At 69.9% G+C, this 226,954-nt stretch carries 208 protein-coding genes, 16 pseudogenes and 1 riboswitch (2 of these 225 cut by a window edge); of the genes and pseudogenes, 109 read left to right on the top strand and 115 right to left on the bottom strand.

The genetic code is table 11. The features are described from left to right. On the top strand, positions 1 to 830 hold the 3' portion of the coding sequence (gene pcaDC, locus OG485_RS35910) for a bifunctional 3-oxoadipate enol-lactonase/4-carboxymuconolactone decarboxylase PcaDC (protein WP_328672707.1). It extends 328 nt beyond the left edge of the window; only the last 830 of its 1,158 coding nucleotides appear in the window; its start codon lies beyond the left edge, outside the window; the stop codon is at positions 828 to 830. Positions 831 to 1,231: 401 nt separating this feature from the next. Here the strand turns inward: pcaDC and OG485_RS35905 are convergent, their stop codons facing one another. After that, a complete protein-coding gene (locus OG485_RS35905) occupies positions 1,232 to 3,898 on the bottom strand; it encodes an ATP-binding protein (RefSeq protein ID WP_328672706.1) in 2,667 nt (888 codons plus the stop codon). A 577-nt stretch (positions 3,899 to 4,475) separates the two neighbouring features. Between OG485_RS35905 and OG485_RS35900 the strand changes: the two genes are divergently transcribed. Then, positions 4,476 to 5,483 (top strand): DUF2510 domain-containing protein, encoded by a 1,008-nt coding sequence (locus OG485_RS35900; protein WP_328672705.1) that lies wholly within the window; start codon positions 4,476 to 4,478, stop codon positions 5,481 to 5,483. Between the two features lie 183 nt (positions 5,484 to 5,666). Here OG485_RS35900 and OG485_RS35895 read toward each other — a convergent pair whose 3' ends face one another. Next, positions 5,667 to 6,284 carry a TetR/AcrR family transcriptional regulator gene (locus tag OG485_RS35895; protein WP_328672704.1) on the bottom strand — a complete coding sequence of 206 codons (618 nt, stop codon included), beginning with the start codon at positions 6,282 to 6,284 and terminating at the stop codon, positions 5,667 to 5,669. Positions 6,285 to 6,549: 265 nt separating this feature from the next. Here OG485_RS35895 and OG485_RS35890 point away from each other — a divergent pair, with 265 nt between their 5' ends. Together OG485_RS35890 and OG485_RS35885 are read left to right on the top strand one after the other, a co-directional pair. Beyond that, entirely contained in the window at positions 6,550 to 7,482 is a 933-nt protein-coding gene (locus OG485_RS35890; RefSeq protein WP_328672703.1) for a phosphatase PAP2 family protein, read from the top strand. Next, positions 7,479 to 8,444 carry a hypothetical protein gene (locus OG485_RS35885; protein WP_328672702.1) on the top strand — a complete coding sequence of 322 codons (966 nt, stop codon included), beginning with the start codon at positions 7,479 to 7,481 and terminating at the stop codon, positions 8,442 to 8,444. The genes OG485_RS35890 and OG485_RS35885 overlap by 4 nt, the downstream gene beginning before the upstream one ends. A gap of 122 nt (positions 8,445 to 8,566) precedes the next feature. Here OG485_RS35885 and OG485_RS35880 read toward each other — a convergent pair whose 3' ends face one another. From OG485_RS35880 to OG485_RS35870, 3 genes are all read right to left on the bottom strand, one after another. Continuing rightward, positions 8,567 to 9,406 carry a phospholipid scramblase-related protein gene (locus OG485_RS35880; RefSeq protein ID WP_328672701.1) on the bottom strand — a complete coding sequence of 280 codons (840 nt, stop codon included), beginning with the start codon at positions 9,404 to 9,406 and terminating at the stop codon, positions 8,567 to 8,569. Positions 9,407 to 9,458: 52 nt separating this feature from the next. Next, positions 9,459 to 11,510, bottom strand: coding sequence for a phosphocholine-specific phospholipase C (locus OG485_RS35875; protein ID WP_328672700.1), 2,052 nt, complete (start codon positions 11,508 to 11,510; stop codon positions 9,459 to 9,461). Positions 11,511 to 11,665: 155 nt separating this feature from the next. After that, the gene (locus OG485_RS35870; RefSeq protein ID WP_328672699.1) at positions 11,666 to 12,130 is read right to left on the bottom strand and encodes a DUF3592 domain-containing protein; all 465 of its coding nucleotides are present in this window, start codon (positions 12,128 to 12,130) and stop codon (positions 11,666 to 11,668) included. Between the two features lie 493 nt (positions 12,131 to 12,623). On the opposite strand from OG485_RS35870, the gene OG485_RS35865 reads away from it, so the two are divergent. Continuing rightward, on the top strand, positions 12,624 to 15,440 hold the full coding sequence (locus OG485_RS35865) for an ABC transporter substrate-binding protein (protein WP_328672698.1): 2,817 nt from the start codon (positions 12,624 to 12,626) through the stop codon (positions 15,438 to 15,440). 118 nt (positions 15,441 to 15,558) lie between these two features. After that, positions 15,559 to 15,781: riboswitch (cobalamin riboswitch) on the top strand. A gap of 165 nt (positions 15,782 to 15,946) precedes the next feature. Next, positions 15,947 to 18,265, top strand: coding sequence for a 5-methyltetrahydropteroyltriglutamate--homocysteine S-methyltransferase (metE, locus tag OG485_RS35860; RefSeq protein ID WP_328672697.1), 2,319 nt, complete (start codon positions 15,947 to 15,949; stop codon positions 18,263 to 18,265). Between the two features lie 166 nt (positions 18,266 to 18,431). On the opposite strand, the gene OG485_RS35855 is transcribed toward metE, so the two are convergent. After that, positions 18,432 to 19,190: a CbtA family protein gene (locus OG485_RS35855; RefSeq protein ID WP_328672696.1), complete on the bottom strand. Its 759-nt coding sequence runs from the start codon at positions 19,188 to 19,190 to the stop codon at positions 18,432 to 18,434. A 21-nt stretch (positions 19,191 to 19,211) separates the two neighbouring features. Then, positions 19,212 to 19,433, bottom strand: a complete 222-nt coding sequence (locus OG485_RS35850) for a CbtB domain-containing protein (protein WP_328672695.1) — start codon at positions 19,431 to 19,433, stop codon at positions 19,212 to 19,214. A gap of 719 nt (positions 19,434 to 20,152) precedes the next feature. On the opposite strand from OG485_RS35850, the gene OG485_RS35845 reads away from it, so the two are divergent. Continuing rightward, the gene (locus OG485_RS35845; RefSeq protein ID WP_328672694.1) at positions 20,153 to 20,605 is read left to right on the top strand and encodes an STAS domain-containing protein; all 453 of its coding nucleotides are present in this window, start codon (positions 20,153 to 20,155) and stop codon (positions 20,603 to 20,605) included. A gap of 502 nt (positions 20,606 to 21,107) precedes the next feature. Here OG485_RS35845 and OG485_RS35840 read toward each other — a convergent pair. Continuing rightward, the gene (locus tag OG485_RS35840) at positions 21,108 to 21,386 is read right to left on the bottom strand and encodes a hypothetical protein (RefSeq protein ID WP_328672693.1); all 279 of its coding nucleotides are present in this window, start codon (positions 21,384 to 21,386) and stop codon (positions 21,108 to 21,110) included. A 390-nt stretch (positions 21,387 to 21,776) separates the two neighbouring features. Here OG485_RS35840 and OG485_RS35835 point away from each other — a divergent pair, with 390 nt between their 5' ends. The 5 genes from OG485_RS35835 to OG485_RS35815 all read left to right on the top strand — a co-directional run bounded on the left by OG485_RS35835 (position 21,777) and on the right by OG485_RS35815 (position 27,451). Beyond that, positions 21,777 to 22,007, top strand: coding sequence for a hypothetical protein (locus OG485_RS35835; RefSeq protein ID WP_328672692.1), 231 nt, complete (start codon positions 21,777 to 21,779; stop codon positions 22,005 to 22,007). A 1,062-nt stretch (positions 22,008 to 23,069) separates the two neighbouring features. Then, a complete protein-coding gene (locus OG485_RS35830; protein WP_328672691.1) occupies positions 23,070 to 23,426 on the top strand; it encodes a hypothetical protein in 357 nt (118 codons plus the stop codon). A 2-nt stretch (positions 23,427 to 23,428) separates the two neighbouring features. Continuing rightward, entirely contained in the window at positions 23,429 to 24,247 is an 819-nt protein-coding gene (locus tag OG485_RS35825) for a GAF and ANTAR domain-containing protein (protein WP_328674779.1), read from the top strand. A 31-nt stretch (positions 24,248 to 24,278) separates the two neighbouring features. After that, complete coding sequence (locus tag OG485_RS35820) at positions 24,279 to 25,004, top strand: GAF and ANTAR domain-containing protein (protein WP_328672690.1); 726 nt, start codon at positions 24,279 to 24,281, stop codon at positions 25,002 to 25,004. Between the two features lie 26 nt (positions 25,005 to 25,030). Then, the gene (locus OG485_RS35815) at positions 25,031 to 27,451 is read left to right on the top strand and encodes a phosphoketolase family protein (RefSeq protein ID WP_328672689.1); all 2,421 of its coding nucleotides are present in this window, start codon (positions 25,031 to 25,033) and stop codon (positions 27,449 to 27,451) included. Between the two features lie 186 nt (positions 27,452 to 27,637). Here OG485_RS35815 and OG485_RS35810 read toward each other — a convergent pair whose 3' ends face one another. Further along, complete coding sequence (locus OG485_RS35810) at positions 27,638 to 28,042, bottom strand: DUF5994 family protein (RefSeq protein WP_328672688.1); 405 nt, start codon at positions 28,040 to 28,042, stop codon at positions 27,638 to 27,640. 33 nt (positions 28,043 to 28,075) lie between these two features. Then, positions 28,076 to 29,086, bottom strand: coding sequence for an acyl-CoA desaturase (locus OG485_RS35805; protein ID WP_443048832.1), 1,011 nt, complete (start codon positions 29,084 to 29,086; stop codon positions 28,076 to 28,078). 593 nt (positions 29,087 to 29,679) lie between these two features. Between OG485_RS35805 and OG485_RS35800 the strand changes: the two genes are divergently transcribed. After that, positions 29,680 to 30,261 carry a DUF5994 family protein gene (locus tag OG485_RS35800; protein ID WP_328672686.1) on the top strand — a complete coding sequence of 194 codons (582 nt, stop codon included), beginning with the start codon at positions 29,680 to 29,682 and terminating at the stop codon, positions 30,259 to 30,261. A gap of 817 nt (positions 30,262 to 31,078) precedes the next feature. Here OG485_RS35800 and OG485_RS35795 read toward each other — a convergent pair. Next, complete coding sequence (locus tag OG485_RS35795) at positions 31,079 to 31,546, bottom strand: hypothetical protein (protein WP_328672685.1); 468 nt, start codon at positions 31,544 to 31,546, stop codon at positions 31,079 to 31,081. A 451-nt stretch (positions 31,547 to 31,997) separates the two neighbouring features. Here OG485_RS35795 and OG485_RS35790 point away from each other — a divergent pair, with 451 nt between their 5' ends. Beyond that, positions 31,998 to 32,648: a hypothetical protein gene (locus OG485_RS35790; RefSeq protein WP_328672684.1), complete on the top strand. Its 651-nt coding sequence runs from the start codon at positions 31,998 to 32,000 to the stop codon at positions 32,646 to 32,648. A gap of 140 nt (positions 32,649 to 32,788) precedes the next feature. Beyond that, positions 32,789 to 33,478, top strand: a complete 690-nt coding sequence (locus OG485_RS35785) for a TetR/AcrR family transcriptional regulator (RefSeq protein WP_328672683.1) — start codon at positions 32,789 to 32,791, stop codon at positions 33,476 to 33,478. A 165-nt stretch (positions 33,479 to 33,643) separates the two neighbouring features. On the opposite strand, the gene OG485_RS35780 is transcribed toward OG485_RS35785, so the two are convergent. From OG485_RS35780 to OG485_RS35770, 3 genes are all read right to left on the bottom strand, one after another. Further along, a complete protein-coding gene (locus OG485_RS35780) occupies positions 33,644 to 34,486 on the bottom strand; it encodes an alpha/beta hydrolase (RefSeq protein ID WP_328672682.1) in 843 nt (280 codons plus the stop codon). A 41-nt stretch (positions 34,487 to 34,527) separates the two neighbouring features. Beyond that, positions 34,528 to 35,385, bottom strand: coding sequence for an alpha/beta hydrolase (locus OG485_RS35775; RefSeq protein WP_328672681.1), 858 nt, complete (start codon positions 35,383 to 35,385; stop codon positions 34,528 to 34,530). Between the two features lie 111 nt (positions 35,386 to 35,496). Beyond that, positions 35,497 to 36,318: an alpha/beta fold hydrolase gene (locus OG485_RS35770; RefSeq protein ID WP_328672680.1), complete on the bottom strand. Its 822-nt coding sequence runs from the start codon at positions 36,316 to 36,318 to the stop codon at positions 35,497 to 35,499. A 303-nt stretch (positions 36,319 to 36,621) separates the two neighbouring features. On the opposite strand from OG485_RS35770, the gene OG485_RS35765 reads away from it, so the two are divergent. After that, on the top strand, positions 36,622 to 37,587 hold the full coding sequence (locus OG485_RS35765) for a helix-turn-helix domain-containing protein (RefSeq protein WP_328672679.1): 966 nt from the start codon (positions 36,622 to 36,624) through the stop codon (positions 37,585 to 37,587). Positions 37,588 to 37,795: 208 nt separating this feature from the next. Beyond that, entirely contained in the window at positions 37,796 to 40,570 is a 2,775-nt protein-coding gene (locus tag OG485_RS35760) for an ATP-binding protein (RefSeq protein ID WP_328672678.1), read from the top strand. Between the two features lie 167 nt (positions 40,571 to 40,737). On the opposite strand, the gene OG485_RS35755 is transcribed toward OG485_RS35760, so the two are convergent. After that, positions 40,738 to 41,013: an alpha/beta fold hydrolase gene (locus OG485_RS35755; protein ID WP_328672677.1), complete on the bottom strand. Its 276-nt coding sequence runs from the start codon at positions 41,011 to 41,013 to the stop codon at positions 40,738 to 40,740. A gap of 1,038 nt (positions 41,014 to 42,051) precedes the next feature. Here OG485_RS35755 and OG485_RS35750 point away from each other — a divergent pair. From OG485_RS35750 to OG485_RS35740, 3 genes are read left to right on the top strand one after another with little or no spacing between them, the layout of a single operon-like run. Further along, positions 42,052 to 42,345 (top strand): hypothetical protein, encoded by a 294-nt coding sequence (locus OG485_RS35750; protein ID WP_328672676.1) that lies wholly within the window; start codon positions 42,052 to 42,054, stop codon positions 42,343 to 42,345. Next, positions 42,342 to 42,581 (top strand): hypothetical protein, encoded by a 240-nt coding sequence (locus tag OG485_RS35745; protein WP_328672675.1) that lies wholly within the window; start codon positions 42,342 to 42,344, stop codon positions 42,579 to 42,581. Before OG485_RS35750 ends, OG485_RS35745 begins: the two co-directional genes overlap by 4 nt. Then, complete coding sequence (locus OG485_RS35740) at positions 42,578 to 43,150, top strand: helix-turn-helix domain-containing protein (protein WP_328672674.1); 573 nt, start codon at positions 42,578 to 42,580, stop codon at positions 43,148 to 43,150. Before OG485_RS35745 ends, OG485_RS35740 begins: the two co-directional genes overlap by 4 nt. Before the next feature lie 328 nt (positions 43,151 to 43,478). On the opposite strand, the gene OG485_RS35735 is transcribed toward OG485_RS35740, so the two are convergent. From OG485_RS35735 to OG485_RS35715, 5 genes are all read right to left on the bottom strand, one after another. Next, a complete protein-coding gene (locus OG485_RS35735; protein ID WP_328557988.1) occupies positions 43,479 to 44,039 on the bottom strand; it encodes a Dps family protein in 561 nt (186 codons plus the stop codon). Between the two features lie 132 nt (positions 44,040 to 44,171). Next, complete coding sequence (locus tag OG485_RS35730; RefSeq protein WP_328672673.1) at positions 44,172 to 44,942, bottom strand: glycosyltransferase; 771 nt, start codon at positions 44,940 to 44,942, stop codon at positions 44,172 to 44,174. Then, the gene (locus tag OG485_RS35725; protein ID WP_328672672.1) at positions 44,939 to 45,553 is read right to left on the bottom strand and encodes an SAM-dependent methyltransferase; all 615 of its coding nucleotides are present in this window, start codon (positions 45,551 to 45,553) and stop codon (positions 44,939 to 44,941) included. The genes OG485_RS35730 and OG485_RS35725 overlap by 4 nt, the downstream gene beginning before the upstream one ends. Beyond that, positions 45,550 to 46,314, bottom strand: a complete 765-nt coding sequence (locus OG485_RS35720; protein ID WP_328672671.1) for a PIG-L deacetylase family protein — start codon at positions 46,312 to 46,314, stop codon at positions 45,550 to 45,552. Before OG485_RS35720 ends, OG485_RS35725 begins: the two co-directional genes overlap by 4 nt. Positions 46,315 to 46,319: 5 nt before the next feature. After that, positions 46,320 to 47,324: an acyl-CoA dehydrogenase gene (locus OG485_RS35715; RefSeq protein ID WP_443048831.1), complete on the bottom strand. Its 1,005-nt coding sequence runs from the start codon at positions 47,322 to 47,324 to the stop codon at positions 46,320 to 46,322. 1,081 nt (positions 47,325 to 48,405) lie between these two features. On the opposite strand from OG485_RS35715, the gene OG485_RS35710 reads away from it, so the two are divergent. Next, positions 48,406 to 48,744 (top strand): MerR family transcriptional regulator, encoded by a 339-nt coding sequence (locus OG485_RS35710; protein ID WP_328672670.1) that lies wholly within the window; start codon positions 48,406 to 48,408, stop codon positions 48,742 to 48,744. A 130-nt stretch (positions 48,745 to 48,874) separates the two neighbouring features. Here OG485_RS35710 and OG485_RS35705 read toward each other — a convergent pair whose 3' ends face one another. The 3 genes from OG485_RS35705 to OG485_RS35695 form a co-directional block, all read right to left on the bottom strand. Continuing rightward, positions 48,875 to 49,087, bottom strand: coding sequence for a transposase (locus OG485_RS35705; protein WP_328672669.1), 213 nt, complete (start codon positions 49,085 to 49,087; stop codon positions 48,875 to 48,877). A gap of 121 nt (positions 49,088 to 49,208) precedes the next feature. Beyond that, positions 49,209 to 49,601, bottom strand: coding sequence for an ANTAR domain-containing protein (locus OG485_RS35700; protein WP_328672668.1), 393 nt, complete (start codon positions 49,599 to 49,601; stop codon positions 49,209 to 49,211). Between the two features lie 346 nt (positions 49,602 to 49,947). Then, positions 49,948 to 51,147 (bottom strand): hypothetical protein, encoded by a 1,200-nt coding sequence (locus tag OG485_RS35695; RefSeq protein WP_328672667.1) that lies wholly within the window; start codon positions 51,145 to 51,147, stop codon positions 49,948 to 49,950. A gap of 1,180 nt (positions 51,148 to 52,327) precedes the next feature. On the opposite strand from OG485_RS35695, the pseudogene OG485_RS35690 reads away from it, so the two are divergent. Further along, positions 52,328 to 52,450, top strand: a pseudogene (locus OG485_RS35690) (helix-turn-helix domain-containing protein); the annotation flags it as partial. A gap of 359 nt (positions 52,451 to 52,809) precedes the next feature. Further along, the gene (locus tag OG485_RS35685) at positions 52,810 to 53,307 is read left to right on the top strand and encodes a DUF6479 family protein (RefSeq protein ID WP_328672666.1); all 498 of its coding nucleotides are present in this window, start codon (positions 52,810 to 52,812) and stop codon (positions 53,305 to 53,307) included. Positions 53,308 to 53,604: 297 nt separating this feature from the next. On the opposite strand, the gene OG485_RS35680 is transcribed toward OG485_RS35685, so the two are convergent. Further along, positions 53,605 to 53,823, bottom strand: a complete 219-nt coding sequence (locus OG485_RS35680; protein ID WP_328672665.1) for a hypothetical protein — start codon at positions 53,821 to 53,823, stop codon at positions 53,605 to 53,607. Between the two features lie 36 nt (positions 53,824 to 53,859). Here OG485_RS35680 and OG485_RS35675 point away from each other — a divergent pair. Beyond that, positions 53,860 to 54,020: pseudogene (locus OG485_RS35675) on the top strand (ZIP family zinc transporter); the annotation flags it as partial. Here the strand turns inward: OG485_RS35675 and OG485_RS35670 are convergent. The 3 genes from OG485_RS35670 to OG485_RS35660 form a co-directional block, all read right to left on the bottom strand. Next, the gene (locus tag OG485_RS35670) at positions 54,017 to 54,202 is read right to left on the bottom strand and encodes a VOC family protein (RefSeq protein WP_328672664.1); all 186 of its coding nucleotides are present in this window, start codon (positions 54,200 to 54,202) and stop codon (positions 54,017 to 54,019) included. The pseudogene OG485_RS35675 and the gene OG485_RS35670 sit on opposite strands and share 4 nt — an antisense overlap. Positions 54,203 to 54,647: 445 nt before the next feature. Beyond that, positions 54,648 to 54,866 carry a hypothetical protein gene (locus OG485_RS35665; protein WP_328672663.1) on the bottom strand — a complete coding sequence of 73 codons (219 nt, stop codon included), beginning with the start codon at positions 54,864 to 54,866 and terminating at the stop codon, positions 54,648 to 54,650. A gap of 457 nt (positions 54,867 to 55,323) precedes the next feature. Continuing rightward, positions 55,324 to 55,521 carry a hypothetical protein gene (locus OG485_RS35660; protein WP_328672662.1) on the bottom strand — a complete coding sequence of 66 codons (198 nt, stop codon included), beginning with the start codon at positions 55,519 to 55,521 and terminating at the stop codon, positions 55,324 to 55,326. A gap of 1,067 nt (positions 55,522 to 56,588) precedes the next feature. Here OG485_RS35660 and OG485_RS35655 point away from each other — a divergent pair. Genes OG485_RS35655 through OG485_RS35645 form a run of 3 tightly spaced genes read left to right on the top strand, consistent with a single transcriptional unit; the run spans position 56,589 to position 58,055 of the window. Continuing rightward, a complete protein-coding gene (locus OG485_RS35655) occupies positions 56,589 to 57,278 on the top strand; it encodes a phosphatase PAP2 family protein (RefSeq protein ID WP_328672661.1) in 690 nt (229 codons plus the stop codon). Beyond that, positions 57,184 to 57,609: a phage holin family protein gene (locus OG485_RS35650; protein WP_443048830.1), complete on the top strand. Its 426-nt coding sequence runs from the start codon at positions 57,184 to 57,186 to the stop codon at positions 57,607 to 57,609. Before OG485_RS35655 ends, OG485_RS35650 begins: the two co-directional genes overlap by 95 nt. Further along, a complete protein-coding gene (locus OG485_RS35645; RefSeq protein WP_328672659.1) occupies positions 57,606 to 58,055 on the top strand; it encodes a DUF3618 domain-containing protein in 450 nt (149 codons plus the stop codon). Before OG485_RS35650 ends, OG485_RS35645 begins: the two co-directional genes overlap by 4 nt. An 80-nt stretch (positions 58,056 to 58,135) precedes the next feature. Here OG485_RS35645 and OG485_RS35640 read toward each other — a convergent pair whose 3' ends face one another. Then, positions 58,136 to 58,282 (bottom strand): hypothetical protein, encoded by a 147-nt coding sequence (locus OG485_RS35640; RefSeq protein WP_328672658.1) that lies wholly within the window; start codon positions 58,280 to 58,282, stop codon positions 58,136 to 58,138. A gap of 592 nt (positions 58,283 to 58,874) precedes the next feature. Further along, positions 58,875 to 59,129, bottom strand: a complete 255-nt coding sequence (locus OG485_RS35635; protein ID WP_328672657.1) for a DUF6479 family protein — start codon at positions 59,127 to 59,129, stop codon at positions 58,875 to 58,877. A gap of 766 nt (positions 59,130 to 59,895) precedes the next feature. On the opposite strand from OG485_RS35635, the pseudogene OG485_RS35630 reads away from it, so the two are divergent. Together OG485_RS35630 and OG485_RS35625 are read left to right on the top strand one after the other, a co-directional pair. Further along, positions 59,896 to 60,311: pseudogene (locus OG485_RS35630) on the top strand (CBS domain-containing protein). Between the two features lie 1,341 nt (positions 60,312 to 61,652). After that, positions 61,653 to 63,191: a CYTH and CHAD domain-containing protein gene (locus OG485_RS35625; RefSeq protein WP_328672656.1), complete on the top strand. Its 1,539-nt coding sequence runs from the start codon at positions 61,653 to 61,655 to the stop codon at positions 63,189 to 63,191. Between the two features lie 159 nt (positions 63,192 to 63,350). Here OG485_RS35625 and OG485_RS35620 read toward each other — a convergent pair whose 3' ends face one another. The 4 genes from OG485_RS35620 to OG485_RS35605 form a co-directional block, all read right to left on the bottom strand. After that, on the bottom strand, positions 63,351 to 63,785 hold the full coding sequence (locus OG485_RS35620; protein WP_443048829.1) for a hypothetical protein: 435 nt from the start codon (positions 63,783 to 63,785) through the stop codon (positions 63,351 to 63,353). Between the two features lie 109 nt (positions 63,786 to 63,894). Further along, positions 63,895 to 65,070, bottom strand: a complete 1,176-nt coding sequence (locus OG485_RS35615) for a glutathione-independent formaldehyde dehydrogenase (RefSeq protein WP_328672655.1) — start codon at positions 65,068 to 65,070, stop codon at positions 63,895 to 63,897. 469 nt (positions 65,071 to 65,539) lie between these two features. After that, the gene (locus tag OG485_RS35610; RefSeq protein WP_328672654.1) at positions 65,540 to 66,412 is read right to left on the bottom strand and encodes an SDR family oxidoreductase; all 873 of its coding nucleotides are present in this window, start codon (positions 66,410 to 66,412) and stop codon (positions 65,540 to 65,542) included. A 325-nt stretch (positions 66,413 to 66,737) separates the two neighbouring features. Then, positions 66,738 to 67,925: an AI-2E family transporter gene (locus OG485_RS35605; RefSeq protein ID WP_328672653.1), complete on the bottom strand. Its 1,188-nt coding sequence runs from the start codon at positions 67,923 to 67,925 to the stop codon at positions 66,738 to 66,740. 249 nt (positions 67,926 to 68,174) lie between these two features. Between OG485_RS35605 and OG485_RS35600 the strand changes: the two genes are divergently transcribed. After that, positions 68,175 to 68,663: a flavin reductase family protein gene (locus OG485_RS35600; RefSeq protein ID WP_328672652.1), complete on the top strand. Its 489-nt coding sequence runs from the start codon at positions 68,175 to 68,177 to the stop codon at positions 68,661 to 68,663. 379 nt (positions 68,664 to 69,042) lie between these two features. Here OG485_RS35600 and OG485_RS35595 read toward each other — a convergent pair. From OG485_RS35595 to OG485_RS35550, 9 genes and pseudogenes are all read right to left on the bottom strand, one after another. After that, positions 69,043 to 69,685, bottom strand: a pseudogene (locus OG485_RS35595) (enolase C-terminal domain-like protein); the annotation flags it as partial. An 86-nt stretch (positions 69,686 to 69,771) separates the two neighbouring features. Then, positions 69,772 to 71,598 (bottom strand): thiamine pyrophosphate-requiring protein, encoded by a 1,827-nt coding sequence (locus OG485_RS35590; protein WP_328672651.1) that lies wholly within the window; start codon positions 71,596 to 71,598, stop codon positions 69,772 to 69,774. Positions 71,599 to 71,722: 124 nt separating this feature from the next. Further along, positions 71,723 to 71,932 (bottom strand): annotated as a pseudogene (locus OG485_RS35585) (hypothetical protein); the annotation flags it as partial. Positions 71,933 to 72,305: 373 nt separating this feature from the next. Then, positions 72,306 to 72,929 carry a PRC-barrel domain-containing protein gene (locus OG485_RS35580; protein WP_328672650.1) on the bottom strand — a complete coding sequence of 208 codons (624 nt, stop codon included), beginning with the start codon at positions 72,927 to 72,929 and terminating at the stop codon, positions 72,306 to 72,308. Positions 72,930 to 73,297: 368 nt separating this feature from the next. Further along, positions 73,298 to 74,374 carry an SRPBCC family protein gene (locus OG485_RS35570; RefSeq protein WP_328672649.1) on the bottom strand — a complete coding sequence of 359 codons (1,077 nt, stop codon included), beginning with the start codon at positions 74,372 to 74,374 and terminating at the stop codon, positions 73,298 to 73,300. A 6-nt stretch (positions 74,375 to 74,380) separates the two neighbouring features. Beyond that, on the bottom strand, positions 74,381 to 75,172 hold the full coding sequence (locus OG485_RS35565; RefSeq protein WP_328672648.1) for a histone protein: 792 nt from the start codon (positions 75,170 to 75,172) through the stop codon (positions 74,381 to 74,383). Positions 75,173 to 75,527: 355 nt separating this feature from the next. Then, positions 75,528 to 75,794, bottom strand: a complete 267-nt coding sequence (locus OG485_RS35560; protein ID WP_328672647.1) for a hypothetical protein — start codon at positions 75,792 to 75,794, stop codon at positions 75,528 to 75,530. A 313-nt stretch (positions 75,795 to 76,107) separates the two neighbouring features. Then, on the bottom strand, positions 76,108 to 76,293 hold the full coding sequence (locus tag OG485_RS35555) for a CsbD family protein (RefSeq protein WP_328672646.1): 186 nt from the start codon (positions 76,291 to 76,293) through the stop codon (positions 76,108 to 76,110). Between the two features lie 204 nt (positions 76,294 to 76,497). After that, positions 76,498 to 77,169 (bottom strand): annotated as a pseudogene (locus OG485_RS35550) (type III effector protein). Positions 77,170 to 77,274: 105 nt separating this feature from the next. On the opposite strand from OG485_RS35550, the gene OG485_RS35545 reads away from it, so the two are divergent. Then, on the top strand, positions 77,275 to 77,706 hold the full coding sequence (locus tag OG485_RS35545) for an Hsp20/alpha crystallin family protein (protein WP_328672645.1): 432 nt from the start codon (positions 77,275 to 77,277) through the stop codon (positions 77,704 to 77,706). Between the two features lie 181 nt (positions 77,707 to 77,887). Beyond that, entirely contained in the window at positions 77,888 to 78,328 is a 441-nt protein-coding gene (locus tag OG485_RS35540; RefSeq protein WP_328672644.1) for a DUF2267 domain-containing protein, read from the top strand. A gap of 242 nt (positions 78,329 to 78,570) precedes the next feature. Here the strand turns inward: OG485_RS35540 and OG485_RS35535 are convergent, their stop codons facing one another. Next, positions 78,571 to 78,747 carry a CsbD family protein gene (locus OG485_RS35535; protein WP_328672643.1) on the bottom strand — a complete coding sequence of 59 codons (177 nt, stop codon included), beginning with the start codon at positions 78,745 to 78,747 and terminating at the stop codon, positions 78,571 to 78,573. Positions 78,748 to 78,930: 183 nt separating this feature from the next. Here OG485_RS35535 and OG485_RS35530 point away from each other — a divergent pair, with 183 nt between their 5' ends. Together OG485_RS35530 and OG485_RS35525 are read left to right on the top strand one after the other, a co-directional pair. Further along, entirely contained in the window at positions 78,931 to 79,101 is a 171-nt protein-coding gene (locus OG485_RS35530; protein WP_261710066.1) for a hydrophobic protein, read from the top strand. Positions 79,102 to 79,435: 334 nt separating this feature from the next. Further along, positions 79,436 to 79,789: a PRC-barrel domain-containing protein gene (locus OG485_RS35525; protein WP_328672642.1), complete on the top strand. Its 354-nt coding sequence runs from the start codon at positions 79,436 to 79,438 to the stop codon at positions 79,787 to 79,789. A 102-nt stretch (positions 79,790 to 79,891) separates the two neighbouring features. Here the strand turns inward: OG485_RS35525 and OG485_RS35520 are convergent, their stop codons facing one another. The 4 genes from OG485_RS35520 to OG485_RS35505 form a co-directional block, all read right to left on the bottom strand. Continuing rightward, positions 79,892 to 80,173: a helix-turn-helix domain-containing protein gene (locus OG485_RS35520; RefSeq protein ID WP_328672641.1), complete on the bottom strand. Its 282-nt coding sequence runs from the start codon at positions 80,171 to 80,173 to the stop codon at positions 79,892 to 79,894. Between the two features lie 210 nt (positions 80,174 to 80,383). Beyond that, positions 80,384 to 80,788 carry a hypothetical protein gene (locus tag OG485_RS44105; protein ID WP_443048826.1) on the bottom strand — a complete coding sequence of 135 codons (405 nt, stop codon included), beginning with the start codon at positions 80,786 to 80,788 and terminating at the stop codon, positions 80,384 to 80,386. Between the two features lie 50 nt (positions 80,789 to 80,838). Beyond that, positions 80,839 to 81,264, bottom strand: a complete 426-nt coding sequence (locus OG485_RS35510) for a DUF5133 domain-containing protein (protein WP_328672640.1) — start codon at positions 81,262 to 81,264, stop codon at positions 80,839 to 80,841. 107 nt (positions 81,265 to 81,371) lie between these two features. Next, positions 81,372 to 82,232: a SigB/SigF/SigG family RNA polymerase sigma factor gene (locus OG485_RS35505; RefSeq protein ID WP_261709642.1), complete on the bottom strand. Its 861-nt coding sequence runs from the start codon at positions 82,230 to 82,232 to the stop codon at positions 81,372 to 81,374. A gap of 1,201 nt (positions 82,233 to 83,433) precedes the next feature. Here OG485_RS35505 and OG485_RS35500 point away from each other — a divergent pair. From OG485_RS35500 to OG485_RS35475, 6 genes are all read left to right on the top strand, one after another. Further along, entirely contained in the window at positions 83,434 to 84,150 is a 717-nt protein-coding gene (locus tag OG485_RS35500; protein WP_328672639.1) for a hypothetical protein, read from the top strand. Between the two features lie 308 nt (positions 84,151 to 84,458). Beyond that, the gene (locus OG485_RS35495) at positions 84,459 to 85,016 is read left to right on the top strand and encodes a hypothetical protein (RefSeq protein ID WP_328672638.1); all 558 of its coding nucleotides are present in this window, start codon (positions 84,459 to 84,461) and stop codon (positions 85,014 to 85,016) included. Positions 85,017 to 85,065: 49 nt separating this feature from the next. Then, positions 85,066 to 85,572 (top strand): hypothetical protein, encoded by a 507-nt coding sequence (locus OG485_RS35490; RefSeq protein WP_328672637.1) that lies wholly within the window; start codon positions 85,066 to 85,068, stop codon positions 85,570 to 85,572. A 391-nt stretch (positions 85,573 to 85,963) separates the two neighbouring features. Beyond that, positions 85,964 to 86,443, top strand: a complete 480-nt coding sequence (locus OG485_RS35485; RefSeq protein WP_328672636.1) for an SRPBCC family protein — start codon at positions 85,964 to 85,966, stop codon at positions 86,441 to 86,443. Positions 86,444 to 86,509: 66 nt separating this feature from the next. Then, the gene (locus OG485_RS35480; protein WP_328672635.1) at positions 86,510 to 88,126 is read left to right on the top strand and encodes a phytoene desaturase family protein; all 1,617 of its coding nucleotides are present in this window, start codon (positions 86,510 to 86,512) and stop codon (positions 88,124 to 88,126) included. Positions 88,127 to 88,277: 151 nt separating this feature from the next. Then, a complete protein-coding gene (locus OG485_RS35475; protein WP_328672634.1) occupies positions 88,278 to 89,333 on the top strand; it encodes a YihY/virulence factor BrkB family protein in 1,056 nt (351 codons plus the stop codon). A gap of 269 nt (positions 89,334 to 89,602) precedes the next feature. Here OG485_RS35475 and OG485_RS35470 read toward each other — a convergent pair whose 3' ends face one another. Beyond that, positions 89,603 to 90,388 (bottom strand): ANTAR domain-containing protein, encoded by a 786-nt coding sequence (locus tag OG485_RS35470; protein ID WP_328672633.1) that lies wholly within the window; start codon positions 90,386 to 90,388, stop codon positions 89,603 to 89,605. Between the two features lie 99 nt (positions 90,389 to 90,487). Here OG485_RS35470 and OG485_RS35465 point away from each other — a divergent pair, with 99 nt between their 5' ends. The 3 genes from OG485_RS35465 to OG485_RS35455 all read left to right on the top strand — a co-directional run bounded on the left by OG485_RS35465 (position 90,488) and on the right by OG485_RS35455 (position 92,376). Beyond that, positions 90,488 to 90,883, top strand: a complete 396-nt coding sequence (locus tag OG485_RS35465; protein ID WP_328672632.1) for a helix-turn-helix transcriptional regulator — start codon at positions 90,488 to 90,490, stop codon at positions 90,881 to 90,883. 297 nt (positions 90,884 to 91,180) lie between these two features. Further along, positions 91,181 to 91,654 carry a hemerythrin domain-containing protein gene (locus tag OG485_RS35460; RefSeq protein WP_328672631.1) on the top strand — a complete coding sequence of 158 codons (474 nt, stop codon included), beginning with the start codon at positions 91,181 to 91,183 and terminating at the stop codon, positions 91,652 to 91,654. A 179-nt stretch (positions 91,655 to 91,833) separates the two neighbouring features. Then, positions 91,834 to 92,376 carry a type 1 glutamine amidotransferase domain-containing protein gene (locus OG485_RS35455; protein ID WP_328672630.1) on the top strand — a complete coding sequence of 181 codons (543 nt, stop codon included), beginning with the start codon at positions 91,834 to 91,836 and terminating at the stop codon, positions 92,374 to 92,376. Positions 92,377 to 92,509: 133 nt separating this feature from the next. On the opposite strand, the gene OG485_RS35450 is transcribed toward OG485_RS35455, so the two are convergent. Both OG485_RS35450 and OG485_RS35445 read right to left on the bottom strand, forming a co-directional pair. Continuing rightward, on the bottom strand, positions 92,510 to 93,181 hold the full coding sequence (locus OG485_RS35450) for an HAD family hydrolase (protein WP_328672629.1): 672 nt from the start codon (positions 93,179 to 93,181) through the stop codon (positions 92,510 to 92,512). Positions 93,182 to 93,200: 19 nt separating this feature from the next. After that, positions 93,201 to 93,617: pseudogene (locus tag OG485_RS35445) on the bottom strand (LLM class F420-dependent oxidoreductase); the annotation flags it as partial. 53 nt (positions 93,618 to 93,670) lie between these two features. On the opposite strand from OG485_RS35445, the pseudogene OG485_RS35440 reads away from it, so the two are divergent. Further along, positions 93,671 to 94,540 (top strand): annotated as a pseudogene (locus OG485_RS35440) (IS5 family transposase). Positions 94,541 to 94,951: 411 nt separating this feature from the next. Here the strand turns inward: OG485_RS35440 and OG485_RS35430 are convergent. Both OG485_RS35430 and OG485_RS35425 read right to left on the bottom strand, forming a co-directional pair. Then, positions 94,952 to 95,506, bottom strand: a pseudogene (locus OG485_RS35430) (TIGR03557 family F420-dependent LLM class oxidoreductase); the annotation flags it as partial. A gap of 58 nt (positions 95,507 to 95,564) precedes the next feature. Then, a complete protein-coding gene (locus OG485_RS35425; protein WP_328672627.1) occupies positions 95,565 to 95,978 on the bottom strand; it encodes a hypothetical protein in 414 nt (137 codons plus the stop codon). 52 nt (positions 95,979 to 96,030) lie between these two features. On the opposite strand from OG485_RS35425, the pseudogene OG485_RS35420 reads away from it, so the two are divergent. Together OG485_RS35420 and OG485_RS35415 are read left to right on the top strand one after the other, a co-directional pair. Further along, positions 96,031 to 97,253: pseudogene (locus tag OG485_RS35420) on the top strand (complex I subunit 5 family protein); the annotation flags it as partial. A gap of 118 nt (positions 97,254 to 97,371) precedes the next feature. Further along, complete coding sequence (locus OG485_RS35415) at positions 97,372 to 98,388, top strand: SDR family NAD(P)-dependent oxidoreductase (protein ID WP_328672626.1); 1,017 nt, start codon at positions 97,372 to 97,374, stop codon at positions 98,386 to 98,388. 104 nt (positions 98,389 to 98,492) lie between these two features. On the opposite strand, the gene ligD is transcribed toward OG485_RS35415, so the two are convergent. Together ligD and OG485_RS35405 are read right to left on the bottom strand one after the other, a co-directional pair. Then, positions 98,493 to 99,410, bottom strand: coding sequence for a non-homologous end-joining DNA ligase (gene ligD, locus OG485_RS35410; protein ID WP_328672625.1), 918 nt, complete (start codon positions 99,408 to 99,410; stop codon positions 98,493 to 98,495). Next, positions 99,407 to 99,775: a DUF6479 family protein gene (locus OG485_RS35405; RefSeq protein ID WP_328672624.1), complete on the bottom strand. Its 369-nt coding sequence runs from the start codon at positions 99,773 to 99,775 to the stop codon at positions 99,407 to 99,409. Before OG485_RS35405 ends, ligD begins: the two co-directional genes overlap by 4 nt. 464 nt (positions 99,776 to 100,239) lie before the next feature. Between OG485_RS35405 and OG485_RS35400 the strand changes: the two genes are divergently transcribed. Then, positions 100,240 to 100,470, top strand: a complete 231-nt coding sequence (locus OG485_RS35400) for a hypothetical protein (protein WP_328672623.1) — start codon at positions 100,240 to 100,242, stop codon at positions 100,468 to 100,470. Here OG485_RS35400 and OG485_RS35395 read toward each other — a convergent pair. Both OG485_RS35395 and OG485_RS35390 read right to left on the bottom strand, forming a co-directional pair. Continuing rightward, entirely contained in the window at positions 100,467 to 100,970 is a 504-nt protein-coding gene (locus tag OG485_RS35395; protein ID WP_328672622.1) for an STAS domain-containing protein, read from the bottom strand. The two genes, OG485_RS35400 and OG485_RS35395, sit on opposite strands and share 4 nt — an antisense overlap. 492 nt (positions 100,971 to 101,462) lie before the next feature. Next, a complete protein-coding gene (locus OG485_RS35390) occupies positions 101,463 to 102,110 on the bottom strand; it encodes a type III effector protein (RefSeq protein WP_328672621.1) in 648 nt (215 codons plus the stop codon). A 151-nt stretch (positions 102,111 to 102,261) separates the two neighbouring features. Here OG485_RS35390 and OG485_RS35385 point away from each other — a divergent pair, with 151 nt between their 5' ends. After that, complete coding sequence (locus tag OG485_RS35385; RefSeq protein ID WP_328672620.1) at positions 102,262 to 102,690, top strand: Hsp20/alpha crystallin family protein; 429 nt, start codon at positions 102,262 to 102,264, stop codon at positions 102,688 to 102,690. Between the two features lie 142 nt (positions 102,691 to 102,832). Further along, positions 102,833 to 103,279: a DUF2267 domain-containing protein gene (locus tag OG485_RS35380; protein WP_328672619.1), complete on the top strand. Its 447-nt coding sequence runs from the start codon at positions 102,833 to 102,835 to the stop codon at positions 103,277 to 103,279. Positions 103,280 to 103,513: 234 nt separating this feature from the next. Here OG485_RS35380 and OG485_RS35375 read toward each other — a convergent pair whose 3' ends face one another. Further along, positions 103,514 to 104,020 carry a TspO/MBR family protein gene (locus OG485_RS35375; RefSeq protein WP_328672618.1) on the bottom strand — a complete coding sequence of 169 codons (507 nt, stop codon included), beginning with the start codon at positions 104,018 to 104,020 and terminating at the stop codon, positions 103,514 to 103,516. Between the two features lie 326 nt (positions 104,021 to 104,346). Continuing rightward, positions 104,347 to 104,523 carry a CsbD family protein gene (locus OG485_RS35370; RefSeq protein WP_328672617.1) on the bottom strand — a complete coding sequence of 59 codons (177 nt, stop codon included), beginning with the start codon at positions 104,521 to 104,523 and terminating at the stop codon, positions 104,347 to 104,349. A 317-nt stretch (positions 104,524 to 104,840) separates the two neighbouring features. Here OG485_RS35370 and OG485_RS44100 point away from each other — a divergent pair. From OG485_RS44100 to OG485_RS35355, 4 genes and pseudogenes are all read left to right on the top strand, one after another. Continuing rightward, positions 104,841 to 105,084, top strand: a pseudogene (locus OG485_RS44100) (helix-turn-helix domain-containing protein); the annotation flags it as partial. Positions 105,085 to 105,474: 390 nt separating this feature from the next. Next, positions 105,475 to 105,855 (top strand): hypothetical protein, encoded by a 381-nt coding sequence (locus OG485_RS35365; protein ID WP_328672616.1) that lies wholly within the window; start codon positions 105,475 to 105,477, stop codon positions 105,853 to 105,855. 377 nt (positions 105,856 to 106,232) lie between these two features. Next, entirely contained in the window at positions 106,233 to 106,808 is a 576-nt protein-coding gene (locus OG485_RS35360) for a TIGR03557 family F420-dependent LLM class oxidoreductase (protein ID WP_328672615.1), read from the top strand. A gap of 41 nt (positions 106,809 to 106,849) precedes the next feature. Continuing rightward, positions 106,850 to 107,479 (top strand): cysteine hydrolase family protein, encoded by a 630-nt coding sequence (locus tag OG485_RS35355; RefSeq protein ID WP_328672614.1) that lies wholly within the window; start codon positions 106,850 to 106,852, stop codon positions 107,477 to 107,479. Positions 107,480 to 108,742: 1,263 nt separating this feature from the next. Here OG485_RS35355 and OG485_RS35350 read toward each other — a convergent pair. Next, positions 108,743 to 109,078 carry a helix-turn-helix domain-containing protein gene (locus OG485_RS35350; RefSeq protein WP_326784461.1) on the bottom strand — a complete coding sequence of 112 codons (336 nt, stop codon included), beginning with the start codon at positions 109,076 to 109,078 and terminating at the stop codon, positions 108,743 to 108,745. Between the two features lie 1,208 nt (positions 109,079 to 110,286). Between OG485_RS35350 and OG485_RS35345 the strand changes: the two genes are divergently transcribed. After that, positions 110,287 to 111,525: a PP2C family protein-serine/threonine phosphatase gene (locus OG485_RS35345; protein ID WP_328672613.1), complete on the top strand. Its 1,239-nt coding sequence runs from the start codon at positions 110,287 to 110,289 to the stop codon at positions 111,523 to 111,525. Between the two features lie 166 nt (positions 111,526 to 111,691). Here OG485_RS35345 and trhA read toward each other — a convergent pair whose 3' ends face one another. Continuing rightward, the gene (gene trhA / locus OG485_RS35340) at positions 111,692 to 112,513 is read right to left on the bottom strand and encodes a PAQR family membrane homeostasis protein TrhA (RefSeq protein WP_328672612.1); all 822 of its coding nucleotides are present in this window, start codon (positions 112,511 to 112,513) and stop codon (positions 111,692 to 111,694) included. A 226-nt stretch (positions 112,514 to 112,739) separates the two neighbouring features. Here trhA and OG485_RS35335 point away from each other — a divergent pair, with 226 nt between their 5' ends. Together OG485_RS35335 and OG485_RS35325 are read left to right on the top strand one after the other, a co-directional pair. Then, positions 112,740 to 113,300 carry a hypothetical protein gene (locus OG485_RS35335; protein ID WP_326784463.1) on the top strand — a complete coding sequence of 187 codons (561 nt, stop codon included), beginning with the start codon at positions 112,740 to 112,742 and terminating at the stop codon, positions 113,298 to 113,300. 620 nt (positions 113,301 to 113,920) lie between these two features. Continuing rightward, entirely contained in the window at positions 113,921 to 114,277 is a 357-nt protein-coding gene (locus OG485_RS35325; protein WP_328446067.1) for a hypothetical protein, read from the top strand. Between the two features lie 108 nt (positions 114,278 to 114,385). Here the strand turns inward: OG485_RS35325 and OG485_RS35320 are convergent, their stop codons facing one another. The 4 genes from OG485_RS35320 to OG485_RS35305 all read right to left on the bottom strand — a co-directional run bounded on the left by OG485_RS35320 (position 114,386) and on the right by OG485_RS35305 (position 117,230). Then, positions 114,386 to 114,694 carry an SCO5918 family protein gene (locus tag OG485_RS35320; protein ID WP_326784465.1) on the bottom strand — a complete coding sequence of 103 codons (309 nt, stop codon included), beginning with the start codon at positions 114,692 to 114,694 and terminating at the stop codon, positions 114,386 to 114,388. Positions 114,695 to 114,744: 50 nt separating this feature from the next. After that, complete coding sequence (locus tag OG485_RS35315) at positions 114,745 to 115,149, bottom strand: CBS domain-containing protein (RefSeq protein ID WP_328672611.1); 405 nt, start codon at positions 115,147 to 115,149, stop codon at positions 114,745 to 114,747. Positions 115,150 to 115,195: 46 nt separating this feature from the next. Next, the gene (locus tag OG485_RS35310; RefSeq protein ID WP_328672610.1) at positions 115,196 to 116,686 is read right to left on the bottom strand and encodes a DEAD/DEAH box helicase; all 1,491 of its coding nucleotides are present in this window, start codon (positions 116,684 to 116,686) and stop codon (positions 115,196 to 115,198) included. A gap of 340 nt (positions 116,687 to 117,026) precedes the next feature. After that, positions 117,027 to 117,230, bottom strand: a complete 204-nt coding sequence (locus OG485_RS35305) for a cold-shock protein (RefSeq protein ID WP_151471173.1) — start codon at positions 117,228 to 117,230, stop codon at positions 117,027 to 117,029. Positions 117,231 to 117,677: 447 nt separating this feature from the next. On the opposite strand from OG485_RS35305, the pseudogene OG485_RS35300 reads away from it, so the two are divergent. Continuing rightward, positions 117,678 to 118,972, top strand: a pseudogene (locus tag OG485_RS35300) (IS701 family transposase). A 24-nt stretch (positions 118,973 to 118,996) separates the two neighbouring features. On the opposite strand, the gene OG485_RS35295 reads toward OG485_RS35300, so the two are convergent. The 3 genes from OG485_RS35295 to OG485_RS35285 form a co-directional block, all read right to left on the bottom strand. Next, positions 118,997 to 119,440: a VOC family protein gene (locus OG485_RS35295; protein WP_328674777.1), complete on the bottom strand. Its 444-nt coding sequence runs from the start codon at positions 119,438 to 119,440 to the stop codon at positions 118,997 to 118,999. Between the two features lie 69 nt (positions 119,441 to 119,509). Beyond that, complete coding sequence (locus OG485_RS35290) at positions 119,510 to 119,905, bottom strand: helix-turn-helix transcriptional regulator (protein WP_326790715.1); 396 nt, start codon at positions 119,903 to 119,905, stop codon at positions 119,510 to 119,512. 1,145 nt (positions 119,906 to 121,050) lie between these two features. Then, positions 121,051 to 121,698, bottom strand: a complete 648-nt coding sequence (locus OG485_RS35285; protein ID WP_326784469.1) for a type III effector protein — start codon at positions 121,696 to 121,698, stop codon at positions 121,051 to 121,053. A gap of 144 nt (positions 121,699 to 121,842) precedes the next feature. On the opposite strand from OG485_RS35285, the gene OG485_RS35280 reads away from it, so the two are divergent. Both OG485_RS35280 and OG485_RS35275 read left to right on the top strand, forming a co-directional pair. Continuing rightward, positions 121,843 to 122,274, top strand: a complete 432-nt coding sequence (locus OG485_RS35280; RefSeq protein ID WP_328672609.1) for an Hsp20/alpha crystallin family protein — start codon at positions 121,843 to 121,845, stop codon at positions 122,272 to 122,274. Between the two features lie 179 nt (positions 122,275 to 122,453). Further along, positions 122,454 to 122,894 (top strand): DUF2267 domain-containing protein, encoded by a 441-nt coding sequence (locus tag OG485_RS35275; protein ID WP_328672608.1) that lies wholly within the window; start codon positions 122,454 to 122,456, stop codon positions 122,892 to 122,894. Between the two features lie 71 nt (positions 122,895 to 122,965). On the opposite strand, the gene OG485_RS35270 is transcribed toward OG485_RS35275, so the two are convergent. Beyond that, positions 122,966 to 123,142, bottom strand: a complete 177-nt coding sequence (locus tag OG485_RS35270) for a CsbD family protein (RefSeq protein ID WP_328672607.1) — start codon at positions 123,140 to 123,142, stop codon at positions 122,966 to 122,968. Between the two features lie 182 nt (positions 123,143 to 123,324). Between OG485_RS35270 and OG485_RS35265 the strand changes: the two genes are divergently transcribed. Both OG485_RS35265 and OG485_RS35260 read left to right on the top strand, forming a co-directional pair. After that, entirely contained in the window at positions 123,325 to 123,495 is a 171-nt protein-coding gene (locus tag OG485_RS35265; RefSeq protein ID WP_067385923.1) for a hydrophobic protein, read from the top strand. A gap of 389 nt (positions 123,496 to 123,884) precedes the next feature. Next, positions 123,885 to 124,151: pseudogene (locus tag OG485_RS35260) on the top strand (PRC-barrel domain containing protein). 63 nt (positions 124,152 to 124,214) lie between these two features. Here the strand turns inward: OG485_RS35260 and OG485_RS35255 are convergent. Continuing rightward, complete coding sequence (locus OG485_RS35255) at positions 124,215 to 124,553, bottom strand: helix-turn-helix domain-containing protein (RefSeq protein WP_328672606.1); 339 nt, start codon at positions 124,551 to 124,553, stop codon at positions 124,215 to 124,217. Between the two features lie 892 nt (positions 124,554 to 125,445). On the opposite strand from OG485_RS35255, the gene OG485_RS35250 reads away from it, so the two are divergent. The 3 genes from OG485_RS35250 (at position 125,446) to OG485_RS35245 (ending at position 126,984) form a co-directional block, all read left to right on the top strand. Continuing rightward, complete coding sequence (locus OG485_RS35250; protein WP_443048825.1) at positions 125,446 to 125,709, top strand: ATP-binding protein; 264 nt, start codon at positions 125,446 to 125,448, stop codon at positions 125,707 to 125,709. Then, positions 125,691 to 125,819 carry a hypothetical protein gene (locus OG485_RS44095; protein ID WP_443048824.1) on the top strand — a complete coding sequence of 43 codons (129 nt, stop codon included), beginning with the start codon at positions 125,691 to 125,693 and terminating at the stop codon, positions 125,817 to 125,819. The genes OG485_RS35250 and OG485_RS44095 overlap by 19 nt, the downstream gene beginning before the upstream one ends. A 325-nt stretch (positions 125,820 to 126,144) precedes the next feature. After that, positions 126,145 to 126,984: an RNA polymerase sigma factor SigF gene (locus tag OG485_RS35245; protein WP_328672605.1), complete on the top strand. Its 840-nt coding sequence runs from the start codon at positions 126,145 to 126,147 to the stop codon at positions 126,982 to 126,984. A 72-nt stretch (positions 126,985 to 127,056) separates the two neighbouring features. On the opposite strand, the gene OG485_RS35240 is transcribed toward OG485_RS35245, so the two are convergent. The 5 genes from OG485_RS35240 to OG485_RS35220 form a co-directional block, all read right to left on the bottom strand. Next, complete coding sequence (locus OG485_RS35240) at positions 127,057 to 127,287, bottom strand: LacI family DNA-binding transcriptional regulator (RefSeq protein WP_328672604.1); 231 nt, start codon at positions 127,285 to 127,287, stop codon at positions 127,057 to 127,059. 101 nt (positions 127,288 to 127,388) lie between these two features. Continuing rightward, positions 127,389 to 127,691 carry a putative quinol monooxygenase gene (locus OG485_RS35235; protein ID WP_326784476.1) on the bottom strand — a complete coding sequence of 101 codons (303 nt, stop codon included), beginning with the start codon at positions 127,689 to 127,691 and terminating at the stop codon, positions 127,389 to 127,391. Positions 127,692 to 127,787: 96 nt separating this feature from the next. Further along, complete coding sequence (locus OG485_RS35230) at positions 127,788 to 128,051, bottom strand: GH32 C-terminal domain-containing protein (protein WP_328672603.1); 264 nt, start codon at positions 128,049 to 128,051, stop codon at positions 127,788 to 127,790. Between the two features lie 6 nt (positions 128,052 to 128,057). Further along, positions 128,058 to 128,351, bottom strand: coding sequence for a hypothetical protein (locus tag OG485_RS35225; protein ID WP_328672602.1), 294 nt, complete (start codon positions 128,349 to 128,351; stop codon positions 128,058 to 128,060). A 235-nt stretch (positions 128,352 to 128,586) separates the two neighbouring features. Further along, positions 128,587 to 129,549, bottom strand: a complete 963-nt coding sequence (locus tag OG485_RS35220; RefSeq protein ID WP_328672601.1) for a carbohydrate kinase family protein — start codon at positions 129,547 to 129,549, stop codon at positions 128,587 to 128,589. A 259-nt stretch (positions 129,550 to 129,808) separates the two neighbouring features. On the opposite strand from OG485_RS35220, the gene OG485_RS35215 reads away from it, so the two are divergent. From OG485_RS35215 to OG485_RS35200, 4 genes are all read left to right on the top strand, one after another. Next, positions 129,809 to 130,819 carry a sugar ABC transporter substrate-binding protein gene (locus OG485_RS35215; RefSeq protein ID WP_328672600.1) on the top strand — a complete coding sequence of 337 codons (1,011 nt, stop codon included), beginning with the start codon at positions 129,809 to 129,811 and terminating at the stop codon, positions 130,817 to 130,819. Between the two features lie 211 nt (positions 130,820 to 131,030). Next, a complete protein-coding gene (locus tag OG485_RS35210; RefSeq protein WP_328672599.1) occupies positions 131,031 to 132,026 on the top strand; it encodes an ABC transporter permease in 996 nt (331 codons plus the stop codon). Continuing rightward, entirely contained in the window at positions 132,023 to 132,859 is an 837-nt protein-coding gene (locus OG485_RS35205; protein WP_328446096.1) for an ATP-binding cassette domain-containing protein, read from the top strand. Before OG485_RS35210 ends, OG485_RS35205 begins: the two co-directional genes overlap by 4 nt. A gap of 76 nt (positions 132,860 to 132,935) precedes the next feature. Continuing rightward, positions 132,936 to 133,967: a LacI family DNA-binding transcriptional regulator gene (locus OG485_RS35200; RefSeq protein WP_326784480.1), complete on the top strand. Its 1,032-nt coding sequence runs from the start codon at positions 132,936 to 132,938 to the stop codon at positions 133,965 to 133,967. Positions 133,968 to 135,155: 1,188 nt separating this feature from the next. Here the strand turns inward: OG485_RS35200 and OG485_RS35195 are convergent. The 3 genes and pseudogenes from OG485_RS35195 to OG485_RS35190 form a co-directional block, all read right to left on the bottom strand. Then, positions 135,156 to 135,626 (bottom strand): transposase, encoded by a 471-nt coding sequence (locus OG485_RS35195; RefSeq protein ID WP_443048966.1) that lies wholly within the window; start codon positions 135,624 to 135,626, stop codon positions 135,156 to 135,158. A gap of 16 nt (positions 135,627 to 135,642) precedes the next feature. Beyond that, positions 135,643 to 135,996: pseudogene (locus tag OG485_RS44090) on the bottom strand (AMP-binding protein); the annotation flags it as partial. Between the two features lie 76 nt (positions 135,997 to 136,072). Then, positions 136,073 to 136,858 (bottom strand): AraC family transcriptional regulator, encoded by a 786-nt coding sequence (locus tag OG485_RS35190; protein ID WP_328672597.1) that lies wholly within the window; start codon positions 136,856 to 136,858, stop codon positions 136,073 to 136,075. Positions 136,859 to 137,065: 207 nt separating this feature from the next. Between OG485_RS35190 and OG485_RS35185 the strand changes: the two genes are divergently transcribed. Next, positions 137,066 to 137,944, top strand: a complete 879-nt coding sequence (locus OG485_RS35185; protein ID WP_328672596.1) for an NmrA/HSCARG family protein — start codon at positions 137,066 to 137,068, stop codon at positions 137,942 to 137,944. 96 nt (positions 137,945 to 138,040) lie between these two features. Next, complete coding sequence (locus OG485_RS35180) at positions 138,041 to 138,940, top strand: NADP-dependent oxidoreductase (protein WP_328672595.1); 900 nt, start codon at positions 138,041 to 138,043, stop codon at positions 138,938 to 138,940. Between the two features lie 100 nt (positions 138,941 to 139,040). On the opposite strand, the gene OG485_RS35175 is transcribed toward OG485_RS35180, so the two are convergent. Then, positions 139,041 to 139,295: a hypothetical protein gene (locus tag OG485_RS35175; RefSeq protein ID WP_328552418.1), complete on the bottom strand. Its 255-nt coding sequence runs from the start codon at positions 139,293 to 139,295 to the stop codon at positions 139,041 to 139,043. A 1,536-nt stretch (positions 139,296 to 140,831) separates the two neighbouring features. Between OG485_RS35175 and OG485_RS35170 the strand changes: the two genes are divergently transcribed. Then, positions 140,832 to 141,896: an aromatic ring-hydroxylating dioxygenase subunit alpha gene (locus OG485_RS35170; RefSeq protein ID WP_328672594.1), complete on the top strand. Its 1,065-nt coding sequence runs from the start codon at positions 140,832 to 140,834 to the stop codon at positions 141,894 to 141,896. After that, a complete protein-coding gene (locus OG485_RS35165; protein ID WP_328672593.1) occupies positions 141,893 to 142,858 on the top strand; it encodes a PDR/VanB family oxidoreductase in 966 nt (321 codons plus the stop codon). The genes OG485_RS35170 and OG485_RS35165 overlap by 4 nt, the downstream gene beginning before the upstream one ends. On the opposite strand, the gene OG485_RS35160 is transcribed toward OG485_RS35165, so the two are convergent. Continuing rightward, entirely contained in the window at positions 142,809 to 143,624 is an 816-nt protein-coding gene (locus tag OG485_RS35160; RefSeq protein WP_328672592.1) for an IclR family transcriptional regulator domain-containing protein, read from the bottom strand. The two genes, OG485_RS35165 and OG485_RS35160, sit on opposite strands and share 50 nt — an antisense overlap. A gap of 200 nt (positions 143,625 to 143,824) precedes the next feature. On the opposite strand from OG485_RS35160, the gene OG485_RS35155 reads away from it, so the two are divergent. The 4 genes from OG485_RS35155 to OG485_RS35140 are packed head-to-tail and all read left to right on the top strand — an operon-like array spanning position 143,825 to position 147,262. Next, a complete protein-coding gene (locus tag OG485_RS35155; RefSeq protein ID WP_328672591.1) occupies positions 143,825 to 144,796 on the top strand; it encodes an ABC transporter substrate-binding protein in 972 nt (323 codons plus the stop codon). Next, entirely contained in the window at positions 144,793 to 145,602 is an 810-nt protein-coding gene (locus OG485_RS35150) for an ABC transporter permease (RefSeq protein ID WP_328672590.1), read from the top strand. Before OG485_RS35155 ends, OG485_RS35150 begins: the two co-directional genes overlap by 4 nt. A 5-nt stretch (positions 145,603 to 145,607) precedes the next feature. Next, positions 145,608 to 146,417, top strand: a complete 810-nt coding sequence (locus tag OG485_RS35145; protein WP_443048965.1) for an ABC transporter permease — start codon at positions 145,608 to 145,610, stop codon at positions 146,415 to 146,417. A 20-nt stretch (positions 146,418 to 146,437) separates the two neighbouring features. Further along, positions 146,438 to 147,262, top strand: a complete 825-nt coding sequence (locus OG485_RS35140; RefSeq protein WP_328672588.1) for an ABC transporter ATP-binding protein — start codon at positions 146,438 to 146,440, stop codon at positions 147,260 to 147,262. A 38-nt stretch (positions 147,263 to 147,300) separates the two neighbouring features. Here the strand turns inward: OG485_RS35140 and OG485_RS35135 are convergent, their stop codons facing one another. From OG485_RS35135 to OG485_RS35085, 11 genes are all read right to left on the bottom strand, one after another. Continuing rightward, positions 147,301 to 148,902, bottom strand: a complete 1,602-nt coding sequence (locus tag OG485_RS35135) for a glycoside hydrolase family 13 protein (protein ID WP_328672587.1) — start codon at positions 148,900 to 148,902, stop codon at positions 147,301 to 147,303. Positions 148,903 to 148,941: 39 nt separating this feature from the next. Continuing rightward, positions 148,942 to 149,817, bottom strand: coding sequence for a carbohydrate ABC transporter permease (locus OG485_RS35130; protein ID WP_328672586.1), 876 nt, complete (start codon positions 149,815 to 149,817; stop codon positions 148,942 to 148,944). After that, positions 149,814 to 150,785, bottom strand: coding sequence for a carbohydrate ABC transporter permease (locus OG485_RS35125; protein WP_328672585.1), 972 nt, complete (start codon positions 150,783 to 150,785; stop codon positions 149,814 to 149,816). The genes OG485_RS35130 and OG485_RS35125 overlap by 4 nt, the downstream gene beginning before the upstream one ends. 8 nt (positions 150,786 to 150,793) lie before the next feature. After that, entirely contained in the window at positions 150,794 to 152,146 is a 1,353-nt protein-coding gene (locus OG485_RS35120) for an ABC transporter substrate-binding protein (protein WP_328672584.1), read from the bottom strand. 204 nt (positions 152,147 to 152,350) lie between these two features. Beyond that, the gene (locus tag OG485_RS35115; RefSeq protein WP_326784491.1) at positions 152,351 to 153,349 is read right to left on the bottom strand and encodes a LacI family DNA-binding transcriptional regulator; all 999 of its coding nucleotides are present in this window, start codon (positions 153,347 to 153,349) and stop codon (positions 152,351 to 152,353) included. Positions 153,350 to 153,471: 122 nt separating this feature from the next. After that, positions 153,472 to 154,161 (bottom strand): GntR family transcriptional regulator, encoded by a 690-nt coding sequence (locus OG485_RS35110; protein WP_328672583.1) that lies wholly within the window; start codon positions 154,159 to 154,161, stop codon positions 153,472 to 153,474. 105 nt (positions 154,162 to 154,266) lie between these two features. Further along, positions 154,267 to 155,268 (bottom strand): proline racemase family protein, encoded by a 1,002-nt coding sequence (locus OG485_RS35105; RefSeq protein ID WP_328672582.1) that lies wholly within the window; start codon positions 155,266 to 155,268, stop codon positions 154,267 to 154,269. 59 nt (positions 155,269 to 155,327) lie between these two features. Then, positions 155,328 to 156,230 carry a dihydrodipicolinate synthase family protein gene (locus OG485_RS35100; RefSeq protein ID WP_328672581.1) on the bottom strand — a complete coding sequence of 301 codons (903 nt, stop codon included), beginning with the start codon at positions 156,228 to 156,230 and terminating at the stop codon, positions 155,328 to 155,330. Between the two features lie 34 nt (positions 156,231 to 156,264). Next, a complete protein-coding gene (locus OG485_RS35095) occupies positions 156,265 to 157,746 on the bottom strand; it encodes an NAD(P)/FAD-dependent oxidoreductase (protein ID WP_328672580.1) in 1,482 nt (493 codons plus the stop codon). Then, positions 157,739 to 158,038 carry a (2Fe-2S)-binding protein gene (locus OG485_RS35090; RefSeq protein ID WP_328672579.1) on the bottom strand — a complete coding sequence of 100 codons (300 nt, stop codon included), beginning with the start codon at positions 158,036 to 158,038 and terminating at the stop codon, positions 157,739 to 157,741. The genes OG485_RS35095 and OG485_RS35090 overlap by 8 nt, the downstream gene beginning before the upstream one ends. Continuing rightward, entirely contained in the window at positions 158,035 to 159,186 is a 1,152-nt protein-coding gene (locus tag OG485_RS35085; protein WP_328672578.1) for an NAD(P)/FAD-dependent oxidoreductase, read from the bottom strand. Before OG485_RS35085 ends, OG485_RS35090 begins: the two co-directional genes overlap by 4 nt. A gap of 359 nt (positions 159,187 to 159,545) precedes the next feature. Between OG485_RS35085 and OG485_RS35080 the strand changes: the two genes are divergently transcribed. The 4 genes from OG485_RS35080 (at position 159,546) to OG485_RS35065 (ending at position 162,875) form a co-directional block, all read left to right on the top strand. Further along, positions 159,546 to 160,064, top strand: a complete 519-nt coding sequence (locus tag OG485_RS35080) for a toxin-antitoxin system HicB family antitoxin (protein WP_328672577.1) — start codon at positions 159,546 to 159,548, stop codon at positions 160,062 to 160,064. An 84-nt stretch (positions 160,065 to 160,148) separates the two neighbouring features. After that, a complete protein-coding gene (locus OG485_RS35075) occupies positions 160,149 to 160,991 on the top strand; it encodes a DUF4097 family beta strand repeat-containing protein (RefSeq protein ID WP_328672576.1) in 843 nt (280 codons plus the stop codon). A gap of 73 nt (positions 160,992 to 161,064) precedes the next feature. Continuing rightward, positions 161,065 to 162,096, top strand: a complete 1,032-nt coding sequence (locus OG485_RS35070; protein WP_443048821.1) for an ATP-binding cassette domain-containing protein — start codon at positions 161,065 to 161,067, stop codon at positions 162,094 to 162,096. After that, entirely contained in the window at positions 162,093 to 162,875 is a 783-nt protein-coding gene (locus tag OG485_RS35065; RefSeq protein ID WP_328672574.1) for an ABC transporter permease, read from the top strand. The genes OG485_RS35070 and OG485_RS35065 overlap by 4 nt, the downstream gene beginning before the upstream one ends. 115 nt (positions 162,876 to 162,990) lie before the next feature. Here OG485_RS35065 and OG485_RS35060 read toward each other — a convergent pair whose 3' ends face one another. From OG485_RS35060 to OG485_RS35045, 4 genes are read right to left on the bottom strand one after another with little or no spacing between them, the layout of a single operon-like run. Further along, positions 162,991 to 163,806: an ABC transporter permease gene (locus tag OG485_RS35060; RefSeq protein ID WP_326784499.1), complete on the bottom strand. Its 816-nt coding sequence runs from the start codon at positions 163,804 to 163,806 to the stop codon at positions 162,991 to 162,993. 10 nt (positions 163,807 to 163,816) lie between these two features. Then, positions 163,817 to 164,707 carry an ABC transporter permease gene (locus OG485_RS35055; protein WP_328672573.1) on the bottom strand — a complete coding sequence of 297 codons (891 nt, stop codon included), beginning with the start codon at positions 164,705 to 164,707 and terminating at the stop codon, positions 163,817 to 163,819. Positions 164,708 to 164,714: 7 nt separating this feature from the next. Continuing rightward, positions 164,715 to 165,923 (bottom strand): ABC transporter substrate-binding protein, encoded by a 1,209-nt coding sequence (locus OG485_RS35050; RefSeq protein WP_443048820.1) that lies wholly within the window; start codon positions 165,921 to 165,923, stop codon positions 164,715 to 164,717. Positions 165,924 to 165,949: 26 nt separating this feature from the next. Further along, positions 165,950 to 166,996, bottom strand: coding sequence for an ABC transporter ATP-binding protein (locus OG485_RS35045; RefSeq protein WP_328672571.1), 1,047 nt, complete (start codon positions 166,994 to 166,996; stop codon positions 165,950 to 165,952). 122 nt (positions 166,997 to 167,118) lie between these two features. Here OG485_RS35045 and OG485_RS35040 point away from each other — a divergent pair, with 122 nt between their 5' ends. Together OG485_RS35040 and OG485_RS35035 are read left to right on the top strand one after the other, a co-directional pair. After that, positions 167,119 to 167,937, top strand: a complete 819-nt coding sequence (locus OG485_RS35040) for a FadR/GntR family transcriptional regulator (protein WP_328672570.1) — start codon at positions 167,119 to 167,121, stop codon at positions 167,935 to 167,937. After that, on the top strand, positions 167,894 to 168,670 hold the full coding sequence (locus tag OG485_RS35035; protein ID WP_328672569.1) for a cache domain-containing protein: 777 nt from the start codon (positions 167,894 to 167,896) through the stop codon (positions 168,668 to 168,670). Before OG485_RS35040 ends, OG485_RS35035 begins: the two co-directional genes overlap by 44 nt. Before the next feature lie 88 nt (positions 168,671 to 168,758). On the opposite strand, the gene OG485_RS35030 is transcribed toward OG485_RS35035, so the two are convergent. Next, a complete protein-coding gene (locus tag OG485_RS35030) occupies positions 168,759 to 169,418 on the bottom strand; it encodes an MmyB family transcriptional regulator (protein ID WP_328672568.1) in 660 nt (219 codons plus the stop codon). Between the two features lie 270 nt (positions 169,419 to 169,688). On the opposite strand from OG485_RS35030, the gene OG485_RS35025 reads away from it, so the two are divergent. Genes OG485_RS35025 through OG485_RS35015 form a run of 3 tightly spaced genes read left to right on the top strand, consistent with a single transcriptional unit; the run spans position 169,689 to position 172,148 of the window. Continuing rightward, positions 169,689 to 170,345 (top strand): helix-turn-helix domain-containing protein, encoded by a 657-nt coding sequence (locus OG485_RS35025; RefSeq protein WP_328672567.1) that lies wholly within the window; start codon positions 169,689 to 169,691, stop codon positions 170,343 to 170,345. Positions 170,346 to 170,377: 32 nt separating this feature from the next. Then, positions 170,378 to 170,908, top strand: coding sequence for a toxin-antitoxin system, toxin component (locus tag OG485_RS35020; RefSeq protein ID WP_326790721.1), 531 nt, complete (start codon positions 170,378 to 170,380; stop codon positions 170,906 to 170,908). A gap of 13 nt (positions 170,909 to 170,921) precedes the next feature. Continuing rightward, positions 170,922 to 172,148 (top strand): MAB_1171c family putative transporter, encoded by a 1,227-nt coding sequence (locus OG485_RS35015; RefSeq protein WP_328672566.1) that lies wholly within the window; start codon positions 170,922 to 170,924, stop codon positions 172,146 to 172,148. A gap of 27 nt (positions 172,149 to 172,175) precedes the next feature. On the opposite strand, the gene OG485_RS35010 is transcribed toward OG485_RS35015, so the two are convergent. After that, complete coding sequence (locus OG485_RS35010) at positions 172,176 to 173,219, bottom strand: alpha/beta fold hydrolase (protein ID WP_326784508.1); 1,044 nt, start codon at positions 173,217 to 173,219, stop codon at positions 172,176 to 172,178. A 253-nt stretch (positions 173,220 to 173,472) separates the two neighbouring features. Between OG485_RS35010 and OG485_RS35005 the strand changes: the two genes are divergently transcribed. Next, entirely contained in the window at positions 173,473 to 173,703 is a 231-nt protein-coding gene (locus OG485_RS35005; protein WP_328672565.1) for a hypothetical protein, read from the top strand. A 46-nt stretch (positions 173,704 to 173,749) separates the two neighbouring features. Here the strand turns inward: OG485_RS35005 and OG485_RS35000 are convergent, their stop codons facing one another. Beyond that, the gene (locus tag OG485_RS35000; RefSeq protein ID WP_328672564.1) at positions 173,750 to 174,469 is read right to left on the bottom strand and encodes a 4'-phosphopantetheinyl transferase family protein; all 720 of its coding nucleotides are present in this window, start codon (positions 174,467 to 174,469) and stop codon (positions 173,750 to 173,752) included. After that, positions 174,417 to 175,325: a metallophosphoesterase family protein gene (locus tag OG485_RS34995; RefSeq protein ID WP_328672563.1), complete on the bottom strand. Its 909-nt coding sequence runs from the start codon at positions 175,323 to 175,325 to the stop codon at positions 174,417 to 174,419. Before OG485_RS34995 ends, OG485_RS35000 begins: the two co-directional genes overlap by 53 nt. Positions 175,326 to 175,576: 251 nt before the next feature. On the opposite strand from OG485_RS34995, the gene OG485_RS34990 reads away from it, so the two are divergent. Beyond that, positions 175,577 to 176,764, top strand: coding sequence for an ATP-grasp domain-containing protein (locus tag OG485_RS34990; RefSeq protein ID WP_328672562.1), 1,188 nt, complete (start codon positions 175,577 to 175,579; stop codon positions 176,762 to 176,764). Between the two features lie 156 nt (positions 176,765 to 176,920). Further along, entirely contained in the window at positions 176,921 to 178,606 is a 1,686-nt protein-coding gene (locus OG485_RS34985; RefSeq protein WP_328672561.1) for a carbohydrate binding domain-containing protein, read from the top strand. Between the two features lie 106 nt (positions 178,607 to 178,712). Here the strand turns inward: OG485_RS34985 and OG485_RS34980 are convergent, their stop codons facing one another. From OG485_RS34980 to OG485_RS34965, 4 genes and pseudogenes are all read right to left on the bottom strand, one after another. After that, complete coding sequence (locus tag OG485_RS34980; RefSeq protein ID WP_328672560.1) at positions 178,713 to 181,469, bottom strand: bifunctional YncE family protein/alkaline phosphatase family protein; 2,757 nt, start codon at positions 181,467 to 181,469, stop codon at positions 178,713 to 178,715. A gap of 4 nt (positions 181,470 to 181,473) precedes the next feature. Next, positions 181,474 to 182,769 carry an ABC transporter permease gene (locus OG485_RS34975; protein WP_328672559.1) on the bottom strand — a complete coding sequence of 432 codons (1,296 nt, stop codon included), beginning with the start codon at positions 182,767 to 182,769 and terminating at the stop codon, positions 181,474 to 181,476. Between the two features lie 85 nt (positions 182,770 to 182,854). Beyond that, positions 182,855 to 183,796, bottom strand: a complete 942-nt coding sequence (locus OG485_RS34970; RefSeq protein WP_328672558.1) for an ABC transporter ATP-binding protein — start codon at positions 183,794 to 183,796, stop codon at positions 182,855 to 182,857. Positions 183,797 to 184,040: 244 nt separating this feature from the next. After that, positions 184,041 to 185,316 (bottom strand): annotated as a pseudogene (locus tag OG485_RS34965) (RNA-guided endonuclease InsQ/TnpB family protein). A gap of 22 nt (positions 185,317 to 185,338) precedes the next feature. On the opposite strand from OG485_RS34965, the gene tnpA reads away from it, so the two are divergent. Then, positions 185,339 to 185,767 carry an IS200/IS605 family transposase gene (gene tnpA / locus OG485_RS34960; protein ID WP_328674776.1) on the top strand — a complete coding sequence of 143 codons (429 nt, stop codon included), beginning with the start codon at positions 185,339 to 185,341 and terminating at the stop codon, positions 185,765 to 185,767. 56 nt (positions 185,768 to 185,823) lie between these two features. Here tnpA and OG485_RS34955 read toward each other — a convergent pair whose 3' ends face one another. Then, positions 185,824 to 187,161: a 6-phospho-beta-glucosidase gene (locus tag OG485_RS34955; protein ID WP_328672557.1), complete on the bottom strand. Its 1,338-nt coding sequence runs from the start codon at positions 187,159 to 187,161 to the stop codon at positions 185,824 to 185,826. A gap of 196 nt (positions 187,162 to 187,357) precedes the next feature. Between OG485_RS34955 and OG485_RS34950 the strand changes: the two genes are divergently transcribed. Then, the gene (locus OG485_RS34950; protein ID WP_328672556.1) at positions 187,358 to 188,125 is read left to right on the top strand and encodes an IclR family transcriptional regulator; all 768 of its coding nucleotides are present in this window, start codon (positions 187,358 to 187,360) and stop codon (positions 188,123 to 188,125) included. A 184-nt stretch (positions 188,126 to 188,309) separates the two neighbouring features. Here OG485_RS34950 and OG485_RS34945 read toward each other — a convergent pair whose 3' ends face one another. Continuing rightward, positions 188,310 to 191,018 (bottom strand): FAD/NAD(P)-binding protein, encoded by a 2,709-nt coding sequence (locus tag OG485_RS34945; RefSeq protein WP_328672555.1) that lies wholly within the window; start codon positions 191,016 to 191,018, stop codon positions 188,310 to 188,312. 340 nt (positions 191,019 to 191,358) lie between these two features. Here OG485_RS34945 and OG485_RS34940 point away from each other — a divergent pair, with 340 nt between their 5' ends. Continuing rightward, complete coding sequence (locus tag OG485_RS34940) at positions 191,359 to 192,654, top strand: L,D-transpeptidase (RefSeq protein WP_443048819.1); 1,296 nt, start codon at positions 191,359 to 191,361, stop codon at positions 192,652 to 192,654. A 238-nt stretch (positions 192,655 to 192,892) separates the two neighbouring features. Continuing rightward, positions 192,893 to 194,293 carry a glycoside hydrolase family 16 protein gene (locus OG485_RS34935; protein ID WP_328672554.1) on the top strand — a complete coding sequence of 467 codons (1,401 nt, stop codon included), beginning with the start codon at positions 192,893 to 192,895 and terminating at the stop codon, positions 194,291 to 194,293. A 94-nt stretch (positions 194,294 to 194,387) separates the two neighbouring features. Here OG485_RS34935 and OG485_RS34930 read toward each other — a convergent pair whose 3' ends face one another. Continuing rightward, positions 194,388 to 195,296, bottom strand: coding sequence for a helix-turn-helix transcriptional regulator (locus OG485_RS34930; protein WP_328672553.1), 909 nt, complete (start codon positions 195,294 to 195,296; stop codon positions 194,388 to 194,390). A gap of 146 nt (positions 195,297 to 195,442) precedes the next feature. On the opposite strand from OG485_RS34930, the gene tkt reads away from it, so the two are divergent. From tkt to OG485_RS34890, 8 genes are all read left to right on the top strand, one after another. Continuing rightward, positions 195,443 to 197,518 carry a transketolase gene (gene tkt, locus OG485_RS34925; protein ID WP_328672552.1) on the top strand — a complete coding sequence of 692 codons (2,076 nt, stop codon included), beginning with the start codon at positions 195,443 to 195,445 and terminating at the stop codon, positions 197,516 to 197,518. A 19-nt stretch (positions 197,519 to 197,537) separates the two neighbouring features. Beyond that, positions 197,538 to 198,707, top strand: a complete 1,170-nt coding sequence (gene tal / locus OG485_RS34920; protein ID WP_328672551.1) for a transaldolase — start codon at positions 197,538 to 197,540, stop codon at positions 198,705 to 198,707. Next, positions 198,704 to 200,398 (top strand): glucose-6-phosphate dehydrogenase, encoded by a 1,695-nt coding sequence (gene zwf / locus OG485_RS34915; protein ID WP_328672550.1) that lies wholly within the window; start codon positions 198,704 to 198,706, stop codon positions 200,396 to 200,398. The genes tal and zwf overlap by 4 nt, the downstream gene beginning before the upstream one ends. Beyond that, positions 200,395 to 201,327, top strand: a complete 933-nt coding sequence (opcA, locus tag OG485_RS34910; protein WP_328672549.1) for a glucose-6-phosphate dehydrogenase assembly protein OpcA — start codon at positions 200,395 to 200,397, stop codon at positions 201,325 to 201,327. The genes zwf and opcA overlap by 4 nt, the downstream gene beginning before the upstream one ends. Beyond that, complete coding sequence (gene pgi / locus OG485_RS34905; RefSeq protein ID WP_443048817.1) at positions 201,320 to 202,966, top strand: glucose-6-phosphate isomerase; 1,647 nt, start codon at positions 201,320 to 201,322, stop codon at positions 202,964 to 202,966. The genes opcA and pgi overlap by 8 nt, the downstream gene beginning before the upstream one ends. Before the next feature lie 10 nt (positions 202,967 to 202,976). Further along, positions 202,977 to 203,855, top strand: coding sequence for a phosphogluconate dehydrogenase (NAD(+)-dependent, decarboxylating) (gnd, locus tag OG485_RS34900; protein WP_328672548.1), 879 nt, complete (start codon positions 202,977 to 202,979; stop codon positions 203,853 to 203,855). Between the two features lie 8 nt (positions 203,856 to 203,863). After that, on the top strand, positions 203,864 to 204,475 hold the full coding sequence (locus OG485_RS34895) for a histidine phosphatase family protein (protein WP_328672547.1): 612 nt from the start codon (positions 203,864 to 203,866) through the stop codon (positions 204,473 to 204,475). 86 nt (positions 204,476 to 204,561) lie between these two features. Further along, on the top strand, positions 204,562 to 205,017 hold the full coding sequence (locus OG485_RS34890; RefSeq protein WP_326784529.1) for a tellurite resistance TerB family protein: 456 nt from the start codon (positions 204,562 to 204,564) through the stop codon (positions 205,015 to 205,017). A 30-nt stretch (positions 205,018 to 205,047) separates the two neighbouring features. On the opposite strand, the gene OG485_RS34885 is transcribed toward OG485_RS34890, so the two are convergent. Together OG485_RS34885 and OG485_RS34880 are read right to left on the bottom strand one after the other, a co-directional pair. Then, positions 205,048 to 206,931 (bottom strand): bifunctional sugar phosphate isomerase/epimerase/4-hydroxyphenylpyruvate dioxygenase family protein, encoded by a 1,884-nt coding sequence (locus OG485_RS34885; RefSeq protein ID WP_328672546.1) that lies wholly within the window; start codon positions 206,929 to 206,931, stop codon positions 205,048 to 205,050. Between the two features lie 77 nt (positions 206,932 to 207,008). Then, entirely contained in the window at positions 207,009 to 207,884 is an 876-nt protein-coding gene (locus OG485_RS34880) for a shikimate dehydrogenase (RefSeq protein ID WP_328672545.1), read from the bottom strand. A gap of 209 nt (positions 207,885 to 208,093) precedes the next feature. Here OG485_RS34880 and OG485_RS34875 point away from each other — a divergent pair, with 209 nt between their 5' ends. Beyond that, a complete protein-coding gene (locus tag OG485_RS34875; protein WP_328672544.1) occupies positions 208,094 to 208,759 on the top strand; it encodes a TetR family transcriptional regulator in 666 nt (221 codons plus the stop codon). 245 nt (positions 208,760 to 209,004) lie between these two features. Continuing rightward, on the top strand, positions 209,005 to 210,357 hold the full coding sequence (locus OG485_RS34870) for an MFS transporter (RefSeq protein ID WP_443048816.1): 1,353 nt from the start codon (positions 209,005 to 209,007) through the stop codon (positions 210,355 to 210,357). Between the two features lie 136 nt (positions 210,358 to 210,493). Here the strand turns inward: OG485_RS34870 and OG485_RS34865 are convergent, their stop codons facing one another. After that, positions 210,494 to 212,395: a galactose oxidase early set domain-containing protein gene (locus tag OG485_RS34865; RefSeq protein WP_328672543.1), complete on the bottom strand. Its 1,902-nt coding sequence runs from the start codon at positions 212,393 to 212,395 to the stop codon at positions 210,494 to 210,496. Positions 212,396 to 212,725: 330 nt separating this feature from the next. Between OG485_RS34865 and OG485_RS34860 the strand changes: the two genes are divergently transcribed. After that, on the top strand, positions 212,726 to 214,996 hold the full coding sequence (locus OG485_RS34860; RefSeq protein WP_328672542.1) for a Dyp-type peroxidase: 2,271 nt from the start codon (positions 212,726 to 212,728) through the stop codon (positions 214,994 to 214,996). Positions 214,997 to 215,209: 213 nt separating this feature from the next. Here OG485_RS34860 and OG485_RS34855 read toward each other — a convergent pair whose 3' ends face one another. Then, on the bottom strand, positions 215,210 to 215,659 hold the full coding sequence (locus OG485_RS34855) for a PPOX class F420-dependent oxidoreductase (protein WP_328672541.1): 450 nt from the start codon (positions 215,657 to 215,659) through the stop codon (positions 215,210 to 215,212). 115 nt (positions 215,660 to 215,774) lie between these two features. Between OG485_RS34855 and OG485_RS34850 the strand changes: the two genes are divergently transcribed. From OG485_RS34850 to OG485_RS34840, 3 genes are read left to right on the top strand one after another with little or no spacing between them, the layout of a single operon-like run. Next, positions 215,775 to 216,359: a TetR/AcrR family transcriptional regulator gene (locus tag OG485_RS34850; protein WP_328672540.1), complete on the top strand. Its 585-nt coding sequence runs from the start codon at positions 215,775 to 215,777 to the stop codon at positions 216,357 to 216,359. Then, entirely contained in the window at positions 216,356 to 217,828 is a 1,473-nt protein-coding gene (locus OG485_RS34845) for an MFS transporter (RefSeq protein ID WP_328672539.1), read from the top strand. Before OG485_RS34850 ends, OG485_RS34845 begins: the two co-directional genes overlap by 4 nt. Positions 217,829 to 217,858: 30 nt before the next feature. Continuing rightward, positions 217,859 to 219,088, top strand: coding sequence for a serine hydrolase domain-containing protein (locus tag OG485_RS34840; protein WP_328672538.1), 1,230 nt, complete (start codon positions 217,859 to 217,861; stop codon positions 219,086 to 219,088). 87 nt (positions 219,089 to 219,175) lie between these two features. Here OG485_RS34840 and ribA read toward each other — a convergent pair whose 3' ends face one another. Continuing rightward, positions 219,176 to 219,883, bottom strand: coding sequence for a GTP cyclohydrolase II (ribA, locus tag OG485_RS34835; protein WP_328672537.1), 708 nt, complete (start codon positions 219,881 to 219,883; stop codon positions 219,176 to 219,178). A 38-nt stretch (positions 219,884 to 219,921) separates the two neighbouring features. Here ribA and OG485_RS34830 point away from each other — a divergent pair, with 38 nt between their 5' ends. Next, on the top strand, positions 219,922 to 220,683 hold the full coding sequence (locus OG485_RS34830; RefSeq protein WP_326784541.1) for a creatininase family protein: 762 nt from the start codon (positions 219,922 to 219,924) through the stop codon (positions 220,681 to 220,683). 137 nt (positions 220,684 to 220,820) lie between these two features. Here OG485_RS34830 and OG485_RS34825 read toward each other — a convergent pair. The 5 genes and pseudogenes from OG485_RS34825 to OG485_RS34805 form a co-directional block, all read right to left on the bottom strand. Beyond that, a pseudogene (locus tag OG485_RS34825) lies at positions 220,821 to 221,546 on the bottom strand (lysylphosphatidylglycerol synthase domain-containing protein); the annotation flags it as partial. 284 nt (positions 221,547 to 221,830) lie between these two features. Next, positions 221,831 to 222,763 carry a class I SAM-dependent methyltransferase gene (locus OG485_RS34820; protein ID WP_443048815.1) on the bottom strand — a complete coding sequence of 311 codons (933 nt, stop codon included), beginning with the start codon at positions 222,761 to 222,763 and terminating at the stop codon, positions 221,831 to 221,833. After that, positions 222,760 to 223,983, bottom strand: a complete 1,224-nt coding sequence (locus tag OG485_RS34815; protein ID WP_443048814.1) for a glycosyltransferase family 4 protein — start codon at positions 223,981 to 223,983, stop codon at positions 222,760 to 222,762. The genes OG485_RS34820 and OG485_RS34815 overlap by 4 nt, the downstream gene beginning before the upstream one ends. Next, on the bottom strand, positions 223,980 to 224,378 hold the full coding sequence (locus tag OG485_RS34810) for a 6-pyruvoyl trahydropterin synthase family protein (protein ID WP_328672536.1): 399 nt from the start codon (positions 224,376 to 224,378) through the stop codon (positions 223,980 to 223,982). Before OG485_RS34810 ends, OG485_RS34815 begins: the two co-directional genes overlap by 4 nt. Before the next feature lie 137 nt (positions 224,379 to 224,515). Further along, positions 224,516 to 225,496, bottom strand: a complete 981-nt coding sequence (locus OG485_RS34805) for a zinc-dependent alcohol dehydrogenase (RefSeq protein WP_328672535.1) — start codon at positions 225,494 to 225,496, stop codon at positions 224,516 to 224,518. A 108-nt stretch (positions 225,497 to 225,604) separates the two neighbouring features. On the opposite strand from OG485_RS34805, the gene OG485_RS34800 reads away from it, so the two are divergent. Together OG485_RS34800 and OG485_RS34795 are read left to right on the top strand one after the other, a co-directional pair. Then, positions 225,605 to 226,411 carry a CDP-alcohol phosphatidyltransferase family protein gene (locus tag OG485_RS34800; protein ID WP_328672534.1) on the top strand — a complete coding sequence of 269 codons (807 nt, stop codon included), beginning with the start codon at positions 225,605 to 225,607 and terminating at the stop codon, positions 226,409 to 226,411. Positions 226,412 to 226,614: 203 nt separating this feature from the next. Then, positions 226,615 to 226,954, top strand: the 5' portion of a protein-coding gene (locus tag OG485_RS34795) for an ABC transporter ATP-binding protein (protein WP_328672533.1). The gene runs 812 nt beyond the window's last position; only the first 340 of its 1,152 coding nucleotides appear in the window; the start codon lies at positions 226,615 to 226,617; its stop codon lies beyond the right edge, outside the window.

Here is a 226,954-nt window from a genome sequence, read left to right as displayed (position 1 = left end):
CGTCCCTCGCGGTCATCTGCTCCTCGGCCCACTTCAACGGGTCCAAGCCGTGGGAGGAACGGGCCGAACTGGTGCGCCGCAAGGGCCTCGGACCCGTCGCGGCGACCGCCGACGCCCGATGGTTCACCGCCGGTTTCACGGTGCCGGAGCTGGTCCAGGACCTCCGCGACGCCGACCCGGAGGCGTACGCCGCCTGTTGTGACGCCCTGGCCGCGTTCGACATCCGCGACCGGCTGGCGTCGGTCACCGTACCGACGCTGCTGATCGCAGGGCGCGAGGACCCCGCGACGCCGCCCGCGCATCTGCGGGAGATCGCGGACGCGGTGCCGGGTGCGGCGCTCGTGGAGATCCCGGGTGCCTCGCACCTGGCGCCCGCACAGTGCCCGGAGGCCGTGCTGACGGCTCTGCGGGCGCACTTCTCCGGCGGGGGCGCGCGGCGCGGCATGGAGGTACGCCGTCAGGTCCTCGGTGACGAGCACGTGGACCGCGCGCAGGCGCGCCAGAGCCCGTTCACGGCCCGGTTCCAGGACTTCATCGCGCGCTACGCCTGGGGCGAGATCTGGACCGACACGACGCTGACGCGCCGCGAGCGCAGCATGATCACGCTGACCGCGCTGGTGGCGCACGGCCACTACGACGAGCTGGCGATGCATGTCCGCGCGGCACGGCGCAACGGGCTCTCCCCCGAGGAGATCGGCGCGGTGCTGCTGCAGACGGCGGTCTACTGCGGTGTCCCGGCCGCCAACTCGGCGTTCGCGGTGGCCCAGCGGGTACTCGCGGAGGAGGCCGCGAAGGAGGACGACGCCTCCCCGTCGGACCCGTCGGACTGACACCGGTCAGAGGCACAGGGCCGACTGCACCCAGCTGGGGTCACCCGCGGACCGACCGCGGCCAGCGACACCTACGCGCCGACCCCGGCCACGGACACCCGCGAGCTACCCCGGCCACGGGCACCCGGGGGCCGCCCCCAGCCAGGGGCACAGGGCCGACTGCACCCAGCTAGGGTCACCCGCGGACCGACCCGCGCCAGAGGCGCCCTCAGACCGCCCCCGCCAGGGCCCCACAGATCGGCCCCGGCCCGGGGACACCCGCGGACTGAACCCGGCCAAGGACACCTGTGGGCTGTCGCCTGACCGTGTGTCACAGGTGGCGACCGCCGACCGCACCCCGGCTCAGCGGCGGGCCGCCGACCGCACGTCGCCGCGGGCGGCTGACGGCGGCCGGCCGTTCGTCACAGGCCCGTCAGCGCCGCCTGCGCCTTCGCCGCCAGGCCGTCCGCTCCGCAGGTGCGCGCCAGGGTCAGGCCCTTGTTCAGTTCCATCACCGAGCGGGACGCGATGCCGTACTCGATGCGGGCCGCCGCGTGTTCGTACTGGCAGGGAGAGGCTTCCAGGTAGGTGACCGCCTGGGCTGCCAGCCGGACCGCGCGCTGACCGGTTTCGAGGGCGGCGGCGCACCGCAGTGCTTCGCCGATCGCCGTGTCGGTGCCGAACCGTTCGGCCTGGCGTCGGGCGTCAGCGGCCAGGGCGGCGGCGCGTGACGGGTCCTCGTTGGCGAGTGCCTTCGCGAGGTCGACGGCCCAGGGTGCGAGCACCGTGTTGTGGTGGCCGCGGGCGGCGGCGGCCTTCTCCGCCGCCTCCAGTTCGTTGATGCCCTCCTTGGTGCGGCCGACGGCGAGCAGCAGCCGGCCGCGCACCGATCGGGTGTCGGGAAGGACGATCGTGGAGGGGTACGGGGGCGCGAAGCCGTAGCGCTCGGCGATCTCCGCCGCCTGCTGGACGTGCCCGCGCGCCAGCAGGGTGTCGATGAGCCCGCAGGTCGCCGACCAGTACAGGGGCAGTCCGCGTCCGACCCGCTCCGCGAGGCGCAGCGATTCGCGCTGGTAGTGCTCCGCGTCGGCGAGGCGCCCCCGCCTGCGGTGGGCGAGGCCGAGGTAGGCGTTGGCCAGGGAGAGGTGGCCGCCGCTCCAGCCCGCCTTCACATAGGCGTGCAGGGCCTCGCTGAACAGGCTCTCGGCGCGGTCCAGCCGGTCCGTGTAGGCGTACGCGCTGCCCAGCATCAGCAGGAGTTCGACGCCCCACTCGGTGTCGGTCCAGGCGAGTCCCGGTGCGAGGCGGCCGTTGACGAGGGCCCGGTCGCAGAGTTCCACGACCTCCTCGGCGTTCTCGCCGCGGGTCATCGCGTCGAAGCCGCGCAGTATGAGCAGGGCGCGCTCGGAGTTGTCGCGCCCCGTGCAGGTCGTGACGAGTTCGGCGAGGCCGCTGGAGTGTCCGGCGCGCTCCTCGCCCGCGTGGATGCCCTCCCACATGTAGTGCACGGCCTGGAGCCGCATCCGGGCAGGCCCCGGTTCCAGCCGCGCGACCTCGGCGTCGACCGTGCGGACGGCCTCGTCCAACTGGTTGTTGTGGAGGAGTGCCTGGGAGAGCCGGAAAACGGCGTCGACGCGTGCCGTGTCCTCGAGTCCGGGCCGTTCGAGCGCGGCCCGGAGATGGCCGATGGTCGTGGACGGCGCGGTCAGGAGCGTGGCGCAGCCCAGTTCGTAGAGCACCCGTGCGTGGACCTCGGGCAGCGGTGGTTCCTTGAGCGCCCGCTCCAGGCAGCGCCGGGCCGCGTCCGGGGCGCCGACGGCGAGGTGCTCGCGGGCGGCCTCGCGCATCTGCTCGACGAGTTCGGGATCGTCGTCCGGATGCACTTCGAGGAGGTGGCGGGAGGCCGCCGCCGCACCGCGTCCGGACTCGGTGACCGCCCAGGCCGCCTGACCGTGCATCGCCGTGCGCAGGGCGTCCGGGATCGAGCGGTACACCGCTGTCGCGATCAGCGGGTGCACGAACTCCAGCTCGCCGTCCGGCAGTTGGCCGCCCGCGGATCCGGCCGTGGTCAGGATGCGGGCGGCGCCCAGCAGTTCGGCGCAGCGGGAGGCCTCCTCGTCCGGCATTCCGGCGAGTTGGGCGGCGAGGTCGAGGGAGATCCCGGTGCCGAGAATGGCGGCCGCCCAGGCGAACCGGGTGGCGTCGATGCCGAGTCCTTCGAGGCGGGCGACGAGTCCGCGGCCGCGAGCCGAGCGGTTCAGGTCGCGCAGTTCGGCGGCCGAGCCCTCGACCGGCTCCAGTTCGCTGTCCTGGACCTTGGCGAGCAGTTCGACGGTCTCGTACGGGTTGCCGCCGGTGACCGCCCACACCTCGCGGCAGAAGGGCGCGTCGGCGTGTTCGCCGAGGGTGGCGCGGGTGAGGCCCTCGGTGGCGGCCGGGGTCAGCGCTGTCAGGGTGGAGACCGGACGGCCCGCGGCGGCCACCGCGTCGAGCAGCCGGGCGCTCTCGCCGCTGACCCCGCCGGGCCTGCGGGCCACCACGACGAGGACGGACAGGTCGTCCAGCCGCTCGGCGAACGCGGCGAGCCAGCGTAGGGTCTCCTGGTCGGCCCAGTGCGCGTCGTCGATGAGCAGCACGAGCGGCCAGTCCCGCTTCGCGAGGCGTCGTACCGCGGCGACCAGACCGTCGCAGACGCCCTGCGGGTCGGGCTGCCGGTCACCGGGTTCGGCTACGCCGAGGGCGGGTCCCGCGATGTCGTACCAGTCCCCCAAATACTCGCGCGCCTCCTCCGGGAGCAGCGAGACGAGGGCCGGCTGGAGCAACTGCCGTACGACATTGAAGGGGACGGACGTGACGGTCTCGCCGCCGCGCGCCGACCACACGGCACAGCCCTTGCTCTCCGCGATCCTGCGTACCTCGGCCAGGAGTGCGGTCTTGCCGAGACCCGCCTCTCCGCTGAGCACCAGCAGGGTGCCCGAGGTCGAGGAATCCGCACGCAGTGCGGTGATCGCCTCCTCGAGAGTGGCGACCTCCTCTTCGCGCTCCCACAGGGAAGCCGAGGCGACCGCTCCGGGTCGTCCCTCCGTCATCCCGCTACCTCCCCAGGTCACCCAAACGACGTAACTGCTAACGAGCCTAGCCTCCTGGAAGCCACGGCGGAGGCGGGACCCGGCACCAGTCGCCGGGAGAGGCGACGGTGATCCCACGTAGGCGACGCCGCCGAACACCGAGTGGTTCCGAAGGGAAGTGACGGACAGTCAACCGCTGGAAAAATGAAGGTAATTTTCCTCCTTCGTTCGCGGCGCCGGGCCGTGCTCGGCGGACCCCCGAGCTCCCCGGGAAGAACCGGCACGAGCGCCCCCGCGCGCGACTGTGACCTGCACGCCCTCCGCTCCCGCGCTCCCGCGGAGGCGTGCGCGGGAGCGGAGGGGACGTCGCGCCGGGCCCTCCGAGTCCGGCCGGCGCCCCTCACCCCCGGTCCTCGCCCCCATACCCCGGGAGGCGACGGACGGCCCGGGCGGCACGTGAGGCGCACACGCCCTTGGCACTGGCGTTCTTCATCCGTCCGGTGGGCCGCCCTCCCGTCGACATGACCGCGTCAGCTCCCCAGCGGGCTTCGGGGAACCCTCTCATCCGCCTTTCACCCTGTGCTCATACGGTGGACCCATGACGCAGGCGACTCCCCCCGGCTGGTATCCCGACCCCGGGCAGACAAATGACGCTCCCGCCACCGAACGCTGGTGGGACGGTAGGACATGGACGGACCAGGTCCGCCCGGTCGGCTCGGCGGCCGCATGGGGTCCCCCGGCATACCCGGCGGGGGCCGGACCCTATCCGGCGTACGCCCCGAGCGGCCCGCGGCGCGGGCTGCGCACGGGCATAGCGGTCGCGGCGGCGGTCGCCGTCCTCGCCGGTATCGGCGGCGGCGTGTACGCGCTGACCAGCGATGACGGAGGCGGCGGCAGCGCGGCGTCCCGCGGCCCCGCCGGGTCGGACGGCCAGGGCGGACCGCAGGGACCGGGCGGCGGCCAGGAAGGCGGCCCGAACGGAGCGCCCGGCGGCCCGGGCGGCTCCGGCGGCTCCGGCGGCTCCGGCGGGCAGACTCCGGCGCCCGGTGAGTCGGGGCAGCCGGGGACCGACCCCGGGTACGCCACGGACGTCTACAACGGCATCAGCATCCCGGTGCCGGACGGCTGGGCCGGACAGAGCGGCGCGGGCACCGCCGCGGTGTCCACCAAGGACACGTACAAATGCCCCGGCGACACCTCGCAGAACTGTCAGCGCGGCGGCGCCTACTCGGCCCCGGCGAAGGCGCAGAAGCTGAAGTCCACGACGGCGGAGGCCGCGGCCAAGGAGGACATCTCCAAGAACGCCACCGAGTCGTACGGCAAGGGTTACGGCTCGATCACCTCTCACACCCAGCTCGCCTCGAAGGCCGTCACGGTGGCCGGCGAGAAGGGCTATCTGGTGCGCTGGAAGGTCGTGACGAGCAAGGGCGACGACGGATACGTCGAATCGCTCGTGTTCCCGTCCCCCGCCGACCCCGCCTCCCTGGTCGTCGTCCGCTTCGGCGTCGACATCAGCGCCAAGGCCCCCCAGCAGGCGATCATCGACACCATCACCAAGGGCATCAAGGTGGCGGCCGGAACCGGCGGAAACGGCCAGAACGTCTGAAACCGCCAAAACCGGGTACGCCCGTCCCGGCACCGGGACACCGCGGACATGGATCGGCCGGGTGGAGCGCCCCTCCGCTCAAGGGGAACCCCACCCGGCCGGGGGGTGCGCGCCGCCCCCGTCCCCACGGTGCGGCGCGATACAGGCCGACGTCCGGTCATCCCACGGACAGCGGCCTGAGATTCAGGTGAGACCCAGCGTCGGCAGCACGACGGCCTCCACGAACCGTGTGAGATACGCCGCGTCCGCGTACTGGCCGTCCAGAAGGGGCCGCACCCTCAGGACGCCGAGCATCTGGGCCGGGATGAACTCCAGCGCCGGGTGACCGGCGTCGACCTCGCCGCGCTCGACGCCGCGGCTGATCATCTGCCGCAGCTCGGCGACCTCGGGCTCGACGAGCGCGTCGCGCAGCGCCTGCTGGAGCTCCTTGTCCTGCATCACGGCATTGCCGAGGCCCTGCAACAGCTGCGTATTGTCCCGGGCCGACCAATCACCCGCGGCCCCGGCCGCAGCGCGGAGGTCGCCGGCGAGCGATCCGGTGTCGATCCCCGTGAACCGGGGACAACGGTTGTTGCGCAGCGCGGCGGCCACGAACTGGGGCTTGGACTTCCACTGCCGGTAGAGGGTCGACTTGCTGCACCGGGTGCTGGCGGCGACTCCCTCCATCGTGAGCGCCTCGTACCCGCATTCCCTGATCTGTTCGAGCACGGCGTCGTAGAACTCCCGCTCACGCTCGGGCGTGATTTTGGAGCGGCGCGAGGCGGCGACCGTCTCCGGTCCGTCCGCGGCCTGCGACGTCATGAGGCTTCTCCTCGCTCGATCCGGGCGATGCCGGTGCGGTCTTGCGCTCAGTGTAATCGATACGCGAGGGTACCGGTACGCATCCGTATCGGTACACCTGCGTATCGGTACATGCTCGTATCGGTACACTGCCGTATCGGTACACTGCCGTATCGATGAGCCTCGGACAGGACCCACTCCTCCCGCACAGGGAAGGCCGAGTGGATCCTGTCCTGGGCTCACCGCGCACTTCACGACATCGAGCAGTCAGCAAGGGGGCCGGGGGATGGATTCCCGAACCGAGCCTGTGGATTCCGCGTCCGGGTCCACGTCAGAACCGGAGCCGCCCGACGCGGCGACACCATCGGCCGCGTCACACGACGCGGCCGCCCGAACGGGCCCTCGCCCTCACGCGCAGGCCCGTCCGGACACACGCCCCGACGACACCGCCGCACGCCCGCCGCTTCTGCGGGAGCTGCTGCTCGTCGTCGGGCTCTTCGTCGTCTACAAGGCCGGCCGTCTGCTGGCCACCGGCCGCACCGACGAGGCCTTCGCCGACGCGCACGGCGTCTGGGGCTGGGAGCGGTCCCTGCGTCTGCCGGACGAGGGCTCCGTACAGACCGCGCTGCTGCACAGCGACACCCTCGTGCACCTCGCGAACACCTACTACGCGACCGTCCACTTCCCGGCCACCGCCGCCTTCCTGGTCTGGCTGTATCTGCGGCGCCCCGCGCACTACGTGTGGGCCCGCCGGATCCTCGCCCTGGTCACCACGGCCGCCCTGGCCGGGCACCTCGCCTTCCCGCTCGCGCCGCCGCGGCTGCTCGCCGAGACGGGCCTCGTCGACACCGGCCAGGTGTACGGGCCCACCGTGTACGGCGCGCACCCGGCGGCCGACGCCCTGGCGAACCAGTTCGCGGCGATGCCGTCGCTGCACTTCGGCTGGGCGCTGATGGTCGCGATCGGCCTGATCACCGCGACCCGGTCGCGGCTGCGCGCGCTGTGGCTGCTGCATCCCCTGCTCACCCTGCTGGTGATCGTCGGCACCGCGAACCACTACTGGCTCGACGCGATCGCGGCGACCGCGCTGCTCTGCGTCGCCCTCGCCGTGGTCCACCCGCCGCACCGGACGGCGACGGCCCCGGGACGGCACCCCGGCCACCAGCCCGCCGCGATCCCCGTACGTGATCTGCCCGAACTCGTGGGAGCGGGGCGATGAACCCGACGCTCGTCGCCGTCGCCCTGTCCCTGGTCTCCGCCGTCGCCTACGCCGCCGCCGCCGTCGCGCAGGAGCGGCTCGCCGCCCGGTCGGTCGGCTCGGGCACGCTGCGCCTGCTGACCGAGGGCGCCTGGTGGTGGTCGGTCACGCTGAACGCCTCGGCCGCGCTGCTGCACGTGGCGGCCCTCAAGTACGGAACCCTCACCCTGGTCCAGCCGCTCGGGGCGCTCACCCTCGTGGCCGCCGTGCCGCTGGGCGCGCGGGTCGCCGGACGGCGCGTCAGCGCGGTCGAGTGGCGCGGCACGGCGCTCACCCTGACCGGCCTCGCCGCGCTGCTCGTCACGGCGTCCGGGGCCGCGCCGGACGAGGTGCTGAGCCTGCCGCAGGCGCTCGCCGTCGCGGGAACGACCGCCGCGGTCATCGGCGCGCTGGGGCGTGGTGCACGGCCGGGGCTGCGGCACGCGACGGCCGCCGGGTTCGCCTCGGGCGTGGCCTCCGCCCTCACCCAGACCGTGACGGTCGCCGCGACGGACCGTTCGGACTCGCCGCTCAGCGCGCAGGTGGTCGTGGTGGCACTGCTCGTGGCGGCCTTCGCGGCCGGCGGGCTGCTGCTGTCGCAGACCGCCTATCAGGGCGGGCTCGGCGCCCCGCTGGCCGTCGTGACGCTCGCCAACCCGCTGGCCGCGGCGGCGATCGGGCTGTCCCTGCTCGGTGAGCGTCTCCAGGGCGGCGCGGCGGGCCTGCTGCTCGCGCTCGCGGGGGCGTCGGTCGCCGCGTGGGGCGTGGTGACGCTCTCGCGTTCGGCGCCCGAGCCCGCCGCGACGACGGACGCCCGCCTGGACGGCCCGGCGGACGACGACCACCCGGTCGCCGCGGTGCTGGCGCTGGGGCCGAACGGCGCGGCGTACGAACCCTCGTTGGTGCCCCGGCAGACCGACTCGGGCCATCTGACGTCCCTTTAGCGGGGCGTCGCCGCAGGAGACCGCGGTCGGTGCGACGGGCGGGACGGGCGGGACGGGCGGGACATGCCGGAAGGGCGGCCGCGGAGAGATCCGCGGCCGCCCTTCCGTTGCACCGTGACCTGTCAGCCCAGTCCGCGGGAGTCCTGCTTGAGCGCCGTGTCGACGGTCAGCGCCGTCGCGACGACGAGGCTCAGCAGCGGCTCGGGGAGCTGGAAGTGGATCTGCAGGACGTAGTTGTCCGCGGTCGTGAACATCGTCTTGGCGAGGCCTTCCCAGGTCTTCGTGATCCGGGCCACCTCTTTCTCCGACTCGTCGACGATCGCGAAGTTCCAGGCACGCCAGTTCTCCGCCTTGATCGCGCCGACCTGCCGGCCGTCCACGTTGATCGCGAAGTTGATCTTGCCGATCATGTTCTTCTGGACGATCTCACCGACGGTGGAACCGTCCGGACGCGTCACGATCACGCGGGACTTGAATATCTTCGCCGGCCGGGTCAGCAGCAGCTGCGGCTGACCGTGGGCGTCGCGGATCTCCATCCGGTGGGTGAGGAACTGGTCGAGGCTGGAGACGAGCCGCAGGATCTTCCGCAGCACGCCCTGACCGACCTCGGTGACCGAGCCGACCGGGTTGCCCTGCTGGTCCATGACCTTGTACTCGTTGGTCAGCTCGATCAGCTTGGCCTTCTGGTTCACCACCAGGACCGGCTCGGTGAACAGCGTGCCGCCGCCGACACCGCTCGGGGCCACCCCGGCCTGCTGCTGCACCTGGCGCTGGACGCGCGGGTCGGGGGCGGTGGCCTGCTGAGGGAAGGGCTGCTGGGGCGGGGTGCCCTGGTGCGGCACCTGCTGCCCGGCCGGGGCCTCCTGGTCGGTCCACTGCGAGCCGTCCCAGTAACGCTGCGTCTGGGACTTCCCGTTCGGGTCCGGGTACCAACCTGCAGGAGTGTTCGATTGCGTGGTCACCGGGGCACCCTACCGTGGCCTGGCCGGAAAACAACGGTCAGTTGTGGACCCATCAGACGGTGATGAGGGCGGGGTCGCTCACACCGGGCCGGCCATTCTCGACATGTCCGGCGAATCGCCGCAAGAAGCCCGCCTGGCCGTCGGCGACGACGCTCAGGTCGTACCAGGACTCGCTCGCCCGCAGGTCCACCGTGTGCTTCACGGTCGCGCCCGCCCGGACCCGGAAGACCTGGGACGGTCCGCCGTAGCCGTTCGTGAGCCTGAGCGTCGCCGTGGACGCGCCCTTGTTCACGAAGGTGAGCTCGACGTCGCAGCCGGCGTGGCGGGCCGTTACCTCCGGTCCCGCCGTCCCGTTGGCGCCCTTGAAGGTGCGCAGGAAGCCGTTCGGACCGTGCACCACGAGGTCGTACGAGCCGCCGGAATAGGCCGAGTTCCAGGTGTCCGAGATGGTCTTGCCCGCTGCCGTGGTGTACGTCCAGGGGCCGTCGGCGCGGTTGCCGGAGGTGACGAGGAAGGCCGCGCCCGCCTTGGGCCCGGAGCCGAAGGTCAGCGTGAACCTACCGGCCGCGGTGTCCGCCGAACCGTCCACGAGAGGGACGTACTTGAGCGGGCGGGTCGGGCGCGAGCCGCGCTCCTGCCGGGGCAGGGCGGGGTTCGCGGGAGGGGTCGGCACGTAGTCCGGGTGGCGGGCGCCGTCCGGCGGCCGGTAGCCGTCGGTGCGGGGCAGCGTGACCGGCCCGGCGTCCTTCCGCGCGAAGTCGAAGGCGGCCGTGAGGTCGCCGCAGACAGCGCGTCGCCAGGGCGAGATGTTGGGCTCGCGCACCCCGAACCGGGCCTCCATGAACCGGATGATCGAGGTGTGGTCGAGGGTTTCGGAGCAGACGTAACCGCCCTTGCTCCAGGGCGAGACGACGAGCATCGGCACCCGCTGCCCCAGTCCGTAGGGTCCGGCCGCGTGGCTCGCGTCGCCCGCGTACAGGTCCGGGCCGACGTCGACCGTGGACTTGCCCTGCGCCGCGGACTGCGGCGGGAAGGGCGGCACCAGGTGGTCGAAGAAGCCGTCGTTCTCGTCGTACGTGACGAACAGGGCCGTCCTGCTCCACACCTCGGGGTCGGAGGTGAGCGCGTCCAGCACCTGGGAGATGTACCAGGCGCCGTAGTTGGCGGGCCAGTTGGGATGCTCGGTGAACGCCTCGGGAGCGGCGATCCAGGAGATCTGCGGCAGCTTGCCGCCCTGCACGTCGGCCCTGAGCCCGTCGAAGAACCCCTCGCCCTTGCGGGCGTCGGTGCCGGTGCGGGCCTTGTCGTACAGCGGGTCGCCCGGCTGGGCGTTGCGGTACTGGTCGAAGTACAGCAGTGAGTTGTCGCCGTAGTTGCCCCGGTAGGCGTCGGGGATCCAGCCCCAGGAGCCGTTCGCGTCCAGCCCGTCGCCGATGTCCTGGTACACCTTCCAGGAGATCCCGGCCGCTTCCAGCCGCTCCGGGTACGTGGTCCAGCGGTACCCCGCCTCGTCGTTGCCGAGGACCGGGCCGCCGCCCTTGCCGTCGTTGCCCGTGTAACCGGTCCACATGTAGTAGCGGTTGGGGTCCGTCGAGCCGATGAACGAGCAGTGGTACGCGTCGCAGACGGTGAACGAGTCGGCCAGCGCGTAGTGGAACGGGATGTCCTCACGCGTCAGATACGCCATCGTCGTGGCCGACTTGGCGGGCACCCACTTGTCGTACCTGCCCTTGTTGAACGCGGCGTGCCCGTCGCTCCAGCCGTGCGGGAGGTCCTTGATGAACGCGAGACCGAGGTCGTCCAGCTCCGGGCGGAAGGGGAGCACGTCCTTGGTGCCGTCCGACTGGTACCAGACCGGCTTGGTGCCGGCCGGGCTCGCCGGACGCGGGTCGCCGAAGCCGCGGACGCCTCTCATCGAGCCGAAGTAGTGGTCGAACGAGCGGTTCTCCTGCATCAGGACGACGATGTGCTCGACATCCTCGATCGTGCCCGAGCGTCGGTGCGCCGGCACGGCGGCCGCGCGCTGGACGCTGCCGGAGAGCGCGGTGAACGCCGCTGTACCACCGGCGAGCTGGAAGAATCGGCGCCGATTCACTTGAGGCATGAGTGGGTGACCTCTTGTCCTGACGGGCCCATGGGCCGGAGGTTGACGGAAGGTGCGCGAAGGAAGCTTTCCAAGCGCACCGAACGTCGGGAAAGGGCGCCCTGTCCCTCGCGTGAAGGTCGGCGGTACGCGAGACGAACGGTTCCGGACCGGGCCTAAGCTCCGGCGGCGAACAGGGAGAACACGCCGATCCCGACACCGGCGATGACCAGCGCAATGATCAGCGCGAAGCCGAGGAACGCCAGAAGGCAGCCGAGTTCCCGCTGCGCCGTCCGGTCGCCGGGCAGGGCGACCGTGGCCCCTTCCGGGTCCTCCGGCAGATACGAGACGGTGAACAGGTCGCCCGGCATGGTGGTGTTCGGAGCGGTGTCCTCGAACCGGACCTGCCGGCCGTCGTGGGTGACGTACTCGAAGAGGTAGTAGCGCCGCATCGAGGTGCCGTACCCCCCGCCCGAGCGCCGCACGGTTTCGATCCTTATGCATCTGCCCTCGGTGCGCAGCCCGCGCTGTTGCGCCCGCGTCCGCCGACGGACCTTCCTGACCGCTATCACGCCTCCGGCGACCGGGGCGATCACGATGACGGACACGAGCGCGACAAAGACAAGGAGGGCGAAGATCATTCCAAGTTTCCTTTCCAGCATGGGGTACTGACGGCACGTCGGAGAACGTGCGTCCAAGGGAAGCCGGGCGCTCCACCGGAACGCCGCACCGGACAGGGCGGGTTCACCCGGCCGGCAACGACGCGCCCGGGGCTCGGCCGGCCCGGAGACCACCACCCGCCTCTGCCGTGAGAGCGGGTCACATGGGTCCCCTGCACGTCAGGACGGACGCCGGGCCACTCGCGTTCCATCGGAACCGCCGCAGAGTCGACGGATGTCCCGCGCCCGAGGCGGGGCTTGACGAGAGCAGGCATCAAGGAGCGGGTGCATCCGTGGCGGCGCCGCCGGTGCCACGGGCCAGGGCGAGGGGCGGCCTGCGGGATGGTCGCAATGCGAGTGCACTGCGCACGCGGTACTTCATTAGCGGTCAACTAGCGGCAAATCCGCTGTACCGCACATTCCGTCCATAGACTCACGCAACACCCCCTCGAAATATGCCATTTGGAGGTTTCACTTGCCACGTCCACCCCTCGGCGACGAGCGACACCGGACCGTGTCCGCCGACCTCCACCGGATCGTCCGGGTGCTCGACCCGTACCTCATCGACCGCCGGGCCGGCTCGTCGCGTCGGCATCGGTCCCGCGAGCACGGGCTCCCGGCCCTGCTGCTGGCCCGGGTGGCGGTCGGTGGCGCGGTCACGGACACCGCGGAGCCGGATCCGGGGCTCACCCCACTTGTGCTGGACTACATGGAGCGCCTCAAGTCCTCCGGCGACGGGGCCCACCAGGACGGTACCCACTTCGCCCCGTACGCGGTCGTCGGCGACGTAGGGCCCGACCAGCCCCGCGTGCGGGAGGACGGGCCGCACCTGCTCCTGCTGGAGGACGTGGCGGAGCAGCTGAGGGAGTCCATGCCGGAGGGTGCCGGGGCGCTGCGGCTGCCCGAGTTCGACACCTGTCTCTCGGTCCTGCGCGCCACCGTCCAGGAAGTCGACGCGGCGGGCCAGCGGCGCGCCCTGCGCAAGCTGCTGTGCGACGCGTACGCCACGAGGTTTCACGAGGCGTTCCCCGTCGCGCAGCTCGGCGAGGCCATGGACGGATGGTGGGGCGCTCCGTTTCGCCTGCTGAGCGTCGTGGCCGGCTGGCTGTGGCGCCGGTGGTACGGCATGCGCGTCGACAGGCGCCACCCGTGGGTGAGCCGCTTGCTGGACGTGCCCGGCCGCAGCTTCCTCAAAGCGGCGGTGCACCTGCGGGTGACGCACCGTCTCGCCCTGGCTCACGAGGCGGCGCAGCCCGCGCAGGCGGTGGAGTCGCGCGAGGAGGAGCTGGTCCGCGAGATCCTGCTCACCGCGTTGATCCGCGACCTGGCGAAGGCGGCCCGGCCCCGTGCGTGGAGTCGCCTCCGCCCCCGGCGCGCATGGCCCTTCGTGGTGCTCCTGCCAGCCGTGGGCGGCGCGGGATCCGCCTGCCGCGAGTTCCTGGACACATACGCCGCGGTCGCCCACGACATCGAGAGCAGTCCGCTGCTGGTGCTGGGCGCGGCCACGGACGAGCTCCCCCCGTACGCCGCGAGTCCGCCCCTTCGGGCGCTGCCCGCGCAGCGAGGTGCCGTCGGCACACGCCCGACAGGTCACGGGGTGACCGCGCAGTTCTCGGCCGCGGTCGCCGGCCACGCCACCGGCACGGTGCGGGTGCTGGCGCTGCCGCGTACCCCGGACGACGGCGCCCCGGCGGCGGAGGTGCCCCTGCCCGCCACGGTGGACTTCCGTTCTCCCCTTGTCCGCGACTGGTGGCGTCCGGTGGCCGCCGCGACCGCCGCGGTGATGCTGGGCGCGGGCGGCCTCGTCCTGTCCCGGGAACTGGTGGAACTCCTCCCCGACGGAAGTCTCGCGGCCTCCTGCCGGCACGTGGGTACCGGAGAGGTCGTCGGCCTGACCGACGGCAACGACGGCTGCGACCTGGCCCACGGCGAGTACGCCGAGGACTTGAGAAAGCTGGAGAAGATCCTCGGCCACCAGAACGCGAAGGTGGACACGGACCGGCCCTACCGCACGGTCGTCTTCTTCGCGCCGCTGAGCGTCGGCTCGACGTCCAAGCGCACCGCGCCCATCGGCTTCCAGACACTGCGCGGCGCGCTGCTCGCCCAGGAGAACGTCAACAGCCGCCGCCTCAAGGCTCAGGTGCCCGTACGCCTGCTCGTCGCCAACGCCGGCGAGTCCTTCCACTACGGCTCGCGCGGCGGCCTGAACCAGAGCAACAAAAGCACTGTGGACGTCGCGAAGATGATCGTCGACCGGGCGGGCCGGGACCACATCGCGGCCGTCATGGGTCTCCACCAGAGCCGTCCGGAGTCCCAGCAGGCCGCGATCGAACTGGGAGCCCAGGGCATCACCGTCCTCGGGACCGGCGTCTCGGGCCAGCGCATGGTCGACGGCGACTCGCCCGTGTCGTACTTCCAGCTCTCACCGCCCGACGCACGCATCGCCGAGGTCATGGCGTCCTTCGCCCGTCACTCGCCTCAGCTGCGCGCTCTGACGGACCCCGCTCCCAGCGACTCCGGTCCGGCCGCCGTCGTGGTCTACGACCCCAAGGACGAGTACTTCAGCGCCGACCTCGCCCACCGGTTCGACACCGCCTACCGCTCGACCGGGCCGGTGCACTTCGTGAAGTACGGCGAGATGGAGAACGGCCGCACCACACGGGCCATCGCCGACACCGTCTGCACACTCGTCCACAGCACAGGCGGCTTCGTCCTGTACGCGGGCCGCTCCAGCGTCATGGAGGACCTCTTCGAGCACATGCAGACCGACCAGGCCTGCCGCGCCCGCGTCGCCCCGGTACCGGTGCTGGCGGAGAGCCCGGCGCCGGACGTGATCCTGCATCCGGACCTGATGCGCAAGGAGTACGGCGCGCTGAAGCTCTTCTACAACCAGTTCAGTCTCCCGCTGCCCGACGGGCCCTTCGGTGAGAGGTTCGGCCGGACCTTCCACCTGTCCGCCGAGAACGACGCCGCGCTCGGATACGACGCCGTCGAAATCCTCACCGAGGCCATGAACGCCATCGTCTCGACGGACCCGGGCTTCTCACCCAGGGCGCTCGTCACCCATCTGCAGGATCCCGGCATCCACAACTACGTGGGGGAATCCGGGGTCATCACCCTGGACAGCGATCACCACTACCCACCGAACAAGGAGATCCACATCCGTGAGATCACCCCCGCCGGAGACAAGCTCACGGACCTGACCTGCGGGGTGCTCTCCCAAGGAGCGAGGAACGCCACGCACTGGGGCCCCGATGACCGTTTCGACTGCCCGGTGGACAGCGTGTCCTGACGCTTCATCAGGCAGCGGCACGAAGCGAAGTGTCCCGCCCTGTGGCGTTCGGGCCTCCGGTCTCGCGGCTCAGCGTCCGGATCACGGATGTGCCGCCCCCTTCGGCACGTCACCCCGTAGGGTGGCTGGTGCAGCTGGTTCGCCCCGTCCGCCAGGCGGGATGCGTCGCAAGAGGGAACCCGGTGGGAATCCGGGACTGCCCCGCAGCGGTGAGCGGGAACGACCGCCGTCATACGCACTGGACCCGACGAACAGGGTCTGGGAAGCGACGGCCAGTAGGTGTCCTCCGCCAGGAAGACGTGCCCGCAAGTCCGAAGACCTGCCCGCTGCCCGCGCACGAACCACTCGTGCGCGGACATCCCGGTGACCTCGTGGGCGGGTCGGCGTACATATCGGCGGATGACCGCGCTGTTCCGAGCCGTGTCGCTTCCGTCCGGTTCGTCGCCCCTTCGCACTCGCGTCCCGTTGCCGGGATCTCAGGGATTCATCTCGCGAAGGAGATCTCCGTGACCACCAAGCCCGCAGCCGCGGCAGCACGGGCCACCGTGTACGGCTACCCGCGCCAGGGTCCCAACCGGAAACTGAAGAAGGCGATCGAGGGCTACTGGAAGGGCCGCGTCACCGCCGACGCCCTCCGCGCCACCGCCGCCGAACTGCGTCGCACGAACTGGCGCGAGCTGGCCGACGCCGGCATCGACGAGGTGCCGACCGGCGACTTCTCGTACTACGACCACGTCCTCGACACCACCGTCATGGTCGGCGCGATCCCCGCCCGCCACCGCGCCACGGTCGACTCGGACGCCCTGGACGGCTATTTCGCCATGGCGCGCGGCACCCAGGACGTGGCGCCGCTCGAGATGACGAAGTGGTTCGACACCAACTACCACTACCTGGTGCCCGAACTGGGCCCGGACACCGTCTTCGCGGCCGACTCCACCAAGCAGGTCACCGAGCTGAAGGAGGCACTCGCCCTCGGGCCGAGCGCCCGCCCGGTTCTGGTCGGCCCGGTCACCTACCTCCTCCTGTCCAAGCCCGCCCCGGGCGTGCCGGCGGACTTCGACCCGCTCACCCTCCTCGACCGGCTGCTGCCGGTGTACGCCGAGGTCCTCGCCGACCTGCGCGCGGCGGGCGCGGAGTGGGTCCAGCTGGACGAGCCCGCCCTCGTCCAGGACCGGACCCCGGCCGAGCTGGACGCCGCGGCGCGCACCTACCGCGGGCTCGGCGCGCTCACCGACCGGCCGAAGCTCCTGATCGCCTCGTACTTCGACCGGCTCGGCGACGCCCTGCCGGTACTGGCCAAGGCTCCGGTCGAAGGTCTCGCCCTGGACTTCACCGAAGCCGCCGCCGCCAACCTCGACGGCCTCGCCGCTGTCGGCGGCCTGCCCGGCAAACGCCTGGTCGCCGGTGTGGTCAACGGCCGCAACATCTGGGTGAACGACCTGGCCACGTCGCTGTCCACCCTCGGCACCCTGCTCGGCCTGGCCGACCGGGTCGACGTGTCGGCCTCCAGCTCCCTGCTCCACGTCCCGGTCGACGCGGCCCTGGAGCGGGACATCGAACCGCAGATCCTGCGCTGGCTCGCCTTCGCCCGCCAGAAGACGGCGGAGATCGTCACCCTCGCCAAGGGCCTCACCCAGGGCACCGGAACGATCGCGGGCGAACTCGCCTCCAACCGTGCCGATCTGGCCTCCCGCGCGAACTCGCCGATCACGCACGACCCCGCGGTACGGGCTCGCGCCGCCGCCGTCACGGACGCCGACGCCCGCCGGTCCCAGCCCTACGGCGAGCGCGCCACGGCCCAGCGGGCCCACCTCGGTCTCCCGCTGCTGCCGACCACCACCATCGGCTCCTTCCCGCAGACCACCGAACTGCGCACCGCCCGCGCCGACCTGCGCACCGGCCGCATCGACACGGCCGGTTACGAGGAGCGCATCAAGGCCGAGATCCAGGAGGTCATCTCCTTCCAGGAGAAGACCGGTCTCGACGTCCTCGTGCACGGCGAGGCCGAACGCAACGACATGGTGCAGTACTTCGCCGAGCAGCTCACCGGGTACCTGGCCACGCGGCACGGCTGGGTGCAGTCCTACGGCACCCGCTACGTCCGCCCGCCGATCCTGGCCGGCGACATCACGCGGCCCGAACCGATGACGGTGCGCTGGACGACGTACGCCCAGGCCCTGACCGATCGGCCGGTCAAGGGCATGCTCACCGGGCCGGTCACCATGCTCGCCTGGTCCTTCGTCCGCGACGACCAGCCCCTCGGCGACACCGCCCGCCAGGTCGCCCTCGCCCTGCGCGACGAGGTCAACGACCTGGAGGCGGCGGGCAGTTCGGTGATCCAGGTCGACGAGCCGGCCCTGCGCGAGACTCTTCCCCTGCGCACCGCCGACCGGCCGGCCTACCTGGCGTGGGCCACCGAGGCGTTCCGGCTCAGCACCAGCGGGGTGCGCCCGGACACACAGATCCACACGCACATGTGCTACGCCGAGTTCGGGGACATCGTCCAGGCCATCGACGACCTGGACGCCGACGTCATCAGCCTGGAGGCCGCCCGCTCCCACATGCAGGTGGCCCGCGAACTCGCCGCGCACGGCTACCCGCGCGAGGCGGGACCCGGCGTGTACGACATCCACTCCCCGCGCGTCCCCACCGCGCAGGAGGCCGCCGAACTGCTGCGGGCCGGACTGAAGGCGATCCCCGCCGAACGGCTGTGGGTGAACCCCGACTGCGGCCTGAAGACCCGCGGCTGGCCCGAGACCCGAGCCTCCCTGGAGAACCTGGTCGCCGCCGCCCACGCGGTACGCGGCGAACTGCCCGCCTCCTGAGCCGTACCTTCGAGCGGCCGGGGCGCCACGCCCGCCCCGGCCCCCGGCCGGCGGCTGAACCACGGAGCGGTCCCGGTCGAATCGTCCATGGGCCTCTGCGGGCGAAAGGGCTCCCGCAAGTCACGTCCTTGCGGGAGCCGAAGGGCCCTCTTGTGTTCCGAAGGGTTCAGTTCGCGGCCGGAACCGCTCGCCCGGAGGCGACCGCCGCGGGCTTCGGGTTGAGCAGACGCTCGGCCAACTCGCCGAAGACGAGGCCGAATCCGCCCCACAGGACGGTCTGGATGGCCAGCGCGGAGAGCCTGAACCGCCACAGCAGGGTGGCCGGGAATTCCCCCGGCACCTCGTTGATCACGGGCAGGAACTCGTAGGCCAGACCGATCACCACAGCGAAGGCTGCCACCGCGACCAGGGTGGCGTACCACGTGCCCAGGCTGGGTGCGAGGCGCTTGCCGAGGATGGTGGCGCCGACCGCCAGGAGCACGCTGAGAACCATCATCAGGAAGTACAGGGTGGTCCGCTTGCCGATGGTGTCGGGGGCGCCGACCGACGGCGGGTTGGCCGGGTACTTCAGGAACGGCACGACGTACACGGTGAGCAGCGCGGTCCCGGACAGCAGAAGCGCGGTCGCGCGGGCGCTGAAGCGGCCCACGCGGCCGAGCGCGAAGCAGTAGGCGAGGGCGGCGATTCCGCCGAAGGCGACGCCGTAGATCAGGACGCCGGTGGCGAGACCGGCGGTGGACTGGAGGCTGCGGGAGACGAGTTCGACCTCGTGCCCGTGCTCGTGGGCGTGCGCCTCCTCGAAGCCGATCGCGCTGTCGACGGCCGGTTCACCGAGCAAGTAGGCGACGACCAGGGCGAGTACACCGGCCGCGAGGCCGGCGAGCATGCCTCGCACGAGCAGGTTTCTTACCGTTGCGGAGTTCATGAGCGTGTGTCGTCTCTCGCGTCAGTGGCAGGGGAAACCGAGCAGGTGGCGGGCGTCGTGCACCCACTCGTGGACGTTCTCGCCGGAGACGACGGAGGTGGCGCCCTGTTCGGCGCCGACGAAGTACAGCAGGACCAGCATCAGGATGCCGAAGAAGGCCGCCCAGGGAGCTATCGCGGTCAGCGGCAGCTTGGCGGGGATGACGGGGGTGGTGGCTGTCGGCGGAGCGACGGTCTGCGCCATGGCAGGACCTCCTCGGGAGTTCGCGTCCCATCTCGGTGGTGCACAGGATGACGCCTACGGGTCTGACTCACGGGCGCCCAGCATGGCTGGAGCGTCTCGTTCACAGTGGCGCGACCGTGCCGGATTTCCACCGGCTTCCGTCTTGACGTCATCAATCTCGGACCCGACCGTACCGCGTGGCGCGTACCTGGCCAAGACCGCACCACCTGGCGTGATCTACCCCTCACACCAGGCGGCCGGTCCATTGGGGGCCGTGCGTCAGAGGTGGCGGAGGGGTCTGCCGTTCCAGCGGGGTCGCGCTCCGAGTACGTGTCTCGCTCAACCCTCCGAACTGGCGCTCCACATCGGCCTTTCCGTGAGACGGAGGCGGTATCGCGCCCCCGCGCGGCATCATGTCCAGGCGTCGCCCGGGTACGCGGAACGGACGGCTGCCGACCGTCCACCGGACCGGGTCGAGGACTATGCTGCCGTACGGGCGTCCCAGACCCTGGCGGCTTGTCGTTGCTCGACACAGATGGCTGCAGGGAGCGGATTCTTCGTCCGTGACCCGGCGCATCCCTGGAGGGAACTGGGCGGGTCCGGTGTGCTGTCGCACGGGCCGTCAGACCGGCCGCTGCTCCGCCTCCGCCGAACGCACGCCCTGCCGGCAGCGCGCCATGGGGCCAAGATCCCCGGCGTCGCCGCGTCCGCTGCCGGATGGTCTACCGAACCGAGGCGTCATGCCCCGACCGCAGCTCACCGTCTGCCGCCATGACCGGGGGAAGCAGGTACTGATCACCCTGGCCGGTGAGATCGACCTGGAATCGGCCCCGTTGGTACGCACGGCACTGGCGCGATGTCTGAGCGACGGCATCCGCACCATCGACATCGACCTCACTCCCGTTACCTTCTGCGACTGCACCGGCCTCAACGTCTTCCTCCACGCCGCGCAGCAGACCACCGAGGCCGGCGGGACCCTGCGACTGCACCACCCGCCACCGGCACTGGAGCTGATCCTCGACATCACCGGCTCCGGGTTCCTGCTCCTCGACGTTCCGCTCGGGCGTCTGTCACCTCCGCTCGGGGACGTCCCGGCCCCGACCGCCCAGACCCCGCGGCGCGGGGCGGGGGCAGCCATGAAAGCCCGTGGCAGTGAATCGTCCACCGTGGAAGCGGCCGGTCACGTCGGGTGAACCGCGGGCCGGCACCGGGCGAGGGCGCGGAGCCGCCGCTCAGCAGCTCGTCCGATCCCGCCGATCAGTAGGCCGCAGGTTCGAATCCTGCAGAGTGCGCAGCAGGCCAGTGGGCCAAAGGAGAGCACGGTTGATGCGACGCCCAGGAAAAGTACGAGCCGCGCCACCCGCAGTAACATGGAGGGTGGGTTGGCTCACTCTCACGTGCAGCCGCCCGGAAGGGCGACTCCGGCGTGTTTGCGCCGGAGTCGTTGCGAGAGCCGAACTGGCGGTCCCGGCCAGGCCGCGGCCTTCTACTGCGCGGCTCGCGACGACGGGCGTCCCGCCCAAGAGGGACAGCGCATGATCCGGGCAGCCGGGATCCGCGAGTGGCGCACCCCTGACACCCCGGTGTGCCTCGAACCGACGGGGTTTCCATGCCGGGCGGGCCAAGGCGGTCTCCGCGAGCCCGGTGTGGCCGAAAGCCACCCGGAAACCTCGTGATGCCAGGCCGGTCCACCGGTCACCCGCGGCGTTCGTGGTCCCGGCGGTCCTCACGCCTCCAGCGCGCCCGGTTCTGTCGGCTGTAGCGGCGGTCCCAGCGGTCCTGCCGGTCCCGGCGCTCCTCGTAGTCCCGGTAGCCCTTGCGATCGGAACCGTCGCCACGGATCCAGCCTCCCCCGCGATCGCGGCCGTAGCGGGTGGCACCGAAGAGCAGCACGGCCGCGGCCACCCACCAGAGGGGATTGAGAAAGCCCAGGCCGAACAGGACGACGATCGGCACGAGAAGCAGAACAAACACGGCGGGCCTCCCCGGAGCGGAACAAACCATCACTGCCGGGGGCCAGGGCCTGTTCACACAGCGTAGCCCTTCCAAGAGGTTACGGATAGCGCACCGTGTCCGCGGCGTCCGACGGAAGCGGTCGCAAGCGGATGGCCACTTGACGTCTGTCCGGGGAGTACGGCGAGGGCTAACGTGCGTGGTACGGCCCGAGCCCCCGGCAGCGTCGATCACCTCTCGCGCTCCCTCGGGGGCGCACCTCACGCATCAGCGCCGGACTCCGTCCCGTCACCAACGGGCTGCTCCCGCACCCGTCGTCGCCACCGGGCCCTGACGCAGCTTCGATGCGCCCCAGGCGGGCACCCTCGTGCCGTCCGCCGCGTCGCACGCATACCACCGCAGGCGGTACACATGTACGCGCTGATCGTTCCGGCTTCGACCCCCTTCGTCCTGCTCGCTGCCGTGATGGGCCTGTCCTGGTGGGAGGACCGCATCCTGCCGACGCCATCGGCCGAGCCGGTGAACGCTCCCGCCGAGGCTCCGTTCGCCCCAGCGGCCCCTGCCCAGCTCGCAGAACTCCCGCTAGTCGAGACTGCGTTGACCAGGGAGGTGGCCGGGCGTCGAACCGACGGCCCGGCGTAGGCCATGCCGCTCCGGATCATCCGGACGGCACATCCGCCTTCCGATTCGCCCGGACCCCGCGGAAGTCAGTAATGTCCCCGCGATCAGGAGGACCGGCATCGATCCTGTGACCACTTACCGCCGGGCAGGACCCGGTCACCGACGCAGACCGACGAACCACGGCTCACGTTCCGGCAGTACCGGGAGATCCCTCCCGCGAGCGCGGGGCAGGTGAGGCTTCTTCGGCGGAGCGGACGGTACGACGGACGGACGGCCCGGCTGACGGTGTCTCACCCGCGTTCAACGCCCCGGCACGGCATGGAAGCCGCCCGATCACCGCCGGGTACATCGAGGTGCCCCTCTCCGGACCAACCAGGAGACCGGCCTCGGGACTATGCTGCGTACGGACGTCCCAGACCCCGGCGGGCCACCACTGCTCGGCCCACATGCCTGCGGAGAGCGGATCACCCGTCCTCCCGCCGCACGCATCCCCGAGGTGACCGGCCGGGTCCTACGCTCCGGAACAGCGGCTGCTGGATCGGTCCTTCACCTGTCTGCACGACCGTACGACCGTACCGCGTACCCGGTGCGGTCTCGTGAACCGAGGCACCCTGTCCATGGGTATCCCACCGATCCTGAACGTCTGCCGGCACGGCACGGACAACCGGGCGCCGCTCACCCTGACCGGCGAGAACGACCTGCAACCGGTGCCCTTGGTACCGGCCCGGACTCCCTCGTCCTCGCCCTTCCCCATGCCTTCGCCGGGAGCCGACCGTCCTCGCGGCCCTCTCCGGTGCACCGGGCCACGCACCGGCTCGCCCCGGCGCCGGCTGCTCTCCCGGACGGTGTGCTGCGACGGCCCTGGCCGGGTCGATCCGATCGCGGGGGCGCGCAGACCACCAGCCGTTCAGCACGCGCACGACGCCCCTGGGTCAGGGGTCGGTTCAAGGGGTCGGTTCAAGGGGTCGGTTCAAGGGGTCGGTTCAACCGCAGGCAGGTCATGGAACCGCGGGAGGATCTGGCGGACCCGTACCCGGAGTCCTGCACCGTGTCGCGCACGGCACCTGGAGACCGGGGTCCGCGATGCTGACCGCTGAGGCATCGAACCTGGTGGGATACGCGTCCGGATTCCCCGTACGCGGTGACGACTCCGGTGGGCCGGGATTCGGCCGAGCACTCCCGATCGTGGTCGGCCGGCTCACCAGTGCCGGCCGGGCCTTGACCTTAGCCGTCGCCGTCGCCGTCGCCTTCGCCTTCGCCTTCGCCGGAATCCTGGTTCGTCCGCAGGCGCGGGGCCGGGACGAGGCCCGCCGACCGCAGGAACGAGACGGCCGCGGGGCGGCCGACGGCGCCGTGCTCCTGACGCCGGTTCTCCCCTTGGGGGTGCGAACGGCGTTGAGGCTGGAGGGACTTGATCACCGCTCCTGGACCCGGTGGTGACCATGATCCCCGGCAGCCGGCCGGCGCGGATCCAGGCTCTCGTGGCCGAGCAGGCGGCCCTGCGCGGCGCCCGGGTCGGCGTCCTCGACGTGTGCACGGCGGCAGTGGCGGCACTGCCGGTCGGCGGGGCCGGGATGTCCGCGATGTCCCGCGACCGGGCGAGTCATCCGCTGTGCAGCACCGACTCCGTCAGTCAGCATCTGGAAGAACTCCAGCTCACCCTGGGCGAGGGGCCGTGTGTGGACGCCTACGTCCTCGGCTCGACGGTCCTCTGCCCCGACCTGTTGGCCGGTGAACTCCAGCGACATTGGACGGTGTTCGCCGACGCGGCCCTGGAAGCCGGTGCCAGAGCGGTCTTCGCCTTCCCCCTGCGGATCGGGGCCGTCAGCCCCGGCGTACTCGACCTGTACTCCAGCAGCTCGGTCGAGCTGGACGCGGAGGAGGTGGCCGATGCGATGGCCTTCGCCGACGCTGCCACGCTGATTCTGCTCGGTGCCCGGATCAGTGAGACGGGTGTCCCGTTCGACACCCACGCGCCCGACGCCGACGCGGCCGGCACCGACCGGGCGGACGCCGCACCCTTCGACGACCTGGGCGGATACCGCGCCGAGATCGACCAGGCCACCGGCATCCTCATGGTCCAGCTCGACGTCGGCTTCGAGGAGGCCTTCATCCGGCTGCGCGCCCACGCGTACGCCCGAGGGACACGGCTCTCGGTGGTCGCCGCCGACGTGGTCGCCCACCGGCTCCGCCTCCCCCCGGACACGGCTCCGTCCGACATCCAACCGCCGGATGCGCGACCACCCGACGAGGAGTCCTGATGCTCACGCCCCATACACAGAGGTGTGCACGATGAAGGAACAGCTGATGGCCCGGACGTTCGTCGAGCTCGCCGACAGTCTCGTCGCCGACTTCGACCTCATGGATTTCCTGCGTCTGCTCACCGACCGCTGCGTCGACCTGCTCGACGCGAGCGCGGCGGGCGTCCTGCTCGCCGACCGTGACGGCGTACTGCGCGTCATGGCCGCCTCCGACGAACGGGTGCGCCTCCTGGAACTCTTCCAGCTCCAGAACCACGAAGGCCCCTGCCTGGACTGCTTCCACACCGGAGTCGCGGTCTCCGTCCACGACCTGCGCAACGAGGCCGCCCGCTGGCCCCTGTTCGCAGCCCAGGCTCAGCGCAGCGGTTTCAACGCCGTCCAGGCGCTGCCCATGCGCCTGCGCGACGAGGTCGTGGGCGCCCTCAACCTCTTCCACGCCGCCCCGGCGCCCATCAACCCCGCCGCCGCCCCCTTCGCCCAGGCCCTCGCCGACGTCGCCACCATCAGCCTGCTGCAACAACGCACCACCGAGCGCAACACGCTCCTCAACGAGCAGTTGCAGTCAGCCCTCAGCAGCCGCGTCCTGATCGAACAGGCCAAGGGAAAGCTCGCCGAACGCCGCCACACGGACATGGAACAGGCCTTCACCACCCTGAGGGCCTACGCCCGCTCCCACAACCGCCGCCTCTCGGACGTCGCCCGCGCCTTCATCGACGAAACCGAATTCCTCCCCGGCCTCAGTTCCCGAAGTTCCTGAGCAGCCCTCTTCAAGAAGGGTTCGTCATGCCGCTCGATCCCCCTCGCGAGACCTCGCTCGACACCCCTGTACGCATCGGCAACATCGACGAGGAGGAACTGAACGCGCTGGACGCCCACTGGCGGGCGGCGAACTATCTGGCCGTCGGGCAGATCTACCTCATGTCCAACCCCATGCTGACCGAGCCCCTGGCACCCGAGCACGTCAAGCCGCGACTGCTGGGGCACTGGGGTACCTCACCTGGACTGAATCTGGTCCACACGCACCTCAACAGGGTCGTGAAAGACAGGGACTTGGACGCGATCTGTGTCTGGGGGCCAGGTCACGGCGGGCCCGCCGTGGTGGCGAACTCCTGGCTGGAGGGCAGCTACACCGAGACGTACCCGGACATCACGCGGGATACCGCCGGCATGGCCCGCCTCTTCCGGCAGTTCTCCTTCCCGGGCGGCGTCCCGAGCCATGTCGCGCCCGAGACGCCCGGATCGATCCACGAAGGCGGCGAGCTGGGCTACTCCCTCTCGCACGCCTACGGGGCCGCGTTCGACAACCCAGGGCTACTCGTGGCCTGCGTGATCGGCGACGGTGAGGCCGAGACGGGCCCGCTGGCCGCCTCCTGGCACTCCGGCAAGTTCCTCGACCCGGTACACGACGGTGCCGTCCTGCCGATCCTGCACCTCAACGGCTACAAGATCGCCAACCCGACGGTCCTGGCGCGGATACCGGAGCCCGAACTCGACTCCCTGCTCAGGGGATACGGCCACGAGCCCCTCCATGTCACCGGGGACGACCCTCATGCCGTCCACCGGGCGATGGCCCGCGCCATGGACGAGGCCCTGGACCGCATCGCCGCCCTCCAGCACGCCGCCCGCACCGAGGGCACCGACTCCGCCGTCACCGAACGCCCACGGTGGCCGGTGATCGTGCTGCGCACTCCCAAGGGCTGGACCGGACCGGCCGAGGTCGACGGCCTCCCGGTCGAGGGCACCTGGCGAGCCCACCAGGTCCCCCTGTCTGCCGTACGCGAAAACCCGGACCATCTGCGGCAGTTGGAGCAATGGCTGCGCTCCTACCGGCCGGAGGAACTCTTCGACGAGCACGGACGCCCCCGGGACCAGGTCCTGGCCTGCGTCCCCGACGGCGCGCACCGTCTGGGCGCCAACCCGCACACCAACGGCGGCCTGCTGCTGCACGACCTGCCCCTCCCGCCCCTGGAACGGTTCGCCGTCCCGGTCGACAAGCCCGGCGCGACGGCGCATGAGCCGACCCGTGTCCTCGGCGACCTGCTGGCGCGGGTGATGGCCGACACGGGCGAGCGGCGGGACTTCCGGCTGGTCGGCCCGGACGAGACGGCCTCCAACCGTCTCCAGGCCGTCTACGAGGCGAGCGGCAAGGCGTGGGAGGCCCAGGTACTGCCGACGGACGAGCACCTGGAACGCGGTGGCCGGGTGATGGAGATCCTGTCCGAACACACCTGCCAGGGCTGGCTGGAGGGCTATCTCCTCACGGGACGGCATGGTCTGTTCTCCTGCTACGAGGCCTTCGTCCACATCGTCGACTCCATGGCGAACCAGCACATCAAGTGGCTGCGTGTCGCCCGCCGGCTCCCCTGGCGCCGCCCGATCGCCTCCCTCAACTACCTGCTCACGTCCCACGTGTGGCGTCAGGACAACAACGGCTTCTCCCACCAGGACCCCGGTTTCGTCGACCACGTACTCAACAAGTCCCCGGAGGTCGTGCGGGTCTACTACCCCCCGGACACCAACACCCTTCTGTCCGTGGCGGATCACGTGCTGCGCAGCCGCGACTACGTCAATGTCGTCGTCGCGGGCAAGCAGCCCTGCTTCGACTGGCTCGACCTCGACGCCGCCCGCGCGCACTGCGCCCGCGGCGCCGGGATCTGGTCCTGGGCCGGCACCGAGCCCGAGCGCGGCGGGCCGGACGTGGTGCTCGCCTGCGCGGGCGACGTGCCCACCCTCGAAGTGCTGGCCGCCGCCTCGCTGCTCCGTCTCCATCTGCCCGAACTCGCGGTACGGGTGGTCAATGTCGTCGACATCGCCCGGCTGCTGCCCGCGGAGGAGCACCCGCACGGCATGTCCGAGAGCGAGTACGACGCGCTGTTCACCCCCGACAAACCGGTCGTCTTCGCGTACCACGGCTATCCGTGGCTGATCCACCGGCTCGCCTACCGGCGCGCCAACCACCCGCACCTGCACGTCCGCGGCTACAAGGAGGAGGGGACCACCACGACCCCGTTCGACATGGTCGTACGCAACGACCTCGACCGGTACCGGCTGGTCATGGACGTCATCGACCGGGTGCCCGGTCTCGCGGTCCGTGCGGCGGAGCTGCGGCAGCGGATGGTCGACGTCCGCTACCGCCATCACGACTGGATCCGCGCCCATGGGGCGGACCTGCCCGAGGTCGCCGATTGGACCTGGAGTCAGTGACCACCCGGGTGGCGGAGATGCGGGGTGGGGGGACGCCTCCGCCGAGGACGCGAAGGCCGTGCTGGCCGCGCTCGCGAGCGGCCCCGGCGGCCTGTCGGGAGCCCACGGCATCCCTGGGTGCCGCGGGCCACAACTGATCCGACAGGCACCGTCAACGGACAGCGGTGCCCCACCCCACGCTGTCCTTCACGGCGTGTCCATGCTGTCCATGAGCTCCCCGGCCTCCGCCTCCGTGGCCGCGGGCGGTACGACCAGCAGGTCCCACCGGCCGCGGCCGGGCGCCAGCAGGCAGACGATGGACGGGGCGTGCCGGCTGGTCGTCCGACGCAGGCGTACCACCTGGTCGGCGACGAACAGCCGGCCCGGGAACGAGGCCCATACGGCCTCGTCCGCAAGGACACTGCTGACGTGCCCCCAGGCGGCCGGCAGCCCGCCCAGCAGCTGGGGCAGTTCGGACGTCAGATCGGTCGAGCGGGGCCACCAGGCACCGTCGATGTGCCGGGGCATGTGGCCCTGTGCCGGTCGGGCCGACAGACGCAGGCGGACGGCGGACGACGGGAGCGGGGGCCGGGGCGGGGGAACGAGTGTCATGGGAACTCCTGAAGGAGACACGGTCGATCGGGTTCACACGCGGCGGGCGGCGATACGGTCCGGGGTGGGCCAGCGCACGTCCCTGACCCAGCCGAGGCGTTCGAAGAGGCGGATGACGGCGGCGGAGGGGTCGAGCTGGCCACGGTCGACGCCGTGCCGGGCGCTGGTGGGGTCGGCGTGGTGGAGGTTGTGCCAACTCTCGCCGAAAGAGAGCAGGGCCAGAGGCCACAAGTTGGTGGCGCGGTCGTGGCGACGGGTGCGAAACGGACGCTCGCCGATCACATGGCAGAGGGAGTTCACGCTCCAGGTGACGTGGTGGAGCAGGGCGATGCGGACAAGTCCCGCCCACAGCAGGGCGGTCAGAGCGGACGCCCAGGTGCCGCCGATCAGTCGGCCCGCGGCCAAGGGGAGGACGAGGGTGAGCACGCACAGGGCCGGGAAAGCCCTGGACACGGCCCGGATGTCGCGGTCGGCGACGAGGTCGGGAGCGTAACGCGCAGCGGACGTGGGGTCGTTGCGGAAAAGCCAGCCGACGTGGGCGTCCACCAGGCCCCGTAACTGGCCGCGCACAGAAGTGCCGTAGCGGTACGGAGAGTGCGGATCGCCCGGCCGGTCGGTGAAGGCGTGGTGGCGGCGGTGGATGGCGACCCAGCCGATCACGTCACCCTGGAAGCTCATCGACCCGGCGGTCGCGAGCGCGATGCGCAGTGGCCGTACGGCCCGGTAGCCGCCATGGGTCAGGCCCCGGTGGAAGCCGACGGTGACGCCGAGGCCCGTGACCGTGTAGAGCACCGCGGCGAGCAGGACATCGACAGGATGGATCAGGCGCCCCCACAGCAACCAGCCGGCCAGGCCGAGTGCCAGGAACGGCAGGAAGACGATCAACGCCGTGATCGTCAGAGAGAGGCGTTCGTTGCCGGTGCGCTCGCACGTCGTTCCGCCGCGCGGGAAAGGCGCCCTCCCGTCGTACTCCAGGAGCGGCGGGACGATTTCCGGCTGAGTCACGGACGCGGGACGGAGAGACCGGAGAAACGGGAAAGACATGGGCGGTCCTTGACCTCGGTGACGACAGTGCGGCCGGGGTCTTGGGCTGCGCCTATTCGACGGCGGGTGGATGGGTGCGATCGGCGGGCGGTCCGCTGAAGTCGGGGCAGGAGCGGAGTGGACCCGCGACGTGCGGGGCGTCCGCTGTGAGGTGCGGTCGCGTCTTCCTTTCCCGGGGGCCCACGACCCTGCTCGTCCCTGGCGAAAGGCGGCCGGCGCGCGTCCGCGACGCGCCGAACCGCGTCACAGCCCGCGGCGACCATACGGACTTCCACCCGGTCCTGCTCGTGCGTGACCTCGGAACGGGGTGGGCAGTGCGCGGCTTCGGATGTCACGGGGCGGAACCTGCCCGGACCTGGGCGGCCCGCATCTCTGGTGCGACGAGGACGAGGCCTGTGCGATCACCGGCGTACGAGGTGCCCCCGACGTCGTCAGCCTACTCCTGGCGGTACGACGGCCACGGCAGGAGGAGGAAGGAGTACGGTGAAGACACCGAGGGCATTTCGCACACCGGCTCCCACGCCGGGTCGTTCCCGGCGAAAGGCGAAACCCGGGCCGCAACTTCAGGGGCGACCCGGAGACGGGTCCTCATCATGACCGCGACCTTCGAAGCAACCCTGCCGCGGCTCGCACCCGTCGCAGCGCCTCCCGCCCGTCTCGTACTGAAGGCCAACGCCCGGTCCCGCGGGCTCCTGGACGGCGCCTGGTGGCCGCGCTCCCGCGACCTGCTGCGCGAACTGCCCGCACTGACCGATGCGTTGGACCCCCTGTGGGGCCGCATCACCCATGTCGCCGTCAACCCCGAGCACTGGCCGGTCATCCCGCACAAGGTGCCCGTCAGCGGCCATGTCGTGAAGGCCGGCTGGTTCGATCCGGAGATCGACCCGCACAAGCTTCTTCTCTTGTCCTACGGCACCGGCCGCTGGGACCTGCTGGTGATCCCGCCCGAGACCGACCCGGAAGCAGCTGCACGTCTCATGACGGCGGCATCCGAACACGACGGCCCGCCACTGACAGCGAGCGGGCTCATCACCGCCGACCGGGCCCTGCACGACGTTTCCCCCCTCCCCGACCAGGTGCGGGATGCGGAGAGGACATGGGAGTCCGAGGGCGGCGCCTCGCAGGTCACCGCGGCTGTCCCGAGGCAGGCCAGCCGACTGATCATCGGTATGTGAGGTGCACGTCGGCCGAAGAGCCGCCTCCAGCCCCTGCTCCGGGCCACTGCCGTCACCGACCGCTGGGGCACCACGCACTGCGGCCACCCGCCAGTCCCCCCCCCCAGCCCCTTCCGTGAGGCGGAAGAGGTATTGCGGCACCGTGACGCCCTTCCGGACGATGTCGTCCTGCCGCACGTGGAGGCCCTTGGCCGCCATCTGCCCACCATGGACCGCGCTTCCGCCGAGTGCCTGAGGCACACCGTCGGCCGGGTTGCAGACGGCCTGAGCCACAACGGGCAGGGCCGTGCCGCCGTTCTGCTCCGATCGTCCTTCGAGGGCCTGGGCGCAGGATGAGCCTGCATGCCACGGACCGGAGGCGGGCGCGCCAGGCTCGGCGGCAAAGACATCCCTATAGGCGATGAGGCGCCCCCGGGTTCTTGTAGGTCCAGGTCCAGTCCGGTCCGGGTAACCGCAGATTGCGGTCGCGGCTGACGAGACCGTGGCCCACGTGGTGGATCACGACCGGGCCGCCACCATCCCTGATCCCACGTCCTCCAACCGTTTCCGCGGATCGGAGGACGGTGCGTCTGGATAGGCGCGACCCCCATCGATGGCGAAGCCGAGCCGGGCGAGGGCGCCGGCGGCCGGCTGGGCACACTCGCCGGCGAAATTGAGGGGTCCGAGCGGTTCGGGCTCCGGGCCGTTGGATTCCTCGCCGTCGGCATCACCGACCGCCTCGTACACAGAGACGCGACGGACTATCGCGGTGCGCACTCCGCCCCCAACTCCACGGTTCCGAGCCAAGTTTGAATCTCGATCAGCAAATGCGGGCCGATTACGCGCCGCGCTTCCGCAGCAGCGCCTTGATCTGTTTCAGCTCTTCCATCACCCGGTCGACGGCCGCGTCGACAACAAGCACGGGGTCATTCGCGGACCAGAAGCGCACCGTTTCCTGGAGTTCGCGGCGCCAGAAGGCCTCGTCGTCCTCGACCTCGAACTGGAGGTGCCGGGCCAGTTCAGCGAACCCCGGTCCGGCAGTGCCGGTTTCCTGGCTCACGACGAGCGCCGAGAGCATGGGGCGGCCGTGCTCGACCTCGTACATGCTGACGTGGCCGAGAGCGGGGAACATCGTCCGGAAGGGAGGCCGAGACATGCCCGGGTTCCGTCCTTCGGGATCGATGGCCTTCCCGAGTCCCTTGTACGTGATGCATGCCGAGCCAGCCAGGTCGGCCGGATCGCCCTTCTTCGCGAGCGACAGAAGGCAGCGGTGGATATCGCGTTCCACCGGGGTGAGCGTGACCATGTGAACTCCGCGTAGGGAGGCGGCCCGTGGGCCGGATGTCCGTGGACTCAGCGCTCGTAAGCGCAGGGCGACTGTAGCGCGTGGCACACCTAGGGACAACGGGCTCGCGGCCAGGCCCGTGCCTCAAGTCCGGCCGCCCGTACCGCAGATCTCACGCATCGCCCCGCTGACGTGGCATTGCATCGGACATCTTCCGTGAGACGGAAGTCGTAACAGACAGCACTCATCACGCCCTCTCTCAACTAACGTCCGCCGAATTCCGCGGCATTGTCGGCCACGCCCAACTGCCGTCGGCCGCGACCGATCTCTTCTGTTCGGAGACCTCACCGGCCGCTACGCCACCGGCAGTTACAGCCGGCTCGGCTCCGACAGCCGGAGCCTGGTCCTGCGCCCGGACCGGCAGGGCGCGGCCGAGCACGGACACCGGATCACCGCGGCCATCGCCTGTCACGTGGCCCGCGCCGACGGCACCATCGACCAGCTGAACCAACTGCTGCTTCACCCCGCGCACGAGGGCGGACGTCACGCCCGCAGCATCGCGCTGCGCTCCGGGCAGTCGCGTGCCCTGGGCTACATCCGCCGGGTGTGGGCCAACGCTTCGGAAGCGGTCAGCACCAACAGGGCGCTGGGCTCCCGCCACGAGGCGTACGAGGCGCTTGCCCCGTTGCGGGACCGCATCGAGACCACGCCCTGGCGCGGGGAACGCGGACGAACCGCGCTGCGGGTGCTGCGGGCGCACCTGAACGTCGCCGAGATCGCGGGCGGACCCCTGCACCACGCCAGCGAGCGGCAGACGGCCGAAGAAGCCGGCATCTCCCGCACGACACTGCGCGCCGTCTACGAGACGGTCCTCAAGCCGTGTGGCTGGCTGCGGCGTCTGCGGGTGGGCCATGACCGGGAGGGCTCAACCTGGTACTTGGGCAACGGCAGCATCCCCGGTCACGGTGACCCGGCTCTGCTGTCTCGTTTGTGGACCACCCAGGGACAGGATGCCGAGTTCCACGGCGGACTCCTCGCGGTGTTCCGGGGCCTGGGCGAGCGCACCGCCCACGTCCTTCTTTCGGTGGGTCAGTTGCTGATGGCGGGCATCGCGCGCCGGTAGCGGGTGTCGGTGAGCTGGGAGACGAGGAAGGCGGCGATGTCCGCGCGGGTCATCGCGGAGCCGACCTGGTCGTGGCCGAGGAACCCGGAGCGGCTGCGGCCGGTGGCGGGCTTGTCGGTCGGGTTGGTGATCGTGGGGTCATGACACCGCCTGCCGTCCCCGCAGAAACCTCAGGCCGACAGCCCGAACCGGGACTGCGCGCCGACGCCGAACGCAACCGCGAGCGCATCCTGGCAGCCGCCCGCCGTCTCTACGCCGCCGAGGGACTCGGTGTGTCCATGGCCGCCGTCGCCCGCGAGGCCGATGTCGGCAAAGCCACGCTCTCCCGCCGCTTCGCCACCCGCGAAGACCTCATCACCGCGGTCTTCGCCGACCGGATGGACGCCTACGCCGTCACCGAAGCCCTCGCCGACCCCGACCCCTGGCACGGCTTCACCCGCTACATCGAAGCCATCTGCGCCATGCAGGCCGCCGACCGCGGCTTCGCCGACGTCCTGACCATGACCTTCCCCGCAGCCAAGGCGCTCGAAGAGCGCCGCGCCGCCTCTTACCACGGCGTCGTCGAACTCATCACCCGTGCCCAGGCCGCCCGGCACCTGCGCGAGGACTTCACCCACCAGGACATCGTCATCCTGCTCATGGCCAACGCCGGCGTCATCGCCGCCACCGGCGACGCGGCCCCCGACAGCTGGCGCCGTCTGGTCGGCCACCTGCTCCGCGCCTTCGCCACCCCCGGTACCGATGTCCCGCCCTTGTCTCCAGCCCCCGCATCAACTGCCCTGTACCGCGCGATGATCCGCCTCGGCCGCCCCGGAGTCGGCACCTCCTGAATCACGCGGCACCGGCCCCGGTGCCGGTCACGCCGCCTGGGGCGAGGCGTCCTGGCCGGGGTCGGGCTTGGTGAAGCAGCACTCCCTGTTCCGCGCTGTAGGCAGTGCGGTGCCCGGCACGGGCTGTCAGGCCTGGACCGGGCACCGCAGTTTTCGGATGCCGGGTCAGCCGGTGGCAGCGTCGAGGATGAGGTCGGTGACGGCGTGGGGGTGGCTGACCATGGCGGCGTGGGAGCTGTTGATCTCGATGGTGTGGGCGTTGGCGCGGGCTGCCATGGCGCGCTCGGCTGCCGGGGGGATGGTGTGGTCGTCGCGGGCGATCAGGTACCAGGACGGGATGGTCTTCCAGCCGGGTGTGCCTGCGGGCTGGGAGAGGGTGGTGAAGGCGGCGGGGCGCTGTGCGGCGGCCATCTGCGCTGCCTTGTCGGCCGGTAGGTCCTGGGCGAAGAGCTGCCGGAAGTAGGCGGTGTCGATGTAGGCGTCGGCGTCGCCGGTGGCGGCACCGGGGAAGGGGCGCGCGGTGATGTGCTGCAGCAGTTTGGTGGTTCCGCCGCCGAGGGTGGTGGCCTGGGCGACGGTTTCGCCCTGGTCCGGGGCGTAGGCGGCGATGTAGACCAAGGCTTTGACCGCTGGGTCGCCGGTGGCGGCGCCGGTGATGACGGCGCCGCCGTACGAGTGGCCGACGAGGATGACGGGGCCCGGGATGGTGGCGAGGAACGACTTGAGGTACTCGGTGTCGCCGGACAGGGAGCGCAGCGGGTTGGCCGGGGCGTAGACGGTGTAGCCGCGCTTTCGCAGGGCGTGGATGACGGCGTTCCAGCCGGAGGCGTCGGCGAACGCGCCGTGTTCCAGCACGATGGTGGGCTTGGGTCTGGCCGTTTCGGTGTGGTCGGCGTTCGAGGCTGCGGCGGGGGTGAGGGTCAGACCGACGGCGAGCAGCGTGGTCAGTGCGGCGACGGGGCCGGCCTTACGCGGGACGCGTCGGATGGTGGGGAACAGGTGCGCCATCGGGTTCTCCAGCTGAGGCGGGGTGTCGGGGCGGGTTGGGGCTACTTGGTGAATCGCTGTACGAAGGTGAGAACGGTCTCGGCGACGTCGCGCCAGCCGCGGTCGATGGTCAGCGAGTGCCCGCGGTCCGGGATTTCGGTGAACTCGGTGAGGCCGGGGTTGTGGAGCTGGCGCTTGTAGGCGGCCGCGGAGATGGCGTGCGGGACGGTGTGGTCCCTCTCGCCGGAGACGACCAACAAGGGGCCGCGGTCGGGGTTGTGGACGTCGACCTTGGCTTCGGTCCAGGGGTTGAAGTTCGCGGTGGCAGCCTGGAAGAGCGGTGCGCCGGGCGCCGGGACCGCGTAGGCGTCGTGAAGCTGTCGGGCCTCGTCCTCGCTGACGGCGTTGGCGAAGGCGTAGCGGAACTGCTCGAAGGTGAGGGGCACGGCACGGTGCCGGTTGGCGGGGTTGCCGAGAACGGGCAGGGAGGAGCGCAGGGCGGAGACGGGCAGCGGCAGGACACCGCGGAAGGGCGCCGCGTCGATGGCGACGGTGGCGGCTGCCAGCCCGCGGCCGGCGACGATCTGGGCGAGGAGACCACCGAAGGAGTGGCCGATGACGGCGGGCTTGCGGTCGAGGAGTCCGATGACGGCGCTGTAGTGGTCGGCGACCTGGCCGACCGACTTGTTGGCGAAGACCTCCGGGTGAGCGGCGGCCTCCTCGACCGTGTCCGGGTCGTCGGGCCAGCCCGGCGAGAGCGGGGCGTATCCGGCGGCCTCGAACAGCGCCGCCCAGCGGTCCCAGCTGTTGGGCAGGAGCCACAGGCCGTGGATGAAGACGACGGGTGTGCGGCCCGAGGCGTTGGCCTCGGCAACGCGCTCCAGGATGGCGGCGGGGATCCGGGCGGGGTGATCGGACATGCGGGGCTCCTCGAAGCAGGTGTTGAGCGGAAGACCGGGGCACCGGTGTGCGGTGCGACGGAACGCGCGGGCCGTGCGGTGCCCCGGGTACGGTCGGGCGGGTGAGGTGGTTCAGCTCGTGATGAAGGCGAGCAGGTCGGCGTTGAACGCCTTCTCGAAGTCGCCGACCAGGCCGTGCGGGGCGCCCGCGTAGACCTTGAGCTGTGCGTCCTTGACGAAGTTGACGGTCTGCAGGGCGGCGGCCTGGATGGGGACGATCTGGTCGTCGTCGCTGTGTGCGACCAGGACGGGGATGTCGATGCTCTTGAGGTCCTCGGTGAAGTCGGTCTCCGAGAACGCCTTGATGCAGTCGAGGGCGCCCTTGATGCCGACTTGCATGCTCATCAGCCAGAACGCGTCGCGCAGGCCTTGGGAGACGTTCGCGCCGTCACGGTTGGCGCCGTAGAACGGGGAACTGAGGTCCTGGTAGAACTGCGAGCGGTCGGCGGCGACGCCGGCCCGGATCGCGTCGAAGTTCTCGATGGGGGTGCCTTCGGGGTTCGCGGCGGTCTTGAGCATCAGCGGTGGGACGGCACCGAGCAGGACGGCCTTGGACACCCGCGAGGTGCCATGGCGGCCGAGGTAGTGGGCGACCTCGCCACCGCCGGTGGAGTGACCGACCAGGACGGCATCGGTCAGTCCGAGCTGCTCGATCAGCTCAGCCAGGTCGTCGGCGTACTGATCCATGTGGTTGCCGTCCCAGGTCTGGGAGGAGCGGCCGTGTCCACGCCGGTCGTGGGCGATGGCCCTGAAGCCGTGCGAGGCGACCAGGTTGGCCTGGTTGTCCCAGGCGTCGGCGTTCAGCGGCCAGCCGTGGCTGAAGACGACCGGGCGCCCGCTGCCCCAGTCCTTGAAGAAGATCTCGGCGCCGTCGCGGGTGGTGATGGTGGGCATGCTGGTCCTCCGTGAGCGAACAGGTGTCGGTGGGGTGGGGCTGGCACGGTGGTCGGCCGGCGCTGTCACACCGGGTGGTCCGTCGTGCTTGGTGCCCTCAATCTCCCGTGCCGGGCCCAGCGCAGGATTGAGTCATCCGACTGTGTCTGCTGCTTGAGTCGTCGTCCCGGCCAGTTCTGAGCCTTGAGTCGTACGGGAGCGGTACGACTGCCGGAGGGCTTGGAGGCAACGTCCCATCGTGGCTGGTCATTACGATGGGATCAGGGAGGGGCAGCCGCTGCGAGCGGCTGGGGGAGGAACGACATGGTTCTGGTTCTCGACACCGCGGACATACCGGAGCGCGATCGGGCCGAGGCCGTCCGCGCCGCGATGCTGACCGCCACCCCGGCCTGCAGACTCCAGCATCAGGACTCCGGCAGCAGTCCTCGCGCCCGGATCGACCTGTGGCACTTCGGGGATGCCTTCCTGTGGCGGCACGACGGTACGGGCATGCGGATGACCCGCACCCCCACGCACATCCGTCGGGACGCACCCGAGACCGTCGCACTGGCTCTTCAGGAGTACGGCCGGGCCCGCCGCACCCAGGCCGAGCACACACTCGACCTCGGCCGCGGCGACCTTCTGCTTTCTGATCTCACCGCCCCCTACGACTACGTCTGGTCCGGTCTCGGCTGCGCCAGTGCTCTGTCCGTCCCCTACGACCGGCTCGGGCTGCCGGTCGGCCTGGTGCGCCGCGCCGCCCCCAGACTGCACGCCAGCGCACTGTTCCCGCTGGTCCGCCAACACCTGGCCACGCTCACGAGGCAGGCCGACGCTGTCAGTCGTGACGGCCAGGCGCCGGCCGTCGGTGAGGCGAGCATCGCCCTGGTCCGCGCCCTGCTGGCGTCCACCGACAGCGAGCACAGGGACGCGGCCGCAGCCCTGGATGACACGTTGCCCGCCCGGATCAATGCCTACATCGAAGCTCATCTGCGTGACCCGGAGCTACGGCCCGCGGTGATCGCCGCCGCGCACAACATTTCGCTGCGTCAGCTCTACCGGCTGATCCAGCCACCAGACACGACTCTTGAACAGTGGATCGTCACCAGACGCCTGGCCGGCGCCCGGACCGATCTTGCCCGCTCGCAGGAGCGGCGTTCGATCACGGATGTCGCCCGCTCCTGGGGCTTTCGCGATCCCTCTCACTTCACGCGGCGATTCCGGGCGGCCTACGGCCTCACCCCACGCGAATGGCGCCGGCTCACCACCGAGGAACGCAAAGCCTCCTAGCCGGCCCGACTCGCCTCCCCGGCCGCGGACGGCTCTGGTCCGACCGTGCCTGCTTCTCTGGCGACCAGCCTCACCGCGACGGCCATCGCGGCAAATCCGGCACTCGGTGCCGGAGCCGTCCGCCCCGTCATACGTTCTCCCTGCCGATGCCGCTTGATGCGCTCGGCGACCGTCGTACACCACGTCTCACACCCCGGCGGAGCAGCCCGTGAACGGCATCCTGTCCCAGTTCGTGCCGCTCGACGGCAGCGAGAGCGGCCTCGTGGGAAGACAGAGTGAGAGGGCACTGCTGGAGCAGTTGCTCGATCAGGCGGCAAACGGGCAGGGAAACGCGCTGGTCCTCAGCGGTGGGGCCGGTATCGGGAAGTCCGCCCTGCTTGCCTGGGCCTGCGCCGACGCCACCCGCCGGAACATGACCGTGCTCACCGCCCTGGGCGTCGAACCCGAGAGCCGGATGCCCTTCGCGGGACTTCACCAGCTCCTGCTCCCGCTCCGACGGCACGCGCACCGGCTGGAGCCGGGCCAGCGCCGGGCCCTGCGCACCGCCTTCGACGCGCAGGGTACTGTCCCCGACCTGTTCAGCGTCGCACTGGCCACCCTGGAGCTCCTGACGGAGTGCGCCGCCCTTACCCCCGTGGTGGCGGTCGCCGACGACACCCAATGGATCGACCGGCCGAGCGCCGACGTGCTGGCCTTCGTGGCCCGCAGGGTGACCACCGACCCCGTCCTCATCCTCACCGCCTCACGCACCGGCCACCCGGACCCCCTCAGAGGCGGCGGCCTGCGCGAAATGTCCCTGCGTCCACTGGAATCCACCGTCGCGCAAGCACTCCTCGCGGCAGGCGCCCCACAACTGACCGACGCCCAGCGCTCCCTGATCCTGAGCCAGGCGGCCGGCAACCCGCTGGCCCTGGTCGAACTCCCCAAATCCCTGATCCGACCCAACCCGGCAGCCGGGCGACCCCGCGACCTTCTCCCCCTCAACGAGCGACTCGAGCGGGCCTTCGGAATCCGCTACACCGACCTGCCCGCGGACAGCAGGACGCTCCTCCTCGCAGCATCCGCCGACACCAGCTGCGACCTGCCCCAACTGCTGCGCGCCGCGGCGATCGCCGGCGGCACACCCGTCGGTACCGCGGCGCTCCAGCCCGCCGTCGACAAGTCCCTCATCGGTCCGGACACCCTGCGCGTCCAGTTCCGCCACCCGCTGATCCGATCCGCGGTCTACACCCGGGCCACGGTCGCTGAACGACTGGCGATCCACGCGGCGCTGGCCGTCGTCCTTGAGACCGACCCGGACCGGCAGGTCTGGCACCGGGCGGCAGCCACGCTGGGAACCGACGAAGACGTCGTCTCCGACCTGGAGGCATTCGCCGCAAGAGCCCGGCCACGCGGCGCCGTCACCATCGCCGTCACCGCCCTCGAACGCGGATCCGACCTGACCGCCGCTCCTGGGCGACGCACCTCGCTCCTGCTGCGGGCCGCGGAGCTCGCCGGCGAACTCGGAGAACGTACAGCCGCTGCCGAACTCGTCCAACGTTCCGACCCGTCGCTGATGGGCCCGGAGGACCGCGGCCGCCTGGCTGTCGTCCAAGAGACCGTCGACCCGGGCGAGATGCTCGACGAAGCCCGTATCCGCACTCTCCTGGAAGCCGCCGGCGCCGCCCGGGCCAGTGGCCACCCCGACCTGGCCGCCGACCTGCTGTGGCGGGCCGCCTCACGGTGCTGGTGGGGCAACCTGTCCCCTGATCTGCGCGCGGCCGTCGCGCAAGAGGTCGACCACCTTGGCCTGCCCCCTGACGCCCCCCGCACCCTGGCAGTCATGGCCTACGCCCTTCCGCGGACGCACGGAAACGCGGTACTCAGCCGCATGTCCACCCTGACTCCCGACCGGTCCGATCCCGACGTCATGCGCTTCCTCGGCGGCGCCTCCCTCATCCTCGGAGACTTCCATACGGCCTCGTCCTACATGAGCGTTGCCGCCGACACCTGCCGCTCCCAGGGTCGTCTCGCCCTCCTGGCGCGCACGCTCGGCGCGGGAAGCTGGGGCAGGATCTGGACCGGCGAGTGGGACCGTGCCGGCTCTGAGAGCGAAGAAGCCGCAGCGCTCGCGAAAGAGACAGGCGAGACCTTCTGGGCCACCTCCGCCACCACCAACCTTGCGATGCTCGCGGCCCTGCGCGGCGAGCACGACATCGCCCTGGCTCTCGCGCAGAACGCACAGGACAGCCTCAACATCACGGGTGTGCGCTTCCTCCTCAACAGCATCCAGCAAGTCCGCGCCGTCACGGCGATCGGCACCGGCCGCTACGAGGAGGCATTCGACATCCTGCGACGCCTCTTCGACCCCGCCGAAGCCACCTTTCACGAAATGCGCTGGTGGGTCGCCCCCGACCTCGCCGATGCAGCCGCCCACACAGGACGACAGGAAGAAGCCCGCACCATCCTGGCCGGCCTCGAGCACCTCGCCGACCAGCTCTCCTCACCCATGATCCAGATGTGCCTGCACTACACCCGGGCCGTCCTCGCCGACGACGACAACGCTGAACTCCCCCTCAAGCAGGCCCTGGCAATCGATCCGAGCCGATGGCCGCCCTACCGCGCACGCCTCCTTCTCGCCCACAGCCGCTGGCTTCGCAGACAGCGCCGTACCGTCGAATCCAGAGCACCTCTGCGCGAAGCAAGAGACATTTTCGACACCCTCGGCGCACCACACTGGAGCGACCACACTCGTCAGCTACTGCGCTCCGCAGGCGAAAGCAGCACCCCACGATCGCCATCTGCCCGTGACCGCCTCAGCCCGCAAGAACTCCAGATCGCCACACTCGCTGCCACCGGCTTGACCAACCGCCAGATCAGCCAGCGCCTCTACCTCTCCCACCGCACCATCGGCTCCCACCTCTACCGGATCTTCCCCAAACTCGGCATCACCACCCGAACACAACTCGCCGACGCGCTCAGCTCCTTGGAGCCCACGGTCTGACAGGTCCCGTCGCACCGCCAAGGCCGGTGCCCATCTGCTACTACCGACTTGACCATTACGCGGTGGTACCCCCGGGGACGGCGCATCGGCCGTCACTAACGTCCGGATCCTGCTTGCCGAGCACGCACCCGTGCGAGCGTTCCCCACGTCAATACCGGTGACCGTGCTCATGGTTGGCGGGCAGGACGGAAGTTCTCCTGCAGGAACGCCGAAACCGCCTCGGTGAACGCCTCGGGCGCTGTGTGGTGGATCAGGTGTCCGACCGGGATGGTGACCACTCGACCGCCGGGGATGCGGCGGGCCAGCTCGGCGACGCCGTCCTGGGGAACATGACTGTGCGGGCCTCCCGCGAGCACGAGGGTCCTGGCGGTGATCCGGCCGAGTCGCTCCAGCCACCTGGAGGGAGGGCACTCACACATCAGCCCGCTGACGTGGCATTTCATAGGACGTCTTCCGTGAGACGGAAGCCGTATTGCGGCCCGGTGATGTCTGCCCGAACGATGCCATCACCATCAGAGCCGGCCCCCATGCCTCACATGACCGCCTTCGCCAGGAACCAGTGGTACAGCTAGCACACCTTTCTGACCTGCGCTTGTGTGGGGCCGAACCGGCTGTGACCTGCTAGGACGGGTTACAGAGGCGAGCGGAGGCAGTCAGAGGAAATCGCTCTGATTCGACCCCGGTTCGACCCGGGTAGCTCGGAGGCAGTCAGAGGCAACAACCTCTGTGACTGACCTTTGAGAGACCCGAGTTGACCGGCGTTGATCACGAGTGCACAGCTCTGACGGTGCTCTGTTTCGACCTCGGTCGAGCTGCGATGAGGACGCCTGCCTCCCTCTCGGGGCCAGGCATGCGGGGCCTTCAGGATGGCCGTCCTGAAGACCTCGCCGGCACCGATGGAGGTCGGTTCGGACACCACCCGTGGTTTTAGCGGGCCTGGGTGGCGTCCACGTCTTTGCGAGACGACCCCACTGTGTCAGACAGCACCCACCAGCCACTCCCCCAACAGCAGCTCACCCACCTCCGCGGTCCCCGAGGGCTCTCCCACTTGTCGTCGGCTGCCGCCGATCTGATTCTGCTGGGAGACCTCACCGGCGCGGCAGACCGCCGAAGAAGCGGGCATCTCCCGCACGACGCTGCGGGTCGTCTACGAGAGCGTCCTCAAGCCCCAGGGCTGGCTGCGGCGCCTGCGAGTCGGCCACGGACGCGAAGGCTCGACCTGGTACATCGGCCACGGCAGCGCCCCCGGCCACGGTGCCCCTGCTGTGCTGTCTCGTTTGTGGACCACTCAGTACCCCCCGACCCGGCACTTGAGGAGTGGCCCACCCCTGAGACGGCCACAACGGCCGACATCGACTCCACCGTCCTCGGCCGACTGATGGGCCACGACGCCTTCGCCCACCACGGCCTCGGCAGCGCCGCCCTCATGCTCATCAGCGCCCTGCACCAGCGCCCCCACCAGACCATCGGCGAGCTCATCGGTGTCCCGCGCAACCGCCTACCGGACCCTGCGACGCCTCGCCGACCACAGCCTCGTCCAGCGCACCGGAGAGACCTGGGCCCTCGCACCGCGTGCACTGGAAGGCCTCGGTAACAGCCTCCCGGCCCCGGCCACCGAACTCGGCGCCGTGCCGGCGCAGAGCTGGGACACGGTGGCCGAGCGACACGGCACCACGGGCCTCGCCGCCCGGCGCAAGGCCCTGCACGCGCCCAACGCACCGCGTACCGGGAGACGTTGGATCGGCTTGCGGAGCACCGCAGCAAGGCCGTGGTGATCGTCCGCGACGGCCGAGAGGTCCTGGTCCCCGCACCAGGCCCCGCCGAGATCCCTCCGACGTGGCACGCCCCGGATGGGCGCGTCCTCGACCCGGTCACGGGTCGTCCGGCCGCCGACTGGCGGGTTGCCACCGACGGCCGCCTGATCCTCATCACCCCATTCGAGCAGCGAAGTTACGACGAGCTGGCCGCCGCCCGTGCCGAAGCCCTCAGCGAATGGGAGGCCGTCGCATGAAACCCCGTCCCCCGGTCACCTCCGACGTGAGCAAGGCGGTGACACCCGAAACCCTGCGCGAGCAGTACGTGGCCGGTGCCACGGTCGACGAACTGGTCACCGCCAGCGGCCTGTCCTACGGCACGGTCCTCAACCGGCTGCACGACGCCGGAACCGTGATGCGCACCTCCTGGCAAACCCGCCGGCTGCGCCAGGACCCACAAGCGCGCCAGCGTCTCGCCGTCCGGCTTCGCACCCTGTACGAGGAACACGGCGCGACCCTCACCGAACTCGCTTCAGCTGCAGGAGAGACGAGGCTCGTTGCCCGACGCCTGCTCGTCGAGGCCGGCGGCACCGTGCGCACGACGCAGCAGACGCTGCGGATGCGCGCCGCAGCGCGGGCCGCCGAGCGGCAGAAGCTCGTGCTGTCCCTGCGGGCCCGGTACGAGGCCGGCGCCACGGTCCCGGACCTCGCCGAGGACTGCAACTACTCCATCGCCACCGTCTACCGGCTCCTGCACCAAGCCGGCACCCGAATGCGGCCCCAGCACCGCCACGGACCGGCCCACGACCCGAGCAAGCGCCCATGAGCACCACCGGCCGCCGCTGCGACGCCGACACCGACATCCCTCACGGTGACATCGTCGCTCTCGCCCTTGATGCCTGGCTCCGCGCCAAGGGCTACCCACCGGACCTCACACGACCGGGGGCCCAAGTCCTTTAAACCAGCCGTCTCACAGCGGAAGACCGGCCTTGACCCAAGGCCGGGACCGCTCTGACCCCCAGGTGCCCCTGGACGTCACCGACGCGCAGTCCGTCTCGTCCTGGGTCCACGAAGCCGTGGACGCCGCGATTGCGCGCCGGATCCCGCTCGTGTGATCCGGGTGCCGTCCGTTCACGCCGCCTCTGCTGTCGATGTCACTGGTTCATGGCCTGTTGGGCGGCTTCCGTCTCGGTGGTGGCGTCGGCTGTGGTGAGCGTGCCGCCTGCGGTCTCCAGATGTGCCCGGACGAACCACTGGAACTGCTCCAGGTCGCGCAGTTGCTCGATCAGCAGGTCCTCGGTGGCCGGGTCGATCTCCCCCACTGTCTTGACCGCGGCGCGCAGGTCCTCGATCAGTCCGGTGTACACGAGGTCGAGCGCGCCGAGGTGGGCGATGGCGTCGGCGCGGCCGACGCTGTAGTCCTTCCAGGTTCGCTCTTCGACCAGCACGCCCGGGGTGCCGTGGGCAATGCCTCCCAGGGCGGCGAGGCGCTCGGCGACGTCGTCTGCCATGGCGCGAACGCGGTCGACCTGCGGGTCGAGCATCTCGTGCACGGCGATGAAGTGCGGGCCCACCACGTTCCAGTGGACGTGCTTGAGGGTGAGGTGGAGATCGTTGAGGGTATGCAGGCGCTGCTGGAGCACCTCGATGAGCGAGCCGGCGTCCTGCACGGTGAGGCCCGGGACGGTGTAGCGGGGGGTGACCTCGGAAGGCATGGCCATGTCTCCTGTTCTCGTGCGGTTTGCCCCCTCCCGGTACCCGTGATCCAAGGACACAACCACCGCGGCCTCCGCCGGACCGGACAGCCCTCCCGCCTCGGCGGACTGCGCGTCTTTGGGTACCTGGTGTCAGACCGGCTTCACCGGGCCCAGTGGTTCAGGGTTGTGGTGACGAACGGAATCGGGGCTACGCGGTGCGGGATGCAGGGAGGCGAGGAGATCCGCCAGGCCGCCGGGAGCCCGTCCGCGCAGGCGGGCCGCAGTGTGCACGGCATGCCGGTCGGTACGGGCGATCCGGTAGCCGGCCGCGACCAGCCGGGCCGCGAGGTCGCGGTCTTCGCCGGTAGGCAGGGGTGCGAAGCCGCCCACCCGCAGGTAGGCGGCGGCGGACACGCCCAGGTTGGCTCCGTGGACGTGCGGGTGCTCCCATATCTGCTCCGTCTCCTTGAGCGGACGGGTGTGGAAGTAGTCGGCGTCGTGACGGGCCACATGAAAGGCACCGGCCGTGATGGGGGCGAGGCGGATGGTGCCCAGAACCGCGTCGTAGCCCCGCCGCGCCCAGGCGACCTGGTGGGTGAGCCACGTGGCGGGCACGGTGGTGTCGGCGTCCGTCATGGCCAGCCATACCTCCGGGCCGGCATCTGCCAGCAGCTTCAGGGCGTGGTCGATGCCGACCGCCCGTGCGGCTCCGACATTGCGGCTCGGGGTATTGACGACGTGGGCTCCGGCGCGGGCGGCCACAGTCGCTGTTGCGTCCGTGCAGGCATCCGCCGCCACCACGACCACGACGGGCATCGCCGCCACGTGCTCTACGGCCGCGTGCACGCTGCGCATACAGGCATGAATGCGGTGTTCCTCGTTGTGCGCCGGGATGACGACAGCGAGGGCTGGGGGTGTCACGCCAGACCTTCCGCGCCGGCCGGGGAGAGCGCCGGGCCCGGACCTGGCCGGTGTTCGTGGACGGTGAGGGTGAAGTCCGGATCGTCGTAGCGGGCGAGGCGGCTCAGGCCTGTCAGGGTGTCCAGGCGGTCGGCGATGTCGCGGCCTGTGCAGGTGTGCTCGGCCACCGGGTGGTTCCAGTGCACCGTGACCAGGTGACCGCCTTCCCCCAGGCTCTCCGCACTTCGCTCGAGCAGCCGTGTACGGGCGCCGGGATCGAAGTAGTAGAGGAGTTCCGACAGCACGATCAGATCGAAGGAATCCTGGGGCCACTGCTCTGGCACGGTCATCCGTTTCACGGTGACGTGGTCCAAGGCGGAGGTGCGTCGAGTCGCGGCTTCGACGGCCGCGGCGACGCGGTCGGTGGAGAGCAGCTGATCGCATCGGGTGGCCAGGAGTTCGCTCAGTACGCCCACCGAGCAGCCCGGTTCGAAGGCCCGCAGGTAGCGGGGGCGGGGCAGGGCCGCCACGGTGAGGTTGTACTTGCGGCGGTCGTACCACCGTTCCCCGAGATGCCAGGGGTCGGCGGCGCGGGCGTACTGGTCGTCGAAGTAGCGGGCGGGGGTGTTCAACGCAGCACCGTCTCGAAGGTGCGGGTGTGGTGGGCGATCTCCTGCGCCGGCAATACCGGCCCGACGCCGCAGCCGCGGGGCTCCAGTTGGCTGGTGAACCGTGACAGCGCTGCCTTCTTACGGTCGGCCGCCGTTTGGACCAGAGGAAGAACACGGGCCCGGTCCCACGGCACACGGGGGTCGCAGGGACGAGCCCAGTGCCACATCCACACGGGGTAGAACCACACCGGCGTGGAGCGGTCATGGCCGGCACGTTCGGCGGCTCGGCCGGCGGCCTCGTGGTCACTGTGCAGGTCGCCCACCCACGGCGCCACACACACCGTAGCCCCGACGGCGTCCAGCATCTCGCCGATCACGGCTTGTGCCTGGGTCTCGTGCTCGTCGAGGCCCGTGTCGGGCAGAGCGGCATGCACCGGGGCGGGCAGGTCTCCGAGTTCGCCCAGCGCTGCGGCCAGTTCGCCACGGCGACGGGCGGCCAACTGTTTCCGGGCCGATTGCGACGCAGGGCCGTGGGATGCCTCCCCGTCGCTCAGGCACACCGTGTGGACTGCCACAGCGGCGTCGAGAAGGGTGGCCATGGCACCGCCGAATCCCAGAACCTCGTCGTCCGGGTGAGCCGCCACGACGACAACGGGGCCTGTCGGAAGCACCAGGTGGGGCAGATGGTCCGGCAGTCGCGCCGCCTGCCACTCCGCCTCGTCGGTGCCCGGCGAGTCGATCGCCGCGGCGGCGGCCAGTCTCGCGGCGTCAGCGGTCTCCAACGAGCTCACCGTGTCGCCTCCGCCGGGTCTGCCGTCACCAGGCGGCCGAGTTCGGCCAGGTCCGCCTCCGCGTGGTGCTGTCGCAGGTAGACCGTCAGGTCCGCCACCGCGCGAGCGTGCCGTTCGTCGTGGCACAAAGGCCCGGCACCCGTGGCACGCCCCACGTGGTCCAGTACCTCGGTGCACACCTTTTCGGCGAGGGCCCGCACGCGCAGACTGCGCACCCGCGCTTCGCCGCGTGCGTCGAGAGGATCGGCGTCGATGTCCTCACCCGCTTGCCGCAGCATCGCGCCGGCCGTGTGCAGCAGCGCATCCACCGCTCCGAGGTGGGCGGCCGCGTGCGCGTTCAACCGTCCAACCGCGCCTCGCTCGTACAACGGCGCGGCGACGGCGTGGGCACCGCCCAGCCAGCAGGCCGCCACACCGATTCCCCCGTACTGGAAACCGGGCCGCTCCAGATAGCCCTCCACCCCGCCGACGGCCTTCGCGGGTACCTCCGTGAAGGACATCTCCAGGCTGTCGCTCCCGGCCATACCGATCGCCGGCCACGTCCCTTCCACGGGCTGCGCGCCCGGGTGGTCCAGCGCGACGGCGAACAGTCGGTAGCCGTCCTCGGCGTCCGCGCTCACCAGAGCGTGGGTGCAGGCGTGGGCACCGGAGCAGTAGGGCTTCACGCCGCTGAGCGTCCACCCCCGATCGGTGCGTGCCGCGTGCGTGCCGGGACCCGGTGGGCGCGCCGCCCACACTCCCCACCGCTCCCCTTGGGCGGGCAGGCGGTGGTGGTCCAGTTCGTGCAGGATCGCCGCAGCGTCCAGGTGCCCCTCGGCGAGCCGTGCAAGCGACAGGTCCCGCCGCCCCAGGGCCATGAGGACGGCGAATCGGCGGGCCGTCGAGCGGCCTGGCAGCGGCACGCTCGGGGACTCGTGCTCGACGAAGTCGGCGAACAGATCCGCCGTGCGCAGTTGCGGGGTACGGAGGTGATCAGGCGACTCGGGGGGCGTGACAATCACGCGGACCTCCTGCATACATCGTCGAAGAGCGTCAGCAGGCGTCTGGGTATCCGTAAGTTTCTGCTCAAAACACGCAACACAGCCGGTCCAGGAGCTGACGGCATACGGTTCGGCCTGGCTGCGCAGGTCTTGCCCCGGCAAGTAGCCCCCACGTCCCTTGGGCTGCGGAGGTGTCGTTCAGGGCACCGGGAAAGCCGGCTGAGGGGGCCTGGCAGGCGCGCTCCTCCAGCCCAGCATCCGACAGCACGCGGGCCGCCGCCACTTCCGGGGGCACGCCCATGAGCGCCGTTGGCACCGATGCGCAGGGACGCCCGGAGCGCGGCGCACCGTTGCCACTCGAAGCGGATTACCTCACTACAGGACTCACCGAAATCTATGTTGGTCGGAGTAGACATTGAGAGATCGCCTGGATATGGTTTCTTTCGTAGCCAGGAAGACCGCAGGGCCGGGCAGAGATGAACTGCCTGGCAGCAGGACGTAGTTGCAGTGCGCATCGCGGTGCGGTGGTGGAGTTGCGAAGCCAGGGTTGTTGCAGGACGGCGACGGGACTGACGACCGGACCGGGCGGCCCGCAGTGATCAGGGGCCGCCGTGAGCAGGACCGCAGTGGCAGTACCCGCAGTGAGAGTCAGTAGTTCCCCGGTAAATGGCGTCGGCTGCGGGCGCGCGTGCCGGGAAGTTCGGCAGTGGGGTTCCAAGCCAGAGCAGATGCACGACGGGCGACGGGGCTGGCTGCCGAAGCGTGGCGCTCCCCCAGGCCACCAGCAGTACGCATCACCCGCAGTACAGAGCAGTGCGCAGTCCCCATGAGTAAGTGTTGATCAGAGGAAAGAACGGAGGAATCTCGCGCCATCAGGATCGCCCGGGCGGAATGGCTGAGCCCGGGTACCGCAGGACATCGATAGTGAGGTGGTCTCCGGTCAAGCAACCGCGATCCCCGCGCACCCGACAGCATCACGGTCGGATCCGCGGAAACAGAAGGCCGGCCAAGTTCTAGGGCCGGCAGATGGTGTGCAGTTCCTTCGGGGCCCTGGTGCCGGTACGGCACCAGGGCCCCTCGACGCGTTCCAAGAAGAGGTGCAATGACAGCAGACGACTCGTTCGGCCGACTCGACGATGACGACTACCCCGCCTACACGATGGGCCGGGCCGCCGAGATGCTCAACACCACGCAGGGCTTCCTCCGCGCCCTCGGCGACGCCCGCCTGATCACCCCGCTGCGCTCCGCGGGCGGACACCGCCGCTACTCCCGCTACCAGCTGCGCATCGCCGCCCGCGCCCGGGAACTCGTCGACAACGGCACCCCGATCGAAGCCGCCTGCCGCATCGTCGTCCTTGAAGACCAACTCGAAGAAGCCCAGCGCATCAACGCCGGACACCGCCGCGCCGCCGAAGCAACGAAGCCGACAGAGCGCCCGTGAGGGCGCCGGGAGCCGCCGGCAAGAAGCCGCATCGGAATTCCTCCGTGGATACCCCGGCCTTCAGGGCGGGGAGGAAACGGACTCCTGCGGAGCAGGGCAGTGGGCTGGGATTCGCCGTCAGGGCCAGCATTCAAGCACCGCTTCCATCGCCCGATACGCAGCTACTCTCGATGCCGGCCCGCATCGCGTAGTTCGCCTGCCAGGGACTGGTCTGCTGCGCGGCCCGGACGGCGGCCTGCCGTTCGTAGAGTTGCTGCGGCAGGAAGGCCGGTGTCCGCCGGTCGCTGCGGGTGCAACTGGACTTGACCGGGCACTGGCCGCAGTCCTCCTTTTCGTTCTTCAACCGTCTGCTGGTCCTCCGACACAGCGCCGTACCGCAACTGGGTTCCTGCTTCACCGCGCTGCGTGGGCACAGGTTCGGGCAGCGGTCGGTCGGCGCACCTTCGTCCGGTGCTCCAGGGTGCTCAGTCGGTCGCTCGACCGGCCGGCTGGGCAGTGCGGCGCTGGGCACGGATCGCTTCCTCGAGGGCGATGCGGATACCAAGGTTGAGTTCGCCGCAGGAGACCCAGACGGTGAGGAGTCCGGCGATGCGGAGCAGCGTGACGCCGGTGCGCTGGGAGACTTCCGTCAGCACGGTCCGCGCCTGGTCGGCGGGCAGGCGTCCGAGTGCCATCACAATGCCCACTGCCTGCTCTCTCACCGTGTTCGCGCCGGGGTTTCGCGGCGTGCCCGGTCGCTCTGGCAGCACCCCCGCCTCATGTGCGGTGGCCGCGGTGCGCGGGATGGTCGTGGTGGTCGACTGCTCGGAGTCCGGGTCACCCTTTCGGTCGTGGCCGGAGGCAAACAGCTCCCGCATCCGACTCGCCTCCTCGTTGATCTGGGCCGATAGCCGGGCTCCTGCCGTACGCGGAGCGGATCGCCCGAGCACGGCAAGAACGGGCTGCCAGGGTTCGCCGTGTGGGGATCTGCATGGCCAGAGGAAATCGCAGCAGGCGGGGTGATCCCCTGCTCGGCGTGCGCCTCCGGTCCGAAGCACTGATTCGCGTATGCCCCGCCGTCACGTCAGCAAACATCGCCCACCAAAGGGCTCACGGCGTCTCTGGGCTCCCCTGGCGGGCTCGGGATCCAAGGCCAAGCTCGTTCAACACGCTGAACTGACAGAGAAGTTGCTCGTGCTTCGTCAGGGGCGGCAATCGGCCGGTTCAGGGCCCTGCGACTCTCAGTGGCAAGCCAGGGCCGCCCTCACCGGATAAGCGTTGATCCGCAGCGTCAGCAGCGGCCAGGACCTCCAGGGTCGCCAGGACGACCACTACGACCAGGAGCACAAGGACCACGGAGGCGGGCGTGGGGTAGCGCCACAGGACGAGGGCCAGGGCACCGGCCGCGATGACGACGCCCGTGGTCAGGGGCCTGTGCATGCGCAGCCACTGTCCGACGGCGCCTGGCTTCAGTCCCGTTTGGGCGAGGGCGTGTCCGGCAGTCCGGGTGCTTCGGGCGGCTGCTGTGCGCACGGCGGCGGCACCACGGCCGTGTCCGTACAGATACCCGGCGATCACGGCGAGCAGTGCGGTGAGGAGCACGGTGAGAATGGTTTGCCGGAGGAACCTCACCAGGGTGTCGTAGAGGGCTGCTGCTGCGTCCTGCGACTGGGCTGCCGGAGGCACCGCGTCCAGACAGATCTGGCGGATCACGGCGAGCGCGATGAGCAGCACGCACATCATGGCGCCGATACCGATGCCCGTGGCCATCAGCGCAATCCGGTGTGAGGGTGCCGCCCAGATGCCCAGTCCGGCGAGCACAACCACCGCCCAGGGCAACCACGGGGCGACGGCGCTGAGCCAGCGGGCAGCATCACGGGCCTCACTCAGATGGTCGTTGTGCACCAGCACGATCGACTTGTCAGCCCCGGGAATGTCTTCCGCCCCGACAAGGGTCACGCCGATCACCTGCTTCTGAAGTTCCTCGATGACAGCGCCGACGTTCAGCGTGATGGTGTCGCCCTTGACCTCGAGCGCTCCGCCTGCCTCCCCGGTGAGAACGTTCGTCGCGAGGGTGTGCGCGCCGCGGTGGATGCTGTCCCACGCCTTGGCAAAAGCATCGCTCGTCACCACTCTGGCGACCGTGTAGCGCACGCCGGCCCTCAGCCCGCCCTTGAGCTCTTCATCCAACGACCTGGCCGCGTCGACCAGGAAACGGGGTGCGTCCTGGTCGGCCAGAGTGTCGGCGAGCGTTTCGGTGATCTTGCGAGCATCAATCTTGTGGACCAGACCATCAGTGGCGCGCTCGATGATCAGGTCCTGGACAGCGGGGTCTCTGGCGAGGGGTGAGACGGTCTGCTCATACCGATCTATGTCGGTGACCTCGGAATTTGCCCAGGTGGCGACGACGCTGATGGGCGCCATCAGAACAGCCAGGAGGAGGAGCAGGGACGCTCCGCAAAGGCGCAGGCGACGGCTTCGCATCCCGAGAGGTCGCGGCGGCCGCTCGTCCTCCGCTCGTTCGACATGGCCCGAAGAGCGGTGCAGCCTGTGCCTGCCATGCTCTGACGGGCCGGAGGCGGCAGACGAGTCCACGGCGAACTCCCTCCGCGCGCAGTCCTCGGCGCACTACGGCGGTATGCGCCCTGAGGGGCGGATACCGCAGGACCGGCCAGTCTCTGTACCTCCATATTCGTTCATCGACGACAAGCACGCAGCCTGCCCAGGAGCTCCCCGTGCTTGCGCCCCCTGGTCATGGCCTGGCTGCCGAACGCCGCCCATCTGCTTCCCGAAGATCGGGGCGGGCGCGGTCTAGGGCCGGCCCCCGCGATCACCTGCCGATGATCCCGTCACCTGCCGCAGCGTCTGCTGCCGACAGGCAGGAACGGTCACAACCGTTCACGCTCCGCTCCCTCAGATCACCCGTCCCAGGAGGGACAGAACGCCCAGGGCAGACGTCGGTCGCAAGGTCACAGGAACATCCGGAGATGGCCGTCTGTCGTCGCGGATCTCCCAGCGGACTCGCAGGCGCCGGAACCAGCGCAGGCGGGCGAAGGCGCGCTCCACGACCCAGCGTTCCACACGGCACGGAGCGACAAAGGCGCTACAGGAGGTCTACGACGCCGAGGACCGCGCCCAGGCCAAGAAGGCGATCGAGGCCTTCGCCCGCATCTACGGGACGCGGTGGCAGACCTCGCGAAGATCATCGAAGACCGAGACGAGGCCGGCGTTCTACGCCTTCCCTGGCGCGGTACAGCTCGTCGCCGTGGGGATCGGAGCGCTCAGTTTCCAGTCCTCGCCGCCCCACACCAGCGTCCGGCGCCCGCCCTTCGAGCCGGGGGAACCGGGGAGGACAGCGACGGCCGGACACGGCCCGGAGGAACCGGCTTGGCCGCCCTCGGCTGAAAAGCCCAGACCGGGGAACTCGGTCTGGGCGGCACCAATGGGCGCCGCTTCCCCGAGGGAAAGAGAAACCCGTGTACATAGGCCTGGGTACCGTCGTTCTCATCATCGTCATCATCGCTGTCGTCATGCTGCTGCGCCGCCGCTGACCCACGCTCGGCACCTGTACGCGATCTCGAACGACATCCGCCGGACCTCTGCCATGCTGGTGGAGTTGAGCGTGGTCGCGGGGGTCGCGGTCACTCAAGTCGCTGCCTGGTATGCGGTGTCGAGGCATTCGGTGCACTCCTGGGTGCGCAAGTACGAGCAGTCGGGTCTTGCGGGGGCTGGGGGCGTCGTCGGCGTCGGTTTCGGTTGCGCAACCACCCTCCTGCTCGAAGACCGGCTCGCCGAGTACATCAAGACCGCATGGCAGCAAGAGCGGTCCGCGCGGTGCACCCCTCTGCCGACAGCCTGACAGGACCAGGAAACCTCAGCGGCGGTCGACACTCTGCGCGCCTGGGCACGGGTCCCACTACGGCCGACTCCGCCGTGGTAGCGCCGGTGGTGGCCGTCACCCACGTCCACGATGCGTGCGGCTGCGGCATCCGTCGACGGCAGGGCAGGGGTGCGCATAGAGCGGTTGACAACCTCAGCGAGGGCACTCGCTCACCCCCACGAGGTTGTCAGAACGCCGAGAACACCGTGAGCGCTCCCCTACGAAGCTCCAGCGAGGGCACTGGCCGGCAGAAAATCCTCGGCATCTATCTCAATGATCATCTGGCGGGTGCGACGGTCGGTGCCGGGCTGGTGCACCGCATGGTCCAGGAGCACGGCGATTCGCCCTACGGCCAGGAACTGCGGGCCCTGGAGACGGACATCTCGCAGGACCGGCGAGCCCTGGTGCGGCTGATGACAGACCTGCATTTTTCCCGCGAGACGCTACAAGGTCTGGGGTACACGGCCACCATGATCGCCTCTCAAGTCCTCGCGGCCGACGGCTCGTCGTCGCTCTTCCTGATCGTCGCCGGTGTCGTGGTGGCTGCCCTTCTGATCCGCGCGTTCTGGTACGGCAGCCGACGCGCAGCACACCGAAAGAATCCCGGCGCCAGGCCGGCAGCGCCAAATCCACAGACGGCACCCCGGCAGGATTCCTGGCAGACACCTGACGACGACACCGACGGGCACCAATCCCGGCATTGACCCGACCTCCACCGTCGTGCCCGGTACTCAGTCACCACGGCCCTGCGCTGATTGCGGCCGTTGATTCCACCGCGTGACAGCGCCTGTACAGGTCCTGGCCGAAACTGTAATCACGTCCGCCGAGCAAACCCGGTGACCAGCGCTTTCCACAGACTCAAACCCTTGATGCCGAGCGCCGTTCCGTACCGCCGGCCCACGTTCCAGCGTACGAGCACGCGGCGTTCAGCGACGAGCACACCCTGCACCGCAGGTGCCGCCGTCACCTGCGACGGTACCCACGCAACAGCCTGACGCCACTTACGACGGATCGGGACCCCACCGGTCCGGCCCGACCCCGTGCCAGTCGATGATCGAAGACTCGATCACCTCGGCCGGCTCCATCTCCAGCCCCACCCGACGCAGAAACTCCACCAGGTCCCGCACCGAGTACGCCAGCCCGAGGATCTCCCCATCCACCCGGACCCGCCGGCCCCCGGTCGGGGACGGCGGAGAGACGACCACACGAAACCCAGGCATGAGCTCATGATCAGCCAACCTCCCGGCCGCCGCATCTCACCCGCCGTGATCGCCGCGGTGACCGCGTCGGCGGCCGGGGCGATCCTCCCTTGATCGCCGACACGATGGTCCCCGAAGCGTTTGACGACGCCCACCCGGCCATCGGGCTGATCACGGTCAGCGGCTTCCTCGCCTCCTTCGCCCTCTTCCACGCCTAACCCCTGGGTGGGGCGGTCTCCAGCTGGAAGCTGAGGCCGGGGCGTTCCTGATGTGGGGCCTTCAAGCGGACCCATTCCGGCTTGCGCTCGACTTCCTGCCAGCCGAGCAAGGCCCGGTAGAAGTCGGCCGGCGCGGGAGGATCGGGAGTACCGAGAACGAAGGCGCCGAGGGTGGTCGTCATGCCTGCAGTCTTGCCCCTGACACTCGCCTCACGCATCTGTGTGCCCCGCCCTCCCGTGATCGGCAGGACGCCGTACAGTCGTCCTTCGTCGGCCACTGGGCACCGTACAAAGGTCCCCGCATGATCTGGAGCACGGTGGGCCGGCAACGTCCGCGGCCACGCTCCGGGCATCACGTCACCGAACAGGCGCCCGAAGCATTGGCCTTTGCGTTGCTCACTCCCTCGGTCGGGCCCCAGCCGGGCGTCGCCGAGGACCGCGTGCTGGTGGCAGTGCGTCTGGCCGACGGTTGGACGGCCGATGCGAGGCAGCGTCCCCGGCGCGGGCCCTCTCCAGGCGCAGCCGCTCATGCAGCGCGCTGCCGTCACACGTGGCCGACCCTGCCGCCGACAAAATCCTGGCCCTGGCGCATCCGCACGGACCCTCGGCCCTCCTGCAACTGAGCAATCAGCCGCGCGTAGACCACGCTTCAGGGCCGCCGCCATGCCACTCGATTGCCGGCAAGTCGAGCATGTCGACCTCATCCAGGCCCTCCCAGCCGGCCCGCTGCAGCACCTCAGTGAGATCCCGCAGACCGCACGCCTGGCCTACCCGCACGCCGTCCACCTCCACCTTCCGCCCCTCGTGCTTCACAGGCGGGTACACGATCACGGAACGCTCTTTCATACACAGAGCCTGACCTGCCGCCGTACGCCACGCACCGCGAGCATCAGCCCTGGAACGCGCACGCCGACGCAAGCTGGCGTGTCCGTCAACGACGAAGATCGTTACAAGAGACATCGCGCGCAGGCATTCCGGCTTCACCCTCGGATGCGCGTGATCACAGGGCCCGACCCGCGCCCTGTCTCGGGCCCTCGGCTGTAGTCCGGCTCCGTACCATCTGCGGGGCCGGGCTACTTGCTTCGCGTGGCTGCTGACGGGTCCGTGAGCGGCAGCGCCATCGCTATCGACGCGGGATACCTGGCGTCGCTTCTCGCTGCCGCCCGGTCCGAGATCCGCCGGCCTTTCCCGTCGCGGCCGCCGTCCTGCGGAGCGTCCCACAGCTGCACAGAGAGCCGGTCGCAGGGTCGGGTACTGCTGACTGAGGTCGGCGCGGCATGTCGGCATGTACACCCGCGCATGGTCAGGGTGTGAGGGCCTGGGCGAGGGTGGGATGGCAGGCGATGATCGTGTCGAGGCCTACGATCTCCAGGACGCGCTGGACCGGCTCGGTCAAGACGGCCAGGCGGATCCACCCGTCGGCCGTGACGGCGTCGCGGCGGGCGGCGGCCAGGGCGACCGATCCCAAGCGCATCGGCCAGCACGGCCTGGAGATCGTCACCGCCCTCACCAGTCCCTCACCGCAGAAGTGTCACTGCACGGCAAACGCCTCACCGCCGCCGTCGGCCTCGCCCGCGCAGCGGGTCCCGGCTAGACGAACCGGGCGCAGTCCGCGGCACACACCCCGCCGGGCGGGAGTTCTCCGATATCCACGACGAGCTCGACCGCCAGATCGAGAAGTACAGCCGACCCCGGCACCGCGCCCGCGCACTCGGCGCCGCAACAGTGGGTGCCCGCCGGATGGTTGTGCCGTGGCGGCACCCGCGGTGGTGATGGCTGTATCGGTACGAGCGTGGACCACCAGAGGCGCACCAGAAGCGGCGGCCTGCGCCTGCAGGACTCGGCGGGCGGAGGCAGACGGCGTGGCCACCGACACCAGGACCTCCGCAGGACGGCACATGCGGTGCGCATCAACGACCGCATGCGACACACCTGCACTCGCCCCCGCGCCGAGAACGATCACCACCTGGCGCCGAAGCATGGACGTGGACCAAGTCGCCGATCAGCGCCGCCAGAGTGCCTTCCGTTCCTGGAGCAGCGTCCACCCTCAGGGCCAGCACATCGTGCTCCAACGAGTGCGACAGCATGAGGCTTCCAGTCCCCTCCGGCCGCCACGGATCGTCCATCTGTACGAATACCCGGCGCAGGATGCGCACGGCTCTGTTCCCTGCCCCGACCCGCCCCCTGCGCTGTCCGCTCCCTGCGCTGTCCGCTCCCTGAAGAAAGGGCGGCTCCCCCAGCACACGTGGCCGAACCGGGGGAACCTACAGCCGGCCAGTCCCTTAAAGGCGAAGGCCACCTGACCGGCCTGCGCCCTGAGTGCCCGATCTTCACCAGCGAAAACAGCAGGGCCTGAAAAATCCTGGCCTACCAGCGATATGCAACCGGGTGTGCACCCGACGCCCGGGGATACCTGCCGCTCATGAACTGACGGCGGATGTCCGCAAAGCAGAGCGGCGGCTGACACAGCGGGCGGCCGGCCGTATCCCGCCCGGCATCGGCCGGCTGCTGTCCGCGGTGGAGGAGACAGCGGAGAGCAGCAGGACGTGGTGCGGTGCAGCCGCCGTCATGGCGGCGTTCGGTGGGCGGCGCGGGCGCAGATCAGCCGTGCTGGGGCTTGCGGCGTTCGGTGGGCGGCGCGGGCGCAGATCAGCCGTGCTGGGGCTTGCGGCGCTCGCTGTCGCGCAGTTGGTCTCCAACGGGGTGGGTAAGCAGCTGGTCGACCGGCCCCGCCCGCCCGGGCAGTGGATCAATCACAACGAGGTTGAGGGCCGGCCTGACTCCTCCCCTTTCCCTTCGGACCACACCGCGGCCGCGGTCGCCTTCGTCGCCGCCGTCGCTCCCGTCCGGCCGCCGGCCGCTGCCGCCTGCGCGGTGCCGGCCGCTCTGCTGGCCGTCGAGCGCGCAGTCGGGAGCCCACTACCCCACCGATGTCCTCGTCGGTGCCTTGATCGGGCTGGGTGCCTGGCTTACCCGGCATGTCCCGCATCTGCTGGGGCGCTTGCTGTAGTGGCCACACAACGTCCCGCGGCGCATCCGCTGCTCACCAGTGTTTCCCTCCTGAACTGCCCGGTTCGGGGTACTCGGCTTCTCGCCGAAGGCCGGGCCGGCCGCCATGGCGCGGCCCGAAGGGCAGGAACGACAAAGAGCAGGAGGGAATCGCGTGTCGAGTACACAACCGCAGGGCCCGCTTGCGCACGACGTCGGGCACGAGCCGGTGGGCGAGCTGGTCCAGCAGGCCTCTCAGCAGCTGACTGAGTTGGTCCGCGGCGAGATGAAGCTGGCGCAGGCCGAGATGAAGGAGAAGGGCAAGCGCTACGGCAAGAGCGGCGGCCTGTTCGGCGGGGCTTCGCTGGCCGGTTTCCTGATGCTTCAAGCGCTGGTGGCGAGCGTGATCGCGGCCGTGGCCTTGCTGCTGCCGGTGTGGGCGGCTGCCCTCATCGTCACCGCCGTCCTCGGCGCGATCGCCGCGGTCCTGGCTCTCAGAGGCAAGAAGCAGGTTGGCAAGGCATCCCCGCCGACACCCCAGAGCACGATCGAAAACGTCAAGGCCGATGTGGCTGAGATCAAGAGGAGCGCACACCGATGACCCACACACCCCCCGACCAGCACAGCACCCCTACTCCCGCCGAGCTCCGCGAGCAGATCGAGCACACCCGCCGCGAACTCGGAGAGACGGTCCAGGCCCTCGCGGACAAGACCGACGTCAAGGCCCGCGCCCAGCAAAAGGCCGGCCGGCTGAAGGAGCAGGCAGCCGTCACGGCCGGTGAGCTGAAGGCGCAGGCGGTGAAGGCCAGCTCCCAGGTCCAGGACAAGCTCCCCGGCCCGGTCAAGGAGAAGGCCGCCCAGGCCGCCGGACAAGCCCGCGCCGCGACAGCCCAGGTGGGACGGATGTGGGAAGAGAAGGCGCCCGAGCCTCTGCGACAGCAGGTGGCACGATCCGTGCAGCTGACGCGGGAGCACCGCGCCGTGCTGCTGCTCGCCGCGGCGGGCGTCACCGTCCTGTGGCTGGCCGGCCGCCGCAGGAAGGGCTGAACGAGAGCTGCTGTACGCGGCCCGGGCCCGAATCCTCAGGGGATCGAGCCCGGGCCCTCGGCCGCTTCGGGTCCGGTCGCTCAGGTCAGCCGGTCCTCGTCGCTGTTGTCGTAGTCGTAGTCGGCTTCGATACGTTCCCTGCGCAACCGTGCCGGGGAGGGCTTCTTCTGCGACAAAGCGCACGCCGAAAAGCGAAAGATCGCCGACCAGGTGATCGAGGAACTCACCACGCACACCTTCATCGAAGAGAAGATCTTCTGTCCGGCCTCCCGGGAAGCGGCCCCCGACACCAAGGACCTCGTACTCGAAAGCGTCGACGAGCACTACATCGTGCTGTGGATGCTCTCCGAACCCAAGGGCCCTCGACCCCGCCGACGAGCGGTTCGACGCCAAGATGACCATCCTCATCGAAAACGTCGTCACCACGTCGAGGAAGAAGAGAAGGAATGGTTCCCCGAGGTACGCAAGGCCATGGGCCCCGACCACATCGGCCGGCACAGTCCGGAGGTTCGTCGCTCTCGCTCAGCATGCCGGCACCTCGGCAGCGTCGGACTGCCCGAACTTCTCTCGCCTCAGGCGGGCGCCGCTACGGCCTCCACCGACGGCCTCTACCGACGAACTCTCAGAAGACGACTCTGCTACCGCACTTACGTTCGCACCCATATCGCAGCCCTACTGGAGGACGGCCGCTGTGATGGCGGGTGCGGGTGCTCCCGTCAGGATTGGCCGTACGGAGATCTGCCGGGCCAGTCCGGCGCGCATCACGGAGGCGGGGCGGGGACAGGACTACTGGGGTGTGGGGCACGGCGTGAATTGCCGTCAGCGGTGGGGATGCCCCTGCTCCGGGTCGTCGTCGGGAGTGCTCCAGCCGTCGCCGCGGTGTGCGGGGTCCGCCAGGTCACGACGCGCTTGTGCGGCCTGGGAGGGATTGATTGAACGGCGCCGGGCAGAACGCCGGGTACCGATGAAAAACGCGACGACCAGGATGACGACGACAGCGATGCCCGCCGCCATCAGCCACAACGCGCCGGTGTAGGAAGCGGCAGCCAGCACGGTCTCCTTTTCGGTGTCCATGGACACCGGGTACCCCCTCGAGGCGAAAATCCCCGCCGTCCTCACGCCAGGAGGCGGTTGTTTCTACGAGACCGGACCTTTTACGGCACGGCAGAGCCGTCCCCCCTGAGGGACATCAGGCAGCGCAGCGGCATCTGCTCGGACTGCTCGCGGACGCGCACGGCGGCCCCCGGGGAGGCAGAGCGCAGATCGCGCCGGTGGCCTGCCGCAGGACCGTCCGGCCCGTGGTCTCGAAAGCGCCGGGCGAACCGGCGTAGAGGTCGAGGGCGCCGACCGTCTCGGTCCGGTCGGCGATCGGCAGGGACAGCGAGGAGCGGATCCGAGGGCGGCCGCGAAGGGTTGGGGGTCACCCCGGCATGTCGGCGACGACGATCTCTTTGCCACGGTCAAAGGACGGTGATCCCGCTCGCGCATGACCCCGGTCCCCTCCGTCTGCGACAGATCCAGCGCCGCGTCGGCGAGGACCTGGAGGAAGCCTTCCAGGGACTCGGTGGCCCGTAGCCATTCCATGATGGGGACGGATCCGTACGCGTTTCCGGCACGTTCGGCGTTCTCGTGATTCACCGGGCTCACCTCGCCGGGCCATGAGGCCTGTAGACGGCATCATGTGGATCCAGTACGGCCAACGCGGGCTTCCGTGAGTACCGCGCGCCCCTCGGCGGAAGGAGAACAGGGCTCGTTACACCCTTGGGAATCTGGAAACCCGGGCGCCTGCCAGACAAACTGCCGCCTCGACGCGGTTGCGGCCCAAGGAAGGAGCTCGGACATGACCACGGCCCGAGACATCATGACGACCGGCACCGAATGCATCCGCGCGGAGGAGACCGTCTGGACGCGGCGAGGAAGCTGAAGGACTTGGGCGTCGGAGCCCTCCCGATCTGCGGCGCCGACAACAAGCTCAAGGGCATGCTCACCGACCGCGACATCGTGGTGAAGGTCCTCGGGGCCGGCAAGGACCCGGCCACCTGCAGCGCCGGCGAACTCGCCCAGGGCGGGGCCGTCACCATCGGCGCCGACGACGCCACCGACGAGATCATCCGCACCATGACCAGCCACAAGGTCCGCCGTCTGCCCGTCATCGACGGCCACGACCTCGTCGGCATGGTCGCTCTCGCGGACGCCGCCCGCGCCCTCCCGGATCCCAAGACCGGCGACCTCCTCGAAGCACTCTCCACCGACTGACCCGCACACGAGCACTGCCTGGGGTCCTGCCGAACGCCCACAGCCGACGGTTGTTCGGGCAAGCCGTCGGCTGACGCGGGGCTGGCCACGTGGTGTCCTTCGGGCTGGTGACGGTGACCGCGTCGGCCGTCGGCCGGTCACGGCTGCCGGGCAGCCAGGGCCCGCAGGTAGTCACCGCGGCGTACTTCGCTTTCTCTGCGTAGAGCAGCGCCACCAACGCCACGGACCGGATCACCCAACTGGGACAGATCGTGCTGTTGGTCCTCGTCGGCTGCGACATCGGGACCGCCGTCAACATCACCATTGCGCCGCCGCTTCGCTACCACAGCGCGGCCTACATCGTCAGCGCCCTCCACGACCTGGCGTCTCACATGCATCCCGTCCTTCGTCAGGTAACGCTCGACGCCGAGAGCACGACGCGCCGGTACGAGCGCGCCGTCCGTACCGGCGGTCTCAGGCCCGGACCGATCTCGACACGACCAAGGAGAGCGCTCACTACGGCGGCGTACTCGTCGTCGAGGCCACCCGCCTGGTGGATGAGGTCCAGTACACCGGCGACACCCTTCAGAGTCGGGTCAGGGCATAGAAGCGCCCAACTGGCCTCGCCACGACGAGTCAACCCGTCGGGTGAACCTGCGCCTCACGTGGGGGAGGCGCAGGCGTTGCGATTGCGGAACCGGGTACTCAGCGGATCTCACGCTCCTGTCATCGCGACGGGACGTCGTTCCTCTGTCTTCCCTCAGTGATCGGAAACTCCCGTGAGTGCCAAGAAGAAGAACCCCGTGGCAGCAGCAGTCGACAAGGTCGCCGAGAAGGTCCAGGAGGTCGCTCACCCCGTCGGTCTGACCCGCCTTGCCGCGGCTCCTGCCTGGCCAGGCCCGGGCAGGAGCCGATCTCGGCCCACCTGCGCAAACAGGGTCCAGCCGCACGTGCAGAACCTGAGGCCGTCTGAGTGCCGACCGGGAAACGGCGCCGCGCGATGTCGGGTGCGTGTTGTGCATGAACACACCTGCTCGTCCTCCCGCCTCCAGCACGACTCGTTGCCGACCTCACCGCCTGTGACCCCCTGGGCGGCGATGTGCGCAGCCCTGGCGTCGCAGACGCGCAGCGAGTTCGAGGACTCGGGGAAGAAGCGGTGCGGTCAGGCCATCAACGAGGAGGACCTGGGTGTTGTTCTCCGTCCAGCGCCCTGGGTGGTTATGCGCCTGGACCACAGCGCCGTCACCTGGCTGCTGGAACGCCACGGGTCTCAGTCCGCCTCCGATCCGCCACGCGTGCAAAGTGAACCTGGAAGTGGCGTACGTCGAGTTTGAGACCAGGGAATGTGTCAACGCGATCTGTATGGTCCATTCGACACGAGAGACAGAACGTAAATACGCGGCGCCGCCGGGGAACGACATCTCATGGCTGCCCGAGCTGACGGAAGTGGACCGGGTCGCCTCGCTCGCAGAACATGCGACGCAGGAGCTGGATGCCGTCTACTACGACACCGAGGACCTGCGACTGGCACACACCACTGCGTCCCTGCGGCGCCGGAGGGGCGGCACCGACGCCGGCTGGCACCTGAAGCTACCCCTGGAGGGAGACACCCGGGAGGAGATCCGGCTCCCGCTGTCGTCAGAAGAGGTCCCGGAGGACCTGCGGGCCCTGACTCTCTCGCGCACCCGCGGCGCAGAGCTGCGGCCGGTCGTGCGGATCCGCTCCACCCGGTCCCTGCACCGACTTCTCGACGCCGGGGGTGACGCCCTGGCCGAGCTGAGTACGGATGCGGTGCGCGCCGACTCGCTGCTGGACGACGACGCGCACGCGAAGTGGACGGAGGTGGAGGTCGAACTCGTCGACGACGGTGATCCTGCGCTCCTGGACGCCATCGAAAAGGTGCTCCGGAAGAACGGTGTCGACCGCGCGCAGGGCCCCTCGAAAGTCGTCCGTGCCCTGTCCGAGACGACGTCCCTCCTCGAAGGCACGGCTGATGCGCGCGCCGGGGTCGTCCCGGGATCGGCCGGCGATCACGTGGTCGCGTACGTTCGCCGGTTGGTGGACGCCCTCACGGACCTCGACCCCGCTGTGCGTCGCGACCTGCCCGACGCCGTGCACCGGATGCGCACCACGGCCCGCCGTCTGCGCAGTTGCCTGCGCTCCTACCGATCCGTCCTCGACCGTGAGGTCACCGACCCCGTCCGGCGGGATCTGAGGTGGCTCGGTGCCGAGCTCGGTGTGGAGCGCGACCATGAGGTGCTCCGGGAGCGGCTGGCCTCCGGCGTGCGGGAACTTCCCGGCGAACTGGTCCTGGGCCCGGTTGGTGCACGGCTGCAGGCCTGGGACGCGGCACGGCAGGCCGAGGGCCGTCGACGCACCCTGGACGCGCTCGCCACGCCCCGCTACCTGAACCTGCTTGAGCAGTTGAACCGGTTGGCCGAGGCGCCGCCGCTGCGCGCGAAGGCGGCTGGAAAACCGGAGAAGGTCCTGGTCAAGGCGCTTGGGAAGGAGTACGGGCGACTTGGTCAGCGAATGGACCGTGCGCTCGACACGCCGTCCGGACCGGAACGTGACGCCCTGATCCACCACGCCCGCAAGGCCGCCAAGAGGCTTCGCTATGCCGCGGAGGCGGCCCGCCCGGCGCTGGGCAAGCCTGTTCGCCGCCTCGGCAAGCGCGTCAAGGCCGTACAGCAGGTGAGCGGCGCCCAGCACGACAGTGTCGTGGCCCGTGACACCTTGCGCGGTCTTGCGATCGCCGCACACGCGGCGGGGGAATCCGGCTTCACCTGGGGCCTGCTGCACGGGCAGGAGAGAACCGCGGCGGGGGTCCGGGAACGGCAGCTCCCCGAGGCGTGGACTCGTGCCCGCGCGGCAGCCCGGCGCAAGGGTCTCCGCCTCTGATCGCGCATGTGACCGTCTGTGCGCTCGTTCGGTACGGGGGCGGTGCAATTCTTCGGATCGCTCGTCCCTGATCGAGCAGGCAACAGTCACCTTGAACACGCAACAGTCACCGTCGCTTTTGTACTCACCGATGCGCAGCGCGAGCCGGCCACCCCGCCGTCATGCCCGGTCCGCGGCGGCGAGCACCGCGTCGGCCATGGGTTTGTCGAGGGCCGCGTGCACCAGGCCGTCCGCCAGCAAAGGCACCTCGCGACGGGTGACGAGGCCGGCCAGCTTCCCCGGCGAGGCGGGGAGTCCGAGCCGTCGGGCGCCGTCCAGGGCCTTGCGATCCACGTACGGATGGAACTCCGGCCAGATGGCCTGTACGCCGCGGAGGAAGATGTCGGTCCCCGTCGGACCGATGCCCGGAAAGCGCTGCAGCGCTTTTGCGGGGTCGGATTCCTCGCGCAGCCGCCGCAGATCACCGTCGTACCGGTCGAGCAGCAGTTCCGCTCCCTCACCGAGCATGGCGGAGGAGCGCTCGTCATAGCGCCGGTATCCGCCTTTGCCGAGCACGTCGACACGTTCCTGCCAGGTCGCCCGATCCGGGCTCACGGTCGAGGAAACAAGGCTCGCGGCTGGAACCCCCGCTCGCGCTGCGCACGACGTCGGCCGGCGCTGGGCTGGCCTCCCCAGGAGGGGCGGGACGGCGGCCCCGGGTCGCCTACCGCTTGTGGCCGTTCCCGTGTCCGTTCGGGTGCAGGACCACCTTGATCCAGCCCTCGTCACGGGCGTCGAAGTGCTCGTAGGCGGCGGGGGCCTCGTCCAGACTGAGTTCGTGGGAGACCACGAAGCTCGGCGTTGCCTTCCCACCGGCGATCAGATCCCGCAGCGCCCGGTTGTACCTCTTCACGGGCGCCTGCCCGGTGCCCATGTGCTGGCCCTTGAACCACATCATGCCGAAGTCGATCGGGACCTTGCCCCGCGCCTCCAGCTCCCCCTGGGCCTCCGCGCCGCCGGGGTCCTGGGGCAGGAACACGCCCACCACGCCGATGTGGCCCGTGAACCTGACCGCGTCGATCAGTGCGTTGAGCGTGAGGCTGGCGTCCTCATGTCCCTCGGGGTCGTGTGCCTGGTAGCCGACGCACTCACAGCCGTTGTCGGCGCCCAGACCGAGGGTGGCTTCCTTGACGACCTCCGCCGGATTCCGCTCGGCGGTGTTGATCGGGACGGCCCCGATCTCCTCGGCCTTGCGCAGCCGGTCGGGCTGGTGGTCGGCCACCCACACGCGGCCGGCGCCCTTGAGGAGGGCGGAGTAGGCCGCCATCAGCCCGACGGGGCCGGCCCCGAGGACGATCGTCTGGTCGCCCGGTTTGACGTGGGCCATCTCGGTGGCGTGATAGCCGGTGGGGAAGATGTCGGCGAGCATCACGTAGTCGGTCTGCCGGCCGGCGGCGTCCTCGCCCAGACGCAGCGCGTTGAAGTCGCCGTAGGGCACGCGCAGCAGTTCCGCCTGGCCGCCCTGGTAGGGGCCCATTTCGGCGAATCCGTAGGCGGCTCCGGCGAGGGCCGGTTCCGGCTGCATGGTCAGGCAGTAGCTGGTCAGGCCCTGCTCGCACTGCTTGCAGAAGCCGCAGGCGATGTTGAAGGGCAGGACCACGTACTCGCCGACCTGGACCTTGCGGACGGCCGGGCCGACCTCCACGACCTGGCCCATGTTCTCGTGTCCCAGGGTGCGGCCGGCCTCGAACGAGGTGCGGCCCTCGTACATGTGCAGGTCCGAACCGCAGATGTTGGTAGTGGTGATCTTGACGACGATGTCGCAAGGATGCTCGATCTTCGCGTCCGGTACGTCCTTCACCGTGACCGTTCGCGGACCTTCGTATACCGCTGCTTTCATGATCGCTTCCTTCGGTGCCGCGGCATGACCGCAGCACGGCGGTGATGGAGAGGATGCGAAGCCCGACGCCCGTGAGTTGATACGACGGGGCCCGTGGCTCCGGTCTCTGAAAGCCGTTCACCGGCTCGGTAACGGCCGGGCTGCCGCCGGGCTGCAAGCAGAGCTTCGGTGCTCCGGCGGCGTACCGTCCGAGTCCCCGCCTGCCCCCACGCAAAACAGCGGCGCACCGACGGATCAGCGGAATCGTCGGACTTGCCGATCACCCGCCGTCGTCGTGGCCGGGCCGGTGATCGGCAAGTCCGCACCGCCCGGTTCTGTGGATCGCCCCGGTACCGCTCCTGGCCTGCGAGCGGCCGTGACTCGTCACCACGACAGCCTTTACGCATCGTCGGCGGGTGCCGGTGGGCGAGGCCGGGCCGCCGGGAGTCGGGTGGGACGGTGAGGCTGAGCCGGTGTATCCCTTGGCCGCTCAGGGCAGCGGTGTTCCACCTGTGGCGTTGACGATTTCCGCGGTGATGTAGCTGGCGTGCGGAGAGGCGAGGAAGACGTAGGCGGGGGCCATCTCGGCGGGCTGGGCGGGCCGGCCGATGGGGGCCTGTTTGCCGAATTCGGCGGTGTCCGGCAGGGTCGCGGGGATCAGCGGGGTCCACACCGGCCCGGGCGCTACGGCGTTGACGCGGATGCCGTCACGGGCGACCATCTGCGCCAGCCCTTGCGTGAAGGTGACGATCGCGCCCTTCGTCGTGGCGTAGTCCAGCAGATGCGGGCTCGGCTTGTAGGCCTGCACGGATGTGGTGTTGATGATCGAGCCGCCTGCGGGTATGTGCGGGAGGGCCGCCTTGCAGAGCCAGAACATGCCGTAGAGGTTCGTGCGCACGACGCGGTCGAACTGTTCGGTGGAGATCGCTTCGATGCCGTCCGGCTGGGACATCTGGTACGCGGCATTGTTGACGAGGACGTCGATCCGCCCGAACTCCTCGACCGCTCGTTCCACGAGTTGGCGGCACTGGTCCTCCTCGCGGATGTCGCATTCGACAGCGACTGCTTTGCGCCCTGCCTGTTCGACCAGACCGGCGGTCTCGGCGGCGTCTTCCGTCTCTTGGGGAAGGTGGGTGAACAGGACGTCCGCTCCCTCGCGGGCGTAGGCGAGCGCCACCGCCCGTCCGATGCCGGAGTCGCCTCCCGTCAGCAGTGCCTTGCGGTCTTTCAGCAGGCCGGAGCCCTCGTAGGAGTCCTCGCCGTGATCGGGCGGGGGATCCATGGGGCCCGTCCATCCAGGATGCTCCTGATCCTGTTGCGGGAAGTCGGGGCGGGGGTGCTTGTCGACCGGGTTGTCAGGCATGAGGACGTCTCCTGAACGGGTGTGTGGTCAGCCGAGACGGCAGATATCGAGGGCGCCACGGGCATCGCTCGCTCCTGGCTGTGACCGGCACTGCGGCGATCTTGGATTCGAGCTTCGGTCGAGTACCCCTGTGCACCCGCCGCATGCGCATCACGGCTCCCCGGCCTGCTGGGCTGCCGGGCACCTCGGCGGCCGGACAGACCTGTTGTTCGCCCTGCTGGCACGCCGTACGGGATCCCGGCAGCCGGTCGGGGCGCCCCTCCCCCGGAGCCGACGGGTGCCCCGGAAGGCGACGAAGACGCTGCCGCGCCGGGCCGACGCGCCTTCACTTGCGCTCCTCCTTCCTGGGAAACACGTACTCGTCCAGGACCAGACCGACGGCGACAGCCGCGGGGATGGCGACGAGGGCGCCGATGATGCCGAGGAGCGCCCCGCCGACCAGCACCGCGAGGACGGTGACCAGTGGATGGACGTCGACCGCGAACTTCATGGCCCTCGGCACGATGAGGTAGTCCTCGGCGATCCTGAAGACGACGTAGAAGGCCGCGGTCGCGATCGCGATGGGCAGGGACACGGACAGCGCGACGAGGCTGACGGCGATACCGGCGAGAGTGGAGCCGACGATCGGGATCAGGTCCATCAGGGCGGTGAAGATGCCCAGGGCGGCGGCGTAGGGGACGCCGGTGGCCGCGCACCAGGCGAAGGTCGCCACGCCGGCGATCCCGGAGGTGACGAGGTTGCCGAGCATGAACTTCCCTATCCTGTTCATGATCTCTTCGGCCATGCCCTCGACGCGTTCGCGCCGGCCGACGGCCACAAAGCGGTAGCAGAACTGTTTGATGGCCGGCAGGGCCGCCATGCAGTAGAGGGTCACCGTGATCACGATCGCCGTGGACGTGAGGGTGCTCAGGACCATCTGGCCCGCGCCCAGGACACCCCCGGCCAGGCCGGTCGCTCCGCCTCCCGAGCCGATCTGCTGCTTCGCCCTTTCGACCAGGTGGTAGCGGTCCTCCAGACGGCCGATCGCCGACTGGTGGTCGTGGACCTGCTGCAACCAGCCGGGCACCGCGTCGACCACTGCGGATATCTCCTTGGTCACCGGCGGAATGACCAGGGCCAGGAACCCGCCGAGTACCACGATGAACCCCGTCAGCACGATCGCGACGGCCCAGCCGCGCCGCAGGCCGCGGCGTGTGAACCCCGCGACGAGCGGTTCCAGACTGATGGCGATGAACACGGCCAGCAGCAGCAAGGTGAGCATCGAGCTGACTCGCAGTACGGTCTGGACAGCGAGCCACGCCAGACTCGCCCCCAGGCCCAGACCGAACCCGACCGTCACCCACGACCGTCCGCGCCCGTCGCGTGGATGTCGACGCGGCGGCTCCGGAGGCGCCTTCCCCCACGTCTCGACGACGTCCGCCGGGCCGGAGCCGAAGCCGTGTACGCCCGTCCCTTCCACCGCACGGTGCTCCTGCCGAACGGACTCGGGCTCGGGCCCGGACTGCGCAGACATCGCGACGCCTCTCCTCGACTGCCTCGACGGGCGTGGCGCGTGCCGGTCTGGACACGACTGAACGCCTTTCGCCCTGTGCCGTCGCCCACGAGCGGTTCGTCCCAGACGAGTTGCGGCACGGATCCGGGTACCCACGGACTCCGCTCGTACCGCGTCCGAGCCCCGCTCAGCGCGTCGTGAGCCAACCAGGACACGCGCGTGGTGAACGCTTGGCCGACATCCGATCTCTTGAAGCGGGAGCCGTACACCGTGACCGATCTCGATCCCTTCACCGGCCTGCTCGACTACCCCATGTACGTCGTGACCGCGGAGGCCGACGGGGAGAGAGCCGGCTGCCTGGTCGGATTCGCCTCGCAGTGCTCGATCCAGCCCGCCCGGTTCATGGTCTGGCTGTCCAGAGCGAACCGGACGTACCGGGTGGCCAAGCACGCCGAACGGCTCGCGGTCCATCTGCTCCGCCGCGACCAGCACCGGCTGGCACTGCTCTTCGGCGGCGAGACCGGCGACCGTACGGACAAGTTCACCGACGTCCCCTGGCACCCGGGACCAGGCGGATCACCGATCCTCGACGAGGCCCCCGCCTGGTTCGTCGGCCGCGTGGAGAGCCGGATCGACGGCGGCGACCACGTCGGTTTCCTGCTCGCTCCGGAGGCGGCACAAGATCTCGCGGGCGGCCACGCCACTCTGCTGACGCTGGACGACACCCATGACATCACCCCGGGGCACCCGGCGAACTGAGAGGCGCCTCTTCCCGGGCCACCGCAGTCGCCTGCGCCGCATCACCGCTCCCAGACCCACCACCACCGCTCCCGTCGCGGCGGCCGACACAAGCCCGCGGTGTCGCGCGAGTGCCGCCTGGGCCGAGCGGGGGTGGGACGTCTCGTCGAAGGAGCCGTGTGCTCCGTAGTCGTGTTCCGGGGCTTCGTCCGCGGGGTGCCAGAGGTTGGTCGAGCGAGTCCCGGGTTCGCTGCCGTCTGTCTGTTGCGACGCGTAGCCGGTGCGCGCGAGGTAGCGGTCCAGCAGGGCGGGGGCCAGTTTGTTCGCGAGGATCGTCGCGGCGGTGGACGCGCCTACGTAGTACTGCTTGCGGCGCGGATGGTCCGCTGCGTTGACGACGGCCCTGGCGGCTGGCGTCGGCCTGGAGGTAGCCCACGGCTCCGGCGCCGAGCATGTGCCCGAAGTAGGCGAGGGTGTAGCCGTATTCGCCCGCGGTCACCTCGGGTGCGACGGCTGCCCGGACCTGCGCCAGCCCGGCCAGGTCGTCGGAGGAGACGGGTTCCTCGAACCATGCCACGCCGTGCTCGTCGAGGTGGCGGGCCACGCGGATCGCCTGCTTCTGGCCGTACGCGCCATTGGCGTCGACGTAGAGCTCCACCGCGTCGCCGATGCTGCGCGACCCGCTCGCGGTCCCGCTGCTCGGCCCGCCCCCAGGACTCCCCGATCTTGATCTTCACCCGCGGGATTCCCTGTTCTTCGACCCAGCCGCGCAGTTGACGACCCAGCTCGTGCTGGTCGTACGTCGTGAAGCCGCCGCTGCCGTACACCGGCACGTGGGTGCGGCTCCCGCCGAGCAGCCGTACCAGAGGCAGGTCGAGGAGGCGGGCCTTGAGATCCCACAGGGCGTAGGTGTATCCGAGTCCTGTGGCGCCGCCGCCGCTGACCTGGAGCACGATCATCATGGTCGAGTCCCAGGCCAGCGTGCCGTCGCCCTCCGGGGTGTCGGTGGGGACGGTGTAGACGGCGGTCTCGGCCCGGTCCACGAACGGTTCGCCGTCGACGGCGGTGTGCAGCAACTCACCGTCCCCAGCGGCGCCCAAGAGGTGGTCGGCGGCGATGCGCGGGGTCATCACTCCTCCGGCTTGTCCTGGCGGTGCTTGCCGCCGGGGAGCATTTCCTGCACCTTCGCCTTCAGCCCCTGCCGGATCATGCCGGTCCGGTCGCTGTCGCCCTTGATGACGGCGGAGGCCGCGGCCTCGATCTGGTCGAGGTCGGCGTGCGGCGGGATCGGCGGTACGGCGGGGTCGGTGCGGAAGTCGATGACGAACGGCCGGTCGGCGCCGAGCGCCCGCCGCCAGGCGTCCTCCACGTCTCCCGGCTTCTCCACCCGTAGCCCGCCGAGGCCGATCGAGCGGGCGAAGTCGGCGTACGGAACGTCCGGGAGCGCCTGTGAGGGCAGGAACTGCGGGGCGCCGGACATGGCGCGCATCTCCCAGGTGACCTGGTTGAGATCCTGGTTGTTGAGGACGGCGATGATCAGCCGCGGGTCCTCCCACTCGGGCCAGTACTTGGCGGCGGTGATGAGTTCGGCCATGCCGTTCATCTGCATGGCTCCGTCGCCCACGATCGCCAGCGCCGGACGCTCGGGATGGGCGAACTTCGCGCCGATGACGTACGGAACCCCCGGCCCCATGGTCGCGAGGGTGCCGGACAGGGAACCACGCATGGCGCCGCGCATCCGCAGGTGCCGTGCGTACCAGTTGGCGGCGGAGCCGGAGTCGGCGGCCAGGATCACGTCGTCCGGCAGGAGTGCGTCGAGCGCGTGCACCACGTACTCGGGGTTGATGGGGTCCGCGTCCACGGCCGCGCGCCGCTCCATGACCTCCCACCAGCGGGCCGTGTCCTTCTCGATCTTCTTGCGCCACTTGCCGTGCTGCTTCCGCTTCAGCTGCGGCAGGAGGGCCTTGAGCGTCTGCTTCGCGTCACCGACGAGGTTGACCTCGAAGGGGTAGCGCAGCCCGATCATGAACGGGTCGATGTCGATCTGCACGGCACGGGCCTGGCCGAACCCGGGCAGGAACTGCGTGTACGGGAAGCTGGAGCCGACGACGAGCAGGGTGTCGCAGTCCTGCATCAACTCGTAGGAAGGGCGCGTGCCGAGCAGCCCGATCGATCCGGTCACATACGGCAGATCGTCCGGCAGCGCGTCCTTGCCGAGCAGCGCCTTGGCCACCCCGGCGCCGAGCACGTCGGCGATCTCCTCCACCTCGGCCCTGGCACCGCGCGCACCCTGCCCGATCAGGATCGCGACCTTCTCGCCGGCGTCCAGGACCTCGACGGCGCGGGCGAGGTCCGCCGCGGCCGGGACCGGCGCGGAGTGCGTCAGGCCGAGGCTGGACGGCACCATCTTGAAGGCGTGGGTCGGCTCCGAGTAGGTCAGCTCCTGTACGTCGGCGGGGATGATGACCGCCGTCACGGTGCGCTTGGCGTACGCGGTGCGCATGGCCCGGTCGATGACGTTGGGCAGTTGCTCGGGGACGGTCACCATCTCGCAGTATTCGGAAGCGACGTCCTTGTAGAGGCTCAGCAGGTCGACCTCCTGCTGGTAACTTCCGCCCATGGCACTGCGGTTGGTCTGTCCGACGATGGCGACGACCGGAACGTGGTCGAGCTTCGCGTCGTAGAGACCGTTGAGGAGATGGATCGCCCCGGGGCCCGAAGTCGCCGCGCAGACGCCGACCTTGCCGGAGAACTTGGCGTAGCCGACGGCCTCGAACGCGGACATCTCCTCGTGCCGCGACTGGACGAACTTCGGCTTGTTGTCGGATCGGCCCCAAGCCGCGAGGAGGCCGTTGATTCCGTCGCCTGCGTAGGCGAAGACGTGGTCGACGTCCCAATCGCGGAGCCGCCGGAGAACGTAGTCGGACACCTTGATGGACACAGGATTTCCTCTCATCGCGCTGATGGCCGGCTGCGGAACCAGCAGGTCGCGGCCACTGCCGCTCCAAGGGCGCAGGCTGCGGCGCCCGCGGCCGGCAGACGGCCGTCACGGGCAGAGCCCTCGGGCCGGTCCGCGATTCGGCGCACACCGCGACCGCGTCAGCACCGGCGTCGATCGTGCGCGGGACCACGACCCCGATCGGGACCTGCCGGTAGTTCGAGCCATCCGTCGCGTAGGCCCCCCGGCTGCCCGCGTCGAACCGCACCTCGCCGTCCACCCGCTCGCGGAGCACCTTCTCCAGGGCACGTGTGTCCAGCACCGTCTCCGATCCACGTGCCTCGGTCACCATCGGCTCCCCTCTACGAGCGCCCGGACGCGGAGGGCCACTCGGATGCGGTAGACGGGTTCCCGGCGAACGGGGCGGCTAACGTCCGACCGGAATAGACCGGTGCCGATGCTCGGTCACCTGAAGTCCTTGCGGACCTTGGCGAACTCGGTGCGGGAGGCTTCGCGTAACCCTTCGGTCGTCCGGCTTGCGGCTGGTGACCCAGGTGTTCGATGTCCTACGACGCTGTTCCCGCGGCCGTGTTCACCAACCCGCAGCTTGCACAGGCAGGACGAAGGAACCGAGCCGGAAGCGTGCCCCTGTGTCGCCCGTACGTGGGGGGGCGATCCCCGCCGGGACCGCGTCGGCGGACTGGCCGTCCGGAGGATGCGATTCCCTATCGCCGCTCTTGGGGAGCCACGTACAGACGCAGCCGTGCCTGCCCTGCCGCGGGGCTGTCCATGCCGGCGCGCCGCCCCTCCTGGGAGCGCGTCATCGAGCCCGTACCGTCTTCGGAACCATCGGAGCGGACAGACTCGGTGTCGGGAGTCTCTGTGCCGTCGCGGGTGATCCCCGAAGCGGTGGTGTTGCCGTAGGGCAGTGAGGCGCTTTCGGTGGCATCAGGGCCGCCCCGTGAGTCGGTGCGGGCCCGTCCTCCCTGGTCAGGCTGGTTGACGACCTGCTGCCAACCTCCGTCTTCGTCCCACGCGATGCCGTAGTGCTCGTAGAGACGGTGTTCCTCGTCCACCGTGAGGAAGCCCCCGGCGTCGACGTCGACATGGGGGGCGTCTTTGACGGTGGCCTTGGCGTAGGAGACCTCCAGGTGGTCATCCACCATGGTGGCCTCGCGAGTGGGGACGAAGGACTCGCTGGTGCCGAAGAGCCCGGTCTTGATACTGACCCACTCGGGTTCGCCGGTCGCATCGTCAAGGAAGACATGCCTGGTGTCGCCGATCTTGTTTCCGTCGACGTCGTACACCGGATGGTCCAGCACGGCGGCAATCTGCCCTTGAGTGATCATCCTGGCCTCCTGCCTCCCTCGGGCCATCTGCCGCGTAACCCTCAGAACGACATGGAAACTTATCAATACGAACAATTGCTCTCATCATGCATTTTTGCACCGCCGAGATCATCCGCACCATGACCAGCCACAAGGCGTGCCGCCCGCCTGTCATCGACGGACACGACCTCGTGAGCACGGTCTCCCTCGCGGACGCAGCCCGCTCCCTCCTGGCCAGGGCCGGGCACGAGCGATGGAAGGACCGAAGGAGCAAAACAGTGGGTCTTGGGCAAAGGATCGAACATGGATGCGCGGCGCGTCGTATGAACCAGGCTCTGCATCCTGGCTACGTCCTGCGGAGCTGATGCCCGCCCGGCCGGAAGTCGACGTCAGTCACGGCGTCGTCTCTGTTCCCTCCTCTTCCCGGGAGCCTCCTCCTCGTCGTTCGCCCCCTCCTCGTCCTCGTTCGCGTTCGCCCCTTCCTCATCCTCCGCCCCCTCCTCGTCCTCGTCCTCGTCCTCGTCCTCGTATGCGTCCTCCGCCGCTTCTTCGCCCTCGTCCTCGTCCTCGTACGCCGAGTCGGCGCCTTCCTCCGTATCGCCTTCACCCTCGGGCTCTTCACCCTCGGAATCCTCCTGCTGAGCCTCTTCCTCTTCCACGGCGTCATCGTGAGACACGACGACTTCTCCGTCACGGATTTCGCCCCGCCAGCCTTCGGGTTCCTCGTTGGTGAGGGTCACGTATCGCTGGAAGTTCTTGAAGTCCAGCCGCAAGCGGCGCCCTTGCACCCGCCAGAGGTTGCCCGTCTTCTCGAACAACCCCGACGGGTAGTACTCCACCACCAGCACGATCCGGGTCAGGGTGGGCGCCAACTCGTGGAAGCTGACCGCGCCCCGGGTGCTCCCCTTGGCTCCTTCGGAGGTCCACACGATGCGGTCGTCAGGAATCTGTTCCTGGACGGTCGCCTTGAAGCTGCGCGACGAAGGGCCGACTTTCACCTTCCAGTCGCTCCCGCCCTCATCGTCCTTGGAGACGTCGCGAACGCCCTTGGCGAAGCTGCTGAATTTGTCGTACTGCGTCCAGTAGTCATAGGTGTCCCGGAGCGGCACTCCGACATCGAGAACCTCGATGATGTTCATGACCTTGCCGCCGCTGGCCTTCCGCTTCCCTTTGCCGCCCCCGAAAGCGCTCTTGGCCTTCTCCACGACGTTGTCCTTGACACCCTTGGCCTTCTCCGACACGAAGGCCTTCAGCGGTGAGTCGCCCTGGAGCATGCGGGACCCGATGGCGGGGAGCGAGCCACTCTCGGCCGAATCGCTGAGCTGCCCGGCGACGTCCGTCAGTTTGTCGCCGGCTTTCTCCGCAAGGTTCTCCACCTGCGCGGACACGAACTTGGACAGCTCTCCGCGAAGGCGGTCCACGCCCGACGTCTCCTCCGCCGGTTCGTCCTTTTCCGTCTTGGTCATCGCCGCCTACCTCCCACGACCGGCGCGCTTGGATGCTGCTCGCTTGGAAGACGACGTCTTCTTCGCGGCGGTCTTCTTGGCCGGAGCAGTCTTCTTCGCGGCGGTCTTCTTACCGGGCGCCGTCTTCCTCGCCGGTGCAGTCTTCTTGGCCGCCCGAGGCTTCTCCCTGCCGGCGGGAGCAGCCTTCTCGCGTGCCGCCGGCGTCCCGCGGGACCGATCCGATCGCGAACCGCGAGGCCTCCGCGGCTTCGCTTCTGGCTCGTCTTCCGGTTCCTCTTCTGGGGATTCGCCTTCCGGCTCTTCCTCTTCCTCTTCCTCTCCCTCTTCCTCGGGCTGATCCTCGGCCTGGTCTTCCTCGTACTCGGCCTCCGGCTCTTCTTCCTCAGGCTCTTCTTCCTCCGGCTCTTCTTCCTCTTCCTCGTACTCCGCGTCCACGCCCTCGTCCTCCGGCGCGCGCTCCTCCTCGCCCTCCTCCTGATCCGCCTTCTCCAGGAGTCGGGACGTGCGGTCGCTGAGGGTGTCGGCCAGCACGCTCATGCCCCGGTTGGCGGCGGCGCTCATGGCCTTGCGGCCCGCCTCCAGCACTTCCCCGCGCAACTGCTCCTGCAACTCGGCGACCTGCGGAACCTCCCCCAACCTGCGCATTCCCTCGGCGGCGAGCTGGCGAGGTTCGAGACCGAATCGCCGGCCAGCCAGATAGGTCGCAATGGACAGGGCCATCCGGCCCTTCTTGGTGCGGCCCAGCACGTAGCCACCCACTACCGCAGCCGCGAGAACCGCCTTTTCCTTGTCATCCATGACTGTGTCACCTTCGATCACTCGGGGCGCGAAACAGGCCCGTGCGACATACAGCCGATCGAGCAGCCGCTCCCCTCTCGTTCGAACTCCTCCAGGCCGATCTCTCCGTCTTTCAAGTCCCGGGTTCAGCAGAGTCAGATGGGCCTACAGCACTCCCGGGTCGTGCAGCCGCGTCCGTTCGTTGCCGCGTCCGCTCGTTCGGGACATATCGCCGCACTGGGCAGTGACCGTTTCGAGACGGACTCGACCCCGATCAGCACAAAGAGATCCGCTCGCAGGCAATACGCATGCCGCACCCCTGCGTGGATGTTCGACGGAACGCCGTTTGCCCCGGGCGCAGTTGGACCCCCGCCAGTCAGCCGACGCTCTGATGCGCCGACAACTCGCCGGCGATGGCGTCCTCTTGCTGCTCGTACTGGGAGAGTGCCAGGCCAAGACCGAAGAAGGTGGGGGCCCATTCGCCGATGTAGATTCCCCAGCGGTCGGCCCGGGCGATGTCGATGCCGGGCTCTATCTTCAAGGAGCCCGCCCAGGCGACGACGGTGAGGCCTATGGATGCCATGGCGGCCAGGTACGCATGTTCGCTGCGGATACCCATGTCATGCATCTTCTTGATGATCACGATGCGCTCCGTTCACTAGTCCTTTGACGGACTACCCGGACCACCTAGCCCTATTCACACCATTAGCAACAAATGTCCACTTGCGCCTAGTTCGCGGGCCGGCACACTGCGAGCTCGTCGCGACGCTCTCAGAACTCGATGACCGGCAGTTCGACCCACCTCGTCCAAGCACACCTGGTGCACCCATGATCAGCGAGCGGTGGGGACTCCGCAGGCCGACAGTGTCAGCACGCAGCGCCCGGATGCCGGATCGGCTCCGCTGAAGGGCCCGCCCTCCGAGAGGGCGGGCCCTTCAGCGGAGCCGATCCGTGCTTCAGCGCTTGCCGTGCTTGCCGTGCTTGCCGCGCATGGAGTCCTTGGCGTCGTCCAGGGCTTCCTTCACCTCGCCCTCCGCCTGGTCCATCTTCCCCTCGGCTTTCATCCGGTCGTTGCCGGTGGCCTTACCGACCGTTTCCTTCATCTTGCCCTTGGCCTTGTCCATGCCGCCCTTGCCAGCCATGTCCTGCTCCTTGCATAGGAAAATCAGTGACAGTGACAAACTAGAACGGAAATATGCATATCGCTCGGCAGACGTTGCACTCACAGCCGACTGCGTGGATCCGCCCCCGCCCCCTTATGGCGGAGGGTCCGGGACCAGCTTGTGTCTGCCGACCGCGGCGCCGGGTCCACCGCTGCGAGACGTCCAGAGGGCCGCCCGACGCGGTCACGACTCGAGGGATGAACGTTGTCGCTGTTCGTTCTCGCGTCTTTCGCGGGTGTGGCGGCTGATGTGGATGACGCGGTCGGCCTGGGCCGGGTGATCCGCGCACAGGTGTGGGCCTGCATCGGAGAGGGGGCCAAGAAGTTGGGCCGGGTCGCTGTCACCGAGGGCGGCATGGAGAGCGGTGATGGCGCTCGTCGCGGTGTCGGGGGAGATCCGTCAGGGCGGTGACGGTCCCGGCGAGCCGGCGGAGTGCGGCGGCGTGGTCGTGGGCCCAGGCAGCTACGGAGCGGTCTGCCGCGCGCCGACCGCGAGTGGCCTGCACCCGCTGTTCCTTGATGGCGCCCGCCTCACCGGACGCACGCGCAGGTAGGGGCGTTCGGCGGCCTGGCGCCTGGAGACACCGAGCGGGTGGGCCAGATCGGCCCAGCTCGCGCCCGCCTGCCGCGCCGCTTCGATCAGTCCCGGCTCCCAGCCTGCCAGTTGTTCACGAACCTGCCGCGGGAGGAGCAGCGCCACGAGGGCACCTTGGGGATCGTCGGATGGGGCGGTCCTTGCGGACTGTGCGGCCTGTAGGGCCTGTGCGAGGGCCTCGAGCGCCGTGACCGTCGCCGCGAACGCGACCGACGCCGGAAGTTTGCCGCTCACTCTCCCCATCCTCTTCAACATCGTCATCTCCTGGATGACGTTTCACTTGTCGTCGTTCAGATGACATGTTACAACGGTGTCAGGTGAAGCGCATTGGCAGCGACTGCCTGAACTCATCTGGAGGTGTATCCCGTGTTGATGCGCACTGACCCGTTCCGGGAACTCGACCGGCTGGCCCAGCATCTGATGGGTCCGGGAACGTGGTCCCGCCCGTCCACGATGCCGATGGACGCCTACCGGGACGGCGACCAGTACGTCATCGCCTTCGACCTGCCGGGCATCGACCCCGACGCCCTCGACATCGACGTCGAGCGGAACATGCTCACCGTGAAGGCGGAGCGCCGCCCGCTGCCGCGCTCGGAGAGCGCCCAGACGGAACTGGCCGAGCGGCCTCTTGGTGCCTTCTCCCGCCAGCTCGTCCTGGCCGACACCCTCGACACCGAGCGCATCTCCGCGGATTACGAGGCCGGCGTCCTGACCCTCCGCATCCCGATCGCGGAGCGGGCCAAGCCCCGCAAGATCAGCGTGCGCGGCACCGGCGAACGCAAGGTACTCGACAGCTGATCCGCCGGTCACACGTCCGCCGGCCGGGCCCAGGACGGTTCGCCCGCAATCCCGCCTGGGCCCCGGCGGCACCGGCCCCCTCACTCCACGCCGGACAACCGACCTCCGCGAAGGACACGGTTCGCACGGAACAGCCGCTCTCCCGCAGGAAGACGGTCACGCAAGGAAAGCCGAAGCCCTCATGACTCTTCTCTCTCCCCCCGCGCCCCCTCCCTCAACGGCAACCGCCGCCTTTGACCAGCTGCTGGAAAAGGTGCGCTACGACGGCGCGTACCCCACCCGCCGCCACGCAGAAGGCGTCGTACGCCGAGTACTCGAAGCCCTCGGCCGCCAGTTGACAGGCATCGAGCGGATGGAACTCGCCGCTCGCCTCCCTCAGGAAGCAGCCTGCCACTTCTCCTCGCAGCCCCCTACGAGCAGCCCGCTGACCGGCTGGGGCTTCGTGAAGGACCTCGCTGAGAGAACCGGAGGCACCCCGGCGACGACCCGTTGGGACACCGGATCGGTCCTCGGCGCCGTGGGTCGCATCGCCGGTGACGACCTGACCGCCCGGATCATCGGACAGCTCCCCGACGGCTACGCCCTGCTGTTCGGACGGGCCCAGCTCATCCGGGCCGCCTGACCGTCCGGTGCCGGCACCCAGAACGCAGCGCACATGTCCGCGGTCGCTGCGTCGTGACCGCAGTTGCCACCGTTCGGCCGCAGCGGGAGCACGTCGAACCCATGACACGCGCCTTCTTGGCCGCAGTGCCGTCGCGGGCTGATGACGTAGCCCCTCTGTTCATCCGTCGTGAAAGCGGAGCCGGCACCGGCAGCGCAAATCCCGGCAGCCGACGGGCTGCCGGGATCAGAAGTGCTCAGCGCCTACTTGGGCCGGATGGCGTCCTTGGCCTTCTCCTTGGCCGCGCGCAGGTCGCCCTTGGACTCCTCGGCGCGTCCCTCGGTCTTCAGGGACTCGTTGCCCGCCGCACCGCCGACGACCTTCTTGATCTTGCCTTCGGCCTGCTCGCCCTTGGCCTGAGCCTTCTCGTCCGCAGCCACAACCACTCACCCCTGCCTCATTCGGAACTCAATTACGCCCTCCGTGTCACCCCGGATCTGCATCCTCAAACCAACCCGAGGACTGCCCCGCATTCGCAGCCGTGGACCGTCTAAGTAATACATAAAATCCGCAGGAATGGAGATCGATCCGCAGGGCACACGACGGTCCGGAGGTTGATAACTATGGTTCCCGTTCTTCTTGTTCTTCTGCTCGCCCTGATCCTCTTCGGTGCCGGTTTCGCACTGAAGGCACTGTGGTGGATCGCCGTGATCGTGCTGATCGTGTGGGTCCTCGGCTTCGTGATCCGTCCGACAGCAAGCGGCGGCCGGCGTGGCCGCTGGTACCGCTGGTAGACGGCCTGAACAGCACATCGTCATGGGGTGGGGCCCGACGCTACGGCGTCGGGCCCCACCCCATGTCCCGTCCCAGCGATTGCAGGATGAAAGTGGCGAATCTTCCGGTTCGAGGTAGCTGGAAGCCATGGCCGGAGGCTGGTGTGACGCCAGGAACCATGACCCTCCAGCACGACGTCTTCGGCTGTTCACTCTTTCCGCAGCGCGTATGTATAGGCGCAAGAAGCCTGGGAACCCGAACTCCCGGAAGCGTCAGCAACGATGACGCTCGGTCTCAACGAGTCCGCAGTTCGACTGTGGGCGGCATTCGATTGATTCCTTGAGGAGGGATTTTATGCGTGACAACATCTGGGGCTACCAGCCGACCACCGGCTACACCGCGGGCACCGACCTGACCGGCTACAAGGTCGAGGCGACCGACGGCAGTATCGGGAAGGTCGACAAGCACTCGGACGACGTCGGCTCCTCCTACCTCGTCGTCGACACCGGCGTGTGGATCTTCGGCAAGCACGTTCTCCTCCCGGCCGGCACCGTGCAGTCGGTCGACCAGGCCGAGCGGAAGATCTACGTCGCGCTCACCAAGGACCAGATCAAGGACTCTCCCGAGTTCGACAAGGACAAGCACACCGGTGACGCCGGCTATCACGAGCAGGTCGGTAGCTACTACCAGAACCGGCGCAGCATCTGACATCAGCGCCCTGGCGCAAGCCAGGGGGCCGGCCGGGAGTGTCTTCGGCCGGCCCCCTTTCGCGTACGCGCGGGTGCGAGGAAGTCCAAGGCGCCAGTCCGCTCAGGCCGGGGCCGCTGGATCCGCCGACTGGGAAGCGCGGCGGTGTTCGTCGTTGATGCGCTGGGCTTCTTCGAGTTGGTCTTCGAGGATGACGATGCGGCAGGCGGCTTCGATCGGCATGCCCTGGTCGACGAGTTCCCGGGCGCGGGCCGCGATGCGCAGCTGGTAGCGGGAGTAGCGGCGGTGGCCGCCCGCGGAGCGGAGCGGGGTGATCAGGCGGGCTTCGCCGATCGCGCGGAGGAAGCCCTGGGTGGTGCCGAGGAGTTCGGCGGCCCGGCCCATCGTGTAAGCGGGATAGTCGTCATCGTCCTGAGGAAGCGTCGCTCTTCGGCAGCCAGCCCCGTCGCCCGTCCTGCGACAACTGCTCCGGCTGAGAACCCCACTGCCGAACGTCCCGGTGCGCGCGCCCGCAGCCGACACCTTCACCGAAGTACCACGCACTGACTTCACTGCCGAGTACCGCGAACTGCACCAACGGGTAATGCACTTGCCTCAACTGCGGTCCCGCTCGCGGCGGCCCCTGATCACTGCGGGCCACCCGGTCCGGTCGTCAGCCCCGTCGCCGTCCTGCACGAGCCCTGGCTTCGCGACTCCACCACCGCACCGTCCTGCACTGCCACTACCTGCACCACTGCCCGACAGTTCGTGTCTGCCGGGCCCTGCTGACACGGCTCTCACCCGCACGCGTCCCAGAGCCGAGTCAACCCTCTTTCGGTCCGAGCGGCGGTGCATCACCCAGTCGGCGACGGTCGGGACGAACCACAGCGGCAGGACGCCGTAGAGCAGGAACCTGCGGTTGGCGTTCTCCACGTCGTCCGCCCCGGGCGGAATGCGAAGCGTGGGCCCGGAGCGCCAGCGCTGCCAGCGGGTGAGCGTCGAACGGCGACCCATACGCATGACTTCCTTTCCTCAACGACAGGGCGGCCTCTCGGCCCGGATAGTGGGTCTCAGGCCTCACCCTCCGTTGCCTTTCCTGCGCCCGCGGCCTGGGGTGCCGTGGGCCGGTGCCTGGGGCGCAGGATGCCGTCGCGGCGACCGGCAGACGGTTCGCCGGCGTCGCACTGGAAACTGGCCGTACTGGCCGTTCCGATGGCTGCGGGCTTGGGAAGTGCAGAAGCCGGTCGGCGTTCGGCTCGGAGTCTCGTGGCGGCCGGGGAGTTTGTGACGGGTGTGGCGGCCGCCTTGGCCAGGTAGGAGCGGGCGGTGTCGAGGGCGTCTGTGACTTCGCGGGTTCCGGTGGACACGCACGGGGTGTAGGCGAGGTCCCGCCGGCGCTGGCTGGGGGGCGTCGCGCCGTCGGGCGATTCCTCGGCGAGGAGCGACTCGTATTCCGCGACCAGCCGGTACAGAGTGACGGGGAGGGGCATCAACATCGGTGCGACTCCTTGGGGCTGAGGCCTTCTGGTGTTGTGGGAACCGTCATGACAGCGTGCATGGGGCTTGAGGAAGCGGCCACCCGGCCCTGGGAGTGGAGCAGTCCTCACGCCGCGGAGGCGCTGCCGGAGCGGCTGCGGCACTCGCACTCTCCCAGCACCTCACTGCGTACATGGGCGCAGCTGCGGGTGATGAGCCGCGAGATGTGCATCTGGGAGTACCCCAGCTGATCGGCTATGCGGCTTTGTGTCATGTCCTGGAAGAAGCGCATGTAGAGGACGGTCCGCTCACGTTCGGGGAGCCTGCACAACGCCTTCCTGGCCGCCTCGCGGTCGACGATGACGTCGTAGGAGGGGTCGGTGACGCCCAGGATGTCGGCGAGGCTGTACGCGTCGTCGTCGGTGGCCAGTGCGGCGTCCAGTGAGAGGGTGCTGTAGCTCTCCAGCGCTTCCAGGCCCGTGGCGACCTCGTCCTCGGTGAGGCCGGTGCGGGCGGCGATGTCGGCGGGGGTGGGCTGGGGGCTGCCGGGGCGTTGGGTGAGCTCGCGGCGTGCCAGACGGACCTGGTTGCGCAGCTCCTGCACCCGGCGGGGCACCCGCAGGGCCCACGTGCGGTCCCGGAAGTGCCGTTTCACCTCGCCGGTGATGGTCGGCACGGCGTAACTCTCGAAGGCCCCCCGGCCGGGCTCGAAGCGGTCGACGGCCTTGACCAGCCCGAGTGCTGCCACCTGGCGCAGGTCTTCCATGGCTTCACCGCGATCACGGAACCGGCCGGCGATACGGTGCGCCATGGGCAGCCAGGCCCTCACGAGCTCATCGCGCACGGCATCCCGTTCCGGCCCCTCGCCCAGTTCCGCCAGCCGCTCGAAGAGCGCGGCAGTCTGGGGGGAGTCGTCGCGGGTTCGGCGCGCGCTCCCGGTGAGAAGGGAGACAGAGGTGCTGTCGACCTGCGAACAGTCTGGGTTCATATCAGTGAGCACAAGGATCGCTCCTGAACGCGGGGTTCAGGACGGGCCCCGGAGCCAGATACCGAGCGCGGCCTGAACCGTGTCTGTCAGAGGTTCGCCGCGCGGGAGGTCTGCCCTGCCCGCCGAAGGAAACCGCAGCAGGCAGGGAGAACGGAATCCCCGCGGGGCGTGCGCCTTCGGTCCGAAGCACGAATTCTCGTGTGCCCCCCAGCCATGACCGTAAACACCGCCTTCCCGACTGCGCGCTACATCCTCCACCCCACCCCGTCCGGCCCGGAAAGCCCGTTCCCATGCCTCCCTGGAGCGGGCCAGAGGCCGGCCCACCACCGAGGAACACCGGGCGGGGCGGGATCATCCGGAGCGGACGCATGCGGCCGGGTCGGGGCGGTCTTCTTGACCCGACGGACCTGGTCGCCCACGGCCGGATACGGATAGGCCTCCTCGGCCCTGTCCTCCCCCGGTTCGGCCTCCGATGCTCCCCACACATATCCCGCTCGGGTCACAACAAACCGGGCACCTGGCCCCCACAGCCAGTCCAGCTGGTGCGCACCGACACCCGGCCGCTCAGAGCGGTCTCCGGCCACGGAACGGACCCGCAGGCCGCTGCACAAGCGGAATGGTCGCCCCCGCGGATCTCACCGAGCATGCCGGTGACGGCTCAGGGCAGGCACCGAGCGCAGCGGTTGGACGGTTTCCCCGGCACAAGTGGCCGAACCAGGGAAACCTGAGCCGAGCCAGTCCCCAACAGGGAAGGCCACCTGGTCGACCTGGGCCCCTGAGTACCCCTCTTGCACTCCGATTAACAGCAGTCCCGTTAGGAACGGCGGGTACGCCAGCAGTCAGTCGAGTCTCGTTGCGTTGCAGGAAATCCGGGGATCCGGGCACCGTCCTCGCACGGCCGGCGCAGAATTGCACTAGAGGTGCGGTCCGCCGAGCAGCCACCGGTGTCAATCCCCTCGAACCGTGGAGACCTCATCACGTCAGGCCTGTGGCACTCTCCCCTCTCCTCCGCCCTCTGGACCATGGAAGGCGAGTACCACGGGCTTTCGGGAGTCAACCGGTCGGCGATTGAGGGAAGTTGCTGCCACAGGGGTGCACAGCTGCAGGCAGATTCCCCGGCCAGAGCCGCGGAAAATCACCACCATCCAGCCTCCGGCTAGACTCCTCCGAGATCGTCAAGAGATGACGGGGAGAGCGGATCATGGCGCAGAGCCGCGCTGACGCTCGGACACGGCACCCTCGTCATGAACGACGAGGTGAGGCGAGACTTCCCGGAGTACTGGCCACCCTCGCCGCCATCACCCTCTACCTCGCATTGCCGCAGCAGCTGCTCATCGCACCCCGATACGTGCTGCCCACTCTTGAGGTCCTGCTCCTCATTCCGCTCATCGCGATCAACCCCAGGCGGCTGACCCGTCAGACCAGAATGTTCCGCATCCTGTCGCTGACCCTCGTCGCCGTCATCGCTGCGAGCAACCTCGTCGCGCTCGCCATCCTGATCGACGAATTGGTGCACGCAGGAGTGAAGGACGGACGCGAGCTCCTGGTGGCCGCCCTACAGGTCTGGCTCACCAACATCATCGTCTTCGGTCTCGCGTTCTGGGAACTGGACCGAGGCGGCCCCGTCAGCCGCACCCAGGCACCGCGCGCCGAGCTCCCGCTGGCGGATTTCCGCTTCTCCCAGGACGAGAACGACGACGCTGTCGAGGAAGTCGCCGACGGCGCCAGCGGCTCCTCCGACTGGGTCCCCACCCTGGTCGACTACCTCTACGTGTCCGTCACGAACTCAACGGCCTTCAGCCCGACGGACACCATGCCGCTCACCACCCGCGCCAAACTCATGATGAGCATCGAAAGCATCTCCGCCCTCCTTACCTCGCTCCTCGTCATCGCCCGCGCCGTGAGCATCCTGCACTGACATCCGGACAGCCCCTCACTCGCCGGTGCCTGTGCCCCTCGTCCTGCGCGCCCGAAGGCCTGCAGGAATCACGAGCTGCCGCCCGGACGAGCGATCACGACTTCGCCGGAAGACATCGCGCCGTCTGCGCCCGACGGTCGGTCCCGGCCTGCAGGCGCTGAGCGTTGCGTCGGTTCACTGCCGTGCTCGCGTCGGCCGCCACCCGCCGCTGCCGTCCGTGCCAACCACACGGCCTCGTTTCAGTGACAAAAGCCAGGGAACCCGCCCAAATGAGAACATACGGCGCACCCGTGAGGGGGTTCGACCCCATGTCAACAGGGACACTTCTGGCAATCGTCATTCCCGTCGTGGTGGTGATCGCCTTGGCGGCCGTCGCGGTTTCGCTCCTCATGCGCCGCCGGAAACTGCGCGAGCGCTTCGGCCCGGAGTACGCGCGCACGATGGAGGACGCCGACAGCCGCACGGCCGGAGAGCGCGAACTCAGAGCCCGCGAGAAGCGGCACGACGCGCTGGACATCAAGCCGCTGGACAGCGGTGTCAGGGAGCGGTACACGCGGGACTGGACCAGCGTGCAGGACGAGTTCGTGGACCGCCCGGAGGACGCCGTGCACGACGCGGACCAACTGGTGACCTCCCTGATGCACGAACGCGGCTACCCCACCCAGGACTTCGAGCAACAGCTCAAGGACCTCTCGGTCGAGCACGGCCGCACGCTCGAGCACTATCGGTCCGCCCACGACGTCGACGTCCTCAGCACCCGCCACGAGGCGACCACAGAACAGCTGCGGGGGGCGATGGTGCACTACCGCTCCCTGTTCGACGAACTGCTCGCCGACGGCGGGCAATCCCGCCATGCACCGGCCTGAACAGCTCAACGAACGGGCCGCCACCCCGGCGTCCGGGACCGGAGGAGACATGCAACGCGAAGACACACCTGGCACCGCCACCGCGAGCGGCCTGTCCACCGACGACCTCGCCCAGCCCCGCGACCGGTCCACACAAGAGGCCCCAGCCGGCACGCAGGAGCAGACCGATGTTCCCACTTTCCCCGGCGAGAGCACGGACACGCCGGGCCGACCCGTTGAAGACAGGACCGCGGAGGCCGACGTCAGCACCCAGAGCTCGGGCCAGGGCGCCCAAGCCGAGGAGGACGTCCCCCAGCTACTCAGCGCTGAGGACGAAGAAGGGTTCCGCACCCGCTGGCAGGAAGTACAGAACAGATTCGTCGACGACCCGCGCGACGCCGTGCACACCGCCGACGCCCTCGTCGCCGACGTGATGCAAAGGCTGGCCGCCACATTCGCCGACCACAAACAGGAACTGGAAGGACAGTGGAACCGAGGCGAACAGGCGAACACCGAAGACCTGCGCCTGGCACTGCGACACTACCGTTCGTTCTTCAACCGCCTGCTGGTCACCTGACACAACGCCGCACCGCAGCGGCTGACCTGGGCTGCGCCCCTCTGATCGCGGAACCCACCTGTCTTCGGGGGATCGGGCGGGCGTGGGTCGGCTCGGCTGCGGACATCGGCAGCACCACCGGGCACCGCACCGGCGCCTGGGCCATCTCGGCCCCGAGACCCAGGCGGCTCGGGGCACGACCGCCGTACGGCCGGCCAGGGGACTCCCAACGGACATGGCTCCTCCGCATAGAACAGCCTGGCGCCCTGGCCAGGATGCCCCTGGTCACGGCGGGCTGCACTCCGATAGCTGACCGACGGCACCGGAATTCGTCCCCGAGCGGGAGTGTCTGCCCGGGCCTAGCGTGGAAACGCGCAGCAAGGGACCTGACACTCCAACGGCGGAGGAACGCATGGCCGTACGGCACCGGCTGATCAGAAAGTCTCCTCAGGACGTCTGGGAGGTGCTGTCCGACGTCGAACGGTACGGGGACTGGGTCGTGGGCCCTTCACGAGCCGAGCTGGACGAGGGACGGTGGCCCGACCTGGGGGCGGCCCTCCGCTACGAGATCAAGATCGGGCCGCTCACCCTGCACAACCGGACCGTCGTGCGCCGCAGTGAGCCGACCTCCGTCCTCGAGCTGGAGGCGGACAGCGGACCGCTGGGGACCGCGAGGATCGCGATGGAACTGCGGCCCTGGGGCGAGCACACACTGATCATCCTCGATGAACACCCCCTGCGCGGCGCCGGAGGCGCCTTGCACAACGGCCTCCTGGAGGTGGCACAGCAAATAAGGAACCGCGCCATGTTGGGCCGCCTCGCCCGGCTGTGCGAGGGGGACGAGGACCCGGCCCGCACCACTTCCGTGCGACGACGACCGATCAAGGCCTGAAACGGCACCGAGACCTGGGACAGCCGCTCGACCGGGCGCGGCCACCCGCCGAGCCGGGAGCGAGTCATGCCGGACGCTGTAGTGATCGGGGCGGGCCCCAATGGGCTGGTCGCGGCAAACCTCCTGGCCGACGCGGGCTGGAGCGTGGAAGTCCTGGAGGCCCAGGACGAGCCCGGAGGAGCGGTCCGGCACGACCGGGGGGTCGACCCCGACTTCGCCAGCGACCTCTTCAGCGCCTTCTACCCCCTCGCCGCCGCCTCCCCGGTCCTGGCCGGTCTGCATCTGGAGCGGGAGGGGCTGAGCTGGAGCCACGCCCCGAAGGTGCTCGCCCACCCTTTGCGGGACGGGCGCTGTGCCGTCCTCAGCCGTGATCTGGAGGAGACGGCCGCGAGCCTGGAGGCGTTCGCCCCCGGCGACGGGGCCGCGTGGAAGGAGCTGCGGGAGGTCTGGGAGACGTTGCGGGCCGGCATCCTCGACGCCCTCTTCACGCCGTTCCCCCCAGTCCGCGCGGGAGCCCGGCTGGCCCTGCGGCTGCGCGCGGCGGGCGGGCTGCGCATGGCCAGGACGATGGCGCTGCCGGTCCGGCGTCTGGGAGAGGAGGAGTTCCGCGGCGAGGGCGGCAGGCTTCTCCTCGCGGGCAATGCCCTGCACGCGGACCTCGCACCGGAGGCGGCCGGCAGCGGCGGCTTCGGCTGGCTCATGTCCATGCTCGGCCAGACCTACGGTTTCCCGGTTCCCACCGGCGGCTCCGGGGCGCTCACGGCTGCTCTCGTCCGTCGGCTGACGCGGCGCGGCGGGACCGTCCGCTGCGGGGAACAGGTCACCGAGGTCGTCGTCCGCGGCGGCCGCGCCGTCGGCGTCCGTACTGCGGGCGGCGAGGGGGTTCCGGCCCGCAAGGCGATCCTGGCCGATGTGTCCGCGCCCGCGCTCTACGGCTCTCTGGTCGCCGAACGGCACCTGCCCGGGCAACTGCTCACCGACCTGAAGCGCTTCCAGTGGGACTTCGCCACGTTCAAGGTCGACTGGGCGCTGAACAGCCCGGCGCCCTGGGCCTGCCCGGAGGCCGCGCAGGCGGGAACCGTGCACCTCGCAAACGGCGTGGACGGCCTCACCCGCTTCGCCGCGCAGATCGCCATGGGCCGCGTCCCCGACGAACCCTTCGCCCTCTTCGGCCAGATGACCACCACCGACCCCAGCCGTTCGCCACAGGGCACCGAGTCCGCCTGGGCCTACACGCACGTACCCCACCGCGTTCGGGGCGACGCGGGAAACGACGGGCTGACCGGCTCGTGGGATGCCCGGGAGCAGGAGACGATGGCAGATCGTGTCGAGGCGCAGGTCGAGCGCTATGCCCCCGGTTTCCGCGGCCTCATCAGGGGCCGGCGCGTCCTCGCCCCGCCCACACTGCAGAGCATGGACGCCAACCTCCACGGCGGCGCCATCAACGGCGGCACCACGGCCCTGCACCAGCAGTTCGTCCTCCGCCCCACACCCGGCGCCGGCCGCCCCGAGACACCCGTCGCCGGCCTCTACCTCGCCTCCGCCTCCGCGCACCCGGGCGGAGGAGTTCATGGCGCCCCCGGAGCCAACGCCGCCCGGGCCGCCCTGCGCCGGCACCGCGCCGGTGCCCTGGCCGGCCTGCAGAGCCGGCTGCACCGTCGCGACCGCAAGGGTCAGCGCTGACAAGCCGCCCCGTGCCCACCGCGGCGTCGACGGCGGGCCGGCGCCGGTAGCCGGTCCAGCATCGCTGGTCACCCGTTCTCCGGGCGCTTTGCCTGTTGCAGCCCACCTCGGCTGAGTACTTCAGGTGCGTCGGCCTGGGTACTCGGTGCGCATGGCGAAAATGCACCTTCCAGGACAAAACAATCACGACAGTGACAACAAGCCGCCACCGCCGGACGAGGCCGGACCCGCCCCTGAAGTAGAGCGACAGGCCCCGAACACGCCGACAGAGCTGCCCCGCAGAGCTTGGGGCAAGGTGTTCAGCGGGAGCCTGCGGGAGTTCAAGAAGGACGAGCTGACCGACCGGGCAGCCGCGCTCACCTACTACGGGGTGCTCGCCCTGTTCCCAGCCTTGCTGGTCCTGGTCTCCCTGCTGGGCATCACCGGCAGGTCGACCGCTGACAGGGTGCTCGACAATCTCAAACAGCTCACCCCCGGCTCGGCCCGCGACATCCTCACCGGCGCGGTGGAACAGTTGCAGGGCAACGCCGGCCTCGGCTCACTCGTGGCCGTCATCGGCATCGTGGTGGCGGTGTGGTCCGCCTCGGGCTACGTCGCAGCCTTCATGCGCGCCGCCAACGCCATCTACGACATGCCCGAGGGCCGCCCCGTCTGGAAGATCCTGCCGGTGCGCGTCGGTGTGACTGTCGTCCTCATGGTGCTGGCGGTCGTCAGCGCGCTGATCGTGGTCTTCACCGGCGGCATCGCCCGCCAGGTGGGCACGGCGCTGGGGGTCGGGGACACGGCGCTGACGGTGTGGTCGATCGCCAAGTGGCCCGTGCTGGTCGTGCTGGTCACCGTGATGATCGCGATCCTGTACTGGGCGAGCCCGAACGCGAAGGTGAAGGGCTTCAAGTGGATCACTCCGGGCAGTTTCCTGGCCCTGGTGATCTGGATGATCGCCTCCGCCGGATTCGCGTTCTACGTGGCCAACTTCGCCTCGTACAACAAGACCTACGGCACGATGGCCGGCGTCGTCGTCTTCCTGGTGTGGCTGTGGATCAGCAACCTGGCCATCCTCCTCGGTCTGGAGTTCGATGCGGAGGCAGTACGCCAGCGGGCCATCGCCGGCGGGCTCCCGCCCGATGCCGAGCCCTACACCCAGCCCCGCGACACCCGCACATGGGACGAGGAAGACCTGCGCCGCCTCGACGAAGGCGAAGAATGACCGTTGGCTACTGGGTGGTTATGCACCGGATCGTCCGGACAGGCGGCAGCCCACACCGCTCGCACGGCGGCCCGGATGCCCGTTCGGGCCCTGGGGCAGGTGACAAACAAGGCGTCGACGTCCGCAAGGGGTGGATCTCGTGGCCTTCTCCGCCCTACGGGCCGTCACCGTCGCCGTGGCCGTCGTATGGGTCTGCGCGTGGGCGCGGGCCGGCGCATACGGAACCCTCATCGCCGACGCGGTCGCCAGACGCGGTAGCCGGGAAGCGGTCATGCCGACCGCCTGCGGCTTTCCAGGGACGCGGCTCTGGCGGCGGGCGGAACCCAGTCGCGGCGCCGGTGGTGACCACGTGACTGCGCTTCGTCGGAGACCTTGGCGACCGCCGCGGAAATCTGCTGCTTCAGATGGCCGGGCAGCGGATCGCCGGTGATTGCCGCGACCAACTCCTCGGCGATGAGGCGAAGTTTGGTGTTGCCGCGCTGGGACACCTCGACGAGAACGCCCCAGGCGTCTTCCTCGTTCAGCCTGAACGTGGCCATCAGGACTCCGCGGGCGAGGTCGATGACCGGCCGACTCCGCATCGCCCGTCTCAGGTCGATGACCTCGGCGAGCAGGTCCTTCTCGTACTTCCCGTCCAGGTGAGGACCGGCACCATTCGAGGGCGCGAACAGAGGTGCCGTGCCCGTGAGCATGAGCAGCCGCTCGACAGCGCGTCCAGCAGCGCGGATGTGGACCGTCTTGCCCTGGGCGAGAGCAAGACTCCGGAGGCGCAACAGGACCCGCAGGCCGGAACAGTCGCAGAAATCGACCCGCGCGAGGTCCAGGTCCAGTCCCTGGCACGCCTGCGCCAGGGCGGCACACAGGTTGTGTTGGAGTGGCTGCGCGGTATCGATGTCGATCTCACCGGCGACGACGACCAGCGTCCGTGAGCCGGCGGGATACACGGCGGTCTCGAGGAAGGGCGACGCGCCTCCCACCCTGGCGCCACAGGCCAGTACACCGTGGGCGGCTCCGTCCCCGCTTCCCTCAGGGGGAGAGAGCGGATGTTCTCGCATGGCATACAGGTTCACCCCCGACCCGGTTACACGTCAAGAGATACATGAACTCTCTTTCACCCTTTTGAATGCGTGAATGAAGAGGCCTACTCTGGGGGGATGACTGAGGTACCCGAGGGACACAGCGGCTGGACCTTTCTGACCAACCACGCACGAGTCCTCGCCGCGATCGCCTCCGGGGCGCAAGGCACGCGGATCCGCGACATCGCCGCGCGGTGCCGGCTCACCGAGCGGGCAGTCCAGAAGATCATTGCCGATCTGGAGCAGGACGGCTATCTGGACCACACCCGGCGAGGACGCACGAACCTGTACCACATCCAGCCCGGGACCAGCCTTCGACACCCGGCCGACTCCGGCCTGACGGTGGCCGACCTCCTGGCGGCTCTCGACCAGCACGAGAGCCCCGCTGAAGCCCCGCCCGGGCAGCGGACCGCGCCATCAGCGCCCGATCGCTCCGACGCGTTCGCTCGCGACGACAGCACAGCGGCCTCGTAGGGTTCCCTGCCGCCCTGATCGGCACTTCCCGCGCCAGCGCGGGGCGAGCGGGCCGGAGCAGCGCGCCATCGCCGCTTGGACCGAGTGCTGCCCGGCGAGGCCGTCGAAGATGCCGTGGGCCGCCCCGTAGCCGTGCCTTCGGCAACCAGGCGCGAACCAGCAGCCCTTCCACAGGCGTACACCGCGGCCCGGGCCGACTTTCCGGGCAACCTCATGCCTCCTGTGACGATCCACGGCCGCTGGGGTACTCGGTCCCGGACGGCAACGAGCCGTCCGAATACGATCGGAGGAGAAGCCGTGGACGGGATCGTGCTGCTCAAGGAAGACCACAAGAGGGTGGAAAAGCTCTTCAAGCGGTTCGAGAAGGCGGGGGCCAACGCCCACGCGGAAAAGCGGAAGATCGCCGATCAGGTGATCGAGGAGCTCACCACCCACACCTGGATCGAAGAGGAGATCTTCTACCCTGCCGCCCGGGAGGCCGCCCCCGACACCAAGGACCACGTTCTGGAGAGCGTCGAGGAACATCACGTCGTGCTGTGGATGCTCTCCGAGCTGAAGGGTCTCGATGCGGCGGACGAACGATTCGACGCCAAGATGACCGTCCTCATGGAGAACGTCCGCCACCACGTCGAGGAAGAGGAGCAGGAATGGTTCCCCGACGTACGCAAGACCATGGGCCGCAACCGGCTCACCGAACTGGGCGAACAGATGGAATCGGCCAAGAAGGAGGCTCCGAGCGAGCCCCTCGCCGTTCCCAGCGCCGAACGGTAGATCGTACCGGCACCCCAAGGAGCCTGTGGATCGATACGGGCCTCGGCGACGGGGCCGCAGCCGCTTCGTCGATCGAGTGCCGCCGAGCCGGCGGCACATCAACCGCGGCCATCCCCCAGGGCACCCAGCACAGACGCGACTGTTCCTCAGGGCATCCAGCACGGAGAGGATCCACGCACATGCGCATCGCATTCCTCGTGGCGCCGGAAGGCGTCGAGCAGATCGAACTGACCGAGCCGTGGGCCGCCGTGGCGGGCAGCGGAGGTACCCCCGTACTCGTGTCCACAGAGTCGGGAGAGGTGCAGGCCTTCCGGCATCTCGACAAGGCAGACACCTTCCCCGTCGACCAGGTGGTGCGGGACACGTCCGTGGACGAGTTCGACGGTCTGGTGCTGCCCGGTGGAGTCGCCAACCCCGACCGACTGCGCCTGGACGAGCGGGCCGTGGCCTTCGTGAAGGCGTTCTTCGACGCGGGCAAGCCGGTGGCGGCCATTTGTCACGCCCCGTGGATTCTCGTCGAGGCCGATGTGCTGCACGGGCGCAGCCTCACCTCGTGGCCGAGCCTGCGCACCGACATCCGCAACGCTGCCGGGAATTGGGTGGACGAACAGGTCAAGGTCTGCGACGGCGGCCCCAACACCCTTGTCACCAGCCGCAAGCCGGACGACCTGAAGGCGTTCTGCAAGGCCCTGGTGCACGAGTTCGACCGCGCGACCACCTGAACCTTGAACGCTGAACCGGATCGGGCGTGCGCTCGCCCCTGTCCCGGGCAATCCGGCCGCTCGGGACAGCGGCTGTCGTGCCATCGGCTGAGAGAGCGAGTACCCCGACCGGCGACGCCCAAGGCGGCTTCCGTCATTCCCGGTCCGCGAAGACGCTGGTGTCCAGGCGGTCGAGGAGGTCGGCAGGGTCTCGGTACACCGCGTGGGCGCCCGCCGACACCAGATCCGTCCTCGGGATCCCGCCGGACAGGACAGCCAGGGGTGTCACACCGTCCCGGACCGCGGCCTGCATGTCCCAGACCGTGTCGCCGACGAACACCGCCCGTCCGCTCGGCACTCCGGCGAGCTTTCTGGCCCGCTCGACAGGATCGGGGGCTGGTTTGCCCTCGGCGACGTCGTCAGCGCTGGCCGCCCCGAGGATGACGTCGTCCGCGTCGATGGCACGGCGCAGCGCGGAGAGTTCCGCACCGCTCGCCGAGGTCGCCAGGACGATCTCCCAGCCCCGGCCTGCGAGGGTGCGCAGCAGTTCGCCGGCCGCGTCCAGTGGCGGCAACCGGTCGAAGTACGTTGCGTAGAGCGCGTGGTGGGCCGCGACGAACTGTTCGTCGTCCCCGGGGTCGCGGTCCTTGCCGAGCAGGTGCTCGATCAGGTCGCCGGCGCCGAGGCCCACGGCCCGGTGGATGTCACGCATGGCGACGCGGTGGCCGGCCTGGCGGAATGCCTCCCACCAGGTGACGACATGCAGGTGGTTGGTGTCGACGAGTGTGCCGTCGACATCGAAGACGGCGGCGCGCTTCGTGGTCATCGCGGGTGTCCTCGCCCTCTCACAGTTCGCGCAGGGCGGGAAGCAGCTTCCGCTCGGCCCATTCCAGGTACGGCTCCTGGTGGTCGCCGCCGATCTGGATGAGCGCGACCTCGGTGAATCCCGCTTCGACGAAGGACCGTACGGCGTCGACGACTGGGTCAACGTCGTCTCCGCACGGAATGGACTCGGCCACGTCCTCGGGACGTACGAACTGGGTCGCGCCGGCGAATCCTTCGGGGCCGGGCAGTTCGGCGTTGACCGGCCAGCCGCCGCCGAACCAGCGGAACTGGTCATGGGCGCGGGCGACGGCCGCGTCCCGGTCCGTGTCGTAACAGATGGGCAGCTGGCCCACCTTGGGCTTGCCGGCGCCCCCGTGCCGGTCGAACTCGGAGATCAGGTCGGCCTTGGGTTCGGTGGCGATCAGCAAGTCGGCTAGGCCGTGTTTGGGAAGTTGGATCGGCCCTCGCTTCACGCTGTGATGATCGCGGGGTGGGGCGAGGAGATCTTTCTGACGAGCAGTGGGCGGTGTTGGAACCGTTGTTGCCGATCACGGCTCTGGGACGACCGATGGTGGGTCGACGGAGACTGATCGACGGGGTCCGCTGGAGGGTACGGACTGGAGCTCCGTGGCGGGACCTGCCGCGGGAATACGGGCCGTGGCAGACGGTCTACGGATTCTTCCGGCGCTGGCAACGTGACGGAACCTGGGCGGCGCTGTTGACGAGGTTGCAGAGCCGTGCCGATGCGGCGGGGCTGATCATCTGGGAGGTCAACGTCGACTCCACGATCTGCCGGGCCCATCAGCACGCGGCGGGCGCCCGCCGCAACGGCAATGCTTAAAACGAATCGCCGGGAGGGTCACGCACGGAACCCCACGACCATGGTCTGGGCCGATCTCGTGGCGGTTGGACCACCAAGATTCATCTTGCATGCGAGCAGGGACAACGGCCTCTGTCTGTGCTGGTCACCGCCGGGCAGCGAGGTGACAGTCCGCAGTTCAAGGCCGTTCTGGAGGGCATACGGATTCCTCGCCCCGGGCCAGGACGGCCTCGAGTTCGTCCACTGCGGGTGCGGGGCGACAGGGCTTATTCGTCTCGCGCCAACCGGGCCTATCTTCGCAAGCGTGGTATCCGCTGCACGATTCCGGAGCGTGCTGACCAGGTCGGTCACCGCAAGCGGCGTGGCTCGGCCGGCGGGCGGCCTCCGGTCTTCGACCGGGAGGACTACAAGGCCCGGCACGCGGTCGAGTGCGGGATCAACCGGCTCAAGCGCAACAGGGCAGTGGCCACGCGGTTCGACAAGCTCTCGGTTCGCTTCGAGGCCACTGTGCTGATCGCAGCGATCGGCGAATGGCTGTGACAAGGCCGGGGTGTCGGTACCGCATGCCATGCTGACGGCCGACAAGTTGAGCAGCGTGACGGGAGGGGATTGCCGATGGGGGCTCGCTTCTACGGTGCTGACAGCGAGAACGGTGACCGTATCGACGACCCGTCCGAGGATGCGCTGTTCATGATGATCAGCGACCTCAACGACACCGACAACACCTTCATCGTCGTCCAGCCCGACGCAGAAGACTCCGTCTGGTTCGCCTCAGTGGCCGTCCTCGAGGAAGGAGGCTACGAAGTCGTCCTCCGTGATGCCAGTCGCCGCGAGCATGAGGTCACCACGTCGACCAGGATCGGCGACATTGCCCGCGACCTGACCTTCTGGTTGGCCATCCGCTCTCGTCCCGGACGGCCAACCCCACCAATCTTCGACTTCTAAAACACGCCCTAGGTGTCCGGCGACTTCGCACGAGCGCTCACCGGAGACGGCGACTCCGATCGGCGGGGGCGTGTCGGGCAGATCCCACAGTCGGGCGTTCTCCACGTCGAAGTGGGCACCGTGGTGGTTGACGCTCCCGCCCGCGAAGAGCGAGCGGATGATCTCCACGGCCTCTTCGAGCATCTCCAGCCGGACGTGTGCGGCGGGCCATCCGCCGCCCACCACATGCTCGTTGAGGTTCTCTCCGGAGCCGAGACCCAGGCGGAAGCGTCCCTGGGAAAGCAGTTGCACGGTGGCGGCCTTCTGAGCGACGACCGCGGGGTGGTAGCGGGTCGTCGGGCACGTCACGTACGTCATCAGGGGAATGCGCTCGGTGGCCTGCGCGGCGGCACCGAGGACAGTCCACACGTACGGGGCATGCCCCTGTGAGTCCAGCCAGGGGAAGTAGTGGTCGGACGTGACGGAGAAGTCGAAGCCGGCGCGCTCGGCTCCGGCCACATGGCCGACGAGCTCACGAGGGCCGGCCTGTTCCGTCATCATCGTGTACCCGATCTGCACCATGTCGCTCTCCTCCTCGTGGCCGGGCGCCGCCGGGGTGGGCCAGGGACCCCCTGTCCGGTCAGCGGCCGGAACCCAAGTGGGCGCGGGTTGCGGCCTTCTTCCTCGCCGATGCTGTCGCTCTGTCGCTCTGTCGCTTCGTGCGGAGTCGCAGGTCGACCTCCTTCTCCTGGTCTCCCGACGCCGTGCCCTGTTCCTGGACGGCGAACGAGTCGCTCAGAGCTTCACGGAGCCGGTCCACGGCGACGTAGCCACCCTGCAGCGTGGCACTGATCGATCCCTCCAGAGGGGTGGGACCGGTCGGGATGCGTTCCTCGGTGGGATCGAAGTCCGCGGTCCACACGGGAGTGCGGTCGCCCGGCTGCTCGTGAGGGACGTCGTCGGCGGGCCGGTCGGTCGGGAACGCCGTCCGCAGGACGCCGAACACGGTCGCGACGTCCTCCTTGGACCCTCCGGTGAGAGACACGGTGACCATCGAGTCACACTCCTTTCCGCTGGGGTACGACGGTGTACTTCGGGTCCTTTAGGGCGCTCTCACCTTCGGGGTGGTCAACTCCCTCGGCGCGTAAGCGACGTTGACCGGGATCGTGCTGCTGTACGCCCGCACCAGCGAGCTCGGGATGCGGCGGATCGGAGTGCGGCTCGACGAGCTCGGCGGGCCCGACGCCCTGGCCCTGTGCGCCTTCGTCCTGGTGCTGACCGGGCTCCTGGTGAAGGCCGCCGCCGTCCCGTTCCACTTCTGGCTGCCCGACGCGCACGCGGTGGCACCGACGCCCGTCTGCATGCTGCTGTCGGGGGTCATGGTGGAGCTCGGCTCGTACGGGGTGTGGCGGGTCTACCACACGGTCTTCGCCGGGCCCGGCGGCATCCCCGCGCCCGACGCCGAGCGCGTCCTGGTGACGATCGGCGTGCTGACCGCGCTGATCGGCGCGGTGATGTGCTGGCAGCAACGGCACGTGAAGCGCCTTCTCGCGTTTCCACCGTCGCCCACACCGGTCTCTTCCTCGTCGGTATCGGGCTGCTGAGCCCCGAGGCGACGGCGGGCATCGCGCTCTACATCGTGGGGCACGCGGGGGCGAAGGCCGCCCTCTTCGCCTGTACGGGCATCCTCCGCGATCGCTACGGCAGCGTCGACGAACACGAACTGTACGGTCGGGCGACGGAGTTGAGGTGCGTCGGCGGGCTGTTCGTGGCGGGTGCGCTGGCACTGTCCGGGCTGCCGCCGTTTGCGACAGGCCTCGGCAAAGCGGTCACGGAGGAAGCCGCCGGTGGGCTCCTCGCCGTCGTGTACGTCGCCGTGTCAGCCGTCACCGCGGGAGCGACGCTCCGCGTCGCCGCACGGGTGTTCCTCGGCGCCGGGGAGCGGCCCGGCGACGGATCGGCGTACGAGACGAAGGGGCCGATCCACAGAGTGCCCACGACGATGACGGCGGTCCCCACCGTCCTGCTCGTCGGAGCGCTCGCGGCTGGTCTGGCCCCGGGGCTCGCCGCCTCCGCGGGCGACGCGTTCGGCGCCCACGAGCCACCACACTGGACCGCGGCCGGTCTCGTCCTCGGGTCGGCCTCGGCCGCACTCGCGGCGGGACTGGCCGTGGCCGGCGTCCGCGGCCCGGCCGGCCGGCAGCCGTACGGCTGGACGAAACCGCTCCGGCGTCTGCACTCGGGGCACATCGGCGACTACGTGGTCTGGCTCCTGGCCGGTACGGCCCTCCTCGGCGCTCTCGGGCTGCCCGGCATCCTCACGGGGTGACCGGAGAAGACGACGCCGCGAGCCCGGCAGGACGCCGACCGCGGTCTCGTCGCGGTCGTCTGTCTGCCGGCACCCGTCGCGGGTACTCGGAACGCCTTCCACGAGCGAGGTGACGAAAATGGCAACGACCACACGCCGGTCGGATCTCGACGGCCTGTCCGCACTGGTCACGGGTGGTTCGCGGGGGCTGGGGCTGTTGCTGTGCGCGCGGCTGGCCCGGCGCGGCTGCCGGGTGACCATGGCGGCACGGGACGCGGACGAGCTGCGGCGCGGTGCCGCTTGGGTCGAGGAGCGGACCGGCGCGACGGTGTCCACCACCGTGTGCGACGTACGCGACCGGGCCGCGGTCGGCGCCATGGTCGAGCAGGCGGACAATCGGCAGGGCGGCCTCGACGTCGTCATCGCCAACGCGGGGGTGATCCAGATCGCTCCGGTGGCGTCGATCGACAGCAGAGCCTTCGAAGACGCCATGTCGACCGTCTTCGGCGGCACCGTGAACACGGCGATGGCCGCGCTGCCCCCTCTGCACCGCAGCGACGTCGGTGGCCGTCTGTGCCTCATCGGCTCGGTCGGCGGTCTGCTGGCCGTTCCGCACCTGCTGCCCTACTCGTGCGCCAAGGCCGCCGTAGGAACTCTGGGTGAGGGGCTGCGGGCCGAGACGGCCGGGAAGAACGTCAGCGTGACCACGGTCCACCCCGGGCTGATGCGCACCGGATCACACCTCCAGGCCGAATTCGGCGGTCGGGCCTCCAAGGAGTTCGCCTGGTTCTCCGCGCTCGCCGGAGCCCCCGTCGTCTCGATGGACGCCGAGCGCGCGGCCGAGCGCATTCTGCGAGCTCTGGAGCGGCGACGGACCCGCTTGGTCCTCACTCCCGCAGCACGTGCCGCGTCGGTGACACACGGTGTGGCGCCCGCGACGGTCACCCGTCTGAGCGGGCTCGCCGCCCGACTGCTCCCGAACCCGCCGGACGGCAATGGCGAAGGCCCGGCTGAAGGCGGCATGGTGCAGGGCCACGACATCGACCGTCCCGCCCATACGGTGACGGAAAAGGTGCGCGGTTGGGGCAGTGCGCTCAACGACCGGGCCGCCCGCCGCTACAACCAGCACCTGCCGGGTCCCCCGACCAGCGGCTGACCCGCGTCCGATGACCCCACCCGGCGTGCGTACCGGCTCGACCGGTGTTTGACTGCAGGTGCTGTGGCGGGCCCGTGGCACAAGAGGCCGGACGCGCCGTCCGGTCAGCACAGCCGGTCGAGCCGGCGCCGGGCACCGCCGAGCGAACGGCCCCGCCGGAACACGTCCTGCCACGGGTTGACTTCGAGGCGCGCGGAGATGTCCCGCAGGGTGAAGCCGCGCGCTCCGACGGCGTCGTCCTCGACCTCGGTCCAGCTCACCGGGGCGGCGACCGGAGCCCCGGGGTGCGCGCGGACCGCGAAGGGAGCGACCGCGGTCTGGGCGTAGGCGTTGCGCTGAATGTCCAGATAGAGCCTCTTCTCGCGAGCCTCTTTGCGGACCTCGGTCGTCAGGGTGTCGGGATGGCTGAGGGCAAGCAGTTCGGCCACGTCTCCGGCGAAGGACCGCACTTCGTCAAAGGTCTCGCTCCGGTCGAGAGGGACGAGGACGTGCAGGCCCCGGGAGCCTGTCGTCATCACCGCCGAAGGCAGGCGCAGTTGCTCCAGCATCTCGCGGAGCAGGAGCGCGGCGGTGCGGACCGACGCGAAGTCGTCGCCGGGCGGATCGAGATCGAAGATCAGCCGATCGGGGTGGTCCGGACGGTCCGCCTTCGACAGGAAACGGTGCGGTGTGATGCAGCCCTGGTCGACGAGATGGAGCAGGGTCGCGGTGTCATCGCACAGCACGTACGTGACGGTGCCATGCTGCTTGGGCAGCTCGACCCGGTGAATCCAGTCGGGGAAGTACTCCGGCACGTCCTTCTGCATGAACGACACACCGCCGATGCCGTCGGGATGCCGCTCCAGCATCAGCGGACGGCCGCGCAACTGCGGCAGCATCCGGTGGGCGACAGTGCGGTAGTACCGAGCGAGGTCCGCCTTGGTGATGCCGTCGTCGGGAAACAGCGCCTTGTCGGGCCGACTGACCCGTACGGTACGGCCGCCGACCTTGAATTCCCGAGATTCAACCGATGTCGAACTCATGTGCTTCCCGGGCCGCCGCTGCCGAAGGAGCCACGCGATTCCGAACTCCAGCGCGGGCGGGCCTGCTTCTCACTGCGTTTGGTGCCCGAGCTGTGGAGCTCGTGCGGCGTCAGACGCTCGCGCCCGTCCGTGGCCTCGGAAACCTCATCCGGCTCCCGCACTTCCAACGCTTCGTAAGTGGGTCCGCCCTCGGGCATCCGGGGATGCTCGTGCGGCCTGGGGGGATCGGACTCCCGTCGGCGCACCGCGATACCGAGCCGGACGGCCCACACCAGGGCCGCCACGACGACAAGGCCTCCGATGAACGCACCGAGAGCGCCGACCGCCGCGTTCGACATGGCCGTTTCGAAGTAGGTCGGGTTCATGGGCGACGAGTACCCCGTCCCCTGATTTGAATACGGATCTCGCGCCCCCACGCGCCGACGGCAGGCCCGCCGGAGCCCTGCGCCAACCTGCCCACGGCCGCGCCCCAAGCCCCCTCATGAACCGCACTTCAGACCTCGGGTGTGTCAGTTCAGGAAGTGTCATGAATCAGGCTCTGCCAAGATTTCCGTAGCCGGTGATCGACCTTGCGGACCACTTCTGGTCGTTCACTGAATGCTGGGACGGCTGGCGCGGCGTACGCATCGGCTCTCCCGTCGTCGTCGGGGCGGGGAGTGGCCCGTCGGGGCAGGCTGGCGACGTGTGATGTCGAGTCGACGGTCCTGCTTCCTCGTCCGGCTTCGGTGCCGGTCGCGACGGTGGAGGCCGACGAGGGCCTGGTCAGGATCACGGTAGGGACCGCTGCCGGGGTCCCGGTGGGCTGCCCGGGCTGCGGGTGTCCGTCGGAGTGGGAGCACAGCCGGTATCTGCGGCACGTCGCCGCCGTGGACACAGGCGACCGCGCCGCCGCCTCGCCCTGGTCCGGGCCGACGGCGGCTGCACCGGCCCCCTCGTCGAGTACTGCCTGGCCACGCTCGCCCTGGTCCTGGCGATCGTCAAACGCGGCGACGACATGCGAGGCTTCGTGGTCCTGCCCAAGCGGTGGATCGTCGAGCGCAGGAGCCCCACGCTGCGCTAACGAAGAAAAGCATCACCGAGCTCCGCCAGATCGGCTTCCCGCCGCGCACGATCCTCGATCAGGCGACGAAAGCCCGCCAGTGGAGAGCGTTCCCCCGCCGAGGCTCCGGCCGCCCGCATGCCGGCGGCCCGCGCCATGACCTGCTGAGGCTGACGCTGCCAGCCGATCACCAGAACGCGCAGTCCCCGGTCCTCCGCCTGCCGGTGCAGGTCCAGGAAGTGCAGGAGGCCGGCGGAATCCATGAACCCGACACCATGCACGTCGATCATGATGACCCCCTCGTCACGGGTGACCTCGTCGAGCGCCCGTCGGAGGAGCGGGGCGGACGCCGCGTCGATCTCTCCTGTGATGCCGAGCAGGACCGTGCCCCCGTGCCGCTCAACCTCCATCGTGATCAATGCAAGCTTCCCTTCGGGCCGACTTACGCGCATATGGGTGAGGAAAGGCCAATCCTGCCTCTCTCCCGCTTCAGTTCGGCTCCGCCACGCCAGGAACACCACAAATCCCAGAGGGGGCCTGCCCGCCGACCACGGCGAGAGGCCCCCACGGCGATCCGGTTGACGGGCTCATGAGGTTCGGCCGCTGCCCGCTCCTGCTGCCGGGACGGCCCGCCGCGTCCATGGCCATCGGGTATTTCGGGTGCACCGGGCGGCTCGCCTGTCAGGCCGGCAGGCAACTGTTCGCGCAGGGCTGGAACGCTCACCGAGCTTCTCCTCTTCCGCGTAGAGGATGCCGCTGATCACCTGGTCCAGGCACAAATAGTCGGGCCCCGCTCCGCGAGGAATCAGCCGCAGAGTCTCCCCCAGCCACGAGCCGAGAGCGCCCCGCCCGTTCTCCACCACGCCACCGGCCGGGGATGCTCCCTGAGCGTGATGCGCCAAGGCCACTGGGCGACAGGAAGCCACCTCAACGCGAGCGGACGGCATGTCCGGCCGGTGCGTCCGTACGTCCACTGGCCGCATGCCACAAGCGGGCCGGTCGTCGCGAAGCCGTCACGGCCCGCCGGAAGAGCGCTGGCGCTGCTCGCTCTCGCGCATCTGCCGGGCGTGCCGGCCGATGTCACTGACGCGGTCGGCCAGGTCGGGATGAACGGTGCGCAGGTGAGGGCCTGTCTCGGCGAGGGGGCTCAGGAGGCGGGCCGGGTCACTGTCTCCGAGCGCGGTCCGAAGAGCCGTGAGCGCGTCCGTCGCGGTGGCCGGAAGGTCGGGCAGGGCGGTGATCGTACCGGCGAGCTGACGCAGCGCGGCGGCGTGGTCGTGGGCCCAGGACGCCACGGAACGGTCCGCGGCCCGCTGCCCGCGGGTGGCCTGCACGCGCTGCTCCTTGGTGGTGCCGGCCTCGCCGGGACGCACACGGAGGTAGCGCCGCTCAGCGGCTTGGCGGCTGGAGACACCGAGGGGGCGGGCCAGATCGGCCCAACTGGCGCCGGCCTTCCGGGCCGTCTCGATCAGTCCGGGCTCCCAGTGGGCCAGCTGTTCGCGCACTTCGCGCAGGAGCAGCAAGGCCGCCATGGCTCGCTGGGGGTCGTCGGTGGAGGCGGTTTCGGCGGTCTGCGCCGTCCGCATGGCCTGAGCGATGGCCTCGAGCGCGGTGGCGGCCGCCAGGAGGGAGGCCGGTGCCGGGGTGTTGTCGTCGCTCATCGCCTCTCCTTCACAGGTCGTACCGTCCGAGCGGAATTCGGCATCGGTTCGATGACATCAGGGTTTGTCGTCGTTCGGATGACATGCTACAACGGATGTCAGGTGAAGCGCATTGGCAGCAACTGCCTGAACTCATCTGGAGGTGTTCACCGTGTTGATGCGCACCGACCCCTTCCGTGAACTCGACCGGCCGGCCCAGCAGCTGACGGGTCCGGGAACATGGTCCCGGACCTCCGCGATGCCGATGGACGCCTACCGGGACGGCGACCAGTACGTCATCGCCTTCGACCTGCCGGGCATCGACCCCGACGCCCTCGACATCGACGTCGAGCGGAACATGCTCACCGTCAGGGCCGAGCGACGCCCGCTGCCGCGGTCCGAGAGCGCCCAGGCGGAACTGTCCGAGCGGCCTCTGGGCGTCTTCTCCCGCCAGGTCGTCCTGGCCGACACACTCGACGCCGAGCACATCGCCGCGGACTACGAAGCCGGCGTCCTGACTCTGCGCGTCCCGATCGCCGAGCGAGCCAAGCCCCGCAAGATCAGTGTCCGCAGCAGCGACCGCAAGGAACTTGACGGCTGACCCGCCGTCCGCAGGTCCGCCGACCCGGCCCGGGACGGTTTCGCCCACGATCCGGCCCGGGGCCCGGCCACACGCCCTGCCACCCGGGTCACACCGTGCCCAGCAGAAAATCGGTCCCACGCAAGGAAAGCCGTCACCCCTCATGACTCTTCCCTCTTCCCCCACTGCCACTGCCCCTGCCCCGACGGCCACGGCCGCCTTCGACCAACTGCTGGAAAAGGTGCGCTACGAAGGTGTCTATCCCACCCGCCGACAGGCACAAGACGTCGTACGCCGTGTCCTTGAAGCCCTCGGCCGCCAGTTGACGGGCGACGAGCGGATGGAACTCGCCGCCCGTCTCCCCCAGGAAGCAGCCACCTTCCTCACCACTCAGATCCCCACCGGCAGGCCGCTGACCGGATGGGACTTCGTGAAGGACCTCGCCCAAGGATCGGCAGGCACGCTGGCGACGACCCGCTGGGACACCGGATCGGTCCTGGGCGTCGTGGCCCGCATAGCCGGTGACGATCTGACCTCCCGGATCGTCAGCCAACTCCCCGAGGGTTACGCCCTGCTGTTCGGGCGGGCCGAGCTCCTCCGGGCTGCCTGAGACTCTCCGACGGACACCACCACCCCCAACCGCGCCCTCACCAAACTCCGCGCAGGCACGCACCACCGACTGAGCAGCCCGTCCGCCCACCCCGTGACGCTCCCCTCTCCACCGATGGGGAGCGCCGCCCGATCCGGGCCCTGTCGGGCCGAACGCGAGCGACCAGCACGCCCGCGTTCGGGACGTGCGGCTGAGCACGAGTCCTGGCAACAGGACCCCACTCCCCCTCAGCCTTTAAGAACCGTTGCGGCGTGCGACAGAGGTGTTCAGCGCAGTGGCGAACGCGCACCAGGCAGCGTACGGAAGGAGGGTGCGGGCCGCAGAGGGGTCCGTACGCGCGGTGCGGCGGATCAGTTCGGCGTTGCTCAGGTCCAGCAAGGCGGTACCCCACACGCCCGCCCCTGGACTGCGGCGGCCGAAGAACAACCAGTTCCAGGCCACGTTCAGGGCCAGGTTCAGTCCCAGACTCGCGGCCAGCTCCAACCGGGTGCGCCCACGCGCACGGCACAAGGCACGCCCGCCGGCCCAGGCAATCGATGCGTACAGCGGCGTCCACACCGCGCCGAAGGCCCAGCGCGGCGGCTGCCAGGACGGTTTGTCCAACTCCTGGTACCACGCGGCATCGACATCCACCGCCCTGGCGCCCGCCACCGCGGTCGCGGTGACCGCCGCCGCGGTGAGCGCGTACGCCTGCCACGCACCGTGGGCCTCGGTGTTCTCTTGTGCCTTCGTGAGCGTCATGCCTTCCGTGTTCCCCTCAGCCGACAAGCCACCCGGACCCCGGCCGCAAGCGCCACCGCCTCGCCAGGGCTCGTGAGGCGTGCGCGCCCAACCCGCTCGCGTCGGCCACGAGACGACTCGCGGGCCAGCTTCGGGTCTCGCTGCGAAGGCGCTCCGCTGCCTCTCGCCGAGGTGACCTCACTCGGCGGCCGCCGACGGGTGGTCACCGCCCCGGCGAGGTTCGGCCTTCACCATGCCGGGGCGGAAGAGGGCGCCCGCTGCCATGCCGGACAGCACGGATCCCGGCAGCCAACGGGGAGGCGGCTGCCGGGATCGGGCGTGATAGGTCACTTGGGTTTGATCGCGTCCTTGGCCTTCTCCTTGGCCGCGCGCAGGTCGCCCCTGGACTCCTCGGTCTGCCCCTCTGCTTTCAGGGACTCGTTGCCCACCGCGTTCCCGGCGACCTTCTTGGTCTTGCCCTTGGCCTGCTCGGCCTTGGCTTGAGCCTTCTTGTCCGTAGCCACAACCGCTCACACCCCTGTCCTGCTGCAGAAAACCGTCCACTCGTCGGGTCACCCCGCACTCCGCTCCTTAAACCCGAGATCTTCCTGCCTCCGGGCACCACAGGAACGGGCGGGATCCGAAGGGTGGGCACCGGTCTGACCAAGCACACGGGTCGGCCATGGACCTTGACACCACGGGTGCTCGGGGTGGACGACTTCGTGCTGTGCAAGGGCCCCGAACACCCACGGCACGATCCTGGTCGACATCGAATCCCACCAGCCCGTCGACCTGTTGCCGGACCGCGCGACGTCGGCGGCCGCCCGGTAGCTCGCCGACCATCCCGGGCGTCCGCGGGGCGTCAGCACCGGGAGAACGGATGCGGACGGCCGAGCTGATCGAGCAGAGGATCAAGCCGCCGGAGATCGCGCGGCGGCTGCGAGCGAGCCGGAAATCCGCCTATGAGTGGCACCCAGGTGTGGCGCGATGGCGGCGTGAAGACCCTGTCGTCCCGTTGCCCGAGCGGATCACGGTGCCGCCTATCGCCACGCTGCCTGGACCGAGACTCCACAGAAACCGGGCCGACCGATCCGTCTCCTCACTCCCGACCTCGCACGTCGATCCGGCGCCACCACCGCAGCCTGACAGGAACCTGGCCCGGCTGACAGACCTGGCCCCACCTCGGCGCGGTGGCCGAGACAGACGCCGCCTTACCGTCCGGCAGCAAGCCTGGCGGACCATCACCAGGGCCGGTCCGGGTGCGGGGCCCCCGGACTGATGATCCTTTTCCGATATTTGCCGGACTCTGAACCTGCTACACCAGCGGTACGCCCCGCTCCCACAGGCCAGCACAACACGGAAGCCGGAATGGGCCGCTATGTCATGTTTTCTGCGCACTAGACGGGGCACTCGCGCGGCGTCATGTCCGGCGCGGGGAGCCACCCCGCAACCCGCGACGAACGAGAGGCGCCGCAATGGCGAAGACAGCGAAGCAGCCCCCGCAGGGGCCGGGGCCGCGCAAATCCGAGGGAGAGCGTCAGCTGCGCTGGGGTCCGTCCGTGAACGACGAGTCACAGCAGCCCAACCCCAGCGCCCACCGCTCCTTCCACCCCGACACATACGCCCCGGAGCCCGACGAGCCCCGCAAGGCACCTACGAAGAAGGAGAAGGAAGCATCAGCAGCGGGCACGCCCTCAGACAGCCTGACCGCTCGCGCCGAGGACCGAGGAAAGTCCGAAGGCACGCACGACACCGGGCGCCACGGAGCGTCCCGCCGCCCCAGCGGCAAAAAGGATGCCTCCGCCTACACCGGCGTCAACCCCGACGACTCACCTGCCGGGGACGGAAGCCGCTGAGGGAAGCCCGTACGGAGCAGCCACCGCTTCGTGGCGCCAACGCTTCGAACCTCAGGCCGCGTTGAACTGATGCGCGCGGCCGTCGCACCCCTCAACTCACTGAGGGTCGTCCAGGACAGCGTCGGGTCGGCGATGCCGGCGGCTTCAAGGAAGACGGTGAGATCGAGGTCGCTGCATGCAGTGCCCAGGATCTCGCCCCGGCCCCTGCGGCGCAGACTCACTTTCCGACGGCCGGTGCGCGACGGCCGGTGCGCGGCTCACGCCATGCGCCCCCACGGGATCGCCTGGGACCGGTCGGCCGGCGGGCTCGTCAGGCCGCCGGGTACTCGGCAGCGCGTTCCCGGCGGCCGCGACCACGTGCTTCACAGGGAGAAGCGATGCCCGACTTCGGATACTTTCTGTCGTGCGAGGAGCACAGCCTGGCAGAACTCGTCGATCAGGCCCGGATGGCCGAGCAGGCCGGATTCGACTCCCTCTGGATCTCGGACCACTACCACCCGTGGAACGATCGTCAGGGCTCGAGTCCGTTCGTCTGGACGGTGATCGGCGCCCTGTCACAGGCCGTTTCACTGCCGGTCGAGACGGCGGTCACCTGTCCCCTCGTCCGCACGCATCCTGCCGTGATCGCCCAGGCGGCCGCCACCAGCGCGGCCCAGCTGGGCGGCCGCTTCCGACTGGGGGTCGGCACCGGCGAGGCACTCAACGAGCACATCCTGGGCACGCCCTGGCCGGAGGCGTCGGTACGCCTGGAGATGCTGGAGGAGGCGCTCCAGATCATCCGTCAGCTGTCGGACTCCGTACCGTGCGGCGACGATCCCGACACGCACACCGAGGCATTGTCCGCGTTCGTCGAGGCGGGATTCGACACCGTCTACGTCAACCAGATCGGCAAGGACCAGCAGGGCTTCTTCGACTTCTACCGCACGAAGATCTTGCCGGAACTGCGCGGCTGACAGCGCTGGAACCACCCAACACCGGACGGACGGCGAAGACCGTGGAACAGGCCGCGGACACAGACACGGTGGGGCGCGCTCTCGTCGTGATCGACATGATCAACACATACGACCACGAGGACGCCGAGCTGCTCGTTCCGTCCGTCCACCGGGTCGTACCCGTCCTGGCTGAGCTGATCGGCCGGGCCCGCGAGGCGGACGTGCCGGTCGTCTACGCGAACGACAACTTCGGGCTGTGGCGCTCACACCACGGAGAACTCGTGGACACCGCACTGGCACGGCCGCATGCCGACCTGATCGAGCCGATCAGGCCCGACGACGAGTCGCTCTTCGTCGTGAAGGCCCGCCACTCCGTCTTCTACGAAACGCCGCTCGCCTACCTCCTGGGGCGGCTCGGGGTCGGCCATGTGGTGCTGACCGGTCAGGTCACCGAGCAGTGCATCCTCTACTCTGCGCTGGACGCACACATCCGCCATCTGGGGGTCACCGTACCCAGGGACGCTGCCGCCTCCATCCACCCCCATCTGGAGGAGGCCGCCCTGGAAATGATGGAGCGCAACATGGGCGCCCGCATCACCGTGGCGAAGGACATCGACTTCGCCCGCCCGCACACCGGCCCGGAGCACGCGCCCGGGCCCAGCCGTGCAGGACATCGACCGCCTCCTCCCTGATGAGCCGGGGACCTCCGTAGCCGGTCGCTGCCGACGACGAGTCAGCCCGGCCCGTCACCCCCATCAGCTTGCCCGTGGTCGAGATCACGGCTGCCATGTGGGTGTCCTTGTGGGTGTCGACACCCAGGACGACCTCACGCTGGCAGTCCTGAAAACGGATCGGCTGGGTCGTGTTGGTACTGGTCATCGGTCTCCTGCCATCGAACCGGAGTTGGTGGCTGTTGCCGGGCCGGCAGGGTGGTCAGGACTGTGACGGTGCCTGTCGCGAAGGCCCCTATCGGGACACACCCGCCGGTCCGACGACAGCGAGTGCCGTCTCGGACAGTGGCCGACAGATCAAGACTCAGGACATGACAGTCAGTCGTATCGCGTGGCGACGGCGCGGTACCTCTTGAGGCGGTTGATCCCGCACCCGACCGCGTGGCACTCGCGGTAGTCGATCGGGTCGAAGGATGGCGGCCGGCCACCGCGGGAGCCGAGTTTCTGGCGGTTGCGCGCCTGATCGGCCTTGTCCGGGATGGTGCAGCGGATCCCCACTCCCTCGCATGCCGGCGTGAAGGCCTTCAAGAGGCTGGCCCGAGCGGGAAGTTGCGGCTCACGAGTACCGAATGAGCCAGCCGGAAATGAGAATGTCCCATCCAATCGGCGGACTGCACGGCTCAGAGCTCCGACGTCCTGACTGGCCCCCTGCAGGCGGAGGTCAGCTGCGGGTGGTGGTGTATCCGGCGTCGTTGGCGCGCGGGTCCACACGTTGCGGTCGAACCTGCCCCCGCAGACCCCGCCGTCCACGAAGACGCTGTCAAGGTCGAACTCAAAGCCCCACAGCGAAATCCTCGGCCCCGTCCCCAGCCCATCCCCGCCCTCGCAGACCACTGGGCGAACTCGTCACCACCTCACGCGAATTCTGGTGCCTCACCACCTCGCCGGTTCCTCAGGAACCTTCTGGAGATAGGCACGCTCCACCGAATCAGCATGCGAGGACGTACGCGGCCGCTGACGGAGCTGGAGCCGCTCGGCCTCCAGCAGGTTCGTCGCCCAACGTGATCGACACCGCGAGCTGCACCAGCAGCGCGGACCGGTTCCGCCGGCCAGGTCCGCCTACCGGCAACACCCTCGCCAACGCCTCGACCAGCCCGACCTGGTCCGCACACCGCCGCAGCAGTGCCTCCCCGACGTGTCCGACCAGTCCCGTGCCGTCGGCCCGCACGGCCGTCACACCCCGCCACGTGTGTGCGGGATCCGCCGGAACCCGGACGCACCGTCTCAGGACACGGGCGGACCGGACGGTCCGGCCGTCCGGCGGTGTTCGGCGTTGATGCGCTGGGCTTCTTCGAGTTGGTCTTCGAGGATGATGATGCGGCAGGCGGCGTCGATGGGGGTGCCGTTGTCGACGAGTTCGCGGGCGCGGGCGGCGATACGCAGTTGGTAGCGGGAGTAGCGGCGGTGCCCGCCCGCTGAGCGGAGCGGGGTGATGAGGCGGGCTTCGCCGAGGGCGCGCAGGAAGCCCTGGGTGGTGCCGAGCAACGCTGCGGCCCGGCCCATGGTGTAGGCGGGGTAGTCGTCGTCGTCGAGCCGGCCGAACGAGTCGTCTGCTGTCACTTGCACCTCTCATGGAACGCGTGGAGGGGCCCCGGCGCTATTCGCGCCAGGGCCCCGAAGGAACTGCTACACCATCTGCCGGCCCTGATACTGCGCCGACCTACTGTTTCCGCAGACCCGACCAAGATTGCTGTCGGGGACGCGGGGATCGCGGTTGCTCGACCGGAGACCACCTCACTATCGATGTCCTGCGGTACCCGGGCTCAGCCATTCCGCCCGGGCGATCCTGATGGCGCTCGGCCCCTCCGTTCTTTCCCTCTGGGATCAACTCACTGCTGGTACTGCTCTACCGCGTACTGCTGGTGATGCGACCTGCTCGGTGACCTGTGACAGCGCCACTCTCCGGCAGCCAGCCCCGTCGCCCGTCCTGCGTCTGCTCTGGCTTAGAACCCCGCTGCCGAACCTCCCGGCGCGCGCGCCCGCAGCCGACGCCTTCACCGAGGAACCACTTACTGACTTCACTGCTGAGTCTTGCGAACTGCACCTACAGGTACTGCCAACTGCATCAACTGCGGTCCTGCTCACGGCGGCCCCTGATCACTGCGAGCCACCCGGTCCGGTCGTCAGCCCCGTCGCCGTCCTGCAACAACCCTGGCTTCGGAGCTCCACCACCGCACCGTCCTGCACATTCCAACTACATGTACTGCTACCTGGCAGTTCGTGTCTGCCGGGCCCTGCTGATCTCGGCTACGAGAGAAACCATAGCCAGACGATCTCCCAATGTCTACTCCAGCCAGCATAGATTTTTGCGTGTCCGGCGGAGAGGTAAGCGACCTCGACGGCGACGGAGGCCGGCACCCGTCACTGCCAGGGCGAGAGGGCGAAAGGTCCGGGGCATGTGCAGCGGGCAGAAGAGCGTCGTCGCGCGATCCAAAAACCCTGGGACCCCAACGAAGAGCGTCAACGCCACAACCGCCCGCTCACCCGCTGGCCGGCGAGGACCTCGGTATGCGGGCTTGGTGTGTCGCACGGACAAGGCGTACGGCCGCCGAGTCCGGGGCGGACGCTGGCATCCGTTCAGGGGCTCTGTGGTGCAATGACACTGCCCGGCACCGTGCCCTGGCGCCGCCCCCTCGGCCCACTCGGCAGGGGGCACTGCGCTGACGGGCAGTAAAGAGCGAGGAGTCACCGTGACCGTATGCGGGCCTGGCGAAGAAGGCAGGCCGACCACTCGTCTTCCTGACCGCGACGGCAGCCGGGGCGGGGCTATGACCTTGGCGGGGACGCTGGCGGCTGCGGAGGCCGCGGCGCCCGTGGAGTCGCTCGACGTGGTCGCGCGCATGCTCAAAGAGCGACTCGGGGCCGCGGCGGTGTCGTTCCTGATCACCGACTTCAGCGGCGGCTCGGTTGTACGGCTGGGGGCGGCGGGCAGCGTCGAGACCGACGAGCCCGCGCGGCGCATCACGTTGCGGGGCACCCTGTACGACGACGTGATCCGCACCCAGCGGCCGAGGGTGGAGGACAAGGGCGAGGGCGGTCTGGTGCGGCTCGTCGCCCCGGTGACCAACCGCGGGGACGCCATCGGGCTCCTGGAACTGTTCTTGCCCGTCGCGCCTGACGCGGAGGTGCTGCAAGAGGTCAGCGAGACCGCGCACGCCCTGGCGTACATCGTCATCGCGAACCGGTCCTTCACCGACGTGTACCAGTGGGGCCGCCGCACCGCCCCGCTGAGCCTGGCCGCCGAGATCCAGCACAGGCTGCTCCCGGCATCACTGGCATGTGAGGCGGCCCAGTTCGCGGTCGCCGGGGCGCTGGAGCCGGCCGATCACGTCGGGGGTGACACCTTCGACTACGTGATCGACCGGGACACGGTCCAGCTCTCCGTCACCGACGCCATGGGCCACGATGTCGATGCCGCTCTGCTCGCAACTCTCCTGGTGGGCGCCCTGCGCCGGGCACGGCGGGCCGGCGCCGGCCTCGCCGAACAGGGCGATCAGGCCGATCAGGCCGTGCGCGAGCACGGCCGCCACGGCTACGTCACAGGGCAGCTCCTGCGCATCAGCCTGCTCGACGGCACCGCCGAGTTCATCAACGCCGGGCACCCCTGGCCACTGAGGATGCGGGACGGGCAGGTGCGGGAGATCACTCCGAAGATCGATATGCCGTTCGGCTTCCACGCACCGCACAGCTACCGGGTCCAGTCGCTGGACCTGCGGCCGGGCGACCGGCTGGTGATGCTGACCGACGGCATGCTGGAGCGCAACGCCAACAGCCTTGATCTGCCGGACCTGATCGTCCGCACCCGCGCGCTGCATCCCCGCGAGGCCGCCCGCACCCTCATCGCCGCGGTCGTCGAGGCCAACCACGGTCACCTGCAGGACGACGCGACCGTCATGTGCCTGGACTGGCACGGCATCGGCCACTCCCATCGGGACGCCGACACCGGCGCCAACCTCGCCGACGCCTCCGCCCCGTCGCCAACGGGGCGGACCACTCCCGGGCGATGACCTTGGGAGTGTTCCGCTCCCCCGCTTCGGGCGGCCCTTGGACCGCGGTGCGGAGGAGCGGACGGCTTTCGCGCGCGGCGCGATGCCTCGACGGCCGCCCTGCCCGTCGCGGCCCGGCACGCGGCAACGTGCGTGACCAGCGGCCCTGGCCAAAACGTTGTCGCGGTCAGTAGACGGCCAGGGAGATGGCGATGTAGTGCGCCGTGAAGGCTGCCACGGTCAGAGCGTGGAACACCTCGTGGAAGCCGAACCAGCGCGGTGAGGGATCGGGGCGCTGGAGGGCGTAGACGACCGCGCCCGCGCTGTAAAGAAGACCGCCGGTCACGACCAGGGTGAGTACGGCCGCTCCGCCGGCGTGCAGGAAGTCGGGCAGGTAGCGCACCGGTGCCCACCCCAGCGCCAGGTAGCACGGGGTGTACAGCCAGCGCGGAGCTCCCACCCACAGGACCCGGAAGGCGATGCCGACCAGTGCGCCCGCCCACACGATCCACAGCAGCACGGACCGCTGGCCCGGCGGGAGAAGGAGCACCGCAAGGGGCGTGCAGGTGCCGGCGATGATCAGGAAGATGTTGGCGTGGTCGAGACGCCGCAGGACCGCCTCGCCGCGCGGCCCCCAGGTGCCGCGGTGGTAGATGGCGCTCGTTGCGAACAGCAGCCAGGCGGTGACCGAGTACACGGCGCAGGCCACGGCTGCCTGCGGGGTGCGGGCCAGACAGATGAGCACGATGCCCGCGATCAGTGCGGCGGGGACCATCCCGGCATGCAGCCAGCCCCGCAGCCTCGGCTTGATCGGTTCGGCCAGATGGGCCGCCCGCTCCACCAGCGCGGCAACCGAGTGCCCGCTCTCCCCACCTTGTGATCCGCAGGGCAGCCCGTCTTCATGGTCTTCTCCACGCACTGCGGCGGCGTACGTGTATTCGGCTTCAGCGGCGTCGTGCGACACGGCTTCTCGTCCTCCCTCGGACTCCTGGGCATCACCGGTGATCATGCAGCCATGCTAAAAGACCTCGCCCAGACAGTTTTCTGCAAGGCCGGTCTCGAAACAGCCAGGCCGCGTCGCCGGAAATGGATCACTGGGTCACTTCGCCGCCGTGTGAACTCCGGCCCGCTGCTGCTGCCGCCCATTGGGCTCGAAGCGGAATAGATCAGCTGCTCATGGGAACGATCAGAGCTCCCGAGCGGGTATCTCCGCTCCCTGCGCGCAAGGATCGCCGATGCTTCCTGAGGTCCGCCCCCACCTGTCCGGCCCCCTCGCCGACCAGTTGGAACACCAACTGGGTCTGGTTCCGCAACGGGAAGCCGGCGATCTCGATGTGCAGCGCGTCGCCGGCATCGCCGTCGTCGCGGCCGCCCACTCCGATGGGTATGCGGCCACCGGTCACCTCCTGGGGCTGCTGGCCGCGCTGCCTGCCCCCACCAAGGCAGGAGAACGCTTCTGGTCGGAGCTGTGGAGGTCTTCGGGCACCGCGTACCTGCTGCCTGCCAACATCAAGGCTGCGGTACTGCGTTCCCTGGCGGGAGAAGGAATCGTGCTGGCCCGACAGATCCTGTCGGCTGTCGATGAGATGACCCCGCCCCAGCGCGTCGCAGCCGGGGAGGTGATCGGTCAGGCCCTCGCCGAGTCCGACCATTTTCCCGACCTCAAGACACAGGTCATCGGAGAACTGTGGCTCCGTGACCTCGAACTCACCGCCTGGCGCGTCCTGCACGCAGACCGCAGGTCCGACGATCCGACAGGACGCAAAGCATTCCTCGATGCCTGGAGCAGGGTCTGAGCTTCAGCGCTTGCTGTCGTGATGGGTGAACAGTTCCAGCAGTGCCCGGACGGGCACGTGTGCGTCTGCAGGATGGCGGAGGGTGCCGTCCAGGCAGAGGATGTAGCGCGTGCGCCGTCCAGCGTGCTCCCGGCCCAGGTAGCCGGCCTGTTCAAGATCGTGACGATGTTCTGGGCGGTCCGCCCGGTGACGTGGCAAGCCGCGGCGATGTAGCGAAGACGGGTGGCAGGGGCGCGGGCGATGACGATCAGCACACGGTTGTGGTTGGTGAGGAAGCTCCACTTCGCAGCCTGTTCGTTCACCATCTGCTCCGTTCTTCGATGTTGCCCAGCTGGGAACACCGCAGGGAATTCGGTTTCATCACCATCAGTGGCAGGCCGTGAGTGTCGACCACTCGACCGTGGTGGCGGCCGTTGCTCCCTTTTTGCCAGGTCGGAGCCGTGTTTTGCCAGGTCGGAGCCGTGAGAGTCTTCCCACGGTCGAAGCCGCTTTGCCTGCCTGCGAGGCGCTGACCGTGGCCACCGCCCTGGCTCCTTTGCCCATCTGGCTGCGGATCCGTCCGGTCAGCACCTCCCGCACACCGGGGGAACCTCAGGGTGGCCAGTAAATATAATCGGCACATGTCGAAGCCTGACGAGCTGCTCGTTGACGTCGCCGCCCTGGTGGAGTCCGGGCAGAGCAACCAGATGTCCCTGACCGTGGTCACCGGTGGTGCTGTCATCACCGGCCGGCTTGCTCCCGAAGCAGTGTGGCGGCAGAGGGTGTCGGACGTGCTGACGGATTCCGCCCGCCTGGGAGAATTCTCAGCCGTCTTCGACACCCCCGCGAAGAACGGGCCGCCCACGCATCTGCACTTCCATGTCGCCCGGATCCTGCAGGGCACGGTGGGGATCCCGGAGACGGGCGGGATGTACCGCGTGGCGATCGCCGACGTCGGCGCCTGGACCGTGGGCGACTTCAGCTATTCCGACCACTGAGCAACCACTGCGACGGGAACCCGTTGCAAGCAGTGTGGGCCCGGCCGGCGCATGCCGGCCGGGCCCACACTGCTGTTCAGGTGTCGGCTTCGTGCCTGTTCCCCTCGGTCAGACGGACACGGGAGTGCCGAGCATCGCGGAAGCGTGCTGGAGCGGGCTGAGGATGCGTACGGGTGCGGCCTCGGGGAGGGTACGGCAGGTGAAGCCGAGCTGCGTCATGGCCCGCAGGACTTCGCCGGCGCTGAAATCACGGCGGTCCTGGCGGGTGATGACCTGGCCGACCTGCTTGACGGGGTAGTGGCGGCGGCCGATGATCACGGATTCGCCGGTACCCAGTTCGGGCTTGATGCCCTTCATCGATTCCAGCACACCGCTCTTGGTGAGCTCGAAGGGGAAGCGGGCGATGACACAGCGCATGTGACCTCACAGAGAGAAGCGGGAGAACGGTCCGACCAGCGTGAGACGGTTCAGCGGGAGAGGGCGAGGACGCCCAGGGCGCTGCCTTGCCCGTCGACCACCTGCAGGGCACCGAGCCGGCGGGAGCGCATCGCGTGCTCGGCTTCGGCCGTCGTGGCCACGGATGTAGTGAACGACCCGTGGTCGCCGAGGATCTCGCGCAGGCGGACGCGGTCCGTGTAGGCGGAGCTGTCGCGGACGGCGGTGAGTTCGGTCCGGGTGACCAGGCCGGCGCGCTGGCCGTCCTGGTCACAGACGACCAGCCGACCCGTGCGCGCGGCGGCCATGACCGACAGCGCCACCTCGACACTCATGTCGTCACAGACCTGCGGTCCGGCCTCGTCCATGAGCTCCGCCACCGTCCTGTGCGCGGGGCCGGCGCTCGCGGGGCGGGGCTGCATCTGAACCAGCGTCACAAGGTGCCTCCTGCAGGGATGGGTCAGCTTCCTGATCACGAAGGTTCTAGGCCGCCGTGCCGAAGACGGTCTGGCGTACGGGCGCGCGCCGGGTCGTCGCAGAGGGGCGGCGCCGGCCTCGCGAGGTGCTGCGCTTGGAGCGTTCGGCCACCGGTGCGGTGATGACGACCGGGATGCCGGACGGGGTCTGGGCGCCGGTGATCCGGTGCAGGGCCTCGTCGCCCGAGCGGATCTGGGTGGTCTGCGGCCGGATTCCGGCGTCCGACATGAGGCGCACCATGCCGCGACGCTGGCTCGGTGTGACGAGGGTGACGACACTGCCGGACTCGCCGGCTCGGGCCGTACGGCCTCCGCGGTGGAGGTAGTCCTTGTGGTCGGTCGGCGGATCGACGTTCACGACGAGGTCGAGGTTGTCGACGTGGATGCCGCGCGCCGCGACATTGGTCGCCACCAGCACACTGACGTGCCCCGTCTTGAACTGCGCCAGCGTGCGAGTGCGCTGCGGCTGCGACTTGCCGCCATGCAGCGCGGCGGCCCGAACCCCACTGTTGAGGAGGTCCTGGGTCAGCCGGTCAACGGCATGCTTGGTGTCCAGGAACATGATCACCCGGCCCTCGCGGGCGGCGATCTCCGTCGTGGCAGCGTGCTTGTCGGCGCCGTGGACGTGCAGGACGTGGTGCTCCATCGTCGTGACCGCACCGGCCGAGGGATCGACCGAATGCACGACGGGGTCGGTCAGATAGCGGCGCACCAGCAGATCGACGTTGCGGTCCAAGGTGGCGGAGAACAGCATCCGCTGCCCCTCCGGACGCACCTGGTCGAGCAGCGCGGTGACCTGCGGCATGAAACCCATGTCGGCCATCTGGTCGGCCTCGTCCAGCACCGTGATGCCCACCTGGTTCAGCCGGCAGTCGCCCCGGTCGATGAGGTCCTTGAGCCGCCCCGGAGTCGCCACCACGACCTCGGCCCCGCCTCGCAGCGCGCCGGCCTGCCTGCCGATCGACATCCCGCCCACCACCGTGGCCAGCCGCAGCCTGACGGACCGGGCATACGGAGTGAGCGCGTCGGTCACCTGCTGCGCCAGCTCACGCGTCGGTACGAGGATCAGCCCCAGCGGCTGGCGGGGCTCAGCACGCTGTCCCGCGGTACGGGCCAGCAGAGCGAGACCGAAAGCGAGGGTCTTGCCGGAACCGGTGCGCCCGCGGCCCAGGACGTCACGGCCCGCCAGGGAGTTCGGCAGTGTCGCGCCCTGGATCGGGAACGGCGCGCTCACACCCTGCCTGCCGAGTTCGGCCAGCAGCTGCTCGGGCATGGAGAGATCGGCGAAGCTCTCCACGGCGGGCAGCGCGGGGGTGATCGTCGTGGGGAGCGCGAATTCACCCTGCACGGGGGCGGGCCGACGGCCGTAACTTCCGGAACGGGCAGGACCGCCGGAACGGCGCGGTGCCGGCGAGCCGAAGCGGCTGCCGCCCCTTCCTGCGTCGGCACTGCCATTACGGGCGCGGGGCGAGCGGTCGTTCGTACGTGTGCGGTTCATGCGGAACCTTCCTCGATGCGGCACATATCAAGGAATTCCCGCAAGCGGTGAGCAGCACGGAATTACAAGTATGGACCGATGTCAAAGCAAATCCGGCCGACGGAAATCCGCGGCGGGCGTAAATACTGAAATAGGCGACGCAGCGAGGACGTAAAGTCCCGGGCGCCGGGTGCAGTGTGGCTCTTCAGAATGCGCCTGCACCCTGGAGGAGGAGCCGCGTGTGGTGAGACCGCGGATTCCTCCGAGCCGTCCCGCAGGTGAAACCACTGCGGGAAAATGCGTGCAGCTGGGGCCCGCACCCCGAGGGATGCGGGCCCCAGCTACAAAGTGCGCGTCAGCGTCAGGCCGGAACGATGTTCTCGGCCGTCGGGCCCTTCTGGCCCTGCGCGATGTCGAAGGTCACCTTCTGGCCTTCGAGCAGCTCACGGAAGCCCTGGGCGGCAATGTTCGAGAAGTGGGCGAACACGTCAGCGCCGCCACCGTCCTGCTCGATGAAGCCGAAACCCTTGTCCGCGTTGAACCACTTCACGGTACCAGCAGCCATGTCATATCTCCTTTGGGGCAGTACACCGGCATCCGCACTGTGCGAACACCGTGTCGCCGCGATGATTACCCCGCCGGAAAATGACCGGAAATACAAAAGCGCTCTCCCCGGCAGAAGCCGGGTGGGAGCACTTGAAGTTCGGGAACCACAACTGCAACTGAGATGGACAGTAGCACGCCGCAACGGCCCGCGTCGGTTAAGTAATTCTACTCCGCTCATTGTGGCAAAAACTCTCACTACACGGTCCGGCAAACTCTCACCTCACGAGCACAGATATTGACCCACTCGCAGTGCAACGTTCCAGAAAAGCGGAGTCGCCAGCCGCAACCAGGGTTGTCGGGGCGCTTTTACTCCAGCTGTAGATCGTGATCTTGCTGGTTGGGCCGGTGTGGAGACAGGTGCGGCCTCCGTTGATCATCGTGAGTTGTGTGGACTTACGAAGAGGCGGTGGCCGCAGGTCACAACATAGATCCCGCGCGTTGGCGCGAGGCATTCGATGGCCTGTTGGGGCGGATCGCGGTCCGGTTTAAGCGGGTTGAACCCCGGCGCCGGGTCGGGCGGCTGGTGCTCGGGCTGCTGTCGGACCTGCCGCGGAAGAACTGCTGGACGATCGCGGAGTGGGCTGGAAAGGCCAGCCCGCACGGCATGCAACACCTGCTGTGCCGGGCAGCCTGGGACGCCGACGCCGTCCGTGACGACATGCGCGAATACGTGGTCGCGCACCTCCGCGACGACGCCGCGGTGCTGGTCGTCGACGAGACCGGGGACGTGAAGAAGGGGACGCACACTGTCGGTGTCCAGCGCCAGTACACCGGTACGGCCGGGAGGATCGAGAACTCCCAGGTCGCGGTCTACCTCGTTTACGCGGGCGCCCGGGGCACGCAGCGGTGGACCGAGAACTGTCCATCCCGCGTTCGTGGACGTGCGACCCAGATCGCTGCCGGGCAGCGGGGCTTGGCGAGGACACCATTTTCGCGACCAAGCCAGAACTGGCCCGGGTGATGATCGAACGGTTCCTGAACGCCGGACACCGCATCGGCTGGGTCACGGGGGACGAGGTCTACGGCGGCAATCCGAAACCGCGGGCGGTGCTGGAGGAACGCGGCATCGGCTACGTCCTCGCGGTGGCCTGCTCGGCTGAAGTGCCGACCGGCGCGGGCACGTTCCGTGCTGATGCCCTGGTGAAGAAGGTGCCCAGGCGGGCCTGGCAGAAGCTCTCGGCCGGACGCGGTGCGAAGGGGCAGCGGTTCTACGACTGGGCCGTCATCGACCTTACCGAAGCGGCACCGGGCCACCACCAGCTGTTGATCCGCCGCAACCGCACCACCGGCGTGCTCGCCTACTACCGCTGCCACTGCACCACGCCGACATCCCTGGCCACCCTGGTCAAGGTCGCAGGTTCCAGATGGCGGGTGGAGGAGACCTTCCAAAGCGAGAAAGGGCTGGCCGGGCTCGATGAGCACCAGGTCCGCCGCTACCCCTCCTGGGTCCGATGGGTCACCCTCGCCATGCTCGCCCATGCCTTTCTCGCCGTTGTCCGTGCCGACGAACACACCCGCCGTCCGGGACCGGATGACCTGCTCCCGCTGACCTGTAACGAGATCCAGCGCCTGTTCATCACTGTTGCTGTCCGCCCCGGTCACGGCCCCGCTCACCGGCTCAGCTGGTCCACCTGGCGACGCCGCCACCAGTCACGATCACGAGCCAGTCATTACCGGCGACAAGCCGCATCACAGACGTGAAGATCACGGTCTACGGCTCAGCTATCAGCAGCTCCAGTCCTTGTCGAGATCGAGCTGCTCACGACGCTGGGTGAAGGAGAACCAGTTGCCGGAATCATCGTGGAAGATGGCCTCAGTCCCGTACGGCCGCTCCTGCGGTGCCTGCAGAAACTCCACACCGCGCGCCTTCATCGCCTGGTAATCGGCATGGATGTCGTCGGTGGCGAATACACCCGCCCCCAGCACACCCTTGGCGATCAGCTTCTTCAACTCTTCGGCGGACTCTGGATCGAGCGCAGGTGGCCCTGGGACCATCAGTGTGATCTCAAGATCCGGCTGGTCCTTGGCGCCGACGGTGAGCCAGCGCATCCCCGCCTCGCCCATCGTCATGTCGGTACGAATCTCGAGCCCCAGTTGCTCGGTGTAGAACGCCTTGGCCCGCTCGTGGTCGAGGACCCAGACGTTGGCGATGGACAATCCCTTGATCACGGCTGACTCCCTGTGCTCGACGGGGCGCTGCTCGCCCATGCCCTGCAGCCCACCGTAGTTACCGCTGCCTCACCCGGCTTCTCCAGAATTGCGCTCTTCGGCGCTGCGCTTCAGCAGTCCCTTGAAACTCCCGTGCCAGAGCAGCGCATAGCACCCGGGGATCAGCGCCGACCCCTGCCCGACGTGCCGGGCACGGTACTCACTCGGCGTGAGGCCGGTGTGCTTCTTGAAGCTGGAGGAGAAAGTTCCCAGGCTGGTGAAGCCGACCAGCGTGCAGATCTCGGTGACCGACAGGTCGGCAGTGCGCAGCAGCTCCTCCGCGCGCTCGATGCGGCGGTGGCTCAGATACTGCCCGGGTGTCTGCCCGTACGCGGCCCGGAAGACGCGGACGAAGTGGTAGCGCGAGTACCCAGCGTGCGCGGCGACCATGTCCAGGTCTATGGGCTCGGCCCAATCACGGTCCATGGCGTCCTTGGCGAGACGTAGCCGCCGCAACTGCGAGAGCTGGGCATCGTGCGTCAAGGCCGGAGTGGTGCTCACGTCTCGATGGTGACACACAGACCGCCTCGAACGGGTCGATCCCTCGCGCCGGCCACCGGCACCACGTCTGACGACTGTTCACGGCGTTCGCCGTCCGCCCCGTGGACAATCTGGCCCGCCGACTCGGCTGGTCCAACTGGCAACGTCGCCATCAGGATCGTCCCCGGGTCAACCCTTACCGCTGAACAGCTCTGAAGCAGAAATCAAGATCACGATCTACAGCTGGAGCATTTGGCGTGTGCGGCTGTCCACAGGATCGCATTGAACAGCGGCCAAGAGCAGCCACCAACATGGGCGGACCTGCGCTGATCGCCGCGTCCGGAGCAGTGGTCGAGCGTTCGATCCGGTGAGGGGACGCCACCGTGGATCGTGTCGGGCAAACTGCGCCCTCCGGAAGTGCCGTGCGCTCAAAGCTCGGCTTCACCCGGACATGGCAGCTGACAGCGGGCTGAAACTTTGGTGTTCGTTCGCCGTCTGCCTGACGGGCGCCAGTCGGCCGGCGGCCGTGTGCCTCGCGTGACGTGGCCCCCGTACCGTCCGCATCGAGCACTCCCCCGCAGGCAGGACCCGGAAGCATGAAACCCGGGTATCGAAGCTGCCCGCCAGGGACGCACCGGGCCTGTCGGCCTCTACGGGAGTCGAGGCGGGCCCGGCGCTCATGGAACGCCGCAGGCTCGCTCTGCTGCGGGAAGCAGCCTCAACCACCACACCCGAACGGTGCAGGCGCGTCCCCGTGGCCGCACCCGCGGCACGAGGGGTGCAGTGATTGAGGGCGGACGAGGAAGGCATGGCCGGCCGTGGCTGGCACCCGAGGCAGCTCCTCGAGAGGCCTCAACTCAGCTGGCGGGCGCACAGATGGGCTCAGGAGCGATGGGCGGACATCAGCACCGGCACGCGGCGAGGGCAGGGCTGCCACCGGGACGCGCGGCACCTCTCCCCCCGCTGCCCTCCCGATGAGGCCTCCTGCTTGCGGCACCGGCGATGGCCGAAGATCTTGTCGCAGGGGTCGAGTCAGGTGGATCGTCAACCGGGACGGATTCTTTCGCGACGTCCATTTCACCCGACGGCTGTTACTGCCCGCTCGAAGAGCGCTGACGCTGCTCGCTCTCGCGTCTCTCGTGGGCGTGGCGGTCGATGTCGGTGACGCGGTCCGCGAGGTCGGGATGAGCAGGCCGCAGGTGGGGGCCTGTATCGGAGAGAGGGCCGAGGAGTTGGGAGGGGTCACTGTCACCAAGTGCGGTGTGGAGGGACCTGATCGCGTCCGTTGCGGTGGCGGGAAGGTCCGGCAAGGCAGTAATGGTCCCGGCGAGCTGACGCAGCGCGGCGGCGTGGTCGTGAGCCCAAGCAGCTACGGAGCGGTTCGCGGCGCGCCGGCCGCGGGTGGCCTGCACACGCTGTTCCTTGGTGGCACCCGCTTCACCGGGACGCACACGCAGGTAGCGCCGCTCGGCGGCCTGGCGGCTGGAGACGCCGAGGGGGTGGGCCAGGTCGGCCCAACTGGCACCGGCTTCCCGGGCCGTCTCGATCAGCCCGGGCTCCCAGCCGGCCAGTTGTTCACGTACCTCGCGCAGGAGCAGCAGGGCCGCTATGGCCTGCTCAGGATCGTCGGTGGAGGCGTTCTCCTCGGTTCGCGCAGTCCGCATGGCCTGGGCGATGGCCTGCAGCGCGGTGGCCGTTGCCGCGAAGGAAGCCGGTGCCGGGATGGGGTCATCACTCATCGTCTTCTCCTTCGCAGGTTGTGGCCCACCACTCGATGCGTCGTCGTTCGGATGACCCATGAGTTGTCGTCGTTCAGATGACATGCTACAACGGTGTCAGGTGAAGCGCACAGCAACTGCTGAACTCATCTGGAGGTGTATCCCGTGTTGATGCGCACCGACCCGTTCCGTGAACTCGACCGGCTGGCCCAGCACCTGATGGGTCCGGGAACATGGTCCCGCCCTTCCGCGATGCCGATGGACGCCTACCGAGACGGCGACCAGTACGTCATCGCCTTCGACCTGCCGGGCATCGACCCCGACGCCCTCGACATCGACGTCGAGCGGAACATGCTCACCGTGAAGGCGGAACGCCGGCCCCTGCCGCGGTCCGAGAGCGCCCAGACGGAACTCTCCGAACGGCCTCTTGGTGCCTTCTCCCGCCAGCTCGTCCTGGCCGACACCCTCGACACCGAACGCATCTCCGCCGACTACGAGGCCGGCGTCCTGACGCTCCACATCCCGATCGCGGAGCGGGCCAAGCCCCGCAAGATCAGCGTCAACAGCACCGGCGACCGCAAGGAACTCGACAGCTGATCCGGTGAACGTGCCCCATCCACCGGGGCCCGGGCGGTCTGCCTGCAATCCCGCCTGGGCCCCGGCGGCACTGACTCTCCACTCCACGCCGGACAACCGGCCCCGCGAAGAACACGGTTCACGCGGAACAGCCGGTCCACCGCAGGAAGACGGTCACGCAAGGAAAGTCGACACGCCTCATGACTCTTCTCTCTCCCCCCGCGCCCCCTGCCCCGACGGCAACCGTCACCTTCGAGCACATGCTGGAGGAGGTGCGCTACGAAGGCGCCTACCCCACCCGCGCCCAGACAGAATGCGTCGTACGCCGCGTCCTCGAAGGCCTCGGCCGCCAGCTGACAGACATCGAGCGGACGGAACTCGCCGCTCGTCTCCCCCAGGAAGCCGCCCACGCCTTCGCTTCGCAGATCCCTGCGGGTGAGGCCCTGACGGGCTGGGGCTTCGTGAAGGACCTCGCTGAGCGAACCGGGGGTACGCCGGCGACGACCCGCTGGGACGTCGGATCAGTCCTGGGCGTCGTCGCCCGCCTCGCTGGAGACGACCTGACCGCCCGGATCATCGGACAGCTCCCCGACGGCTACGCCCTGCTGTTCGGACGCGCCCAGCTCGTCCGGGCCGCCTGACTCCCCAGCCCGGGACCGGCGGCAAAGATCCCGGCAGCCAACGGGCTGCCGGGATCAGGGGTGCTGAGCGCCTACTTGGGCCGGACGGCGTCCTTGGCCTTCTCCTTGGCCGCACGCAGGTCGCCCTTGGACTCCTCGACGCGCCCCTCGGTCTTCAGCGACTCGTTACCCACCGCACCGCCGACGGCCTTCTTGACCTTGCCCTCGACCTGCTCGCCCTTGGCCTGAGCCTTCTCGTCCGCAGCCACAACCACTCACCCCTGCCTCAATCGGAACTCACGTATGCCCTCCGTGTCACCCCGGATCGCATCCTCAAACCAGCTCGATGACCGCCACGCTTTCGCAGCCGTGGACCGTCTAAGGAATACATAAGATCCACAGGAATGGAGATCGATCCGCAGGGCACACGAGGGTCCGGAGGTTGATAACTATGGTTCCTATTCTTCTTGTTCTACTGCTCGCCCTGATCCTCTTCGGTGCCGGTTTCGCACTGAAGGCGCTCTGGTGGATCGCCGTGATCGTGCTGATCGTGTGGGTCCTCGGCTTCGTGATCCGCCCGACAGCAAGCGGCGGCAAGCGCGGCCGCTGGTACCGCTGGTAGACGGCCTGATCAGCACATCATCATGGGTGGGGCCCGACGCTTCGGCGTCGGGCCCCACCCATGTCCTGTCCCAGTGACCGAAGGATGAAAAGGCTAGTTCTTCCGGTTCGGGGTAGCTGGAGGCCATGGCCGGAGGCGGCCGTGACGTCAGGAACCATGGCCCTCCAGCACGACGCCTCCGGCTGTCCGCTCTTTCCGCAGGGCGTATGAATAGGCGCAAGAAGCCGGGAACCCGAATCTCTGAGGGAACGTCACCAATGACGCTCAATCTCGGCAAGTCTGCAGTTCAACTGCGGGTGGCAAAGCATTCTTTGATGAGGCAGCCGTACTTTATGAGTGACAACATCTGGGGCTGCCAGCTGGCCACCGGCTAGACCGCGGGCACCGACCTGATCGGATACAAGGTCGAGGCCGCCGACGGTGACGTCGGCAAGGTCGACAAGCACTCGGACGACATCGACTCCTCCCACCTCGTCACCGGCGTGTGGATCTTCGGCAAGCACGTTCTGCTGCCGGCCGGAACCTTCAGCAAGTCGACCAACAAGCGGAGGTCTACGTCGCGCTCACCCAAAACGAGATCAAGGACTCCCCAGTTCGACAACGTCGGCTACCACGAGCAAGTCGGCAGCTACTACCAGAACCAGCTCAGCATCTGACGTCAGCACCCGTGCGCATGCGAAGGGGGCGGCAGGCGCGGGAAGTCCAGGGGTCCAGGCTCCTCAGGCTGCGGCCGTTGGATCCGCAGGCGGGGAGGCGCGGCGGTGTTCGGCGTTGATGCGCTGGGCTTCTTCGAGTTGGTCTTCGAGGATGATGATGCGGCAGGCGGCGTCGATGGGGGTGCCGTTGTCGACGAGTTCGCGGGCGCGGGCGGCGATACGCAGTTGGTAGCGGGAGTAGCGTCGATGGCCGCCCGCTGAGCGCAGCGGGGTGATGAGGCGGGCTTCGCCGAGGGCGCGCAGGAAGCCCTGGGTGGTGCCGAGCAACGCTGCGGCCCGGCCCATGGTGTAGGCGGGGTAGTCGTCGTCATCGAGCCGGCCGAACGAGTCGTCTGCTGTCATTGCACCTCTCTCGTGGAACGCGTGGAGGGGCCCTGGCACCATGTGTGCCAGGGCCCCGAAGGAACTGCTACACCATCTGCCGGCCCTGATACTGCGCCGGCCTTCTGTTTCCGCACGCCCACCCGGGAGAGGGCGGGGAATGCGGGGATCGCGGTTGCTCGACCGGAGACCACCTCACTATCGATGTCCTGCGGTACCCGGGCTCAGCCATTCCGCCCGGGCGATCCTGATGGCGCTCGGCCCCTCCGTTCTTTCCCTCTGGGATCAACTCACTGCTGGTACTGCTCTACCGCGTACTGCTGGTGATGCGACCTGCTCGGTGACCTGTGACAGCGCCACTCTCCGGCAGCCAGCCCCGTCGCCCGTCCTGCGTCTGCTCTGGCTTAGAACCCCACTGCCGAACCTCCCGGCGCGCGCGCCCGCAGCCGACGCCTTCACCGAGGAACCACTTACTGACTTCACTGCTGAGTCTTGCGAACTGCACCTAAAGGTACTGCCAACTGCATCAACTGCGGTCCTGCTCACGGCGGCCCCTGATCACTGCAGGCCGCCCGGTCCGGTCGTCAGCCCCGTCGCCGTCCTGCAACAACCCTGGCTCCGAAACTCCACCACCGCACCGTCCTGCACATTCCAACTACATGTACTGCTACCTGGCAGTTCGTGTCTGCCAGGCCCTGCTGATCTCGGCTACGAGAGAAACCATAGCCAGACGATCTCCCAATGTCTACTCCAGCCAGCATAGATTTTTGCGTGTCCGGCGGAGAGCTAGTCGGACTCGAACAACGACGATGGAAGGCCCCGGCCGGGTTGGCCGGCTGCGCGCCAGGGCACAAGCGCAGCGCACACACCGGACATTGGACTCCACAGGGGCTTGGGGGAACTGATGGTCACGATGAGCGCAGGACGTCGCACCGACCGTTCTGTGGCATCCATCGCCGGCGTACGCGAGAGCGCCCGGGCCTTTCTTAAGGGTCTCGGTCCGATCGCGCAGGACGCCGCCGACACCGTGGTCCTGGTCGCCTCCGAACTCGTCACCAACGCCCTGCGCCACGGCGGCGGCGCCTACACCCTGGACCTGGTCGCACCCCGGACAGCATCGAGGCGGCCGTGCACGACCACTGCTCCCAGGCGCCCCCCATGCGCATCCCCGCTCTGAACAGCACCGGAGGCTTCTGCCGGCCCATCGTCAACCACCTCGCCCACGCCACCGCGGTCACCCGCCACCCGTTGGGGAGCAAGACCGTGAGCGCCCTCCTGCCGCGGTAGCGACCCGGCGTAAGCGTCGGGCGGCGCTCCTGGCCGTTGCTGGGGAAGGCGACCGCAGTGGCAAAGTCCTGACGTCGCGTTGCCCGTCGTGCCGGCACCAGGGGCTCGCCGGGACGGCATCTCGGCGAGGGCGGCCGGCCCTACGTCGAAACCCCGCATGCCGAATGGGTTAACCTCGCTTCCGCTTTGACTCCTGAGGCCGGATGGCCGAGCAGCAGATCCACTGGGAATTGCCTGGCATGCATGCCTCAACCCCGGGTACGCCGTCTCTGGCCGCTCAGGAGCAGGCGGCGTATGAGGATGGATCACGCAGGAGGGGACGAGCATGACAGTGACCGAGACGGCAGGGGCGCGGACCGTTGTGCTGCCGGAGATCAGTGACCCGTCGCAGGTCGCTCCGAAGGACGCCCGCGAGCTGTCGAGGCTGTTCTTCGACCAGCTCGCCGTTCTGGAAGAGGGCACGCCCGAGTACCAGTACGCGCGCAACACCCTCATCGAAATGAACATCACCCTCGTCCAGTTCGCGGCCGCGCGTTTCCGCAGCCGCGGACAGGACGAGATGGAGGACATCGTCCAGGTCGGCACGATCGGACTGATCAAGGCCATCGACCGTTTCGAACTGTCCCGCGAGGTCGAGTTCACCTCCTTCGCCGTCCCCTACATCGTCGGCGAGATCAAGCGCTTCTTCCGTGACACCACGTGGGCCGTCCACGTCCCGCGCCGGCTGCAGGAAGCACGCGTGGCGCTCGCCAAGGCCACCGAGGAGCTCCGCAGCCGGCTCGGCCGCATGCCCACCACACGGGAACTGTCCGAACTGATGTCCCTGTCCGAGGAAGAGGTCATCGAGGCCCGCAAGGCCGCCAACGGCTACACCTCGGCCTCCCTCGACGCCGCCATCACCTCCAGCGAAGACGGCGAAGCCGCCCTCGCCGACTTCATCGGCATCGACGACAACGCCCTCGAACTCGTCGAGGACTTCAACGCCCTCGCCCCTCTGATCTCCCAGCTCGACGACCGTGAACGCCGCATCATCCACATGCGGTTCGTCGACGAACTCACCCAGGCCCAGATCGGCGAACACCTCGGCGTCTCCCAGATGCACGTCTCCCGCCTCCTCAACCGCACCCTCGCCAAGCTCCGCGAAGGCATGCTCACCACCAACTGACCATCCCAGAGTCTCCGCCGGTGTTCAGCATGAGCAGCAGCGGGTCGTGCTTGGCGGCTGCCTCCTGCGCTCCTAGGATGATCCGGCCCGCGTGGGGGGGGTGGTGGCGATCTGGTCACTGACGAAGCCGATGGTGCTCGACCGCTTCAGCCGCCGGCCACGGGCCAGTCCGTTGGGCGCGTACCCCAGTTGCCGGGCCGTCTCCAGAACGCGCTGCCGGGTCTCGGTGTTGACGCGCTTGCCCTCGACCTCGTTGAGGATGTGGGAGACGGTCGTGACCGAGACTCCGGCGGCTGCCGCCACGTCCTTTATCCCGATCCGCCTGCCCAAGTGGTGCCCAATCGTTTCGGCAAGTGAGTACGGGATGAGACCACGCCCCGGTGGAGGCCTTTGTCGACGGTTCGTTACGGATTCGTGGCCAGCGGGTTCAGGAACGTCAGCGCGGAGGCGTCCTCTTCGATCAGCCGAACGAGGGCGGCGTTGAAAGGGCCGCCGTACGGGGCGTTCAGGTGCGCCTGGAAGGCGTCCTCGTCCCGGTACACCTCGAAGATCCAGAAGGCGCGCGGGGCGGCTGCCTTGGTGTAGACGTCGAAGGCGAGGTTGCCTTCTTCCTCGCGCACCTTCAGGGTGTAGTCGCCGATCAGACGGGCGACCTCGTCCTGTGCTCCCTCGCGGGCGGTGAACTCGGCGAGCAGGGTTTTCTTCACGGTCTCGTGTCCTTGTCAGTCGTGGGCGTCACTTGTGTGCGGAGTCGAGGTGCCAGACGACGGCCTTGTCCAGCTTCACCGAGCCGTTCTCGGCCTTCAGCGCGGTCCGGACACCGGGGAAGGTGCTGCTGAAGTCCACGGCGCCGGAGTGGGTGCGGTCGACGTACACAGCTCCTGAGTCGTGATGTCGTAGCCGATGACGGTCTCCTCGCCATTCGCGCCGGTGCGCACCTTCAGGCCGAAGCGTTCGGCGTCCTTGAGGGAGAGGGTCGCCTCGATGTCGAGAGCCTTGCCCTGCGCCGCGGGGCCGATCAGGGTCTTGGAGGCACTCTTGACAGTGACGCCGGACGCGGTCACCACGTGCGGCTAGTCCTTGCCGTAGTCGGCCCAGTCGGCGCGCTGCACGACGGACTTCGCGGCCGTGTCGGTGGCGGTGAACCGGTCGGCGAGGAGGTGGCCCCAGCCGGCGGTGTTCATGTCGACGATCTGGATCTGCGCCTCCTTGCCGGCATAGGAGCGCATGTCGAAGGAGGCCCGGTCCAGGTCTCGCCTGTTGGAGCTGGTGGCGCTGCGGACGACCTTGCCGTCGACGATCAAGTTGACGGACGTCTCCTGGGAGACGAGCTGGGCCTTGGTGCCCGAGAGCGTGCCGGGATACACGTCCAGAGCTCATGGTGTCTCCTGTGCTGTGGCCGTCCACTGGGCGGAGCCTGCGGCTCGTGCGTGGACCGACCGAAACGTGACGCCCTGGTCGGCGTCGTCGTCCACGCGGCCGAACCAGGGGTGTCATCGTTGACTTGTGTCATCGTTGACATCAAGTGGCCCGATGATGTGCGGAATCCGGCAGACGCGTCAAGGGCTGGGGCGGAACTGCCCGGCGCGGCCCGCTCGCCCGTCAGGCGCCGCCGGCGGCCGCAAGCTGCGCCAACTGGTTCCGCCACGGCGGATTGGGACCGGCGACCGAGCAGGTCAGGGCCGCGACCCGGGTGCCGAACCGGCAGGCTTCCGCGACCTCGTCGAGACCGAGATCGGCCAGCCGGCCACCGAGGAGTCCGCGGGCGCCGAGGTGGTGCAGCAGGCCGGCGGTGAAGGAGTCCCCCGCGCCGACCGTGTCGACGACCCGCGTGGCCACCGCGGGCACCCGCAGCCGTTCGCCGTCGAGCGAGGCCAGGGCGCCGTCGGCGCCGAGCGTGATCACGACGAGCCGTACCCCCGCCGCATGCCAGATGTCGCACGCCTGCTCGGGCGGAGTGCCCGGCAGGAGGAGTTCCAGGTCGTCCTCGCTCAGCCGCAGGATGTCGGCGAGAGCGCACCAGTGCGCCAGCCGGGCGCGGTAGACCTCGGGGCGCACCAGCAGCGGCCGGACGTTGGGATCGATGCTGATGGTGGCCCGCGGAGCAGCAGCCGCCAGGAACTCCTCCACCGCCGCTCCGCCGGGCTCACGGACCAGCGCCAGCGACCCGGTGTGCACACAGGCCGTTTCGGACAGATCCACCCTTGCCAGTTCCCCTGGAGTCCACTGCCAGTCGGCCGTGTTCTGCGCGTGGAACGAGAACGCGGCCTGCCCGGTGGCGTCCAGCTCCGCCACGGCCAGCGTGCTGGGCTCGGCGGCGGCGACGGCGTACGACAGGTCGACGCCGGACGCCTCCAGGTGGGCGCGGAACAGGCGGCCGAACACATCGCCGGACAGGCGTGCGAGGAAGCGGGCCGGCGTGTCCAGCCGGGCCAGGGCCACCGCCGTATTCGCAGGTCCGCCGCCGGGCAGCACCCGCAGGGCGAGCTCGTTCGAGGCGCTTGCCGGTTCGGCGAAGGCGTCCGCGACGCACTCTCCCAGAACGGTGATCTGACGCGGGCTCATGGGCTGCTCTCTCTCGGAAAGGCTCGGGAAGACCGGGCAAAGGGGCGGCGCGGCGACACAGCCACTGACCGGCCGCGCGGAGCCGACGACTGGGGACGTTGCCAATTTGTGACGAGTGGAAGGCATTGACGTTGCCGGGATCCGGAGTCCATCATCCTGGCCAGGCAGTGTCAACGATGACATAAGTCAACGATGACACCCCGAGCGACACGCTCTGATCCCAACCCCCGTGCCGCCCGCTATCCCACAGGAGTCGATCATGTCTCGCACCACTCGCCTGTCCTCGTCCCTCCTCCGAGCCGCCGCGGTCACGGGCGTCGCGGCACTCACCCTGACGGCCTGCGGGTCCGGCTCCGGTTCGGGCTCCACGAGCTCGGGCAAGGTGAAAGTCGGTCTGATCACCAAGACCGACACCAACCCGTTCTTCGTGAAGATGAAGGAGGGCGCGGAGAGGGCCGCCAAGGAGAACGGTGCCCAACTGTCCACCGCCGCAGGCAAGTTCGACGGGGACAACGCCGGTCAGGTCACCGCCATCGAGAACATGGTCGCCGCCGGGGTGAAGGGCATCCTGATCACCCCGAGCGACTCCAAGGCGATCGTGCCCGCGATCCAGAAGGCCCGTGCCAAGGGTGTTCTGGTCATCGCGCTGGACACGCCGACCGAGCCGGAGAGCGCGGTCGACGCTCTCTTCGCCACCGACAACCTCAAGGCCGGTCAGCTGATCGGCGAGTACGCCAAGGCCGCCATGAAGGGCAAGACGGCGAAGATAGCCGCCCTCGACCTGGCGCCGGGCGTCTCCGTCGGCGTCCAGCGACACAACGGTTTCCTGAAGGGCTTCGGCGCCACCGACAAGGACGTCGTGTGCGCCCAGGACACCGGTGGCGACCAGGCCAAGGGCCAGACCGCGATGGAGAACTGCCTGCAGAAGTCACCCGACATCAACGTCGTCTACACCATCAACGAACCGGCGGCCCTGGGCGCTTACACCGCGCTGAAGGCCAAGGGCCGGGAGAAGGACGTCCTGATCGTCTCTGTCGACGGCGGCTGCACCGGCACCCAGGCCGTCAAGGACGGCAAGATCGCCGCGACTTCGCAGCAGTACCCGCTGAAGATGGCCTCCGAGGGCGTCAAGGCAGTCGTGACGTACGCCAAGGACGGCAAGAAGGCATCCGGTTACACCGACACCGGCGTCACGCTGATCACCGACAAGGCGCAGGACGGGGTCACGTCGAAGGACACCGGCTACGGCCTGGAGAACTGCTGGGGCTAAACCCCCCAGGGACTGTCGCCACCTTCCCGTCGTCCGCCCGAGGCAGGCGGGAAGGTGACGACAGCCCCAGGACCGTACGACACCGCCACTTCCCTCAGCGGGGCGGTCGGCCCACCTCCCCGACCAGGGACGGCCGCCCCCCTTGTCCCGTCGGCGGGGCTTCTGCCCTCGTCCTCCGACAAGGACATCTGTCTTCCGACAAGGACTTCGCATGACAGCCACGACAACGCCCTACTCGGAGCTCAAAGCACCGACCACGGCCCGCAGACTGCTCACGGCGCCGACCACCGGACCCCTGGCCGCCCTCCTCCTGGCCTGCGCCTTCTTCTCCTTCTCGACCGACCAGTTCCTGACCGGCGGGAACTTCTCGCTGATCGTGCAGCAGGTCATGGTCGTGGGCACCCTCGCCATCGGGCAGACCCTGATCATCCTCACGGCGGGGATCGACCTGTCGTGCGGGGCGGTGATGGCGTTCGGCAGCATCGTGATCGCCAAGATGGCCGCCGAGGGCTCCCTGCCCCCGCTCCTCGCCATCGCCCTGGGCCTGGTGGTCTGCGGCGGGTTCGGTCTGCTCAACGGGTTGCTGGTGCAGAAGATCCCGCTGCCGCCGTTCATCGTCACCCTTGGCATGCTCAACGTGGCGTTCGCGCTGACCCACATCTACTCCGCGGAGCAGACGGTCACCAACCTGCCCGGCCCGCTGACGGCCCTCGGCGCGACCTTCCCGCTCGGCCACACCGACATCACCTACGGCTCCCTGGTCACCATCGCCCTGTTCCTGCTCCTCGCCTACGCGCTGAGCAGCACCGGCTGGGGGCGGCACGTCTACGCCCTGGGCAACAGCGCCGAGGCCGCCCGGCTCAACGGCATCCGCACCTCCCGCCTGACCATCGGCATCTACACCGTGGCCGGCCTGCTGTACGGCATCGCCGCCCTGCTGCTCATCTCCCGCACCGGAGTCGGCGACCCGCAGGCCGGGCAGACCGACAACCTCGACAGCATCACCGCCGTGGTCCTCGGTGGCACCAGCCTCTTCGGCGGCCGCGGCTCGGTCCTTGGCACCTTCATCGGCGTCCTCATCGTCGGCGTGTTCCGCAACGGCCTTCAGCTGATGGGCGTCGCCTCCATCTATCAGACCCTGATCACCGGAGTCCTGGTGATCCTCGCGGTGACCGTCGACCAGCTCTCCCGGAAGAAGGCCCGATGACCGTCACCTCCTCCCCCACGCCCGTGCTGCAGGCCCGCGGTCTGGTCAAGCGGTACGGCCAGGTCACCGCCATCGACGGCGCCGACTTCGACCTGCTCCCCGGTGAGGTCCTCGCCGTCATCGGCGACAACGGCGCCGGCAAGACCAGCCTGATCAAGGCCCTCACCGGCGCGGTGACCCCCGATGCGGGCGAGATACGACTCAACGGCGAGCCCATCGCCTTCTCCGGCCCGCAGAGCGCACGCGCCCACGGCATCGAGACGGTCTATCAGGACCTCGCCGTGGCCGCCTCCATGGACATCGCCTCGAACATGTTCCTCGGGCGCGAGCTGCGCCGCCCCGGCGTCCTCGGCAGTGTCTTCCGCATGCTGGACAAGAAGCGCATGCGCCAGGAGGCCGCCGAGCACATGGCCGACCTGAAGATCGGCCTGCGCTCGCTGACGCAGTCGGTGGAGACGCTCTCCGGCGGACAGCGGCAGGCCGTCGCGGTCGCCCGTTCCGTCGCCTGGGCCCGCTCCGTCGTCGTCATGGACGAACCCACCGCAGCCCTCGGCGTCAAGGAGTCCGGCCAGGTCCTCGACCTCATCCGCCGGGTCCGCGACAAGGGCATGCCGGTCGTCCTGATCAGTCACAACATGCCCCACGTCTTCGAGATCGCCGACCGGATCCACGTCCACCGCCTCGGCCGGCGCGCTGCCGTGATCAAGCCCTCCGACTACTCCATGGCCGAGGTCGTCGCCATCATGACCGGCGCCCTCACCGTCGACGAAACCGGAGATACTGTCGTAGCGGATTCGGAGGCCGCGAAGGCCGCCGGAGTCCGGGCCACCTGACAGCACTACCCAGCTCTCTCATCTTCCGGCCGAGGCCGCGGCCGGAAGCGAGAGCCCTCAGGAGACGGTTTCCTCCATGGCAGCGAACCGCCGCCCCACCCTGGCCGACGTCGCCCGAGAAGTCGGCGTCAGCGCCAAGACGGTCTCCCGAGTCCTCAACGAGGACGGACCCGCCTCCGCGCAGACCAGGGAACAGGTACTCGCCGCAGTGGCCAAGCTCGGCTTCCAGCCGAACCTCATGGCCCGCAACATCCGCATCGGCGGCCCGGACACCACCATCGGCCTGGTCATTCCCGACCTCGCCAACCCCTTCTTCGGAGCCGTGGCCCGCGCCATCGAGGACACCGTCCGCGAACGCGGACTGACCCTCCTCATGGGCTCCTCCGCGGACGACCCCGAGCGCGAACGCGCCCTGACGGACAAGTTCCTCGCCCGCCGCGTCAGCATCCTGATCGTCGTACCGTCCGTCGGCGCCGACCACTCCCACCTCAAGTCCCACCGTACGGCGGGACTCCCCGTGATCTTCCTGGACCGACCCGGAGTCGGCCTCGCCACCGACAGCATCGTCAGCTCCAACCGGGCCGGCGCCCACGACGGCGTCGCCCACCTCATCGCCCACGGACACCGGCGCATCGGCTTCGTCGCCGACCTGCCCGTGAAGCTGTACACCCGCCGTGAACGTCTGGCCGGCTACCGCTCGGCACTCCAGGAAGCCGACATCCCCGACGACCGCTCGCTCCTCGCCAACGCCCACAACCAGCAAGGAGCCGAGGCCGCGACCGCCCAACTCCTCGGCCTGGCCGATCCCCCCACAGCGCTGTTCGCCGGCAACAACATCATGGCGCTGGGCATCGTCGCCGAACTGGCCCGCAGCAAGCGCAAGGACGTCGCCGTCGTCGCCTTCGACGACGTCTCGCTCGCCGAGGCACTCGAGCCGGCCCTGACCGTCGTCGCCCAGGACGCGGAAGAACTCGGCAGGGCGGCCGCGACCACCGCGCTGACCCGACTCGACGGCGACCGCACCCGCGCCCGCACCATCACCGTCCCCACCCACCTGGTCGTCCGAGGCTCGGGCGAACTCCCTGTCGCTGCGTTGCAGGAACCGTGACCTGGAGTTGGCGCCGAACTGCACGGCCAGGCAGGCTGTCGAGATCGGCCGGCCGGCATTGCCGCTCTTCGGTATGGCGGTGAACCCGCAGGTGGCACTCCCCTGACCGCGTCGGGAGAGCACCGCCACGCCACAGGCCGCGGCACGGCCGTCCTCGGTGCTCTCCACGCGAGCGGAGGTGATCTCCCTTCGCTGTTCCTGTCCGCGGGCCAGGCACGTTCTCTCCGCGCAAGCAGAACGGTGGCAGCACGATGATCTCGTTGCCATACACCTCTACCAACGGTGGGAGCCTCAACCGACCTGCCCGGCCTCCACTCCCTGTGCCCCTCGTAGATGGCATACCTCCATCGGAACAGACGCCGACGTGAGAAGGTTCCTGGGCCGTTTTCAGTACGGGCCGTTTCTCCCGCACCGCAGTCTGGTGGCAGCCCAGTGATCCAAGTGTCACGCAGCACCCTGATCGCCTGCTGTCGCTCCGCCGCCCACCCCAGCAGCGTCGGGCAGGATGGCGCCGCGGCAGCCCCTTCCGATTCCCTGCGTCCTGCCAACGTCCCGAATTCGGCGCCCAGCCACTCACAGAGGCCACATGCGGCGGCTTCCCCCGCTATGAGCCAAGACATCCGTGCAGGTCAGAACAGTTCGAACTACCATTGGCGACAACGCTGTTGAGCTCACGCGCAGCGGATTCACGCCGTTGGCCCAAAGCCCTAAATCCGAACGCCCGATGAGGCGTTTCCGCAGGTCAGGACACGGCTAAGGTGGGTCGGGTGGGACTCGAACCCACGGCCGACGGATTATGAGTCCTTTGAGGATCTTGGCGGCCTTTGCTTTTCTGAGTTGATCCGTGGGCTTTCTGCAGGTCAGATGGGGTGACCTGTGTCGACACTCCCCTGCCCTTGTCAGTCTGTTCCTATCCTTGCGTCCCCAATGCGTCCCCAACGCCGTCGCCCAGCAGAAATGGCACGGGGCTGCCATTCGGTCGCGCCCAGCTCTGAGGGGGCCTCGCACCTGCCCACAGCGGATTCCCCTTCCAACGCGTAGAGGCCCTGCCCACGGGATTGGGCCAGAGCCTCTATGGCCGCAATCACCGGCCAGATCTAAACAGCGAGCGTATCCGGAAATCATGGCGGGTGGCTCAGTTGCTCGCGCCCGGTGGGTCTGACACGAAAATGACTCGTGGTTGAGCCGTCAGGCTGGGATGGGGTCGAAGCGGATGGTCAGGCCGAGGCTGTTGGCTTCCTTGAGCATGCGGCGCATGGCGCGTTCGGGGTCGCGGCGGGTGAAGTGGTCAGCTCCGAGGTCTCGGTAGGGCTCGTGGTCGTGCAGGACGTGCCAGACGGCGATCACGAGTTTGCGCATCACGGCGACGAGTGCGCGTTTGCCGCCGCGTCTGGCTGTGAGACGGCGGAAGAAGACTCCGAGGTAGGAGCCCTTGTTCCTAATCGCGACCATGGCGGCGACACCGAGCAGGCGCTTGAGGTTGGCGTTGCCGGGTCGGGTGCGTCCCGACTTGCTGACTCCGGCGGACTCGTTCTGGCCGGGGCAGACCCCGATCCAGGAGGCCAGGTGGTGGGCGGAAGCGAGCTGGGCCACGTCGCCTCCGGTCTCGGCGATGATGATCTCTGAGCCGAGTCGGCCGATCCCCGGGATGGTCTGCAGGACTTCCGAGCACAGCTGCCTCTGCGTCCTCGCAGACCACGATTTGGTCCTGCACCGAGGCCAGGGCCTGGAGTCCCGTGAAGCGCCCTCCGAGGAGGTACGTCGCAGCCTGCACGATCCAGTACTCAGGCGTGTTCGGGCTGAGCATGGTGACGCCCACCCCCAGGCCAACGCCGCGCCGACTGAGCGCACCCATGCACTGCGAGACCAGGTCCCGCACCTGGGCGTAGGTCAGTCGCCGGTCGCCCGCGACGAACGCCTCCGACGAGCTGTGCCGCGTCAGCGACTGGACGATGAGGTCGCTCAGCGTCGCACCGGCCGAGGCCGCCGATGCCGGAGAGGAGCTCTGGGTGATGGCGGAGGGAGTCACCCTTCCAGCGTGGGCTCCCACACCATTGGGCTGCCACCGATGTTCCGCCAGGCACTACGGCTACCCCGCTAACCTCTCACCCATGGGAGCTGCGGGAGGACCGAGCCGACGAGCGATAGCCCCCCGGTGTCCGACCGACCAGCTCGGTGAAGGCGTCGATGAAGCTGCTGGGGTTCGACCAGCCCAGCCGGATCGCCGTGTCGGTGACCGAGGCGCCGTGGCTGAGCTCGATCAGCGCCCGTTGAATGCGCAGCAGGGTGCGCCACTGACGGAAGCTCATCGACAGCTCGCTGCCGAACAGTCGGCTCAGGGTGCGTTCGCTGGCGCCCGTGCGGTGGCCCAGCTCGGCCAGGGTCGCCGGGCTTGCTGGGTCCATGTGAAGCAGGTCGGTGACCGCCTTGAGACGCCGGTCGATCGGCTCCGGGAGGCGCAGCGGCTCCTGTGCGGCGCGGGCGAGCTCGGCGAGTACGACGTCGATCAGCAGCCGCGCACGGGGGCTCTCCAGCGGCTCGCCCTCGCTCATCAGCGCCAGATAGGCCTCGCGCAGCAACGCGCTCGCCACGAAGACCGACGGCTCGGCCGGCAGCTGTCCGGTCAGCGTCACGGGCAGCGACAGCACCCGGATGTCCGTCTCGCCGTACGCCTTGCTGCTGTGCACCGCGAAGGGCGGCACCCACATGATCCGACTGGCCGGCGCCACCCAGGTGCCCACCTGGGTCGCTGTGACCAGGGCCCCACGCGCGGCGTAGCGGAGCTGGCCGTAGTCGTGGAAGTGCGCGGCCACGTCGGCGCCATGGGCCAGCGGCGCCGACAACGGCGCATCGTCGGTGCAGAAGCTCGGCTCGCCGCTGGGATCGGACACGCGATCGAGGCTACCCGACGCTGGCGGGTTATCGGGAGAACCTGGCGCGATACCGGTGGTGAGCCTGGCGCCGCAGACGCATCGTGGAGACATGTCACAACAGATCAAGCTCGAGGACGCCGCGCCCGCGTCGTCCTCCCCCCACCGCCGAGGTCAACACCGGACTCGTGCTCACCTCGCTCACGCCCTGAGTGAGGGGTGGCAGCGATGAGCACACAGACGACCGGCACGATCGCAGTCTTCGGCGCGACGGGGCAACAGGGCGGGGCGGTGGTCGACGCGCTGCTGGACCACAAGGCCACGGTGCGGGCCCTGGTCCGCAACCCGCAATCCGACCGGGCTCAGGCGCTGGCCGCCCGCGGCGTCGAGCTGGCGGCCATCCGGACCGACGACCCGGCGTCGCTGGCCGCCGCGCTGACGGCGGTCGAGGCGTTCTACTTCATGACCCCGGAAGCGAACAACCTCGAAGAGGTCGAGACGGAGATCCGCATCGGCACCGCGCTCGTCGACGCGGCGGTCGCGGCACGCGTCCCGCACGTCGTGTTCAACTCGGTCTTCGGCGCGGACCGGGAGCGGGGTGTGCCGCACCATGACTCGAAGCACTCGATCGAGGAGCACCTGAGGAAGTCCGGCCTCAGGGCCGCGATGGTTCGCCCGACCCCCTTCATGGAGGAGATGGCACCGAGCCTGGAGCACGGAGAGATCGTGCTGAGGCTGCCGCTGCCGGAGGACGTCGCCCTGAAGATGATCTCGGTCAGGGACGTCGGCCGGGTCGCCGCCGCGCTCCTGCTCGACACCGCGGAGGCACCCGGCGGAGCCGTCGAGCTCGTCGGCGACGAGCTGACGGGCCCTCAGATCGCCGCGGCGTTCGGCGCGCGCGCCGGGCTCCCGGCACGTTACGAGGCCCTCCCGTTGAGCGTGCTTCCCAGCGACCTCGACAGGGCGATGTTCCGCCAGTTCGCGAAGGCGGCGGAACACCCGTCGGATCTTGCGGTGGTGCGGGCGATCGAGCCGGCCACCCTCGACCTGGCCAAGTGGATCCGATCCACCGGCTGGACCGCGCCCACAAACGTGGCTGGTTCCTGAGCCTCCGAGCCGGAACTAGTCGAAGTGCCGGTGCGGCCGCCACCGGTCCCGGCCAAGTTGATCTTTCACCTAGAGCGACGAGCACTGGAGCAGGACATGAAGGCGATCACCTACACCGAGTTCGGCGGCCCGGAAGTCCTCCGCCTCGAAGAGGTCGACGAGCCGCACGCCGGACCCGGGCAGGTGCGGCTGAAGGTCGTGGCGGCAGGGGTCAACCCGCTCGACTCCAAGATCCGCAACGGGTGGAGGCCGCAAATCGCCCCGCCGTTCCCGGTGATCCCCGGCGTGGAGGCGGCCGGCGTCGTCGACGAGGTCGGCGAAGGCGTGACCGGCGTCGCGGTGGGTGACGAGGTCCTGGGCTGGACCGTCACCGGCGCATACGCCGAGCACGCGCTGGCCGTCGACTTCGGCCCGAAGCCCGCGGACCTCGACTGGGACCTCGCCGCGGCACTGCCCGTCGCCGTCGAGACCTCGGTCCGCGTGCTCGACGCCCTCGGCGTCGGGGAAGGCGACACGCTCCTGCTGCACGGAGCCGCGGGTGTGGCCGGCGCCGTCGGTGTTCAGCTCGCGGTCACCCGCGGCGCCACGGTCATTGGCACCGCCTCCCCCGGCAACCACGACTACCTGCGCTCGCTGGGCGCGATCCCGGTCGCCTACGGCGCCGGCCTGGCCGACCGGGTCCGCGAGGCCGCACCGCAGGGCATCGACGCCGTGTACGACGCCGCGGGGGCAGGCGACCTGGAGGTGTCGATCGACCTGCGCGGCGGCACCGACCGGATCATCACCATCGCCGATCTGAAGGCCGCCGAGCTGGGCGTCACCTTCTCCGGCCCCGGCGCCCCGTTCGGTTCCCGCCTCGGCGAGTACGCCCGCCTCGCAGCCGACGGCAAGCTCACGGTGCGCATCGCGCAGAGCCTTCTGCTGGAGGACGCCGCGAAGGCGCAGGAGCTGAGCGCGAGCGGTCACGCCGCCGGGAAGCTCGTCCTGCGGCCGTAGCTCAGCGCCCGGCCGGCTGGGGAGGCACGACGGCAGCGCACCGGCCAGTCCCCACGGTCCTGGCGAACCCGGCCAGCTCGTCCGCCTCCACCGGTCCTGCCTACCGCACGGCCTCGAACAGGACACGCCGCCCGCTGTAGTGCTCCTCCACATGCGCGACCAACGCCGGTAGCAGCGGCTGGCGTTGCCTGACCCGGTCGGCGGTGCGTTCGTTGATCCGGCGCCGCCGCGCCCCGAACCCCCGCAGGTCCGCCGGCGGGATCGGACACGGCGCGGCCCAGCGCGCCCACCGCTGGGGTTCCTCCAATGCCCAGCTCTGGATGTCCATGTAGAACGCGCGGACCGGCAGCAGCATGCCGGTACCGCCGTCGACCCGTGGTTTGCCGTCCTTGCGCAGCCGGATGGCCTCGCGCCACTGGTCGTAGACTTCCTGCGGCAGGTTCAGGTCCTGCTGGCCGCGGATTACGAGTGGGCGGTTCGTGATTCTTTGAGGGGTTCTGGCGTCGCCTGATGGTGTGAGCTACCAGGGCAATGAGGGGCCGACGAGGACGGCGCCGGGGCCGCGTTCGAGGTCGTGATGATCGGCCTGCGCCACCAGCAGACGTCTTCCATGGCATGGCACCGCTCGCCGGCCTTCAACCTCCGGTTCGTCGCGTCTGCGGCGTCCGGCAAACAGCCGATGATCACGGCCTCCCCCGGGCCCGGCGCCAACATCCGCACCACGGCGCTGAGCGACGGCGGCATGACAGCCGCATGGCTCAGCAGACAGGCCGGGCTGTTTTCTGTTCGGACAGTTTCCGCCCTGGCGCGCACCAGCTCCTCACGCCCCGCTCCGACGCGATCGAGCTCCCCAGAGTTGAGTCCGAACCCGGTCAGCACGGAGCTCCTCGGGCGGCCGGCCAGAGCCCACGGGGACTGGTCAGCAGACCTCACCGAAACCCTGCGTCCCCAACACGTCCCCAAAATCACGAAAACGAAGCCGCGGAGACGCTGCCAGCTCGTGACGTTGCTGAGGCACAAGTCCTGATCATCAGCATTGCCGCAGGTCAGCGCGATGTCTGCTCAGCGAGGGAGCGAGAGCCTCGCCCCGTTCCGAAGCCGCGAGCAGCGGATTCAGTCCGTTGAGCGAAAGTTGACGCTCCGACACCTCACGAGGAACGTTTCCGCAGGTCAGAAGCCTGCAAAGGTGGGGCGGGTGGGACTCGAACCCACGGCCGACGGATTACGAGTCCGCTGCTCTGCGCTACGACGAATTCGCTCCCCGCTGACTTCCCAGTCCCAGCCATAGGGCTGGTACCCACCGCCCGAAACCAACCGGGCCACTCCTGGGCTGAGTCACCACCCGACAGCAGCCCCGTTTACGCAAGCCCAAGCAGGCATCCCGCGTGTGTCACCGCGTGACGAACGGCTGGTCGATGACCGTCTCCGCGCGTCCTTCAGGCCATCAATCTGCTCGCGATTCCTACCCCCAATCCTTCGCGCTACCTGCCCGACCTGCGACAACACACTGAAGAGCCGAAAGAGAGGCAGAATCGACCCGGATTCGCCCCCAAAGCCGGTACACGCACCAACGGACATACTTGATCTGCGGCGATGCAATTTCTGCTCCTGTACCACCAGGATCCGGCATCCGATTCGCCACAGAACTCTGAAAACAGTCATACGCGCATAACTTACGAGCGAAAGCGTGGCTCAACTAGCCACGGGAGGTCGAGGTCGGCGCGGCGACCCAGTGGACGAGCATCGCAACCGCCACCGGGGAGGACGCTCACGCATCGCCCCGCTGACGTGGCATTTCATCGGACATCTTCCGTGAGACGGAAGTCGTATTGCGGCCCAGTGATGTCTGCCCGAACGATGCCATCACCATCAGAGACGGGAGCCGGCCCCCATGCCTCACATGACTGCCTTCGCCAGGAACCAGTGGTACGTCGTCGCCTACACCTACGAGATCGGACGCGAGCTCGTCGGACGGACCGTCCTCGGTGAGCCGCTGGTGCTCTACCGCGCGGAGGAGGACGGGGCGGCCGTCGCACTGTCCGACCGGTGTGTGCACCGGCGATTCCCGCTCTCGGAGAGCCGGCTCGACGGTGACCGGATCGTGTGCGGCTACCACGGGTTCACCTACGACACGACCGGCGCGTGTGTGTACGTGCCGGGGCAGAAGCGGATACCGCGCACCGCCCGTGTCGCCTCCTACCCCGTCGTCGAGCAGGACCTGTTCGTGTGGGTCTGGGTCGGCGACCCCGCGCTCGCCGACCCGGGATCCGTGCCGCGCGCACCGCACATGGACTCGCCCGGCTGGACGACGGTCAGCGGCATGGAGCCCATCGACGCGGACTACGGACTCCTCGTCGACAACCTCCTCGACCTCTCGCACGAGACGTATCTGCACGGCGGCTACATCGGCACGCCCGAGGTCGCCGAGACGCCGATCGCCACCGAGGTGGACGAGGAGGCCGGGATCGTCCGCGTCTCCCGGCGCATGGCCGACGCCGAGTGTCCGCCCTTCTACGCGCGGTCGACCGGCGTCGAGGGGCGCATCACCCGCTGGCAGGACATCGAGTACCACGCGCCCTGCCTCTATCTGCTGCACAGCAGGATCGCGCCGGCCGGTGTGCTGCCGGAGGCGGACGGCAGTGACCCGAACGCCTTCCACACCGAGATCACGTACGCCATCACGCCGTCCGGCGCGGGCAAGGTGTACGACTTCTGGGCGGTCTCCCGCGACTTCGCCCGGTCGGACGACGAAGTCAGCACCTTCATGCGGGACTTGAACCACACCGTCGTCATGCAGGACGTCGACGCGCTCAACATTCTCCAGCGGACCCTCGCCTCCGAGCGCGCCGGTTACCAGGAGCTGAGCATCGGCATCGACACCGGAGGTCTCGCGGCCCGGCGCATCCTGGCCCGCTTGGTCGAGGAGGGCGACAAGCCGGTGGAGAGGGTGCGGTGACCGGCGCTGCCGGGGACAGCTCGTACGAGGCCGAACTCGTCCTCGTACGGCGGGAGTTCGTTTCCGACGGCGTACTCGCCCTGCGCCTGCGGCATCCGCTCGGCGCCGAACTCCCGCGCTGGGAGCCCGGGGCCCACATCGATGTCCGGCTCGGGCCGGAACTCGAGCGGCAGTACTCCCTGTGCGGGGATCCGGCGGACCGCGGGACGTGGCGGATCGCGGTGCTGCTCGAACCGGACGGGCGCGGTGGATCGGCTTATGCGCACGGGCGGTTGGGCGAGGGCGACGCCGTCCGTGTCCGGGGCCCGCGCAATCATTTCGCCCTCGCGCCCGCTCCGCGCTACCGCTTCGTGGCGGGCGGCATCGGCATCACCCCGATCCTGCCGATGCTCGCTGCGGCCGAGGCGGCGGGCGCCGAGTGGACCCTCCTGTACGGCGGACGGACCCGCGGCTCCATGGCGTTCACCGAGGAACTGGTGCGGTACGGAGACCGGGTCACCCTCGCTCCCCGGGACGAGACCGGACCCCTCGACCTGCCCTCCGTGCTCGGCGGGCTCTCCGGGGACACCCTCGTCTACTGCTGCGGTCCCGGGCCGCTGCTCGACGCGATCGAGGAGCGCTGTCCGGCCGGGCTGCTGCACATCGAGCGGTTCCGGCCGAAGGGCCGGGAGACGGACGGGGAGACGGACCGGGAGGAGGAGTTCGAGGTCGTCCTGGAGCGGTCGGGGCGGACGGTCACCGTCGCTCCCGGTGTCTCCGTCCTCGACACCGTGCGCGCCGCCGGTGTCGAGGTGCTCTACTCCTGCACCGAGGGCACGTGCGGGACCTGCGAGACGGAGGTGCTCGAAGGGACCCCGGACCACCGGGACTCGGTGCTCACGGACGAGGAGCGGGAGGCGGGCGGAACCATGCTCATCTGCGTGTCCCGCTGCCTCGGGAGACGGCTCGTACTGGACCTGTGACCGCCAGATCCCGCTCGATCCGGGCGACCGTGTCCAGCAGGTGGGGAAGCAGGTCGCGGCGGACCGATTCGAGACTGTTGCGGCTGGCGTGCACGGGGATGTTCGCGGCCGCCACCACGGCGCCGTCCCGGTCCCGCACCGGAGCGGCGACCGAGCGGAGTCCCTCCTCCAACTCCTGGTCGACGATGGCGTATCCATGGCGCCGCACCCGGGCCAGCTCGGCTCTCAGCAGGTCCGGCGAGACGATCGTGCGCCCGGTCAGGGCGTGCAGATCGGCCCGCTCCAGCCGGGCGTCGATCTCGTCGTCCGTGAGGTGCGCGAGGATCACCCGGCCCACGGAGGTGGCATGGGCCGGGAAGCGGGTGCCGACGGTGATCGTCGCCGTCATGATCCGCCGGGTCGGGACCCGCGCCACGTACACGATGTCGTCGCCGTCGAGGACACAGAGCGAGCTCGACTCCCCCACTTGTTCGGCGAGTTGCTTCAGATGGGGCTGGGCAATCTCCGGGAGGGTGAAACCGGAGAGATAGGCGTAGCCGAGTTCCAGCACGCGCGGGGTCAGCCGGAAGACCCGGCCGTCCGTCTGGACGTATCCGAGATCGACCAGGGTCAGCAGGAAGCGGCGGGCCGCCGCGCGGGTCAGGTCGCAGCCGCGCGCGACCTCACTGAGTGTCAGTTCGGGCCGGTCAGCGCCGAATACGCGGATCACGGCGAGTCCGCGTTCGAAGGACCGGACGAAATGGGGCGCTCGGTCTGCTGCAGGCATCGTCGCCTCCAGAGGGACACACGGAGTGCTCTCGCATCGAACGGGAGCACATGGAACGGGAGCACACTTCGATAACTGTCAACAATATTGTCAGCCAAGGCCATTGACCCGGCAACGACAGGGTTCTACCTTCGCGCTGAGCACCATTGTGCGGTGTGCGCACGCCCTGTCGGAACACTCTCGTCTGCACAGGAGGAGCCATGCGTCGTCTGCTCGCCGGTATCGCGGTCGGAGCCTTGCTGGTCACCGCGTCGGCCTGCGGTTCGTCCGACGGCGGTGGCGCCTCGGACAAGAACTCTTCGTCCGGCGGCACCACCACCGTCAAGCTGGGGATCATCCCCATCGTCGATGTCGCCCCCGTCTATCTGGGCCAGAAGAAGGGCTTCTACAAGAAGCACGGACTGACCCTGTCGATGACCGCCGCGCAGGGCGGCGCGGCGATCGTCCCGGGGGTCGTCTCGGGCCAGTTCCAGTTCGGGTTCTCCAACGTGACCTCGCTGATGATCGCCCAGTCCAACAGCGTTCCCGTGAAGGCCATCGCGAACGGTGTCGCCTCGACGGGCGTGGCGGGCGCGGACTTCGGCGCCATCACGGTCAAGAAGGGCAGCGCCATCACGTCGCCGAAGGATCTGGAGGGCAAGAAGGTCGCCGTCAACACGCTGAAGAACATCAACGAGACGGCCGTACGCGAGTCGGTGCGCAAGGCGGGCGGTGATCCCTCCGAGGTGAAGTTCGTCGAGCTCGCCTTCGACCAGATGCCCGCGGCCCTCGACAGCGGCCAGATCGACGCCGCGATGGTGGTCGAGCCCGCGCTCGCGACCGTCAAGAGCCAGGGCGCGACCGAGATCGCCTCCTCCCTGGTCGACGTGGCGAAGAACCTCACCGTCGCCATGTACTTCACCTCGGACCAGTACATGCAGCAGCACCCCGACGTGGTGAAGAAGTTCCAGGAGGCCACCGCGGAGTCCCTCGCGTACGCCGACGCGCACCCGGACGAGGTCCGGCAGATCGTCACCACGTACACGAAGATCCCCGCGGCCGTGCTGGCCGAGGTGACCCTGCCCAAGTGGCCGGCCGAGGAGAACCGGGCCTCGATCGAGGCGCTGGAGAAGCTCGGCGAGCAGGACGGCCTCTTCAAGTCGGCGCCCGACCTGGACAAGCTGCTGCCGTGACACGGAAGCGAGTGCGCGGCGGCGGCTCCACCGGACGGGCCGTGAACGCCGGACTGGGCGCGGCCGGGCTCGCGGCCTTCCTCGCCCTCGGCGAGGCGGTGCCGCGGCTCGGCATCGTCAAGGAGCGGTACTTCCCGCCGACCAGCCGGATCGCGCGGGCCCTCGGTGACCAGTTCACCGAGGGCACCTTCTGGACCGACCTCGGCGACACGCTCACGGGCTGGGCGCTGGGCCTGGCGATCGCGGTCGGCGCGGGGATCGTGGTGGGGGTGGTCGTCTCGGTCGTGCCGTATCTGCGCGAGACGACCGCCTCGACGATCGAGTTCCTGCGCCCCATCCCCTCCGTGGCCCTGATCCCGCTCGCCGTGCTGCTCTACGGGACCGAGCTGAGGTCGGTGCTCCTGCTGGTCGTCTACGCGTCCTTCTGGCAGGTCCTCGTCCAGGTCATGTACGGCGTGCGGGACGTGGACCCGGTGGCGGAGGAGACGGCGCGCTCGTACGGGCTCAGCACCTGGGCCCGGGTCCGTCATGTGCTGTGGCCGACCGCGCTGCCGTACGTCATGACGGGGGTGCGGCTCGCCGCGGCCGTCGCGCTCATCCTCACGGTGACCGCCGAACTCGTCATCGGGGCACCGGGGTTGGGCGCGCGCATCGCGGTCGCCCAGACCTCGCAGGCGGTGCCCGAGATGTACGCGCTGATCGTGGTCACGGGTCTGCTCGGGCTGCTCATCAACGTGGGTGCCCGGTCGGTGGAGCGGTACGCGCTGGCCTGGCACCAGTCGGTGCGCGGGGAGGTGACGGTGTGACGGACATCCCGCCCGAGCCGACGAGGCCGAACCGGTGGGGAGCTCTCCCGCTGCGGGTGCTGTTCGTCGTGGCGCTCCCCGCGCTGCTCTTCGTCCTCTGGTGGCTCGCGTCGGACGGCAGCACCGACGTCTACTGGCCTCCGCTGCGCACGATCCTGAAGACGTTCCCCGACGTCTGGACGCGTGACCGGCTCCGCGCCGACCTGGTGCCCAGCCTGCTGCGGCTGCTGGCCGGGTACGCGGCGGCGGCCGTGGTGGGAGTCGGTGTCGGCACGGTCGTCGGCTCGTACCGGAAGGTGCGGGCGGTGTGCGAGCCGGTACTGGAGTTCCTGCGGGCGGTGCCGCCGCCCGTCCTCGTTCCGGTCATCATGCTGTTCGCGGGCATCGGGGACACGATGAAGATCGTCGTGATCGCCAGCGGCTGCGTGTGGCCGATCCTGCTCAACACGATCGAGGGAGTGCGCGCCGTCGACTCCGTGATGTCCGAGACGGCCCGCTCGTACGGCATCACGGGTCCGGCCCGGATACGGTCCGTCGTCCTTCCGTCCGCGAGTCCGCAGATCTTCGCGGGCCTGCGCCAGGCGCTGTCCATCGGCATCATCCTGATGGTCATCAGCGAGATGTTCGCGGCGAGCAACGGACTCGGATTCACCATCGTGCAGTTCCAGCGCGGCTTCGCGATCCCCGACATGTGGACCGGGATCCTCGTCCTCGGCCTGCTCGGCTTTCTCCTCTCGGTCGTCTTCCAGTTGGTCGAGCGCCGGGTCCTCGGCTGGTACCACGGTCTGCGCGACTCCTCCAGGCGGTCCTCGTGACGCTCGCGAAAGGGCGGTCCATGCACGCGTCTTTGGTCGTATCCGGCCTGCGGAAGGTCTACGAGGGGTCGGGCCGCCGGGTGGAGGCGGTCCGCGATCTCACCTTCACGGTGGACGCGGGTGAACTCGTCTGTCTGGTCGGGCCGTCGGGCTGCGGCAAGACCACCCTGCTGAAGTGCATGGGCGGCCTGCTGACACCGACGTCGGGCGAGGTGCTGCTCGGCGGCCGGCGGGTGAGCGGCCCGCCGCCGGGCATGGCGTTCGTGTTCCAGGAGTACGGGCGCAGCCTGTTCCCCTGGATGAGGGTCGGCGAGAACGTCGAACTCCCGCTGCGGCAGAAGAACCTGGGCCGGGCGCGGCGCCGGGAACTGGTCGCCGACGCGCTGGAGTCCGTGGGCCTGGCCGATGCCGCGGGGGCCTATCCGTGGCAGCTGTCCGGGGGGATGCAGCAGCGGGTCGCCATCGCGCGGGCCCTGGCGTACGAGCCCGAAGTCCTGCTCATGGACGAGCCGTTCGCGGCGGTCGACGCGCAGACCCGCGCCGATCTGGAGGATCTGGTGCGCCGGCTGTGGCGGCAGCGCGGGATCACCATCCTGTTCGTGACCCACGACATCGACGAGGCCGTCTATCTGGGTGAGCGGGTCCTGGTCCTCTCGGCCTCCCCCACCGTCGTGCAGGAGCAGTTGAAGGTCGATCTGCCCGAGGACCGCGACCAGTTGCGTACACGGGTCTCCCCGCGCTTCGCCGAGTTGCGGACCCATGTGTACGAGCAGATCCAGGCGGCGAAGCGCGGGGAGCCGGTCATGAAGAGGGACGCGCCCAGGGATTCACCCCCGCCGAAGTGAGACGGCCTCCGGGGACCTCGCTGTGCGGCACGGGCCGTTCAGGCACGCAGCCAGACCGCCGTGTCCGGCGGAAGGAGCCCGTCGGCCGTCAGCGGGTCGCTGTGGAGCAGGAGCCGGGAGTGCTCGGGGAGCCCGACCGGGCCGTCGGTCAGATTGACCACGCAGAGCAGACCGTCCACGCGGGTGAAGGCGAGGACGCCCTCCGGTGCGGGCAGCCAGCCGAACTCGCCGTCGCCGAAGCCCGGTTCGCCGCGGCGGACGCGGAGCGCGGCGCGGTAGAGGCTCAGCATGGACCGGGGGTCGTCCGTCTGGCGGTCGGCGGCGTACGCGGGCCAGTCGGCGGGCTGTGGGAGCCAGGGCTCACCGCCGAAGCCGGCGTACGGCTCCCCGGCCGTCCAGGGCAGCGGGACCCGGCAGCCGTCGCGGCCCGGGTCCGTGCCCCCGGAGCGCGAATGCATCGGGTCCTGGATGCTGTCGAGCGGCAACTCCACCTCGGGCAGCCCGAGTTCCTCGCCCTGGTACAGGTACACGGAGCCGGGCAGGGCGAGCGAGAGCAGCGCCGCTGCGCGGGCCCGGCGGGTGCCGAGAGCCAGGTCGGTGGGGGTGCCGAAGGCCTTGGCGGTGAAGTCGAACCCGGTCTCCGTACGGCCGTAGCGGGTGACCGTGCGGGTCACGTCGTGGTTGCACAGCACCCAGGTGGCCGGCGCTCCGACGGGGGCGTGTTCGGCGAGGGTCTCGTCGATGGAGGTCCGCAGCCGTCCGGCGTCCCAGGGGCAGGACAGGAAGGAGAAGTTGAAGGCGGTGTGCAGTTCGTCGGGGCGCAGATAGCGGGCGAAGCGCTCGGAGTCGGGGAGCCAGACCTCGCCGACGAAGACGGCGTCGTAGGTGTCGGCGACCGCCCGCCAGGACCGGTAGATGTCGTGGAGCTCGTCGCGGTCGACGTACGGGTTCGGGTCGCGGCCCTCCACGAAGTCGGGCAGGTCCGGGTCCTTGGCCAGCAGCGCGGCCGAGTCGATGCGTACGCCCGCCACTCCCCGCTCGAACCAGAAGCGCAGGATCTCCTCGTGCTCCCGGCGGACGGCCGGGTGCGCCCAGTTGAGGTCGGGCTGCTCGGGGGTGAACAGGTGGAGGTACCAGTCGCCGTCGGGCAGCCGGGTCCACACCGGTTCGGTGGAGCCGGCGAACTGGGACGGCCAGTCGTTGGGCGGGAGTTCGCCGTGCTCGCCGCGTCCGGGGCGGAAGTGGAAGAGGTCGCGCTCCGGGCCGCCCGCCAGCGCCGCCCGGAACCAGGGGTGCTGGTCCGAGACGTGGTTCGGCACGATGTCGACGAGCGTGCGGATGCCCAGCTCGCGGGCCTCGGCGATGAGTTTCTCGGCCTCGGCGAGGGTCCCGAAGGCCGGGTCGATCGTGCGGTAGTCGGCCACGTCGTAGCCGCCGTCGGCCATGGGCGAGAGATACCAGGGGTTGAACCACAGGGCGTCCACGCCGAGTTCGGCGAGGTAGGGGAGTCTGGCACGGACGCCCGCGAGGTCGCCGGTGCCGTCGCCGTCGCCGTCCGCGAAGCTGCGGACGTACACCTGGTAGATGACGGCGGAACGCCACCACGCGGACTGATTTCGGGCAGGGCGGGGCTGTCCCACGGTGCGTTGCCTTTCGTTCGGGGTGGTCGGTGAGGGGCGTCAGCCCTTGGTGCTGCCCGCGCTGATGCCGGCGATGATGTGCCGCTGGAACACCAGGAACATCAGGACCATGGGGATGCTGGCGATCACCATCGCGGCGATGAGCACGGTGAGCTGGATGTTCTGCGACAGCTGGACGAGCGCCACGCTGATGGGCTGCTTGTCGGTGTCGGAGAAGACCATCAGCGGCCAGAGGAAGTCCTGCCAGACGGCGACCAGGGCGAAGATCGACACGACTCCGAGGACGGGCCGGGACATCGGCAGCACGATCGACCACAGGGTGCGCAGCCGTCCGGCGCCGTCGATCTCGGCGGCCTCCAGGACGTCGCGCGGGATCTGGTCGAAGAAGCGCTTGAGGAGATAGAGGTTGAAGGCGTTGGCGACGGCGGGCAGCCAGATGCCCAGCGGCGAGTTGAGCAGGCTGGTGTGCAGGACGGGCAGGTCGGCGACGGTCAGGTACTTGGGAACCACCAGGGCCTGCGCGGGGACCATCAGGGTGGCGAGGATGCCGCCGAGGATCACCTTGCCGAAGGCGGGCTTCAGTTTGGACAGGGCGTAGGCGGCGGCCGTGCAGAAGACGAGCTGGAGCAGCCAGGCGCCCGTCGCCTGGACGACGGTGTTCCACAGGTGGGTGGGCAGGTCCATCAGGTCCCAGGCGTCGGTGTAACCGCCGAGGTGCCACTGCTGCGGCAGCAGGGTGGGCGGGGTGCGCGTGACCTCGTCCGGCGACTTCATGGCGCCGGTGACCATCCAGTAGACGGGGAAGAGGAAGGCCAGCGCGAAGAGCAGGACGACGCCGCCGAAGACGGTCCAGTAGACGGCTCTGCCGCGCGGGCGGGCCAGGGCGAGCGGAGAGATCAGGGTGCGGGTGCTCACGCGTCCTCCCCTTCGGAGCGGGTCAGCCGCAGGTAGAGGGCGGAGAAGGCGCCGAGCAGGACGAGCAGCATGACGCTCAGCGCGCAGGCTCCGCCGAAGTCGTTGTAGAGGAAGGCGTACTTGTAGATCAAGTAGAGCACGGTGACGGTCTTGTCCTCGGGACCGCCGCCGGTGATCACGAACGGTTCGGTGAACACCTGCATGGTGGCGATGATCTGAAGCAGCATCAGCATCAGGATGATGAAGCGCGTCTGAGGGATCGTCACGTGACGGATGCGCTGGAGCAGGTTCGCGCCGTCCAGCTCGGCCGCCTCGTACAGCTCGCCGGGGATGCTCTGGAGGGCGGCGAGGTAGATGAGGACGGTGCCTCCAAGGTTGGCCCAGGTGGCGACGATGACCAGCGAGACGAGCGCGGTGTCGGCGCCGTTGGACCAGTTCGAGGTCGGCAGGTGCAGCGCGCGCAGCGTCTCGTTGGCGAGGCCGGCTCCGGGGTCGTAGAACCACTTCCACAGCAGGGCGCTGACCACCGGCGGGATCATCACCGGCAGATAGACCACGACTCTGAAGAACGCCTTCGCGTGCCGCAGTTCATTGAGGACCAGCGCCATCACGAAGGGGACGGCGAAGCCGATGAGCAGGGCGAGGACGGTGAAGGTGAGGGTGTTGCGCCAGGCGGCGGTGAACTCCGGGTCGTGGAAGACCCGGGTGAAGTTGGCGGTGCCGACCCACTCGCCGCCGCTGCCCGGGGTGTACTTCTGGAAGGCGATCACGACGGCGCGGATCGCCGGGTACCAGGAGAACAGGGCGAAGCAGAGCAGGCCGCCGGCCAGGAAGGCGTAGGCGCGGAACTGGTCGGCCAGGCGCCGGCGCGATGGTCCCCCGGTCCGGCGCCCGGCCGACCGCGGCGCCTCCGGCACGCCGAGGGCGGCCGGAGGGAGCACTGCGGGGGGCTTCGATGCGGTCTTCATGAACGGTGTCAGCCTCGGGCCAGAATGGAGTCGATCTTGCCGGAGGCGTCCTTGAGGAGCTGGTCGACGTCGGCGTCCTTCTTGGTGAGGACCGAGGAGACGGCGGCGTCGAGGACGGAGTAGATCTGCTGGGCCTGCGGGGGCTCGATCTTCATCTGGAGGCTCTGGTTGCCGTCGAGGAAGGCCTGGTAGTTCTCCACGGGCACGTTGGCGTTGGCCTTCTTGACCTGCTGGTCCTTGTCGTCGGCGGCGCCGGTGAACAGGCGCGGCTCGGGCAGGCCGACGGGCGCGTTGTTCTGCTTGGCGCGGGCGTAGTCACCGAGGAAGCCCTTGCCGGGGTTCAGGAACATGTGCTCGAGCCACTTGAGGCCGGCCTTGATCTGGGCCGGGCTGTCCTTCTTGTTGAACATGTAGCCGTCGCCGCCGATGAGCGTGCCCTTGCCGCCGGGCATCGGGGCCAGGGCGAGGTCGTTGTAGTTGCCGCCCTTCTCCTTGACGAGGATCGGGATGTTGTCGGGCGCGGAGAGGTACATGCCGAGCTTTCCGGAGCCCATCATCTGCTGGACGTCGTTGATGACCAGCAGCTGCTTGCTGCCCATGGAGTTGTCGCTCCAGCGCATGTCCTTCAGGTTCTGCAGGACCGCCTTGCCCTCGGGGGTGTCGACGGTCGCCGTCTTTCCGTCCTCGGCGACGACGTTCCCGCCCTGCGAGTAGAGCTCGGCGGTGAAGTGCCAGCCGCCCTGGTTCTGGGCGCTGTAGTCGGCGTAACCGACCGTGCCCTTGCCGAGCGCGGCGATCTTCTTGGCGTCCGCGCGCAGCTCCTCCCAGGTGGCCGGGGGCTTGTCGGGGTCGAGGCCGGCCTTCTTGAAGAGCGCCTTGTTGTAGATGAGGCCCATCGAGTAGCCGGTGCGGGGGATGCCGTAGATCTTGCCGTCGACGGTGTAGATGTCGCGCAGTTGCTGCTGGATGGTGCTGTAGCTCTTGAGGTCCTTGACGTAACTCGTGATGTCGGCGGCCTGGTTGACGTCGACGACGTGCTTGGCGTCGGTGAAGTACGTGTAGAACACGTCCTCCATCTGGCCGCCGGCCAGCTTGGCGTCGAAGGTCTTGGGGTCCTGACACGGGAACGCGTCGTGCATGGCGACGTCGATGCCCGGGTTGGCCTTCTCGAACGCCTTGGTGTCGGCGTCGAAGAACGAGCGGTCGACCTTGGCGCTCTTCGGCGGCTCGCAGTTGACGGTGATGCGGGTCTTTCCGTTGGCCGCATCGTCGTCGCCGCTCGAACCGCACGCGGTGGCGGTGAGCGCGACAGAGGACGCCATGAGCATGACGAAGCTACGGCGGAACCCGGTACTTCTCATTGGTGGACCCCTTCGGGCTGGAGCGAGGAAGGCCCACGGCGGGCGTGCCGCCGTGTTCTGGCGCCGCACACTCAAGCACCGACAACATCTGTCCGCAAGATGTCGCGCAGAATCTGTAATTATTTGACAGCTACTGGGGATCCCCGTTGCAGGTGGTTGCGTACCGGAGTCATCGACCCCGGTACGGCGGCCCGGCCGCGCCTCTCAGCGGCGCGGCGCCTGCGCGGTCGACCCGCGCACCACCAGCTCCGGCTCGAACAGCAGCTCCTCGGCGGTCACGCTGCTGCCGCCGATCTGCGCGTTCAGCAGTTCCACCGCGGCGCGCCCCATGGCCTCGATGGGCTGGCGGACCGTGGTCAGCGGGGGTTCGGTGCAGTTCATGAACGCCGAGTCGTCGTACCCGACGACGGAGATCTCGCCGGGGACACTGAGCCCCTTGCGGCGGGCCGCCCGTACCGCGCCGAGCGCGAGCGGGTCGCTCGCGCAGATGATGCCGGTGACCCCCTGGTCGAGCAGTCTCGTGGCCGCGGCCTGACCGCCCTCCAGCGAGAACATCGCCCGTGCCACGTACGCGTCCGGCAGATCCGGCGCGAGGGCGCGCGCCGCCGCGAGCTTGCGGCCCGAGGGCATGTGGTCGCCGGGACCGAGGACGAGTCCGATCCGCTCGTGGCCGAGCGAGTCGAGATGGCGCCAGGCCTGCTCGACGGCGACGGCGTCGTCGCAGGAGACGCACGGGAAGCCGAGGTGCTCGATGGCCGCGTTGACCAGCACCACCGGAATGTTGCGGTCCGCGAGCTGGCGGTAGTGGTCGTGCGGCGCGTCGGCCTGCGCGTACAGACCGCCGGCGAACACCACCCCGGAGACCTGCTGCTGGAGCAGGAGTTCCACGTAGTCGGCCTCGGAGACCCCGCCCTTGGTCTGCGTGCACAGCACCGGGGTGAGGCCGAGCTGGGCGAGCGCTCCGCCGATCACCTCGGCGAAGGCCGGGAAGATCGGGTTCTGGAGCTCGGGCAGAACGAGCCCGACGAGCCGCGCGCGTTCACCGCGCAGCTGGGTCGGCCGCTCGTAGCCGAGGACGTCCAGGGCGGACAGGACCGCCTGCCGAGTGGAGTCGGAGACACCCGGCTTGCCGTTGAGCACCCGGCTGACCGTGGCCTCGCTGACCCCGACCTTCTTCGCCACCTGAGCAAGTCGTCGCGTCATGAACGCAAGAATAGCGCAAGAAATGCAAGTTGCTTGCGTAAAAGTTCGACCGACTCCTGCTTCACAGGAACGGGAACGGCGGCTCCGCACCCCCCGGCGCCGCACCTGCGGCGGCGGACCTCTCAGGGCGCCGCCCAGAGTCCGCGGACGTGGCCCAGATGGCGTGTCATCACCGCGTGCACGGCGCGCTCGTCGCGTTCCAGGAGGGCGTCGAGGAGTTCCAGGTGCTCGCGGGCCGAGGCCTCCAGACGGCCCGCCTCGACAAGGGCGGTGAGTCCGTACAGGCGTGAGCGCTTGCGCAGGTCGCCGACGACCTCGACCAGATGGGAGTTGCCCGCGAGGGCCAGCAGGCACAGGTGGAAACGGATGTCCGCCTCCACGTACGCGATGAGGTCGCCGGCGGCGGCGGCCGTCACGATCTCCCGGGCGGCCGGACGCAGCGCCTCCAGCGAGACGGGGTCCGCCGTGGTGGTCAGCCGCACGACGGTGGGGATCTCGATGAGCGAGCGGATGTGGGTGTACTCGTCGAGCTGCTTCTCGGAGACCTCGGTGACCCTGAACCCCTTGTTGGGGACCGTGTCGACCAGGCCCTCCTTGGCCAGGTCGAGCATGGCCTCGCGGACCGGCGTCGCCGAGACGCCGAAACGGGCCGCCAGCGTCGGCGCCGAGTACACCTCGCCGGGCCGCAGCTCGCCCGCGATCAGCGCGGCGCGCAGCGCGTCGGCCACGCGCTCACGGTAGCTGCTCCGCCTGCCGCCCAGCGTGGGCAGGTCGGGAGCGGCTGAGGGTGCGCTGCTGCGCTGGGCGGCCATCGGGGTCTCCTCGTACGGGCCGGCGCGTCGTCGTCCTGCCGTCGGCCATGTGCCATGTCACGTCCTACTCGGAGCTCCAGTATCTACGCCCCGGCGCGGAGCCGCTCACAGGACGAACCCGGCCGGGAACGGGTCCGAGGGGTCGAGCAGGTACTGGGCCGTCCCCGTGATCCAGGCGCGCCCCGTGAAGCTGGGCAGCACGGCGGGAGTTCCGGCGACCTCGGTGGTGCCGAGCAGCCGACCGGTGAACCGCGTCCCGATGAAGGACTCGTTCACGAACTCGGTGTGCAGCGGGAGTTCACCACGGGCATGCAGCTGGGCCATGCGCGCGCTGGTGCCCGTACCGCAGGGCGAACGGTCGAACCAGCCGGGGTGGATGGCCATCGCGTGCCGCGAGAAGCGGGCCGTCGCCCCCGGCGCGTACAGGTGGACGTGATGGCAGCCGCGGATGGACGGGTCCTCGGGGTGCACGGGCTCGCCCTCGGCGTTGACCGCGTCCATCAGCGCCAGTCCCGCCGCGAGGATCTCGTCCTTGCGGGACCGGTCGAAGGGCAGGCCGAACTGTTCCAGCGGCAGGATCGCGTAGAAGTTCCCGCCGTAGGCCAGGTCGTAGGTCACCGTGCGCCCGTCGGCGAGCGTGGCCTTGCGGTCGAGGCCGACGGCGAACGACGGCACGTTCCTGAGCGTGACCTCCTTGGCCGCGCCGTCCTCCACGATGACCTCGGCGACGACGAGGCCCGCGGGGGTGTCGAGCCGGATCGTGGTGACGGGCTCGACGACCTCGACCATGCCCGTCTCCACCAGCACGGTCGCCACCCCGATCGTGCCGTGTCCGCACATCGGCAGATAGCCCGACACCTCGATGTAGATCACGCCGTAGTCGCAGTCCGGGCGGGTGGACGGCTGGAGGACGGCCCCGCTCATCGCCGCGTGGCCGCGCGGCTCGTTCATCAGGAGCTGTTTGATGTCGTCGCGGTGCTGACGGAAGTACAGCCGCCGCTCGTTCATGGTCGCGCCCGGGACCGTGCCGATCCCTCCGGTGATCACCCGGGTCGGCATGCCCTCGGTGTGCGAGTCGACGGCGTGCAGGACGAGTTCGCTGCGCATGGGACTCCTGAGTGGTGTCGGCGGGGCGGCTGGGCGGTGGAGGCGAGGGCCTGGCCGGCTCAGGCGAGACCGGCGGCCACGGCCCGCTCCGTGGCCAGGCGCACGGCGGCCTCCTGCTCGGGCAGCAGCGGGACGCGCGGCGGCCGGACGGGACCGCCGTACCGGCCGACGATGTCCATCGACAGCTTGATGGCCTGGACGAACTCGACCTGGGAGTCCCAGCGCAGCAGCGGGTGGAGCTGCCGGTAGAGCTTGCCCGCCGTGTCGAGGTCACCGGCGACGGCCGCTCGGTAGAGCTCGACGCTCGCGCGGGGCAGCGCGTTCGGGTAGCCGGCCACCCAGCCCTTGGCCCCGGCCACGGCGAGTTCCAGCAGGACGTCGTCGGCGCCGATCAACAGATCCAGTTCCGGGGCGAGTTCGGCGATGCGGTAGGCACGGCGCACATCACCGGAGAACTCCTTGACCGCCTGGACGAAACCCGCGGCGTGCAGCTTCGCGAGGAGTTCGGGAACCAGGTCGACCTTGGTGTCGATCGGGTTGTTGTACGCGATGACCGGGACGCCCGCCCGGGAGACCTCCTCGTAGTGGGCGAGGACCGAACGGTCGTCCGCGCGATAGGCGTTGGGCGGCAGCAGCATCACGGCGCCGCAGCCCGCGTCCCTGGCCTGCTCGGCCCAGCGGCGCGCCTCCACGGAGCCGTACGCGGCGACGCCGGGCATCACCCGGGACCCGCCGATCGCGGCGACGGCGGTCTCGACGACCTTGGCGCGCTCCTCGGGTGTGAGCACCTGGTACTCGCCGAGCGAACCGTTCGGTACGACGCCGTCGCAGCCGTTCTCGACGAGCCAGGCACAGTGTTCGGCGTACCGGCCGTGGTCGACGCCGAGGTCGTCGTTCAGCGGGAGCGCGGTGGCGACGAGGACACCACGCCAGGGGCGTCGGCTGTCGGGGGTGACGGTCATGGGGTGCTCATCCCTCTCCATAGGGTGTGACATTTCACTGTCGGTCGAGGCGCGGTGAGGTGAGGCCGGGTTCCGGGAGCGGGCCCGCGCCGGGTGACCGGCCGTCGTCGTCCGAACCGGCTCGGGCGAGTACGCCGAGCGGTACCGGGCAGGCCAACAGCCTTCGTGCGGGCGTCTGTTCGCACCCGACGAGTCCGGCGACGGCGGGTTCGCAGATCCGGCCCTGGCACCATCCCATTCCGGCGCGGGTCAACAGCTTGACCGTCCGTACGTCGCCCGCGCCGAGGTCGGCGGCGGCCTCGCGGACGCGGCCGGCGGTGACCTCCTCGCAGCGGCACACGACGGTGTCGTCGGTGACCTGGTCCGTCCAGTGGGCGGGCGGCGTGTACAGGGCGTCGAGGGCGGCGGAGAACGAGCGCGCCCTCGCCCGGACCCTGACGGCTCGGGCGGCCGAGCGCGGATCGGGTCCGGTGCCGCGCAGCCGGGCCGCCACCGACCGGCCCGCGAGATGCCCCTCGGCCAGGGAGAGCATGGCACCGCCGATCCCCGTGGTCTCGCCGGCGGCCCAGACACCGGGCACGTCGGTGCGCTGCTCGTCGTCCACGTCGACCTTCGTCCCGCCGATACGGCAGCCGAGCGCTTCGGCGAGATCGGTGTGCGGGACCATCCCGTGGCCGACGGCGAGCGTGTCGCACGGGATGCGGCGCCCGGTTCCGGGCCGTACGCGCCCGTCGGGGCCGAGCGCGGCGACGGTGACGGCTTGGAGCCGGGCCTCGCCATGGGCTTCCACGACGGTGTGCAGCGGGATGAACGGAACGCGGTGGCGCAGGAGGCGGGCCGCGTACAGGACCGCCTCGGCGGCCTTGCCCGGTTCGGCCGCCAGCGCCCCGGCACCGCGCGGCAGCCTTCTCGGATCGAGGGACTCCACGAGCGCGGCGACCTCGGCCCCGGCGGCGGCCAGTCCGGTCGCCACGGGCAGCAGCAGCGGCCCGCTTCCCGCGACGACGACTCTTGCGCCCGGCACGACGAGACCGCCCTTGAGCATGGCCTGGGCCCCGCCCGCGGTCACCACTCCGGGCAGGGTCCAGCCGGGGAAGGGCAGCACCTTCTCGTATCCACCGGTGGCGAGGAGCACGGCGTCGGCACGCACACCGACGGAGCGCTCCTGGAGCGGGCCGAGGAGGGCGTGGACGGTGAATCCCGGCCGGGAACCGGTGCTCGCCCCGGTCCTTTCGACCAGCCAGACATGATGGTCCGTCAGGATTTCGACCCTGCCCGCTTCCAGGTGTCCGGCGAGGCCCTCTTCCAGCCGCCGCCATGTGCGCCACCGGTGGTGCAGCGCGCGGGGCCGCCGGGCGCCCAGGCCGCTCGCGGGCCGGCGGTAGAACTGTCCGCCCGCGGACGTGGCCGAGTCGATCAGCGTGACGTGGATGCCGCGGGCCGCCGCGGCCAGGGAGGCGGCGAGACCGGCCGGGCCCGCGCCGATCACCGCGAGGCGGTGGGCTCCGTCAGTCATCGTGGCCGGTGCCTTCCTGGGTGCGGATCGTGTCGCCGGGCGCCAACGTGACCAGACAAGCCCGTTGGTTGGGGCGGTCGTTGACGGTGACGAGGCAGTCGAAGCAGACGCCGATGCCGCAGAAGACCCCGCGGGGCCTGCCCGCGTCACGGGTGCTGCGCCACGCGGTGATGCCTTCGGCCCACAGCGCGGCGGCGACGGTCCGGCCGGGCAGCACCTCGACGGCCCGGCCGTCCAGGGTGACGGTGAAGGCGGGGCCGGGTTCGGCCCGTACGAGATCCAGGGGGTTCACACGGCCTCCTCTGCGAAGCGCTCGGGCCGGAACGGCGTGAGGTCGAGGCCGGGTTCCTTGCCCGCCAGCACCCGCGCGACGAGCAGTCCGGTCCCGGTGGACAGCCCGATGCCCGCCCCTTCGTGACCGCAGGCGTGGAAGAGACCGGGGGCTCTGGGGTCGGGGCCGATGGCGGGCAGATGGTCGGGCAGGTAGGGCCGGAATCCGAGGTAGGTCCGCAGGGCGCGTACCTGCGAGAGGAACGGGAAGAGCCGAACGGCACCGGCGGCCAGTTCCCGTACCACCGGCAGCGAGAACGACCGGTCGAAGCCGACCCGTTCCCGGCTCGCGCCGATCAGGACCGGGCCGGCCGCCGTCCCCTCCACGACCGGCGAGGTCTGCAGAGCGGCCGAGTCACTGGCGACGTCGGCGACGTAGTCCGCGGCGTACACCTTGTGGCGCACCCGGCGCGGCAGGGGTTCGGTGACGAGGACGAATCCCCGGCGGGGCAGGACGGGGAGCGTGACGCCCGCGAGCGAGGCCACCTCGGCGCCCCAGGTGCCGGCCGCGTTGACGACGGCGGGCGCGTGCACATCGCCCCGGTCGGTACGCACTCCGCGGACCGAGCCGTCCCGGGCACGCAGCACCTTCGTCACGGTGCGCCCGGTCAGCAGCCGTGCCCCCGACGCCCGCAGGAGATGCGCGGCCGCGAGGGCGGGCATCACCTGGGTGTCCTGGGGATAGCGCACGGCGCCCGCCAGCCCCGGGGCCAAGTACGGCTCCAGATCGTGCAGTTGATCGGCGGCGACCGGTTCGGCCAGTACACCGGCCGTGCGCTGACCCGCCGCGAACGTCTCCAGCGCGGCCAGGCCATCGGGCGTGGACGCCACGACGACGCCCCCCTTGGCCTCGTACTCGATGGCCTTCGCGTGTTCCTCGGCGAGGTCGGCCCACAGCCGCCCGGAGAGCAGGGCGAGGTCGAGTTCGGGTCCGGGTTCCTTGTCGGAGACGAGCAGATTCCCCTCACCCGCGCCGGTCGTGCCGCCGGCCACCGGGCCACGGTCCACCACGGCGACGTCGAGGCCCTCGCGAGCCGCGTACAAGGCACAGGCGGCGCCCACCATTCCGGCTCCGACGACTACCACATCGCAGGTAAGAGGCTGGCTCACATCAGTACTATGTCACACATCACCATGCGGTCCGAAGACCCCGAGGACCGCCAGGAGTGGCGTCGGCCTCGACCCCTTGGCGGCCCGCGAGGCGAGGGCCGAGCGTTCCGGGCATTCCCTTGCAGCACGGAGGGCAACACGTGGCACCACATGACACCTGGTGACACCAAGGGGTGCCACATGGCACCACCGGGCGCCATTTCCAGCCCCCAAATGACACATGGGCACTCATGGCGCCACCGTGGCTCACGTTGGCCCACTCGCATTTCAGCAGGTCAGAGCGGTTGCGTTCGAACCGGCCCCACGCAAGGCGCCACTCGGACTTGCGGATGGCGCCACATTGATGCCACCATGCCGTCATGGACCTCACTCCGTATATCGACACCCTCCGCCGCGAACTCGCGGTGGCCGCCGAAGCCGGCGGGGAAGAAGCCCGTGAGCTGGCCGAGCGCCTCACCGCCCCGCTGGAGTCGGCGACGCGTCTGACCATGCTCAACGTGCTCTCCGCCGCGATGGACGAGATCACCCGCGAACTCGCCCCCGGCTCGGTCGACGTACGGCTGCGGGGACTGGATCCCGACTTCGTGGTGACACCGCCGCCTTCCTACGGTGACACCACGGAAGCGGCGGAGGCGCCCGTCGAACCGTTCAGGGCACCCCTGCCCGCCGACGGCGACGAAGGCGGCACCGCCCGCGTCAATCTGCGCCTGCCCGCCCACCTCAAGGCGCGCGCCGAGGAGGCCGCGAGTCATGAGGGCCTGTCGGTCAACGCGTGGCTGGTGCGGGCCGTTTCGGCCGCGGTCGACGGCGGAACCCGGCCGCGCGCGACGGGCAAGAACCGCACCATCGGACAGAGCTTCACGGGCTGGGTGCGCTAGCCGCGCCCGCGCCCGCACCACTTCACCCACACACCACGTCCCACCTGCGGGGACGACTCGAGGACCCACGAGGACGGTACAGCCATGCCTTCTTTCGACACCCCCCAGCCGATCTCGGTCACCGCGGAGGTGGCCGCCGGTTCCATCCGTCTCACCGCGGGCGACCGAACCGACACGGTCGTCGAGGTGCTGCCGCGCGACCCGAAGCGGGACAAGGACGTGCGTGCCGCCGAGCAGACCGAGGTCGTGTACGCGAGCGGCGTTCTGACGGTCAGGACCAAGCACCGGCCACTGGTGGGCCCCAGCGGCCTCGTCGATGTGACGGTCGACCTGCCCACGGGCTCCCAGGTCGACATGACCGGCTCCTGGGCCCAGATGCTCGGCGAGGGACGGCTCGGCGAGGTCCGGGTGAAGACCTCGGCCGGAGACGTGCGCCTCGACACCACCGGCCCGCTGAAGCTGACCGTGTCGCACGGCATGGTCACCGTGGACCGCGTCGAGGGCATGGCCGAGATCACCAGCAGCACCGGCAACGTACGCGTCGGGACGGTCGCCGGACCCGCCGTCCTGAAGAACGCGCACGGCACCACGACCGTCGGCACCGTGACCGGCGAGCTGCGGGTGAGCGGCACCAACGGTGGCATCGACATCGCGCGCGCCGAGGCGTCGGTCACCGGCACCACGACGAACGGGCACCTCCGCCTCGGCGAAGTCGTGGGCGGCAAAATCCAGTTGGAGACGTCCAACGGCTCCATCGAGGTCGGCATCCGGCGGGGCGTCGCCGCGTGGCTCGACGTGAGTTCCAACCGTGGTCAGGTACGCAACACGCTCGCCTCGTCCGAGGCCCCGGAGGAGACCGAGGGCACGGTCACGGTCCGCGCACGGACCAACTGGGGCAACATCGACATCCTGCGCGCCAAGTCCTGAACTCCCCGGCCCCGGCCCCGCCCTCTTCTCCCTCCAGCGCCTGATTTCACCCAGCCTCCGAACGGAGAGCTCCATGCCTTCTTCTGTCATGCCCATGCCTATTCCCAATCCCGGGCGGGACGGCGGTCCGCAGCCGCCCGCCGCCGTCTCCGCCGTCGGTCTGCGCAAGTCGTACGGCGACAAGACCGTGCTCGACGGCATCGATCTGCGTATCCCGGCCGGTTCCGTCTTCGCGCTGCTCGGACCGAACGGCGCCGGAAAGACCACCACCGTGCAGATCCTGTCCACGCTCATCGCCGCCGACGGCGGGCAGGCCCAGGTCGCGGGCCACGACGTCGCCGCCTCACCCGACGGTGTGCGCGCCGCGATCGGTGTCACCGGGCAGTTCTCCGCGCTCGACGATCTGCTCACCGCCGAGGAGAACCTGCTCCTCATGGCCGACCTCTTGCGTCTGGGCAGGCGCGAAGGACGGTTCCGTGCCAAGGAGTTGCTCCAGCGCTTCGACATCGCGGACGTCGCCGGCAAGCGGGCCGCGACCTTCTCCGGCGGCATGCGGCGCCGGCTCGACCTCGCCATGACGCTGGTCGGCGACCCTCAGGTGATCTTCCTGGACGAGCCCACGACCGGTCTCGACCCGCGCAGCCGCCGCACGATGTGGGACACGGTGCGCTCCCTGGTCGCGGGCGGCACGACCGTGTTCCTCACCACCCAATACCTGGAAGAGGCCGACCAGTTGGCCGACCGGATCGCCGTGCTCGACGGCGGCCGGATCGTCGCCGAGGGCACCGCCGGAGAACTCAAGGCGCAGATCCCCGGGGGCCACGTACGGCTGCGCTTCACCCGGCCCGGCGAGTACGAGCGCGCGGCCGAGGCTTTCCCCGGTGCGGCCCGCGACGACGAGGACCTCGCCCTGCGCGTCGCGGGCGACGGCGGGCTCGACGCGCTGCGCGCCCTGCTCGACCGGCTGGACACCGCCGGTGTCAGCGCCGCCGACCTCTCCGTGCACACCCCCGACCTGGACGACGTGTTCCTCGCCCTGACCGGCGACGGCACCACCAGGACCGGCACCGGCACCCCGCTTCACGTCAAGGAGACCCTGCGATGAGCACCCTCACCTACGCCGTGCACGACTCGATGACGATGCTGCGGCGCAACCTCAAGCACGCGCTCCGCTATCCGAGCGTGTCGCTCGGCGCCGCCATGATGCCGATCCTGATGCTGCTGCTGTTCGTGTACGCCTTCGGCGACTCGATCGGCGCCGGAATGGGCGGCGGCCGGGACGCCTACCTGGAATACCTGACGCCCGGCATCATCATCATGGGTGTGGCGGCCGGGGCCATGTCGACCTCGATCGCGGTCTGCTCGGACATGACGGAAGGCATCATCAACCGCTTCCGCACCATGAACATCACCCGCTCGTCGTTCATGACGGGCCATGTCGTCGGCAGCGTCCTCCAGACCATGGTGAGCATGATCCTGGTCGTGGGCTTCGCGCTCGCCATCGGCTTCCGTTCGGACGCGAGCCCCCTCGAATGGCTCGCCGCCGCCGGTCTCCTCGCGGCCGTCGCGTTCGCGGTGACCTGGCTGTCGGCGGCGCTCGGCCTGATGTCCAAGACCGTCGAGTCCGCGAGCAACAAGCCGCTGCTGGTCCAGTTCCTGCCGTTCCTCGGCTCCGCGTTCGTTCCGGCCGACTCGATGTCCCCGGGTCTTCGCTGGTTCGCCGAGAACCAGCCCTTCACACCGATGACCGAGACGCTGCGCGGTCTGCTCTCCGGCTCGGCGATCGGTGACAACGGCTGGATCTCGCTGGCCTGGTGCGCCGGGATCAGCCTGGTCGGCTACGTCTGGTCGCGCTCGCTGTTCAACAGCACGACCAAGCGCTGAGAACCCGCCTGTCGACCTGCCGGTGAGGGGCGGCCGGGATCCGCGCGCGGCGGATCCCGGCCGCCCCTTGACCGGCGTCAACCAACAGCCCGGCGAAGGCAGTTCATCGGCCCGGTCAGATCCGGCTCTCGGTGGCCGTGTCCGCGGACAGCCGCTGGGCCGCGTAGATCGGGATCACGGAGAGCAGGACGAGCACGGCCGCCACGACGTTCACGACCGGGGCCTGCTGGGGCCTGGTCATGTTGTTGAAGATCCAGATCGGCAGGGTCTCGATGCCGGGCCCGGCCGTGAACGTCGTCACGACGATCTCGTCGAAGGACAGGGCGAAGGCGAGCAGTCCGCCGGCCAGCAGCGCCGAGCGCACCAGCGGGAAGGTCACGTCCACGAAGGCCCTGAAGGTGTCCGCGCCCAGGTCCATCGCGGCCTCCTCGTACGTGCCGGACGTACGGCGCAGTCGCGCGACCACGTTGTTGAAGACGACGACGATGCAGAAGGTCGCGTGACCGACGATCACGGTGAACATGCCGAGTCCGACGCCGAGCGGTTCGAGCACCGTGCTGAACGCCGAGTTGAGGGCGATGCCCGTGACGATGCCGGGCAGCGCGATCGGCAGGACGACCACGAAGGAGATCGCGTCCCGGCCGAAGAAGCGGTGCCGGGCGACCGCGAAGGCGATCAGCGTGCCCAGGACCAGCGCGATGGCCGTGGCCCCGAGGCCCGCCTTGACCGAGACCCACAGCGCCGAGCGGGCACCCTCGTTCTCCCAGGCGACCGACCACCAGTGGAAGGTGAGCCCGGACGGCGGCCAGCTCGCGCTGCGGTCCCGGTTGAAGGAGTTGACGAGGACGAGCGCGAGGGGCACGTAGATGAACGCGAAGCCGAGCCCGGCGGCGGCGCGCAGCGCGATACGCGCGGGACGGGAGAGTTGCACAGCGGGCTCCTCAGAGACTGCTCAGGGCACCCGTGCGGCGCATCGCGAGGAGGTACACCACGATGACGACGACGGGGACCGTGCCGAGCGCGGCGGCCATGGGCAGGTTCAGTTCGATGTTGGAGTAGACGACGTTGCCGATGAGCTGGGTCTTGCCGCCGACGATCTGCACGGTGATGTAGTCGCCGAGACTGAGCGAGAAGGTGAAGACCGAGCCGGCGGCCACGGACGGCAGGACCATCGGCAGCACCACCGACCGGAAGGTGCGGGCGGCCCGGGCGCCCAGGTCCGCCGACGCGTCGAGCAGGCTGGCGGGGAGCTGCTCCAGCGCGGTGTGGATCGGCAGGATCATGTACGGCAGCCAGAGGTAGGTGAGCGCGATGATCGCCGCGACCGGGCCGTACCCGGGTCCGCTCAGTCCGAGGGGCTTCAACATCCAGTCGGCGAGGCCGTCTTGGGAGAGGATCAGCCGCCAGGCGTACACCTTGACGAGGTAACTGGCCCACAGCGGCGTGAGGATGGCGACGACGAGCAGCGGGCGCCGGGCGGGCTTGGCGATGCGCGCGGTGTAGAAGGCGACCGGGAAGGCGATCACCGCGCACAGGACGGTGACCGCGAGGGCGACGCCGACGCTGCGCAGGATCACCTGCCGGTACACGGGCAGGGTGAACAGCTGGTGGAAGTTGTCGGCCGACCAGACCTTCACGACCTCGGAGGTGAAGGAGTCCGTCGTCCAGAACGCCGAGACGAACAGCACGGCCAGCGAGCCGAGATAGAGCACCGCCAGCCAGAGCAGGGGTGCGGTCAGCAGCAGGGACAGCCGCAGCCGGGGGCGCCGGTGCAGGGTCCCGGCGAGCCGCCGGACGGGGGAGCGTCCGGCGGCCTGCGCGGTGGTGGTCATCGCTCGGTCAGCCCTTGATCTCGGTCCAGGCCTGGACCCACTTCGCGTACGGGACGCAACTGACGTCGGTGCGGCCGTCGAGGCACTGCTCGATGGGCGTGTTCCAGAACGCGATGTTCTTCCAGTAACTCTCGTCCGTGGCGTGGAAGGTGTCGCAGAAGGACTTGTCGCTGGTGTACCCGCACGCCCGGGCGTTGGCGGGCGCCTCACCGAAGTACTCGGCGACCTGGGCGTTCACCTTCGGCGAGATGATCCAGTCCATCCACTTGTAGGCGCAGTTGGGGTGCTTGGCCTTGGCGGAGACCATCCAGGTGTCGGACCAGCCCGTGGAACCCTCCTCGGGCACGACGGCCTTGACCTTGGCGCCCTCGCCGGCCGCGAGGTTGGCGATGACCTGCCAGGTGGTGCCGACCACGGAGTCGCCGCTCTTGAAGGCGGAGATCTCCTTGAGGTAGTCGCTCCAGTACTCCCCCACGTTCGCGTTCTGCTTCTTCAGCAGGGCGACGGCCGCGTCGAACTGCTTCTGGTCGAGGGCGTAGGGGTCCTTGATCTTCAACTCGGGCTTGGTCGCCTTCAGATACAGGGCCGCGTCGGCTATGTAGATGGGCGAGTCGTACGCGGTGACGTGGCCCTTGTTCGCCGAGGCGTCGTCGAAGACCGCGGACCATGAGGTGGGAGCGGGGGTGACCTTCTCGGTGTTGTACATCAGGAGGTTGGCGCCCCGGCCGTGCGGGATGCCGTACATCCGGCCGTCGACGGAGTTCCAGGCGCCCTTCTTCAGGCCGCTGAAGACGTCCTTGTAGTTCGGTACGAGGCCGGTGTTGACCGGGGCCGCGTCGCCCGAGGCGATGAGGCGCAGGGAGGCGTCCCCGGAGGCGGAGACCGCGTCGTACTGCCCGGTCTTCATCAGCTTGACCATCTCGTCCGAGCTGGCGGCCACCTTGGAGTTGACCTGGCAGCCGGTCTGCTTCTCGAAGTCGCCGACCCAGTCGACCTCGGGGTCGTTGGAACCGTCCTCGACATAGCCGGCCCAGGCGATCAGGTTGACCTGGCCCTCGGTCTTGCCGAGCTTCGACTGCGCCTTGAGGTCGGGCGGGTTGAAGCCGGTGGACGCGGAGGAGCCCGTACCGGACGATCCGCAGGCGGTGGCCGCGAGGAGCACCGCGACAGCGGCGGCGGCCTTGAGGGTTGGGGTGAGGCGCACGGCGTACTCCATACGTGACGGGGGACTGAGCGTGGAAGTCAGCTGGGGTCGGGGACCTGGAAGGCGTGGCGGCGGTGCCACCGGAGCCGGACGCGGGTGCCGCGCAGGGCGGCCACGTCCTCGGAGGAGGTCTCCAGGTTCTGCTGGAGCGCGGTGAGGCGGCCGCCCGCGTCGAGGTCCACCAGGAAGCGGGTGGCGTCGCCCAGATAGACGACCTCGGCGACGGTTCCGGTGGCCGTGGAGTACTCCGGTTCCGCGACCGTGCCGGTCTCGGCCGGCTCCTTGAGGACGCGGATCTTCTCCGGCCGGATGCTGTACGTGCCCGGGGCGCCGACGACCTGCTGCGCCGACTGGCCGTCGAGCAGGTTGGAGGTGCCGACGAAACCCGCGACGAACGCGGTGGCGGGGCGTTCGTAGATCTCGGCGGGGGTGCCGACCTGTTCGACGCGGCCCTGGTTGAAGACGGCGACGCGGTCGCTCATCGTCAGGGCCTCCTCCTGGTCGTGGGTGACGAACACGAAGGTGATGCCGACCTCGCGCTGGATCGCCTTGAGTTCGACCTGCATCTGCTCGCGCAGCTTGAGGTCGAGGGCGCCGAGCGGTTCGTCGAGCAGCAGGACACGGGGGCGGCCGACCAGTGCCCTGGCGAGGGCGACGCGCTGGCGCTGGCCCCCGGAGAGCTGGGCGGGGCGGCGCCTGCCGAACCCTTCCAGGCGTACGTCGGCGAGCGCCTTGCGGGCCCGGACCAGGCGCTCCGCCTTGGGCACCTTGCGGACCTTGAGGCCGTAGGCGACGTTCTCCTCGACGGTCATGTGCGGGAACAGGGCGTAGTCCTGGAAGACGGTGTGCACGTCCCGTTCGAAGGGGGCGAGGCCCGTGACCTCCTGGCCTGCCAGTTCGATCCGGCCCTCGGTCGGGCTCTCGAATCCGGCGATCATCCGCAGCACGGTCGTCTTGCCCGAGCCGGACGGGCCGAGCATCGAGAAGAACTCGCCGTCGGCTATCTCCAGATCGACTCCGGACACGGCGGTCGTGTCACCGAACGCCTTTCGCAGGCCCTGGAGCCGGATCGCCTTTGCCTCCATGGGCGGGGAACCTTTCTGGTGCAGAGGTACGTTTCAACACTGACCGGAAAGATATGAAGCCATAGTTCAAACTTCAAGACCCCTTTAGAGTAAAGGTTGAGTCAACGCACAAGGTGGTGACCGTGAAGCAACACAGGGGCGACGGCGTCCGCAGAGCCGTCTTCACTCCCGTGGACAACCGCGCGCGCGTCGAGACGGTCGTACACCGGATCGGCGACGCCATCGAGCTCGGGCTGCTCGCCGACGGCGAGCAGCTGCCGGGAGAGATGGAGCTGGCCGGACAGCTCGGCGTGTCCACGGTCACCCTGCGCGAGGCCCTGATGGCCCTGCGCCAGCAGGGACTGGTCACCACGCGACGCGGGCGCGGTGGCGGCAGCTTCGTGTCGCTGCCCGAAGTACCGGGCGAGGAAAGGCTGCTGGCCAGGCTCGCCGAATGGAGCACCGAGGAACTGCGGGACCTGGGCGACCACTGGGCGGCCGTGTCCGGAGCGGCTGCCCGGCTCGCGGCGCAGCGCACGGAACCTGACGACCTCAAGGCGCTGTGGCGCACCCTGGACGACCTGGCGTCCGCCGAGGACGCCGCCGCCCGCAGCCGCGTCTACGGCCGCTTCCACGTCGAGCTCGCCGCGGCGGCGCAGTCCGCCCGGCTGACCCGTGAACAGGTCGTGCTGCAGACGGAAGTGGGCGCGCTGCTGTGCCTCGTGCTCGGGGACGACGAATATCGTGAAGAAGTCGCAGACCGTCACCGCTCCGTAATCTCGGCCGTGCAAGATGGGGCCCACGATGCGGCCAGAGCACTGGCCGAGCGGTGCGTGGTGGACTCGACGGCGCGGCTCATCACCCTGCGCCTCTCGATGCCGCGTGCCGCTTCAGGCAGGCGTCCCCTGGAGGGCACCCATGAGCAGGAGCCCCGGCCGGGCCGGCGCGACGGCGACGCTTGACGCTCCCGAGGCGGCCGTCGCCGCGCGGGTCCGCGGCACTCTGGAGGCCGTCTTCGACGCGGTCGCCGAGACCCGGGACCAGACGGCCGCACTGCTCACCCGCCTCGCCGCCGAGGGCCGCCGACCCGCGACGGTGCATCTGGCGGCCCTGCGCCCGGGACTGCATCTGCGGCTCACCCGCCAGGAGTTGGTGTCCGGTGCCGGTTTCGTGGCGGCGCCGGGGCTGCTCGGTGACGTACCGGCGTGGCTGGAATGGTGGCAGCAGGACTCCGACGGTGGCGTACGGCCGCTGCTGCTCGACCTCGATCCGGCGCGCTCCGCGTACTCGGACTACACGCACTGGGACTGGTTCGCCCTCCCCCGCGACACGGGGCAGCGCGCGGTCGCCGGTCCCTACGTCGACTACCTCTGCTCCGACGAGTACAGCCTGACCCTGTCCGCGCCGGTCCACGTGGAGGGCCGGTTCGTGGGGGTCGCCGCGGCCGACGTGTATCTGCGGCACTTCGAGGCCGCGGTCGTCCCGCTCCTGCAACGGCTGCCCGGGGCCGCCTACCTGGTGAACGCGCGGGGCCGGGTGGCCGCGTCCGCGGACCCCGCCCATCTGGCCGGATCGCTCACCAGGGGACCGGACTTCGCGGCCGTGCTGGCGGCGGCCCGGAGCACGCGCCACGGGGACCTGCGTCTCGTGCCCTGCGACAGCGTGCCCCTCGTCCTCGTGACGCCGGCCGGCTGAACGGGCGCCGCCCCGAGCCACCCGCGCGCCCTGCACGCGTGCCTTCCGGGCGAGTCGCGCCAGCGCGGAAGCGCTGCGACTACGCGCGTCACACCGCGCGAAGCTCCGCCGCGCCGTTGCGCGTCCTGCGTGCTCTGCGCGGTCCGCCCCTGACCGGCCTGACCGCCTCGCGCAGCACCAGGGTGATCCGCGAATAGCCCATGCCCTGAAGGGCCTTGGGGGTCTCGTCGACGATCCGGCAGTCCGTGCTGCCCCAGCGGGGATCGGGGTGGACCAGCGGGCGCACGGCTCCGTCGTGCTCGACCCCGCGCGGGCCGACCGCCTCGATCCAGTGCGGCAGGCCGTGCCGATAGGCGGCGTCCATGATCGGGTCCTGCGCGATGTCCCGGCGGATCGCCTGGAGTCCGCGGTCCTGGCCGTTGCGCTCCACCGCCGCGGCGAAGTGCGCGAGCATCGGCAGACACCAACTCGACTCGTGCTCACCGAGAACCGATCCCGCGTCCGGATGAAACAGGACGAAGCGCAGGAAGTTGTCACCCGGCATGGCGGTCGGATGCGCGCCGACGCCGTCGAAAAGTGTCTCGAAGGCGACGTTGGACAGTACGACGTCCCAGCGGTCGTCGAAGACGAAGGAGGGGAAGGGCACGGCCTCGAGGAGCGTGGCGTAGTCCTGGAGGTACGCCTGCGCTTCGAGACTCTCGGGGACAGGTCGCGGCTGGGACCGCTGCCTTCCTGCCTGGTACGCCATCGGGAGGTCACCCCTCTTGCCTCTGCGGCCTTCACGCGGCGCCCCGATCCTGCTGCCCCGGGGACTGGCGTGTCAACTATCGTGGCATTTAGCGCTTGTTGACGGCTGAATCTCGCCACAGTTGTGGCGAGACCTGGATGTGAGTTCGAGCGACCGGCTAGGCTCCGGCTTGGTCCCCGGCTTTGCCGTCGGGATGGTTCCTGACCCTCGTGTCCACATGGTTCCCGAACTTCGTGAGAGCCACCTGAGAGAGACGTAGGAGATCTGTCGGTGACGGATGGCTTCGAGGTTCCGTGCGCCACGGCGACGGTTCTGCTGCAGGCCGTCGTGGCCAGGGTCACCGCACTCGCCGACCGGCTCGGCGTTCCGCACGCCGAAGTCTTCGACATCCGGCGGCTGTCGGCCGAGTCCGGTGTCCCCGAACCCGTGGCGAAGGCCCTGCTGAGCGGCCGCCCCGCCGGCGAACCCGACCTTCAGGCACGCTTCCTGCAACGCCTCGACCTGCTGCGCCGCACCCGGCTCAAGCCCAACGGCCGCCGCTACACGCAGCAGGAGATAGCCGACGGCGCCGGTATGTCGCGCCAGCAGGCGGGCGCCCTCATCAACGGCGACCGGCGCCCCACCATGGAGCACTGCGACGCGATCCAGCGCTTCTTCCGGGTGCACGCCGGATTCCTCACGGCCGAGGACTCCGAAGCGCTCGTGGGCGCCCTCCAGCGGTCGGAACAGGAGCTCCTGCAACGGCTCGCCGACCGCGAACGCGCCGCGGTCTCCGTCGCCCACGATCCGCTCGAACGGCTGCTCCTGGACCACGGCGTCCGCGGAATCGCCTGGCGGGCCGCGCAGTTGCCCACCGACCAGCACCGGGACAAGGTCGCGGAATGGCTGGACATGCTCCTGGAGAGCGTCAAACGGCCAGAGTCGTGAGCCGGGGGAGATCAGTGGGCATCGGAAGGGAAATGCGCCGCCTGTGCGGCGAGCTGGTCTCGGAGCTCTCGCTCCCCGCGCCGGCGGCCCCCGCCGACCTCTACACCGCGCTGTGCGGCGCGATGAGCCGACGCCGCGGCCGTCCCGTCCAGTTCCGTACGGCCGCGTTCCCGCCCGGCACCGCCAGCGGACTGTGGCTCGACATGGCCGAGCAGGACCTGGTCGTCATCGAGGAACGCACCGCGCCCGACCACCAGTTGGTCATCCTCGGCCACGAGCTGTGGCACATGAAGGCCGGACACTGCAGCCATCACGTCGACGGCGCGGCCGTCGCGGCGCGCTTACTCGGCGACGGGGCCGACCTCCAGGCCACCGTCCTGAAGGTGGCGGCGCGCACCCGCTTCGACCTCGCCGACGAACAGGAGGCCGAGAGCTTCGGTCTTCTGCTCGCCAGCAAGTGCCGTACCTGGCTGGCCGGTTCCTCACTGCGCGGCCCGGTGCAGCGGCACGGTCTGGCCGGCCGTATCGAGGCCTCCCTGGGCTGTCGCGGGCCGCGAGGCTGAAGGTCGCGGGGGCATGGACGGATCGAGCTACTACATCCCGGCCGTCGCCATGGGCGCGGCGATCGCGTTCAAAGGGCCCTCACTGCTGCGCGGCTGGCGCGACCCGCTGCTGCGTTCCGTCGGCGTACTCCTCGCCCTCGCGGGGCTGGTGTTCCTCTTCGCGGCCCCGCCGACCATCGCCGCGGTCAACGACGTCACCGGGATACCCAACATCTCGGCCCCCCTCGTCTACTGCCTGCTGAGCGCCTACAGCGCCTCGTGCCTGGTGCTGATCATCAACTGGCGCGGCGGACCGCCCGAGGTGACCCGGCGGCTCTCCCGCCGCTGGACCCTCGGGTACACCGTGGTCGCCCTGGCACTGATCGTCCTGTTCGCCCTCGGGGACGCCTCCGTCGAACGGCTGCGCGACCTCGACACGTACTACGCCAACACCCCCTTCATCCGCGAGATGATCGTCCTGTATCTCGCGTCGCTCACGGTCGCCGGTGTCGCGATGAACATCATGTGCTGGCGCTGGGCGGTCCAGGTCCGCGGCCGGCTGCGCGCCGGGCTGGTGATCATCGCTTTCGGGTCGCTGTGCAACATCCCTTACTCCGCGGCCAAGTTCACGGCGGTGGTCGCCCGCTGGAACGACACGGACCTGGACGGCCTCAGCACCAATGTGGCCCCCCTGCTCGCCTCTGCCGGGGCCCAGATCACCGCCGTCGGCTTCTGCCTCCCCCTCGCCTGGCGGCGCATCGAGGACAGCTGGAACACCTGGTCGACCTATCGCCGGCTCGGCCCGTTGTGGCGCGAACTGAAGCCGGTCTCCGTGCCGGAGGACCGCGCGGTGCGGATGTCCTGGTGGTCGCCCGCCGAACTCCAGGTCACCCAGCGGGAGTCCGACATCCACGACGGCATGCTGAGCCTCTACCCCTACTTCGACTCCGAGGTGCGCTCCCGGGCGTACGGAGCCGCACTCGCGGCGGGCTCCTCCGCCGCCGAAGCGCACGCCGAGGCGGACGCGGCGATGGTGACCGTGGCGGTGCGGGCCAGGACCGCGGACCCGGAGGGCCGTGTCATCAGCTCGGCCGAGACGGCGGAAGCGCCGCCCGCGACCGGATCCACGTTCGCGCACACCGACGGCCGGCGCGACCTCGTGCGCATGTCGAACGCGCTGCGCCACTCGCCGGTCGTCGCGGCCGTCCGGGGCCGAACGGCGACCGGGCCGGAGCACGACACCCGCGAACGAACCGGCTGACGCCGCCCACGGTCCCCCGTCCGGCCCTCAGGTCGCGCTGCGTTCGCTCGCCTCGCGCAGGTCCCGCTCCACCTCGCGGTTGCGGACGGTGTCGGGCTGCCCCGCCGTCGTACCCGGGCGCCCGGCACGCAGCAGCTCCCGCCAGTGCTCGCGGCTCCAGTCGGCCGGACCGGTGGTGGCCGTGAACTCCTCGACCAGGGCGAGGAAGCGCGCCGGATCGCTGTGGAAGGGGAAGTGGCCCGCTCCCTCGAAGATCTCCAGGCGGCTGCCCGGCATGGCCGCGTGCGCTCCGTGGGCGTGCCGCACCGGTACCACGCTGTCCCGGTCTCCCCAGAGCAGCATGGTGGGCATGCCCTCGGTGAGATAGCAGCGGTCGAGCATGGTGACCGCCTGGCCGCGCCAGTCGACCACGGCCCGCAGGGTCCGGATGAACGCGCTGCGGGAGGTCGCGTCGGGCAGCGCGTCCACGAGGTTCAGCAACGACGGGGCGTCCTGGGCCAGATCGGCGTCGAGCAGACGCATCAGACGCAGGAACAGACCCACGTTCAGCCGCATGCCGGGCAGTCGCAGCGTGGAGAGCAGCAGATGGGCTCCGGGCAGCGACACGGCACGCAGCACGGGGTTGACCTCGCCGCCGACACCGCCCGCGCTGACCAGGATCAGCCGCTCGGTGCGCTCGGGGAACTGGTAGGCGAACTGCATCGCCACTCCCCCGCCCAGCGAATGCCCGACCAGGGTGGCGGACTCGATGTCGAGCGTGGCGAGCAGATCGCGTACGCCGTTGGCGTAGGCGGCCACCGAGTAGTCGGCGCGCGGTTTGTCGGACGCGCCGTGGCCGAGCAGGTCGGGCGCGATCACGGTGTGGGTGCGGGCGAGGTCGGGGATCAGCTCCGCCCAGGTCGCCGAGGAGTCGCCTATGCCATGGATCAGGACGAGCGCCGGGCCCTGCCCCGCCATCCGGTAGGCGCGCCGGTAGCCGTGCACGAGGCGGTGCCGCAGACGCAGTTCTCCGTCACCGACCGAACGCAGCCGCGCGGTGCGCCGCGGCTGCCGGGGCTGTACGTCGACCACGGGCGAACCTCCCGTTCCCAGGCCGCCGCGAAGACGGCTGCCGAGCCGCCGGCCGGCGGCTTGCGAGGCCGCCCGGTGGGCGGCCCCTGCTCTCCCCTCCAGCGTAGGGGTCCTGTTCCACCAGGGGTTTCCGTGAGGTTTCGCCTCCGCTAAGCGGGCGAACCTCCAGGGACCGAAACCGGATTGTCAGTGGCGGACGGCAAGCTGGGTTCAGGACCAGTGTCACGACAAGCCGACCAGGGAGAGCCGTCCGATGCAGACCGCCGTACTGACCGACCACGAACGCGCCGCCGTGCAGGCCTACCTCCGCCTCCTCCAGACGGTACGAGCGGCTTTCGACGGCCCGCCGGACGGAAGCAGGCCACCCATGGTCCCGCCCGCCGTGCTCGCCGAGACGGAACGGGCTCTGAAGGCGGCGGGCCTCGCGGGCAACGAGGACGCGTTCTTCGAACTGCTGCACGCCTGGTGCCCGGAACCGGGCTGACCGCGCGCAGCCGGCGCCGGGACCGCGCCGGGGTGGCGGCGTACGGTCAGGCGCCGGACCCCGGCACCGGGCCCGGCCCGGTGTGCGGGACCGTGACCGCCGTCGCGACCAGGCCGCCCCGGACCGTCCAGCGGCCGGTGAAGGTCTGGACGGCAAGGCCGTCCACCACGGGCCCCGGGACGAGGAGTCGGGCGCTCAGGTCGCCCGAGAAGCCGTCCGTGACGGGAGCCCGGTCGAGGGAGATGTCGATGTCCGCCTCGGAGAAGTCGAGCCACTTGCCGGTCAGTGGGAACCACGCCTTGTAGACCGACTCCTTGGCGCTGAACAGCAGCCGGTCCCAGTGGACGGCGGGCACCCGGGCGCCGAGCCGGATCAGACGGTCGGACTCACCGGGGAGGGCGACGGCGTCCAGGACGTCGTCGGGGAGCGCCAGATGGGGTTCGGCGTCGATGCCGAGGGAGGCGAGATCGCCGGCGTGGGCGAGCGCGGCCGCGCCGTAGCCCTCGCAGTGGGTCATGCTGCCGATGACGCCCGCCGGCCACCGCGGGGCCCCGCGCTCGCCCGGCAGCACGGGTCCCGGGGCCACACCCAGCTTCTCCATGGCGCGCCGGGCACAGACGCGCACGGTGGCGAACTCGCGGCGCCGCTTGCCCACGGCCCGGGTCAGGACCGCCAGTTCCTCGGGGTACAGACTCGCCTCCCCGGCCGGATCGTCACCGTGGCTCTCCACGGCCACCACCGACCCCGGAAGCAGCTCCTCCATCACCGGCTTTGACCTCCAACGGCAGAATGCGGCGCAGCGTGCCCGGCGGTCCCGGTCGCCTACGCCATTCTCGCGGATAGCCCACCGACACCTCTTCGAACCGGACACCCTCGTGCCAGGTGGTCCGGGGGATGTGCAGATGTCCGTAGACCATGGTCTCGACACGGAACCTGCGGTGCCAGTCGGCGGTCGCCGCCGTGCCGCACCACATGGCGAACTCGGGATGCCACAGGACGTCCATCGGGTGACGGTCCAGGGGGTAGTGGTTGACCGGGATGACCGGCAGCCCCTCGGGGATCTCGGCGAGTCTGCGCCCGGTCTCGGCCACCCGCGCCCGGCACCACTCCTCGCGGCTCGGATACGGGTCCGGGTGCAGCAGGTACTCGTCCGTGCACACGATGCCGGTCCCCTGGGCGTACGCGAGCCCCTCCGCCTTGGTGGCACAGCCCTGCGGCAGGAAGGAGTAGTCGTAGAGCAGGAAGAGCGGCGCGACGACGGCGGGGCCGCCCGGCCCGTTCCAGACGGGGTAGGGGTCCTCGGGGGTGATGACGCCCAACTCCCGGCACAGGGCGACCAGATGCTCGTAGCGGGCCACTCCGCGGAGCTGGACCGGATCCTTGGGATGGGTCCACAGTTCATGGTTGCCCGGCACCCAGACGACCTTGCGGAAGCGGTCGGCGAGCGTCCGGAGTGCCCACCGGATGTCTTCGACGATCTCCCCGATGTCACCGGCCACCAGGAGCCAGTCCTGGTCCGTCCCGGGACGCATGTTCTCGACCAGGGCGCGGTTCTCGGCGTAGCCGATGTGCAGGTCGCTGATGGCCAGCAGGTTTCCGGCATCGCCGTCTGTCGGCCGCACGCGCCACCCCCGTAGAAAGCGAATGGCAACACAACAGCACACGCTCCCGCCGAGGGACAAGGAGGCCCGGTCGGGCAGACAGGCGAATCCGTAACATCCCTGTAGCAGCATCAGGGTCCCGCGCCCCTTATGATCGCCCCAACACCACCGCCCGAATCTGCTTTGGCGTGCGACGGCTCGGTGTACCTCCCCTACCCCTGGCCGGGCCCGGCCCGCTCCGCCGTGCCCGCGAACCCTGAATGGTGGCTTGCATGGGCTCTCGCGTACGCGTCTGGCTCAACCGCACGTACGCGGAGAACGTGTTCTTCATGGACCAGCTGCGAAATAATCCGCAGCACCGCGCGGTCGAGATCCATGCCACCCACGGCGACGCCGACTCGCCCGTCCTGGCCGCCGCCGACACCGCCGAGCCGGAGCCCGAGGGCCTGTCGCCGCGCGCCTACGTCGAGTACGCCCTCGACATGTGCGCACGCCGCTCCATCGACGTGTTCGTGCCGGTCCTGCACCAGGACGCGATCGTGGCGCAGCGCGCCGAGTTCGCGGCGCTCGGTACGGCGCTGCTGGCCCCGCCCGCGGAGGCGGTCGCGGTCTTCCACGACAAGGCCGTCGCGTACCAGGCCGTGGAGGCCGTGGGTATTCCCGTTCCCCCGTGGTGGCGGGTCCGTACGGTGGAGGAACTGGTCGCGGCGGTCGAGGAGTTGGAGGCCGCGGGCGAGCGGGCCTGCTTCAAGCCGGCGGCGGGCGCGGGCGGGGTGGGCTTCCGGGTGATCACCCGTTCCCCGTTCTCGCTCATGCACCTCAACGGCTTCCCGAGCGCGTACGTGCCTATGGACCTGGTGGTGGAGGCGGTGCGCGCGGCCGAGGAGCCCGTCGACTGGCTGGTGATGCCGCACCTCGGACAGCCGGAGGTGTCGGTGGACTGCCTCACCGGGCCGGACGGCCGGGTCCGGATGGCCATCGGGCGCACGAAGAACGGCCGGCGCCGCGGATTCACCCTCGACGACGCGTGGACCGGGCCCGCCCGGCTGCTCGCCGAGGCGTTCGGGCTGCACTACCTGTCCAACATCCAGTTCCGCATGTACGGCGACGAGCCGGTGCTGATGGACGTGAACACGCGTCCGGCGGGCGGGCTGCACCAGATCGCCCAGTGCGGGGTCAACGCCCCTTGGGCTGCCGTGCAGTTGGCGCTGGGCGAGGAGCCGGGCGAGGTGGTCCCGCCGTTCCTCGGACCGGACTACACGGTGGTCGCGGGGCCGCGTCCGGTGCGTCCGCTGTCGCTGCCCGCGCGGCGGTCCGACTCGGGCGCGCCCACCCTGTCCGCGATGCCGGCGCAGGCCATGGAGCCGGCGGCCGCGCCGTCCGCCCCGGTCGAGGCGGCCGCCTCCGCCGTCCCCGCCCAGGCCACCGCGGCCGCCACGGCCGCGATCGCGCCTGCCTAGGGTCAGCGCCCACAGCCCCCGGCTTCCCACCCCCCTTTACCGGTCTGGACCAATTCCCGCGCAGTGTCTTGACAGCGCGATTGGTCCATACCAACTTGGTTGCGCACCTCTCTGCACTCCCGAACACCCCCATATCCCCAGGGAGATCGCGTGCGCATGACCATGCTCAGACGTTCCAGACATCGTTTCCTCGCCCTGCTGGGCACGGCCGCGCTGGCCCTCGCCGGCGCGGTCGCCCTTCCGGGTACGGCCGAGGCGGCCAACATCCTGTCCAACCCCGGATTCGAGACCGGCAGCCTCTCCCCCTGGTCCTGCTCCGGCAACCTGGGCTCGATCGTCTCCAGCCCCGTGCACGGCGGCTCCAAAGCCCTCGCGGGGGCGGCCAGTTCGAGCGACACCGCGCAGTGCACCCAGACCGTCTCGGTCCAGCCGAACACGACGTACAGCCTCTCCGGCTGGGTGCGCGGCAGCTATGTCTACCTCGGTGTGGACGGCGGTGCCTCGACCTGGACGACGTCACCGTCGGCGTACAGCCAGCTCACCGTGTCCTTCACCACCGGCGCCTCGCAGACCAGCGCCAAGATCTACCTCCACGGCTGGTACGCGCAGGGCACCTACTACGCCGACGACGTCAGCCTCGACGGTCCCGGCGGCGGTGGCGGCGGCAGCGACACCCAGGCGCCGACCACACCCACCGGCCTGAAGTCCACGGGCAAGACGTCCTCCAGTGTGTCCCTGTCGTGGAGCGCGTCGAGCGACAACGTCGGCGTCACGGCGTACGACGTCTACAGCGGCTCCAACAAGCTGCTCAGCGCCTCGGGTACGAGTGCCACGGTCAGCGGACTGTCCGCGAGCACCGCGTACTCGTTCACCGTCAAGGCGCGTGACGCGGCCGGGAACACCTCCGGGGCCTCCAACTCCGTGAGCGTCACCACGGACGCGGGCGGCGGTGGCGGCACCGGCTTCAAGCAGGCCGCTCCCTATCTGTACGAGGGCTGGGGCGATCCCCCGAACCCGACCACGGTGATGAACGCGACCGGGATCAAGTGGTTCACGATGGCGTTCGTGCTCGACTCCGGTGGCTGCAACCCGGCCTGGGACGGCAGCCGTGCGCTGACCGGCGGTGTCGACCAGACGGCGATCAACCAGATCCGTTCCGCGGGCGGTGACATCGTCCCGTCGTTCGGCGGCTGGCAGGGCAGCAAGCTCGGCGCCAACTGCTCCTCGGCGAGCGCGCTCGCCGGCGCTCTGCAGAAGGTGATCGACGCCTACGGCCTCAAGGCCATCGACATGGACATCGAGAACACCGACGAGTTCGAGAACGAGGCCGTCCAGGCGAAGATCCTGACCGCGCTGAAGACCGTCAAGGCCAACAACCCGGGCCTGAAGACGATCGTCACGTTCGGCACCTCGACGACCGGCCCGACCTACTACGGCAACCGGCTCATCGAGCAGGCGCAGTCCCTGAACGCGAACATCGACGTCTTCACCATCATGCCGTTCGACTTCGGCGGCGGCTCCGACATGTACGGCAACACGGTCAACGCCACCGAGGGGCTGAAGACCAAGCTGAAGTCGGCCTTCGGCTGGGACGACGCCACGGCCTACTCCCACATCGGCATCTCCGGCATGAACGGTCTGTCCGACCAGCAGGAGAACACGACCCCGGCGATCTGGACCTCGATCCGTGACTGGGCCAACTCCCATCACATCGCCCGGCTCGCCTACTGGTCGGTCAACCGCGACCGGTCCTGCCCCGGGGGCGGCGTGGTGAGCAACTGCTCCGGCATCAGCCAGAGCACCTGGCAGTTCACGTCGATCACGGCCGGCTTCACGGGCTGACGACGACGGGACCAGTCAAACGCGGTGGGCCGCCCGGGACATCCGGGCGGCCCATCTCGTGCTGCTCGTAGGTCAGTTGCCGGCCTTCAGCGTCGTCCGTCAGCCGTCAGCCGTCGGACTCCGACGACGGGAGGTAGGCGCCCGGCACGTCCTGCGGCGCGAAGATGAGGTGCTCACCGGGGTACGGCTTGGTCCACCCGTGCGTCTCGTACCAGGTGAAGTGGTTCATCTGCGCGGGGTTGGCGAAGTCGGGAACGGCGTTGGGCCCGGTCAGCCGCTGGTGCGACTTCCAGGTGTCCCACTTCGCCGCCAGCGCCCGCTTGTCCGCCGGAACCTTCGCCGACGGCACCGGCGCCGCGCCGGGGTCCTGCGGCGCGGGGGTGTCCAGGCCGCAGGAGGGCGGGGTCTTGAGTCCGTCGGTCAGCGGGGTCCGGTTGGGCAGCGCGGTGAACGGCGTGTAGTCCGCGTGCCCGGTGAAGGCCGCGCTCATCGGGGTGGCGGCGCTGTCCTTCTGGTTCATCGGGTGGACGCCGAGGATCTGCTCGATAGTCCGGATCAGCATGATCTGGGAGTAGTAGTGGCTGTCGACGACGCCGTGCCGGGCCCAGGGGCTGATGATCTGGATCGGGGCGCGGTGGCCGTCCACGTGGTCGAGACCGGCCTGCGAGTCGTCCTCGACGACGAAGATCGCCGAGTCCTTCCAGTACTTACTGTGCGAGATCTCGTCGACGATCCGGCCGGTCGCGAGGTCGTTGTCCGCGACCTGGGCGGCCGCGTTCGCGGGACCGCCGGTGTGGTCGCTGGAGAGCCAGAACATGTTCAGGTTCGCCGGCCCGTTCTTCTCGAAGTCACGCTTCCAGATCTCCTCCCGGTAGATGTCCGGGACGCTGGTGTCGAACTTCGGGAAGCCGTGCACGGAGACGTCGTTGAGCGACGGGATCGGCGAGGACGAGTTCAGCGTGTACGCGGTGTCCTGCCCGGTCGACGCCATGTTCTTGGAGTCGCAGTACAGGTTCTGCCAGCTCGCGTCCGCCGGTTTGGCCAGGAACTGCTGGAACTCGCCGAAGTCCCGGGCCGACTTCCCCGTCGCCTGTGTGCCGGTCCACAGGAACCCGGTCCGCTGGTGGCCGAGGGCGTCGTCCTCGGTGTCGTAACTGCGCTGGTACTCACCGGCGGAGGACTCGGTGTACTCCGGATCGTCCGCCTGCATGAGCCAGTTGTGGCCCTCGGCGGAGTTCGTGCCGATGTCGTACGTGTTGTCGTACAGACCGAACTGCCGGGCCAGGGCGTGCTGGTTGGGCGTCACGTTCTCGCCGAACTGTGCAAGGGACGGGTCGCCGTTGCCCTCCGGGACATCCCCGAAGACCTGGTCGTAGGTACGGTTCTCCTTGACGAGCAGGAAGACGTGCTTGATCGTCGAGGGGTCGCCGAGCCGCAGCGGGACGGGCACCGGCTTCGCGTGGCTCCTGCCCTCGGACCGGGTGACCGAGCCGCGGGTCCAGCCGTTCTGCCGGAAGACCCTGGCCGTCTGGGCCCTGATCACGCTGTCGTCCGGCAGCGTGAACCGCTGCACGCTCGACGTCGTGTCGTGGGTGCCGTGCCCGGCAGCGGTGGTGGGCCGACGGGCGTCGATGCCACGGGTGTTGGAGACCACCACGTCCTTGCCGACGGCGGCGATCTCGGCGGGGAAGTAGTCCGTCGGGAGCAGGCCGATGTAACGGACCGGATCCTGCGGGGACCGGTACCGGTAGACGGCCACGGCGTTGGCGCGGCCGAGCGTCACCAGCAGACGGCCGTCGTCGGTGAGCGTCACCGCGTCGGGCTCGTAGCCGACCGACGCCTCCGGCCACGGCTGGGTCGCGATGGTCTGGACGACCTTGTTCTCGGCGGTGTCGATGACGGACACGTCGTTGGTTGCGGTGTTGGTGACGAACAGTGCCCTGTCCTTGGCGTACAGGGCCGTCGGGTGCAGACCGACGGGGATGCTCGCGACGGGCGTGGCCGGGTCCGCCAGGTCGATGACGCTGACGGTGCCGGTGGTGGTGGCAGCCGTGACCGGGTCGGCCGGCACCTGGGTGTTGTAGGAGTTGAGCGTGGTGTCGCCGGCCCGCGCCGGACGCCCGCCCTCGTTGCTCACGTAGAGCTTGGTGCCCACCTCGGCCATGTCACGCGGGGCGTTGCCCACGTTCCAGCTCTGCCGGACGGTCCCGGTCGCCGCGTCGATCGCGACCACCCGGTTCTGTCCGTTGACCGCGGAGTACACGGTGGAGCCGTCGGACGAGAACACCGCCGCGCCGACCAGCGCGTGCCTGGGACCATCCGCCGCGACCGGGACGAACACCGGGGCGGTGACGCCGCCGTCCGGGTTCACGGTGAACCGGGTGTAGCCGTCGGTCTGGCCCAGCCAGAGCTGCGAACCGTCGGGCGAGTACGTGGGGCCTTCCTGGCCCACGCTGTTGCCGCTGATGCGCGGCACCGACGACGCGGCGCTGCTGACGAGCTGCTGCACCTTCCAGTTCTTCAGGTCGACGATCGACAGGGCGCTCCCGCCGTCGGTGACCGAGGCCGCGAGGTGCGTGCCGTCCGGGCTGACCGAGGACGACATGATCTTCCCGTTGTTCACGACGAGCCGGTCGCCGTACGGGGCGATGTACTGGTCGCTGGAGACGACCTGGCCCCGGTCGGTGACCTGGCCGACCTGGTCGGTGCCGAACTGGCGCGTCTGGGCGAACGCGGCCCCGGCGGCGACGAGGGCGAGGACGGTGGTGCCCGCCGTCACCAGGGGTATGCGTCTGCCGGTGCGTCTGCCGAGAAGGCCCTTGCGCCCCTTCTCGTCACTCCGGCGGTGGCGCGTTACCTGCATGGAGTCATCCCTTCGAGGTGGCGAGCAGGTCGACGTTGCCGTCGAACTGCCACAGCGGGTTCGGTGCGTCCCCGGTCGGTGTGCGGACGAGGAAGTAGCCGTTCACCTCCTTCGGTCCGTCGCCGTCGGCCATGAACCGGCCGTCCGGGGTGACATCGAGCTGGTAGACGGCCGTCCCCACGGCGTCGACGCCGGGAAGATGCCAGGAGACGACACAGCGCCAGTCGTTGCCCGGGCCCTCGGCCGCGACCTTGACACTGCCCTTGTCGCAGGACGCCGTGACCTTCAGCTGCGCTTCCGTGACGGCGGGGCGGTTGAGCTGCCTGGTCTGGAGCCGGTAGAGGTGGGCGAACGCCGTGGCGGCCGAGCGCTGCACCTTGTCCTGCTCGATCCCGGAGCCCGTGGCCCCCGTGGCGGCGCCGACGACCGCGACCGTCACGGCGGCCAGCGCGACGAGCGGCAGGACTCCGGTGACGACCGCGCCGCGGCCCGAGCCGTCGTGCGCCACGTCGGTGAAGTCGCGCCGCATGAAGAGCACGTAGGCCAGCGCGGTCGCGGTCACGGCCCACAGCAGGCCGACGGCGATGCCGATGAGGAGCGGGCCGAGCTGTGCGGGGCTGGTGAACAGACCGTTCCAGGCGATGAAGGCGTAACCGGGCAGCGCGAGGTGCACGGCGACGGGGAGCGGCATCATCTGGGCGAGCTGCATCGCGAGCGCGACGAGCGCGGGCAGCAGGAGCCCCATCGGGGACCGTCCCAGAGTGATGGACCCGAGCAGGCCGATCGCGGCGAGGGCCAGGGTCGGGGCGAGGACGCAGGCCCAGGCGAGCAGGACCTCGCCGGCGGCGTCCCCCGGTGTCAGGAGGTGTCCGTCGAGGCCGACCAGCGGCTGGTCGCCCACCGCCACCAGGCCGCCGGCCGAGCTGGAGGCGACCAGTCCGGCCACGAGCAGCAGGATGACGGTGAGACCGGCCAGTGCCTTCGCCGCGAAGATCCGGCGCGGCGACCTGACCGCCACGAGCAGATGGCGCCAGGTGCCGAGCCGGTCCTCGGAGGCGAACACGTCGCCGGCCACGACCGAGGTCAGCAGGGGGAGCGCCCAGGTTCCCGCGAAGCCGAGCATCACCAGCGCTCCGGCCCACCCGGTGGCGTGCATCCAGCGGCCGAAGAGCGTGTCGACGGGGAGCGTGCTCTGCCGGCTCACCGCGGCGACGAAGAGGGCCGGCACGATCCAGCAGGCGAGGAGCAGCAGCCGGATCCGCCACTGCGAGACGAGTTTGACCAGCTCGAAACGGTACACACGCGCGACCGGGACACGGGGGAGGCGGCGACCGTTTCCTCCGGGCTCTGTGCTCCGAGGTCACCGTCCTCGGCGACGGTCGCTGTCATCTGCCGGTCTCCTTCTGCTCGGTGAGGGCGAGGAACGCGGCTTCGAGAGGCGACACCACGGGGGCGAGCTCACGCAGGGCGATGCCCGCGCGCACGAGCCCCACGACCAGTTCGTCGACGGCGGGAACCAGCGCGCGCACGACGAGCGCCTCGGCGTCCTGCCGGGGTGCCGTGTCGTCGACGACACGGATCCCGGCCGTGCCGAGGGCCAGCAGACGGGCGGCCCCGGGATCGGAGGTGAGGACCCGGTAGTCGAGTTCACGGTTCTCGGAGGCCAGCTTGCTCAGCGGGCCGGTGAAGACGACCCGTCCGGTCGCGAGGATGGTGGCTTCGGAGCACAGTGCCTGGAGGTCGTCCATGCGGTGGCTGGAGAGAACCACCGCGGTTCCGTTCGCCGCGAGCCGGTTGAGGACACCGTGCACATGGCGTTTGCCGGCCGGGTCGAGGCCGTTGGACGGTTCGTCGAGCACCAGCAGCCGGGGCTCGGCGAGCAGGGCGGCGGCCAGGCCGAGCCGCTGACGCATGCCGAGGGAGTAGCCGCGGGCCGGGTCGTCGGCGACATCGGTGAGCCCGACCTGGTCGAGCACCTCGTCGACCCCGGCCGCCCGCGCGCCCTGGCCGCGGAGTGCGGCCAGCGCGGCGAGGTTCTGCCGGGCGGTCAGCGAGGGGTAGAGGCCGGGCCCGTCCACGAAACCGGCGACACCGTCGGGGGCGGCGAGCGCCCGCCGCAGGGGGGTGCCGAGGATCTCCAGGCGGCCTTCGTCCGCGACGGCCAGGCCCAGCAGGAGACCGAGCAGGGTCGTCTTGCCTGCGCCGTTCGGTCCGACCAGTCCGTGGATCCGGCCCCGTGCCACATCCAGATCGACGCCGTCGAGTGCGACGACGTCGCCGAAGCACTTGGTGATCCCGCGAGCCCGGACGGCGAGGGGTCTGTCCATGAGTCCCTTCCTTCGAAGCACTCGACGCACTCGAAGCACTCAGGGACCTTAGGGACGCTACACAACGCGGGCACGGACAGCGGGTTGAACACGCAGGAAACGGATCGTCAAGGCGTCGGCAAGTCCGGAGCGCAAAGCGGGTGTCATCGAGACGGACCCGGGCAACGCCCGCCGCACTCCCTTCCCCTTCACGGCCGTACGGCCCTCCCCGTCGATCCCTACGTCAGTTGACATCCTCCCGGTCCTAAAGGGCCAGGATTCCTACTACGGTCGGCTGACCGTCTCGGCGGGTTGCTGCTTCATCGCGCGGTGCCGGGACGGATCCCGGGCTTACCTGCGCTCCACGGCCGTTTACGGTCTCCGCCTGTCCGGCGGCGACCTTGCGTCCTTCGGTCTTGATGTTGATCGCGGCGTTCACGTCGCGGTCGTGGACGGTCCCGCAGCCCTGGCACGTCCACTCGCGGACGTTCAGCGGCTTGGGGCCGTCCTTGAAGCCGCAGGCGGAGCAGAGCCGGGAGGACGGGAAGAACCGGTCCACGCGGGCGAAGACCCGCCCGTACCGTGCCGCCTTGTACTCCAGCATGCTCACGAACGCCGACCATCCGGCGTCGTGCACCGACTTGGCCAGGCGCGTGCGGGCGAGACCCTTCACCGCGAGGTCCTCGACGTACACCGCTTGGTTCTCGCGGACGATCGTCGTGGACAGCTTGTGGTGGAAGTCCCTGCGTGCGTTCGCCGCGTGCGCGTGAGCGCGGGCGACCTTGACGACGGCTTTCTTGCGGTTGTTCGAGCCCTTCGTTTTGCGCGCGAGGCTCTGCTGCGCCTTCCTCAGCTTGCGCTCGGCGCGACGGAAGAACTTCGGCGCGCCCACCTTCCGGCCGTCGGAGAGGACCGCGATGGGGGTCCCCCCGGACGGAGTCTGGGGGAGGGTGAGGCCGAGGTCGATGCCCACCTCGTCGGCGGTCGTCGGCATGCGGTCCAGGTCGGCGGCCGGGTCGGTCTCCACGACGAAGCTCGCGAAGTACCGGCCCGCCGCGTCCTTGGTCACGGTCACCGTGGACGGCGTGGAGGGCAGAGACCGGGACCATTTGACCGGGATGTCGCCGATCTTGGGCAGGCGCAGACGGCCACCTGGTGTGATCTTCCAGCTGGCGTTGGCGGTGAAGCGGATCGTCTGCCGGTTGTCGCGCCTGGACTTGAAGCGGGGTGCGCCCATGCGAGGGCGCTTGCCCTTGAGGCCGCCGAAGAAGTTCTTGTACGCGGTATCCAGGTCCCGGAGGGACTGCTGGAGGACCACCGACGACACCTCGCCGAGCCCAGGCCCGGGGCTCGGTCTTCTTCGACGCGGTGAGCCGCTTGGACAGTTCGGCCGAGGTCACGAACGGCAGTCCGGCCTTGCGGGCATCCTCGCGGATTCGCAGGGCGTCGTTGTACACCACCCGCACACAGCCGAACGCCTGGGCCAGCGCGGTGCGCTGACCCGGCGTCGGGCTGATGCGGAAGTTGTACCGGAGCTGCATGACCGCACCCTACCGTTGGTCTATGTCACCGCGATGGGAACCTGACCCTGATATCCGCCGAGGTCGAACAGTCGTCTACAACCTGCACGCCCATTTGGTATTCGTCACCAAATACCGGCGGAAGGTCATGGACGACGCCATGCTCCGCACCTGCGAGGAAGCCATGCGCAAAGTCTGCGAGGACTTCGGCGCGGAACTGAAGGAGTTCAACGGCGAAACCGACCACGTACACCTGCTCGTGCACTATCCGCCGAAGGTCGCCCTGTCCGGCCTGGTGAACTCCCTCAAGGGCGTCAGCTCCCGGCGTCTGCGCGCCGAGTACACGGGGCGGGTGAACCACGCCATCATGCACGGCCGTTTCTGGTCGCCCTCATACTTCGCCGGCTCATGCGGTGGAGCCCCGCTGCAAATGGTCAAGGACTACATCGCACAGCAGAAACGACCGGACTGACCGACCCGCCGCCGTGGGGCGATTCACCCCCCGCCTGAAGGCCGGGGCTCTCTCGTCTACGAGAGGTAGGCCAGGCCCGGGTGCACGGCCGTGTAGCCGTCGACCAGTGCGTGTGCCACGTTCACGGAGTCGACGAGCGGGTGCAGGGCGAAGGCCTTGACCGCGGTCGTACGGGAACCCGACTCGGCCGCGGAGAGCACCTCCCGCTCCACCGCCTTGACCGCGCACACCAGGCCGGTGGCGTGGCCCGGCAGCGGATCGACGGTGACGGGGTGCGCGCCGTTGGCGTCCACCAGACACGGAACCTCGATGACGGCCTCGGCGTCGAGAACGCCCAGCGTGCCGCGGTTGCGGACGTTGAGGATCAGGGTCGTCCGTTCGTCGCGGGCGATGGCCCGCATCAGCGCGAGCGCCACCTTCTCGTAGCCGCCGGAGAGGTCGTCGTCCTCGCGTTCCCCGGCACCGGCGGCGTCCCGGTTCTCGGCCATGTACGTCGCCTCGCGCTCCGCCCGGGTGCGGTCCCAGGCGGTCAGGGCCGCCGCGTCGGGGCGCCTCATCTCCTCGTAGAAACCGGCCTGTTGGTCGCGCAGGAACGCGCCGCGTGTCTTCTCGGCCCGCTGGTAGGCGCGGACGGTCTCCCGATTGAAGTAGTAGTAGTGCAGGTATTCGTTGGGGACCGCGCCGAGGGACCGGAGCCACTGCGGGCCGAAGAGCCGGCCCTCCTCGAAGGAGCCGAGCAGGTCGGGGTCGGCGAGCAGACGCGGGAGTTCGTCGCGGCCGGCGACGCGCAGACCGCGCACCCAGCCGAGGTGGTTGAGCCCGACGTAGTCGATCCACGCCTCGCCCGGGTGCGCGCCGACGACCCTCGCGATCCGGCGACCGAGGCCGACCGGGGAGTCGCAGATGCCGATCACGCGGTCGCCGAGGTGGCGGGACATGGCTTCGGTGACCAGTCCGGCCGGGTTGGTGAAGTTGATGACCCAGGCGTCGGGCGCGAGCCGGGCCACCCGCCGCGCGATGTCCACGGCGACGGGCACGGTGCGCAGACCGTACGCGATGCCGCCGGCGCCGACCGTCTCCTGGCCGAGGACGCCCTGGGCGAGGGCGACACGCTCGTCCGCCGCCCGGCCCTCCAGACCCCCGACGCGGATCGCGGAGAAGACGAAGTCGGCGCCGCGCAGGGCCTCGTCGAGGTCGGTGGTGACGGTCACCTCCGGTGCGTCCGGGTCCCCGGCCGCCTGCTCGGCGAGGACGCGGGCCACGGCGGAGAGCCGTCCCGCGTCCAGGTCGTGCAGCACGACCCGGGTGACGCGGCCCTCGGCCCGGTCCCCGAGGAGTGCCCCGTACACGAGCGGGACACGGAATCCGCCGCCGCCCAGAATGGTCAGCCTCACGCAAGTACCACCTTCGCAGTTCGCGGTGACACAAGCCGCGCGGCGAGGGAGTACGCCGGTCACCTGTTCCACCATGTCTTCCGACGAGCAGCGTGCCATCGCGCGCGCTCATTCCCGAGGACCCGCCGCCCGTCGGTCGTCCTCCGCGTCATGGCCGTTGCCGTCGCGGCCGTCCGGCCTGTTGGATCCAGGCATCATGACCACCCCGTCCGCTCCCGGCCGCCTCCTCGCCGTACTCGCCGCCTTCGACCACGAGCACACGGCGCTGTCCCTGACGGGCATCAGCCGCCGGGCCGGCCTCAGCCTCACGACCGCCCACCGGCTGGTGGCCGCGCTCACCGAGTGGGGCGCGCTGGAGCGGGACACGGACGGGCTCTACCACGTCGGCCTGCGTCTCTGGGAGGTCGCGGCGCTCGCTCCGCGCGGGCTCGCGCTGCGGCAGCTCGCCCTGCCGTACCTGGAGGACCTGTACGAAGCGACGCACGAGAACGTCCAGTTGGCGGTCCGCGACGGCGTCGAGGTCGTCTACATCGAGTGGATCGCCGGGCGTTCGTCGGTCGGTGTACGCATCCAGGTGGGCGCCCGCTGGCCGCTGCACGCGACGGGTGTCGGCCTCGCGCTGCTCGCGCACGCGCAGCCCGCGGTCCAGGACGCCTACTGCGCCGGGCCGTTGGCCGCCTACACGGCCTACACCATCACCGATCCGGCCCGCCTGCGGCGCGCTCTGGCCGAGGTCCGGCGTACGGGTGTGGCGGTGAGCACTCGTCAGGTGACCGAGGACGCCCTGTCGGTGGCGGCACCGGTGCGCGGCACGGACGGCACCGTCGTCGCGGCCGTGTCACTCGTCGTGCCCCGGGCCGACGCGCAGGTACCGGCGTTGATCCCGGCGGTACGGCTGGCGGCCCGCGGAATCTCCCGGGCCCTCGGCTGGCGGCCGACGGCCCGGACGGAGCCACACGACTGACGCGGGCGCGGGCAAGGCCGCGGGCCCGCCCCCGGCCACCCCACCCCGGTGGCGGGAGCGAAACCTAGGCGGTCCGGCGCCCGTCGCCGATGGCGGGACCGGCCCGTTTCAACCGGCCCGGCGCCGTCGCCGTCCCGCGACCGGGCGACCGCGACCCCGCCGGGCCGGCCACGCGTGCCCTGCCTCAATCAGGCAGCGCGGCCAGCAGACGGCGGTCCCGGGGTGAATGACTCCGGTCGAGGCGGGTGTCCAGGAGGCGGCGGGCCGCCTCGCAGCGGCCCGCCGAGACCAGGGCGTACAGCAGGGTCTCCTCGACGACCTCGCGCTGGGCCGCGCTGCCGCCGACCCGGCCGAGAACGGGGAGGAGCGCGTCCAACCCCCGGGCGGCTTCGTGGAAGCGTTCCTCGACGAGGGCGGCGAAGGCTTCGCAGAGGGGGACGACGACCTCGCGCTGCACGGGGTCGGCCCCTGCGGCGTGGTCGCGCAGCCGCCGCAGTGCCGCGAGGTCACCGGCGGCGGTGAGGGCGACAGCGGCGTGCAGCGCGGTGAAGGCGGTCGCGGGCCGTTCCACGATCTCGCGGGCGACACTGTCGAGCACGTCCGCCGCCGGTACCCGCCCGCGCCAGCTGTCGCTGAGCCGGGCCCGCCACAGCAGCGACCCCGAGTCGACCAGGGCGCGTACGCCTGTCACCCGCCCCGGCGCGAGCTGGGCGAACCAGCGTCTGCGGACGGCGGCGGGATCGTCCAGGGCCAGTTCGTGCAGGGCGATGTGCCAGGAGAAGTGCGCCCGGTGGACGGCGCCCCGTCCGTGCCCGGACACCCAGGCGTCCAGCCAGTCGCGGCCGCTCTCGTGGGCCCCTGACTCGTAGTGGACGTGGGCGAGGGCGTGCACGGCGTGTCCGGAGGCCGGCTCGGCGGCCAGCGCGCGCCCGGCCAGCTCGGCCGCCTCGTCGTAGCGGCCCTGGCCCTGGCGCAGGAAGGCGAGGAGCGAGGCGGGGAACCAGTGGCCCTCGTAGGCCGGCGAGGCGCGCTCGACCAGGCTCAACGCGTACGCGCTGTCCAGATCGTTGATGCCGGAGAAGGCGATGGTGGGCACGGCCGCGGCGAGCGCCAGCGCGTCGGCGGGGTAGGCGGCCAGGTGGCCCAGCAGGGCGCGCGCGGCGGTGTCCGGGCTGTCGCCGTGCACGCGGCGGGTCACCACGTCGACGAAGGAGCGTTCCCGCGCATCGGCCCGTTCCCGCGCGCAGCGCTGCGCGTCGGCCAGTGCCCTCGGTACGTCCACGTCGGCGCCGCACTCATGGCCGAGCAGGGCGAGGGCCGCGTGCCCGAGCGCGAAGCCGGGGTCGAGGGCGACGGCGCGCGCGAAGGCGTCCTCGGCGCCGGCCCTGATCTTGAGGACCCGTTCGAGGCCGGTGCGGTGGGCGGCGGCCGCCTCGGCGTGGGTGGACAGCGGGAGCCCGTGCGCGTCGAGGGGTCGACGGCGGGCGGGGCGGCGCCGGGGAGCCAGTGGCGCGAGCACCTGCTCGGCCAATTCCGCGGCCTGGACGCGGATCTCGGGGATCGCGGTGGTCTCCCACAGTTCACCGCGGCGCGGAGCGCCGAGGGTGAAGATCGCGAGCTGGGCCCGGCCCGCGGCGTCGAGGAGCCGGCCGTCGCGGGTCGCGACGCCCAGGCCGAGCGGGCCGGGCACGGCGGCACCCGTGTCGAACAGCGAGCGCCACAGGGGGTCTTCGGGGCGCGGCCCCGGCCCGGTGCAGTCGATCACCCAACCGGCCGTGACGCGCCGCCCGTTGGAGAGGGTGAGCAACTCGGAGCCGTCCGGCCGGGGGACGGCGTCGGCGATCCCGCCGGTGTGCACACGCAGGCGCCGGGCCGTGCGGGCGCGGTCCAGCGACTCGGCCGTCGCCGGTGCCATCCGGTGCCGGTGGGTGTTCCAGAGCGCGCCCTCGCTGCGCAGGAAGGCGGCGCGTTCCTCGGGTGTGAGGCTGCGCCACAGGCGCGCGGTGTGCGGGCGCAGGCTGTCGAGCGCGGGGCGCCAGTCCCCGTGGGCGCGCACGGCGCGGCCGATGTGACGGTAGACGGCCCGGCGCAGCGTGCGCAGGGTCGGCGCGTCGAGCCCTTCGGGCGCGGCCATCGCCGGTGCGGGGCTCAGCGCGTGCGGCTGCGGCAGCAGACCGGTCCGGGAGAGGGCGTGCACGGTGCGTCCGGGACGGTCGAGGCTGAGCGCGAGGTCGACCGCCGTGAGTCCGGTGCCCACGAGCAGGACGTCGTCGCTCGCGCCCTCCCGCGTGCGGCCGGCCGGTTCGGCGAGCGGTCCGTCGAGGGCGCCGGGCGCCCAGGGCGAGCCGATGAACCGTTCGGAGGTACGGAGCCGTGGCGGGGCCCAGGCACCTGTCGTGGCGGCCGGTCCGGTGGCGAGGACCACGCTGTCGGCCGCCAGGCCGTGCCCGTCGGCGAGCCGGAGCTCCAGGCCCCCGTCCGGGGCGGGGGCGCAGGCCTCGGCCCTGGTCCGCAGCCGGTGCACGGCGACCGTGCCGTGGGCGTGCACGATCGCCCGGGCCAGGGTGTCGGCGAGATAGGCGCCGTACCGGTAGCGGGTGGCGAAGTCGGTTCCCCTGACGGTGGGTTCGCCGTGCCGGCACAGCCATCGGGTGAAGTGGCCGGGATCGTCGGGATAGCAGCTCATTCCGCCCGCGGGCACGTTCAGTCGGTGCCGGGGATCGGTGGTGGTGTAGGCGCTGCCCCGCCCGGCTTCGGGGGCGGGGTCGACCAGGAAGAGGTCGAGCGGGGTACGGCGGCGGGTCGCCGTCTCGCACAGCTGCACGGCGGTGAGGGTGCCGGCGGCGCCCACTCCGACGATGGCCACGGCGTGCCGCTCACGGGCTGGGTTCACGGATGCCTCCGGCGTGGGTTGTCGCGGATCCGGCAAGCGGGACTCTCCTTCACTCCTGTGTCCGCGGAGTCCCGGTAGGGCTCCCGGAAGGACTCCCGAGAGGGCTGCCGGAAGAACTCCCGGAAGGGGGATCTCATGGAGAACTCAGGGATCGGACGGGGCTCTTCATACTCTGTTCATAATTCGGGGCGGCCGGGCAACCGTGGATTCAGGCCGTCTCTCCGCGCGTCTTCACCGGAATCTCAGGCTGGGGCAGCCGGATTCAAAGAATCAACCCAGGAAAGTCCCGCAGGATGCACCCGCAGTGGTGGTGAGCGAGAGAACCGAGGAAAGGCGTTCCGTGGGCGTCCCTGAGATATCGAACCGGCCCGAGTCCGCACCGCGGGACCCGGGGCGGGTGCGCCGGCGGCCGGGACGTCCGGCCTGGTCACGGCGCGGAATCCTCGCGGCCTTCGGTGCCGCCGTACCGGCCCTCGCGCTGAGCGGGTGCGGCGGTCCGGCGGGCGCCGCCGACGGGAAGGACGCGACGGCGACCGGTGCCACCGGGGCCGGGGCGAAGGCGAAGACGCAGGTGAGGACGCCGACGGTCACCGTCTCCCCCGCCGACGGCACGAAGAGGGCCGGATTCACCGCTCCGGTCGTGGTCTCCGTGACGGACGGCACACTGTCGTCGGTCGAGGTCTCCGGCAACGACGGTTCCACTCTGGCCGGATCCTTCAACGACGGCCGTACGCGCTGGACCTCCGCCAGGAATCCGTACTCGGGCACCAAATACACGGTCACGGCGAAAGCGGCGGGTGCCGCGGAGCACACCGCGACGTTCGTCACGAAGTCCCCGGGCGAGACGTTCGCCGGCTATTTCACGCCCGAGGCGAATTCGACGTCCGGCGTCGGCATGCCCGTGTCGATCAACTTCACCCAGGCGGTGAAGGACCGGGCCGCCGTGGAAAAGGCCATCACGGTGACGGCGGAGCCCGCGGTCGAGGTGGTCGGTCACTGGTTCGGGAACACCCGGCTCGACTTCCGTCCCGCGCGGTACTGGGCGGCGGGCACGAAGATCACGCTGAGTCTGCGCCTCAAGGACGTCGAGGGCACGGACGGCGTCTACGGCGTCCAGTCCAAGGACGTCACCTTCCGCATCGGCCGCCGCCAGGTGAGCACCGTCGACCTCGCGAAGAAGACCATGACGGTCGAGCGGGACGGGTCCACCCTCGCCAGCTACCCGGTCAGCGGCGGCGCCGCGGACCACACCACGTGGTCCGGGATCATGGTGATCAGCGAGCGGTTCAAGGAGACCCGGATGGAGTCCTCGACGGTCGGGCTCGGCGACGAGTACGACATCGCGGACGTGCCGCACGCCCAGCGCCTGACCACCTCGGGCACCTTCATCCACGGCAACTACTGGGCCGCGGCCTCGGTCTTCGGCGGCAGCAACACCAGCCACGGCTGCGTCGGCCTCCATGACACGAAGGGCGCGAACGACAGCTCCGTGCCGGGCTACCGGTTCTACGAGAGCTCGATGCTCGGCGACGTGGTGGTCGTCGAGAACTCGGGCGAGCGGACCGTCGAAGCGTCGAACGGCCTGAACGGCTGGAACCTGTCATGGGCCGACTGGAAGGCCGGCAGCGCTCTTTGAGGGCCGCGCCCGATGGACGGGCTTCAACTGCCCTTCGTGGCACGTCCATCGGGCCTTCTGCCTTCCTTCACGGCGTGAACTCCCGCACGGCGAAAGGACTTTCTCGGCTTCACCTCTTGACGACCGGAGTGACAGAGAGCACATTGGCCGCGCAGCTTTTGTGAGAGCGCTCTCAAGCAGCCATGGGAGCGCTCCCTCCACACCCGCGCACCCCCACTCCGTACGCGAAGAGGCACCCATGAGTGAAACTTCCGGCACACCCAGACGCGGCTCCGTCCGGCGCGTGCTCATCGCCGTGCTCGGCACGCTGAGCCTGGCGGCGGCCGCCGCGACCGCGGCCACCCTCCCCGCCAACGCGTCCGCGCCCGCACCCCCCACCGGCTGGTCCCAGGTCTTCGTCGACGACTTCACCGGGACCGCCGGCAGCGGCGTCAACACGACCAACTGGCAGTACACGACGGGCACCAGCTACCCCGGCGGGCCGGCCAACTTCGGTACCGGCGAGGTCGAGACGATGACCTCCAGCACCAGCAACGTGGCCCTGGACGGCAGCGGCAACCTGCTGATCACCCCGCGCCGTGACGCCTCGGGCAACTGGACCTCGGGCCGTATCGAGACCAAGCGCACCGACTTCCAGCCCGCCGCCGGGGGCAAGCTGCGCATCGAGTCACGGCTGCAGATGCCGAACGTGACCGGCGCCGCCGCCAAGGGCTACTGGCCCGCCTTCTGGGCGCTGGGCGCGCCCTACCGCGGCAACTACCAGAACTGGCCGGGCGTCGGCGAACTGGACATCATGGAGAACGTCCAGGGTCTCAACACCGAGTGGGCCACGATGCACTGCGGCACCAGCCCGGGCGGCCCGTGCAACGAGACCAGCGGCATCGGCAGCAACACGCCCTGTACCGGGACGACCTGCCAGGCCGGTTTCCACACCTACGCGATGGAGTGGGACAGGTCGACGAGCCCCGAGGAGGTCCGCTTCTACCTCGACGGCGTCAACTTCCACACGGTGAAGGCGAACCAGGTCGACGCGACCACCTGGGCGAACGCCACGAACCACGGCTACTTCATCATCCTGAACGTCGCGATGGGCGGCGGCTTCCCCGGCGCCTTCGGCGGCGGCCCCGACAGCGGCACGGAGCCCGGTCACCCGCTCGTCGTCGACTACGTCCAGGTGCTCCAGTCGGCCGGCGGCGGTGGCGGCACCACTCCGCCGCCCACCGGCAACCGTGACGCCTACAGCGCCATCCAGGCCGAGTCCTACGACAGCCAGAGCGGCGTCGTCAGCGAGACCACCACGGACACCGGCGGCGGCCAGGACATCGGCACGATCGCGAACGGCGACTACGCGGTCTACAAGGGCGTCAACTTCGGCTCCTCGGCGGCCACCCAGTTCCACGGCCGGGTCGCGAGCGGCGCGGCGGGCGGCGTCAGCGGCCTGATCGAGGTGCGCCTCGACAGCCGTACGAGCACACCGGTCGCCAGCTTCGCGCTGGCCAACACCGGGGGCTGGCAGTCCTGGAGGACCGTGCCCGCGAACATGAGCTCCGTGACCGGAACCCATGACGTCTATCTGACCTTCACCAGCGGCCAGCCCGCGGACTTCGTGAACGTCAACTGGTTCGACTTCGGTCACTGACCGGTGACCCGGCGGGCGGACTGACGGGCAGTCACCCGCAGCCACCCGTAGAGCAGCCCGGCCGAGCGGGGCGGACCCACCAGGTCCGTCCCGCTCAGCGCAGTTCGGTCCGGAAGGCCACCGGGGTCGCCCCGGTGTGCTGATGGAAGAACTTCGAGAAGTTGGCCGCGTCGGGGAAGCCGACGGCGGCCCCGATGCGCCCGATCGGCATGTCCGTGTGAGCCAGGAGCCGTTTGGCCTCCAGGACGACCCGCTTGTCGATGAACCCCTTGGGCGTCTCGCCGGTGGCGGCCCGCACCGCGCGCACCAGGGTCCGGCGCGAGTACCCGAGGGCGTCGGCGTAGGCGCTGACGCTGTGGTTGACGGCGAAGTCCTTCTCGACCGCGTCCCGGAAACGGGTGAACGTGGTGTCCGTGTGCTCGTGGGCCGCCTCGGCGGAACTCGCCGCGAGGTGGGCGAGGCGCAGCAGGAACGCGGTGAGCGAGTGCCGCAGCACCGCGGTGTGCAGGCTGAGCGGCAGCGTGGTCGTGTCGACGTACTCGCGCTCCAGCTGGGTCAGCGCGTGTTCCAGTGCGGCCAGCCGGGCGGCGTCGGGGCGCAGCAGCGGGGGCAGGTCGTAGCGGTAGAGGCCGGTCGCCTCGACGGTCGCGCGGGGCAGGAATCCGGGCTGCATGGTCAGGACGGTGCCGCGGTAGGGGTCGGTGCTGGAGAAGCGGTGCACCTGGCCGGGCCGGATCCACAGGACATCGCCCGCGCGGGCCTCGTACTCCGCGAAGTCGACCATGTGCCGCACCGGCCCCTCGTGGAAGAGCATCACGACGTGGAAGTCGATGCGGTGCACGCGTTCCAGCGGGGCGTCCGCGTGCCAGGTGCGCCCGGTCCCCATCGCGCCGACCTGCATGCCCACGCCGGACAGGCTCAGATCGGCCGGAAAGGGAAAGGTCCTGATCCCGTCCCGGCCGCCCGTACCGCCGGTGCCGCCTTGGGTGGTTCTGTCGTTCATGTCCTTCTCGCGTCGGCTCGCCACGGCTCCACGTGTCCCATTTTCACCGAAGGCTGACACGCGGGCACCTTCCCCAGTAAAAGTCTGACTTTTAGGTTTGAACGCAGAGACCGCGTTGCAGCCCATGTCGTGAGGACTTCTTGAAGATGAGTACGCAGAGCTCCGACGGAGTCACCTGGACCGAGCTCGACCGCCGGGCCGTCGACACCGCCCGCCTTCTGGCCGCCGACGCCGTGCAGAAGGCCGGCAACGGCCACCCCGGAACGGCGATGAGCCTGGCCCCGGCGGCGTACACGCTCTTTCAGAAGGTGATGCGTCACGACCCGGCCGACCCGGAGTGGACCGGCCGCGACCGCTTCGTCCTGTCCCCCGGTCACACCTCGCTGACCCTCTACACCCAGCTCTTCCTGTCAGGTTATGAACTCGGCCTCGACGATCTGAAGGCGTTCCGCACCCACGGTTCCAAGACGCCCGGCCACCCCGAGTACGGGCACACCGCGGGCGTGGAGACCACGACCGGTCCGCTCGGCCAGGGTGCCGCCAACGCGGTGGGCATGGCGATGGCCGCCCGCTACGAGCGCGGTCTGTTCGACCCGGAGGCCCCCGGGGGCGAGTCCCCGTTCGACCACACCATCTGGGCGATCGTCTCCGACGGCGACCTGGAGGAGGGCATCTCGGCGGAGGCCTCCTCGCTCGCCGGCCACCAGAAGCTCGGCAACCTCGTCTTCCTCTACGACGACAACCACATCTCCATCGAGGGCGACACGGCGACCGCCTTCTCCGAGGACGTGCTGAAGCGCTACGAGTCGTACGGCTGGCACGTGCAGCGCATCGAGCCCGCCCCCGACGGCGACATCGACGTGCGCGCCCTGTACACGGCGCTCAAGGACGCGCAGGCCGAGACAGGACGCCCGTCCATCATCGCGATGCGCACGGTCATCGCCTGGCCCGCCCCGAACGCGCGGAACACCGAGGCCTCGCACGGCTCGGCGCTGGGCGCCGAGGAGATCGCCGCCACCAAGCGGATCCTGGGCTTCGACCCGGAACAGGCCTTCCAGGTCGACGCCGACGTGCTGGCCCACGCCCGCCAGGCCCTGGACCGGGGCGCCGAGGCGCACGCCGCCTGGGACAAGCGGATCGGCGCGTGGCGCACCGAGCGGCCCGAGAACGCGAAGCTCTTCGACCGGATCGTCGCCGGACAGCTTCCCGAGGGCTGGGAGAGCGCGCTGCCGGTGTTCGAGGAGGGCGGGAGTGTCGCCACCCGCGCAGCCTCCGGCACGGTCCTCCAGGCGCTCGGCGCCGTACTCCCCGAACTGTGGGGCGGCTCCGCCGACCTGGCCGGTTCGAACAACACCACCATCGACAAGACGTCCTCGTTCCTGCCGAAGGGCAACCCGCTGCCGGAGGCGGACCCGTACGGCCGCACGATCCACTTCGGCATCCGCGAGCACTCGATGGCCGCGGAGATGAACGGCATCGCGCTGCACGGCAACACCCGTATCTACGGCGGCACCTTCCTGGTGTTCTCCGACTACATGCGCAACGCCGTCCGGCTGTCCGCGCTGATGCAGCTCCCGGTGACGTACGTGTGGACGCACGACTCGATCGGCCTCGGCGAGGACGGCCCCACCCACCAGCCCATCGAGCACCTCGCCTCGCTGCGCGCCATCCCCGGCCTGAACATCGTCCGTCCGGCCGACGCCAACGAGACCGCGATCGCCTGGGCCGAGATCCTCAAGCGGCACGCCACGAACCCGGCCCCGCACGGTCTGGCCCTCACCCGTCAGGGCGTGCCGACCTACCCGGCCAACGCCGACGCGGCGCGCGGCGGTTACGTCCTGCGGGACTCCTCCACCGGGACCCCGGACCTCGTCATCGTCGCGACCGGCTCCGAGGTGCGGCTCGCCGTCGCGGCGCGCGAGCTGCTGGAGGCCGAGGGGGTCGGCACCCGCGTGGTGTCGATGCCGTCCGTCGAGTGGTTCGAGGAGCAGTCCCCCGAGTACCGGGCCCGTGTCCTTCCGCCGTCCGTGAAGGCCCGCGTGGCGGTCGAGGCCGGAATCGGTCTGACCTGGTACCGGTACGTCGGTGACGCCGGGCGCATCGTCTCGCTGGAGCACTTCGGCGCCTCGGCCGACGCCGGGACGCTGTTCGCCGAGTTCGGCTTCACCCCCGAGAACGTGGCCGCCGCCGCGCGGGAATCTCTTGCCGCAGTCCGCGGTTGATCCGTTCGCACGAAGGAAGATGATCACTGTGACCGAAACGACCGCGACCGCGGCACCTCTTGAGCTCCTCTCCGGCGAAGGCGTCTCCATCTGGCTCGACGACCTCTCCCGCAAGCGCATCGAATCCGGCAACCTGGCCGAACTCGTCGCCACACGGCACGTGGTGGGCGTGACCACCAACCCGTCCATCTTCCAGGCGGCCATCGGCTCCGGCGAGGGGTACGAGCGGCAGCTCGCCGACCTCGCCGTACGCGGGGTGACGGTCGACGAGGCCGTCCGCATGATGACGACCGCGGACGTGCGCGCCGCCGCGGACATCCTGCGCCCGGTGTCCGAGGCGACCGAGGGCCGTGACGGCCGGGTCTCCATCGAGGTCGACCCCCGGCTGGCGCACCACACCGCCGCGACCGTCGCCGAGGCCCGGCAGCTCTCCTGGCTGGTGGACCGACCGAACGTGATGATCAAGATCCCGGCGACGAAGGCCGGTCTCCCGGCGATCACCGAGGTCATCGGCCTCGGCATCAGCGTCAACGTCACGCTGATCTTCTCGCTGGAGCGCTACCGCGAGGTCATGGACGCCTACCTCGCCGGCCTGGAGCGGGCGAAGGCCGCGGGCATCGACCTCGCCGGAATCCACTCCGTCGCCTCCTTCTTCGTCTCCCGCGTCGACAGCGAGATCGACAAGCGGCTCGCGAAGAACGGCACGGACGAGGCCCTCGCGCTCAAGGGCAGGGCGGCGCTCGCCAACGCCCGTCTGGCCTACGAGGCGTACGAGACGGTGTTCGGCTCCGCCGACGGCTCGGCGGAGGGCGGTGCCCGCTGGACGGCGCTCGCCGCCTCCGGCGCGCAGAAACAGCGTCCGCTGTGGGCCTCCACCGGCGTCAAGGACCCCGCGTACAAGGACACCCTGTACGTCGACGAGCTGGTGGCGCCCGGCACGGTCAACACCATGCCGGAGGGCACGCTGAACGCCACCGCCGACCACGGCGACATCCACGGCGACACGGTGACCGGCGGCTACGACCGGGCTCGCGCCGACCTGGCCGCGGTCGAGGCGCTCGGCATCTCCTACGACGAGGTCGTGGGCCAACTGGAGGACGAGGGTGTCGCGAAGTTCGAGGCGGCCTGGGAGGACCTTCTCGACGCCGTGGCGGCCTCCCTGCGGGGCAAGGGAGTTGAAGGGGAATGACCAAGGGTGAGGCGCTTTCCGACAGCGAGCCGCAGGATGCGGCCACCGCGTCGCAGGGATCCGGTGACACGGCCGTGGAACAGGACGGCCTGACGCCCGAGGCCCTCGCCGACGCGCTGGGCGTCCCGGCGGCCGAGGCTCTCGCCGAGGCGCTCGGCGTCCCGGCGGCCGAGTGGGACAACCCGCTGCGTGACCCGCGCGACCGCCGGCTCCCCCGGATCGCGGGCCCCTCCGGTCTGGTCATCTTCGGCGTCACCGGCGACCTGTCCCGCAAGAAGCTGATGCCGGCCGTGTACGACCTCGCCAACCGGGGTCTGCTGCCGCCGGGCTTCTCGCTCCTCGGGTTCGCCCGCCGTGAGTGGGCGGACCAGGACTTCGCCCAGGTGGTGCACGACTCGGTGCGCGAGCACGCGCGGACCGAGTTCCGCGAGGAGGTCTGGCAGCAGCTCGCCGAGGGCATGCGGTTCATCCCCGGCGACTTCGACGACGACACGGCGTTCAAGCAGCTGCGCGCGGCCGTCGACGAACTGGACGCCTCCCGGGGCACCAGCGGCAACTACGCGTTCTACCTCTCCGTACCGCCGAAGTTCTTCCCGAAGGTGGTCCAGCAGCTCAAGAAGCACGGGCTGGCGAGCGCTCCCGAGGGGTCCTGGCGGCGCGCGGTCATCGAGAAGCCGTTCGGCCACGACCTGGTGAGCGCCCGCGAGCTGAACCGGATCGTGCACGAGGTGTTCGACCCGGACCAGGTGTTCCGGATCGACCACTACCTCGGCAAGGAGACCGTCCAGAACATCCTGGCGCTCCGCTTCGCCAACCAGATGTACGAGCCCGTCTGGAACCGGTCGTACGTCGACCACGTCCAGATCACGATGGCCGAGGACATCGGCATCGGCGGCCGGGCCGGCTACTACGACGGCATCGGCTCCGCCCGGGACGTGATCCAGAATCACCTGCTCCAGCTCATGGCGCTGACCGCCATGGAGGAGCCAGCGGCCTTCGACGCCGAGTCGCTGCTCGCCGAGAAGCTCAAGGTCCTCAGGGCCGTGAAGCTGCCTCAGAACCTGGGCGAGCACACCGTGCGCGGCCAGTACGCGGAGAGCTGGCAGGGCGGCGAGAGGGTGCGCGGCTACCTCCAGGAGGACGGCATCGACCCCCGGTCGACGACCGACACCTACGCTGCCGTCAAGCTCCAGGTGGACAACCGCCGTTGGGCGGGCGTCCCGTTCTACCTCAGGACCGGCAAGCGCCTCGGCCGGCGCGTCACGGAGATCGCGGTGGTCTTCCAGCGCGCCCCGCACTCCCCGTTCGACTCGACGGCCACCGAGGAACTCGGCGCCAACGCGATCGTCATCCGCGTCCAGCCCGACGAGGGCATGACCGTGCGCTTCGGATCGAAGGTGCCGGGTACGTCCATGGAGATCCGGGACGTCACCATGGACTTCGCGTACGGCGAGTCGTTCACCGAGTCCAGCCCGGAGGCGTACGAACGGCTGATCCTGGATGTTCTGCTCGGCGACGCCAATCTCTTCCCCCGTCACCAGGAGGTGGAAGAGTCCTGGAAGATCCTCGACCCGATCGAGGGGTACTGGGAGAGCCACGGCACGCCCGCGCAGTACCCCTCGGGCAGCTGGGGTCCGGAGGAAGCCGACGAGATGCTCGCACGAGACGGACGGAGCTGGCGCAGGCCATGAAGATCGACCTGACCGACACCACGGCAAGCAAGATCAACAAGGCGCTCGTACGGGGGCGCCGGGCCATCGGCACCCCCGCCGTGGGCATGGTCCTGACGATGGTCATCGTCACCGACGAGGAGAACGCGTACGACTCCATCAAGGCGGCCGAGGAGGCCTCCCGGGAGCACCCCTCGCGCACCCTGGTGGTCATCAGGCGCGTCGCCCGCACCCCGCGCGACCGCACCAACTCCCGTCTGGACGCCGAGGTGCGCGTCGGCTCCGACGCGGGCACCGGCGAGACGGTCGTCCTGCGGACGTACGGCGAGGTCTCGGACCACGCCGACTCGGTGGTCCTGCCGCTGCTGCTGCCGGACGCCCCGGTCGTCGTCTGGTGGCCGGTGGACGCGCCCGAGATCCCGGTCAAGGACCCGCTGGGCGCCCTCGCCCAGCGCAGGATCACCGACATGTACGCCGTCGAGACCCCGCTCCAGGCGCTGGACGCCCGCGCCGCCTCGTACGCGCCGGGCGACACCGACCTGGCGTGGACCCGGCTCACGCCATGGCGCTCCATGCTGGCGGCGGCCCTCGACCAGGCCCGTACGAAGGTGATCTCGGCGACCGTCGAGAGCGAGGCGCAGAACCCGAGCGCCGAACTGCTGGCCCGCTGGCTGGAGGCCCGCCTCCAGGTCAGGACCGAGCGTGTCGAAACCGCGGGCCCCGTGGTGACCGCCGTCCGGCTGGGCACCGAGAACGGCGAGATCGTCATCGACCGCCCCGAGGGCCCGCTCGCGACCCTGTCCCTGCCCGGTCAGCCCTCCCGCACCCTCGCGCTGAAGGTGCGCACCACCTCCCAGTTGATCGCCGAGGAACTGCGCCGCCTCGACGCGGACGAGATGTACGCCATCGCCCTGCGCGGCGAGGCCCCCAAGGAGAGCCCTCGTGTCTGACTACCCCAAGCCCACCCGGCGTCCTGAGTGGGTGGCCCTGGAGGACCACCGCGCGACCGCGCTGCTCCACCCGCGGCTGCGTGACCTGTTCGCCGCCGACCCCGCGCGCGCCGAGCGCTATGTCGTCCAGGTCGGCGATCTGCGTATCGACTACTCCAAGCACCTGATCACCGACGAGACCCTGGCCCTGCTCCAGGAACTCGCCGTCGCCACGGACGTGTTCGGGCTGCGGGACGCGATGTTCCGGGGCGAGAAGATCAACGTGACCGAGGACCGGGCGGTGCTGCACACCGCGCTGCGGGCGCCGCGGGACGCGGTGGTCGAGGTCGACGGGGAGAACGTCGTGCCGGCCGTGCACGCGGTCCTGGACAAGATGGCGGACTTCGCCGGGCGGGTCCGCTCGGGCGAGTGGACCGGACACACCGGCAGGCGCATCAGGAACGTCGTCAACATCGGCATCGGCGGCTCCGACCTCGGTCCGGCGATGGCCTACGAGGTGCTGCGCTCCTTCACCGACCGCTCGCTGAGCGTGCGGTTCGTGTCCAACGTGGACGGCGCGGACCTGCACGAGGCCGTGCGGGACCTGGACCCGGCCGAGACGCTGTTCGTGATCGCCTCGAAGACGTTCACCACGATCGAGACGATCACCAACGCCACCTCGGCGCGTGACTGGCTCCTGACGGGCCTGAAGGCCGGTCAGGAGGCGGTGGCGAAGCACTTCGTGGCGCTGTCCACGAACGCGGAGAAGGTGTCGGACTTCGGCATCGACACGGCGAACATGTTCGAGTTCTGGGACTGGGTCGGCGGGCGGTACTCCTACGACTCGGCGATCGGCCTGTCGCTGATGATCGCGATCGGTCCGGAGCGGTTCCGCGAGATGCTCGACGGGTTCCACCTGGTCGACGAGCACTTCCGCACGGCTCCCGCGGAGGCCAACGCCCCGCTGCTGCTGGGCCTGCTGGGCATCTGGTACGGCAACTTCCACGACGCGCAGTCGCACGCCGTACTGCCCTACTCGCACTACCTGTCGAAGTTCACGGCCTACCTCCAGCAGCTCGACATGGAGTCCAACGGCAAGTCCGTGGACCGCGACGGCAACCCGGTGGAGTGGCAGACCGGACCGGTGGTGTGGGGCACGCCCGGCACCAACGGCCAGCACGCCTACTACCAGTTGATCCACCAGGGCACGAAGCTGATCCCCGCCGACTTCATCGGCTTCGCCAACCCGGTCGGTGAACTGAGCGACGAACTCGCGGCCCAGCACGACCTGCTGATGGCGAACTTCTTCGCCCAGACGCAGGCGCTGGCCTTCGGCAAGACCCCGGACGAGGTCCGCGCCGAGGGCGTGCCCGAGGAACTGGTGCCGCACAAGACGTTCGAGGGCAACCACCCCACCACCACGATCCTCGCCGCCGAGCTGACCCCCTCGGTCCTGGGCCAGCTCATCGCCCTCTACGAGCACAAGGTGTTCGTCCAGGGCGCGATCTGGAACATCGACTCCTTCGACCAGTGGGGCGTCGAACTCGGCAAGGTGCTCGCCAAGCGCGTCGAGCCGGCCCTCACCGAAGGCGCCGACGTGCCCGGTCTCGACCCCTCCACGGCCGCTCTCGTGGCCGCTTACCGCAACCTCCGAAAGTAGAGAACTGACAATGCAGCTCGGACTCATCGGTCTCGGCAAGATGGGCGGCAACATGCGCGAGCGCATACGCCGCGCCGGCCACACCGTCGTCGGCTACGACCGTAATCCGGACCTCGCCGACGTGCACAGCCTCGCCGAACTCGTGAGCAGCCTGGAAGGCCCGCGTGTGGTCTGGGTGATGGTGCCGGCCGGCGCCCCCACCCAGACCGTCATCGACGAGCTCGGCGGCCTGCTGGAGGCCGGCGACACGGTCGTGGACGGCGGCAACTCCCGCTGGACGGACGACGAGAAGCACGCCGAGGAGCTGGCGGCCAAGGGCATCGGCTTCGTCGACGCCGGCGTCTCGGGCGGTGTGTGGGGCCTGGAGAACGGCTACGCGCTGATGGTCGGCGGCGACGCCGAGAACATCGAGAAGGTGCGGCCGGTCTTCGACGCGCTCAAGCCGGAGGGCGACTTCGGCTTCGTGCACGCCGGCAAGGCGGGCGCGGGCCACTTCTCCAAGATGGTCCACAACGGCATCGAGTACGCCATGATGCAGGCGTACGCCGAGGGCTGGGAACTCCTGGAGAAGGTCGACTCGGTCACCGACGTACGGGAGGTGTTCCGCTCCTGGCAGGAGGGCACCGTCATCCGTTCCTGGCTGCTCGACCTCGCGGTCAACGCCCTGGACGGCGACGAGCACCTGGACAAGCTGCGCGGCCACGCGGAGGACTCCGGCGAGGGCCGCTGGACCGTCGAGGCGGCCATCGACAACGCCGTTCCGCTGCCCGCCATCACGGCGTCCCTCTTCGCCCGCTTCGCGTCCCGCCAGGACGACTCGCCGCAGATGAAGATGATCGCGGCGCTGCGCAACCAGTTCGGCGGCCACGCCGTCGAGTCGGCGAAGTAGGAGGGACCATGGGCGATCTCATCCTGGTCCGCCACGGAGAGACCGAGTGGACGCTGACGGGACAGCACACCAGCTGGACCGACCTTCCGCTCACCCGGCACGGTGAGGAGCAGGCCGAGTCCCTCGCTCCGTTCTTCGCCGGGCGGTCCTTCGCCCAGGTCCTCACCAGTCCCCTCGGCCGCGCGGTCCGGACAGCCGAGCTCGCGGGTCTGTCCGGCGCGCGGACCGACCCCGATCTGCACGAGTGGGACTACGGCGGCTACGAGGGGATCACCACCATCGCCATCCACCGGGCCCGGCCCGGCTGGGTGCTGTGGGAGGACGGGGTGCCGCCCGGCCCGGACGGCCACCCCGGCGAATCGCCTCGCGAGGTGGGCGTGCGGGCCGACCGGGTGCTCTCCCGGGTGGACGCCGCGCTCTGCAACCACCCCGGTGACGTGGTGCTGGTGGCGCACGCGCACTTCCTGCGGGTGCTCACGGCGCGACGGCTGGGGCTGCCGCCCGAGTCGGGGCGGCTGTTCCAGCTCTCGACCGGGACCGTCAGCCGGCTCTCCACCGAGCACGGCGATCCCGTGATCGCCGCCTGGAATCAACCGGGAACTTCCGTCACGGTCCACTAGTTTCCACGGTGCCGCTGTAGAAACCGAAGAGTCCTCCGGTCCGCCCGCTGGGGCGGACCGGGCTCTTGACCACGTATGGAGTTCTCATGGCCCTGTGGGACCGCATCAAGGAGTCCGCGTCGACGATGCAGACCCAGCTCGTGGCGAAGAAGAACGACCTCAAGAGCGGCGCCTTCCGCGACGCGAGCATGGCGATGTGCGCCCTGGTCGCGGCGGCGGACGGCACGATCGACCCGTCCGAGCGGCAGCGCGTGGCCCAGCTCATCGCCACGAACGAGGTCCTTCAGAACTTCGACGCCACGGACCTGCAGCGCCGTTTCGACGACAACCTGAACAAGCTGACGGCCGACTTCGCCTTCGGCAAGGTCAGCGTTCTCCAGGAGATCGCCAAGGCGAAGAAGAAGCCCGCCGAGGCGCGCGCGGTCATCCAGATCGGCATCGTCATCGGCGGTGCCGACGGCGACTTCGACAAGACCGAGCAGGCCGTCGTGCGCGAGGCGTGCTTCACGCTGGACCTGCCGCCGCACGAGTTCGACCTGTAGGACACCCCCTGCCCGCCGGGCCCGTTCGGCTCAGCGCCCCGGCCGCCCCTCCGCGCGCTGCGCGGCGAGGCGCACCGGGGCGTTCTGCGCTCCGTACCCCCGGTATCCACCGTCCCGCTGGACGAGTTCGAAGAAGACACGGCCGACGGTCCGCGTGTAGCAGTGCCGGAACTCCCCTTCCCCGTCGCGTTCGTAGAGAATGCCGAGCTCGCGGTACACCGCCAGTTCCTCGTCGCCGAGCCCGTACCGGGCGGCCAGGTCGTCGTAGTAGTTGGCGGGTACCGCCAGCAGCAGGCCGCCGGCCGCGCGAAAGCGCCGGGCGGCCTGGATCACGTCACGGGTGGCTAGGGCGATGTGCTGGGAGCGGGCGCCGTCGTCCGTGGGCGCGGGGCCGACACCGAGGGCGATCCGGACGCTTCCGTCGTCGTTGGTGACCGCGCGGCTGCGGTGCAGTCCGTAGGGGTCGGCGACGTCGACACTCTCCTGGGCGCCCAGTCCGAGGACGGCGCGGTGGAACAGGGCGGCCTCGTCGAACTGGTGCCAGGGCTGGGTGAGCGCCAGATGATCGATCCGGGTCACGCGTGAGGCGCCCGGCTCCCCCTCGGCGGGTTCGTCGTGGGGCACCCGTTCCACCGGCTCGAAGTCGTCCGTCCAGACCGGGAGTTCGCCACGGGCGGGGGACGTTCGGCCCTCCGGCGGCGCCGAGGGCCGGGGAGAGGCGCAGAAGAAGAGTTCGGTGCCGTCGGGCGCGGCGACCGCGTCGAGGGGCGCGTCCTCCAGGGCGCGGCGGCGCGGCAGGACGGGAGCGAGGAGGGATTCGGCGCGCCGGGCCGCGGCGGCGGGGTCGGGCGACTCCAGGCCGATCGCGGCGAAAGCGGTGCCGCCGTGCCGGGCGGCCGGTCCGGTGTTGACCAGGACGCGGGCCTCGCCCTGTTCCCAGAGGTCGACGGGCTTGCTGCGGTGCCGGGACGTACGGGCGAAACCGAGGGCGCCGAGGAGCGTGGCGACGGGGACGACATCCGGTGTGACGAGTTCGGCGAAGGCGACTCCGGTCGGAACGACGGGGGAGGGTGGTGCCGCGAGCCCGGCCGCCTCGCGCAGCAGAGGGCGGACCGTCTCCTGGAGGACGAGCAGGGAACGGCGGGCGTCGACGGCGGTCGGGCCCGCCTCGGCCTGCCGGAAGACGTCGTTGAAGACCTCGAGGGACAGGGGCCCGTCGTAACCGGCGCGCAGGACGTGGGCGAGCAGTCCCGCGAGGTCGAAGCCGCCCTGGCCGGGAAAGCAGCGGTAGTGACGGCTCCACTGGAGCACGTCCATCGCCATCAGCGGGGCGTCGGCCAGTTGCAGGAAGAAGATCTTGTCCCCGGGGATGTCCTCGATCCCCTTGGGGTCCGATCCGCGGGCGAGGATGTGGAAGCTGTCCAGGCAGGTGCCGAGAGCGGGGTGTCCGGCCGCCTCGACGATGCTCCAGGCATGGTCGTACGTGCTCACGTGCCGGCCCCAGGCGAGCGCCTCGTACGCGACCTTGACGCCGAAGTCCGCGGCGAGGACGGCCAGCCGGCGCAGTTGCTCCGCCGCGAGCGCGTCGTCGTCCACGGCGTGCGGCGAGACGCTGGAGCACACCAGCACGGTGTCGGCACCGAGGCGGCGCATGAGCTCGAACTTGTGGCGGGCCCGCCGCAGCGAGCGGCTGAACTCCTCCTCCGCGACGGCCTCGATGTCGCGCATCGGCTGGTAGAGGTCGATGCTCAGGCCGAGGTCGGCGGTGCGGGCCCGGATCTCCTCGGGGGTGAGGGGGCTGGCGAGCAGGTCGTTCTCGAAGATCTCCACTCCGTCGAAGCCCGCCCGGGCGGCGGCGGTGAGCTTCTCGGTCAGGGAGCCGCTGAGGGACACGGTGGCGATGGACGTACGCATGGCGGTGCTCCTTCGGTCTGTTCGTCCAGGACGGGTCCGGTCGGACAGGTCCCAGGGCCTCCCCCCGCGCGACGCCCTCAGTTCCGGGCGCCCGCGGCGCCGGCCAGCTCGGCGATGTCCGCGAGCATCCGTGCCGTGTCGGGCTCGCGCCCCGTGAACAGCCGGAAGGCGTCCGCGGCCTGGAAGGCGGCCATTCCGCCGCCGTCGAGCGTGGCGCAGCCCGCCGTTCGGGCGGTGCGCAGCAGTTCGGTCTCCAGCGGCCGGTAGACCACTTCGGCCACCCACAGTCCGGGGCGCAGCAGCGCGGCGGGGAAGGGGAGGCCCGGGTGCGCGGCCATGCCGGTGGGGGTGGCGTGCACGACGCCGTCGGCGCCGGCGAGCAGGGGCGCGAGTGTGTCCGGTACCGACGCGGCGGCCCGGCCCTCGCCGAAGTGGCCGTTGAGCGCGGCGGCGAGGGAGGCGGCGCGGTCGGGCACGGCGTCGACGACGGTGACGTGTCCCGCGCCCAGGGTGAGCACGGCGTGGGCGACGGCCGCGCCCGCGCCGCCCGCGCCGAGCTGGACGACGCGTTCCAGGGGAACGTCGGGCAGTCCGCGCGCGAAGGATGCCGCGAAACCGGTGACGTCCGTGTTGTGTCCCGTCGCGCGGCCGTCCTCGAAGACGACGGTGTTGACCGCGCCGAGCGCGGCGGCCTGCGGAGCGAGATCGTCGAGATGCGGGATGACGAGCTGTTTGCAGGGGTGGGTGATGTTCAGCCCGTCGAAGCCGACGTCGCGTGCGGCCCGTACGAGATCGCCGACGGCCTCCGGCGGAACGCCGAGGCTGTCGATGTCGATCAGCCGGTACAGACAGCGCAGCCCCTGCCGGTCGGCCTCCCGCTGGTGGAGGGCGGGGCTGAGGGAGGGACCGATTCCGGAGCCGATGAGGCCGACGAGGTACGAGGTCTGGGACACGGCGGGCCTCCGGAGGCGTGGGGTCGGCGGGCGAGCGGTGACCGATCGGCCGTCACTAATGTACGAACTGGTTCGTTAGTCATATCAAGCAGCCTCCCCGAAGGGAAGAGCCGCCCCGGCGAAGGCGCGCGAGGACGCCTCGCGATCTCCCCCGGGCCCGCCCTGCTTCTAGAATCGCGGACACCGACCGTCTCGCCCGAAGGAACCCGATGACCAGCGTCGAAGAACCGGCACGACCTGGCGGGCGCATCCGCGACGCCTCCCGCACCAAGGCCGAGATTCTCGACGTGGCGACCCAGGAGTTCTCCCGCGCCGGTTTCGCGGGCGCCCGGGTCGACGAGATCGCCGCCCGCACCAGCACCACGAAGCGGATGATCTACTACTACTTCGGCGGCAAGGAGCAGCTCTTCACGGCGGTCCTGGAGCGCGCCTACTCGGTGATCCGGCAGGCCGAACAGGAGCTGGACGTCGAGCACCTGGACCCGGTCGCGGCCATCCGCCGGCTCGCCGAGCTGACCTTCGACCACCATGAGGCGCACCCCGACTTCATCCGCCTGGTGAGCATCGAGAACATCCATGAGGCCGAACACATCGCGGACTCCGAGGCGCTGGGCAGGATCGGCTCGCCCGCGCTCGACGTGATCCGCCGGATCCTGGCGACCGGGAGGAAGTCGGGCCTGTTCACCGCCGACGTCGACGCCGTGGACCTGCACGCGATGATCAGCGCCTTCTGCTTCTTCCGCGTCTCCAACCGGCATACGTTCGGCGCCCTGTTCGGCCGCGACCTGACCGCCCCCGACCAGCGGGAGCACTACCGCTCGATGCTCGGCGACATGGTCATCGCCTATCTGACCGCGGACCGCGCGGCGGACTGAGCACGGGAACATCCTTCGGCGCGACCCCTTGACACCCGGGTGACCTGGGCGCAGCATCCGTAGCCATCCGCTACTAACTATCCAGTGGGTTAATTAATCACGGGGCCAGGGGCCGGCCACCGTCGCACCGCCGTCCGGGCTCTCTGCGGCACGGCGGTGGTGCCGCGCCCCGCCCCTCGGGGTCACGGCACCGGCCCCGCGCCCCGCCGCACTCCCGTCCCCGGAGTCACCCGAAGGAGCAAGCCGTGTCCGAACCCGCAGCCCCGCTCGACGCGCCACCCGGCCAGCCCAGGAAGGCCGCCATGGCCGCCTGGATCGGCAGCGCCCTGGAGTACTACGACTTCTTCATCTACGGCAGCGCCGCGGCCCTCATCTTCCCGAAGGTCTTCTTCGACGAGTCCGACCCGGCCACAGCGACCCTCCAGTCGCTCGCCACCTTCGGCGTCGCCTACGCGGCCCGCCCGGTCGGCGCCCTCTTCCTCGGCCACTTCGGCGACCGGCTCGGTCGCAAGAAGATCATGGTCTTCACGCTGATCCTCATGGGGCTCTCGACGTTCCTCATCGGCTGCCTGCCGACCCGCGCGCAGGTCGGCGGCATCGCCCCGGTCCTGCTCGTCCTGTGCCGCGTCCTTCAGGGCATCTCCGCGGCCGGCGAACAGGCCGGAGCCAACTCGATGACGCTGGAGCACGCACCTCCGGGACGGCGCGGCTTCTTCACCAGTTTCACCCTCAGCGGCACCCAGGGCGGCCAGCTCATCGCGACCCTGGTCTTCCTGGCGGTCGCCACGATGCCCGAGGACCAGCTGCTCTCCTGGGGCTGGCGTGTGCCCTTCTGGGCGAGCGTCGTCGTCGCCGTGGTCGGCTATGTCATCCGCCGCACCCTCCAGGAGACTCCGGCCTTCACCCGGCAGTCGGAGACCGAAGGAGTCGTCGGACTGCCCCTCGCCGTGCTGTTCCGCGAGCACTGGGCGGACGTGCTGCGCGTGGTCGCGGGTGCGCTCATCGCCTCGGTCAGCACGATCTTCACGGTGTGGGCGCTGGCCTACGGCACCAGTGACGCGGTCGGCCTCTCCCGGACACAGATGCTGTGGGTCGGCGCGCTGGCCAACCTGGTCGCCCTCGGCGCGATTCCCGCCTGGGCCATGCTCTCCGACCGCATCGGCCGCCGCCCGGTGTATCTGATCGGCGCCGCGGGCAGCGCGGGCTTGATGTTCGCCTACCTGTGGGCCATCTCCACCGGCTCCTACCCCCTGGTCCTGCTCTTCGGCATCCTCGCCTTCGGCGTCGTCTACAGCGCCGCGAACGGTGTCTGGCCCTCCTTCTACGGAGAGATGTTCTCCACGCGCGTGCGGCTCTCCGGCACGGCGATAGGCACCCAGATCGGCTTCGCCGTGGCCGGGTTCGCCGTCACGTTCGCCGCGCAGATCGCCGGTCCCGACGGCGACGACTGGTCCTCGGTCGCGCTGTTCACCGCGGCGCTGTGCGTACCGCCGGTGCTCGCCGTGCTCACCGCCCGCGAGACCCACAAGGTGCCGACCGAGCGGCTCGGCGAGGACGCGGCGGGCGACGCGGTTCGGCGTGAGGCCGTGACCGCCTGACCGGCGGCCTCACTCGAAACGAGCCGCACCCATCGCCGATCGGATCCCCTTCCACGCCTCGCCGGGGTTCTGAGCGGTGACGGAGCCGAAGCCCTTTGAGGACCTCCGAAGAGCGGAGGTCCTCAGAGCCGGGCGGTTACTGCGGGCGGAGGCTCGACCCCCGGGTCTGGCCGCCGGAGGCCGGCTTGAGCTGGACCCAGCCGGCGGTGCTGGGTACGCCCTCCTCGTTGAGGAGGAAGAGCATGTAGTAGCCGGGCGGGGCGGCACTGGCCGACGGGGGTGCCTGCAGTTCGAGGAAGCTGCCGCTGCGGCTCTTGATCCGCAGGTCGAGGTGGCGCTGGCTGGTGTTGACCGAGTGGGTCGCGGTGGTCGGTGCCAGCAGGACGGCGCGGGTGACGTCGGCGGCGGTGTTGCTGCTCACCGTGATCTTCTCGTTGTATCCGACGGACGGGTTGAACACGGTGCCGAGGTGGGGGCGGCCGCCCTGCTGGAGGTAGGCCGGCTCGTAGATCTCGATGCTGCCGTTCATGTCGTCGGTGATGTCGGGGTCGTTGGCGAGCTGCTGGAGCTCGTCACCGGTGACCATCACCCGGCCGTCCGGGAGCACCACGGCGTTGGAGTGGTAGCCGCGCGGCAGCCGCTGGGCCGGGCCGAGCTTCCAGTTGCCGTTCTCGTCGCGCAGTTCGATCTGGCGGTACTTCAGATCCGCGTTGGGGTTGTACGGGCCGTTGCCGTAGTCGCGGATGTCGAAGGCGCCGTTGACGGTCATCAGGGTCGCGTCCGGCATGAGCAGGGTGTCGTCCTGGGTGCGGCCGAAGGCTCTCGCCTTCTCCTTGCTCCACTGGCCGCCGACCAGCTGATAGGTGTTCGGGTCGTTCCGGTCCCCGCCGAGCACCAGCACCGAGTCCGGGCCCTTGAAGCCGGCGGGTAGCGGCACGGCGGACCCGTAGTTGCGCGGCATGTTGTCCGGACGGGGTGCCAGGTCCGTCCGGGTCTCGGCGGCGGGGTCGAACTTCCACTGCTGGTCGGGGTCCCGGCCCAGGCCGTAGATCTTGCCGTCACGCAGCGAGAAGAGGTGCGGGTAGTCACGCTTGAACGGGGCGTCGGCCTTGAACAGTTCCGGCGCCCAGCCCTCCGGCTTGTCCGTCTTGGCCGTGGGCACGGGCTTGTTCAGGGCGGGGAAGCGCTCGACGATCGAGGTGGGGGTGCCCCAGCCGAGCTCCGACTGGCCGGACATGATCAGCTGCCGCCCGTCCGCGCCGGTCACCACCGACGGGTACCACCGGCCGACCACCATGTCCTGGTTCTGGTACCACTTCTCCTCCCACGGGTCGAAGACGAGGGAGAGCTTGGCGCCGCTGCCGCCGTTGCCGCCGAGGTTGCCGCCGAAGACGCCGAGCATTCCGTTGGGCAGGAAGGAATGACCGGCACAGAAGAACGGCGCGGGACGGGGCTGGTTGAGCCCGTCCGGCATGTTGATCACGGGCGGCGTGACCTTGGTGAACGAGCCCGGTCCTGTGCCCTTGGCCGGATCCCACAGGTAGGCGCGGCCCGCGTTCTCCTTGCCGATGGTGTCGGTCGGGGCCGGCTCCTTCTGAGGGTTGCTCTCGATGCGCTCGAAGGAGAACAGCAGCACCTTGCCGGTGGGCAGCATCGCGATGTGCGCGGCGAAGTCCGGGGACTGGAAGTACTCCCGGAACCTGCCGGCGTCCAGCGCGTCGAAGTCCGCGTTGACCTTGGCCTGGGAGGCCGCGAGCGCCTTGAGCCGCTCGGTGCGGGTGGTCTGCGGGTACTCGCCGACGGCCTTGACTGCCTTCCTGGTCATGGCGTGTTCCTCGGCGTGCTCCTCGCCGATGACTTTCGCCTCGTCCGGGTCGGCCTTCGCCCGGTCGGCCGAGGGTGCGTCACCGCCGTGCCCGTGGGCGGCGGCCGGGCCGGACGACAGCACGGTGAGGGTCAGCGCGGAGACGGCACACGCGGAGATCGTCGCGGACAGCATCCTTCTGGACGACGGCCCGGTCAGGTTCCTACGGGACATGGGACTCCTTGCGAGAGAGAGGGCAGGGTGCGCAGCGGTGGCGTCGCGGCCGCGCCGTGTCACCGACCCGATGGCGAGCACATGACGCGAGCACATGACTACTCAAAGTGTTCACGTCCCGGTCGTCCGCTGTCGCGCGATGCCGGGCGGGCGGGTGACCTCCCGGCAGCCGAACGAGTCAGAACCCGTACAGGACAGGGGTTTTGCGTCACGGCACACGCCTGCCGACGGGCTCGTCCGGCGACATCTCCGCCCCTTCGTCGATCACATGACGTAGCGTCGCGATTACTGTGATCATTACATGGCATATGCGACTGTCAAGGAGGAGACGTGACAGAACAGACCAAACTGCGCGAGAGCGATGACATCCAGGGCGATGTGATCGCGGGCTTCAAGAAGGACCGCATGACGCTGCTCTTCCTCAAGTTCGAGGACCCCGCGCGGGCCCGTACCTGGGTGAAGCGGCTCGCATCCCAGATCTCCACCACCAGACAGGTGGCCACCTTCAACGCGGCGTTCCGCAAGGCCAGGCAGGCCACCGGCGGCGACGACCCGCAGACCCTGAAGGCCACCTGGACGAACGTCAGCTTCACCTACGAGGGCCTGAAGGTCCTCGTAGGCGGCAAGGACCCCCTGCCCTCGGTGCAGAGGGGCGGCACTCTGGAGGCGTTCAAGGAGGGGTCCCACAAGCGCTCGCTGGGCGACACCGGCGACAGCTCACCCGAGAACTGGCTGTTCGGGGACGGCAAGGGCCAGACCGTACACGCCGTGATCACCGTCGCCTCCGACACCGCCGAGGGGCTCCAGGACGCGTTGACCGCCCAGCGCGAGGCCGCCGCGCAGGCCAAGATCGTGATCGTCTTCCAGCAGAACGGCGCCACGCTGCCGGGCACCCGCCGCGGAAAGGAACACTTCGGTTTCAAGGACGGGGTCAGCGAGCCGGGGGTGATCGGCTTCGACGAGCCCGACCCGAAGCGGCCGGAGTACGTCAAGGACCACCCGGGCACCCGGCTGATCCCGCCCGGCGAGTTCGTCATCGGGCACGACCGGGTCGGCGGGATTCCGTACGACGAGATGCCGGAGTGGGCCGACAACGGCAGCTTCCAGGTGGTGCGCCGGCTCGCTCAGGACGTCCCGGGCTGGTGGGCCCAGGTCGCCGCACAGCTGAAGGTCCTGAGGAAGGCCAAAGTGGTGCCGGACGAGGCGACCGCCGAATGGCTGGCCGCCCGGATGGTGGGCCGTTGGCGCTCGGGCACTCCCGTCGCCAAGTGCCCGCACGCCGACATGCCCGACAACGCCCTCGCGGGCCAGGACAACGACTTCGGCTACCGCAACGACCCGGAGGGGTTCACCACCCCGCTCTTCTCCCACCTGCGCAAGACCAACCCCCGGGACGGCCTGCAGGAGAAGCCCGGCACGGACCCGTTCCCCGAGAACCCGGTCATGGACCGACGCCGGATCATCCGCCGCGGCGCCCCCTACGGTGCGCCCTTCGACCCGGCCTCGGACGGCCCGGGCGGCCCCGACCACCCGCGCGGGCTGCTCTTCGTCTGCTACCAGTCCGACCTCGTCGAACAGTTCGAGTTCATCCAGAAGATGTGGATCGACAACGTCGATTTCCCGCCGAACCGCCCCGGGAAGCCCGGCCCCGACCCGATGGTCGGCCCCACCGGCAAGGTCACCTTCGAGAGCCCCGACGCGACGACCGAGCTGAGCTTCCATCAGTTCGTCACCACCGAGGGCTCGGTCTACGCCTTCGTCCCCTCGCTCACCACACTCCGGCTGCTGGGCGACGGCCGCCTCACCGACAAACTCCCGGAGACCGTCCGGCCGACCGACGCCTTCCTCCCGATTCCCGACCGTCAGCGGGACAACGGCAAGAGCTGGTACTGGGCCTACGGGACCGGTGGCGACGGACCGGTCTGCCGCACCATCTCCATCGCCGACGGCGACGAGCACAAGGACGTCGTCGAGCGCCCCGACCGGCCCCTGGCCACCTGGCCGTGCTGCATCGGCGTGTCAAAGGTGGACGCGATCCTGCCGGTGCCGGACGAGCAGCGCGTCAACGGCCGGAGCCGGTACTGGCTGTTCCACACCGTCGAAGGCCGCCAGGTCTACCGGCTGATCTCGATCGCGGACGGAGCGGAGTCCGGACTCGACCCCGAGGCGGCGGGCGCCGTCGACCGGCCCGACCGGCCGATCTCGGCCTGGGCCTCGTTCAACGGAATCGAGCAGGTGGACGCTTTCCTGCCGGTGCCCGACATGCAGCGCCAGAACGGGAAGAGCTACTACTGGCTCTTCCACTCCTCCCTGGGGCAGCAGGTCTACCGGCTGATCTCGATCGCCGACGGCTCCGCGCACACCGACGTCATCGAGCGCGGCGACCGTTCGCTCAGTCTGTGGCAGTCGCTGGCCGGCGTCTCCCGCGTGGACGAGTTCCTCGCCGTGCCGGACATGCAGCGCATCAACGGGCTGAGCCTGTTCTGGGTGTTCCACCAGCAGAAATACCGGATCATCTGCATCGCCGACGGCCACGGGCACAACGACCAGATTACGGTCGAGGACCGCTCGATCACGCTGTGGAAGTCCCTGACCGGCTGAGGCCCACCGGTGGTGTGCGCGCCCCGGGCGACCGGGGCCGCCCGCACCACCCGGGTCCGCGGCCGCCGGCCAGTCGGCAACTCCGCTCGACCCGGCCGGATTCAGGGACACCGGGGTGCGCGGAGCCCTCGTCGACCGCCTCGTCGGAGCACCGGGCATGCCGGCCGGCGGGCCGACGCGGCGCGTCACGACCTGGGAGCCGGGGATTCCGTATCAGCGTCCGGGAATCCCGTACGCCCGCTCCACGCGCAGCCGGAGGACGAGCCGGTCGTCGCGGACCATGGCGGCACGGTATTCCTCCCAGTCGGGGTGCTCGCCGAGGACGTCCCGGTAGACCCGGATGAGCTCCTCGACCGTCTCGTCGCGCGGATCCTCGGCGACGGGCGTCAGCTCGGCCGTGCCCTCGACGACCGTGTACGCCCACCGGTCCGCGCTGGTCACGTGGTACGAGGCCCGTGGGTCCCGGCGCAGATTGCGGGTCTTGGCGCGGTCGTCCGTGAGCGAGACGCGGATGATCCCCTCGTCGGGGTAGTAGACGTGGCTGACGTTCGACAGCTGGGGCCGGCCGTCCTTCTTGAGGGTGACGAGCACCCCGCCCTTGTACTCGGAGAGCAGCTTGAGCAGTGCGTCCTGCGTCGCGTCCTGGGTCGCTTCCTCAGTCATACGAGCGTCAACGCTCCGGATCCGGCACATCATTCCGCCCCGACGCCCTCCCTGGCTCCGTCCTCATCCAGCGGGCCTGTAGACAGTGTCTACTCTCCCTTGGTAGACAGTGTCTATGAGCGAGCTGGAAACGACCACCGGACTGCGCACGCACCTGATCGACGTCGGAGTCGATCTCGTGACGAGGGAGGGCGCACAGGCGCTGACACTTCGGGAGATCGCCCGCCGGGCGGGGGTCTCGCACGGCGCCCCGCGCCGCTACTTCCCGACCCACCTGGAACTGCTGTCGGCCATCGCGCGCCGCGGCTTCACCGACCTCCAGCACCGCGCGGCGCACCCGGCCGGCGACGGCGGGACCGACCCCCGAGCCCGGCTGACCGCCCTCGCGAAGGTGTACCTGGACTTCGCGCTGACCCAGCGCGGCATGTACGAGCTGATGTTCCGTCACGACCTGCTGGAGAGCAACCGGTTGGGACTCCGGGAGACCAGCCTGCCGCTGTTCGGGGTACTGGTGGACCTCGTCGGCCGGGTGCGCCCGGAGGCCGACGCACGGATCCTCGCGGGTGCCCTGTGGGCGAACCTGCACGGCATCGCCCAACTGTGGGGCTGGGGAAGCCTGAAGCTCACCACGGGAACCGACGACTGCCTACCGCTGCTGCACGCGGCGCTCGACGCGCACCTCGGCCCGGAGGAACGATGACAGCCCCCGGCTCCGACAGCGTCACCCCCACGGCCGCCGCGCGCCCGGCCCCTCCAAGGACGGCACACCGCCGGATCACCCTCGCGAGCAACGTCGTCGGCGCCGTGATCGTCGCCCTCGACGGCACGGTCCTCACCGTCGCGCAGCCCGCGCTCCAGGGCGACCTGCACGCCTCGTTCGCGCAGGTCCAGTGGACCAGCACCGGGTATCTCATCGCGGTGGCGGGCCTGTTGGTGTTCGCGGGACGCCTCGGCGACCGCTACGGGCACCAACGGATCTTCGCCCTCGGCATCCTGGGCTTCGGGGCGGCGTCCGCCGGAATCGGTCTCGCGCCCGGCATCGGCTGGGTGATCGCACTGCGGGTCGCCCAAGGTGTCTTCGGCGCGCTGCTGCAACCGGCCACGCTCGGCATGCTGCGCGCCGCGTACCCGCCAGACCGGCTCGGGACGCCCATCGCGCTGCGGGCGAGCGCCATCGGGATCGCCGCGGCCGCGGGTCCGCTGCTCGGCGGCGCGCTGGTCGGCCACTTCGGATGGCGGTCCGTCTTCTTCCTCAACGTGCCGCCCGCACTGGCGATGGGCGCGGCCGCGCTCGCTGTCCGGGCGCCCGCCGATCAGGGGAGGACAACGGTGCGCCCGCCGGCGGCCGAGGGCCTCGACGTGCCGGGAGCCTGTCTGCTCACCGTCGCCCTGGTCGCCCTGGTGCACACCCTGGTCGCCGTACCCGAAACCGGCTGGACGGCGGCGAGGGTGGCCGGAGCGGCCCTGGTGGCCGCCGCCGGCACCGCGTTCGTCCGCCGGCAGCGCCGGGCCGCGAACCCCTTGGTGCCGCCGGAGATCCTCGGCTCGGCGACCATCGGCGCGGCGCTCGGCACCCTGGTGGCCGTGTCCGCCGCGCTGCTCGGCACCCTGTTCGTCGCCAGCTACTTCCTCCAGCGCACCCTGGGTCTCGACCCGACGGAGACCGGCCTGCGGGCGCTGCCCGCCGGAGTGATGATGGTGCTCGGAGCCCCCCTCGCCGCCGTCCTCATGCGCAGGATCGGCCCGCGACGGACCGCCGTGGCCGGAACGCTCGTCCTCACGCTCGGCGTCCTGCTCCTGGGCCGGCTCGGACCGGCGTCCACCGCACTGCCCATCGCCTGCGGCTTCCTGCTGCTGGGTGCCGGATTCGTGACGGTGATGGTGACGACGACGGCGGTCGCCGTACGGCACGCCCCCGCGGCGTCGGCCGGTGTGGCGGGCGGACTGCAGCAGACGGCGATGAACATCGGACCCACGCTGGGGATCGCGGTGGCAGCCACGCTGATGTCGCTGACGCCCGGCGCCGCCGTCGGCCCCCCGCTGACCGCGCTCGCGGTGTTCTCCGCGGCGGGAACCCTGCTCGCCCTGAGGCTTCCGGGGCACAAGGACACCGTGGTGGCCGTCCGGGCAAGCCCGCGCGACGCGTCACCAGCGCGTTTGGGACGATGAAGGACACGAGCCGCGGTCCGAAGGAGAGCCATGGGACATCTGCGACAGGAAGTCGAGCCGGGATCCGTCGGCCTCGACCCCGGGGCGCTGGACCGGCTCGACCGGCACTTCGCCGCTCTGGTCGACGACGGCAGGCTCCCCGGCTTCCTGGTCTCCGTCTCCCGGCACGGGCAGGTCGCCCACCTCACCACGTACGGCCGGCGCGACCGTGCGGCGGAACTCCCGGTGGAGAGCGACACCTTGTGGCGGATCTACTCCATGACCAAGCCGGTCACCTCGGTCGCCGCGCTCATGCTGCTCGAGGAGGGCCGCCTCGGACTCGACGACCCGGTGGCCGGCTTCCTTCCCGCCTTCGCCGAACCACGGGTGTACGTCGGCGGGTCCGGACCGGACACGACGACCCGGCCCGCCCGGCAGCCCATCCTGATCCGTCACCTGCTCACCCACACCGCGGGCCTGACCTTCGGCTTCTACCACGCGCACCCCGTCGACGGGCTCTACCGCGACGAGGGTGTGGAGTCCTCGGTGGCTCCGGGCGCCGACCTGGCCGAGACCTGCGAGGTGTACGCCGGGCTGCCGCTCCAGTTCGAGCCGGGCACACAGTGGAACTACTCGGTGGCCACCAATGTCCTCGGCCGTGTCATCGAGGTGGTGTCCGGCCAGGACCTCGACGTCTTCCTCCACCGGCGGGTCCTCGGGCCGCTCGGGATGACCGACGCCGGCTTCCAGGTCACGGACGAACAGGCGGGCAGACTGGCCGAGTTGTACGGCGAGGACGAGGACGGGGAACTCACCCCGATCGCCGGTCTCCCGCTGCGCGGCCGGCCCCGCTTCCTGTCCGGCAGCGGGGGGATGGTCGCCACGGCCCACGACTACCACCGCTTCATGGAGATGCTCCGGCGCCGCGGCGAACTCGACGGAACCCGTCTGCTGCGCCCCGGGACCGTGGACCTGATGGCGGCCAACCAGCTGCCCGGCAACGCCGACCGCCGCTCCTTCGGCAGCCCGGTCCACCAGGAACCCGGCAACGCCGGCCTCGGTTTCGGCCTGGGCCTCTCGGTCGTCGTGGACCCGGCCGTCACCCGGGCGCCTGCCGCCGAGGGCGCGTTCGGCTGGAGCGGGGTGGCCACCACGACCTTCTGGGTCGACCCGCGGCGCGACCTGACCGTGCAGTTCCTGAGCCAGCTGCGCCCGAAGGGTTCACACTCGGTCTTCCCCGACCTCAAGCGCCTGGTGCACGAGGCGGTACGGTCCTCCTGATCACCGCGGAGTCGTCCGACGGGGGCGGCGGCGGGGCGGTCCGGGGCCCTGATTCGGACAGCCCCGGGACCGCACGCCCGTCTTCCGTCATTCCTCGGTGACGACCGTCTTCGCCGACCCGGCGAAGATCGCCTTGGCCCACTCCTCGCCGTCCAGGTGGGGCAGGTAGTGGTCGAGGCGTTCCCGCTTGGTCAGCAGGTAGGTGAGGTTGTCCTCGCACGGCGGTATCAGGAGCGGCACCTGCTCGGCGACCTTGATGCCGTGGCGCAGCAGCGACTCACGCTTGCGCGGGTTGTTCGACAGGAGCCGCACGGACCGTACACCGAGGTCGTGCAGCATCTCCGCCGCCACCCGGTAGTCGCGGGCGTCCACCGGCAGGCCGAGGGCGACGTTCGCCTCGACGGTGTCGAGCCCCTCCGCCTGGAGCTTCATCGCCTTGAGCTTGGCGAGCAGGCCGATGCCCCGGCCCTCGTGGCCGCGCAGGTAGACGAGGACACCGCGGCCCTCGGCCGCGATGGCCTGCAGCGAGGCGGTGAGCTGGGGGCCGCACTCGCAGTGCTGCGATCCGAAGGAGTCGCCGGTGAGGCATTCGGAATGCAGCCGGGTCAGTACGTCCCCCTTTCCGAGGGTGTCCAAGTCGCCGTACACGAGGACGACTTGTTCCTCGCCGCGGTCGTGGTCGAGGTAGCCGACGGCGTGGAAATCGCCGTACACGGTGGGCAGGGGGGCAATCACGACTCGTTCGACACCTGTGAGGTGGGCATTCCCGCCGAGTACGCCAAAGTTATCTGTCATGATCTGGTTCCTAAGCAGAGTCGAAAGGGCCGTGAAAGATGAGTAGTTCGGGAACGCGCGTGATGGAGTCCGGTGTGCTGTCACTGGACACCACGGAGGATGTCCGCGAGCGGGGGGCCGGTGTCGCCCGCCAGGTCGCCGTCCTTCCCGTCGGGAGCCTCGAACAGCACGGCGCCTACCTGCCCCTGACGACCGACACACTGGTGGCGTGCGCCATCGCGCGGGAGATCGCGGCCGCCTATCCGGTGCATCTTCTTCCTCCGGTGACCATCTCGTGCTCGCACGAGCACGCGGCCTGGCCGGGTACCGTCAGCATTTCCGCCGTCACGCTGTACGCCGTCGTCCGGGACATCGCCGCTTCGTTGCGGCGATCGGGCGTCGACACCCTGGTCGTGGTCAACGGGCACGGGGGGAATTACGTTCTGGGCAATGTGGTCCAGGAATCCGCGGGCACCGGTACACGCATGGCGCTTTTCCCCGCCATGGAGGACTGGGAAGGCGCGTGTGAACGGGCCGGTGTGCAGACGTCGTTGCTCACGGATATGCACGCGGGAGAAATCGAGACGTCCATTCTCCTGCACGCCCATCCGGAATGCGTCAAAGACGGTTATGAGACCTCCGATTTCGTGGCCGACGACCGTCGGCATCTGCTCACTCTCGGCATGTCGGGCTATACCGAGTCCGGGGTCATCGGCCGTCCCTCGATGGCCGGCGCCGAGAAGGGGAAGGAACTCCTCGCCGGGCTGGCCGAGGCCTTCGGGGCGTACTTCTCCTTGGTGACGTCCGAGACGCTGCACTGATCAGGCCCTCCCGCGCTCTCCTCCCGGGGGCGCCGGAGCGCGGCACCCCACCGGACGACCAGGACCACGGCGCCGGGCAGGCTCGCCGCGAGGCTGAGCACGCCGTAGATCACCGCGACGGTCAGACCCATGCCGGCGCCGAGCCCGGCGGCGCCGAACGCCCAGGCGGTGGCGCCCTCGCGGGGGCCCCAGCCGCCGACGTTCAGCGGCAGCCCCATGGCCAGCAGGGCCAGCAGGGCCAGCGGCGTCAGCCGGGCGACGGACGCGCCGGATCCGGCGGCCCGGGCGGCGAGCACGAACATCGCCAGATGACCGGCGAGCACCAGGACCGACGCGAGCGTCACGCCGGGCCAGCTGCGCCGGGCCAGCAGGGCGCCCCGGGCCTCGACGAGCGCGCCGCGGACGGCTCCGTACCGTCCGGCGGCGGAAGAGGTCCGACGCCTGCGGACGACGCCGAAGGTCACCGCGCCGCACACCGAGACGAGCGCGAGGAGCAGCGCGGCCTCGCGGGCCTGCGCGAGCACGGGTGACGGCTGGGTGAGCAGCACCACCGCGCCGACGGCCACCAGCACGGCCTGTCCCGCGGTGCGTTCCAGCACCACCGAGCGCACGCCCCGGCCGATGTCGCCGGCGCTCTGCCCGTGCCGTACCGCCCGGTGCACGTCCCCGAGGACCCCGCCGGGCAGCGCGGCGTTCAGGAACAGCGCGCGGTAGTAGTCCGCGACGGCCGCGCCCAGCGGGAGTTCGATGCGCAGCTCGCGCGCGACCAGGCACCACCGCCAGGCGCTGAACACCGTGGTGAGCAGCCCGATCGCCATCGCCACCGTCAGGGTGGTCCCGTCGATGCGCCGCAGCCCGTCCACGAACACCCCGGTACCCAGCCGCCACAGCAGCACTCCGAGGATGAGGACGCCGGCCGTGGCACCGAAGTGCCTGCGCACACGTCCGGACACGCGCCGGGCCCGGGGGGTTCCCTCGGCCGCCGGGCTCCCGGAGCCCTCGGCCGGGAGGGACCCCGGTCCCGTACCCGTGGGGCCAGGCGCCCGCGAGGCGCCGGACTCCGCGGGGATGTTCAGGTGCGGGCCGTCGAGGTCCGGGGTCGCGGCCGCCGGGGCGGCGGCCGGTCCCAGTGTCTCCAGGCCCGCGCTCACGCCGCACCCCCGACCGGGTGGGGCAGCGCCAGCACATCGCTGTGGTGGACGACGACCCGCAGCTCGCCCGCGGCGCACGCCGCCAGGCGCGACTCCAGATACGACTCCGCCCGTCCGGCCAGCTCGGGGCGCTCCTCCACCGCCGCGCCGACCCAGCCGCGCAGCCACTCCGCGGTGAGGTCGGCCTCGTCGGGGCCGAGCCGCCAGGGGCTCGGATGCACCCGGACGGTCGCGTCGTAGCGGGCGAACGCCTCGCAGGTGGCGGTGACGGCGTCCGGGCCGAGCAGGTCGCCGCGCCGCTGGTGGGCATTGAACGCCTCGGTGATCTCGGCGTCCAGCGGGTCGGCCGGGGTGAATTCGACCCGGCCGGCGACGGACAGCGTCAGCAGGGCGGGCACGCCGGCGTCGGCGCAGGCCGCCGCGAGCCGGTCGATCTCCTCGGCGGTGAGCACGTCGAGCAGCGCCGAGGCGGTCACCAGGGAGGCGCCGGCCAGGGCGTCCGCCGTCAGCCGCCCGATGTCGCCGCGCTGGGTGGTGACGCCGACGTGGCTGCCGTCGGCCGCCGCCTTGGGCGCCCCGACGGTGGCGAAGTGCAGCAGGTACGGGTCCCGGTCGTGCAGGATCCAGTGCTGGGCGCCGTCGAGCCGGGGCGCCAGCCAGCGGCCCATGGAGCCGGTGCCGCAGCCGAGGTCGTGGATGGCCAGGCCGCCGCGCGCGGGCCGGTTGGCCAGCCGGATGCGCAGCGGGTCGAGGAGGTCCACCGCCCGCGCGGCGGCGTCGGCGGGCTCGCGCAGCTGGAGCCACTGCGGCGCGTAGCGCACCTCTTCGGCGTCAGGGTCCCCGACTCGCTGACCGGGCACGCCCGTCCTCACCTTCTCCTCGGGGAGGCCGGAGTCCGGCCCGCTCGCGGGGGTCGTCGCGGTACTCACGCCGCCCTCCGGGGTTCCTGGGGCAGCCGGCCGAGCACGCCGGCCAGGCTGCGCGCGGTGGTGGCCCAGCCGTCGAGCGCGGCACGGCGTCCGCGGGCGGCGGCCTTCAGCCGGCGCCGCACGTCGGCCTCGCCGAACCAGCCGCGCAGCTCGGCGGCGAGGGCCGCCGGGTCCTCCGGGGGGACGAGGATGCCGGGCACCCCGCCGTCGGGGGCGCGTCCGACGGCCTCGGGCACACCGCCGACGTCCGTGGCGAGCACGGGGATGCCGCGGGCCAGGGCCTCGGTGACGGCCATGCCGTAGGTCTCCGCGTACGAGGTGAGGACCATGAGGTCGGCCGCGGCGTAGCTGGCGTCGAGTTCGGCGCCGGCCTGCGGTCCGGCGAGGTGCAGCCGGTCGCCGAGGCCGTGCTGGGCGATCAGGCCGCGCAGATGGTCGACGTAGGCCGGGTCCTGGGCCAGACCGCCGACGCAGACGCAGCTCCAGGGCAGGTCGGTGACGGTGGCGAGGGCCTCGATGAGCCGGTGCTGGCCCTTGCGCGGGGTCACCGCGGCCACGCACAGCAGCCGCGAGACACCGTCGGTGCCGGAGGCGAGCGGTGCGATGTCGGCGCCGGGGGCCGCGGCGTGGACCCGGTCGGGGGCGAGGCCGTGGTGGGCGACGAGCCGGCGGACGGCCCATTCGCTGGTGGCGACGACGGCGGACACGGCCCGCAGGGTCGTACGTTCCAGGGCGTCCAGCTCGGCGGCCACGGCGGGCTCGAGTCCCGTCTCGTCGCCGAGCGGCAGGTGGACCAGGACGACGAGACGCAGCCGGTCGGCCTCCGGAGCGACGATCTCGGGGACTCCGCAGGCGACGATCCCGTCGAGCAGGACGACCGTGCCGTCGGGCAGGTCCGCCAGGGTCCGGGTCAGTTCCGTACGGGCGGCGGCACCGGGGCGGGGCCACTGGCCGGCGACGATGTGCCGCTCGACCTGCCAGCCGAAGCCGGGCAGGTCGAGGCAGAGCCGGCGGTCGTAGGCGTTGCCGCCGCTCGGCGTGGCCGGGTCGTCGACACCGCCCGGCATCACGAAGTGCACGGTGCGCAGGGACATGGGGATGATCTCGGCGTTCTTGAGAGCCGCGTTCTGCACGGGCACGTAGTTCAGGGCGCCGGGTCCGGGGGCCGCGGCCGCACGCCCGGACGGCACGGACGCCTTGTCGAGGGTCACGTCGGTCACAGGGCACGCTCGTAACTCGCCCAGGCGATGTGCGACTCGTGGAGGGTGACGGTGATGCCGGCGAGGCCGTGGGCACCCGCGCCCAGGGCTCCGGCGTGCACGCGGTCGGCGAGCCGGTCGGCGATGACCTTCGCCAGGAACTCGGTCGAGGTGTTGGTGTCCTTGAAGTCCGGCTCGCTGTCGAGGTTGCGGTAGTTCAACTCGCTCACGACGGCGCCGAGCTCCTGCGTGGCCAGGCCGATGTCGACGACGATGTTGTCGTCGTCCAGCTCGGGGCGACGGAAGGTGGCGTCCACCAGGAACGTCGCCCCGTGGAGGCGCTGCGCGGGTCCGAAGACCTCGCCACGGAAGCTGTGGGCGATCATCAGGTGATCGCGGACGGTGATGCTGAACAACGGACGACCCTCCAGGTGCGGTGCGTCTGATCCCCTGCCGGGATCACGTCGTGTAGTACGGCTGTCCGGTTCACCTTGTTCAGCCGCGTGTCGCCCTTTCTTCGGAGTCCGTAGAGGTCAGGCCGGTTCTCGTCGGCTCAAACCTCTTCGTAGGCGACTCGGTGGCACAGGGCGGGTATCGATCCGGAGGCCAGTTTCCCCATCACGTCCGGGAGTTCTCCGAAGGAGCACTCGCCGGTGATCAGGGCGTCGAAGGCCGGTTCGGCGAGAAGTTCGAGGGCGAGCGCCAGGCGGTCCGCGTACGTCCTTCCGGCCCGGCCGGAGGGGGAAACGGAACCCACCTGGCTGCTGCGCAGGGTCAGCCGGCGCGAATGGAAGGCCTCGCCGAGCGGCAGGGCGACCCGGCGGTCCCCGTACCAGCTCAGCTCGATGACGGTCCCCTCGTGGGCGAGCAGGCCGAGGGCGAGGTTGAGTCCGGCCTCGGTGGCGCTGGCGTGCACGACGAGGTCGAGTTCGCCCTCGGCCTCCTCGGGGAGCGCGAAATCGACGCCGAGCGCGCGGGCGACGGCACCGCGTGCCGGGTCGGCGTCGACGAGCTGGACGCGCACCCCGGGGAAACGGGCGAGCAGCGCGGCGACCGAGCAGCCGACCATGCCGCCGCCGACCACGGCGATCCGGTCGCCGATGAGCGGGGCGGCGTCCCACAGGGCGTTCACCGCGGTCTCGACGGTGCCGGCGAGGATGGCGCGGGAGGCGGGCACCGACTCGGGTACGACGGTCACCGCGCTCACCGGCACGACGTACCGCGTCTGGTGCGGGTAGAGGCAGAAGACCGTCCGCCCGAGCAGCTGCGCGGGGCCTTCCTCCACTTGGCCGACACTCAGATAGCCGTATTTCACGGGTGCGGGGAAATCCCCGTCCTGGAACGGCGCGCGCATCGAGGCGTGCTGGTTCTCCGGGACTCCCCCGCGGAACACGAGGGTCTCGGTGCCCCTGCTGACTCCGGAGTAGAGCGTACGGACCAGTACCTCGCCCTGCGCGGGCGCGTTGAGGGTGACGTCACGGATCTCGCCGTGGCCCGGAGATGCGAGCCAGAAGGCGCGAGCTGTGAGTTCCATGAGCGTCCCCCTGAACGATTCCGCAGATCTTCACGTACGGAGCAGTGACAAGTCGCGCACACGGTACGCGGCGTTGATCGAATCTGTCATTCGGCCGGAGGATCTGCGGTGGCCCTGAACAACATGTACGGCGCAAGGCTCCCCCAGCAGGAGACCACGGTGGGAGCCGGCGTGCAGCTCCTGGTGCTGGTCCTGCTGGGCACGGCGATCGGGATGGGGCCGGCGGGCTGGCTGACCGGCCTGGTGTTCGCGTTCGCCACCTGGGCGGTGCTCACCCGCGCGCTGCGGCGCACACAGCCCCGCTCCTTCGGACCCGCCAACCGGGTCACGCTCGGCCGCGCGATCCTGGTGGGCGGAGTCACCGCGCTGGTCGCGGACTCCTTCGAGAGCTCGCCGCCGGTCAGCCTGCTGGTCGGTCTGACGGCGGTCGCGCTGATCCTCGACGGCGTCGACGGCAAGGTGGCCCGGCGGACCGGCACGTCCTCGGCCCTGGGCGCCCGCTTCGACATGGAGGTGGACGCGTTCCTGATCCTCGTGCTGAGCGTGTACGTCGGGATGTCGCTCGGTCCGTGGGTGCTGCTGATCGGCACGATGCGGTACGCGTTCGTCGCCGCCGCCCGGGTGATGCCGTGGCTGAACGGCGAGCTGCCGCCGAGCATGGCGCGCAAGACGGTGGCGGCCCTCCAGGGCGTCATCCTGCTGGTCGCGGGCTCCGGACTCCTGCCGTACGACGCGGAGATGGCCGCCGTGCTGACCGCGCTCGCGCTGCTCGTGTGGTCGTTCGGCCGCGACATCGCGTGGCTGTGGCGGCAGGGTGGCCGCGGGCCCGCGGAGCGGAGCCTGCAGCCCCGGGAGAACGAGCGCCCGCGGGAACTGGTCACCGCGGGCTCGGCTCCCGTGGGTTCCGAGGGCTGATCACCGAACGGTACGGGCCCGAGGCGGAGTTGACCGGGATCCCGCGAGGCCGGGAGGCCGGGCGCGCCCGGGAGAAGCGGACGTACGCACGACATTCACGATCTGTCATGGCCGGGAACGAACATCGTCTGACTAGACTACGCAGCCTCGTGCACGTGATCGCGCCACGCGCGGGCTAGGCCGTTCCCGAAGGGTTTCGACGCTTGATAGCCATCGAAGATGTCAGCAAGCGATACGCCGACGGCACGGTGGCCGTCGATCGCCTGTCCCTCCAGATACCGGATCACTCCATCACCGTTCTCGTCGGACCTTCGGGCTGCGGCAAGACCACCACGCTCCGCATGATCAACCGCATGATCGAGCCGAGCAGCGGCACCATCCGGGTCGACGGCGAGGACATCCGCACCCGCCCGGTCAACACCCTGCGCCGCTCCATGGGTTACGTCATCCAGAACGCCGGCCTCTTCCAGCACCGGACCATCGTCGACAACATCGCCACGGTGCCCCGGCTGCTCGGCTGGTCCAAGCAGCGCGCCCGCGAGC

Origin of the sequence: Streptomyces sp. NBC_00328, from assembly GCF_036139655.1 — a bacterium.
Taxonomy (GTDB): domain Bacteria; phylum Actinomycetota; class Actinomycetes; order Streptomycetales; family Streptomycetaceae; genus Streptomyces.
This window is presented reverse-complemented; position numbering and strand designations above follow the sequence as displayed.

Coding starts and splice junctions, on each gene's coding strand:
- OG485_RS35695 (WP_328672667.1), bottom strand. CDS start 51,147: ATGGCGCCCATCAGCGTCGTCGCCACCTGGGCAAATTCCGAGGTCACC.
- OG485_RS35845 (WP_328672694.1), top strand. CDS start 20,153: ATGCCCCGACCGCAGCTCACCGTCTGCCGCCATGACCGGGGGAAGCAG.
- OG485_RS35175 (WP_328552418.1), bottom strand. CDS start 139,295: ATGCTGCTGCCGGTCCGCGCGTTCTACATGGACATCCAGAGCTGGGCA.
- ligD (WP_328672625.1), bottom strand. CDS start 99,410: ATGAGTTCGACATCGGTTGAATCTCGGGAATTCAAGGTCGGCGGCCGT.
- OG485_RS35305 (WP_151471173.1), bottom strand. CDS start 117,230: ATGGCTGCTGGTACCGTGAAGTGGTTCAACGCGGACAAGGGTTTCGGC.
- tkt (WP_328672552.1), top strand. CDS start 195,443: ATGAGTACGCAGAGCTCCGACGGAGTCACCTGGACCGAGCTCGACCGC.
- OG485_RS34890 (WP_326784529.1), top strand. CDS start 204,562: ATGGCCCTGTGGGACCGCATCAAGGAGTCCGCGTCGACGATGCAGACC.
- OG485_RS35020 (WP_326790721.1), top strand. CDS start 170,378: ATGCGCCGCCTGTGCGGCGAGCTGGTCTCGGAGCTCTCGCTCCCCGCG.
- OG485_RS35850 (WP_328672695.1), bottom strand. CDS start 19,433: ATGGCGCAGACCGTCGCTCCGCCGACAGCCACCACCCCCGTCATCCCC.
- OG485_RS35670 (WP_328672664.1), bottom strand. CDS start 54,202: ATGACGACCACCCTCGGCGCCTTCGTTCTCGGTACTCCCGATCCTCCC.
- OG485_RS35465 (WP_328672632.1), top strand. CDS start 90,488: ATGACTGAGGTACCCGAGGGACACAGCGGCTGGACCTTTCTGACCAAC.
- ribA (WP_328672537.1), bottom strand. CDS start 219,883: ATGACAGATAACTTTGGCGTACTCGGCGGGAATGCCCACCTCACAGGT.
- OG485_RS35200 (WP_326784480.1), top strand. CDS start 132,936: ATGGCAGCGAACCGCCGCCCCACCCTGGCCGACGTCGCCCGAGAAGTC.
- OG485_RS35855 (WP_328672696.1), bottom strand. CDS start 19,190: ATGAACTCCGCAACGGTAAGAAACCTGCTCGTGCGAGGCATGCTCGCC.
- OG485_RS35365 (WP_328672616.1), top strand. CDS start 105,475: ATGGCGAAGACAGCGAAGCAGCCCCCGCAGGGGCCGGGGCCGCGCAAA.
- OG485_RS35095 (WP_328672580.1), bottom strand. CDS start 157,746: ATGACTGACGGAGCCCACCGCCTCGCGGTGATCGGCGCGGGCCCGGCC.
- OG485_RS35605 (WP_328672653.1), bottom strand. CDS start 67,925: ATGTCTGCGCAGTCCGGGCCCGAGCCCGAGTCCGTTCGGCAGGAGCAC.
- OG485_RS35120 (WP_328672584.1), bottom strand. CDS start 152,146: ATGAGAAGTACCGGGTTCCGCCGTAGCTTCGTCATGCTCATGGCGTCC.
- OG485_RS35625 (WP_328672656.1), top strand. CDS start 61,653: ATGGTCCATTCGACACGAGAGACAGAACGTAAATACGCGGCGCCGCCG.
- OG485_RS35905 (WP_328672706.1), bottom strand. CDS start 3,898: ATGACGGAGGGACGACCCGGAGCGGTCGCCTCGGCTTCCCTGTGGGAG.
- OG485_RS35530 (WP_261710066.1), top strand. CDS start 78,931: ATGGTTCCCGTTCTTCTTGTTCTTCTGCTCGCCCTGATCCTCTTCGGT.
- OG485_RS35525 (WP_328672642.1), top strand. CDS start 79,436: ATGCGTGACAACATCTGGGGCTACCAGCCGACCACCGGCTACACCGCG.
- OG485_RS35030 (WP_328672568.1), bottom strand. CDS start 169,418: ATGGCGTACCAGGCAGGAAGGCAGCGGTCCCAGCCGCGACCTGTCCCC.
- OG485_RS35360 (WP_328672615.1), top strand. CDS start 106,233: ATGCCCGACTTCGGATACTTTCTGTCGTGCGAGGAGCACAGCCTGGCA.
- tnpA (WP_328674776.1), top strand. CDS start 185,339: ATGTCACCGCGATGGGAACCTGACCCTGATATCCGCCGAGGTCGAACA.
- OG485_RS35820 (WP_328672690.1), top strand. CDS start 24,279: ATGAAGGAACAGCTGATGGCCCGGACGTTCGTCGAGCTCGCCGACAGT.
- OG485_RS35665 (WP_328672663.1), bottom strand. CDS start 54,866: ATGAAAGAGCGTTCCGTGATCGTGTACCCGCCTGTGAAGCACGAGGGG.
- OG485_RS35875 (WP_328672700.1), bottom strand. CDS start 11,510: ATGCCTCAAGTGAATCGGCGCCGATTCTTCCAGCTCGCCGGTGGTACA.
- OG485_RS35835 (WP_328672692.1), top strand. CDS start 21,777: ATGTACGCGCTGATCGTTCCGGCTTCGACCCCCTTCGTCCTGCTCGCT.
- OG485_RS35210 (WP_328672599.1), top strand. CDS start 131,031: ATGACAGCCACGACAACGCCCTACTCGGAGCTCAAAGCACCGACCACG.
- OG485_RS34990 (WP_328672562.1), top strand. CDS start 175,577: ATGGGCTCTCGCGTACGCGTCTGGCTCAACCGCACGTACGCGGAGAAC.
- OG485_RS35680 (WP_328672665.1), bottom strand. CDS start 53,823: ATGCCTGGGTTTCGTGTGGTCGTCTCTCCGCCGTCCCCGACCGGGGGC.
- OG485_RS35185 (WP_328672596.1), top strand. CDS start 137,066: ATGAGCACACAGACGACCGGCACGATCGCAGTCTTCGGCGCGACGGGG.
- OG485_RS35180 (WP_328672595.1), top strand. CDS start 138,041: ATGAAGGCGATCACCTACACCGAGTTCGGCGGCCCGGAAGTCCTCCGC.
- OG485_RS35830 (WP_328672691.1), top strand. CDS start 23,070: ATGCTGACCGCTGAGGCATCGAACCTGGTGGGATACGCGTCCGGATTC.
- OG485_RS35895 (WP_328672704.1), bottom strand. CDS start 6,284: ATGACGTCGCAGGCCGCGGACGGACCGGAGACGGTCGCCGCCTCGCGC.
- OG485_RS34845 (WP_328672539.1), top strand. CDS start 216,356: ATGACAGCCCCCGGCTCCGACAGCGTCACCCCCACGGCCGCCGCGCGC.
- OG485_RS35005 (WP_328672565.1), top strand. CDS start 173,473: ATGCAGACCGCCGTACTGACCGACCACGAACGCGCCGCCGTGCAGGCC.
- OG485_RS35505 (WP_261709642.1), bottom strand. CDS start 82,232: ATGAACCCAGACTGTTCGCAGGTCGACAGCACCTCTGTCTCCCTTCTC.
- OG485_RS34850 (WP_328672540.1), top strand. CDS start 215,775: ATGAGCGAGCTGGAAACGACCACCGGACTGCGCACGCACCTGATCGAC.
- OG485_RS35555 (WP_328672646.1), bottom strand. CDS start 76,293: ATGGCTGGCAAGGGCGGCATGGACAAGGCCAAGGGCAAGATGAAGGAA.
- OG485_RS35795 (WP_328672685.1), bottom strand. CDS start 31,546: ATGGTCACGCTCACCCCGGTGGAACGCGATATCCACCGCTGCCTTCTG.
- OG485_RS35770 (WP_328672680.1), bottom strand. CDS start 36,318: ATGCCCACCATCACCACCCGCGACGGCGCCGAGATCTTCTTCAAGGAC.
- OG485_RS35785 (WP_328672683.1), top strand. CDS start 32,789: ATGACACCGCCTGCCGTCCCCGCAGAAACCTCAGGCCGACAGCCCGAA.
- OG485_RS35655 (WP_328672661.1), top strand. CDS start 56,589: ATGGCGGCGTTCGGTGGGCGGCGCGGGCGCAGATCAGCCGTGCTGGGG.
- OG485_RS35070 (WP_443048821.1), top strand. CDS start 161,065: ATGCCTTCTTCTGTCATGCCCATGCCTATTCCCAATCCCGGGCGGGAC.
- OG485_RS35735 (WP_328557988.1), bottom strand. CDS start 44,039: ATGCCTTCCGAGGTCACCCCCCGCTACACCGTCCCGGGCCTCACCGTG.
- OG485_RS35455 (WP_328672630.1), top strand. CDS start 91,834: ATGCGCATCGCATTCCTCGTGGCGCCGGAAGGCGTCGAGCAGATCGAA.
- OG485_RS35250 (WP_443048825.1), top strand. CDS start 125,446: ATGAGCGCAGGACGTCGCACCGACCGTTCTGTGGCATCCATCGCCGGC.
- OG485_RS35805 (WP_443048832.1), bottom strand. CDS start 29,086: ATGTCTTTCCCGTTTCTCCGGTCTCTCCGTCCCGCGTCCGTGACTCAG.
- OG485_RS35480 (WP_328672635.1), top strand. CDS start 86,510: ATGCCGGACGCTGTAGTGATCGGGGCGGGCCCCAATGGGCTGGTCGCG.
- OG485_RS35615 (WP_328672655.1), bottom strand. CDS start 65,070: ATGAAAGCAGCGGTATACGAAGGTCCGCGAACGGTCACGGTGAAGGAC.
- trhA (WP_328672612.1), bottom strand. CDS start 112,513: ATGATCACCGGTGATGCCCAGGAGTCCGAGGGAGGACGAGAAGCCGTG.
- OG485_RS35635 (WP_328672657.1), bottom strand. CDS start 59,129: ATGGACACCGAAAAGGAGACCGTGCTGGCTGCCGCTTCCTACACCGGC.
- OG485_RS35890 (WP_328672703.1), top strand. CDS start 6,550: ATGGATTCCCGAACCGAGCCTGTGGATTCCGCGTCCGGGTCCACGTCA.
- OG485_RS35035 (WP_328672569.1), top strand. CDS start 167,894: ATGAGCAGGAGCCCCGGCCGGGCCGGCGCGACGGCGACGCTTGACGCT.
- OG485_RS35080 (WP_328672577.1), top strand. CDS start 159,546: ATGGACCTCACTCCGTATATCGACACCCTCCGCCGCGAACTCGCGGTG.
- OG485_RS34980 (WP_328672560.1), bottom strand. CDS start 181,469: ATGCAGGTAACGCGCCACCGCCGGAGTGACGAGAAGGGGCGCAAGGGC.
- OG485_RS35740 (WP_328672674.1), top strand. CDS start 42,578: ATGAAACCCCGTCCCCCGGTCACCTCCGACGTGAGCAAGGCGGTGACA.
- OG485_RS35075 (WP_328672576.1), top strand. CDS start 160,149: ATGCCTTCTTTCGACACCCCCCAGCCGATCTCGGTCACCGCGGAGGTG.
- OG485_RS35590 (WP_328672651.1), bottom strand. CDS start 71,598: ATGAGAGGAAATCCTGTGTCCATCAAGGTGTCCGACTACGTTCTCCGG.
- OG485_RS35255 (WP_328672606.1), bottom strand. CDS start 124,553: ATGACAGCAGACGACTCGTTCGGCCGGCTCGATGACGACGACTACCCC.
- OG485_RS35265 (WP_067385923.1), top strand. CDS start 123,325: ATGGTTCCTATTCTTCTTGTTCTACTGCTCGCCCTGATCCTCTTCGGT.
- OG485_RS35065 (WP_328672574.1), top strand. CDS start 162,093: ATGAGCACCCTCACCTACGCCGTGCACGACTCGATGACGATGCTGCGG.
- OG485_RS34840 (WP_328672538.1), top strand. CDS start 217,859: ATGGGACATCTGCGACAGGAAGTCGAGCCGGGATCCGTCGGCCTCGAC.
- OG485_RS35645 (WP_328672659.1), top strand. CDS start 57,606: ATGACCCACACACCCCCCGACCAGCACAGCACCCCTACTCCCGCCGAG.
- OG485_RS34985 (WP_328672561.1), top strand. CDS start 176,921: ATGACCATGCTCAGACGTTCCAGACATCGTTTCCTCGCCCTGCTGGGC.
- OG485_RS35825 (WP_328674779.1), top strand. CDS start 23,429: ATGATCCCCGGCAGCCGGCCGGCGCGGATCCAGGCTCTCGTGGCCGAG.
- OG485_RS35450 (WP_328672629.1), bottom strand. CDS start 93,181: ATGACCACGAAGCGCGCCGCCGTCTTCGATGTCGACGGCACACTCGTC.
- OG485_RS35050 (WP_443048820.1), bottom strand. CDS start 165,923: ATGGAGTACGCCGTGCGCCTCACCCCAACCCTCAAGGCCGCCGCCGCT.
- OG485_RS35105 (WP_328672582.1), bottom strand. CDS start 155,268: ATGCGCAGCGAACTCGTCCTGCACGCCGTCGACTCGCACACCGAGGGC.
- OG485_RS35540 (WP_328672644.1), top strand. CDS start 77,888: ATGACTCTTCTCTCTCCCCCCGCGCCCCCTCCCTCAACGGCAACCGCC.
- opcA (WP_328672549.1), top strand. CDS start 200,395: ATGAAGATCGACCTGACCGACACCACGGCAAGCAAGATCAACAAGGCG.
- OG485_RS34930 (WP_328672553.1), bottom strand. CDS start 195,296: ATGAACGACAGAACCACCCAAGGCGGCACCGGCGGTACGGGCGGCCGG.
- OG485_RS35570 (WP_328672649.1), bottom strand. CDS start 74,374: ATGACCAAGACGGAAAAGGACGAACCGGCGGAGGAGACGTCGGGCGTG.
- OG485_RS35055 (WP_328672573.1), bottom strand. CDS start 164,707: ATGACCACCACCGCGCAGGCCGCCGGACGCTCCCCCGTCCGGCGGCTC.
- zwf (WP_328672550.1), top strand. CDS start 198,704: ATGACCAAGGGTGAGGCGCTTTCCGACAGCGAGCCGCAGGATGCGGCC.
- OG485_RS35495 (WP_328672638.1), top strand. CDS start 84,459: ATGTCAACAGGGACACTTCTGGCAATCGTCATTCCCGTCGTGGTGGTG.
- OG485_RS35290 (WP_326790715.1), bottom strand. CDS start 119,905: ATGGACCGTGATTGGGCCGAGCCCATAGACCTGGACATGGTCGCCGCG.
- gnd (WP_328672548.1), top strand. CDS start 202,977: ATGCAGCTCGGACTCATCGGTCTCGGCAAGATGGGCGGCAACATGCGC.
- OG485_RS35885 (WP_328672702.1), top strand. CDS start 7,479: ATGAACCCGACGCTCGTCGCCGTCGCCCTGTCCCTGGTCTCCGCCGTC.
- OG485_RS35710 (WP_328672670.1), top strand. CDS start 48,406: ATGACAGCAGACGACTCGTTCGGCCGACTCGACGATGACGACTACCCC.
- OG485_RS35310 (WP_328672610.1), bottom strand. CDS start 116,686: ATGAACCGCACACGTACGAACGACCGCTCGCCCCGCGCCCGTAATGGC.
- OG485_RS35610 (WP_328672654.1), bottom strand. CDS start 66,412: ATGCCTGACAACCCGGTCGACAAGCACCCCCGCCCCGACTTCCCGCAA.
- OG485_RS34855 (WP_328672541.1), bottom strand. CDS start 215,659: ATGACTGAGGAAGCGACCCAGGACGCGACGCAGGACGCACTGCTCAAG.
- OG485_RS35245 (WP_328672605.1), top strand. CDS start 126,145: ATGACAGTGACCGAGACGGCAGGGGCGCGGACCGTTGTGCTGCCGGAG.
- OG485_RS35110 (WP_328672583.1), bottom strand. CDS start 154,161: ATGGCCGCCCAGCGCAGCAGCGCACCCTCAGCCGCTCCCGACCTGCCC.
- OG485_RS35470 (WP_328672633.1), bottom strand. CDS start 90,388: ATGCGAGAACATCCGCTCTCTCCCCCTGAGGGAAGCGGGGACGGAGCC.
- OG485_RS35775 (WP_328672681.1), bottom strand. CDS start 35,385: ATGTCCGATCACCCCGCCCGGATCCCCGCCGCCATCCTGGAGCGCGTT.
- OG485_RS35125 (WP_328672585.1), bottom strand. CDS start 150,785: ATGAAGACCGCATCGAAGCCCCCCGCAGTGCTCCCTCCGGCCGCCCTC.
- OG485_RS35215 (WP_328672600.1), top strand. CDS start 129,809: ATGTCTCGCACCACTCGCCTGTCCTCGTCCCTCCTCCGAGCCGCCGCG.
- OG485_RS35510 (WP_328672640.1), bottom strand. CDS start 81,264: ATGTTGATGCCCCTCCCCGTCACTCTGTACCGGCTGGTCGCGGAATAC.
- OG485_RS35205 (WP_328446096.1), top strand. CDS start 132,023: ATGACCGTCACCTCCTCCCCCACGCCCGTGCTGCAGGCCCGCGGTCTG.
- OG485_RS35320 (WP_326784465.1), bottom strand. CDS start 114,694: ATGCGCTGTGTCATCGCCCGCTTCCCCTTCGAGCTCACCAAGAGCGGT.
- OG485_RS35345 (WP_328672613.1), top strand. CDS start 110,287: ATGACCTTGGCGGGGACGCTGGCGGCTGCGGAGGCCGCGGCGCCCGTG.
- OG485_RS35815 (WP_328672689.1), top strand. CDS start 25,031: ATGCCGCTCGATCCCCCTCGCGAGACCTCGCTCGACACCCCTGTACGC.
- OG485_RS35160 (WP_328672592.1), bottom strand. CDS start 143,624: ATGCCTGCAGCAGACCGAGCGCCCCATTTCGTCCGGTCCTTCGAACGC.
- OG485_RS35810 (WP_328672688.1), bottom strand. CDS start 28,042: ATGACACTCGTTCCCCCGCCCCGGCCCCCGCTCCCGTCGTCCGCCGTC.
- OG485_RS35485 (WP_328672636.1), top strand. CDS start 85,964: ATGGCCGTACGGCACCGGCTGATCAGAAAGTCTCCTCAGGACGTCTGG.
- OG485_RS35045 (WP_328672571.1), bottom strand. CDS start 166,996: ATGGAGGCAAAGGCGATCCGGCTCCAGGGCCTGCGAAAGGCGTTCGGT.
- OG485_RS35390 (WP_328672621.1), bottom strand. CDS start 102,110: ATGAGCGACGACAACACCCCGGCACCGGCCTCCCTCCTGGCGGCCGCC.
- OG485_RS35220 (WP_328672601.1), bottom strand. CDS start 129,549: ATGAGCCCGCGTCAGATCACCGTTCTGGGAGAGTGCGTCGCGGACGCC.
- OG485_RS35285 (WP_326784469.1), bottom strand. CDS start 121,698: ATGAGTGATGACCCCATCCCGGCACCGGCTTCCTTCGCGGCAACGGCC.
- OG485_RS35565 (WP_328672648.1), bottom strand. CDS start 75,172: ATGGATGACAAGGAAAAGGCGGTTCTCGCGGCTGCGGTAGTGGGTGGC.
- OG485_RS44095 (WP_443048824.1), top strand. CDS start 125,691: ATGCGCATCCCCGCTCTGAACAGCACCGGAGGCTTCTGCCGGCCCATC.
- OG485_RS35900 (WP_328672705.1), top strand. CDS start 4,476: ATGACGCAGGCGACTCCCCCCGGCTGGTATCCCGACCCCGGGCAGACA.
- OG485_RS35140 (WP_328672588.1), top strand. CDS start 146,438: ATGCACGCGTCTTTGGTCGTATCCGGCCTGCGGAAGGTCTACGAGGGG.
- OG485_RS35475 (WP_328672634.1), top strand. CDS start 88,278: ATGGCGAAAATGCACCTTCCAGGACAAAACAATCACGACAGTGACAAC.
- OG485_RS35405 (WP_328672624.1), bottom strand. CDS start 99,775: ATGAACCCGACCTACTTCGAAACGGCCATGTCGAACGCGGCGGTCGGC.
- OG485_RS35580 (WP_328672650.1), bottom strand. CDS start 72,929: ATGATCACTCAAGGGCAGATTGCCGCCGTGCTGGACCATCCGGTGTAC.
- OG485_RS34950 (WP_328672556.1), top strand. CDS start 187,358: ATGACCACCCCGTCCGCTCCCGGCCGCCTCCTCGCCGTACTCGCCGCC.
- OG485_RS35500 (WP_328672639.1), top strand. CDS start 83,434: ATGGCGCAGAGCCGCGCTGACGCTCGGACACGGCACCCTCGTCATGAA.
- OG485_RS34805 (WP_328672535.1), bottom strand. CDS start 225,496: ATGGAACTCACAGCTCGCGCCTTCTGGCTCGCATCTCCGGGCCACGGC.
- OG485_RS35380 (WP_328672619.1), top strand. CDS start 102,833: ATGACTCTTCCCTCTTCCCCCACTGCCACTGCCCCTGCCCCGACGGCC.
- OG485_RS35170 (WP_328672594.1), top strand. CDS start 140,832: ATGCCTCACATGACTGCCTTCGCCAGGAACCAGTGGTACGTCGTCGCC.
- OG485_RS34935 (WP_328672554.1), top strand. CDS start 192,893: ATGAGTGAAACTTCCGGCACACCCAGACGCGGCTCCGTCCGGCGCGTG.
- OG485_RS35100 (WP_328672581.1), bottom strand. CDS start 156,230: ATGACCGTCACCCCCGACAGCCGACGCCCCTGGCGTGGTGTCCTCGTC.
- OG485_RS35780 (WP_328672682.1), bottom strand. CDS start 34,486: ATGGCGCACCTGTTCCCCACCATCCGACGCGTCCCGCGTAAGGCCGGC.
- OG485_RS34865 (WP_328672543.1), bottom strand. CDS start 212,395: ATGTCCCGTAGGAACCTGACCGGGCCGTCGTCCAGAAGGATGCTGTCC.
- OG485_RS44105 (WP_443048826.1), bottom strand. CDS start 80,788: ATGCGTATGGGTCGCCGTTCGACGCTCACCCGCTGGCAGCGCTGGCGC.
- OG485_RS35700 (WP_328672668.1), bottom strand. CDS start 49,601: ATGCGGGAGCTGTTTGCCTCCGGCCACGACCGAAAGGGTGACCCGGAC.
- OG485_RS35415 (WP_328672626.1), top strand. CDS start 97,372: ATGGCAACGACCACACGCCGGTCGGATCTCGACGGCCTGTCCGCACTG.
- OG485_RS35325 (WP_328446067.1), top strand. CDS start 113,921: ATGTCGAAGCCTGACGAGCTGCTCGTTGACGTCGCCGCCCTGGTGGAG.
- OG485_RS34970 (WP_328672558.1), bottom strand. CDS start 183,796: ATGGACAGACCCCTCGCCGTCCGGGCTCGCGGGATCACCAAGTGCTTC.
- OG485_RS35335 (WP_326784463.1), top strand. CDS start 112,740: ATGCTTCCTGAGGTCCGCCCCCACCTGTCCGGCCCCCTCGCCGACCAG.
- OG485_RS35155 (WP_328672591.1), top strand. CDS start 143,825: ATGCGTCGTCTGCTCGCCGGTATCGCGGTCGGAGCCTTGCTGGTCACC.
- OG485_RS35490 (WP_328672637.1), top strand. CDS start 85,066: ATGCAACGCGAAGACACACCTGGCACCGCCACCGCGAGCGGCCTGTCC.
- OG485_RS35425 (WP_328672627.1), bottom strand. CDS start 95,978: ATGGTCACCGTGTCTCTCACCGGAGGGTCCAAGGAGGACGTCGCGACC.
- OG485_RS34830 (WP_326784541.1), top strand. CDS start 219,922: ATGAGTAGTTCGGGAACGCGCGTGATGGAGTCCGGTGTGCTGTCACTG.
- OG485_RS35755 (WP_328672677.1), bottom strand. CDS start 41,013: ATGAAATGCCACGTCAGCGGGCTGATGTGTGAGTGCCCTCCCTCCAGG.
- OG485_RS35375 (WP_328672618.1), bottom strand. CDS start 104,020: ATGACGCTCACGAAGGCACAAGAGAACACCGAGGCCCACGGTGCGTGG.
- OG485_RS35275 (WP_328672608.1), top strand. CDS start 122,454: ATGACTCTTCTCTCTCCCCCCGCGCCCCCTGCCCCGACGGCAACCGTC.
- OG485_RS35800 (WP_328672686.1), top strand. CDS start 29,680: ATGACCGCGACCTTCGAAGCAACCCTGCCGCGGCTCGCACCCGTCGCA.
- OG485_RS34885 (WP_328672546.1), bottom strand. CDS start 206,931: ATGCGTACGTCCATCGCCACCGTGTCCCTCAGCGGCTCCCTGACCGAG.
- OG485_RS34875 (WP_328672544.1), top strand. CDS start 208,094: ATGACCAGCGTCGAAGAACCGGCACGACCTGGCGGGCGCATCCGCGAC.
- OG485_RS35870 (WP_328672699.1), bottom strand. CDS start 12,130: ATGATCTTCGCCCTCCTTGTCTTTGTCGCGCTCGTGTCCGTCATCGTG.
- OG485_RS35765 (WP_328672679.1), top strand. CDS start 36,622: ATGGTTCTGGTTCTCGACACCGCGGACATACCGGAGCGCGATCGGGCC.
- OG485_RS35520 (WP_328672641.1), bottom strand. CDS start 80,173: ATGGGCCGGGCCGCCGAACTCCTCGGCACCACCCAGGGCTTCCTCCGC.
- OG485_RS34895 (WP_328672547.1), top strand. CDS start 203,864: ATGGGCGATCTCATCCTGGTCCGCCACGGAGAGACCGAGTGGACGCTG.
- OG485_RS35015 (WP_328672566.1), top strand. CDS start 170,922: ATGGACGGATCGAGCTACTACATCCCGGCCGTCGCCATGGGCGCGGCG.
- tal (WP_328672551.1), top strand. CDS start 197,538: ATGATCACTGTGACCGAAACGACCGCGACCGCGGCACCTCTTGAGCTC.
- OG485_RS35115 (WP_326784491.1), bottom strand. CDS start 153,349: ATGACGCGACGACTTGCTCAGGTGGCGAAGAAGGTCGGGGTCAGCGAG.